The following is a 196,775-nucleotide window of genomic DNA, read 5'->3' as shown; positions in this document are numbered from 1 at the left end:
GTACGTAATGACATGGTATCTCTCGCATCCCAGGGCATAAGCGACTCCAAAAACGGGTTCGTATGCCTTAGTTGTAAGTGTCTACCATGTCCCCGAACAAGTGTTCATGATGTCCCCGGACCGCACAGTGGGAGAGGGCCGGGGTGAGGGCATCAGACCGCAAATACCCGACACAACCCCCCCGCACAATCTTCAACAAAATGTGAACTCTTTCGCCGCCCAAAATCAGGTAAGCTTTAACTATTGAATGTGAATAAAGGCTGACTGATGAAGCACATTTTGCTGGTGGAAGACGATAACGATATCGCCGCGCTGCTGCGTCTAAATTTAGAAGATGAGGGCTACACGATCACGCATGAGGTGGACGGTGCGAAAGCCCTGCAGTTGCTCGATCAAACGCACTGGGATGCGGTGATCCTCGATCTGATGCTGCCGAACGTCGACGGACTGGAGATTTGCCGTCGCATCCGCCAGCTCACCCGCTATCTGCCGATCATCATCATCAGCGCCCGCAGCAGTGAAACTGACCGCATCACCGGCCTCGAAACGGGTGCCGATGATTATCTGGCAAAACCTTTTTCTGTGCAGGAGCTGATTGCGCGTATCAAAGCCCTGTTTCGTCGTCAGCAGGCGATGGGACAGGCGCAGACCAGCGGGGCTATTTCTGCTCATGGTCTGACGCTCGATCCGCTCTCGCGCAATGTCCGTTTGCACGGCAAAGAGGTGGATCTCACCCCGCGTGAATTCGAGTTACTCTGGTTTTTTGCCCGCCATCCGGGCGAAGTATTCTCCCGTCTGGCGCTGCTGGAACAGGTCTGGGGCTATCAGCACGAAGGCTACGAGCACACCGTTAATACGCACATCAACCGCCTGCGAATCAAAATCGAAAAAGATGCCGCCGAGCCGGAAATTATTCGCACCGTCTGGGGTAAAGGTTACAAATTTGCGGAGCTGAACCATGATGCGACGTCTTAGCCTGAGCCAGCGTCTGACGCTGCTGTTTATCCTGCTGCTGATCCTCTGTGCCAGCGTCGCCTGCGCGGTACAGCTTTATACCAGCATGCAGTACGGCAACGCGATGGTGCAGCGGCTTTCCAGCGGGCTGGCGCAGCAGATTGTCCAGCGCGAGCCGGTGCTCGACGCGCAGGGGCAGGTCGATCGCAGCCGTCTGAAACCGCTGTTTGACCGGTTGATGACCTTTAACCCCAGCGTTGAGCTGTACGTTGTTTCACCCGACGGCGATCTGCTGGCGGATGCCGCGCCGCCGGGGCATATCCAGCGGCAAAAAATCTCGATGGTGCCGCTGCAAACCTTTCTCAGCGGCACCAGTTGGCCAGTGTACGGCGATGATCCCAGGAGCCTCGATAAACAGAAAGTCTTCAGCGTGACGCCGCTACGCCAGGGCGGGGAGCTACGCGGTTATTTGTATATCATCCTGCAGGGCGAAGAGTTTAACTCGCTGGCAGAGATGGCGTGGCACAAGGCGCTTTGGAGCACGGCGATGTGGTCCTTACTGCTGGTGGCGAGCTTCGCCCTGCTGGCGGGACTGCTGGTCTGGTACTGGGTGACGCGACCGGTGAAACGGCTAACGGCGGAGGTTTCCGGGCTGGAACAGGACAGTATCAGCGCGATCAAGCAACTGGCGGCACAAACGCCCGAACCCGGATCACGGGACGAAGTCACTCAGTTGCGCAATACCTTTATTGAACTGGCGCGCCAGATTACGTCTCAGTGGGACAAACTGGCCGACAGCGACCGCCAGCGCCGGGAATTTATCGCCAATATCTCTCACGATTTGCGCACGCCGCTGACATCGTTACTGGGCTATCTCGAAACTCTGTCGCTGAAGTCATCTACTCTGACTACCGAAGAGCATCAGCAATATCTGGCGACCGCGCTGCGGCAGGGACAAAAAGTGCGTCATCTTTCGCAGCAACTCTTTGAGCTGGCCCGGCTGGAGCACGGTGGCATCAAACCGCAGCGCGAGCGTTTTGCGATGGCGGAGCTGATCTCTGACGTGGCGCAGAAATTTGAGCTGACCGCGCAGACGCGCCAGCTTCGGTTGCATATCGACGTGCCGGGACGGTTACCGTTGGTATTTGCTGATGTGTCGATGATCGAGCGAGTGGTGACGAATCTGCTGGATAACGCAGTGCGCCATACGCCATCGGGGGGGGATATTCGGCTGTCGGTGTGGCAGGAAAATGAGCAGTTACAGGTTGAAGTCACCGACAGCGGGCCGGGGATTGCGGCGTCATTGCGTGATGAACTGTTCCAGCGGCCTTCCGCGCTGAGCCAGCAGGCGTCTCGGGAAAATCGCGGTGGGCTGGGGCTGCTGATTGTGAAACGAATGCTGGAATTGCACGGAGGCGGGATATCTTTGCAGGATTTTAAACCGGGGGCGAAGTTCAGGTTCTACGTTCCGCTCTAAGAGATGTCGGGTGGCGGCTGCGCCTTACCCGACCTACAAAAACCTCAATTCCGGTTTATGTGCCGTTGTATGAAATGCCGGGTGGCGCTTACGCTTACCCGGCCTACAATAACCCCCGATCCCGTAGGCCGGGTAAGGCGTAGCCGCCACCCGGCAAAAACTCGCACAATTATTGAGGGAACCACTGGTCGCTAATTTTCTGATACGTCCCGTCGGTTTTAATCGCTTTCAGCGCGCCGTTCAGTTTTTCCAGCAGCGCTTTGTTATCCGGACGAACCGCAATACCCAGACCCGTTCCGAAGTACTGCGCGTCAGTCACTTTCTCAGTCGCAGTCCCCAGCTGTGGGTTGGTTTTCAGCCATTCGTTCACCACCGCAGTATCACCAAACACGCCATCGATACGGCCATTTTTCAGGTCGATGATTGCGTTCTGGTAGCTGTCATAGGCCACAGTTTTTACTTCAGGATGTTTATCCTGCAGGTATTTCTGGTGCGTGGTGCCGTTTTCCATGCCGATGCGTTTGTCTTTCAGCTGATCAAAGGAGGTGTACGCGCCTTTTTTGGCAATCACCACCGCAGAGTTGGCGTAGTACGGGTCGGTAAAGGAGACCTGCTTGCTACGCTCTGGCGTGATGTCCATACCGGAAATCACCGCGTCGTATTTTTTGAATTTCAGAGACGGGATCAGGCTGTCAAACGCGTGGTTGGTGAAGGTGCAGTCGGCCTGCATCTGCTTACACAGCGCTTTGGCGAGGTCGATATCGAAACCGACGATCTGGTTGCTGGCATCCAGCGACTCAAACGGCGGATATGTTGCAGATACGCCGAAGTTGATTTTGTCTGCTGCCGATGCGCCAGCGGCGAAGGTTGCCAGTAATGCAGCCAGAACTAACTTTTTCATTTTAATGCTCCCGTCTGTCAATCTTGTCATTATGCGCCGTGTCTCCGGCATGGACGTACAATGCCAGTTAATGAATTTGTATGCAATAAATATGATTAAGTATTTTTGTTTGAATAAAAAAAACGGGCAGTCGTTAGACTTACCCGTTTTAATGATGCAGTGATTATGCAGTTAGTTTCTACGCTCAAAGGCCAGCGCTTTGCTTTCGATAACACGCATCAGCAGCGTCAGCAGGCCGTTCACGACCAGATAAACCAGGCCGGCAGCGCCAAAGACCATCACATCATAGGTGCGTCCGTACAGCAGTTGGCCGTGACCCATGACTTCCATCAGTGTGATGGTGTAGGCCAGTGAGGTACTTTTAAACACCAGCACCACTTCGTTGGAATACGACGAAAGCGCGCGTTTAAAGGCATACGGCAGCAGGATTGCCAGCGTGTCTTTCTTGCTCATGCCCAGCGCACCGCAGGACTGCCATTGCCCTTCCGGAATGGCGCGGATCGCACCATAAAACAGCTGAGTGGTATAGGCGGCGCTGTTCAGCGACAGCGCAATCAGTGCGCACAGCCAGGGTTCAGACAGCAGATGCCAGATGACCGGATAGTTCTGCAGCGACGGGAACTGGCCCGGACCGTAGTAAATCAGGAAGATCTGCACCAGCAGCGGCGTGCCGGTAAACAGGGTGATATAGGCGCGAACAATCCACACCAGTACCGGCGTTTTCAGCGTCAGAACAATGGTGAAAAAAAGCGCCAGAATGAGAGCCACCACGATGGACGCCACGGTCAGCGTCAGGCTGGTATGTAGCCCTTTCATCAGCTCCGGTAAGTATTCAAGCATCAGCCTGGTCTCCGTTCAAAACGCGTTGCGCGCAAATCAATACGTTTAAGAACGTACTGGCTCAGCAACGTGATCACCAGGTAGATAGCCGCCGCAACGATATACCAGGTAAAAGGCTCCTGGGTGCGGGTGGCGATGCTTTTGGTTTGCAGCATTAAATCGTTGACGCTAATCAGGCTGACCAGCGCAGTATCTTTCAGCAGCACCAGCCACTGATTACCCAGCCCCGGCAGGGCATGACGCCACATCTGCGGCATCACCAGACGGAAGAAGATCGCTGCTTTAGATAACCCCAGCGCCTGGCCGGATTCCCACTGACCGACGGGCACCGCTTTCAGCGCGCCGCGCAGCGTCTGGGACGCATAGGCGGAATAGAGCAGGGAGAGGGCGATTACACCGCACAGGAACGGGCTGACGTCGAAGTTCTCAATCTGCATTTGCACCGGAATCTGCGCAAAGCCGAGATTAATCGTGAAGCCGTCCGATAGCATCAGCAGCAGCTGTGAGGAACCGAAATAGATAAACAGGACCACCAGGATTTCCGGCAGCCCACGCAGAACGGTCACCAGCGCCGAGCCTGTCCATGCGATGGGACGCCATTTGGCTGACTCCCACACCGCAAAGATCATCGCCAGCACCAGGCCGATTATGAGTGCACAAACGGCAAGGCCGACGGTCATCCCGGCGGCGCTTGCTAATGGAAAAAGTTCGTTCATCAGCTCTTACTTCTGGAACCATTTGGAATAGATGGTCTGGTAAGTACCGTCTTTTTTCACTTTATCCAGCGCAGTATTGAGTTTCTGCTGCAGGTCGGTGTTGCCCTGACGAACCGCGATACCCAGACCGGTGCCGAAGTAATCTTTGTCTGTCACTTTATCGCCGATAGCGGCCAGTTTCGGTTCCGCTTTCAGCCACTCGGTCACCACGGCAGTGTCACCGAACACCGCATCAATACGACCATTCTGCATATCCAGCTTGGCGTTCATGTAGCTGTCGTAAGGCACAACAGTGATTTCCGGGTGCTTATCGGTAATGAATTTCTGGTGCGTGGAGCCGTTCTGCATCCCAACTTTTTTGCCTTTCAGCGCGGCGATATCGGCAATTTTGCCTTTCTGGCCGACGAACAGGGCCGAGTTTTCATAGTACGGCTGGGTGAACAGCACCTGCTTTTCACGCTCAGGAGTGATGTCCATTCCGGAAATCACCGCGTCAAAACGACGGAACTTCAGGCTTGGGATCAGGCTGTCGAACGCCTGGTTGGTGAAAGTGCAGGTGGCGTCGATCTCTTTGCAGAGTGCGTTCGCCAAATCCACGTCGAAGCCCACAATCTTATTGCTGGCGTCCATGGATTCAAACGGAGGGTAAGACGCTTCCATGGCAAAACGAATCGTCTGTGCTGCGGTAGCGGAAAGGCTGACGCTGGCAAGCAGCGCGGCTATCAGTACTTTTTTCATTGTCATTTTCCCTAACACATCAGTGAGATAAATAGTTTTTAAAGGCGTCGGTTTGCGGGGCGGCAAAGCAGCTCGCATCACCTTGTTCAACAATATGACCGTTTTCCATGTACACCACGCGGCTGGCGGTTTTACGCGCCACTTCCACTTCATGGGTGACGATCACCTGTGTGATATTGGTTTCGGCCAGTTCGCGGATAATGCTGACGATCTGGGCGGTAATCTCAGGGTCCAGCGCGGCGGTTGGCTCATCGAACAGCAGAACCTGCGGTTCCATCATCAGCGCGCGGGCAATGGCGACACGCTGCTGCTGGCCACCTGAAAGGTGCAGCGGATAGCGATCGCTGTACGGTTTTAAGCGCAGACGTTCAAGCAGTTTTTCGGCACGCGCCAGCGCCTGATCTTTGCTTAAACCCAGCACGCGGCAGGGCGCTTCAATCAGGTTTTGCTGCACGGTCAGATGCGGCCAGAGATTATATTGCTGAAACACCATGCCGACGTTCTGACGCAAATCGCGAATCGCTTTATCAGAAGGGGCTTTGGCGAAATCGAAATGATTCCCGGCGATTTCAAGCTGGCCGGAACGTGGCATTTCAAGCAGATTGAGGACGCGCAGCAGTGAGCTTTTGCCTGCACCGCTTGGGCCAAGCAAAACCAGCGTTTCGCCCTCAGGGCAGTTCAGCGTGATGTCGAACAGCGCCTGGTGTGCGCCGTAAAAGCAGTTAATGCCGTTTAGTTGAATACTCATCGGGGCAGTCTTTACTCATCCAGGCAATCTATAGCAATTGAAGCCGCAGATAGTACCGTTGACAGAATAGTTATGCAATATTTATGCGTTAAAAGTTAAATATAAACCGTATCCATGTATAAACATAGCACAAAATCTCGTGCGGTCTTGGGGCCGAGAATAAATGTCGGCATTCCTCACGAAATGCCGCACATTTTACGGGGGAAACTTTTCTGAACTAACGATTCTCAATCGACTGACGCAGCGTACCGGCAGGGGCATGGACGCTGCCGCCAAGATAGCGAACGTCGTCGATAGCCCAGCACTGGCCCTCACGGATCATCAGCACTTCATCCTGCCAGCTCTGGCTGCCCTGGGTCAGTTTGACCCGCAGCGGAATATTGCGTGCGTCGGTGTTCGGGATGGTGGAGGCGCTGGAGACCTCGGCGCTGTCTGGCGGCGTGGTACGGCTGGAGAACGGATCGGATTTAAGCAGCGTATTGTGCTGCGGATCGCGTGAAGCGTCGTTCAGCAGCTTCGCCAGATTGTCACTCAGGTACGGGCGCAGGGCCGTGAGATCGCTGCTCTTGTGTGAAATACGGTAATCATAGAACTGTTGCGCGACGGCATCAGGGCCGCCGTCAATGCACGGACCGCTGCGTGTCCCGATGTCCTTAAAAGCAGGCGTCACCGTGGTGGTGCAGGCGCTGAGCAGCAGCGCGCACGGCACTAAAAGCGTCAAAGCAGAATAGCGCATGTTGATTTCCTTAATGATTAACTATCCTTTCAATAATAGCGTAACGAACCGATAATGCTGTTCAACCGTTACGCTAAGGCATTGAACGCTAAAGAGGGAGATAAATTATGCAATTTTCCACAACCCCGACGCTGGAAGGACAACCGATTGTTGAGTATTGCGGCGTCGTGACCGGTGAAGCGATTCTTGGTGCGAATATTTTCCGCGACTTTTTCGCCGGTATTCGCGACATCGTCGGTGGGCGTTCGGGTGCCTATGAGAAAGAGCTGCGCAAAGCGCGCGAAATCGCCTTTAAAGAGCTGGGCGAGCAGGCTAAAGCGCTGGGCGCAGATGCGGTCGTTGGCATTGATATCGACTACGAAACGGTCGGGAAAGACGCCAGTATGCTGATGGTGAGCGTCAGCGGCACCGCGGTGAAAACGCGCCGATGAAACGCGTATTATCGACACTCCTGCTGGCGCTATTGCTGGCAGGCTGCGCAGAAAAAGGGATTGTCGATAAAGGTGCCTATGAGCTGGATACTCGCCATCAGGCGCAGGCGGCGTATCCGCGCATCAAAGTGCTGGTGATCCACTACACTGCCGATGATTTTGACAGCTCGCTGGCGACGCTCACGGATAAAAATGTCAGCTCGCACTATCTCATTCCGGCCAAACCCCCTGAGCCTTCCGGCAAACCGCGCATCTGGCAGCTGGTGCCGGAGAAAGATTTAGCCTGGCATGCGGGGATCAGTTTCTGGCGCGGAACCAATCGTATCAACGATACCTCGATCGGCATTGAGCTGGAAAACCGTGGCTGGCAAAAATCGAACGGTGAGAAAACCTTTACGCCATTTGAACCGGCGCAAATTGCGGCGCTGATCCCACTTGCCAAAGACATTATCGCCCGCTACGACATCAAACCGGAAAACGTGGTCGCCCACTCGGATATCGCCCCGCAGCGCAAAGACGATCCCGGCCCGCTGTTCCCGTGGAAAATGCTGGCCCAGCAGGGCGTCGGTGCGTGGCCCGACCCCGCTCGCGTGACCTTTTATCTCAACGGAAAGTCGAAGTATGAGCCGGTAGATACGACAACACTGCTCGATCTACTGACGCGTTACGGCTATGAAGTGCCGGAATACAGCACTGCCGCGCAGCAAAAACGGGTGATTATGGTCTTCCAGATGCACTACCGTCCCGAGCTCTGGAACGGTATTGCCGATGCTGAAACGCTGGCGATTGCCGAAGCGTTACTGGAGAAGTACGGGCAGGGGTGATCAGCGGTGCAGTTTGCCGTGATCGCGCAGCCACGCCGCCGTGCGCACGATCCCTTCGTCGAGGGTGACGATCGGCTGATAGCCTAACTCGGTCTCGGCACGCGTGGTGTCCAGCGTAAAATCAAAGTTCAGCTTTGAGACGCCGTAGTGCGTCAGGGCCGGTTCTTTCGCCGATTTGTTGCCAAAGCGTTCCATGCTGCGGGCGATCATGTCTAGCATAGGGTACGGCACAGAACGGATGCGGCAGTGAATATTCAGCTCATCGATCAGGCGCTGGACGATACTGCGCAACGTTTGCGGTTCGCCGTTGGTGATGTTGTAGGCGCGACCGGAGACCAGGTGATCGCACTCGGTCTGGCTGGCGAGCCACATCGCGTGAACCGCATTTTCGTAATAGGTCATATCCACCAGCGCATCGCCGCCGCGCGGCAACAGCACGCTGCCGTAGTGGTGCATCATCTGCGCCAGACGCGGGATAAACACCTTGTCGTGCGGACCAAACAGACTCTGCGGACGCAGAACGGTGAAACGGGTGTGCGGGTTAGACTGCGCGAGCAGATCGATCACCTCTTCGCTGGCGGCTTTGCTGCGTGCAAACTCGCAGGCGAAACGCGCCGGGCGGAAATCTTCCTGGATATCGCGATGGTGGTGATAGTCAAAATAGAGCGACGGGGAGGAGATATGCACGAAGTTGCGCACGCCCCAGGCCACGGCCCATTCGCCGAGACGGCGGGTGGCGCGCACATTGGCGAGATCAAACGCTTGCTGAGTGCCCCACGGAGAAGTAAAGCTGGAGCAGTGCCACAGTGTATCGATACCGGCGAGCATGGCTTTGGCTTGCGAAGAAACCAGCTCCGTCAGATCGGCGTGGATAAATTCCGCGCCCATTTTTTGCAGGAGTTTACCCATCGCTTCGTTACGACCGGTGGCTCTGACGCTGATGCCTTTCTGACGCAAAAACTCGACCGCATTTCGACCTAAGCCGCTGGTGGCGCCGGTAACCAGTACCTTCATATCAATCCACTGTGTTGAAAAGAATTTCGTGCGCATTCTTCCGTGAATTACGTCATGTTGCAATGGGAAAGGTGAAAGAATCAGAGGATTAATCAGACTTTTTCCGTCATTCCTTCTGCAAGATGCGCAATACGCTTTGCCATACCCCGGAAGATGAACAGATGCGCCGGGATCATAAATAGCCAGTAGAACAGCCCTGGCATTCCGTGTGGGTGCCACCAGGCGCGAACATCCAGCTCGCGATGATCGCCTTTGTCCTTCAACGTAAAGCATAGCCGACCGAGGCCTGGCGCTTTCATTCCGAACAGCAACGCCAGCTGTTTTTCCGGCTCGACGATAATCACCTTCCAGCTGTCGACGTTATCACCCGTCTGCAAATAGGGATGGGCAGGGCGGCCTTTGGCCAGCTTATGCCCGACCAGCAGATCCATCATCCCACGCGTCGTCCAGAGAATATTGCCGAAGAAATAGCGCTCTTTGCCGCCGATCTGGTTGATGACTTCCCACAGCGCGGCGAGGCTGGCGGTGGTTTTTACCGTACAACCAGCCTGTTTTGGATAGTAGCCATACTCTGGTCGCCAGCGGGCAAAGGCCTGAGCGTCATACCCCCAGTCGCTGGAGTTGGCCAGTTTTTCTTCTTCCTTAAGCGTATCGCGTACAGCGTCGTCGAAGCGGATCAGAACCTGCGGAATCAGTGCCCGCAGCTCGCGGTCGTCGGCCAGCAGATCGTGTTTCAGCCCCTGGATCAGCGCCTTGGCGGTGGTCGGTGGAACCGAAGTGATCACATTCAAAAACCACACCGAAATCCAGCTGGTGGGGAAGGGAATGGGTACCAGCCAGCGACGGCGGCCGCTGACGGTCATAAAGTGCTCGAATTGTTCCTGATAGCTCAGGACTTCCGGCCCGGCGGCTTCCAGCACCCGGTGGTTTTCTGTCGGATGATTCAGCAGCTCGACCAGATAGTGCAGCAGGTTTTCCAGCGCAATCGGCGTGGTGCGCGAGCGTACCCAGCGCGGTGGCGTGAGCACCGGCAGGTTATAAACCATATCGCGCATCACTTCGAAGGCCGCAGAACCGGCACCGACGATAATGCCTGCCCGCAGTTCCGTCACCGGAATCCCCGCGCTGCGCAGCATTTCGCCCGTCAACTGACGGGCGCGCAGATGGTCGGACTGTTCGTTTTCCGGAGCCTGAAGCGAACTCAGGAAAATGACCTGCTTCAGCGGCGTCTGGAGCAGCGCATCGCGCACGTTCAGCGCCACCTGGCGTTCATGAGCGATAAAGTCGCCGCCTTCGCCCATGCTGTGTACCAGATAATAAAGCGTATCGACGCCCTCCAGCAGGGCGGGCAGCGCCTTTGGCCAGTTAAGATCGACCGTATGGCAGGTGACGTTAGGCAGGTTAAGTTTTTCCAGGCGTTCCACATTACGTGCCGCTGCCAGCACCTGATGTCCGTGCTGGCTGAGCGCCGTCGTCAGATGTTGACCGATATACCCACTGGCGCCGAGCACCAGAATTCGTTGCGACACGTCGTGCTCCTTAACGCTGTAAAAAGGCCTGCCAGTGTTTCACCACTTCCGCCAGCTGTTCGCGGCTCACGTCGAGATGCATCACCAGACGCACAATCGGTGAGGCATTCATCAGCACGCCGCGTGCTTTCATAAATTCGCCCAGCGCTGCCGCATTTTCTTCGCCGACGCGCACAAACAGCATATTGGTGTCGTGGCGCATCACGTCCACGCCAATCTCGCGCAGCTGCGTCGCCATCCAGGCGGCGTTGTCGTGATCGTCTTTTAGGCGGGCGACATTATTTTTCAGAGCGTACAGTCCGGCTGCCGCCAGAATCCCGGCCTGACGCATTCCGCCGCCGGTCATTTTACGCCAGCGGTTGGCGCGCTTGATGTACTCCGCATTCCCGACCAGCAGCGAGCCAACCGGCGTTCCCAGCCCTTTCGACAGGCAGATGGTGAACGAGTCGCAATATTGGGTGATCTCTCTCAGCTCGCAGCCATATTCCACCACGGCGTTAAAGATGCGCGCGCCGTCGACGTGCAGCCCGAGTTTGCGCTCGCGGGTGAACTCCCACGCGTCTTTCAGATACTCACGCGGCAGCACTTTGCCATTGTGGGTATTTTCCAGACTCAGCAGTTTGGTGCGAGCAAAGTGAATATCGTCGGCTTTGATTTTGGCCGCCACTTTATCCAGCGGAAGGGAGCCGTCAGCGGCGGCGTCGATAGGCTGCGGCTGAATACTGCCGAGCACTGCCGCACCACCGGCTTCGTACAGATAATTATGTGCGCCCTGGCCGACGATGTACTCTTCGCCGCGCTCGCAGTGGCTGAGCAATGCCACTAGATTGGCCTGCGTGCCAGTCGGCAGGAACAGCGCCGCCTCTTTGCCGCTTAATTCGGCGGCGTAGCGCTGAAGTTCATTGACGGTAGGATCGTCTCCGTAAACGTCATCCCCGACCGGGGCGGCCATCATCTCTTCGAGCATGGCGCGACTCGGACGGGTAACGGTATCACTGCGTAAATCAATCATGGCATTTCCCTATTATTTAAAGGCAATGCCGACTGTTTTACCTGAGCCAGTTGGTTTTTGCCAGTTCGATAACCTCGTCGCCGCGCCCGCTGATAATGGCGCGCAACATATACAGGCTAAAGCCTTTGGCCTGCTCCAGTTTGATCTGCGGCGGGATAGCCAGTTCTTCTTTGGCGACCACCACGTCCACCAACACCGGGCCGTCGATAGAGAAAGCGCGTTGCAGCGCTTCGTCGACGTCCGCCGCTTTTTCCACGCGGATACCAGTAATGCCGCAGGCTTCGGCGATCTTCGCAAAATTGGTGTCGTGCAGTTCGGTGCCGTCCGTAAGGTATCCCCCGGCTTTCATCTCCATCGCCACAAAACCTAACACGCTGTTATTAAACACCACGATTTTCAGCGGAAGCTTCATCTGCACCACCGAGAGGAAATCGCCCATCAGCATACTGAACCCGCCGTCACCGCACATCGCGACGACCTGTCTTCCAGGTGCAGTGGCTTGCGCACCCAGCGCCTGCGGCATGGCGTTGGCCATCGAGCCGTGGTTGAACGAGCCAATCAGGCGGCGTTTGCCGTTCATTTTCAGATAGCGTGCCGCCCAGACGGTGGGCGTCCCGACATCGCAGGTGAAAATGGCGTCGTCAGAGGCGAAATGACTAATCTGTTGGGCGAGGTACTGCGGGTGAATGGCTTTCTCGCTCGGTTTCGCGAGATCGTCCAGCCCTTTGCGTGCGTCACGATAGTCGCTGAGCGCCTTGTCGAGGAACTTGCGATCGGTTTTCTCCTCCAGATGCGGGAGTAGCGCGGCAAGCGTCGATTTGATATCCCCGATCAGCGCCATGTCGACTTTACTGTGCGCGCCGATGCTGCCGGGATTAATGTCGATCTGAATGATTTTGGCATCACTTGGGTAGAATGCACGATAGGGGAACTGGGTGCCGAGTAGCACCAGGGTGTCGGCGTTCATCATGGTGTGGAACCCGGATGAGAAACCAATCAGGCCGGTCATCCCGACATCGTAAGGGTTATCGTATTCCACATGCTCTTTACCGCGCAGGGCGTGAACAATCGGCGCTTTAATTTTTCCGGCAAATTCCACTAACTCTTTATGCGCCCCCGCACAGCCGCTGCCGCACAGCAGGGCAATATTGCTGGAGTAGCGCAGGAGTTGCGCCAGTTTTTTCAGCTCCTCTTCCGCCGGTGTGACGACCGGCTGCGGCGCGTGATACCAGTGGGTACTTGCGCCCTCCGGTGCGGCTTTGAGCGCCACGTCACCCGGCAGCACCACCACCGACACGCCGCGATTAAGGATCGCTTTACGCATGGCGATGGCCATCACCTGCGGGATCTGCTCCGGCGTGGAGACCAGTTCGCAATAGTGGCTACATTCACGGAACAGCTCCTGCGGATGCGTCTCCTGAAAATAGCCGCTGCCGATTTCGCTCGACGGAATATGCGCCGCAATCGCCAGCACCGGAACGTGGTTGCGATGGCAGTCGAACAGACCGTTAATCAGATGCAGGTTTCCCGGCCCGCACGAGCCAGCGCACACCGCCAGTTCGCCCGTCAGCTGCGCTTCAGCACCTGCGGCAAAGGCCGCCACCTCTTCGTGACGGGTCGGCATCCAGTCAATGGTGCCCATTCGGTTGAGGCTGTCGCTTAAACCGTTCAGAGAATCGCCGGTGACGCCCCAGATGCGTTTAACGCCAGCCTGTTCCAGGGTTTTTGCCACGTAAGCCGCTACGGTCTGTTTCATGGTTGTCCATCTCCGTTTTTGTGATAACGCTTACAAGCTTAGAAGAAACTGGCGGTTATGCCTGAATAATCCCCCTGATAAATAGTGACTTTCTTTGTGCAACAATTCGACATATTCTGATTGAACCTCGGGTGAAAACAGGAATCATTTCAAATGGTTAAATCATTGTTAATTGCTGTTAATAAAACGCTAACTCACGACGATTTCGGCAAGCTGTTATTACGTCTGGCGGTCGGCGGACTGATGCTGTTTCACGGTTTGCACAAGCTGTTTGGCGGTGTGGGATTTATCAGCGGGATGCTGGTGGAGAAAGGGTTACCGGGGTTTATCGCCTATGGCGTGCTGATTGGTGAGGTGGTGGCGCCGATTCTGATCGTGCTGGGGATCCTCACGCGTCCGGCGGCGCTGGTGCTGGCGTTTACCATGATTGTGGCGTGGCTGATGGTGGGAACCGGCAAAACCTTCGCGCTGGATGCGGTTGGGGCCTGGGCGATTGAAAGCCTGGTCTATTTCTTCATCGGTGCTCTGGCCGTGGCATTTATGGGGGCAGGGCGGTATGCGCTGGCGCGGGACCCGGCCTGGCGTTAAGAATAAAAAAATGCCCGGTGGCGCTGACGCTTACCGGGCCTACAGGTTTGTGCGATACCGTAGGCCGGGCAAACGTAGTGCCGCCCGGCGCAGTTCGCAAAGAGTTATGCCAGAACCAAATCACCCTGCGGATGGCATGAACATGCCAGCACGTAACCCTCGGCAATTTCCGCGTCCGTCAGCGTCATGGTGCTGCTGACAGAATACTCGCCGGAAACCACTTTCGTTTTACAGCAACCGCACACGCCCGCGCGACAGGCCGCCACTACCGGAACCTTATTGCTTTCCAGGGCTTCCAGCAGCGTGGTGCCGACACGTCCGAAGAAGGTCTGCGCAGGCTGCAGTTTGGTGAATTTCACCCCGCTGGTTGCCGCTTCTGCCACTGGCGTAAAGAACTGCTCTTTAAAGAAGCGGGTCACGCCGAGCCCTTTCACCTCTTTCTCCACGATTTCCATATACGGCGCGGGGCCGCAGGTCATCACGGTGCGCGACGCAATATCCGGCACGCTTTGCAGCAGTTCGCGGCTTAGGCGTCCCGCCACAAAACCGTGGGTGGCGTTGTTTTCTGCCACCAGAGTGACCGGATAATGGCGCCACTCGTCGGCAAAAATGACATCTTCCGGCGAACGAACGCTGAAGATTACCTGTACGTCAGCCTGCGGGCGGTTCTTCGCCAGCCAGCGACGCATCGTCATCACCGGCGTCACGCCGCAACCTGCCGCCAGCATCAGGAATTTATCGTCGGCTTTGTCGTCGCAAACAAAATCCCCCTGCGCGTCGGAGAGCCACAGATAATCCCCGCGCTTCACCTCGTTGGTCAGCCACTGAGAGCCCGCACCGTCATCGATCCGCCGCACGGTGAGCGTGATGTATTCACTCACGCCCGGCGTTGAGGAGAGGGTGTAGGCGCGCAAGGTGTCCGCTGAATTGCGGACACTGACCAGCGCATACTGACCGGCGCGATACGGGTAAAAATCATGGCACAGCAGCGACAGCGTCCACACATCCGGCGTCTCCTGATGGATGTGATGAACCTGCATCCGCCATGGGCATTGTGAGGTTGGCATCGTCATGAAAAACTCCTTACGCGCTCAGCAGTTGCTGCATGTCTTCTTCTACGGTGGTCACGGAACGCAGACCAAATTTCTCGTTCAACACTGCCAGCAGATCCGGGGTCAGGAAGCCTGGCGCCGTCGGGCCGGTGACAATGTTGGTCACGCCGAGTGACAGCAGCGTCAGCAGGATCACGATTGCTTTCTGCTCGAACCATGAAAGCACCAGCGACAGCGGCAGATCGTTCACGCCGCAGCCCAGTTTCTCGGCAAGCGTCACAGCCAGAATGATCGCCGAGTAGGCATCGTTACATTGACCAGCATCGATCAGGCGCGGCAGGCCTTCGATATCGCCGAAGTCCAGTTTATTGAAGCGGTATTTGCCGCACGCCAGAGTCAGGATCAGGCAGTCCTGTGGAACGCTGGTCGCAAAGTCAGTGAAGTAGTTACGTTCTCCGCGCGCGCCGTCGCAGCCGCCGACCAGGAAGATGTGGCGCAGCTTTTCACGGCTCACCAGGTCGATCAGGGAATCCGCTGCACCGAGCAGGGTTTCGCGGCCAAAGCCGACGGTAATCAGGTGTTCGATTTCGCTGAACGGGAAGCCTGCCATCTGCTGTGCCTGGGCAATAATCGGCGCAAAATCATCGCCTTCAAGGTGGCTCACGCCCGGCCAACCGACGATGCTGCGGGTCCAGATACGATCGTCATACGCGCCCACGGTCGGATCGATGATGCAGTTTGAGGTCATCACAATAGGGCCAGGGAAGCGGGCGAACTCGACCTGCTGGTTCTGCCAACCGCTGCCGTAGTTCCCGACCAGATGTTTGAATTTACGCAACTCCGGATAGCCGTGGGCAGGCAGCATTTCGCCGTGAGTGTAGACGTTTACGCCCGTGCCTTCGGTCTGTTGCAACAGATTATAGAGATCTTTCAGATCGTGACCGGAAATCAGAATGCATTTCCCGGCAGTGGCTTTAACGTTGACCTGCGTAGGCGTCGGATGGCCGTAGGTGCTGGTTTCGCCCGCATCCAGAATGCTCATCACTTTGAAGTTCATCTGGCCGATTTCCATGGAACACTCCAGCAGAGCGTTCATATCGGAAGGCCAGGTGCCGAGCCACGCCATGATTTTGTGGTACTGGGCGTAGATATCGTTGTCGTACTGACCGAGAACGTGGGCGTGTTCCATATAGGCCGCCGCACCTTTAAGGCCGTACAGGCACAGCAGGCGCAGGCCGAGAATGTTTTCGCCGATTGCTGCTTTATCTTTGTTCGGGGTGAATTCCGCGGCCTGACGCTGCAGTTCGCCCAGATCGTCGCTCACCAGTTGCAGACTGGCCATTGGGTTATCCACGGTCGCGTTCGCGTCGGCTTTCAGGCTTTGTGCTTTCAGCGCTTCGCGCAGGGCGATAGCTTCGCGGGCGTAACCGACGATGCGCGGTGAATCGAAGTTGACGTTAGTCAGCGTCGAGAAAAATGCGCGCGGGGCGAAGTTGTCAATGTAGTGATCGACAATGCCGTATTCGCGCGCTTTTGCCGCCCAGGCGGACAGGCCTTGCAGGGCGGCAATCAGCAGATCTTGCAGGTCAGACGTTTCGGCGGTTTTCCCGCACATGCCCTGCGCGTAGGAGCAGCCGTTGCCGGCTGGGGTACGGATGGTTTGTTCACATTGCACACAAAACATAATGACACCTGTTAAAGTTATATTTGATATACATGTTTAAGGTTATGCTTGTGGATGCGCAGAGAAAAGGCCTTTCTGCTACAAAGTAAAGGGAGATTGATTTAACGCAATTTTGGCGGCAGAGACCTACCGCCAGAGAGGTATTACGCGGAGAACAGCGCCATCAGGATTGGCACCAGCAGGCTCAGGATAAAACCGTGTACGATGGCGGCAGGGACCAGTTCCAGACCGCCTGAGCGTTGCAAAACGGGCAGGGTAAAGTCCATCGACGTTGCGCCGCACAGGCCGAGCGCCGTGGAGCGACTTTTGCGCACCAGGCCAGGAATTAACATGATGGCGATAAGCTCGCGACCCAGATCGTTAAAGAACGCTGCGCTGCCGATCACCGGGCCGAACGATTCGGTCATTAAAATACCAGACAGAGAATACCAGCCAAAACCGGAGGCCATTGCCAACCCGGTTTTGAGCGGCAGATCGAGAATAAAGGCGTTAATGACGCCGCCAATGAGCGAACTGCCGACGACAACTACCGCGACGATCATACCGCGGCGATTTAAAACAATTTGCTTAAGCGTCATCCCATTGTTACGTAATTGGATACCAATCAGGAATAACAGGAAGATCAGGGTATATTCACTGGCTTCAGTGGCGTGCTGTAAAAAGGCTAAACCGGTCAGGCCCAGCAAAAAGCCGAGTACCACCACGCCGCATAATTTTAATGACTCCAGCGCCATTGCAATTCGTGAAGGTAATTTTTCCTGCTGGTGGTGATTTTTCCACGGCAGTGAGCGCTCAAGCCAAAATAGCGCAGCAATATTGCACAGCAGAATAACCACAATAGTCACAACAGAATAATGAAGGATAGAGAGTAAATTGGCGGCCAGGTTATCCAGGAAGGCGAGGCTTATTCCCATGAAAAACAGGATCACGTAAACAATCCAGCTCAGAAAGCGATTAATGAGTTTTAATGCCGACGCATGACGAAGGGGAATAAGGTAGCCCACTACCAGCGGCAGTAGAATGATTAAGAGTCCTGAAAACATGAACAGCCGGGTCCTTTTTTGAATGTCCGAATCGCGCGTGTGACACTACCCAATTCCGGCTGCGCAGTCAAAGAGACAATCGGTGCGGCCTGATGCCCTCACCCCGGCCCTCTCCCATAGGCAGAGGGAGAAAACATAAAAAACGGCGACCGAAGTCGCCGTTTTGCATTTACCTTGCGCACAATCTATCAGTCGCGTTTTTCCAGCAGCGTACGGTACAGCAGGCCGCCGAGGATACCGCCAACAATCGGCATCACCCAGAACAACCACAGCTGTTGCAGTGCCCAGCCACCCTGGAAGATCGCCACTGCGGTGCTACGTGCAGGGTTTACAGAAGTATTGGTCACCGGAATGCTGATCAGGTGAATCAGGGTCAGTGCCAGGCCGATAGCAATCGGTGCAAAACCGGCTGGAGCGTGTTTATCTGTTGCACCGTGAATCACCAGCAGGAAGCCAGCGGTCAGGACAATTTCAATCACAATCGCCGACAGCATAGAGAAACCGCCCGGCGAATGTTCGCCATAGCCGTTAGAAGCAAAGCCGCTTACTGCTGCGTCGAAGCCTGCTTTACCGCTGGCCACCACGTACAGAACCGCTGCTGCAATAATGCCGCCAACAACCTGCGCAATAATATAGCCAATCACATCTTTCGCCGGGAAACGACCGCCTGCCCACAGACCTAATGTGACCGCCGGGTTAAAGTGGCCGCCGGAAATATGGCCCACGGCAAAGGCCATAGTTAATACGGTTAAGCCAAAAGCTAAGGCCACGCCCGCGAAACCAATACCTAATTCCGGGAATGCTGCTGCCAGAACGGCGCTACCACAACCACCAAACACCAGCCAGAATGTGCCGAAGCACTCCGCTGCTAATTTTCTAAACATAACCACCTCGTTAATTTCCGCGCGCGGTCCTGCGCACGGGCTACTAAATCGCCTAAAGGGGACGACTCAAAGAGCCATTATTTTAAAAACCAACAACACCCCTTCGCCAGTTAAATAAATCTAATTAATTTGATTTATGGCAATGTGATGTTAATCCTTGTTCGGACTGGGCAGAAATAAAGCATAGCCCAATTCAGGATGAGTAGTATCTTATGCTGATTAATATGTTTCAAACGAAAGCCGTGGAGCAAATTCTGATTTTTACCCTCTGCCACATAATAATGGGGAAATGTTAAGGTGTCGTGTCACACCACTGCCCGCTATACTGCTGATAACTTGAAGGAAAAAGTGAGCATTTCACGGGGGATTTATGTTTCTCGAACGTGTGGAGATCGTCGGGTTTCGCGGTATTAACCGTTTATCGTTAATGCTGGAGCAGAACAACGTGCTGATCGGGGAAAACGCCTGGGGTAAATCCAGCCTTCTGGATGCGTTAACCCTGTTGCTTTCACCGGAAGCAGACCTTTACAGCTTCGTTCGGGAGGACTTTTGGTTTCCGCCGGGCGATATTCAAGGGCGCGAGCACCATCTGCATATCGTTCTGACCTTTCGTGAGCTGGAGCCAGGTCGTCATCGCGTGCGGCGCTATCGACCGCTCTCACCCTGCTGGACGGCCTCCGATGATGGTTATCAGCGTATTTTTTACCGTCTTGAAGGCGAGCTGGCAGAAGACGACAGCGTTCTGACCCTGCGCGGATTTATGGATGCCCGTGGGCAATTGATTCCCCTTGAGGATATTGATGCGCTGGCCGGGCATCTGGTGCGCCTGATGCCGGTTTTACGCCTGCGTGATGCGCGCTTTATGCGTCGAATCCGCAACGGTTCGGTTCCCAATCTTCCGGCGGTAGAAGTCACCGCCCGCGAGCTGGATTTTTTAGCCCGCGAACTGGTGGCACGCCCGCAGAATCTGACGGATGGACAGATTCGCCAGGGGCTTTCAGCGATGGTGCAATTGCTGGAGCACTACTTTTCCGAACAGGGTATTTCGCAAACGCACAACCGCCTGATGCGACGTCGCTCGCACGATGAACAACGCAGCTGGCGCTATCTCGATATCATCAACCGCATGATCGACAAACCCGGCGGACGGGCGCATCGGGTGATCCTGCTGGGTTTGTTCTCCACGCTATTGCAGGCGAAAGGCGCAGTGCGTCTGGATCGCGATGCGCGCCCGCTGCTGCTGGTGGAAGACCCGGAAACGCGGCTGCACCCGATCATGCTCTCAGTGGCGTGGCACCTTCTAAATCTGCTGCCGCTTCAGCGCATTACTACCACCAATTCGGGCGAGCTGCTTTCACTGACGCCGGTTGAACATGTCTGTCGCCTGGTGCGTGAATCGTCGCGCGTTACCGCATTTCGTCTGGGGCCGGGGGGATTAAGCCCCGAAGATGGTCGCCGGATTGCGTTTCACATTCGCTTTAACCGCGCGTCGTCGCTGTTTGCCCGCTGCTGGTTACTGGTCGAGGGCGAAACAGAAACCTGGGTAATCAACGAACTGGCACGTCAGTGTGGCCACCATTTCGACGCGGAAGGGATCAAAGTTATTGAGTTTGCTCAGTCGGGATTAAAACCGCTGATCAAGTTTGCCCGCCGAATGGGCATCGAATGGCATGTACTGGTTGACGGTGACGAGGCCGGGAAAAAATACGCCAGTACCGTGCGCGGCTTGCTGAACAACAATCGGGAAGAGGAGCGCGAGCATCTCACGGAATTACCGGCGATGGACATGGAACACTTTATGTATCGCCAGGGGTTCGGGGATGTGTTTCATCGCGTGGCGATGATTTCGCCGGATGTGCCGATGAATATGCGCCGCGTGATTGCCAAAGCTATTCACCGTTCATCGAAACCGGACCTGGCGATTGAAGTGGCGGCGGAAGCGGGAAGAAGGGGCGTTGAATCGGTACCTACGTTACTGCGCAAAATGTTCTCCCGCGTGCTGTGGCTGGCACGCGGGAAAGCCGATTAATTGCGGGCAGCCTGTTTGACCTGATCGATCAGGTTGTCCAGCAGTTCGTAACGACGGCGATATTCGGAGCGCTTTTTGCTCGCGATCTCTTCCATCGGTTTGCGCGCCATTTCAAGCGGCAGCTGGAAGTGGCCGTTTGCTTTCTGTTCGCCGCCGAGTGAAAGCCAGAAACTGTCGTAATCCGCCAGCAGTTTGCCCTCTTTTTTCTTGCGATAACGCCAGCTGCGATAGATGTGGGTGGCGTTGCTGACGGCCATAATCTGCTCAACCGGGAACACGGACCCCAGGGTCATTGCGGCTTCCAGCAGCAGACGTTTAGGGAACAGGCCGTGGCAGGCTTTCGTTGCGCCCTGGATCAATTCATGCGGCACAAAGGCTTTCGCCCCTTGCAGGCCGCCAATAAATAGCGTCGTTTTCCCTTCGAACGAGCAAAGGGTGAACGTCATTTCGGCCAGCACGGTGTTCTGGTGATCGCAAAAGGCCAGCGTCGCTTCCCCCTCTTTGTCGAGGAACGCATCCGCACACAGACGAACAGTAAACTGCTGCTCGTCTTTGCCGGTTAGTGTCAACAACGTGACACCTTGTTTTGATAAGTAACCGTTCATCAGCGTGGCCGGGAGAGCTTTATTCATGGTCTGGTAATGCCAGCCCAACGCTTCCAGAGTTTTTTGACGGTTCATCGAGACGGACAGCCACGGGCGGTGCAAACGGCACGGAAGCCCCGGCTGAACTTGCAACATTTGCAGTAAACGAGGCTGTTTTGCCAGGCTCGCCAGCAGACGCGCGGTGCTGAACGGGGTCGCCAGTGATCGCACCATAAATTTACGTCGATAGGAGGGGTTTTGCCACGCAAGTCCTGGCGTAAATTCGCCGGATGCAAGGTTTAGAAAAAGCCGCCAGCCGGATTTCGGCAGAGACTGCTGTGAAGACGTTATATCGACGATTGAAGACATGATCATTCCTGGCTTCCTGGACAAGATCTCTATTTCAGCAGGGGTTTAATCAACATCTCGTCAACAAACGATCGGTGAGACAAAAAACGGGGGTTTCGTTGAGGAACAGTTTAGATAGAATCAACGTTTATGATTGCCAGAACATTTATTTGGAATATTTATGAATCTCAAGGGAAAACGCAGGAAGCTGTTTTTGCTGTTGGCCGTTGTCGTGCTGGTGGGCGGTTTCTGGCTCTGGCAGGTATTGAACGCGCCTGTTCCACACTATCAGACGCTGATTGTGCGCCCTGGTGAACTGCAACAAAGCGTGCTGGCGACCGGCAAGCTCGATGCCCTGCGCAAAGTTGACGTGGGTGCGCAGGTCAGCGGTCAGTTAAAAACGCTGTCAGTTGAGATTGGCGACAAAGTGAAAAAAGGCCAGCTTCTGGGGGTGATCGATCCTGAGCAGGCGGAAAACCAGATCCGCGAAGTAGAAGCGACGCTAATGGAATTACGCGCTCAGCGCAGCCAGGCCGAAGCGGAACGCAATCTGGCAAGGGTGACGCTGGGACGTCAGCAGGCGCTGGCAAAAACGCAGGCGATTTCCCGTCAGGATTTGGATACTGCCAGTACAGAGCTTGCCGTCAAACAGGCACAGATTGGCACCATTGACGCACAAATCAAACGTAACCAGGCATCACTCGACACGGCAAAAACCAATCTCGATTACACCCGCATTGTGGCTCCGATGGCTGGAGAAGTGACGCAAATTACCACCTTGCAGGGTCAGACAGTGATCGCCGCGCAGCAGGCGCCGAACATTCTGACGCTGGCGGATATGGGCACCATGCTGGTGAAAGCCCAGGTTTCCGAGGCCGACGTTATCCACCTGAAACCGGGACAGAAAGCCTGGTTTACCGTGCTAGGCGATCCGAATACCCGCTATGAAGGCGTCCTGAAAGATATCCTGCCGACGCCGGAGAAGGTCAACGATGCGATTTTCTATTACGCCCGTTTTGAAGTGCCCAATCCTAAAGGTGTGCTGCGTCTGGATATGACCGCGCAGGTTCACATCCAGCTAACGGGTGTGAAAGATGTGCTCACCGTACCGCTGGCCGCACTGGGCGAACCGGTGGGTAACAATCGCTACAAGGTGAAAGTGCTGCGCAATGGCGAAACCCGCGAACGTGAGGTCGAAATTGGCGAGCGAAACGATACGGACGTGGTGATCCTTAAAGGCCTGGAAGAGGGTGATGAAGTCGTGACCAGCGAAAGCCTGCCGGGAGCGGCTCAATAATGGCGTTGCTGGAGCTGAACGATATTCGTCGTAGCTATCCTTCCGGGGACGGCGCGGTCGAGGTGCTGAAAGGCATTTCGCTGCGCGTAGAGGCCGGAGAGATGGTTGCTATCGTCGGGGCATCGGGGTCCGGGAAATCGACGCTGATGAACATTCTCGGCTGTCTGGATAAACCGACCAGCGGAACCTATCGCGTGGCGGGAACGGATATTTCGACCCTCGACAGCGATGCGCTGGCAAAACTGCGCCGTGAACATTTTGGATTTATCTTCCAGCGCTACCATCTGCTTTCACACCTGACGGCGGTGCAGAACGTGGAAGTTCCGGCAGTGTATGCCGGTGTGGAGCGTAAAAAGCGTCTTGAGCGCGCTCAGGCTCTGCTGACGCGTCTTGGCCTGGCCGATCGTGTTGATTATCAACCGTCGCAGCTTTCCGGCGGACAGCAGCAGCGCGTGAGTATTGCGCGAGCGCTGATGAACGGCGGGCAGGTGATTCTGGCCGATGAACCGACCGGAGCGCTGGACAGCCATTCTGGCGAAGAGGTGATGGCGATCCTGCATCAGCTGCGCGATCAGGGGCATACGGTGATTATCGTCACCCACGATCCGCAGGTGGCGGCGCAGGCAGAAAGGATCATCGAAATCCACGATGGCGAACTCATCAGTAATCCGCCTGCGAAGAAAAGCCATGCCGGTATACAGAAAGACATTCTGCCACCCCCGACGGGCTGGGGGCAGTTCGTCAGCGGATTCCGCGAGGCGCTGACGATGGCCTGGCTGGCGATGGTGGCAAACAAAATGCGCACGCTGCTGACCATGCTCGGCATTATTATCGGCATAGCCTCGGTGGTGTCGATTGTGGTGGTGGGCGACGCGGCTAAACAACTGGTGCTGGCGGATATCCGCGCGATTGGCACCAATACCATTGACGTCTATCCGGGCAAAGATTTTGGTGACGACGAGCCACAAAATCAGCAGGCGCTGAAATACGATGACCTGGTGGCACTGCAAAAACAGCCGTGGGTCAATTCTGCTACGCCTGCGGTGTCGCAAAACCTGCGTCTGCGCTACGGCAATATCGACGTTGCGGCCAGCGCTAACGGCGTAAGCGGCGATTATTTCAACGTCTACGGCATGACCTTCAGTGAAGGCGCAACCTTCAACGCCGAGCAGCTTGCAGGCCGGGCGCAGGTGGTGGTGCTCGACAGTAATTCGCGCAAACAGCTATTCCCCAACAAAACCAGCGTGGTCGGAGAGGTGATTCTGGTGGGCAACATGCCTGCAACGGTGATTGGCGTGGCGGAAGAGAAACAGTCGATGTTTGGCAGCAGTAAAATCCTGCGCGTCTGGCTGCCGTACACCACTATTTCCGGGCGAATCATGGGGCAGTCGTGGCTCAACTCGATCACCGTACGGGTGAAGGAAGGCTACGACAGCACCCAGGCCGAGCAGCAGATCGAACGTTTGCTCACTCTGCGTCACGGGAAGAAAGATTTCTTCACCTGGAATATGGACGGCGTCTTGAAAACGGCGGAAAAGACCACACGTACTCTTCAGATGTTCCTGACGCTGGTGGCGGTGATTTCGCTGGTGGTGGGGGGAATCGGGGTGATGAATATCATGCTGGTGTCGGTGACGGAGCGAACGCGCGAAATCGGTATCCGTATGGCGGTCGGTGCGCGGGCCAGCGATGTGCTGCAACAGTTTCTGATTGAAGCGGTACTGGTGTGTCTGGTGGGCGGTGCGTTTGGTATCACGCTGTCGATGCTGATCGCCTTTACGCTGCAGCTGTTTTTACCGGGCTGGGAAATTGGTTTCTCACCTTTCGCGCTGCTGACGGCGTTTTTATGTTCGACGGCGACGGGCGTGTTGTTTGGCTGGCTACCGGCTCGCAATGCGGCACGGCTTGACCCGGTAGACGCATTAGCCCGCGAGTAAGTGATTGGTTTTGTAAGCCCGTGCAAGCGTAGCGCCGCCGGGCAACACGCGCTGGAAATAAAAATGCCAGCCGATCGGGCTGGCATTTTGACGACAGGATGTACACAATGAATCAGAGGGCTATGCGACAGCTTCTGCTTCAATGGGCACAATGACGCTGGCATGATTGCCTTTTGGCCCCTGGTGAACATCAAACTGGACCGATTGTCCGGCTTTTAGTGTTCTGTAACCATCCATCTGAATGGTGGAATAGTGCGCGAAGATATCTTCGCCGCCGCCTTCAGGGCAGATGAACCCGAACCCTTTGGCGTTGTTGAACCACTTAACAGTACCCATTTCCATGCTTCGACATCCTTCGTATATCTTATTAAGTAAGATGGAATGAACCGGTGGTGGAGTGGGGGCTGTTCAAAACCTCGCCAACTCACGCTTGTACAATTTAGATAAACCAACCTTCTCGTCAAGTGTCAGGCGCTGGAGTTGGGACAATAATCAACCAAAATTTGAAGCAGTTAACGCTATTGACGGGAATGTGACAGACATCGCGGATGGCAGTAATAGATGTTTGTTATCTGATATCTGAGGTAGATTCAGAATAGGTATCAATGCCTGTCAGCGAAAAATGTTCTGCCGGAAACCGTAACCGATGATGACGACTGACAATGGGTAAGACCAACGACTGGCTGGATTTTGACCAGCTGGCGGAAGATAAAGTGCGCGACGCGCTAAAACCGCCATCTATGTATAAAGTGATGTTAATGAACGATGATTACACGCCGATGGAATTTGTTATTGACGTGCTACAAAAGTTCTTTTCTTATGATGTAGAACGTGCAACGCAATTGATGCTCACCGTTCACTATCGAGGCAAAGCCATCTGCGGCGTTTTTACTGCTGAAGTGGCCGAAACCAAAGTGGCGATGGTGAACGAATACGCAAGGGAGAACGAGCATCCGTTGCTGTGTACGCTGGAAAAAGCCTGAAAAGGCATAAAAATTGGGGGAGGTGCCTATGCTCAATCAAGAACTGGAACTCAGTTTAAACATGGCTTTCGCCAGAGCGCGTGAGCACCGTCATGAGTTTATGACCGTTGAGCACCTGCTGCTTGCACTGCTCAGCAACCCATCTGCCCGCGAAGCGCTGGAAGCCTGCTCCGTGGATCTGGTGGCGTTGCGTCAGGAACTCGAAGCCTTCATCGAACAAACGACACCGGTGCTGCCCGTCAGCGAAGAGGAGCGCGATACTCAACCGACGCTCAGCTTCCAGCGCGTTTTACAGCGTGCGGTGTTCCACGTCCAGTCCTCTGGCCGTAGCGAAGTGACTGGCGCGAATGTGCTGGTTGCCATCTTCAGCGAGCAGGAGTCGCAAGCTGCGTACCTGCTGCGCAAACACGAAGTCAGCCGACTCGACGTGGTGAACTTTATCTCTCACGGAACGCGAAAAGACGAACCGAATCAGGCGTCGGACTCCAGCAATCAGGTCAATAACAATGAAGAGCAAGCAGGCGGGGAGGATCGTATGGAAAACTTCACCACCAATCTTAACCAGCTTGCTCGCGTCGGCGGAATCGACCCGCTGATTGGCCGCGACAAAGAGCTGGAACGCGCGATTCAGGTACTGTGCCGTCGCCGCAAGAACAACCCGCTGCTGGTGGGTGAATCAGGCGTAGGTAAAACTGCGATTGCCGAAGGGCTGGCCTGGCGTATTGTTCAGGGCGATGTCCCGGAAATCATGGCCGATTGCACCATCTATTCGCTGGATATCGGCTCTCTGCTGGCAGGCACCAAATACCGCGGTGATTTTGAAAAACGCTTTAAAGCGTTGCTGAAACAGCTGGAGCAAGACACCAGCAGCATCCTGTTTATCGATGAAATCCACACCATCATCGGCGCAGGCGCGGCGTCTGGCGGCCAAGTGGATGCCGCTAACCTGATCAAACCGCTGCTCTCCAGCGGCAAGATTCGGGTCATGGGCTCGACCACCTATCAGGAATTCAGCAATATTTTTGAGAAAGACCGTGCGCTGGCGCGCCGCTTCCAGAAAATCGATATTACTGAGCCGTCTGTTGAAGAAACGGTGCAGATTATTAACGGCCTGAAACCGAAGTACGAAGCGCACCACGACGTGCGTTACACCGCTAAAGCGGTACGTGCGGCGGTGGAACTGGCGGTGAAATACATCAACGATCGTCATCTGCCGGATAAAGCGATTGATGTGATCGACGAAGCGGGCGCGCGGGCGCGTCTGATGCCGATCAGCAAACGCAAAAAAACCGTCAACGTGGCGGATATCGAATCCGTGGTGGCGCGTATCGCGCGTATCCCTGAGAAGAGTGTTTCTCAGAGCGACCGCGATACCCTGAGAAACCTTGGCGACCGTCTGAAAATGCTGGTGTTTGGTCAGGATAAAGCCATTGAGGCGTTAACCGAAGCCATTAAAATGGCCCGTGCGGGTCTGGGTCACGAGCATAAACCGGTCGGTTCTTTCCTGTTTGCCGGTCCAACCGGTGTCGGGAAAACCGAGGTGACGGTACAGCTGTCTAAAGCGTTGGGCATTGAGCTGCTGCGCTTTGATATGTCCGAGTACATGGAACGCCACACCGTCAGCCGTTTGATTGGTGCGCCTCCGGGATACGTCGGCTTTGACCAGGGCGGCCTGCTCACTGACGCGGTGATCAAGCATCCGCACGCGGTACTGCTGCTCGATGAAATCGAGAAAGCGCACCCGGACGTGTTCAACATCCTCTTGCAGGTGATGGACAACGGGACGCTGACCGACAACAACGGGCGCAAAGCGGACTTCCGCAACGTGGTGCTGGTAATGACCACCAACGCCGGTGTGCGTGAAACGGAACGTAAATCGATCGGCCTGATCCACCAGGATAACAGCACCGATGCGATGGAAGAGATCAAGAAGATCTTTACGCCAGAGTTCCGTAACCGTCTGGACAACATTATCTGGTTCGATCACTTATCTACCGAGGTGATCCATCAGGTGGTGGACAAGTTCATCGTCGAGCTGCAGGTTCAACTGGATCAGAAAGGCGTGTCGCTGGAAGTAAGCCAGGAGGCCCGCAACTGGCTGGCTGAGAAAGGCTACGACCGTGCGATGGGCGCGCGTCCGATGGCGCGAGCTATCCAGGACAACCTGAAAAAACCGCTGGCTAACGAACTGCTGTTCGGTTCGCTGGTGGACGGGGGTCAAGTGACGGTAGCGCTGGATCAGGCGAAAGGGGAGTTGACGTACGACTTCCAGAGTGCGCAGAAGCATAAGCCTGAAGCGGCTCACTGAGTTTGATCGTTTTGACAAAAACCGGGTGAAAGCCCGGTTTTTTTATGCCTGTTTTTCGGCCCGATCAGTCCCCTCGCCCTTGAGGGATAGGGTTAGGGTGAGGGGGAACTTGCGGCTCTGTGGTGACGCTGCGCATCTCACGTTCCTCACTGCGATACCTTCACAAGATGAATATCTTGAGCCGCTGAAATTTTGCGAGGCGTTTTCCAGAATCTACATCTGATTATTGCTGGATAAAATCACAGTAATAAAATGGCGGCGCACCTGCAAAATCAGGTGCCGGGATTGGCGTCCTGAAAAACGTGTGCGGATAATTTCGCGTGCATTAAGGGTGAATGATGACTATTGAACGCAATAATTCCAGCCTCTACAGCGAACTGGCTCGCAAACCAGATCTTCCTGCGCTTGCCGAGCGCTGCAATCTCATGACCGAAATCCTTATAAGCTGTAACTCTCTTCCGCAACTACAGCCCATTTGCCGCTGTCTTGACGCTTATCTTGGTATCGTAAAACAAGAACTGGCTGAATCGATGAGCGATTTTTACGTCGTTGATTTGGAGGAAGAAGCGGAAAAGTCGAAAAAAAGAGAATGGTTGCTGGAGGAGACGGAAGTGAAATGCAATTACTGCCGTGCCTTAAATCACGTTTTGCTGGTTTCTCATTTTGATCGCGATATGCTCCCGCATCTTACTGGCCTGCTTCACGATATTACGCATGACATGGGGAATGATTTAGTTGTGTCGCATCAACCGCAGTTAGTAATACATTTACCCGCTCAACCTGGTTTATAGCGGAAATAAAAAAGGCCGGGGATTCCCCGACCTTTTTAAATATCTCTACGCCTTTACCGGCGAAAACAATTAGCGACTACGGAAGACAATGCGGCCTTTGCTCAGGTCGTACGGGGTCAGCTCAACAGTCACTTTGTCGCCCGTCAGGATACGGATGTAGTTTTTGCGCATTTTACCGGAGATGTGCGCGGTTACCACGTGACCGTTTTCCAGTTCTACGCGGAACATGGTGTTAGGTAACGTATCAAGTACGGTACCCTGCATTTCAATATTGTCTTCTTTGGCCATCTAATCCTCTGGGGTATCACTACCAAGTTTTGAACCGGCAAGATAATGCCGAAATTCATCAATTAAGTAAAGAATTGTGCGTTTAAAACGCAACAAAACAGTTTCGGCGTATTGCCCAGTCGTCACGGTATAACCGTACGAGAAGCGCATTCGTAAAGGGGAGGCGACGGATAAACGCAAGGACGTTATCTGGTGCGAAGGATTCCCAAACGGCGGCGGGGCAACAGGCTGAACCTACTCTGCGGCACCAATTATAACACTCCTCATCAGAAATGGGCGGAAAACATTTACACCGGAGGCATAAAGAGCGTTCTCGGCACCCAAAAATTCTGCGGCAGCTTCTGCAAACGCATGGCGTCGAGCTTTTCCAGATAATGACGACGTGAAATTTCTTCGGCGCCCAGCGACGCGGTGTGTTCGTTCAGCACCTGGCAATCTACCAGTTGCCCGCCGTTCTGAGCAAATTGATCGCAAAATACCAGCAGGGCAGTTTTGGATGCATTGACCGCGCGACTGAACATTGACTCGCCGCAAAAGAGGGTGCCTTGCGCTACACCGTACATTCCCCCGACCAGTTCGCCGTTATCCCATACTTCGATGGAATGCGCGTGGCCCAGTTCATGTAAACGATGATACGCATCGACAATATCATGGGTTATCCAGGTGCCTTCGAGACGATCGCTGGCGCAGCCTTCGATAACCAACCCGAAGGCATGGTTGAGCGTGACGCGATAGGGGGATTTAGCATGAAAGCGTTTCATGCTGCGGCTCAGGTGAAACTGTGAAGGCAACAGTACAGCACGAGGATCGGGAGACCACCACAGAATGGGGTCTCCTAGGGAGAACCACGGAAAAATACCACGCTGATAGGCCATCAGCAGGCGCGCCGGGCTTAAATCACCGCCAAGCGCCAGCAGCCCATTGGGTTCACGTAACGCTCCCTCTGGCGAAGGGAACGCAATATTATGACGAGAAAGCTGGACCAGGCGCATGACAACGAAACTCCACTACGCGAGTTAGGATCGGTTCAAATATAGTCTACAGACGTTGTTTAAACTGGTAGTAGCGCCCCTGTTTTGCTAACAGCTCTGCGTGACTACCTTGCTCAATAATGTGTCCGTTGTCCATTACAATTATTTGGTCAAAATTCGCCAGTCCGCGCAGACGATGCGTCACCATCAGCACGGTTTTGTTTTTCATGACTTGCGCCAATAAATCAAGGATTTGGCTTTCGGTTGTGGCATCCAGTCCTTCCGTCGGTTCATCAAGCAACATCAGCGGTGCATCGTGCAGCAGCGCACGCGCAACCGCCAGACGACGTAACTCACCACCCGAAAGTTGACGACCGCCTTCACCAAGCCACTCGTTTAAGCCATCGCCTTCGAGCAGTTTTTGCAGCCCGACCTGCTCCAGCATGGCGCCTAATTCACTGTCAGAGGCATTCGGTGATGCCAGCAGCAGGTTGTCGCGAAGCGTCGCGCTGAACAGATGTACGCGCTGCGGGACGACGCTGATAGCCTTACGCAGGGCCGGTTCGCTAAAGTCGGTCAGCGCTGTGTCGTTAAACAGAATTTCACCCAGGCGTGGGTCCCAGGCACGGGTAAGCAGTTGCAGCAGAGTGGATTTACCGCAGCCGGTTCGCCCCAGAATAGCAACATGCTGGCCCGCCGGAACTGTCAGACTAATGCCATCCAGTGCGTTTTGTGCTTGTCCGTCGTAGGCAAACGTCACCTCTTTAATCTGCACTGCCACAGATTCAGGGGCAGCATCTTGACGTGAAGTGAACTGTACTTCCGGTTCTTGCTCGGTGATCTGCGTAATGCGTACCGCTGAGGCAATCACCTGGCCGAGATGCTGGAAAGCACCGGTGACCGGGGCGAGGGCTTCAAATGCCGCCAGCGCGCAGAAGACAAACAGCGCAATCAGCGCACCCGGCTGAGTGTTTCCGCCAACACCACCCGACGCCATCCACAGCATCGCGATTACCGCAATCCCGCCAATCAGCATCATCAGTGCCTGGGAAAGGGCCGTCAGTTCAGACTGTCGGCGCTGCGCTTCATGCCAGCTGAGTTCTGTGCTTTCCATCCGAGCACGATAGCGGCGGCTGGCACCAAAAATGGTCAGCTCTGCCTGGCCTTGCAGCCATGAGGTCAGTTGCTGGCGATAGTCACCGCGCAGACGGGTCAGATTTTCCCCGGTCGACTTTCCCGCGCGATAAAACAGCGGCGGCAGCAGGAGAAGCGTAAGCAACATAATGCCGCCAAGCGTAAGCGCAATAGGCACGTCGAGCACGCAGAGGCCCAGCGTGACGGTGACGATCACCACAAAGGCGCCAACCAATGGAGAGATGACGCGCAAATAAAGGTGATCCAGTGTATCGACATCGGCGACAACGCGGTTGAGCAATTCGCCCTGACGAAAACGCGCCAGTCCGGCAGGGGAGAGTGGCAGCAGTTTACTGAAGGTGAAAATGCGCAGGTGTTGAAGGACGCGGAAGGTCGCATCGTGGCTGACCAGTCGTTCAAAATAGCGTCCGGCGGTACGGGCAATCGCGGTGCCACGCACGCCTGCAGCGGGCAGCATGTAGTTAAAACTGTAAAGGCCAGCAACACCCGCGACCGCAGAGGCCGACAGGAACCAGCCGGAAAGCGTCAGCAATCCGATGCTTGCCAGAAGGGTAACGATAGCCAGCACAATGCCCAGCGTCAGCATCCATTTATGGCGTTTGTACAGGGCGAGATACGGCAGTAAGGCGCGCATTAAATATCCTCCTGACGATTAGCCAGCAGGGCGGCGAATGGCCCCTCTGCGGCAGCGAGCGTAGCGTAATCACCACTCTCGACGATAAGACCGTTTTCCATTACCCAGATCTGATCCCATTCGGAAATGCCTTCGAGCTGGTGGGTCACCATCAGCGTAGTCTGCAAGCGTGACGCTTCATTGAGTGCCTGCATGACGCGCTGTTCGCTGTGGGCATCCAGACTGGCGGCGGGTTCGTCCAGCAGCATTAGTTGGCTTGGATTCAACAATGCGCGCGCCACGGCGATTCGCTGCGCCTGGCCGACGGATAATCCTGCTGCCTGATCGCCCACGACGGTATCGACGCCGTTTGGCAGCATTGGCAGAAACTCGCTGACCCATGCGCGGTCTAGTACCGACTGTAGCTCATCTTCGCGGGCGTCAGGACGCGCCAGCAGCACGTTTTCGCGCAACGTTGAGGCCGGTAGCTGTGGGTTTTGTCCCACCCAACTGAGCTGTTTGCGCCAGGCGTCAGGTTCCAGTAACCGCAGTTCCGTTCCGTTGATCTGTAACGAGCCGGTGTAAGCCATAAATCCGGATAAGGCATTCAGCAACGAGCTTTTCCCTGAACCACTGATCCCCACCAGAACAACTCTTTGACCCGCAGAGAGCGTGAAGCTAAGCGGTCCGGCCAGCACTTTACCTTCCGGCGATAACACTGAGAAATCTTGTGCATGAACGGTGATCGGTTGTTTGCTGTTGAGCGTGATATCACCACGCTCAGGGTGCGCCAGCGGCGTTTCCAGGAACGTTTTCAGGCTATCAGCGGCACCCACGGCCTGCGCCTTAGCATGATAGAAGGTGCCCAGGTCGCGTAGCGGCTGGAAGAATTCAGGAGCCAGAATCAGCGCCAGGAAACCGGCTGAGAGCGTCACGGCCGTACCGTAGTGGCCAAAATCCAGCGCGCCAAGATAGGAGAAGCCAAAGTAAACCGCGACCAGCGCAATCGACAGAGAGGTGAAGAACTCCAGCACGCCGGAGGAGAGGAACGCCAGGCGCAGCACTTCCATCGTGCGCTGGCGGAAGTCCTGTGACGCGTGACGAATGTTTTCGATTTCCGCTTCACCGCGACCAAACACGCGCAACGTTTCCATTCCGCGCAGACGGTCGAGGAAATGTCCGCTCAGGCGGCCGAGCGCAAGGAAGTTGCGTCGATTTGCATCTGCAGCCCCCATGCCGACCATCGCCATGAACATCGGGATCAGCGGCGCGGTGCCGAGCAGAATCAATGCTGCTACCCAGTTCGACGGGAAAATCGCCAGCACGATCAGCAAAGGAACGCAGACTGCCAGCGCCATCTGCGGCAGATAGCGGGCGTAGTAGTCGTGCATATCGTCGATCTGCTCAAGGATCAGCGTCGCCCAGCTTCCGGCAGGTTTACCCTGAATCCAGGCGGGACCCGCGTCCTGGAGCCTGTCCATGACCTGACGGCGGATTTCATAGCGAATCTGCTGTCCCGCGTAAAAGCCCACGCGTTCGCGCAGCCAGACCACCCAGGCGCGAAGAACAAAGATCAACACCAGTACGATAAAGGGCAATAATATTGCCTCGCGCGGAATGTTCTCCATAATCATATGGTTAAGAATGCGGGCCAGCAGCCATGCCTGGGCAACAATCAACAAACCGCTGATAAGACCCAAAACACGGGAAATAGTCAGCCAGCGGCGGGAAATAACGCTTTGCTGTTTTAGCCAGCGAGTTAACTCTTGTTGACGGGTTTTTTCCATTACGCGCTTTGCAGGTGAGTTATAAGAAATTAGACAACCGCATGTTACACGTGGGAAAAAATAAAGGCGACCTGTGGCCGCCTTTATTTACGTTTGTTACTGAGTTGTAAAGATTATTTACTTAATTCAGCCAGTCCGTCGAGGTAGCGTTCTGCATCCAGCGCAGCCATACAGCCGGTGCCCGCAGAGGTGATCGCCTGACGGTAGATATGGTCCATCACATCGCCCGCAGCAAAGACGCCAGGAATGCTGGTCTGGGTCGCGTTGCCGTGAATACCGGACTGGACTTTGATGTAGCCGTTTTCCAGCTCCAGTTGACCGTCAAAAATGCCAGTATTCGGGCTGTGACCGATAGCCACAAACAGTCCTGCGACTTCCAGGGACTCGATATTGTCGCTGTTCTGCGTATCACGCAGACGCAGACCGGAGACTCCCATCTGATCGCCCGTGACTTCTTCCAGCGTACGGTGGGTGTGCAGCACGATATTGCCGCTTTCCACTTTATCCATCAGGCGTTTGATGAGGATTTTTTCCGCGCGGAAGGTGTCGCGACGGTGAATCAGGTGCACTTCAGAGGCAATGTTGGCCAGATAAAGTGCTTCTTCAACGGCCGTATTGCCGCCGCCGATGACCGCGACTTTCTGGTTACGGTAGAAGAAACCATCGCAGGTCGCACAGGCAGATACACCGCGGCCTTTGAACGCTTCTTCAGACGGCAGACCGAGGTAACGCGCGGAGGCACCGGTGGCGATAATCAGCGCGTCACAGGTGTATTCGCCGCTGTCACCGGTCAGGCGGAACGGACGGTTCTGCAGATCAACCTTGTTGATGTGGTCGAACAAAATTTCGGTGTCGAATTTGATCGCATGCTCGTGCATACGTTCCATCAGCAGCGGCCCGGTCAGGTCGTTCGGATCGCCTGGCCAGTTTTCTACTTCAGTCGTGGTGGTCAACTGACCGCCTTTTTCCATGCCGGTGATTAATACCGGGTGCAGGTTAGCGCGTGCAGCATAGACCGCTGCGGTGTATCCCGCAGGTCCAGAACCAAGGATTAGCAGCTTACTGTGTTTAGCCGTGCCCATGAGATCCCCATTGTTGTTGGCAGACATTTGCTCGGATTGTAGGGAATTTGTTGCCGTAAAAAAAGAGCGCAGCAATTTTGTAAACGATTTGTGCAATAGGCGAGGGTGATGAACCGCCTTTATTGAGCGTAATAACATCACGTTTTTCATGAAAACGGTTGTTTATACGGCGACAAAATGAGGATTAATCCCCGGTCGCAATGAATAACTGGCACGTTGTACTAAAAAACGATGTTTTGCTTTGACAATCCCCTGCGCTTTTGCGAAAACATTGAAGGAAGAAAAAAAATCCGCGTTAACTGTGTGTCGCATAGACATGCACGCAGGCGCCATTTTTACCGGGTCAGCGAAATCTACGCATGGTGTGGACAGATGCCATGCGTGATGTTGGTGACAGCCTTTTGGCAACGGTCTTCTCACCGTAGAACCCGAATCTGCATCGCATACACACTATAAAACGCGATGTGATAAGCAACGGGTACAGGCTCTGAACAGTGATGTGCACAGGGTCCAGGCAGGAGTAGGGAAGGAATACAGAGAGACAATAATAATGGTAGATAGCAAGAAGCGCCCTGGCAAAGATCTCGACCGTATCGATCGTAACATTCTGAATGAATTGCAAAAGGATGGGCGTATTTCCAACGTCGAGCTTTCAAAACGTGTGGGACTTTCACCGACGCCATGCCTTGAGCGTGTGCGCCGTCTGGAACGACAAGGCTTCATTCAGGGCTATACGGCTCTGTTGAACCCGCATTATCTGGATGCCTCACTTCTGGTTTTTGTTGAGATTACTCTGAATCGTGGCGCACCGGATGTGTTTGAGCAATTTAACACCGCAGTGCAAAAACTTGAAGAAATTCAAGAGTGTCATCTGGTTTCTGGCGATTTCGACTACCTGTTGAAGACCCGCGTACCAGACATGTCAGCCTATCGTAAACTGCTGGGTGAAACCCTGCTGCGACTGCCTGGCGTGAACGACACCCGCACTTACGTGGTGATGGAAGAAGTCAAACAGAGCAATCGTCTGGTTATTAAGACGCGCTAATACGGAACAGGTGCAAAATCAGCGTAATTTGATTACACTCCTGTTAATCCATACAGCAACAGTGCCGGGTATCCCGGCGCTGTTGTCCGTTTTAGCAAACAGGCAGGAAATGCCTGGTACCTGGAGAGCCTTTTTTGAGCCAGGAATATACTGAAGACAAAGAAGTCACTTTAACGAAGTTAAGCAGCGGGCGCCGACTCCTTGAGGCGTTACTGATTCTTGTTGCCCTTTTTGCCGTCTGGTTGATGGCCGCCTTACTCAGCTTTAACCCTTCCGATCCCAGCTGGTCACAAACGGCGTGGCATGAACCTATCCATAATTTGGGTGGTGTGCCCGGCGCATGGCTGGCGGATACGCTATTTTTCGTCTTTGGCGTCATGGCCTACACCATTCCAATCATTATTGTTGGTGGGTGCTGGTTTGCCTGGCGTCATCGTCAAAACGAAGAGTACATCGACTATTTTGCGGTTTCACTTCGTTTGATTGGCGCACTGGCGCTGATCCTGACCTCGTGCGGTCTGGCAGCGATCAACGCCGATGATATCTGGTATTTCGCCTCCGGTGGCGTGATTGGCAGCCTGTTGAGCACGGCGCTCAAACCCATGCTCCACAGCAGTGGTGGTACCATCACGCTGCTCTGTATCTGGGCGGCAGGGCTGACGCTCTTTACCGGTTGGTCGTGGGTGAGCATCGCTGAAAAACTCGGCGGCTTTATCCTGAATATTCTGACGTTCGCCAGCAATCGCACCCGTCGTGATGATACCTGGGTGGATGAAGACGAATACGAAGATGATGATTATGAAGAAGAGTCGTCATCCGCCAACCGAACCGAATCTCGACGCACGCGCATCATGCGCGGGGCGCTGGCGCGTCGTAAGCGCGTCGCTGAAAAATTCACTAATCCTTTGGCTCGTAAAACGGATGCGGCTCTCTTCTCCGGCAAACGGATGGATGACGAAGAGCAAGTCACTTACAGCACAGGCGGCGTCGCCACCGATCCGGATGACGTGCTGTTCTCTGGCAATCGAGCGATGCCGGGTGATTTCGATGAATACGATCCGCTGTTAAACGGTCATTCTGTGACGGCTCCGGTTGCCGCAGCAGCAATTGCGACGACGGCGACGCAAGCTTACGCTGCGCCCGTTGAGGCCGTGATGTCAGTTGCGCCGGTTCAGACGCCAGAGCCTGCCCTGCAGCAGCCGATGGTTGACTGGCAAACGGCACCTGGCGTTCACACGCCTGAGCCGACTATTGCCCCAGAGCCAGAAAGCTATGTGCCAGTGCCGCCGCAGGATCAACAGTGGCAGCAGCCGTATCAGCCTGAGCCAGTTTACGAAGAACAATATGCCGAACCTGAGCAGCCTTATCAGGAATACACCCCTGAACCTGTTTCAGAGCCGCAGATTGAAGTGGAAGAGGTTAAACCTGCTCGTCCGCCGATGTACTATTTTGAAGAAGTGGAAGAGAAACGCGCCCGCGAACGTGAGCAGCTTGCGGCCTGGTATCAGCCAGTGCCTGAGCCTGCGGGGGTTAATCCTGTCACGTCGCCTGCGTTTAGTGCGCCAGATATCGATCCAACAGCGGCCATTGCTCCTGTTGCTGCAAGCGTTAAGCAAGCGACAGTTGCTGCGACAGCAACCGCTGCGGCAGCCGCACCGGTGTTTAGTCTGGCCGCCGGTGGAGCACCTCGTCCGCAGGTGAAAGAGGGTATCGGCCCACAATTACCGCGACCAAACCGCGTGCGCGTTCCAACGCGTCGTGAGCTGGCGTCATACGGTATCAAATTGCCTTCTCAGCGTATGGCTGAGGAAAAAGCGCAAGATCCGAATGATATCGATGATGCGGATGAAATGCAGCAGGACGAGCTGGCTCGCCAGTTTGCTGCGCAGCAGCATCAGCGCTACGGCGAAGAATATCAGGACCACTCGCAGCCTGATGTTAGTCAGGACGATGAAAACGACGCCGCAGAAGCAGAGCTGGCACGTCAGTTCGCCGCTTCACAGGAACAGCGTTATTCTGGCGAACAGCCAAAAAATGCGAATCCTTTCTCTCTGTCAGATTTTGAATTCTCACCGATGAAAGATTTGGTGGATGACACGCCGAGCGAGCCGCTGTTTACCCCGAGCGTGATGCCGGAAGCAGAGCCACCGCGCCCGCAATATGCTCCAGCGCAGCCTCAGCATGTTCCGCAGCCAGTGGCTCCGCAACAGTATGCGCAGCCGGTCGCTGCACCGCAGCAATATGCACAACCGCAGCAGCCGGTCGCTCAGCCGCAGGAAAGCCTGATTCACCCGCTGCTGATGCGCAATGGCGATAGCCGTCCCGTACAACGACCGACTACGCCGCTGCCGTCGCTGGATCTCTTAACCTCTCCGCCGACGGAAGTTGAGCCGGTGGATACCTTTGCACTTGAGCAAATGGCGCGTCTGGTTGAAACACGTCTGGCTGATTTCCGTATTAAAGCGGACGTTGTTAACTACTCTCCTGGTCCGGTGATTACTCGCTTCGAGCTCAATCTGGCGCCGGGTGTTAAAGCCGCGCGTATTTCGAATCTCTCACGTGACCTGGCGCGTTCGCTTTCGACCGTTGCAGTGCGCGTGGTTGAAGTTATTCCGGGCAAGCCGTACGTGGGCCTGGAGTTGCCGAACAAGAAACGTCACACCGTTTATCTGCGTGAAGTGCTGGATAACGCGAAATTCCGCGATAACCCGTCACCTTTAACCGTGGTGCTGGGCAAAGATATCGCGGGTGAGCCTGTCGTCGCAGATCTCGCGAAAATGCCACACCTGCTGGTGGCCGGTACTACCGGTTCTGGTAAATCCGTCGGTGTGAACGCGATGATCCTGAGCATGCTCTACAAAGCGCAGCCGGAAGATGTGCGTTTCATCATGATCGACCCGAAAATGCTGGAACTCTCCGTCTACGAAGGCATTCCGCATCTGCTCACCGAAGTTGTGACCGACATGAAAGATGCCGCCAACGCCCTGCGCTGGAGCGTCAACGAAATGGAACGCCGCTACAAGCTGATGTCTGCTCTGGGTGTGCGTAACCTCGCCGGTTATAACGACAAGATTGCTGAAGCGGCGCGCATGGGCCGTCCGATTCCGGACCCATACTGGAAGCCGGGCGACAGCATGGATGCTCAGCATCCGGTGCTGGAAAAACTGCCGTACATCGTGGTGCTGGTGGATGAATTCGCCGACCTGATGATGACAGTAGGCAAGAAAGTTGAAGAGCTGATCGCCCGACTGGCACAGAAAGCGCGTGCAGCCGGTATTCACCTGGTGTTGGCGACGCAGCGTCCGTCTGTTGACGTCATCACTGGTCTGATTAAAGCGAACATTCCGACGCGTATCGCGTTCACCGTATCGAGTAAAATCGACTCCCGTACCATCCTCGATCAGGCGGGTGCAGAATCGCTGCTCGGCATGGGTGATATGCTCTATTCTGGCCCGAACTCGACGACGCCGGTGCGCGTTCACGGTGCGTTTGTTCGTGACCAGGAAGTCCACGCCGTCGTGCAGGACTGGAAAGCGCGCGGTCGTCCGCAATACGTAGACGGCATCACTTCCGAGAGCGAAAGCGAAGGCAGTGGTGGCGGTTATGATGGCGCGGAAGAGTTGGACCCGTTATTTGATCAGGCCGTTAATTTTGTGACAGAAAAACGCAAAGCGTCCATTTCCGGCGTACAGCGTCAGTTCCGCATCGGCTACAACCGCGCTGCACGTATTATTGAACAGATGGAAGCGCAGGGCATTGTGAGCGAGCAAGGTCACAACGGTAACCGCGAAGTGCTGGCACCGCCACCGTTTGAGTAATCCTTCGTCGATTGCAAAGATGGGTAAGTCAGCAAAAATTAAGCATTTTCTTCTGTCGCCTGCCTGCGGGCAGGTTCAGAATAGACGGCAGAACCCCATTTGGGGATGACGAATTTTAAGGACTCATAATGAAAAAAATCGCAATTGTCGGAGCACTACTGACCAGCTTTGTCGCCAGCAGCGTCTGGGCCGATGCCGCAAGCGACCTTAAAAGCCGCCTGGATAAAGTCAGCAGCTTCCACGCCAGCTTCACGCAGAAAGTGACGGATGGCAGCGGCAACGCGGTGCAGGAAGGTCAGGGCGATCTCTGGGTGAAACGTCCTAATCTGTTTAACTGGCACATGACTCAGCCGGATGAAAGCATTCTGGTTTCCGACGGTAAAACCCTGTGGTTCTATAACCCGTTTGTTGAACAGGCGACCGCAACGTTGCTGAAAGACGCAACCAGCAATACGCCGTTCATGCTGATCGCCCGCAACCAGACCAGCGACTGGCAGCAGTACAACATTAAACAGAATGGCGATGATTTTGTGCTGACGCCGAAGGGCAATACCGGGAACCTGAAACAGTTCACCATTAACGTGAGCAACAACGGGACTATCAATCAGTTCAGCGCCGTTGAGCAGGACGAGCAGCGCAGCAGCTACCAGCTCAAATCTCAGCAAAATGGCGCGATTGACGCATCGAAATTCACCTTTACCCCGCCGCAGGGCGTAACGGTGGACGACCAACGCAATAAGTAAGAGGCGTGAGTGGGCAACCTGTCGCTCGATTTTTCTGATAATGCGTTTCAACCTCTGGCCGCCCGTATGCGGCCAGAAAATTTAGCGCAGTACATTGGCCAGCAGCATCTGCTGGCTGCCGGGAAACCGTTGCCGCGCGCTATCGAAGCCGGGCATCTGCATTCTATGATCCTGTGGGGACCACCGGGAACCGGTAAAACCACGCTGGCCGAAGTGATTGCTCGCTATGCCAATGCCGACGTCGAGCGTCTTTCAGCCGTCACGTCCGGCGTGAAAGAGATCCGTGAAGCTATCGAGCGCGCCCGCCAGAACCGTAATGCTGGTCGTCGAACCATCCTTTTTGTCGACGAAGTTCATCGTTTCAATAAGAGCCAGCAGGATGCGTTCCTACCGCACATTGAAGACGGGACCATCTTCTTTATCGGTGCCACCACCGAAAATCCTTCGTTTGAACTCAATTCTGCGCTGCTTTCCCGCGCCCGCGTTTATCTGCTGAAATCACTGACTACGGACGATATTGAGCAGGTCCTCACTCAGGCGATGGAAGACAAGGCGCGCGGCTACGGCGGACAGGACATCGTTCTGCCGGATGATACGCGTCGCGCAATTGCCGAGCTGGTTAACGGTGATGCGCGTCGCGCGTTAAATACGCTGGAAATGATGGCCGATATGGCCGAGCTGGATGAATCCGGTAAGCGCGTATTGAAAGCGGAGTTGCTCACTGAGATTGCCGGGGAACGCAGTGCGCGATTCGATAACAAAGGCGACCGCTTTTACGATCTCATTTCAGCGTTTCACAAATCCGTGCGCGGCAGTGCGCCCGATGCTGCGCTCTACTGGTATGCGCGCATTATTACCGCCGGTGGCGACCCGCTATACGTTGCGCGCCGCTGCCTGGCAATCGCGTCGGAAGATGTCGGCAATGCCGATCCGCGCGCGATGCAAGTGGCAATCTCTGCGTGGGATTGTTTTACCCGAGTAGGGCCGTCAGAAGGTGAGCGCGCTATTGCCCAGGCGATTGTCTATCTGGCCTGCGCGCCGAAAAGTAATGCCGTCTACACAGCGTTTAAAGCCGCGATGGCCGATGCGCGCGATCGTCCGGACTATGACGTGCCGGTTCACCTGCGTAATGCCCCGACCAAACTGATGAAAGAAATGGGCTATGGCCAGGAGTATCGCTACGCCCACGATGAGCCGAACGCCTATGCCGCCGGGGAGGAATATTTCCCGCAGGAAATGGCACAAACGCGCTATTATCGCCCGACTAACAGAGGTCTTGAAGGCAAGATTGGCGAAAAGCTCGCCTGGCTTACCGGACAGGATCAAAATAGCCCTATAAAACGCTACCGTTAGCGCGATCGTTGCGGTAATGTTGGCAATGTATCCCTGTGACCGCAGGCTGTGGTCACATTTCCTCTTTTAATTCGATAAGCACAGGATAAGCATGCTCGATCCCAATCTGTTGCGTAACGAGCCAGACGCAGTCGCAGAAAAACTGGCACGCCGGGGCTTTAAGCTGGATGTAGATAAGCTGCGCGCTCTTGAAGAGCGTCGTAAAGTTCTGCAGGTACAAACTGAAAATCTGCAAGCTGAGCGTAACTCTCGATCGAAATCCATCGGCCAGGCGAAAGCACGCGGGGAAGACATTGAGCCATTGCGTCTTGAAGTGAACAAGCTGGGTGAAGAGCTGGATCAGGCGAAAGTTGAACTTGATGCTCTTCAGACCGAAATTCGTGATATCGCGCTGGCGATCCCGAACATTCCTGACGACAGCGTTCCTGTCGGTAAAGACGAAAATGACAACGTTGAAGTGAAGCGCTGGGGCACCCCGCGTGAATTCGATTTCGACGTTCGCGATCATGTTACGCTGGGCGAAATGCATGCGGGTCTGGACTTTGCCGCCGCGGTTAAACTGACCGGTTCTCGCTTTGTGGTAATGAAAGGCCAGATCGCGCATCTGCACCGTGCCCTGGCTCAGTTCATGCTGGATCTGCACACCGAACAGCACGGCTACAGCGAAACTTACGTTCCGTATCTGGTTAACCACGATACGCTGTACGGTACGGGCCAGTTGCCTAAATTTGCTGGCGATCTGTTCCACACTCGTCCGCTGGACGAAGAAGCAGACAGCAGCAACTACGCGTTGATCCCAACTGCAGAAGTGCCGCTGACCAACCTCGTTCGTGATGAAATCATCGACGAAGACGATCTGCCAATCAAACTGACTGCACACTCTCCGTGCTTCCGCTCTGAAGCGGGGTCTTACGGCCGCGATACCCGTGGTCTGATCCGTATGCACCAGTTCGACAAAGTCGAGATGGTTCAGATCGTGCGCCCGGAAGAATCAATGGATGCGCTGGAAGAGATGACCGGTCATGCAGAGAAAGTGCTTGAGCTGCTGGGTCTGCCGTACCGTCGTATGGCGCTGTGCTCTGGTGATATGGGCTTCGGCGCATGCAAAACCTACGATCTGGAAGTGTGGGTCCCGGCGCAGAATACCTACCGTGAGATCTCTTCCTGCTCTAACGTCTGGGATTTCCAGGCGCGCCGTATGCAGGCACGTTGCCGCAGTAAATCTGACAAGAAAACCCGTCTGGTTCATACCCTGAACGGTTCTGGTCTGGCTGTAGGTCGTACGCTGGTTGCGGTGCTGGAAAACTACCAGCAGGCAGACGGTCGTATCGAGATCCCTGAAGTGCTGCGCCCGTACATGAAAGGCCAGCAGTACATCGGTTGATTTGCCTTAAAACAAAAAAGCGCCTGAGGGCGCTTTTTTTATGCCTTCGTTTTGACGCCAGACAATAACTCATCCCTCTAAAGTAGTAATACTCACCTCACTTATTATTAGCATAAAAATCTAGTAACGAAGAAATTCGTTATATAAAAATCTATATAGCGGTGTTATCCGCATCTTAATTTTTTGTGAGCAACCAAAGTGAGTTTCTATGAAAATCAAAGCGCCTGATGCTCTACTGGCTGCCGAGGTGAGTCGTCGCGGGTTAGTGAAAACCACGGCGATTGGCGGTCTCGCTGTTGCCAGCAGCGCGTTCTCCCTGCCTTTTTCACGTATGGCATCGGCGGCTGAAGCTATCGCGCCGCTGGCTGCACCTGAAAAAGTGGTCTGGAGCGCCTGTACCGTTAACTGTGGCAGCCGTTGCCCGCTGCGTATGCACGTTGTCGATGGCGAAATTAAATATGTCGAAACTGACAACACCGGCGATGATAACTACGAAGGGTTACATCAGGTTCGCGCCTGCCTGCGTGGTCGGTCGATGCGCCGTCGCGTTTACAACCCGGATCGCCTCAAATATCCAATGAAACGCGTGGGCAAACGCGGTGAGGGTAAGTTCGAGAAAATCAGCTGGGAAGAGGCCTTTGATACCATCGCCGGGAACATGCAGCGACTGATCAAAGAGCACGGTAACGAATCCATTTATCTGAACTACGGTACCGGCACGCTCGGTGGCACCATGACGCGCTCCTGGCCACCAGGAAAAACGCTGATCGCCCGTCTGATGAACTGCTGCGGCGGCTACCTCAATCATTACGGTGACTACTCTTCCGCACAGATTGCCGAGGGACTGAACTACACCTACGGCGGCTGGGCAGACGGTAACAGCCCGTCTGACATTGAAAACAGCAAACTGGTGGTTCTGTTCGGTAATAACCCGGGTGAAACGCGCATGAGCGGCGGCGGGGTGACGTACTACCTTGAACAGGCGCGCGCAAAATCGAACGCCCGAATGATCATCGTCGATCCGCGCTACACGGATACCGGTGCCGGACGCGAAGATGAATGGATCCCGATTCGTCCTGGCACCGATGCCGCGTTGGTGAATGCCCTGGCGTGGGTGATGATCACCGAAAACCTCGTCGATCAGCCGTTCCTCGATAAGTACTGCGTCGGTTACGACGAGAAAACCTTGCCAGCCAGCGCACCAGCCAATGGTCACTACAAAGCATACATCCTTGGACAAGGCAGTGATGGCGTAGCCAAAACGCCGCAATGGGCGTCAATGATCACCGGTATTCCTGTTGAACGCATCGTACAACTGGCGCGTGAAATTGGCTCGGCGAAACCGGCCTATATCAGCCAGGGGTGGGGCCCGCAGCGCCACGCGAACGGTGAAATCGCCACCCGCGCAATTTCGATGCTCTCCATTTTAACCGGCAACGTCGGTATCCACGGCGGCAACTCCGGCGCGCGCGAAGGCTCTTATGAAGTGCCGTTCGAACGTATGCCGACGCTGGAAAATCCAGTCCAGACCAGTATCTCCATGTTTATGTGGACCGATGCGATTGAACGCGGCCCAGAAATGACCGCCCTGCGCGACGGTGTGCGCGGGAAAGATAAACTGGACGTGCCGATTAAGATGATCTGGAACTATGCGGGCAACTGCATTATCAACCAGCACTCGGATATCAACCGCACCCACGACATCCTTCAGGATGACAAAAAATGCGAGATGATAGTGGTGATCGACTGCCACATGACCTCGTCGGCGAAATATGCCGATATTCTGCTGCCGGACTGCACGGCCTCCGAACAGATGGACTTCGCGCTGGATGCCTCTTGCGGCAACATGTCGTATGTCATCTTTACCGATCAGGTCATCAAACCGCGCTTCGAATGTAAAACCATTTACGAGATGACGACAGAATTGGCCAAACGCCTCGGCGTTGAGCAGCAATTCACCGAAGGCCGCACTCAGGAAGGCTGGATGCGTCATCTGCACGAGTTGTCCCGTCAGGCGGTCCCAGATTTGCCTGATTTTGACACCTTCCGCAAGCAGGGGATGTTCAAGCAGCGCGATCCGGAAGGGCATCATGTGGCCTACAAAGCCTTCCGCGAAGATCCGCAGGCGAACCCGCTGACCACGCCGTCAGGGAAAATCGAAATCTACTCCGAAGCGTTGGCAAAAATCGCCGCCAGCTGGGAATTGCCGGAAGGTGATGTTATCGATCCACTGCCGATCTACACCCCAGGGTTTGAAAATTATAACGATCCGCTGACGGCGAAATACCCGCTGCAGCTGACCGGTTTCCACTACAAAGCCCGCGTTCACTCCACCTACGGCAACGTCGACGTGCTGAAAGCGTCCTGTCGCCAGGAGATGTGGATGAACCCGATGGATGCGAAAAAACGCGGCATCGCCAACGGTGACCGCATTCGCATCTTCAACGATCGTGGTGAAGTACACATCGAAGCGAAAGTGACACCGCGCATGATGCCTGGTGTGGTCGCGCTGGGGGAAGGGGCCTGGTATAACCCGGATGCGAATCGCATCGACCAGGCAGGCAGCATTAACGTGCTGACCACGCAGCGCCCGTCGCCACTGGCGAAAGGCAACCCGTCCCACACGAACCTTGTTCAGGTTGAAAAGGTATAAGGAGTAACCGATGACTACCCAGTATGGATTTTTCATTGATTCCAGTCGTTGCACCGGTTGCAAAACCTGCGAGCTGGCCTGTAAAGATTACAAAGACTTAACCCCGGACGTCAGTTTCCGTCGTATTTACGAATACGCGGGTGGCGACTGGCAGGAAGACAACGGCGTCTGGAATCAGAACGTGTTTGCTTACTACCTGTCGATTGCCTGTAACCACTGCGAAGATCCGGCCTGCACCAAAGTCTGCCCGAGCGGCGCGATGCATAAGCGTGAAGATGGATTTGTGGTGGTGGACGAGGATGTCTGCATCGGTTGTCGATACTGCCATATGGCCTGTCCGTACGGTGCGCCGCAGTACAACGCCGCAAAAGGTCACATGACCAAATGCGACGGCTGCCACTCGCGCGTGGCGGATGGCAAAAAACCGATCTGTGTAGAGTCCTGCCCATTACGTGCACTCGATTTTGGTCCGATTGAAGAACTGCGTCAGAAACACGGTCAGCTTGCGGCTGTCGCACCGCTACCGTCTGCGCACTTCACTAAGCCAAGTATCGTCATTAAACCGAATGCCAATAGCCGTCCGACGGGTGATACCACCGGCTATCTGGCTAATCCGAAGGAGGTGTGAGATGGGAAGTGGATGGCATGAATGGCCGTTAATGATTTTCACCGTCTTCGGACAGTGCGTAGCGGGCGGGTTTATCGTTCTGGCGCTGGCTTTGCTCAAGGGGGATTTACGCGCTGAGCAGCAACAGCGTCTGATCCTGAGCATGTTTGGATTGTGGGTGCTGATGGGGATTGGCTTTATTGCCTCGACCCTGCACCTGGGATCGCCACTGCGCGCGTTCAACTCCCTGAACCGTATCGGTGCATCATCGCTCAGTAACGAAATTGCGAGTGGAGCGATCTTCTTTGCTATCGGCGGCCTGGGCTGGCTGCTGGCAGCGTTCAAGAAACTACCGTCCGGGCTGCGCGGGGTGTGGCTGATTGTGACTATGGTGCTCGGAGTCGTGTTTGTCTGGATGATGGTGCGCGTTTACAACACCATCGATACCGTTCCAACCTGGTACAGTGTCTGGACGCCGATGAGCTTCTTCCTGACTATGTTTATTGGTGGGCCGCTTTTAGGCTTCCTGTTGCTGCGCGTGTCAGGCGTCGATGGTTGGGCGATGCGCCTGCTGCCCGCAGTTTCGATGTTGGCGCTAGTCATCAGTGCGATGGTGGCGTTGATGCAGGGCGCTGAGCTGGCGGCTATCCATAGCTCTATTCAGCAAGCCTCTGCGCTGGTACCGGATTACGGTTCGCTGATGGCCTGGCGTATCGGGCTGCTGGTTGCGGCGCTGGCCTGCTGGGTGATCCCGCAGGTGAAAGGTTATCAGCCTGCGGTTCCACTCCTTTCACTGGCCTTTGTGCTGGTGCTGGCAGGGGAGCTGATTGGTCGCGGCGTCTTCTACGGTCTGCATATGACAGTAGGGATGGCAATCGCCAGTTAATTGATCCTTTAGTTATATTAAGCCGGGGCAAATGCTCCGGCTTTTTTATTTTCTATCATGAAATTTTTCTACTGAACGCGAGTATTTATTTGCCTCAGAGATGAATAAAAACAATCAGATAATTATTACGTATTGTATTGGATGCGTACGGAGGATGAATTTTTTAAATCGACAGAGAACAAATCGTGCGAGGCCGCTAACTGCATGGATTGACTTTGTTTTTGCCGGTGGCATGATGCGCTCGAAATCTTTACTTCCTCACGGTTTTTACCCATGACCACCTATACCCGCCCAGTGCTGCTTTTGCTCTGTGGCTTGCTTTTGTTGACCCTGGCGATAGCGGTATTAAATACCCTCGTCCCGCTTTGGCTCGCCCATGAAAACCTCCCGACGTGGCAGGTGGGGATGGTCAGTTCCTCCTATTTTACCGGTAATCTGCTGGGTACTTTGCTGACCGGTAAATTAATCAAACGTTTTGGTTTCAACCGCAGCTATTACCTGGCCTCACTGATTTTTGCGGCCGGTTGTGTTGGGCTGGGCGTGATGATGGGGTTCTGGAGCTGGATGACCTGGCGTTTTATCGCTGGCGTTGGCTGCGCGATGATCTGGGTGGTAGTGGAAAGTGCGCTGATGTGCAGTGGCACGTCCCGCAATCGTGGTCGCCTGCTGGCGGCGTACATGATGGTCTATTACGTGGGGACGGTGCTGGGTCAGTTGATGATCAGCAAACTGCCGACCGATTTAATGAGCGTCCTGCCGTGGGTGACGGGCATGGTGCTGGCAGCGATTCTGCCGCTGCTGTTTACCCGTATTGTGAACCAGAGCAGTGAGCATCAGGAAGCGACGCATGTCTGGCCGATGCTCAGACTGCGCCATGCGCGCCTTGGCATCAACGGCTGTATTATCTCCGGGATCGTGTTGGGTTCCCTGTACGGTTTAATGCCGCTTTATCTGAACCATAAAGGCGTCAGTGATTCCAGTATCGGCTTCTGGATGGCGGTGATGGTCAGTGCGGGCATTGTAGGCCAGTGGCCTATTGGTAAGCTGGCTGACAAATTTGGTCGCCTGCTGGTGCTGCGCGTGCAGGTTTTTGTGGTAATCATGGGTTGTCTGGCGATGCTCGGCAGCGCGGCGATGGCACCAGCGCTGTTTATTCTTGGTGCGGCGGGCTTTACGCTTTATCCAGTAGCGATGGCCTGGGCGTGTGAAAAAGTCGAACACCACCAACTGGTGGCGATGAATCAGGCTCTGCTACTGAGCTACACCATCGGCAGCCTGCTGGGCCCGACGTTTACTGCCATGCTGATGCAGAGCTATTCCGACAATCTGCTGTTTATCATGATCGCCAGCGTGTCGTTTATCTATCTCCTGATGCTGCTGCGCAAAGCAGGCGAGCATCCAACGCCAGTGGCGCACGCCTGATACAAAAAAGCCCGGTGCAGATGCCCGGGCTTTTGCTTAGTACATCACCTTGTGACCGTACTGTTCGAGAATACCTTTCACGCGTTCCATCGTCTCTTTCTTCGGCGGCTTCACGCCGTCAAGCTTGTACTCTTCGCCCATTGCCACCCATTTGTGTTTGCCCAGCTCGTGGTATGGCAGGAGCTCGATTTTCTCGACGTTGCCCATGTCGCGGGTAAATTCACCGAGGCGATGCGCAGAGTCGTCATCGTCTGACCAGCCCGGGACAACCACATAGCGGATCCAGACGTTGATATTTTTATTGGCCAGGTAACGGCAAAACTCAAGCGTACGATGGTTCGACACGCCGACCAGGTTCTGGTGGATTTCATCGTTCATCTGTTTCAGATCGAGCATTACCAGATCCGTCACTTCGAGCAGTTCATCAATCACCGGATCGTAGCGACGCACAAAGCCGTTGGTATCGAGACAGGTGTGGATGCCTTCTTTGCGACAGGCGCGGAACCAGTCGCGGACAAATTCGGCCTGCAGGATGGCTTCGCCGCCTGACGCTGTAACGCCACCGCCGGACGCATTCATAAAGTGGCGATAGGTCACCACTTCTTTCATGAGTTCTTCAACGGTGACCTCTTTGCCGCCGTGCGTATCCCAGGTGTCGCGGTTGTGACAGTACAGGCAGCGCATCAGGCAGCCCTGGAAGAAGGTGATAAAGCGGATGCCTGGGCCATCGACAGTGCCACAGGATTCAAAGGAGTGAATGCGACCAATAGTTGACATTGCGGTGATATCTCCAGATTCGGCCCGTCCGGGGCCTGTTTATGTGCATAGCTCATCGGCTATGTCGAGTCTGTTTTGGCTGTTATCCATTAAGTATATAGACAGCGGCCAAAAGAGACTGGTTTGGAGAAGGTGTTAAAAAGGCCCCACTGATGTGGAGCCTTTATTGTACGCTTTTTACTGCGTGATTTCAGTCAATTCCAGTTAGATGGATTGAGTGAAAGTACGGGTGATAACGTCCTGCTGCTGTTCTTTAGTCAGGGAGTTAAAACGTACTGCGTAGCCAGATACGCGGATGGTCAGCTGCGGATATTTTTCCGGGTTTTCCATCGCGTCGAGCAGCATTTCACGGTTCATCACGTTCACGTTCAAGTGCTGACCACCTTCAATGGTAGATTCGTGATGGAAGTAACCGTCCATCAGACCTGCCAGGTTGGTTTTACGCACTTCGTCGTCTTTACCCAGCGCATTTGGAACGATAGAGAAGGTATAAGAGATACCATCTTTCGCGTAAGCAAACGGCAGTTTAGCAACGGAAGTCAGAGAGGCAACAGCACCTTTCTGGTCACGACCGTGCATTGGGTTAGCACCTGGACCGAATGGTGCGCCAGCGCGACGACCGTCTGGGGTGTTACCGGTTTTCTTACCGTACACAACGTTAGAAGTGATGGTCAGAACAGACTGAGTCGGGATAGCGTTGCGGTAGGTAGTCAGTTTCTGAATTTTCTTCATGAAACGTTCAACCAGGTCAACGGCCATGTCATCTACACGAGAGTCGTTGTTACCAAACTGCGGGTATTCGCCTTCGATTTCGAAGTCAGTCGCCAGACCATCTTCGTCACGAATTGGTTTAACTTTCGCATATTTGATTGCAGACAGGGAGTCAGCTGCAACGGACAGACCTGCGATACCACATGCCATAGTACGAACCACGTCACGGTCGTGCAGAGCCATCAGAGAGGCTTCGTAGCTGTACTTGTCGTGCATGTAGTGGATGATGTTCAGGGCGGTGACATACTGCTTAGCCAGCCAGTCCATGAAGTGATCCATACGATCCATGACTTCGTCGAATTTCAGAACGTCGCCTTTGATTGGTTCAGATTTAGGACCAACCTGGATTTTCAGTTTTTCATCAACGCCGCCGTTGATTGCATACAGCATGGTTTTCGCGAGGTTAGCGCGAGCACCGAAGAACTGCATTTGCTTACCAACAACCATTGGGCTTACGCAGCAAGCGATAGCGTAGTCGTCGTTGTTGAAGTCAGGACGCATCAGATCATCGTTCTCGTACTGCAGAGAAGAGGTATCGATGGAGACTTTAGCCGCGAATTTCTTGAAGTTCAGTGGCAGTTTTTCTGACCACAGAACAGTGATGTTCGGTTCCGGAGACGGGCCCATGGTGTACAGGGTGTTCAGGAAACGGAAGCTGTTTTTGGTTACCAGAGTACGGCCGTCAACGCCCATACCGCCGATAGATTCAGTTGCCCAGATTGGGTCACCGGAGAACAGCTCATCGTATTCTGGAGTACGCAGGAAGCGAACCATACGCAGTTTCATGACCAGGTGGTCAATCATTTCCTGTGCGTCTTGCTCGGTAATTTTGCCTGCTTTGATGTCACGTTCGATGTAAGCATCCAGGAAGGTGGATACGCGACCGAAGGACATTGCTGCGCCGTTCTGAGATTTAACCGCAGCCAGGTAGCCGAAGTAAGTCCACTGGATAGCTTCCTGAGCGTTGGTAGCCGGACCAGAGATATCGCAGCCATATTTAGCAGCCATCTCTTTGATCTGACCCAGTGCACGGTGCTGTTCAGAGATCTCTTCACGCAGACGGATAGTCGCTTCCAGGTTTACGCCGTTTTCCAGGTCAGATTGCAGTGACAGGAACTGTGCGTATTTGTCTTTCAGCAGGAAGTCGATACCGTACAGTGCAACGCGACGGTAGTCACCGATGATACGGCCACGGCCATACGCATCTGGCAGACCGGTCAGAACACCGGATTTACGGCAGTTCAGGATGTCTTTGGTGTAAACATCAAAAACGCCCTGGTTGTGAGTTTTGCGGTATTCGCTGAAGATTTTTTTCAGCATTGGGTCCAGTTCGCGATCGTACGCTTTGCAGGAACCTTCAACCATTTTGATGCCACCGAACGGGATAATCGCACGTTTCAGTGGTTTTTCAGTCTGCAGACCAACGATTTTCTCAAGCGCTTTGTTGATGTAGCCAGCGTCGTGAGAAGTGATGGTAGAGGCAACGGAAGTATCGAAATCAACTGGCGCGTGAGTGCGGTTTTCCAGTTTAACGCCTTCCATGACATTGTCCCACAGCTTGGTTGTTGCATCAGTAGCACCAGCCAGGAAGGATTCGTCACCTTCATATGGGGTATAGTTTTTCTGAATGAAGTCACGTACGTTGACTTCTTTCTGCCAGTCACCCTTCGCAAAACCTTCCCAGGCTGTGGCTAACTTTTCATTAAGCTCGGACATGTGATACCTACCTTCTTAAGTGGATTTTTCTTTACTGCCTGAGAAACCATCAATGATGATTGTCGCCACGCAGGTAAATGACCCAGTATGTCAACCCAACCAGCAGACCCCCACCGATAATGTTCCCAATAGTGACAGGGATCAGGTTATCTGTGATGAAGTTCATAATAGTCAGGTGAGAGAAACTTTCCGGGGTTGAACCGACTGCAGTCCAAAACTCCGGGCTCGCAAAGTTGCGGATTACGATACCCATCGGGATCATAAACATGTTTGCGATACTGTGCTCAAAGCCGCTGGCAACGAACATGGCAACCGGCAGAACCATAATCATGGCTTTGTCCATCAGGCTGCGTCCGGAGTAGCTCATCCAGACCGCCAGGCAGACCATCAGGTTTGCGAGGATGCCGAGAGCGACGGCTTCGATAAAGGTGTGGTGCATTTTGTGGTCAGCGGTTTGCAGGACATTCAATCCCCAGCCACCGTTGGCAGTCATATACTCGCCAGATAACCACATAAGCAGAACAAAGAGCAAACAGCCAATCAGGTTGCCAACGTAGACATTAATCCAGTTGCGCGCCAGCTGACCCCAGGTGATTCTTCCGCTCGCTTTAGCCACTACGATAAGCACCGTTGAAGTAAAGAGGTCGGCGCCGCAAATGACGCACAGAATCAAGCCCAGTGAGAAACAGATACCGCCAATCAGTTTCGCAATACCGAAAGGCATTGCAGCAGTACCGGTGGTAGCAGTGATGTAGAAGACGAAGGCGATGGAGATGAACACACCAGCGGTGATCGCCAGATAGAACGTCGTCATCGGGTGTTTCGTTGCTTTATAGACACCCGCTTCTTCGGCAACTTTGGCCATCGCAGCGGGGAGTATTAGATCAAAAGGGTTGTCAGCTTTCACACTAACTCTCTCTTTATTAAGTCGGCGACGAGATACTAACAAAGCATTATAGAAGAGAAATTGATATAGATCATATCTCGCCTGGCTTATAGGCCCGCAAAGCGCATGGTTTTGCAACAAATGCGGAGTAAGTTATTGATTATCCGTATATAAATAAATTTTAAAAGTTATGAAAAGAGTTGAATTATTTCCTTGAAGCTCTCCCAAAGCAGTTAATTAAAATGGAGTAATTGCCCTAAAAAGTAACAGTAAAGCCCAAGTAAACATAATTATATTTACTTGCATTTAACTTTATTATTACAAGCAATATTCATTGCAAAAGAAATAAAAAAACGGGGCAATGAAATTGCCCCGTAATATAGCCCAGACAGATCGGTACGCCTACTGTCTGTAGTGTTATGTGCGCTTATTTTGACCAGTATGCCGACTTAGCGCGCTGCAGCTTCTCGTAAGCCTTCAGCAGTGACTGATGCGCCGGGAAAGCTTTCAAATCACTATCCACAGCCTGCAGGCCGTAGAATGGTGCTTCACCGCTCAGGGCTGCACTTGCGGCTTCGACGGCATCTGCACCGTACATGCGCACGAAGGCATTGAGGTATTGCAACGGCTGGCGATCTTCTTCCTGAGACAACAGCAGCAGCGTTTGCAGGCAGCGGTAATAATTAGCACGCTCTGGGCTGAATACTGACTGATTGTACTCGATGGTCCATTCAGTCCAGGCCAGGGCCTGATCCAGATCGCCACCGGCCAGCGCCAGCATGGATTTCAGCTCGCCCACACGCAGGGTGTACCATCCGTTATCTTTACCGGTTGCCAGGCCCAGCAGTTCGCGTACACGGGTCAGATCGTCGTGGCCTTCGTCGTCCAGTTGGGCGATCAGGTTCAGATAATCTTCTTTTTCCCACTCGCTTCCAGGCAGCGCCAGCAGCGTTTCACGCAGGTGGCTACCCATGCTGTTGTTCGCCAGCCACAGATCTTCTGCCGGATAAATGTCGGACATGCCAGGCACGATAATGCGGCACGCGTAGACGCTCAGATGCTCGTAATCCGCGATGTACACTTCTTTATCTTCCGCTTTGAAGATAGCCATAAGCGTCGCGAACTCTTCTTCCGTGGTGCCAGAGAAACTCCAGTCAACGAACGGATAATCAGCGTCCTGCTTGAACATATCCCAGGAGATCAAACCGCTGGAATCGATGAAGTGGGTTTCGAGGTTGGTATGCTCGCCCACTTCTTCGTCGTCGAAGGTCGGTGGAGTAAAGACGTCGAGATCTTTCAGGCTACGGCCCTGAAGTAACTCGGTCACAGTTCGTTCCAGCGCCACGCCGAAGTCCGGGTGCGCACCAAACGAGGCGAAGCAGGTCCCGTTCGCTGGGTTGAACAGCACCACGCAGATAACCGGGTATTTGCCGCCCAGAGAACCGTCGTAAGCAAAGATTGGGAAACCTTCTGCTTCGAGTTTAGCGATGGATTCCACTACACCCGGGTAGCGGGCCAGCACGTCGCTCGGGATTTCCGGCAGGCTGATGGACTCCGCAATAATACGGTTTTTAATATGACGCTCAAACACCTCGGACAGGCCCTGAACACGGGCTTCGTTGCGGGTGTTTCCGGCGGACATGCCGTTAGACACGTACAGGTTACCGACGATATTCATCGGAATATAGACGGTCTGATCGTCAGACTGGCGGGTGAACGGCAGGGCGCAAATACCACGTTCGTCGTTGCCGGACTGCAGATCCACCAGCATCCCGGCGGTCAGTTCATTGTCAGGGTCGTAGAACTTACGCAGGCGTGCATCGAGAATGCCTTCTGGCAGTTCGTCATCTTCCGTCAGCGGGAACCACTTTTCGTTCGGGTAGTGTACGAACGGGCCGTTGGCGATGGTATCGCCAAGCCAGAAATCGGCGAAGAAATAGTTGGTGGACAGGCGCTCAAAATACTCACCCAGGGCAGAAGCGAGAGCCGCTTTTTTGGTGGCGCCTTTACCGTTGGTAAAGCACAGCGCACAGTCGGTGTCGCGAATATGCACGGACCAGACGTGGGGAACCGGGTTAAGCCAGGAGGCTTCTTCGATGTTAAAACCCAGGTCGGTCAGTTTTTGCTGGAAGCGAGCGATGGAATCTTCCAGTGCGGCGTCTTTGCCGGGGATAAATGTTTGAGTCATGGCGATCACTTTTATCGTACGTAAAGCGCGCAATGATACGGGTTTTGCGTGACAGGCGCTATCTTCGCGAGGACAACGGCGAAAATAAAAGACTCAGCTATGCTTAACAGCAGTAACTTACTGTTAAGGCGAATAAAAATGAAAGCGTTCGATCTTCACCGGATGGCATTAGATAAAGTACCGATGGAGTTTTTAGGCGAAGTGGCGATGCGCAGTCTCTACACCTTTATTCTGGTCTTTCTGTTTCTCAAAATCACCGGACGGCGCGGCGTGCGCCAGATGTCGCTGTTTGAGGTGCTGATCATCCTCACCCTCGGTTCTGCGGCGGGTGACGTGGCCTTTTATGATGACGTGCCGATGATTCCGGTGCTGATCGTGTTTGTCACCCTGGGATTGCTGTATCGCCTGGTGATGTGGCTGATGTCGAAAAGTGAAAAAATCGAGGATCTGCTGGAAGGGAAACCGGTGGTGATCGTCGAACAAGGTCAGTTGGCCTGGGAGAAAGTCCGCAGTGCCAACATGACCGAATTTGAGTTTTTTATGGAGCTGCGCTTAAACAGCGTGGAGCAGCTGGGGCAGGTGCGACTGGCAATCATGGAAACCAACGGCCAGATCAGCGTGTATTACTACGATGATGCCGACGTAAAGCCGGGTCTGTGTATTTTGCCTGATGAATACGTTGAGCGATTTACCACCGTTCCCGAAGCGGGGCAGTACGCCTGTCGACGCTGTAGCCATGTGATCGCGATGCAGCCAGGCGATCATCAACTCTGTCCTCGCTGCGCGAATCCAGTATGGACTAAGGTGAGCCGTGCAAAACGCATCACCTGACAGCCAATTTGTCGGTTTTGTGACAATGCGCTGGCAGAATGTTTTGTGTGAGCGGGGACACATTTTCTTAGGTCTCAGTTTTAGACATTGCGGCGCGTGTCACTGAATGATAAAACCGATATCCACAGTTATAACTTATGAATTTAAGCGTGGTGAGGGTAAATGGCTCAGGTCTTTAATTTCAGTTCAGGTCCGGCAATGCTACCGGCGGATGTGCTTAAACAAGCTCAACAAGAGCTTTGCGACTGGCAGGGTCTTGGGACGTCGGTGATGGAAATCAGCCACCGTGGAAAAGAGTTTATCCAGGTCGCCGAAGAGGCAGAAACGGATTTTCGCGATCTGCTGAATATCCCCTCGAACTACAAAGTATTGTTCTGTCACGGCGGTGGGCGCGGTCAGTTTGCGGGTATCCCGCTGAACTTGCTGGGCGATAAAAAGACTGCAGATTACGTGGATGCCGGTTACTGGGCGGCCAGTGCGGTAAAAGAAGCCAAAAAATACTGCACCCCGAATGTCATTGACGCGAAAATTACCGTCGATGGCCTGCGTGGCGTCACACCGATGAATGAATGGCAGCTGTCAGACACTGCGGCGTACCTTCATTACTGCCCGAACGAAACCATCGACGGGATCGCCATTCACGAAGAGCCGAACTTTGGCGACAACGTGGTGGTGACCGCCGATCTCTCTTCGACTATTCTCTCTGGCCCGCTGGATGTCAGCCGCTACGGCGTGATTTATGCTGGTGCGCAGAAAAACATCGGCCCGGCCGGGCTGACGCTGGTAATTGTCCGCGACGATCTGCTGGGCAAAGCGCACCAGGCCTGTCCGTCGATTCTGGACTACACCGTCCTGAACGATAACGACTCCATGTTCAACACCCCGCCGACTTTCGCCTGGTATCTTTCTGGTCTGGTCTTTAAATGGCTGAAGAAAAATGGCGGTGTAGCGCAGATGGACAAGATCAACCAGCAGAAATCAACCCTGCTGTATAGCGTGATTGACGGCAGCGATTTCTATCGCAACGACGTAGCCAAAGCGAACCGTTCACGCATGAACGTGCCGTTCCAGCTGGCAGACAGCAATCTCGACAAACTGTTCCTCGAAGAGTCCTTCGCTGCGGGCCTGCACGCGCTGAAAGGCCACCGCGTTGTCGGCGGTATGCGTGCTTCTATCTATAATGCAATGCCGCTGGAAGGCGTCAAAGCGCTGACTGATTTTATGGTCGACTTCGAACGTCGCCACGGTTAATAGTGCGATTTTTCACCCCCGCAGCCCGGCTTCGGGGTTTTTATTATGTTGATTTGAGAGTTAAGTTTTCATGGAATCCCTGACGTTACAACCGATCGCGCGTGTCGATGGCACCATCAATTTGCCTGGTTCAAAAAGTGTCTCCAACCGCGCACTGCTGCTGGCTGCGCTGGCAAACGGCACCACTGTCCTTACTAATCTGTTGGATAGCGATGACGTTCGCCACATGCTGAATGCGCTGAAAGCGTTAGGCGTTCAGTACACTCTCTCAGCCGATCGTACGCGTTGTGAAGTGTCGGGAAATGGCGGAGCGCTACAATCCGCTGAAGAGCTTGAACTGTTTCTCGGCAACGCGGGGACGGCAATGCGCCCACTGGCGGCTGCACTGTGTCTTGGCAGCAGCAATATTGTGCTAACCGGCGAGCCACGCATGAAAGAGCGCCCGATCGGTCATCTGGTGGATGCCCTGCGTCAGGGCGGTGCGCAGATTGATTATCTGGAGCAGGAAAACTATCCGCCACTGCGTCTTCGCGGTGGATTTACCGGCGGTGAAGTGGCTGTCGATGGCAGCGTTTCCAGCCAGTTCCTGACGGCGCTGCTGATGACGGCACCGCTGGCTCCGCAGGATACGGTTATCACCATCAAAGGCGAGCTGGTTTCTAAACCTTATATTGATATCACGCTGCACCTGATGAAGACGTTTGGCGTTGAGGTTGAAAACCAGGCGTACCAGCGCTTTGTGGTACGCGGTGGTCAGCAATATCAGTCGCCGGGCAACTATCTTGTCGAAGGCGATGCGTCATCTGCATCTTACTTCCTTGCCGCGGGTGCAATTAAAGGCGGTACCGTTAAAGTCACCGGTATCGGCCGTAACAGTGTTCAGGGCGATATTCGTTTTGCTGACGTACTGGAAAAAATGGGCGCAGTTATCACCTGGGGAGACGATTTCATCTCCTGCACACACGGTGAACTGAATGCCATTGATATGGACATGAACCATATCCCTGATGCGGCGATGACCATTGCCACGGCAGCGCTGTTTGCCAAAGGCACCACTACGCTGCGCAATATCTACAACTGGCGCGTGAAAGAGACCGATCGCCTGTTTGCGATGGCAACGGAACTGCGCAAAGTGGGCGCCGAAGTAGAAGAGGGCGAAGACTACATTCGCGTGACACCGCCGGCCACATTGCAGGTTGCTGAAATTGGCACGTACAACGATCACCGCATGGCGATGTGTTTCTCGCTGGTGGCGCTGTCTGATACGCCTGTGACCATTCTTGACCCGAAATGCACCGCGAAAACCTTCCCGGATTATTTCGAACAGCTGGCGCGCATCAGTACGCTCGCATGATAAAACCCTGCCGCATCAACGGGTGCGGCATTTACTTACGCTTCCTGACGTTGTTCCCGCCCATTTCTTCTACACTCTGCTTCATTAATTCCGTAATTTGCACGCAAAGATAACAGTTGCGCACTTTGGCGCGTATAATGCGCGGCGTTCATGTTGACGGTATGCCTTAATGAAGGAGAAAAAGATGACGGCAGTTGCCCCGGTAATCACGATTGATGGGCCAAGTGGCGCAGGGAAAGGGACTCTGTGTAAAGCGATGGCGGAAGCCTTGCAATGGCATCTTTTAGACTCGGGAGCAATCTATCGCGTACTGGCGTTAGCGGCGCTTCATCATCATGTGGATGTGGCTTCCGAAGAGGCGCTGGTTCCATTGGCTGCGCATCTTGATGTCCGCTTCGTCTCGACTAATGGCAACCTGGAAGTCATTCTTGAAGGGGAAGACGTGAGCGGTGAAATCCGCACCCAGGAAGTCGCGAATGCTGCCTCTCAGGTGGCTGCGTTCCCGCGCGTTCGTGAAGCATTATTACGTCGTCAGCGCGCGTTCCGTGACGCACCAGGTCTGATTGCGGACGGTCGTGATATGGGAACCGTGGTGTTTCCTGACGCGCCAGTGAAAATTTTCCTTGACGCCTCCTCCGAAGAACGCGCACAACGTCGTATGCTTCAGTTGCAGGAAAAAGGCTTTAGTGTTAACTTTGATCGCCTTTTATCCGAGATAAAAGAGCGCGATGACCGCGATCGTAATCGTGCTGTAGCCCCACTTGTTCCGGCAGACGATGCTTTAGTGCTCGATTCTACCCGATTAACTATTGAGCAAGTGATTGAAAAAGCGTTACAATACGCGCGCCAGAAATTGGCACTCGCTTAACCGCGACAGATTTGAAGTACCCCGCTGCAATGGATTGACGGTGGGTATGTGAAACAACCCCATCCGGCACGGAGCCAGGTGGACGTTATATTAACCTGAAGATTAAACATGACTGAATCTTTTGCTCAACTATTTGAAGAATCCTTAAAAACAATCGAAACCCGTCCGGGTTCCATCGTTCGTGGTGTTGTTGTTGCTATCGACAAAGATATCGTACTGGTTGACGCCGGTCTGAAATCTGAGTCTGCCATTCCGGCAGAGCAGTTCAAAAACGCCCAGGGCGAACTGGAAATCCAGGTTGGTGACGAAGTTGACGTTGCACTGGATGCAGTAGAAGACGGCTTCGGTGAAACTCTGCTGTCCCGTGAGAAAGCTAAACGTCACGAAGCTTGGATCACGCTGGAAAAAGCTTACGAAGAAGCTGAAACTGTAGTCGGTGTTATCAACGGCAAAGTTAAAGGTGGCTTCACTGTTGAGCTGAACGGTATTCGCGCGTTCCTGCCAGGTTCTCTGGTAGACGTTCGTCCGGTTCGCGACACTCTGCACCTCGAAGGCAAAGAGCTTGAGTTCAAAGTTATCAAGCTTGACCAGAAGCGTAACAACGTTGTTGTTTCTCGTCGTGCCGTTATCGAATCTGAGAACAGCGCAGAACGCGATCAGCTGCTGGAAAACCTCCAGGAAGGCATGGAAGTTAAAGGTATCGTTAAGAACCTCACTGACTACGGTGCATTCGTTGATCTGGGTGGCGTTGATGGCCTGCTGCACATCACCGACATGGCGTGGAAACGCGTTAAACACCCAAGCGAAATCGTGAACGTTGGCGACGAAATCACTGTTAAAGTGCTGAAGTTCGACCGCGAGCGTACTCGTGTATCCCTGGGCCTGAAACAGCTGGGCGAAGATCCATGGGTCGCTATCGCTAAGCGTTACCCAGAAGGTACTCGTCTGACTGGTCGCGTGACCAACCTGACCGACTACGGCTGCTTCGTTGAAATCGAAGAAGGCGTTGAAGGCCTGGTGCACGTTTCCGAAATGGACTGGACCAACAAAAACATCCACCCATCCAAAGTTGTTAACGTTGGTGATGTAGTGGAAGTGATGGTTCTGGATATCGACGAAGAACGTCGTCGTATCTCCCTGGGCCTGAAGCAGTGCAAAAACAACCCATGGCAGCAGTTCGCGGAAACCCATAACAAGGGCGACCGTGTTGAAGGTAAAATCAAGTCTATCACTGACTTCGGTATCTTCATCGGCCTGGACGGCGGCATCGATGGCCTGGTTCACCTGTCTGACATCTCCTGGAACGTTACAGGCGAAGAAGCAGTACGTGAATACAAAAAAGGCGACGAAATCGCTGCAGTTGTTCTGCAGGTTGACGCAGAACGTGAACGTATCTCCCTGGGCGTTAAACAGCTCGCAGAAGATCCGTTCAACAACTGGGTTGCACTGAACAAGAAAGGCGCAATCGTAAACGGTAAAGTGACTGCAGTTGACGCTAAAGGCGCAACCGTAGAACTGGCTGACGGCGTTGAAGGTTACCTGCGCGCTTCTGAAGCTTCACGTGACCGCGTTGAAGATGCAACTCTGGTTCTGAGCGTTGGCGACGACGTTGAAGCTAAATTCACCGGTGTTGACCGTAAGAACCGTGCAATCAGCCTGTCTGTTCGTGCTAAAGACGAAGCTGATGAGAAAGATGCAATCGCAACTGTTAACAAACAGGAAGATGCAGGTTTCTCTAACAACGCAATGGCTGAAGCTTTCAAAGCAGCTAAAGGCGAGTAATTTCAAGTGCTCTACATCATTTGAACGGTAACAAAGCAACGAGCCTGTGAATCCCCAGGAGCCGACTTAAGTCAGTGACTGGGGTGAAGAGGCGAAGTTAACGTAGTGACCGCTCGAAGGATGACGAGCAGACTTGACAGATTGCAGGATTCGTTCTGTAATCAATAACAAAGGGCGGCTACGGCCGCCCTTGTTTAATAAGCTGTTCAGCTAATTGGTTTGAAGGAACCGGAGGAATCATGACCAAGTCAGAATTGATTGAAAGACTTGCCAGCCAACAATCGCACATCCCAGCAAAAGCAGTGGAAGATGCAGTGAAAGAGATGCTAGAGCATATGGCCTCGACTCTTGCACAGGGCGAGCGCATTGAAATCCGCGGTTTCGGTAGTTTCTCTCTGCATTATCGTGCACCACGAACCGGGCGTAACCCGAAGACTGGCGATAAAGTTGACCTGGAAGGCAAATACGTTCCGCACTTTAAGCCGGGTAAAGAACTGCGCGATCGCGCCAACATTTACGGAAACTGAGTTCAGCCTACGGGCGAAACTGGGTTATCTAAAAAAAGCACCTTCGGGTGCTTTTTTTATACATTGAATTCAGAAAGCTGAAGCGGCGCTGCATTTCATCATTTTAGTTGCAGCAAGCTGGCATATTCTCTCCAGCAGTGGCCGTAAACTCACTTTTTCCTGGCTGACTCCCTAATATTCCCGCTGCACACTCTCTTAGAACAGGGAGGTGTATATGGGATTACCTGCAATCAGTGCATGTCTTATCACGGCCATTTTACCGTTGGTATGGCTGCCTTCGTTACCAAATCTGTCAACGGTCTGGGTGTGCATCGCGGTTGGCGTTCTACTTGGATTACAAAGACTTCTTTGCTTACGTTATGCGGGCCTATGGCTGGTGTTCTTTGCTTGGGGTGTATTAGCCGCCCTGGAATCCACCTGGCCCATGCAAAATCTGACGAACGCGCCGCAGCAAGCAGAAATACTTATCACAGCCACCGATGGGGCAACTACCCATCAGGGTAAAATTGTAAGGCTAAATGGGAAACCCTGGTATTCGACCACCGGCGTAACGCTTTACGGTCAATATCTGCCGCAGGCAGTGTGTCCTGGACAGCGCTGGACAATGTTACTGCGTCTTAGGGCGATTCATGGTGAGCTCAACGATGGCGGTTTTGATTCTCAGCGCTATGCGCTGGCCTCACATCAGCCGTTGACCGGACGGTTTACCCATGCGGAAGTGTTAGACGCAAGCTGTGGTTTGCGGGCGCAATATCTTTCTTCACTGACCACGACGCTCACCCAATACACGTGGGGAACCGTTATTCTCGGACTGGGGATGGGGGAACGGTTGGCGGTCACGCAAGAGGTCAAAAAGCTGATGCGTGAAACCGGCACATTGCACCTGATGGCGATTTCAGGTTTGCATATTGCTCTCGCGGCGTCGATCGTTTGGCTCATCGTTAGGGGGATTCAATTTTTACTTCCGACTGACTGCATTGGTTGGCGTGTACCGCTATTGGCAGGAGTCTGTTTTGCGGCGTTTTACGCCTGGCTTACAGGGATGCAACCTCCCGCATTACGAACCGTGGTCTCTCTTGCGGCACTCGCGTCGCTGCGCCTGAGTGGGCGGCAGTGGTCGCCCTGGCAAGTGTGGTTGTGTTGCGTCGCGTCTATTCTGGTTGTTGATCCTCTGGCGGTACTGTCGCAAAGCCTGGCCTTGTCGGCATTCGCCGTTGCCACGCTGATTTTCTGGTATCAGTGGCTGCCATTGCCTCAGTGGCCTGTTTCCCGTTGGATCAAACCGCTGGTGGCGCTGCTGCATTTGCAGGTAGGGATGCTGTTTTTGCTCTTGCCGCTACAGGTCAACATTTTTCACGGCATGAGCATCTCGTCTCTGGTCGCCAATCTCTTTGCGGTACCGCTTGTCACGTTTATCTCCGTACCGCTGATCCTGGCTGGCATGCTGTTGCATCTGTGTGAACTGACATTACTGGAAGCGAAGGTCTGGTTTCTGGCTGATAAATCACTGGATGTGCTCTTTTGGCTTTTAAAAGAACTACCGGATGGGTGGATGGATATTGATGAGCGCTGGCAGCTCGTGACCTGTCTTCCCTGGTTTGCGATTATTGCCTGGCGTTTACGCGCCTGGAAGTCGATTCCGGCTGTGTGTATCGCGGGTAGCGTATTGCTGACATTTCCCTTATGGCGTCCTCTCAAAACCGAAGGCTGGACGCTGCACATGCTGGACATTGGCCAGGGGCTGGCAATGGCTATTGAGCGCCACGGAAAAGTCATTATGTACGATACCGGGCTTGCCTGGCCTGGCGGTGACAGCGCAAAGCAGCACATTATTCCCTGGCTGCGCTGGCATCATCTGACACCGGAAGGGGTCATTATCAGCCATGAACATATGGACCATATTGGCGGGCTTACCTCGTTACAGGATACGTGGCCAAAAATGTGGATAAAAAGCCCGTTAGGATGGGCAGGGCATCAGCCCTGTTTTCGCGGTCAGCGTTGGCAGTGGCAGGGATTGACCTTCACGGTCCACTGGCCGCCAAAAGAGTATCAGGCTCAGGGGAATAACCATTCCTGCGTGGTGAAAATCGACGATGGCGAGTTCAGCGCGCTACTCACCGGTGATATTGAAGCGAAGGCAGAGCAGTTGATGTTAAGTCATCACTGGCAGGCGCTAACGTCTACACTTATCCAGGTGCCGCATCATGGGAGTAACACCTCATCATCGCAGGCGTTGGTACAGCGTGTTGAAGGGAAGATCGCTTTGGCCTCAGCGGCGCGTTACAACGCATGGCATTTCCCGTCCATAAAAGTGAGCAGACGCTATAAAAAGGAGGGCTATTCTTGGTTCGATACACCGCAAGCGGGACAAATCTCGGTACGTTTTTCGCCACATGGCTGGCAAATCCTGCGCTTACGAGATCAAATTTTACCTCGTTGGTATCATCAGTGGTTTGGCGCGCCCGTAGATAACGGGTAGAATATGCGGCTATTTCAACAAATGCTGGTTTTTTGAATGCATAACGACAAAGATCTCTCCACGTGGCAGACCTTCCGCCGACTCTGGCCGATGATTGCACCCTTTAAAACAGGTCTGATCGTGGCGGGTGTCGCGTTAATCCTCAACGCAGCAAGCGATACCTTCATGCTATCGCTCCTCAAACCGTTACTGGATGACGGTTTTGGTAAAACGGATCGCTCAGTGTTGCTATGGATGCCTCTGGTGGTTATCGGACTGATGATCTTACGCGGCGTCACCAGCTATATCTCCAGCTACTGCATTTCGTGGGTGTCGGGCAAAGTGGTAATGACCATGCGCCGCCGACTGTTCAGCCATATGATGGGCATGCCGGTCTCCTTTTTTGACAAGCAGTCCACCGGGACCTTGCTGTCGCGCATCACCTACGATTCTGAGCAAGTCGCGTCGTCTTCTTCCAGCGCCCTGATTACCGTGGTGCGTGAAGGTGCGTCGATTATCGGCCTGTTCATCATGATGTTCTATTACAGCTGGCAGCTGTCGATCATTCTGATTGTGCTGGCACCGATTGTGTCGATCGCTATCCGGGTGGTCTCTAAGCGTTTCCGTAACATCAGCAAAAACATGCAGAACACGATGGGGCAGGTGACCACCAGTGCCGAGCAGATGCTGAAAGGCCATAAAGAAGTATTGATTTTTGGCGGCCAGGACGTCGAAACAAAACGCTTTGATAAAGTCAGCAACAAAATGCGTCTGCAGGGGATGAAAATGGTTTCGGCCTCTTCCATCTCCGATCCGATCATTCAGCTGATTGCCTCTCTGGCGCTGGCATTTGTGCTCTATGCTGCAAGCTTCCCAAGCGTCATGGAGACATTAACTGCAGGTACCATTACCGTAGTCTTCTCTTCAATGATTGCGCTGATGCGTCCGCTGAAATCACTGACCAACGTCAACGCCCAGTTCCAGCGTGGTATGGCGGCCTGTCAGACGCTGTTCAGTATTCTGGATACCGAGCAGGAAAAAGACGAAGGTAAACGCGTAATTGAGCGCGCTAATGGCGATGTAGAATTCCGCAATGTCACCTTCACCTATCCTGGTCGTGAAACGCCTGCCCTGCGCAATATCAGCCTGAACATCCCGGCGGGTAAAACGGTGGCACTGGTAGGGCGTTCCGGTTCCGGTAAATCAACCATCGCCAGCCTGATGACGCGTTTCTACGATATCGACGAAGGCGAAATCCTGTTGGATGGTCACGACTTACGTGAATACACCCTACAGTCCTTACGTAACCAGGTGGCGCTGGTTTCTCAAAACGTGCATCTGTTTAACGATACTGTTGCCAACAATATCGCCTATGCGCGTACGGAAGAGTACAGCCGCGAGGCGATCGAGAACGCAGCACGTATGGCTTACGCGATGGATTTCATCAACAAAATGGACAACGGTCTTGATACGGTCATTGGCGAAAACGGCGTGCTGCTTTCCGGCGGTCAGCGTCAGCGTATTGCGATTGCCCGTGCGCTGCTGCGTGACAGCCCGATTCTAATCCTTGATGAAGCAACCTCAGCGCTGGATACCGAATCTGAACGTGCTATTCAGTCGGCGCTGGACGAATTGCAGAAAAACCGTACCTCACTGGTGATTGCACACCGTCTGTCGACTATCGAGCAGGCGGATGAAATCGTGGTGGTGGAAGACGGCTTGATCGTCGAGCGCGGAAGCCATGCGGATCTTATCGAGCACCGTGGCGTTTACGCTCAGCTCCATAAAATGCAGTTTGGCGCATGATTGCACGCATCTGGTCCGGGGAATCTCCGCTCTGGCTGCTGCTGTTGCCGCTCTCCTGGCTATACGGTCTGGTGAGCGGCATCATTCGTTTGAGCTATCGTCTGGGGCTTAAAAAAACCTGGCGAGCACCGGTGCCGGTTGTGGTTGTGGGAAATCTCACCGCCGGAGGCAACGGTAAAACCCCTGTTGTCATTTGGCTGGTGGAACAACTGACCAAACGCGGCATTCGCGTGGGTGTTGTTTCACGGGGTTATGGTGGAAAAGCCGAAAAGTATCCCCTGCTCCTGACGGCGGCCACCACCACGGAGCAAGCCGGAGATGAACCGGTGCTGATTTTCCAGCGCACCGGGGTGCCCGTCGCGGTTTCTCCTGTTCGCAGCGAAGCCGTTCAGGCTCTACTGGCAGCACATCCGCTGCAAATCATTATCACCGATGATGGCTTACAGCATTACGCCCTGGCGCGTGATAAAGAGATCGTGGTGATTGATGGTGAGCGGCGCTTCGGCAATGGCTGGTGGCTTCCCGCTGGGCCAATGCGCGAGCGGGCATCCCGCTTGCGTTCTGTTGATGCGGTGATTGTTAACGGCGGAGAAGCACAGCGCGGCGAAATTCCGATGACATTAACGCCTGGCCAGGCAGTGAATCTCCTGACGGGTGAGCATCGGGACATCACAGCGCTGCCAGCGCTGGTCGCTATGGCCGGTATCGGTCATCCTCCGCGCTTTTTTGCCACGTTAGAACAGGGCGGAGCCCGGCTTGAAAACCGAATTCCTCTCGCCGACCATCAAGCGCTGAGTCTGGAAAGCGTTGAGCCTTTGGCTGCACCTCACCAGAATCTGATCATGACTGAAAAAGACGCTGTTAAATGCCGCGCGTTTGCCAAATCCAACTGGTGGTATTTGCCCGTTGATGCACAGCTCAGCGGCGAACAGCCCGAACACTTGCTCCAGGAACTGATGGCGCTGGTGCGCTAAGTCGAATGCGGTTCTGGTAGCGTGATGACTGACAGGAAAACGCATGTCTCTACCGCAACTCTCACTTAGCGCCGCTCGTCATCTGCATCTCTATGCGCAGGGGCTGCTGAAAAAGCCCCGCCGTCGCGCACAGCCTGCCGATATTCTCTCCGCCATTCAGCGCATGTCGCTGCTGCAAATAGACACCATTAATATCGTTGCCCGCAGTCCCTACCTGGTGCTTTTTAGCCGCCTGGGGAATTATCCTGCGCAGTGGCTGGATGACGCTCTGAGCCAGGGGCAGCTCATGGAATACTGGGCGCATGAAGCCTGTTTCTTGCCACGCACTGATTTCGGACTGGTACGCCATCGGATGCTCGCGCCTGAAAAAATGGGCTGGAAGTACAAGCAGGAGTGGATGCACCAAAATGCTGAGGAAATCGAACAGCTGATTGCCCATATTCACGATAACGGCCCGGTTCGCTCAGCGGATTTTGAACATCCGCGTAAAGGCACCAGCGGCTGGTGGGAGTGGAAACCGCACAAGCGCCATCTGGAAGGGCTGTTCACCTCCGGGAAAGTGATGGTGGTGGAGCGGCGTAATTTCCAGCGCGTTTACGATCTCACCCATAGGGTGATGCCGCACTGGGACGACGAGCGCGATCTACTGAATCAAGCTGCAGCTGAAGAGGTCATGCTGGAAAACAGCGCCCGTAGCCTGGGGATTTTCCGCGCGCAATGGCTGGCCGATTACTATCGCCTGCGCCAGCCTGCGCTGAAACCCTTACTCGAAAGGTGGCAAGAAAATCATCGCGTAATGCGCGTTGAGGTCGAGCGGCTGGGTGAAATGTGGCTCCATGCGGATCTCTTCCCGCTGGTGCCACAGGCACAGGAAGATAAGCTGACCGCGTCGCACAGCGCGGTGTTATCACCCTTTGATCCCGTGGTCTGGGACCGCAAACGCGCCGAGCAGCTGTTTGATTTCACCTATCGTCTTGAATGTTACACGCCTGCGGCAAAGCGTCAGTTTGGCTATTTTGTTCTGCCGCTGCTGTATAAAGGCCGGTTGGTTGGGCGGATGGACGCGAAAATGCACCGTAAAACCGGCGTACTGGAAGTGATAGCGCTGTTTCTGGAAGAGGGCGTTAAGGTCAGCGCAACGCTGGAAAAAGGGCTGACCGCAGCACTCAATGAATTTGCTGTCTGGCAGGGTGCCCGGCAGATAACGCTGGCACGATTGCCGGATGGGTTGTTTAACGGCTGTCGGAGTGGCTGGGAAATAGACATAGCCTGAAAAAGGAATGTGGTAAGCTTTAGCGATTACCTATACGGAGGAACTATGGATCACCGTTTACTTGAAATCATTGCCTGCCCGGTGTGCAACGGCAAACTGTATTACAGCCAGGATAAGCAAGAGCTGATTTGCAAACTGGATAATCTGGCTTTCCCGTTTCGTGACGGCATTCCCGTCTTGCTGGAAACCGAAGCCCGTACGCTGGCGGCAGAAGAGAGCAGACCATGAGTTTTGTTGTCATCATTCCGGCACGTTTCGCATCGACCCGTTTGCCCGGCAAACCGTTGGTCGATATCAATGGCAAGCCGATGATTGTCCATGTGCTCGACAGGGCGCGTGAATCCGGTGCCGATCGCGTTATCGTTGCCACAGATCATGAAGACGTCGCGCGCGCGGTCGAAGCCGCGGGCGGCGAAGTGTGCATGACGCGCGCCGATCACCAGTCGGGCACTGAACGCCTGGCCGAAGTCGTTGAGAAATGCGATTTCAGCGATGACACGGTGATCGTCAACGTGCAGGGCGACGAGCCGATGATCCCGGCGGTGATTATCCGTCAGGTCGCGGAAAACCTCGCCCAGCGCAAAGTGGGAATGGCGACGCTGGCCGTGCCGATCCACCACGCGGAAGAGGCGTTTAATCCCAATGCCGTGAAAGTGGTGATGGACGCGGAAGGTTATGCGCTCTATTTCTCCCGAGCGACTATCCCGTGGGATCGTGACCGTTTTGCGCAGTCTAAAGAGACCATTGGCGATACGTTCCTGCGTCATCTGGGTATTTACGGCTACCGTGCAGGCTTTATCCGCCGCTACGTGACCTGGGCGCCAAGCCCGCTGGAGCACATTGAGATGCTCGAGCAGTTGCGCGTGCTGTGGTATGGCGAAAAGATCCATGTGGCAGTGGCCCATGAAGTGCCTGGAACCGGCGTGGATACTCAGGAAGATCTCGAACGCGTCCGCGCAGAACTGAAATAACGTCATCTCCCGCATCCCCTCGTTCGGGGGGATGTTTTTTGGCCTCGCTTTATCTCATTTTTCTTCTCTCTAATTGATCTCATAAGGTGACATCCAACCGTCATACGCTCATTATGAAAGCAGTAGTTTTGATGGGGGTAATCTCATATGGAACAATTGCGTGCTGAGCTGAGCCACCTGCTGGGAGAAGCACTCAGTCGGGTCGAGTGCGTGAGCGAGAAGGCGGATACGTCGCTGTGGTCGCTGTATGACAGCAACGGAAACCCGATGCCGTTAATGGCCAGAAGCTTTTCATCACCGGGCGTCGCCCGACAGCTGGCGTGGAAAATGTCCATGCTGGCGAGAAGCGGCACGGTACGAATGCCTACCGTTTATGGCGTTATGACCCACGAAGAACATCCTGGCCCCGATGTCCTGCTGATTGAGCGCCTGCGCGGTGTGCCGGTCGAAGCCCCGGCACGAACGCCGGACCGCTGGGAACAGCTTAAAGACCAGATCGTAGAAGGATTGCTCTCGTGGCACCGTCAGGACAGCAAGGGACTGGTGGGACCGGTCGACAGCACCCAGGAAAACCTCTGGCCGCTCTGGTATCGTCAACGGGTGGAAGTACTCTGGGGAACGCTGAACCAGTTCAGTAATACCGGGCTGACGATGCAGGATAAGCGTATTCTGTTCCGCACACGTGAATGCCTGCCCGCGATGTTTGAGGGCTTTAATGATAACTGCGTGCTCATTCACGGTAATTTCACGTTGCGCAGCATGCTGAAGGATGCCCGTAGCGACCAGCTTCTGGCGATGGTAGGGCCGGGCATTATGCTGTGGGCACCCCGCGAATATGAACTGTTCCGCTTAGGTGAAAGCGCGCTGGCAGAAAGCTTAATGTGGCATTATCTACAGCGAGCGCCAGTCTCAGAATCCTTCCTCTGGCGTCGCTGGCTGTATCTCTTGTGGGATGAAGTCGCGCAGCTGGTGAATACCGGACGGTTTAACCGCACGAACTTCGACATGGCCGCGAAATCACTCCTGCCCTGGCTCGCCTGACGAGCCTTTAAGCCATTGCCAGAGCCGTCCAAGCGTTTCGTAACCGACCCGATCGCTGTGCATTAACCATGCAGGCGACGGGATCGCGCGCTCCCACGGATTGAGCGGCGCATTGATGGCCAGCTGATTCGCTGGCGCGGGTAACGGATGTAATCCTGCATGTTCAAAGAAAATCATCGCGCGCGGAAGATGCGAGGCGGAAGTCACCAGCAGGAACGGGGCATCGCCGATCGCCTGTTTAACCGCAGCAGCTTCTTCTTCCGTGTCTTTTGGATTGTCGAGAGTGATAATCGCAGAGCGCGGCACGCCAAGGGACTTCGCCACTCTTGCTCCTGCTTCAGCCGTGCTGACAGGGTTCGTTTTGGCTGCGGCTCCCGTGAATATCATTTTCGAACCCGGATTAGCCAGCCACAGCCGAATGCCTTCGTTGAGGCGCGGTAAACTGTTGTTGATCAGGTTTGAACTCGGGGCCCATTTATCGTCCCAGGTGTAACCGCCACCCAGCACCACGATAAACGCCACTTTCTGATTTCCTTGCCACGTCGGGTACTTATCTTCAATAGGGCGCAATAACCCATCCGCCACCGGTTGCAGGCTTAACAGCAGCAGCACCAGCCAACCCGTCGTAATGACGATTTTACCGCTGCGTTGAAAACGGGTGAACCAGACCAGCAGTAGCCCGAGTGCAATAAACATCAGCAGGAGAGGGAGGGGAAGTATCATCCCTCCAATGATTTTCTTTAGGGTAAAAAGCATCCTTTTTGGTTCCTTTTTTAACCATACAGCAGGTGATTACACGCGATATTACACCAGAGAGGTTCATTCTCCGCGCGGGTGTGACAAAATAGCGGTTTTGCTGCTAGCGGATGGAACTCTCCCAATGCGGGATCGCAATTTTGATGACATCGCGGAAAAGTTTTCGCGGAACATTTACGGCACCACCAAAGGGCAGTTGCGTCAGACGATCCTGTGGCAGGATCTCGACACCGTGCTCGCCACCTTTGGTGACCGAAAGTTGCGGGTTCTGGATGCGGGCGGCGGTGAAGGCCAGACCGCCATTTTGATGGCGCAGCGTGGTCATCACGTCACGCTTTGCGATCTCTCTTCAGAAATGGTCGAACGTGCGAAGCGCGCGGCAGAAGAGAAAGGTGTGAGCGACAACATGCATTTTATACATTGCGCCGCTCAGGACATTGCGCAGCATTTGGAATCTCAGGTTGATCTGATATTGTCTCATGCTGTGCTGGAGTGGGTTGCCGAGCCGCACGAGATGCTAAAAACCCTGTGGTCTGTGCTCACACCCGGCGGCGCATTGTCGCTGATGTTCTACAATGCTAACGGCCTGCTGATGCGTAACGTACTGGTGGGCAATTTCGGCTATGTACAACAGGGCATGTATAAAAAGAAACGGCGCACGCTTTCGCCGGATTTCCCCCGCGATCCGCAGCAGGTTTATGGCTGGCTGGAAGAGATGGGCTGGGAAATTACCGGGAAAACGGGCGTCAGGGTGTTTCATGATTATCTGCGCGATAAACAAAAACAGCACGACTGTCTTGACGCGTTAACAGAAATAGAAACGCGGTATTGCCGTCAGGAACCCTTTATCAGCCTTGGGCGATACATTCACGTCATCGCGCGCAAGCCGCAGAAGCAAGGATAATTTATGAGTGAATTTTCCCAGACAGTCCCCGAACTGGTTGCCTGGGCCAGGAAAAACGATTTCTCCATCTCGCTGCCGGTAGACAGACTCTCATTCCTGCTGGCGGTTGCCACGCTGAACGGCGAACGTCTGGATGGAGAAATGAGCGAGGGTGAACTGGTGGACGCGTTCCGCCATGTCAGTGATGCGTTTGAGCAAACCAGCGAAACCATTAGCGTGCGTGCCAACAACGCAATCAACGAGATGGTACGTCAACGTCTGCTGAACCGCTTTACCAGCGAGCAGGCGGAAGGAAACGCCATCTATCGTCTGACGCCTTTGGGCATCGGCATTACCGACTATTACATCCGCCAGCGAGAATTTTCTACGCTGCGCCTCTCTATGCAGCTGTCGATTGTGGCGGGCGAACTGAAACGAGCGGCCGATGCGGCGGATGAAAATGGCGATGAATTCCACTGGCATCGCAATGTCTACGCCCCGCTGAAGTACTCGGTGGCTGAAATTTTCGACAGTATCGATCTGACCCAGCGTCTGATGGATGAACAGCAGCAGCAGGTGAAAGATGATATCGCGCAGCTGCTGAATAAAGACTGGCGGGCAGCGATCTCCAGCTGTGAGCTGTTGCTGTCAGAAACCTCCGGGACGCTGCGAGAACTGCAGGACACGCTGGAAGCCGCGGGGGATAAACTTCAGGCAAACCTGTTGCGCATTCAGGACGCTACGCTGGCCCATGACGATCTGCATTTTGTTGATCGTCTGGTCTTTGACTTGCAAAGCAAACTCGACCGTATTATCAGCTGGGGACAGCAATCAATCGACCTGTGGATCGGCTATGACCGCCACGTGCATAAATTCATCCGTACGGCGATCGACATGGATAAAAACCGCGTGTTTGCCCAACGTCTGCGCCAGTCAGTACAAAATTATTTCGATGCGCCGTGGGCGTTGACCTATGCCAACGCCGATCGTCTGCTGGATATGCGCGACGAAGAGATGGCGCTGCGCGACGAAGAGGTCACCGGTGAACTGCCGCCGGATCTGGAGTTTGAAGAATTCAACGAAATTCGTGAGCAACTTGCAGCGATGATCGAAGAACAGCTCGCCGTCTATAAAACCAGACAAGTGCCGCTGGATCTTGGTCTCGTGGTGCGCGACTATCTGGTGCAATACCCGCGTGCGCGCCATTTCGATATTGCCCGCATCGTCGTCGACCAGGCCGTGCGCCTGGGCGTCGCGCAAGCAGATTTCACCGGGCTGCCGCCGAAGTGGCAGCCGATTAACGATTACGGAGCCAAGGTACAGGCGCATGTCATTGACAAATATTGAACAAGTGATGCCAGTTAAGCTGGCCCAGGCGCTGGCAAATCCGTTATTTCCGGCGCTGGACAGCCAGCTGCGTGCCGGTCGTCACATTGGTCTTGACGAGCTGGATAATCACGCTTTTCTGATGGACTTCCAGGAATATCTGGAAGAGTTCTACGCCCGCTATAACGTTGAGCTGATCCGCGCACCTGAAGGTTTCTTCTACCTGCGCCCGCGCTCCACGACGCTGATCCCGCGCTCGGTGCTGTCCGAGCTGGATATGATGGTGGGCAAAATTCTCTGCTATCTCTATCTCAGTCCAGAACGTCTGGCCAATGAAGGCATCTTCACCCAGCAAGAGTTGTATGACGAATTGTTGAGCCTGGCCGATGAGGGCAAATTGCTCAAACTGGTGAACAACCGTTCCACCGGTTCTGACCTTGACCGTCAGAAGCTCCAGGAAAAAGTACGCACTTCCCTGAACCGTCTGCGCCGTCTGGGAATGGTCTGGTTTATGGGCCATGACAGCAGCAAATTCCGCATTACCGAATCCGTGTTCCGCTTTGGCGCTGATGTGCGTACTGGCGACGACGCGCGTGAAGCGCAGCTGCGCATGATCCGCGACGGCGAAGCCATGCCGATAGAAAACAATTTGTTGCTCAATGACGAGCATGAAGAAAGCCAGCCGGATAGCGGGGAGGAAGAATAATGATTGAACGCGGTAAATTTCGCTCACTAACGCTGGTTAACTGGAACGGTTTCTTCGCCCGAACCTTCGATCTGGATGAGCTGGTTACGACGCTCTCCGGCGGTAATGGGGCGGGTAAATCCACTACGATGGCGGCGTTTGTCACGGCGCTGATCCCCGATCTGACGCTGCTGCATTTCCGTAACACCACCGAAGCGGGCGCGACAAGCGGTTCCCGCGATAAAGGTCTGCACGGTAAACTGAAAGCGGGCGTCTGTTACTCGGTTCTGGATGTGATCAACTCCCGCCATCAACGCGTGGTGGTCGGCGTACGTTTGCAACAAATTGCGGGCCGTGACCGTAAAGTCGACATCAAACCGTTTGCTATTCAGGGGCTGCCAACCTCGATTCAGCCGACATCTCTGCTGACGGAAACCCTGAACGATCGCCAGGCGCGTGTGCTACCTCTCAATGAGCTGAAAGATAAACTCGAAGCGATTGAAGGCGTTCAGTTCAAGCAGTTCAACTCAATTACCGATTACCACTCGCTGATGTTCGATCTGGGCGTTGTTGCGCGTCGTCTGCGCTCTGCGTCGGACCGTAGCAAATACTATCGCCTGATCGAAGCCTCGCTTTACGGCGGGATCTCCAGCGCCATTACCCGCTCTCTGCGCGACTACCTGTTGCCTGAAAACAGCGGCGTGCGAAAAGCCTTCCAGGACATGGAAGCCGCGCTGCGCGAAAACCGCATGACGCTGGAAGCGATTCGGGTTACCCAGTCTGACCGCGATCTGTTCAAACATTTGATCAGCGAAGCGACCAACTACGTGGCGGCGGACTATATGCGCCACGCCAACGAGCGCCGCATCCATCTGGATAAAGCACTCGAGTATCGCCGCGAGCTGTTCACCTCCCGCAAACAGCTGGTGGCTGAGCAGTACAAGCACGTTGAGATGGCCCGCGAACTGGGCGAGCACAACGGTGCGGAAGGCGATCTGGAAGCCGATTATCAGGCCGCCAGCGATCACCTGAATCTGGTGCAAACCGCGCTGCGTCAGCAGGAAAAAATCGAGCGCTACGAAGCCGATCTCGATGAGCTGCAGATCCGCCTCGAAGAACAAAATGAAGTGGTGGCAGAAGCCGCCGACATGCAGGAAGAGAAAGAGGCCCGCGCCGAAGCCGCTGAGCTGGAAGTCGATGAGCTGAAAAACCAGCTGGCCGACTACCAGCAAGCGCTGGATGTTCAGCAAACCCGCGCCATCCAGTACACCCAGGCATTACAAGCACTGCAACGCGCGAAAGAGCTGTGCCATCTTCCGGATCTGACGCCGGACAGTGCCGACGAGTGGCTGGAAACCTTCCGCGCCAAAGAACAGGAAGCGACGGAGAAACTACTTTCCCTCGATCAAAAAATGAGTGTCGCGCAAGCCGCGCACAGTCAGTTTGAACAGGCCTATCAGCTGGTTGTGGCGATAAATGGCGCGCTGGCGCGCGGTGATGCCTGGGAAGTGGCGCGCGAATTGCTGCGTGACGGCGTTAATCAGCGCCATCTGGCGGAGCAGGTTCAGCCGCTGCGCATGCGTCTGAACGAGCTGGAACAGCGTCTACGTGAACAGCAGGAGGCCGAGCGTCTTCTGGCGGAGTTCTGCAAACGTCAGGGTAAGCATGTCGATATCGACTCCCTTGAAACCCTGCATCAGGAACTGGAAGCCCGTATTGCCTCGCTGTCCGACAGCGTCTCCAGCGCCAGCGAGCAGCGCATGGTTCTACGCCAGGAGCTGGAACAGCTTCAGTCACGCACTCAGACCTTGCTGAAACGAGCTCCGGTCTGGCTGGCGGCGCAGAGCAGTCTGAACCAGCTGAGCGAGCAGTGTGGTGAAGAGTTCGAATCCAGCTCGGAAGTTACCGAATATCTGCAACAGTTGCTTGAGCGCGAGCGCGAAGCCATTGTTGAGCGCGATGAAGTCGGTGCGCGTAAAAATGCTGTCGATGAAGAAATTGAACGTTTAAGTCAGCCTGGCGGTGCGGAAGATGCGCGTCTGAATGCGCTGGCGGAACGTTTTGGCGGCGTACTGTTGTCCGAAATCTACGACGACGTCAGCCTTGAAGATGCGCCGTATTACTCTGCGCTGTATGGCCCATCCCGCCATGCGATCGTCGTTCCAGATTTGTCGCTAATCGCTGAACAGCTGGAAGGGCTTGAAGAATGTCCGGAAGATCTCTATCTGATCGAAGGGGACCCGCAGTCCTTTGATGACAGCGTATTCAGCGTAGACGAACTGGAAAAAGCGGTGGTGGTGAAAGTCGCCGATCGCCAGTGGCGTTATTCTCGCTTCCCGACGCTGCCGATCTTTGGCCGCGCCGCGCGTGAAAACCGCATCGAAAGCCTGCATGCGGAACGTGAAACGCTGTCTGAGCGCTTTGCGACCCTGTCGTTTGACGTGCAGAAAACCCAACGTTTACATCAGGCGTTCAGCCGCTTTATCGGCAGCCATGTCGCAGTGGCCTTTGAGGCCGATCCTGAAGCCGAAATTCGCAAACTGAACACCCGCCGTGGCGAACTGGAACGCGCGCTGAGCAATCATGAAAATGATAACCAGCAGAGCCGCGTGCAGTTTGAGCAGGCGAAAGAGGGCGTCGCCGCTCTGAACCGTATCCTGCCGCGTCTGAATCTGCTGGGCGACGAAACCCTGGCCGATCGCGTGGATGAAATTCAGGAACGTCTGGATGAAGCGCAAGAAGCCGCGCGCTTTGTGCAGCAGCACGGCAACCAGCTGGCGAAACTGGAGCCAGTGCTGTCGGTCCTGCAAAGCGATCCAGAACAGTACGAACAGCTGAAAGAAGATTACGCCTATTCCCAGCAGGTGCAGCGTGATGCGCGCCAGCAGGCGTTTGCGCTGACCGAAGTGGTGCAGCGTCGCGCGCACTTTGGCTACAGCGACTCGGCAGAAATGTTGAGCGGCAACAGCGATTTGAACGAAAAACTGCGCCAGCGTCTTGAGCAGGCGGAAGCGGAACGTAGCCGCAGCCGCGATGCCCTGCGCAGCCACGCGGCACAGCTCGGTCAGTACAATCAGGTGCTGGCGTCACTGAAAAGCTCCTTTGATACCAAAAAAGAGCTGCTCACCGATCTGCATAAAGAGCTGCAGGATATCGGCGTTCGTGCGGACAGCGGAGCGGAAGAGCGCGCCCGTATTCGTCGCGACGAACTGCACAGCCAGCTGAGCAATAACCGTACCCGTCGTCATCAGCTGGAAAAAGCCCTGACCCTGTGCGAAGCGGAGATGGATAACCTGACCCGCCGTCTGCGCAAGCTGGAACGCGATTATCACGAAATGCGCGAGCAGGTTGTGACCGCCAAAGCGGGCTGGTGTGCGGTCATGCGTCTGGTGAAAGACAGCGGCGTTGAACGTCGTCTGCACCGTCGTGAGCTGGCGTACCTGTCTGGTGACGAACTGCGTTCGATGTCGGATAAAGCACTGGGTGCACTGCGCCCGGCAGTGGCAGATAACGAGCATCTGCGCGATGTGCTGCGCATGTCTGAAGATCCGAAACGTCCTGAGCGTAAAATTCAGTTCTTCGTGGCGGTTTATCAGCACCTGCGCGAGCGTATTCGTCAGGACATCATCCGCACGGACGATCCGGTCGAAGCGATCGAACAGATGGAAATCGAGCTGGGTCGCCTGACGGAAGAGCTGACCTCCCGCGAGCAAAAGCTGGCGATCAGCTCCCGCAGCGTGGCGAATATCATTCGTAAAACCATCCAGCGCGAGCAAAACCGTATTCGCATGCTCAACCAGGGCCTGCAGAGCGTCTCGTTCGGTCAGGTCAACAGCGTGCGTCTGAACGTCAATGTTCGCGAAGCACACGCCACTCTGCTGGATGTGCTTTCTGAACAGCACGAGCAGCATCAGGACCTGTTTAACAGCAACCGTCTGACCTTCTCGGAAGCGCTGGCGAAACTCTATCAGCGCCTTAATCCGCAGATCGATATGGGGCAACGTACGCCGCAAACCATCGGTGAAGAGCTGCTGGACTACCGTAATTATCTGGAAATGGAAGTTGAGGTTAACCGTGGTTCTGACGGCTGGCTGCGTGCGGAATCCGGCGCGCTGTCTACCGGGGAAGCGATCGGCACCGGGATGTCGATTCTGGTGATGGTTGTCCAGAGCTGGGAAGATGAAGCGCGTCGTCTGCGCGGGAAAGATATTTCTCCGTGCCGTCTGCTGTTCCTCGATGAAGCCGCGCGTCTGGATGCCCGTTCCATCGCTACGCTGTTTGAGTTGTGCGACCGTCTGGATATGCAGCTGATCATCGCTGCACCTGAGAACATCAGCCCGGAGAAAGGCACGACCTACAAGCTGGTGCGTAAGGTGTTCAACAATACGGAACATGTTCACGTCGTCGGGCTGCGCGGTTTTGCCCCGCAGCCGCCAGAGTCGTTACCCGGAACGGCTGACGCTTCCTAAAGCGTTTTGATGAAAAGGGCGGCACACAGGTGCTGCCCTTTTTATTTGCTTAACTTGCGTTCAGGGCTGCGTTATCTTTAAACTTCTTTACATAAGGCAAGGCAGTTGCGTGTATGCCTTTCTATAATGAAGAAAAGCCCCGGTGTTGTGGGCAGGTCGTAAAGCAAACAGGGGGCAAGGGATGTTGCTAAAGAAAATTCAAAGTCGTCAGCTGTCCGCACTGAGTGTGTGCCTGACGTTACTATTCGCTCCACTGTTTAACGCGCAGGCCGATGAGCCTGAAGTGGTTCCGGTCGACAGTTCCGCTACGATGGGGGCTCAGCCAACTGCGCTGCTGCAACCGCTGGAGCAATCTCCCGCGACCGCAATCATGGCCGGGATCAAACCGCTGCCAGCCAATGTTGATACGCAGGCGCTGCGCCAGCAGCTGCAATCCGGGCTGCCTTCGGGTTACACACCCGCCTATCTCAATCAGCTGACTTTACTGTATGCCGCGCGCGATATGAAACCGATGTGGGACGATCGTGAGGCGGTGCGTGCCTTCCAGCAGCAGCTGGCGGAAGTCGCTATCGCGGGTTTCCAACCGCAATTTACCGCTTGGGTGGAGCTTCTGACCGATCCGACCGTCACCGGGAATGCGCGCGACGTTGTTCTTGCTGACGCTATGATGGGTTATCTGCATTTTGTGGCGGGGATTCCGGTCAATGGCAACCGCTGGCTGTACAGTGAGAAGCCCTACAAGCTGGCTACACCTGCGCTGTCAGTGATCAACCAGTGGCAAGTGGCGCTGGATAAAGGGACGCTCCCACGCTTTATCGCAAGCCTTGCTCCGGCGCATCCGCAGTATGCCACGATGCACCAGTCGTTACTCCGACTGGTAGCCGATTCGCGTCCCTGGCCTCAGCTGAAAAGCACCGCCAGTCTGCGTCCTGGTCAGTGGAGTAGCGATGTCCCGGCGCTGCGTGAAATTCTCCGGCGTTCGGGGGAGTCTGACGCAGGGGCGAAAATCGCGCTGCCGGGTGATGATCCCCAAAGCGTAGTGGTCAGTCCATCAGCACCTATCGTGAAGAAGAAATCAGCTGTAACACCCGACAAACCCGCAGCTTACGATCGTGAACTGGTCGCCGAAGTGAAAGCGTTTCAGGCGGCTCAGGGCCTGGGTGCAGACGGTGTTATTGGGCAGTCAACGCGCGATTGGCTGAATGTTTCTCCTGCGCAGCGTGCTGGTGTGCTGGCGCTGAACATTCAGCGTTTACGTCTGCTGCCAGGGACATTATCGACCGGGATTATGGTTAATATTCCGGCCTATTCGCTGGTCTATTACCAGAATGGTAGCGAAGTGCTGGCCTCGAGAGTTATTGTCGGGCGCCCGGATCGCAAAACGCCAATGATGAGCAGTGCGCTGAATAATGTGGTGGTGAACCCGCCGTGGAACGTACCGCCGACCCTCGCGCGTAAAGATATTCTGCCGAAAGTATGGAATGACCCCGGCTATCTTGAACGTCACGGCTACACAATGATGCGTGGCTGGAACAGCAACCAGCCGATTGACCCGTACCAGGTCGACTGGTCAACGATCACGGCGTCGAATTTGCCTTTCCGCTTCCAGCAAGCGCCGGGTGAGCGTAACTCCTTGGGTCGATACAAGTTCAACATGCCGAGCTCAGATGCCATCTATCTGCACGATACGCCAAACCATAACCTGTTCCAGAAAGACACACGTGCCCTGAGTTCGGGTTGTGTTCGCGTCAATAAAGCCTCTGAACTGGCCAATATGCTGCTGGGTGATGCGGGCTGGAACGACACCCGGATATCCGATGCGCTTAAAGAAGGGAATACTCGCTACGTTAATATTCGACAAAACATTCCCGTCAATCTTTACTATCTGACGGCGTTTGTTGGCGAAGATGGACGGACCCAATATCGTACAGATATTTACAATTACGATCTCACAGCGCGATCCGGCGCACAAATTTTGTCAAAAGCTGAACAATTAATCAGGTAAATGAAGTAGTTCGAGGAAATTGATTGTCGTAAGTTATGGTAGAGAAGGGGGCATATCGCTACAAGCCCCGTCTTTACTGGGGTTGGGTGCCTTGACGCGGGCTGTTCAGGCGGTTAAGGTGCCCTTCGTGCGCTAAGCATATTTACGATAACATTGACCTGTAGACCTGATTATCATGGACAAATTTGACGCTAATCGCCGCAAGCTGCTGGCGCTAGGTGGTGTTGCGCTGGGCGCAGCGGCCATCTTACCGACGCCAGCATTTGCCACCCTCTCGACACCACGTCCGCGTATTTTAACGCTCAACAATCTTCACACCGGTGAGACGTTGAAAGCGGAGTTTTTCGATGGCAGAGGCTATATTCAGGATGAATTAGCAAGACTCAACCATTTTTTCCGCGACTACCGCGCGAATAAAATAAAGACCATCGATCCAGGATTATTTGATCAGCTATTCCGCCTCCAGGGCCTGCTCGGAACCCGCAAGCCGGTGCAACTCGTTTCCGGTTATCGTTCTATTGATACCAATAACGAACTGCGCGCCCATAGCCGTGGGGTAGCTAAAAAAAGCTATCACACTAAAGGACAGGCGATGGATTTCCATATTGAAGGCGTTTCATTAGCCAATATTCGCAAAGCCGCGTTATCTATGCGCGCAGGTGGTGTAGGATATTACCCACGTAGCAACTTTGTGCATATTGATACCGGGCCGACACGGCACTGGTAATAATGAAGGAGCAGTATGAACTATCGTATTATTCCGGTGACTGCGTTCTCCCAGAACTGTTCATTAATCTGGTGCGAACAAACTAAACTGGCCGCGCTTGTCGATCCCGGCGGAGATGCCGAGAAAATCAAGCAGGAAGTCGAGGCGTCCGGCGTGACGCTGATGCAGATTTTGCTGACCCATGGCCATCTTGACCATGTGGGGGCTGCGGCAGAGCTGGCGCAACATTACGGTGTGCCAGTGATTGGACCGGAAAAAGAAGATGAGTTCTGGCTGCAAGGGTTGCCTGCCCAAAGCCGTATGTTTGGCCTTGATGAGTGTCAGCCACTGACGCCCGATCGCTGGTTAAACGAAGGCGAGAGCGTTAATGTCGGAAACGTGACGCTACAGGTATTGCACTGTCCTGGCCATACGCCGGGGCATATCGTCTTCTTTGATGCTCAATCACGCTTGCTCATTTCTGGCGACGTGATTTTCAAAGGCGGCGTAGGACGCAGCGATTTCCCGCGCGGTGACCACGGTCAGCTGATCCAGTCAATTAAGCAGAAGCTATTGCCGTTGGGCGATGACGTGACGTTTATTGCAGGGCATGGCCCGATGTCGACGTTAGGATATGAGCGGGCACATAACCCGTTCCTGCAGGATGAAATGCCTGTCTGGTAAATCCCATTAAAAAAGCCTGCACATTGCAGGCTTTTTTGTAGGTCGGGCAAGCGCAAGCGCCACCCGAAAGACTTTTACAGCACAGCGACAATGGCTTCGCACAGCGGGGCCATGTTGTCTGGCGTCATACCTGCCACGTTCACACGTCCTGAAGCCACAGCGTACACACCAAACTCTTCGCGCAGACGCAGAACTTGTTCTTTAGTCAGGCCGCTGAACGAGAACATCCCATTTTGTTTGATGATAAAGCTAAAGTCGCGGTCCGCGCCTTTCTCAGCCAGCGTGTTCACGAACAGCAGACGCATGCGCTGAATGCGCTGACGCATGTCGTTCAGTTCCTGTTCCCAGATGGCGCGCAGCGCGTCATTGCTCAGGATTGTCGCCACGACAGAAGCGCCGTGCGCCGGTGGGTTAGAGTAGTTGGCGCGAATGACAGATTTCATCTGGCTGAAGGCACGATCAACGGTTTGCTCATCGGCAGCCACCAGCGTACAGGCACCCACGCGCTCATTATACAGACCAAAGTTCTTGGAATAAGAACTCGCCACGATCAGTTCCTGATGAACAGCGGCAAAAGCACGCAGACCTTCAGCATCTTCTTCCAGACCACGTGCGAAGCCCTGATAGGCGAAGTCGAACAGCGGCAGCCAGCCTTTCTCTACGGAGAGTTTCGCCAGTTGTTCCCACTGTTCCAGCGTCGGATCGATACCGGTTGGGTTGTGGCAGCAGCCGTGGAACAGCACTACGTCACCGGCCTGTGCTTCGCTCAGGCTAGCCAGTAGGCCGTCGAAGTCAAGAGTATGGTTCGCCGCGTCATAATAAGCATATTCACGCACTTCCAGACCCGCAGAGTTAAACACGCTCTTGTGGTTCGGCCAGCTCGGATTGCTTACCCAAACGCGTTTCACAGAGGTATTCTTCGCGAGGAAATCCGCTGCGACGCGAAGTGCGCCAGTACCGCCAGGCGTTTGGGCTGTGCGAGCACGTTTATCGCTAATAAGCGTGCTGCCTTTTCCAAACAGCAGTTCCTGAGTGCAACGACCAAATTCCGGAATACCGTCGATACCGAGGTAGTTTTTGGTGTTTTCATTTTCCAGCAGATACTGCTCGGCTTTTTTGACGCTAGTCAGAACCGGAGTTTTACCGGTTTCATCTTTATAGACACCAATACCCAGGTTTATTTTTCCAGGGCGGTCATCGGCACGAAACAGATCGGCCAGGCCCAGAATAGGGTCGGCAGGGGCGGCGGTAATGTTCTCAAACATGACGAGGTTCCATTGTGATTACAGAAGTGAAATCCGCTATCAGGTTAACGGTAGATTTACAAAATGCCAACCGTTTGCGACAAAAAGCGTGCGCCTTTTCAAAAGTCGCCATTTTTTACTTCAGCCATAAAAAAAACAGGACCGAAGTCCTGTTTTCTAGGCATTTAGCAGAGAGGGCTGCTTATTAGAACTGGTAAACGATACCCACTGCTGCCTGGTCGTCAGTCGCCAGACCAGCAGATTCAGAGTAAGAGTTGTCGTCCAGCAGGTTGAATTTGTACGCAGCGTACACGTTCATGTTTTTGTTGAAGTAGTACCAGGTACCCACTTCGATGTATTTAACCAGGTCAGCATCGCCACCGTTGAAGGTGCCACGTGCTTTCAGGTCTTTACCTTTGGACTGAACGTAGCCCAGGGATGGACGCAGACCGAAGTCGAACTGGTACTGAACAACCGCTTCGATGTTCTGAGTTTTGTTCGCGAAGTTGTTGTCAGCTTCACGAGTCATGTTTGTGGTTTCAGCGTACTGAACAGCTGCATACACGTTGTTTGCATCGTATTTAGCAGCAGTTGACCATGCTTCAGCACGATCGCCGCCTGCGCTTGCCCAATCAGCAGAGGTGCCAGCTGCAACCTGCTCGTTGGTACGGTCAGCAGTTTCATAACCCGCTGCCAGACCGAAGCCTTCGCCGAAATCATATTGTACAGAAGAGCTGAAGCCGTCGCCGTTACCTTTAGCGCCGTTACCGCCACGACCGATGTTGATCAGCTGGCCGTTGTCATTGTAGGTCGCTGCGATCGCATTGCTGCGGTCGTTTTTACCCTGGTACTGCAAGGCGATAGCCAGGCCATCAACCAGACCGAAGAAGTTGCTGTTACGGTAGGTCAGCAAGCCAGATGCACGGCCGTTCATGAAGTTGTCGGTAGCAACCCAAGAGTCACCGCCCCACTCAACCAGCATATCGGTATAAGCCGCAGCATCGTAGATTGCGCCGTAGTTACGACCGTAATCCAGGGAACCTGCGTCACCGAAGTTCAGGCCAGCGAATGCCAGACGGGTTTTAGTACCCTGTGAACCTTCAGCGTTGGAAGCATCCATATTGTATTCCCAGTGACCATAACCAGTGATCTGGTCGTTGATCTGGGTTTCACCTTTGAAGCCGATACGGGCATAGGTGGTGTCTTCGTTGCTGGTGTCACCGTTGGTGGTCCAAATGTGTTCGCCTACAGCTTTACCGTAGAAGTCCAGTTTGTTGCCGTTTTTGTTATAGATTTCTGCAGCGTTTGCTGCACCGGCTACCAGCAGAGCAGGGATAACCACTGCCAGAATATTGCGCTTCATCATTATTTATTACCCTCATTGGTTTTTTTATGACACTCGCCACTGCCGTCAATAAATTCTGTCAATAAATATTTCCGGAACTATTGATGAGAGTTTGGTGTCTTTATGTATCTGACAGGCATCTTTCCATTCATATAACCGTTTCGCTAGCCTGAAAGTGCTACAAAGATAAAGATTGAGTAACAAAAAGAAATAATGTGTAACTAAATGTGAAATATTGGGAACTTTGTGAAGCACCTCAAATTTCAGAACTGATTGCTGAATTAAACGGCTAACCCATTCCTATATATATGAATTGCTTATGTTTAATTTTGATAAAGGCATTTCATATCAACAGATGTTAAACAACGCGTTTTTTCTTATTGTATACATTAGCCATCCGGAAGGCCGAGATTGTGTCTGTTTTTTGTGCTAAAGCATTTCAGTAGCATTAGGCGCAATAAGAATGCGGTTTATTTTTTGTTCGTAGATGTTTCGTGGAAATAAAACGTAACAGGTGGAATATTTGGCGGGGTTGCAATTGGAATTTACTGACTTTCGGCTGACATAAATTGACAGTGCAGAATAAAATAACGGCCAGCAGTTGCTGGCCGTTATTAATAGTTGCGTTTAGAAACTGGCGTTGCGTGGCGTACGTGGGAACGGAATAACATCACGCACGTTCTGCACGCCGGTGACGTAGGCAATCAGACGCTCGAAGCCCAGACCAAAACCGGAGTGTGGCACGGTGCCATAACGGCGCAGGTCGCGGTACCAGCTGTAATCGGCTGGATTCAGGCCCATCTCTTCCATACGGGCGTCGAGCACGTCCAGGCGCTCTTCACGCTGGGAACCACCGATAATTTCACCGATGCCAGGGGCGAGAACATCCATTGCAGCAACGGTTTTACCGTCTTCGTTAAGGCGCATGTAGAAGGCCTTAATGTCTTTCGGATAGTTTTTCACGACCACCGGTGCTTTGAAGTGTTTCTCAGCCAGGTAGCGCTCATGCTCGGAAGACAAATCCACACCCCAGTAAACCGGGTTCTCGAATTTCTCTCCGCATTTTTCGAGGATTGCCACCGCATCGGTGTAATCCACCTGTGCGAAGTCCGTAGAGACGAAGCGCTCCAGACGGGCGACCGCATCGCTGTCAACGCGCTCAGCGAAGAATTTCATGTCGTCAGGACGTTCTTCCAGAACCGCTTTGAACACATACTTCAGCATGGCTTCAGCCAGACCCGCTACATCATTCAGATCGGCAAACGCCACTTCAGGCTCCAGCATCCAGAATTCCGCCAGGTGGCGGCTGGTGTTGGAGTTTTCAGCACGGAAGGTTGGGCCGAAGGTGTAGATTTTGGACAGGGCACAAGCGTACGTCTCACCATTCAGCTGGCCAGATACGGTCAGGAATGCTTCTTTACCGAAGAAGTCCTGGTCGAAATCAACTTTGCCTTCTGGCGTGCGCGGTAAGTTTTCCAGATCCAGCGTCGAAACGCGGAACATCTCTCCAGCACCTTCGGTATCGGATGCGGTAATCAGCGGGGTAGATACCCAGAAGTAGCCCTGCTCGTGGAAGAAACGGTGCAGCGCCTGAGCCAGCGTATGACGTACGCGAGCAACTGCGCCGATCATGTTGGTACGCGGGCGCAGGTGAGCCACTTCACGCAGATACTCGATGCTGTGACGTTTTGCCGCCATCGGATAGGTATCCGGATCTTCAACCCAGCCGGTAACTTCTACCGATGTTGCCTGCAGCTCAAAGCTCTGGCCCTGTCCTGGAGACGCAACGACAGTACCGGTCACGATAACGGAACAACCGGTGGTCAGGCGCAGAACTTCGTCATTGTAATTGGGCAGAGAATTATTAATTACGGCCTGTACAGGATCAAAGCAGGAACCGTCATAGACGGCGAGGAAGGAGATGCCAGCTTTAGAATCTCGGCGAGTACGCACCCATCCGCGCACGGTGACTTCTTGGTCAACGGCGACGCGGCCCTGGAGTACGTCGGCTACAGGCACAACGCTCATAATATTCTCTCTGTTAATAGTCGGAAAAAATAGATATTTGTCCGCCCTTATAGGGGGGATATCTATGTTACCTGGCATCCGCCATCAGACAAGCAGATTTCGCAGAGAAAAGAGAAGAAATTAGAAAAAAATGAGACAGGGGGCCGGAAAGCCCCCGTGGAGAGGATTAACTGGCTTTCTTAATCTGTGGCAGATCGAAGGCTTTACGCAGTGCACGCACGAAGGCTTTGTCATGACAGATGGTTTTGCCGGGACTGTCAGAAAGCTTCGCCACCGGCTTGCCGTTACATTCCACCAGTTTAATCACGATATTCAGCGGTTTTACCTGGGGGATATCGCAGGTCAGGCGTGTGCCAATACCAAAGCTCAGGTTAACGCGGGAAGAGAACTGGCGATAAAGATCGACCGCTTTTGAGAGATCTAAATTATCGGAGAAAACCAGCACTTTAGTGAGCGGATCAATGCCCAGCTTTTGATAGTGAGCGATGGCTTTTTCACCCCATTCAACCGGGTCCCCGGAATCATGGCGCAGGCCTTGATAGCGGTCGGCAAATTCCGGGCCGAAGTCACGCAGGAAAGCGTCCATCGTAATACAGTCCGTAAGGGCAATACCCAGCTGATCCGGATATTCTTCAAGCCAGGCGGCGAGCGCGGCACGCTGGCTGGTGGCGAGATCGGGGCTGATTTGCTGGTGCGCCTGGAACCATTCGTGGGCCTGGGTGCCCATCGGCGTCAGGTTGCGACGACGCGCTAAATCGTAGTTACTGGTGCCGACAAACCACGGCTCCTGCTGCAAACGTTCAACGATGGCCTGCTGCACTTCGCGAGAGAAACGACGGCGGGTACCGAAATCCATAAGACGAAAACGGGACATATCCACCGATTCCGTCATCCGATTGAAATCAACCAGCTTGCTTTCGAGCGATTCCAGCGCCTGCTCAACGCCCACTTCTGGTGAACGGTAGCGGTGCACAATCTCGCTGATCACCGCCAGCAGTGGCACTTCCCACATGATCACTTCCCGCCACGGCCCGGAAAGGCGAATGTGCAGTCGACCATTATTATTGGTGACGGTGACCTGTTCGGGGTTGTAGCGGAAATCGCGCAGCCAGTCTAAATAGTCGGCTTTAAAGAAGGGGAGGCCAGAGAGCCACTGGTATTCGTCGTCCTGCAGAGTCAGATGCTGCATGGCATCGACCTGTTCACGGATCGTATCAGCGTAAATACCGAGCAAGTCATCACCACGGCAGCGGAATTCAGCCGCTACTTGTACATCATAGTAATGGTGAAAAACGGCTTGCTGCATATGCAGTTTATACGCATCGGTATCCAGCAGTGTATGCAGAACAGGGGAAGCGAATTGAGTCATAGGTGCGCAGTAGCATCCTCTCACGGGAGCGTTTAGTACAATAAACAACTATTGAAACCGCTGGAGTATACCTTGTTTAGCGATTTATTGAACCCCGATCACAACATAAGCTGCCGTTATGGTCGAGTGCATTTTGTGCCTCGTGTTATACAAATGTAGCAAAAATGGGTTTTCTCCCTGAAAAGATGAACATTCTGCGTAGCGCGTTTTGTGCAACAGGAATAGACTGGATTCGTTATTCGACAAACGATGCATAAGGTTTTCTATGACACAACAGCCACAAGCCAAATACCGCCACGACTACCGTGCGCCGGAATACCTGATTAGCGATATCGATCTGACTTTTGACCTGGATGCCACCAAAACCGTTGTTACGGCCATAAGCCAGGTCACACGCCAAAGTGCGACGGCTGTACCGCTGCGCCTCGACGGTGAAGACCTGACGCTGGTCTCCGTGCACGTGAACGACGAAGCGTGGACCGACTATAAAGAAGAAGAGGGTCAGCTGGTCATTAACAATCTGCCAGAGCGTTTCTCCCTGCGCATCGTGACCGAAATCAGCCCTGCGTCCAATACGGCGCTGGAAGGTCTGTATCAATCAGGCGTGGCGCTTTGCACTCAGTGCGAAGCCGAAGGTTTCCGCCATATTACCTGGTATCTGGACCGCCCTGACGTTCTGGCGCGTTTCACCACCAAAATCATTGCCGATAAAAAACTTTATCCGTACCTGCTCTCCAACGGTAACCGCGTCGGGCAGGGCGAGCTGGAAAACGGTCGTCACTGGACCCAATGGCAAGATCCATTCCCAAAACCGTGCTATCTGTTTGCGCTGGTGGCGGGTGATTTCGACGTTCTGCGCGATACCTTCAAAACCCGTTCCGGTCGCGACGTAGCGCTGGAGCTGTTTGTCGATCGCGGCAACCTTGACCGCGCACCGTGGGCAATGACCTCATTAATCAACTCCATGAAGTGGGACGAAGAGCGTTTCGGCCTGGAATACGATCTCGACATCTATATGATCGTTGCCGTCGACTTCTTTAATATGGGCGCGATGGAGAACAAAGGCCTGAACGTCTTTAACTCCAAATACGTGCTGGCGCGTACCGACACTGCGACCGATAAAGACTACCTCGATATCGAACGCGTCATCGGCCACGAGTATTTCCACAACTGGACCGGCAACCGCGTGACCTGCCGCGACTGGTTCCAGTTGAGCCTGAAAGAAGGCCTGACCGTGTTCCGTGACCAGGAGTTCAGCTCCGATTTGGGTTCACGCGCTGTCAATCGCATCAGCAACGTGCGCACCATGCGTGGCCTGCAGTTCGCTGAAGACGCCAGCCCGATGGCGCACCCGATTCGCCCGGACAAAGTGATTGAGATGAACAACTTCTACACCCTGACGGTGTACGAGAAAGGTTCTGAAATCATTCGCATGATCCACACTTTGCTCGGTGAAGAGAACTTCCAGAAAGGAATGCAGCTCTATTTCGAACGTCACGACGGCAGCGCAGCCACCTGCGACGATTTCGTTCAGGCGATGGAAGACGCGTCCAACGTCGATCTGTCCCATTTCCGCCGCTGGTACAGCCAGGCCGGGACGCCGATTGTCACCGTCAAAGACGACTACAATCCTGAAACCGAGCAGTACACCCTGACCATCAGCCAGCGCACGCCGCCAACCGCCGAGCAGGAAGAGAAACACCCGCTGCACATTCCGTTCAGCATCGAGCTGTATGACAACGAAGGTAAAGTGATTCCGCTGCAGAAGGGCGGTCATCCTGTGCATCACGTGCTGAATGTGACCCAGGCGGAGCAGACCTTTATCTTTGATAATGTCTACTTCCAGCCGGTTCCGGCGCTGCTGTGCGAATTCTCTGCCCCTGTGAAACTGGAATATAAGTGGAGCGATCAGCAGCTTACTTTCCTGATGCGTCATGCGCGCAATGATTTCTCCCGCTGGGATGCTGCGCAGAGTCTGCTGGCGACCTACATCAAACTGAACGTCAACCGTCACCAGCAAGGACAGCCGCTGTCGCTGCCTGTGCATGTTGCCGATGCGTTCCGCGCGATCCTTTTGGATGAGAAAATCGATCCGGCGCTGGCCGCAGAGATTCTGACCCTGCCATCCGCAAACGAAATCGCCGAGCTGTTCGAGGTTATCGATCCGATCGCGATTACCGCTGTGCGTGAAGCTCTGACCCGTACGCTGGCGACTGAGCTGGCCGACGAGTTCCTGGCAATTTACAACGCCAACAAGCTCGACCAATACCGTGTGGAACACGCCGATATCGGCAAGCGTTCTCTGCGTAATACCTGCCTGCGCTATCTGGCCTTCGGTGACGCGGAACTGGCAAATACGCTGGTCAGCAAGCAGTATCACGACGCCGATAACATGACCGACGCATTGGCAGCTCTGGCGGCAAGCGTGGCGGCTGAGTTGCCGTGCCGCGATACGCTGATGCAAGAGTACGATGACAAGTGGCATCAGGATGGTCTGGTTATGGATAAGTGGTTTATTCTGCAATCCACCAGCCCGTCAGCGGATGTTCTTAGCACGGTGCGCAGCCTGCTGAAGCACCGCTCTTTCACCATGAGCAATCCGAACCGCGTGCGTTCTCTGATTGGCGCGTTTGCCAGCAGCAATCCGGCAGCGTTCCATGCAGAAGATGGCAGTGGTTATCAGTTTATGGTGGAAATGCTGACCGAGCTGAACAGTCGCAACCCGCAGGTGGCGTCGCGTCTGATTGAGCCGCTGATCCGTCTGAAACGTTACGATGCGTCGCGCCAGGCGAAAATGCGCGCCGCGCTGGAGCAGTTGAAAGGGCTGGAAAATCTGTCGGGCGATCTGTTCGAGAAGATTACGAAGGCGCTGGCGTAGGTAAATGCAAAACGGCAACGCAAGTTGCCGTTTTTAGTGTTTTCTCCCTCGCCCTGTGGGAGAGGGCCGGGGTGAGGGCATCAGGCATTAGCGAATGCGGCCGCCGCCCGGCTTTTTTCTATCCGTGACGCCGGACCTGCACTTCGGTCGCCCCACGTTTCATCACTCTTTCCAGCACTTCCGCTTCCAGCTCCGCCAGCCGTGCCGATCCTTTACGCCGTGGGCGCGGAATATCCACCGCCACATCCAGCCCGATTTTGCCTTCCTCAATTAACAAAACCCTATCGGCCATCGCCACCGCTTCGCTCACATCGTGTGTCACCAGCAGCACCGTAAAGCCATGCTCCTGCCAAAGCGACTCGATCAGATCCTGCATTTCAATGCGCATCAGCGCATCCAGCGCCCCGAGCGGTTCATCCAGCAGTAATAGGCCGGGGCGATGGATCAACGCCCGCGCCAGCGCCACACGCTGTTTTTGCCCACCGGAGAGAGCGGCTGGCCATTCGCCCGCGCGGTTTTCCAGCCCGACGGCGCTCAACGCCTGACGCGCGTTGTCCCGCCAGTTGTCTTTGAGCCCCAGCCCGACGTTATCGATTACCGTTTTCCACGGCAGCAGGCGTGCATCCTGGAACATCATCCGGGTGTCATCCTGAATATCCGCCAGCGGCGTATTGCCCGCCAGCAGCTCGCCGCCGTTAGGCGCCTCCAGTCCGGCAAGCAGTCGTAATAAGGTGCTTTTTCCGCCACCGCTGCGCCCGACTACGGCAACGAATTGTCCGGCGGGAATATGCAAATCTAAGGCATTCAGGATTGTGTTATCGCCATAGCGTTTATTGACGCCGTTAAGCAGGAGCGGCGTGCCTTGGTTTAAACGAGCCGTAGTCATGCGTTCGCCTCCTTCGTGGAATAGGCCGGATTCCAGCGCAGCCAGCTACGCTCCAGCCACTGGGCGCTGATGTCGGCGAGTTTGCCGAGCAGGGCGTAAAGGATGATGGCAACCACCACCACGTCGGTTTGCAGAAATTCACGGGCGTTCATCGCCAGATAGCCGATGCCGGAGTTCGCCGAAATGGTTTCTGCGACGATCAGCGTTAGCCACATCAGGCCGAGCGCAAACCGCACCCCGACCATGATCGACGGCAGCGCGCCCGGCAGGATCACATGAATAAACAGCGAAAAGCCGGATAAACCGTAGCTGCGCGCCATCTCGACCAGCCCGCGATCGATGTTGCGAATGCCGTGCCAGGTGTTGATGTAAATCGGGAATAGGGTGCCGAGTGCGACGAGGAAAATTTTGGCGCTCTCATCGATGCCAAACCACAAAATCACTAGCGGGATCAGCGCCAGATGCGGCACATTACGCAGCATCTGGATTGACGTATCCAGCAAACGCTCGCCCCAGCGGGACAGGCCACTGATAAGGCCCAGCGTCAGGCCAATCGAGCCGCCGATGGAAAAACCAATCAGCGCGCGCCAGGAGCTGATCGCCAGATGTTGCCACAGCTCACCGCTGGAACTGAGTGACCAGAACGCTTCCACCACGCCCTCCGGAGAGGGCAGAATACGGCTCGACAACCATCCCACGGAGGAGGCGAGTTGCCAGACAATCACGATGCCGACGGGCAGAAACCAGGGGGCCAGCCTCAGCAGCCATTTTGGGGATGGGTTCGCCATACGGACCTCGTTAGCTCTGCGCGACTTTTCGCGGGATAAACTCATTCGCCACGGCTTCGCCCTGAAGCTGGAGCGGGCGCGGCTGTGGAATTTCGGGGATCGAGACATCCAGATGCGGGAACAGCAGTTCGCCGACTTTGTACGCCTCTTCCAGGTGTGGATAGCCGGACAAAATAAAACTGTCGATACCGAGATCCGCATATTCGTTAATTCGTGCCGCGACCGTTGGGCCATCGCCTACCAACGCTGTACCCGCTCCGCCACGAACCAGCCCTACACCCGCCCACAGGTTCGGGCTGATTTCGAGATTCTCCCGCTTGCCGTTATGAAGAGAAGCCATCCGGTGCTGCCCTACGGAATCGGTTTTCGCCAGTGCGGCCTGCGCTTTGGCGATGGTCTCATCGTCAAGGTGCGAAATCAGACGATCGGCGGCCTGCCAGGCTTCCGCATTGGTTTCCCGCACGATGACGTGCAGACGAATGCCGAAACGCACTTTGCGCCCGTGCGCGGCGGCTTTGGCGCGAACTTGCTCAATTTTCTCTTTCACCTGCTCCGGCGGTTCGCCCCAGGTCAGATACAGATCAACCTGTTCGGCGGCCAGATCCTGCGCCACATCCGATGAGCCACCAAAGTAGAGCGGGGGACGTGGCTGCTGGACCGGCGCAAACAGCAGCTTCGCATCGCGCACGTGAATATGTTTGCCCTCGTAAGTGACGGTTTCAGCCTCCAGCAAACGTCTCCAGACGCGGGTAAATTCTGCTGATGCTTCGTAGCGTTCCGTATGATCGAGAAACACCCCGTCACCCGCAAGTTCCTGCGGGTCGCTGCCGGTGACAAGGTTAAACAGAGCGCGGCCATTGGAAAGCCGGTCAAGCGTTGCGGCCTGACGGGCAGCGACGGTAGGTGAAACGACGCTCGGGCGCAGGGCGACCAAAAACTTCAGCCGCTGTGTGACTGGAATCATCGATGCCGCGACCAGCCATGCATCTTCGCAGGAACGTCCTGTCGGGATTAGCACACCGGTAAAGCCGATTCTGTCCGCTGCCTGCGCAATTTGCTGCAAGTAGCCGTAGTCCACTGGGCGGGCACCCTCTTCGGTTCCAAGATAGTGCCCGTCACCGTGGGTCGGTAAAAACCAGAATAGATTCAGACTCATGATTTCGATCCTTCTTTGTCAGAGGGTTGCCAGATGCGGTCGCGAATATCGATTTTTTTCGGCACGAGATGGTTCTCGTAGAAAAGATCCGCGGTCTGCTGTTGCAGGACGGCGGTTTTGGCGTCGACGGGTTTGATCACTGTCGTCGGGCGATGATCCAGATAGCTTGCGATCACCGGCTCTGGCAGACCCATCGTTTTGGCGAGCAGGGCGATGCTTTCCTGACGCTGGCTCTGAGTGAGCGCATCTGCCTCGCTAAAGGTATTCAGCACGCCCTGAACAAATTCACCGTTCTTTTCGGCATAAGGGCGAGCGGCAAGGTAGAAAGAACCGGTCTGTTTCAGCGTTTCGCCATCTTTCAGCACCCGAACGCCACCCTGCAGTAACGCGGCGGAGTAATACGGGTCCCAGATTGCCCAGGCATCCACATTATTTTGCTGGAACGCTGCGCGGGCATCCGCCGGGGTTAAATAGATGGGTTGAATGTCGTTGAACGACAGGCCCGCCTGTTGAAGTGCGCGCAGCAGTAAATTGTGCGAACTGGAACCTTTCTGGAACGCGACTTTATGGCCGTTTAGATCCGCGACGGTTTTTATCGGGCTGTTCTCAGGCACCAGAATCACTTCCGCTTTCGGCTTCGGTGGCTCTACGCCAACGTAGACCAAATCAGCGCCAGCGGCCTGGGCAAAAATCGGCGGAATATCGCCGGTACTGCCTAAATCAATGCTGCCGACGTTCAACGCCTCCAGCATCTGCGGTCCGGCAGGGAACTCGACCCAAGAGAATTTAGTGTCCGGGTAGCGCTTTTCCAGCAGCTGATGACTTTTCGCCAGCACCATACTGACGCTGCCTTTTTGGTAGCCAATACGCAGGCTTTCCGGCGCAGGTTCCGCCGCCTGTGCCAGAGCAGAAACGGCGAGCAGAGCGGTGATAAGAGCTTTAAACATGAGCGACTCCTTTCAGACGGCCAAAGGCGGGGACGGGAGCATCACGACGATGCAATGCCTGCCAGAAGGTTTCTAGCGCGCTATCAAGGCGCAGGTGTAAATTCGGCGTGAACTGCGGTTTATGCTGGTAATCGACAACCTGAGAATCATCGGCAAATACGCCGTGAAGGATCTCTTGCGCCTTCAGCGCGTTCAGCACTGGCTTGAGTGCGTAATCTACCGCCAGCATGTGTGCGACGGTGCCGCCGGTCGCCAGAGGGAGAACCACTTTCCCTTCGAGCGCACGTTCAGGCAGTAAATCGAGAAGCGTTTTCAGCGCACCGGAAAAAGAGGCCTTATAGACAGGTGTCGCCACAATCAAGCCATCAGCCCCTTTAAGCTGTTCGATTAACGCCTGAAGCGCCGGGCTATCAAAGCGCGCATAAAGCAGATCTTCCGGCTCGAAGTTGTGCAAATTCCAGTGACATACCTCAACGCCCAGTGAATTGAGCTGTTCGCGGGCATATTCCAGTAAAGCGCTAGAGCGTGAAGGGAAACGCGGACTTCCGGCCAACGTGATGACGCGCATGCTTTCTCCTTATAACTATTTGTTTGCTTTTATCTAACATTCATAACAATTTTCACGAGTGTGACATTGCAGGGTTATTCCACTAAATGATTTATCTGAAATTAAAATGCCGAAAATTGCATAAGAAAGAAGCAGAAAGGGAAACGATTGCGCTTTACGATGATTTTTTGCCGCAGGTCAATTCCCTTTCACGGCGCGATCGCAGATAATCCGTGTCCGGTTTGCACACCGGAATCCAGGAGAGTTCATGTACTACCCCTTCGTTCGTAAAGCCCTTTTTCAGCTCGATCCCGAGCGCGCTCATGAATTGACATTCCAGCAGTTACGCCGCATTACAGGAACGCCTCTTGAAGCGCTGGTGCGCCAGAAAGTGCAGGAAAAACCTGTCTCGTGCATGGGCCTGACGTTTAAAAATCCTCTGGGGCTGGCAGCAGGCCTCGATAAGAACGGCGAATGCATTGACGCCCTGGGCGCGATGGGGTTCGGCTCCATTGAAGTCGGCACCGTGACGCCGCGCGCGCAGGACGGGAATGACAAGCCGCGCCTGTTCCGCCTGGTTGAAGCCGAAGGGTTGATCAACCGGATGGGCTTTAATAACCACGGTGTTGATCACCTGGTAGAGAACGTGAAAAAAGCCCATTTTGACGGCGTGCTCGGAATTAATATCGGCAAAAATAAAGATACGCCGGTGGAGCAGGGGAAAGATGACTATTTGATTTGTATGGAAAAAGTCTATGCCTACGCCGGTTATATTGCGATTAATATCTCTTCGCCAAATACCCCAGGCCTGCGTACGCTGCAATATGGCGAAGCGCTGGACGATCTCTTAAGTGCGATCAAAAATAAGCAGAATGAGCTGCAGAATACCCATCATAAATATGTTCCGATCGCGGTGAAGATCGCCCCGGATCTTTCTGTCGAAGAATTGATCCAGGTGGCCGACAGTTTGGTTCGCCATAATATTGATGGTGTTATTGCCACCAATACGACACTCGATCGCTCCCTGGTTCAGGGAATGAAAAACTGTGACCAAATGGGTGGCTTAAGCGGTCGTCCGGTACAATTAAAAAGCACCGAAATTATTCGCGCGCTGTCGGCGGAATTAAAGGGTCGCTTACCGATCATCGGCGTGGGTGGCATCGACTCTGTCATCGCGGCCCGCGAGAAGATGGCGGCGGGTGCGTCGCTGGTGCAAATCTATTCCGGCTTTATTTTTAAAGGCCCACAATTGATTAAAGAAATCGTTAATCATATCTAATCTTTTCTCCATATCAGACAACCAGGGCTTTATTTCCAGCCCTGGTTGTTTTATATTCCGTCTTTGTTGCTTATTTAGACATTATGGTCTTTTATTATTGATGTTATAAAACGAAGCGACAATTCGGACATTTTAAGAACAGGACGTTGTGGGGAAGGAGAGGAAAATGCGAATAAAACCTGACGATAACTGGCGCTGGTATTTTTGCGATGAGCACGATCGAATGATGCTCGATTTAGCCAATGGTATGTTATTTCGCTCTCGTTTCGCTCGCCGAATGCTGACCCCGGATGCGTTTGCGCCGTCAGGCTTTTGTGTTGACGATGCGGCGCTGTTTTTCTCGTTTGAAGAGAAATGTCGCGATCTGATCCTCTCTAAAGAGCAGCGCGCCGAGCTGGTGCTGAATGCGCTGGTGGCGATCCGCTTCCTGAAACCGCAGATGCCAAAAAGCTGGCACTTCCTCGCTCACGGTCAGTCCTTGTCGCCGATCACCGGTGATGCGGCCTGCGTCAATCTGAGTGATACCTCGGAAGAGGTGAGTTTGCTGGTGGTCGAGCCGGGCGAAAATGCCGCCCTGTGCCTGCTGGCGCAACCCGGCGTGGTGATTGCCGGGCGCACAATGCAGCTGGGTGATGCGATTAAAGTGATGAATGACCGACTGAAACCGCAACTGCGTATGGATTCGTTCAGTCTCGAACAGGCCGTTTAAAGCTCTAGCTGCACAGACGTTTTCGGAATGCAGCTACAGCACAGAATGGTTCCATCCTCGCTTACCGCTGATTTCTTCAGCGCCGTCACTTGGCCATCGACCAGGGTGATGCGACAACTTCCACAGATCCCCGCACGACACGAATAAGGCACGCGGATCCCCGCTTGTTCCAGCTGTTCCAGCAGTACCTGCTGATTATTTCCCGGCAGCGTTTTGCCTTGCCACTGAATGGTCACCGCCGAAACCGGCTGGGTGATCGCTTCTGGCTCTTCTTCTTCCTCCGGCCCGTGACCGTAAACTCTTGCCGGTCCCGTTGACAGAATTTCGATTTCATCACCCACGCGGATCACGCCGCTGCTGCGTGGGATCAGGTTCTGACCGAAATCGACGTCGCCGTTATCCTGCGCGGTGCGGAAAGATTGCAACGTTTTCAGCGGCTCGCCGGAAGGGTGCTTTTGACCTTTCTCCGGGCTGATAGTCGTGAAGATGCAGCGGCTGCAGGGTTTCACCACATCAAAAATCACGCTGCCAATGCGGATAACCTTCCAGGTGTCCTCTTCCCAGGCCTGTGCGCCGGTCACCACCAGGTTGGGGCGGAATTGCTCCATTTGCACGCTGGCGGAACAGCGGTTTTGCAGATCGCGCAGGGAGGCGTCGTTGGTCAGCAGGTAAGGAAAACCGTCGGCAAAAGAGAGGGGAACCGCTTCGAAGCGCTTCACGCGACGCGTCAGTTCCGGTCCGACCCAGCGCAGCTGTACGGCGCGAGAAAAGAATCCGCTGAGCCAGGTGTTGATCTCTTCGGGGGCGACGCGGGCAGTGAAATGGTTGCCCCAGACTTCGGTGGGCGCATCGACGGCGGCGAAGTCGCTAAAGCGCGCGATCGCGCTGGAACCGTCCGGCGCGGTCAGATGTAAGCCATCGTGTAGCGGAGCAGGAATGAAGCGCACCATCTGCGGGAACTGGCGGGCGGTGATAAAGGTGCCGTCCGGTTCGGTGATCATAAAAATGCGATCAAAGGCAAAGCCGCTGACGTCAGCAAGCGCGTGGGTCAGGCCAATACCGCGCATGGATTTGACCGGATGAATAAAAAGCCTGGATAACGTCGCCACTTCGCACTCCCACAAATGAAAATAAGCCCTCAACTTTAGGACATAGCGCACATATTAGCTATAATGCGCAGCAATTTTCTACGAGTAATAAGTGACGATATGAATCCTCTGTTTGCCAGTACGGCCCGTGGGCTGGAAGAGCTGTTAAAAACTGAACTGGAAAGCCTTGGCGCACGTGAGTGTCAGGTGGTTCAGGGTGGTGTCCATTTTGAGGGCGACACGCGGCTTATTTACCAGAGCCTGATGTGGAGCCGCCTGGCGTCGCGCATCATGTTGCCGCTGGGTGCCTGTAAGGTCTATAGCGACCTTGACCTGTACCTCGGCGTACAGGCGACCGACTGGACAGAGATTTTCGCCCCAGGCGCGACCTTTGCCGTGCATTTCAGCGGTCTGAACGACGAAATTCGTAATAGCCAGTACGGTGCGCTGAAAGTGAAAGACGCCATTGTCGACAGCTTCACGCGTAAAAATCTCGAGCGTCCGAACGTTGATCGTGAAAATCCCGATCTGCGCATTAACGTGTGGCTGAATAAAGAGACAGCACATATCTCGCTGGATCTGTGCGGCGAAGGCCTGCATCAGCGCGGCTATCGCGATCGCGCCGGTATTGCGCCGATCAAAGAGAACCTGGCTGCGGCCATCGTGATGCGTTCCGGCTGGCAGCCGGGCACGCCGATGCTCGACCCGATGTGCGGTTCCGGTACTTTGCTGATCGAAGCAGCCATGATGGCGACGGATCGTGCGCCGGGCTTGCACCGTGGGCAATGGGGTTTTAGCGGCTGGGCGCAGCACGACGATGCCCTCTGGAAAGAGGTCAAAGCCGAAGCGCAGGTTCGCGCGCGTAAAGGCCTGGCGGACTATGGTTCTCGTTTCTACGGCTCGGACAGCGACGCCCGTGTTATTGAACGTGCGCGCAGCAACGCCCGCCGTGCCGGTATCGGTGAGCTGATCGACTTCGAGGTGAAAGACGTCGCCCAGTTAACCAATCCGCTGCCTAAAGGCCCGTACGGCACGGTGATCAGTAACCCACCGTACGGCGAACGTCTGGATAGCGAACCGGCGCTGATCGCGCTGCATAGCCTGTTTGGTCGTACCATGAAAGACGCTTTCGGCGGCTGGAATCTGTCGTTGTTTAGCGGCTCTCCGGAACTGCTGAGCTGCCTGCAACTGCGCGCCGAGCGCCAGTTCAAAGCCAAAAACGGCCCGCTGGACTGTGTGCAGAAAAACTACCATCTGACCGAAAAAGACGGTGACAGCAAGCCGTCCACCGTGGCGGAAGATTATGCCAACCGTCTGCGTAAGAACCTGAAAAAATTCGAAAAGTGGGCGAAACAGGAAGGTGTTGAATGCTACCGCATTTACGATGCCGATCTGCCGGAATATAACGTAGCGGTAGACCGTTACGCGGACTGGGTGGTGGTTCAGGAATATGCACCGCCGAAAACGGTGGATGCGCAAAAAGCGCGTCAGCGTCTGCTGGACATTATCGCCGCAACCATTGGCGTGCTGGGTATCGCACCTAATAAACTGATCCTGAAAACCCGTGAGCGTCAGAAAGGGGCCAATCAGTATCAGAAGATGGGTGATAAGGGCGACTTTATCGAAGTGGGCGAGTACAACGCGCGCCTGTGGGTCAACCTGACGGACTACCTCGACACCGGTCTGTTCCTCGATCACCGTATCGCGCGTCGTATGCTGGGCCAGATGAGCAAAGGAAAAGACTTCCTGAACTTGTTCGCTTACACCGGCAGCGCCAGCGTTCATGCGGGCCTGGGCGGTGCGCGTAGCACCACCACGGTCGATATGTCGCGCACCTATCTGGAGTGGGCTGAGCGTAACCTGCGTCTCAACGGCCTGACCGGACGTCAGCATCGCCTGCTGCAAGCCGACGTACTGGGCTGGCTGCGTGACACAGATGAGCAGTTTGACCTGATCTTCATCGATCCACCGACTTTCTCTAACTCGAAACGTATGGAAGACTCGTTTGACGTTCAGCGCGATCACCTGCGTCTGATGACCGACCTGAAACGTCTGCTGCGTAAAGGCGGCACCATTATGTTCTCGAACAACAAACGCGGCTTCCGCATGGACAATGACGGGCTGGAAAAATTGGGACTGAAAGCACAAGAAATCAGCCAAAAAACGCTGTCTCAGGACTTCGCCCGTAACCGTCAAATTCACAACTGCTGGTTAATTACCGCAGTCTGATAGGAAATTTTAAATGTCATTAATAAGCATGCACGGCGCATGGCTGTCTTTCAGCGATGCGCCACTTCTCGACGACACTGAACTGCACATCGAAGATAACGAACGCGTTTGTCTGGTGGGCCGTAACGGCGCGGGTAAATCCACACTGATGAAGATCCTTAACCGTGAGCAGGGGCTGGATGATGGCCGCATTGTTTACGAACAAGATCTGATTGTTTCCCGTCTGCAGCAGGACCCACCGCGCAACGTTGCGGGCAGCGTGTACGATTTTGTCGCTGAAGGGATTTCAGAGCAGGCCGAATACCTGAAGGGCTATCACGATATCTCGCACCTGGTCATGACCGATCCGAGCGAAAAAAATCTCAACGAGATGGCGCGTCTTCAGGATCTGCTGGATCACCACGGCCTGTGGCAGCTGGAAGATCGCATTAATGAAGTGCTGGAACAGCTCGGTCTTGAAGCCGATATGGCGCTGGCGTCCCTTTCGGGTGGCTGGCTGCGTAAAGCGGCTCTGGGCCGTGCGCTGGTCAGTGGACCAAAAGTGCTGCTGCTCGATGAGCCAACAAACCACCTCGATATTGAAACCATCGACTGGCTGGAAGGGTTCCTGAAAACCTTCAACGGCACCATCATCTTTATCTCGCACGACCGTTCATTCATCCGCAATATGGCAACGCGTATTGTCGATCTCGATCGCGGCAAGCTGGTCACCTATCCAGGCGATTACGACACTTATCTGCTGGAGAAAGAAGAAAACCTGCGCGTGGAAGAGCTGCAAAACGCCGAGTTCGATCGCAAGCTGGCGCAGGAAGAAGTCTGGATCCGTCAGGGCATCAAAGCCCGTCGTACCCGTAACGAAGGCCGTGTGCGTGCCTTGAAAGCGATGCGTAACGAACGCAGCGAACGCCGGGAAGTGATGGGCAGCGCGAAGATGCAGGTCGAAGAGGCCTCTCGCTCCGGCAAGATTGTCTTCGAGATGGAAAACGTCAATTACCAGATCGACGGCAAAGTACTGGTGAGCGATTTCTCCGCTCAGGTTCAGCGTGGCGACAAAATCGCCCTGATTGGCCCGAACGGCTGTGGTAAATCCACGCTGCTGAAACTGATGCTCGGCCAGTTACAGGCTGACAGCGGACGCGTTCACTGCGGGACTAAACTGGAAGTGGCCTATTTCGATCAGCACCGTACAGAGCTTGATCCGGACAGAACGGTGATGGATAACCTGGCCGAAGGCAAACAAGAGGTGATGGTCAACGGTAAACCGCGCCACGTGCTGGGCTACCTGCAGGACTTCCTGTTCCATCCAAAACGCGCCATGACGCCGGTTCGCGCGTTGTCCGGCGGGGAACGTAACCGCCTGCTGCTGGCGCGTCTGTTCCTGAAGCCAAGTAACTTATTGATTCTCGATGAACCGACCAACGATCTGGATGTCGAAACTCTGGAACTGCTGGAAGAGCTGATCGACGGCTATCAGGGCACCGTGATGCTGGTCAGCCACGATCGTCAGTTTGTCGATAACACCGTAACTGAGTGCTGGATTTTCGAAGGCGAAGGCCGGATTGGTCAATATGTCGGCGGCTATCAGGATGCGCGCGGGCAGCAGGCGCAATCTTTGGCGACTAAACAGTCAAAATCCAAAACTGGATCGCAAACTCCTGTCGCAAAAGCAGAAACTGTCAAAAAATCGACGGTCAAAATGAGCTATAACCTGCAGCGCGAACTGGAAGGGTTGCCGCAACGTCTGGAAGAGCTGGAAGCGAATCTGAGTACTTTGCAGGCTCAGGTTGCTGATGCCTCCTTCTTTAGCCAGCCACACGACTATACTCAGAAAATATTGGCGGAGCTTTCCCAGGCCGAAAAGGCGCTGGAAGAAGCATTTGAGCGCTGGGAGTACCTTGAGGCTCTCAAAAACGGCGCATAAACAGGGATACCCGATGTGTGATCAGCACCATGCCGACCGGCATATTCTATGCTCGCAATGCGATATGCTCGTGGCGCTTCCTGAGCTGGATCACGGACATAAAGCAACTTGCCCCCGCTGCGGGGCAACGCTGACAACTGAGTGGGACGCGCCTCGTGCGCGTCCTACTGCATATGCGCTCGCGGCGCTGTTCATGCTGCTGCTTTCAAATCTTTTTCCGTTCATCTATATGAAAGTCGGCGGGATGACCAGCGAAGTGGATTTGCTGGAAATTCCCGGCGTCATGTTCTCGGAAGATTACGCCAGTCTCGGCACCTTCTTCCTTCTCTTTGTGCAAATCGTTCCGGCGTTTTGCCTGGTGGTGATTCTGCTGCTGGTTAACCGCGTTCGGATGCCTGTCAAAGTCAAAATCATGCTTGCCCGAATCCTTTTCCAGCTGAAAAGCTGGGGAATGGCAGAGATTTTCCTGGCGGGAATCCTGGTCAGTTTCGTCAAGCTGATGGCTTACGGTGACGTGGGCGTTGGCAGCAGTTTTATTCCCTGGTGCCTGTACTGTGTTTTGCAATTGCGCGCTTTCCAGTGTGTGGATCGTCGTTGGGCCTGGGATGATATTGCCCCGGCACCCACGCTCGCACAGACGGTTAAAGTGGGTGTTCCAGGGATTCGACAGGGGTTGCGTTCTTGCTCCTGCTGCACCGCTATTTTGCCTGCAGAGCACGAAGTGTGTCCGCGCTGCGGGACGAAAGGGCACGTGCGGCGTAGAAACAGTCTGCAATGGACGATGGCGTTATTGGTCACGTCGATCATGCTGTATTTACCTGCCAATATTTTACCGATCATGATTACGGATCTGCTGGGGGACAAAATGCCCTCGACGATCCTCGCGGGTGTGGTTCTGCTCTGGGGTGAAGGTTCGTATCCGGTCGCTATGGTTATCTTTATCGCCAGTATCATGGTTCCGACGTTAAAAATGATCGCGATTGCCTGGCTGTGCTGGGATGCTAAGGGGCACGGTAAACGCGACAGTGAACGCATGCATCTGATTTATGAAGTCGTAGAATTTGTTGGCCGCTGGTCAATGATTGACGTGTTTGTGATTGCCGTTCTCTCCGCGCTGGTGCGCATGGGAGGACTGATGAGTATTTATCCCGCTATGGGCGCGCTGATGTTTGCGCTGGTCGTTGTGATGACGATGTTTGCGGCCCTGACCTTCGACCCGCGTTTATCGTGGGATCGTGAGCCAGAGTCAAGCCATGAGGAAGAGTGAGAGCATGGAAAATAAGAGTGGAGAGGCGAAAGTGCAGAAGGTCAAAAACTGGTCGCCGGTGTGGATCTTCCCCATCGTAACTGCACTGATCGGTGCCTGGATCCTGTTTTATCATTACAGCCATCAGGGGCCGGAAGTGACGCTTATCACCACTAACGCCGAGGGTATTGAAGGGGGTAAAACCACCATCAAGAGCCGCAGCGTGGACGTGGGTGTCGTCGAGAGCGCAACCCTGACGGACGATTTAACGCACGTTGAGATCAAAGCGCGTTTGCACTCAGGAATGGAAAAACTGCTGCACGGCGATTCCGTCTTCTGGGTTGTTAAACCCCAGGTCGGGCGTGAAGGGATCAGTGGTCTCGGTACGTTGCTTTCAGGGGCGTATATCGAACTGCAGCCAGGTACGAAAGGCAGTCAGCCGGGAAATTATCAGCTGCTTGATTCTCCGCCTTTGGCTCCGCCGGACGCGAAAGGTATTCGTGTCACCCTCGACAGTAAGAAAGCGGGGCAGCTCAGCCCGGGCGATCCGGTGCTGTTCCGTGGTTACCGCGTAGGCTCTGTGGAAACCAGTACCTTTGATGCGCAAAAACGTGCCATCAGCTATCAGCTGTTTATCAATGCGCCAAACGATCGTCTGGTGACCAGCAATGTGCGCTTCTGGAAAGACAGCGGCATCGCGGTGGATCTGACCTCCGCGGGTATGCGTGTTGAGATGGGCTCACTGACCACGCTGTTTGGCGGCGGGGTGAGCTTTGATGTACCGGAAGGGATGGAACTGGGTCAGCCGGTTGCGCCGAAAACCGCGTTCAGATTGTTTGACGATCAGAAAAGTATTCAGGATGCGCTTTATACCGACCACGTCGATTATCTGATGTTCTTTAAAGATTCGGTTCGCGGCCTGCAGCCAGGTGCACCGGTGGAATTCCGCGGTATCCGTCTGGGCACCGTCGGCCAGGTGCCGTACTTCGTACCGGGCCTGCATCAGGTACTGGATGACGACTATCGTATTCCGGTATTGATCCGCATTGAACCAGAACGCTTACTGGCCCAGATTGGTAAGGATCAGGATATCGGAGAGCATATTAATCAGCTGATGAATCGCGGATTACGCGGCTCGCTGAAAACCGGCAACCTGGTAACGGGAGCGCTGTATGTGGACATGGACTTCTATCCGAAAGCCCCGGCGATTACCGGTGCGCGCCAGTTCGGTGGATACACCATTATCCCAACTGTCAGCAGCGGCCTGGCGCAGATCCAGCAGCGTCTGATGGAAACATTGGATAAGATTAACAATCTGCCATTGAATCCGATGCTTGAGCAAGCCACAAACAGCCTGACTGAAAGCCAGGCAACCATGCGTCGTCTACAAACTACGCTGGATAACATCAACAAAATTACGGCTAACCAGTCGATGCAGCAGCTTCCGCAGGATATGCAGAAAACGTTGCGTGAGCTGAACCGCAGTATGCAGGGCTTCCAGCCTGGCTCGGCGGCGTATAACAAGATGGTGGCGGATATGCAGCGCCTGGATCAGGTTCTGCGCGAGCTGCAACCGGTTCTGAAAACGCTGAATGAGAAGAGCAACGCGCTGGTATTTGAAGCCAAGGACAAAAAAGATCCTGAGCCTAAGAGGGCAAAAGAATGAAAAAGTGGCTATTAATCGTCGGAGCACTGGTTTTAACAGCCTGTAGTTCAGGAAGTGATACTAAAAGTTACTACCAGCTGCCGCTGGGGGCACAGACGGGCGGGCAGAGTACCGCCAGTCAGGGGCATCGTTTGCTGTGGGTTGAGCAGGTGACTATTCCGGATTCCCTCGCCGGAAACGGCGTGGTGTATCAGACCAGTGAAGTGCAGTACGTCATTGCGAATAACAATCTGTGGGCGAGTCCGCTGGATCAGCAGTTGCGCAATACGCTGGTGGCGAACCTGAGCAGCCAACTGCCGGGCTGGGTAGTTGCCTCTCAGCCTCTGGGTAGCGATCAGGATACGCTCAATGTGAATGTGACCGGCTTCCACGGACGTTACGATGGCAAGGTGGTGATCAGCGGTGAATGGCTGCTTAACCATCAGGGACAGCTAATTAAGCGTCCGTTCCATTTGGAGCTGAAACAGCAGCAAGATGGCTATGACGAGATGGTGAAAGTGCTGGCTCAGGGTTGGGCTCAGGAATCAGCCAGCATCGCTCAGGAAATTTCGCGGCTGCCATAAGTAAAATTCATAACGCTAAACCGCAATCAGCTTCTTGCTGATTGCGGTTTTTTTTTCGCCTTTGGTTCAGGCTGTTACTTGCCTGGTGCCACAATATTTGTACAAATAATCGTCTTTATAGCTCACAAATATGACACTGGCGTGAATTTTGCGCATTGACGCATGGCACGATTCGGGTTATTCGTTATCTGTGCTTGCATGTTTTGCAACCACTGTTTTCTTTCCACCAGACCAAAGAATGAGGGAAACGAGGCATGAAGAGACAGAAACGAGATCGCATGGAAAGGGCTCATCAACGTGGTTATCAGGCCGGCATCGCTGGACGCTCTAAAGAAATGTGTCCTTATCAGACGATAAATCAAAGGTCACAATGGCTGGGAGGCTGGCGAGAAGCCATCGGAGACAGGGTACTTCTTGCTTGATAACGTCTCTTTAAAAACAGAAACCTCCGCAATGCGGAGGTTTCGCCTTTTTTGCTCAGGGATAAGCAAAAATTAGAACGCGGAGGTATCCTGGAACAGACCGACTTTCAGGTCGTTGGCGGTGTAGATAACACGGCCGTCAACAAGCACTTCGCCATCCGCCAGACCCATCACCAGACGACGGTTCACAATGCGTTTGAAGTGAATACGGTAGGTGACTTTCTTCGCAGAAGGCAGAACCTGACCGGTGAATTTAACTTCACCCACGCCCAGAGCACGGCCTTTGCCTTCGCCGCCCAGCCAGCCCAGATAGAAGCCAACGAGCTGCCACATAGCATCCAGACCTAAACAGCCCGGCATCACTGGATCGCCAATGAAGTGGCAACCGAAGAACCACAGGTCCGGATTGATATCGAGTTCCGCTTCCACGTAACCCTTGTCAAAGTTGCCGCCGGTTTCGGTCATTTTCACGACACGGTCCATCATCAGCATGCTAGGTGCAGGTAACTGCGGGCCTTTAGCGCCAAACAGTTCACCACGACCAGAGGCAAGAAGATCTTCTTTTGTATAGGATTCGCGTTTATCTACCATGTTCTCAGTAAGCCTTATTTTAGTGAAGCACGCAGGATAGCTAACACGTGTACGCTGAACAAGTCCGATCAGTTCGGGCTAAACCAGCTCAGCCAGCGTAACGGCCACGGGTAACGGTGACGAGCGTCCTGCTGCATTGCCTGAGCGATGCGTTCCTGGATAGCCTGCATCAACGTATTTTGTACTTCGCCATCCCAGACCTGGTTCGTCAGTAAGGGTAGCGCATCCGTAATATCTTCGATGGCCCAGATACTGAATTGCTCTGCTTCCACGGCATCAAGCACCGCTTGACTCAGACTCAGATGACGTGCATTTGGCGCAGGAATAATCACCCCTTGTTTCCCGCTAAACCCACGCTGCTGACAGATGGAGAAGAAACCTTCGATCTTCTCATTCAGACCGCCAACAGGCTGCGCGCGACCAAACTGATCGACTGAACCGGTGATTGCAATGCTCTGGTTAATTGGCACATCCGCAAGAGCACTGATCACTGCGCACAGCTCGGCCATAGACGCACTGTCGCCATCCACTTCACTGTAAGACTGCTCAAACGTCAGCGAGGCGGAGAAGGGGAGCTGTTGCTCCAGTTGAAGCTGTGACATCAGGAAGGCCTGCATGATCATCATGCCTTTAGCATGAATGTTCCCGCCCAGCTCGGCTTTGCGTTCAACGTCGGTAAACTCGCCGTCGCCAATATGAATAACGCAGCTGATACGCGAAGGCTCGCCAAAGGCGCGCGGGTGACCAGGGAATTCGATGACAGACAGGGCGTTGATTTGGCCTACACGCTCGCCTTCAGTTTCCACCAGAATCTGTTCAAGCAGGATCTCATCCTGCATTCGGTCAGCGAGATAACCTTCACGCCACTCGCGCTGTGCCAGCATTTGAGCAAATTGCTCGCCGGTAAATTCGCCAGAACCGCTAATGACACCGACTTCGCGCAACTGCTTGCTGATCCACAGTGGGCAAAGTGGCAAGGTTTCCTGATCGCCGGTATCACGCGTCGCTTCACGAACCAGGCCTGTCCAGGCGTCTGCCGCAGGCGTTGGCAAAGTGTTGCGCTCAGCGACGGCCAGCACCCACTGGCACCACTGCGTTACGTCATCCGCGTCGGCAATCTGGATGTTGTCTTCAAATTCGCTATAGACCGCCTGTTCGGCGAGTTCCGGTTCCATCTCCTGGAAATCCGCCAGCGACTCACGATCGCCCGTCAGAATGACTTTCAGTGTGATGGGCATCGACGGTATCGCGACGGGCAGCGGGCGGGATTCGTCGTAAGCAATCCAGTCGAAGCGCTGATGCGTCACAATATTCTTCAGGCGCATCCACAGCAGGGGTTGTGCAAGCAATGTTCGCAGGGAGATAACCAGCACACCGCCGTTGGCTTTATGTACCAGCCCTGGCTGCAAGCTCAGTTCACCGTTGAAGTGACGAAGGCAGCCAAATAACTGTTCAGCCTCGGCCCACTCCGCGGTAATGACTTCACCCGTTGCGGCAAAATTATCATCTGCTGACGTTGCAGGTTTGAAAGTGACATCACTTCCCACGATACGATATTGTCCGCCAAAAACGGTATCTGTTTCTGGCTGCAATTGACGCACGGCATCTGCCAGCAGTGCCAAATATTCGGCTTCTTCTGGCGCCTTCAGTAACATGAAGGGGGAGGTTGTCCACGGGCTTAGCGTTTGCTCTAGCGCGTAATGTAAACGCGGTTGCGTGTCGCTAAGGATGTAGTCGTGTTCTTTTGCGAGGTCTGGCTGTGCGAAGAGTTCCTGATAGCTATCGGTATCTGGAACCAGGTCACGCCATGCTAGTTTCGTAATGGTCAAAGTGGATGTTTTTTTAGTTAGATGTAAAACGATGGATTATACCGTAAGCGCTGACCCATTCCCATGCAGGATTAGGGATTTCAGGGGGGAATGCGGCGTAAGAGCTCACAGGATATGATTTCTTTTCAGCAGATTGCCAAAAAACTGATATTCTGAACAGAGTTACGAGGTAACACTGAGATCGCGATGAAATATCAACAACTGGAAAATCTCGAAAGCGGCTGGAAATGGAAATACCTGGTCAAAAAGCATCGAGAAGGCGAGCTGATCACCTGCTATATCGAAGCCAGTGCTGCAAAAGAAGCGGTGGATTTGTTGCTGATGCTCGAAAATGAACCGGTCCAGGTCAACGGGTGGATAGAGAAGCACATCAACCCGGCGCTAATGAACCGCATGAAGCAGACCATTCGCGCGCGGCGCAAACGGCATTTTAACGCTGAACATCAGCACACGCGTAAAAAGTCTATCGACCTTGAGTTTATGGTCTGGCAGCGATTAGCAGGGCTTGCGCAACGACGAGGAAAAACATTGTCCGAGACGGTGGTGCAACTCATTGAAGACGCGGAACATAAAGAGAAATACGCCAATCAGATGTCGACGTTGAAAAACGACCTGCAGGCAATGCTGGGAAAAAAATAGTTTCTCACGTTTCTTCAGACAATAAAAAACCCCGCATGGCGGGGTTTTTTTATAAGACGATAACTTATGCCGCAGGCTGAGTTACAACGTCTTTGATACCTTTAACTTCGATCTCAACGCGACGATCTGGTGCCAGGCAGTCGATCAGTGCAGCGCGAGCTTTCACGTTGTCACAGGTAGAACCAGTAACTGGGTTAGATTCGCCCATACCACGTGGGGAGATCTTGTTAGCTGGGATACCTTTAGATACCAGGTAATCAACTACAGACTGAGCACGTTTCTCGGACAGATTCTGGTTGTATGCGTCAGAACCGATACGGTCGGTGAAGCCCAGAACTACTACTGAACCGTCTTTCGGGTCAAGGTTGCTCAGCTGGGTGTACAGCTGATCCAGTGCCTGCTGACCTTCTGGTTTCAGAGTTGCTTTGTTGAAGTTGAACAGAACGTCAGACTTCAGAGTGAAGTGCTTGGTCTGTACTTCAGGAGCTGGTGCCGGAGCTGGAGCAACGATTGGCGCTGCTTCTTCCTGCTGGCCGAAACGGTAGGAAACACCTACGCTCAGCATGCCGTTGTCCGGACGAACGCCAACGGTGTTACCGTCGCCGATGTTGTTAACCCACTGGTATTCCAGACGGGTAGCGATGTCGCGGGTCATTGCCCACTCAACACCACCTGCGAATACTGGAGAAACGCCAGTGTCGTGGTCGTCGCCAGCAACGCTGTTGCTGGAGTCAGCGCGCCATACCATGCCGCCCAGACGAGTATAAACGTCCAGATCGTCAGTTACTGGGTAACCCAGTTTAGCGGTCAGCTGTACGCCCTGAGCTTTGAATGCGCCGTTAACGTTGTCGCCTTTGTATGGCATACGACCTAACCAGTCGTAACCCATTTCAAAACCAACATACGGGTTAACCTGATAGCCACCAAACGCACCTGCACCGAGCTGGCTTTCGTGAGTTGGGCCATCGTTGTTCAGGGAGCTGTTGTACCAGCCAGTGTCGTGGAACTGAGACCAGCCCAGTTTGCCACCTGCATACCAGGTATTATCTTTCGGAGCGGCCTGCGCTACGGTAGCGAAGCCAGCCAGTGCCACTGCAATCGCGATAGCTGTCTTTTTCATTTTTTGCGCCTCGTTATCATCCAAAAATCGCCATGAAGATCTCGTCGAGAAATCACGGTTAAATCCTTCACCGGGGGGCGAGCTCAAACTAGTAACTCTACCGATATCTTCGGCTTAGACCGAGCACCCCTGGCGATGTAAAGTCTACAACGTACTTGAAAACTTACAAGTGTGAACTCTGTCAGGCATATGAAAAAAAAAGTTCCGTATACGCAATATTTAACATTTTTGGCGAGAATTTTATGCTGTAAAATTAACGGAAACCGCGCCAGACAAGCTTTCTCGACGTTTTGAGTTATGGAACTAATTGCACTTACTGATGTCAAAAAAAGTTCCAGGAAAACTCTTAAATTTACTTAATGATACAAATTTGAGTGAATTTTTAGGCCAGACAGGTGTCCTCTGGCGAGAGGATCCAGACGAATCGGACGCATAATGAAGCCGATAGCCTCACCTTCTTCCGCTGCTTCTGCCAGACGATGATGCTCTTCTTCCGTCAATTCTTCAGACAACCAACCGATAACCACGCTGTAATTCCCTGTGCGCAATGCGCGAATCATCGAATCGACGGTATGACACGGAGCGATCTGGCTGGTTTGCATCATTTTTGTTAAGGGTAATCCTGCTGACTGTACCCATTCACGACTGAGTTTTTGCTGTGGGGTCAACCAGAGCTGCCAGCGTGATTGCTGACCAAGCTGTTGTAAAAGCGGCAACAGTAACATTTGCGTCATCATGGGCTGGTCTTCGCGATAAACCACTTCACTTATCAGCCCGGTAGAAACACGCCCGGAAGTTTTTTGCGTGCCATTGCCTGCGGAAGAAGAAAAAGATGTTAAGCGATTTGCATAGCCTGAAGTGTGCATAATCATTCCAGCCCTGTAGTTACTGTATGGATATACAGTAACCCCTGTACAACCAAAGATCAACCCCATTTTCGGAAAGCGTCTCGCAAATTTCGTTCGATTATGGCGTGTCTCGCAAAATGATCTTGCCGAGTGACAATAAGTTGCCTATTTTCCTGCTAACGGATCCGGTAGTAAGAAAAATGTGTTGTTACTCTATGATTTATATGGTGAATATCATGAAAAAGATATCTTATGAACGGATCTATAATTCTCAGGAATACCTTTCACCCTTGGGTGAAATCCATCATCGTGCTTTGTTCGGGGGTTATACCCTGGCGGTTGATGAAGCCGTGTTTGCGATGGTATCAGACGGAGAGCTCTATTTGAGGGCCTGCGAACAGAGCGCCCAGTACTGCGTAAAACAATCCTCTTCCTTTTTAACGTTGCTTAAACGTGGCAGGCCCGTGCTGTTGAACTACTACCGTGTCGATGATGGGCTGTGGCAGGACCGGGAAAGGCTCTTGCAACTCTCAAGCTTTGCGCTTGAGGCAGCCCGACAGGAGCGCGTTAAGCGCCATCAACGGCGGCGCCTCAAAGATCTACCCAATCTGACGTTCCAGATTGAAATTCTCCTTTGCGAAGCGGGGGTCACTAGTGAAGCCATGCTTCGGACACTTGGCGCTGAGGCGTGTTGGCTTAAAATGCGAGCGAAAAATAAGCATCTTAGTTTCAAGGTCTTGTTTGCGCTGGCCGGGGCAATCGATGGGATGCATGAGGCAGCGCTCCCGACGCTCAGGCGTCAGGAGCTTATGGAGTGGTTTAACGCGCTTCCTGTGCTGCTGGATAGTCATTCCGATAGGTAGCAATTTGCTGCTGCAGCCGGCAAATCTCGGGCAAGAGTGCAATGAGCAGGCCAATTTGCTGGAGCACGAGTGGAGCCTTGTTATCTGCGCTGGAATCGAAATGCGCAATACGCTGGCTAAGTTCATCTATTGCAGTTCGCACACGTGGCTCATCTGCCGGGCGATGATGAAGCGCATCGTCAACGTAGCAAACGGCGTCATCTAACAGAGCGAGGATGTTCGGATGGGTTAATTTTTCGCGATGAGCACCCAAAGTTGAAATGTAACTGGTGAAGGTATGGTTAAGACAAAGTAGTCGGAAGGCGACTTCGCGAATTTCTGCCGTTGCGCGTGGTTCCGTCGACATGTTTGAAACCACCGACGCCAGTTCCGCATCGCGGTTATGGGCATCACGTCTGGCAATTCGATAGGCCAGGCGGTTATCGCGACCCTGATGATATTGCTCGAGAATGGCATCCAGATAGCGGCAGTTGGCGTTAATGGCAAGATCCAGCGCGCGTGGCAAATTGCGAAAACGCCAGTCTGGCCAGATAAAACTCACGGCAGCCCAGGCTATCGCACAGCCAATCAGCGTGTCGATCACGCGCGGCAGAGCGACTTCAAATCCTTCACCCAACAGATTGAAGCACAGCAGCACCAGTAGGGTGATAAACATGGTGGCATGCGCATACTGAACATTACGAAAGGCAAAGAATAATACCCCGGTGATAACGATCAGAATTAATTGCCCTTCTACAGAAGGGACGAAATACAGCACCGGCAAACCAATAGCAACACCCACTAGCGTACCGATGACGCGTAACGCCAGACGGTGGCGGGTGGCGTTGTAGTTCGGCTGACAAACAAACAGGCTGGTGAGCAAAATCCAGTAGCCGTGATGCAGACCAGTAATCTGTATAAACGCATAACCGACGCACAGCACAGCAGACATTCTCACCGCATGGCGGAAGAGGGCGGACTCGGGCGTGAAGTTGCGGCTCAAACGTAGCCACATATCCGCGAAACCATGCGGACTGTCGTCAGCAAGCTGATTCTCTATCTCATTGCCCGGCATCGATAGCGCCTGCTCAGACTGAATTGTCGCCAGTTGAGCATCAATGGCGCGTAAGTTATTGAGCAAGAATCCCAGCGCTTTCATCTGTTCCTGGGATGTGCCGCTGGCCTGAACGCGATCCAGTGCGGCATCCAAATGACTAAATGCGCGCTCGAAGCGGGGATCGTGTTGGTATGGCGTTCGCAGCAGAATTGAACGCGCCAGCTGCTGACATGCCTGAGATTGCATTGAAAGCAGCCGTTGAAAACGGAACATGACGTCGCTGTAGCGAAATTTTTCGCGCAACGCAGCATATTGAATGTGTGATGAGCTGGCGCGCTCATGGATATCCTGAGCGACAAAGTAGTAATGGAGCGTTTGCCGGGTGCCGCGCTGACCACGGTCGCCTCGAAGGCGCGTCAGCAGTGAGGCCTTGGTTTGATTAAGCGTGGTGACCAGTTGCCCATTAGCCAGCGCCAGATCGTAAAGCGGAGCCTGGCTCTCTTCTTCGATGTCCGGATCAAACAGTCGGGATTTGAGTTCCAGATAATGCGCCAGCTGTTCATAACTGCGTGCAAGATTGTCTTGCAACGGGCGAATCGGGAAGATCAGATGCCCGGTCAGAGTGAGCAGGTTATACCAGACTGCGCCCACCAGCAGCAGTAGCGGCTGTTGGTACCACTGGTCGTAAAGGGATACGCCCAGCATGGTATAAATGGCAATCAGCAGTGCGCCAAAGGCGATGGTCGCGTAGCGTTGCCCCAGCCCGCCCAGCAGAATGAATCCGGTGGTGGAAATCATTAGGCCGAGGGCAAACAACCACGGCCAGGGAAAGAGTAGTTCGACAGATGCGGACGCGATGAAAAAGCAGATCAGCGTAATCACCAGGTTGCGCAACCGCCCGGCCAGGCGATCGTCCAAATCTGCCAGCGCGCCCGCCACCACACCAAGCGTTAGCGGGATGGTCAGCTTAACGTCGCCGAGCCACCACGGCACGGCTGCTGCGCCGCAAAGCGCGATAAAAATCCTGACGTTATAGAGCCAGGCACTGTTCCATGTGTATCTGCGAAGCAACGGGCTTAGCATAAAAGCGGCGTATCCTTATTTACTGAAAACGACGACGGGCATTGGCTTCGCGCGCAGCCTGAGCCACTTCGACCGGCACGACGCGGCGCCCAACGGGCCACAGGGCAATAGCGGCAATTTTGAAGTTGGCGATACCGACCGGAATGCCAATAATGGTAATGCACTGCGTAATCCCTACCGCAATGTGCATCAGGCACAGCCACCAGCCAAAGAAAATAAGCCACAAAATGTTGAGCAGCGTTCCACCCGTATTCATCAAGACGCTTTTGCTGTCCGGGTTGAGTTCATCAACGTGAATGGCTTCGTTACCGTAAGGTACCAGGGAAAGTTTGGTGATTTCCCAGCACGAGCGCGTCAGGGGAAGCGTGAAGATCAGCACAATACTGACCAGAGTGGCAAACAGCCAGGAAAGGGTGGTGGCAAAACCGCCAAGGACAAAATTCAAAATATTCAGAACGGTACGCATAAACCCTCACTTCCTTTCGATATGATTAAAGCCTGTTGATTGTAACGTTTTTTTGGGCTGGAGCACCTGAAAACTGGCGGTTAAACTAATGGGCAAACTATCACTTCGTGGATCAGGCTGGACATGGAACTAAAAGCAACATCATTAGGCAAGCGCCTGGCGCAACATCCGTACGACAAGGTTGTCCTTCTCAACGCCGGGGTAAAAGTCTCTGGTGAACGCCACGAATACCTTATTCCATTCAATCAGTTGCTGGCAATTCACTGCAAACGCGGTCTGGTATGGGGCGAGCTGGAATTTGTCCTGCCGGCAGATAAAGTGGTGCGTCTGCACGGTACCGAATGGGCCGAAACCCAGCGCTTCCATCACCACCTGAACACGCTCTGGCAGCAGTGGAGCGCCGAGATGAGCCAGGTGGCCGAACAGGTATTACAGCAGGTTTTGGCTGACATCGCGCAGAGTCATGAACAAAAGAAATGGCTCACGCGCGCCCAAACGACGGGGATGCAGCAGCGCATTCAGCAAGCCCTGACCGCGCTCCCCATGCCAGCTTCTCGTCTTGATGAGTTTGAAAATTGCCGCGAACCGTGGCGCCAGTGCAAGGCATGGCTAAACGATATTGACCAAAGCCGACTCAAGCATAATCAGGCCTGGACTGACGCCATGCTCGAACAGCACGCGGATTTTTTCAGCACGATCGAATCCTCACCTTTGAATCCGGCACAGGCGCGCGCCGTGGTCAATGGAGAGCAATCCCTGCTGGTTCTTGCGGGAGCAGGCAGCGGTAAGACGTCGGTGCTGGTTGCCCGTGCAGGATGGCTGCTCGCCAGAGGTGAAGCCACCGCTGACCAAATATTGCTGCTCGCGTTTGGCCGTAAGGCTGCGCAAGAAATGGACGAGCGGATTCAAGAGCGGCTGCATACGCGCGATATCAGCGCCCGGACGTTTCACGCATTAGCGTTACATATCATCCAGCACGGGAGCAAAAAAGCGCCGGTTATCAGCAAGCTGGAAAACGACACTCAGGCCAGGCTCTCGCTGTTTATCACCACCTGGCGCCAGCAGTGCAGTGAGAAAAAGGCCCAGGCGAAAGGATGGCGGCAGTGGCTGGAAGAAGAGCTGAACTGGACGGTGCCGGAAGGCAGTTTCTGGCAGGACGAGAAATTGTCGCGGCGATTGGGTTCGCGCCTTGATCGCTGGGTGAGCCTGATGCGTATGCACGGCGGCTCGCAGGCAGAAATGATTGAGAATGCGCCCGAAGAGGTGCGTGCGTTGTTTTCGAAACGTGTGAAACTGATGGCTCCGCTGCTGAAAGCCTGGAAATTGGCGTTAAAAGAAGAGAACGCCGTGGATTTCTCTGGGCTGATTCATCAGGCCATTATCATTCTCGAAAAAGGCCGTTTCGTCAGTCCGTGGAAGCATATTCTGGTGGACGAATTTCAGGATATCTCTCCTCAGCGAGCGGCACTGCTGGCGGCACTTCGCGCTCAAAATAAACATACTTCGCTCTTTGCGGTAGGCGACGACTGGCAGGCGATTTACCGCTTCAGCGGCGCGAAACTGTCGCTAACAACCGCGTTCCATCATTATTTTGGTGAGGGAGATCGTAGCGATCTCGACACGACCTATCGTTTCAACTCTCGTATCGGTGAGATCGCCAATCGCTTTATTCAGCAGAATCCGCATCAGCTGGTGAAGCCGCTGAACAGCCTCACTGCCGGGGATAAAAAAGCAGTCACGCTATTGCCACAGGATCAACTTGAGGCGCTGCTGGATAAGCTGAGTGGCTTCGTCAAAACCGAAGAACGTATTTTGATTCTGGCGCGCTATCACTATCTAAAACCGGCAATCCTTGAGAAAGCAGCGACGCGTTGGCCTAAGCTCAATCTCGACTTTATGACCATCCATGCCAGCAAAGGGCAACAGGCGGATTACGTGATTGTGCTCGGGTTGCAGGGCGGTAGCGACGGCTTCCCGGCCCCGGCGCGTGAATCGGTGATGGAGCAAGCGTTGCTGCCTGAAGTGGAAGATTTCCCGGACGCCGAAGAGCGCCGCCTGCTGTATGTAGCAATCACCCGCGCACGGCATCGCGTCTGGCTGTTATTCAACAAAGATGAACCGTCGCATTTCGTGGATATTTTGAAGAATATTGACGTGCCCGTCGCGAAGAAACCGTAGTCGTTTATGCCGGGGCAGGCCCCGGCATAAACACTTATTTCAACCGTTCAGCCAGATAGCGCGGATAATCCGGAATAAGGATCTCAATCGGCGTGTTGAACTGCGGCGACTCGATGATAAAGTCTGCGGTTGAGAGGTTGGTGGCAACCGGAATATTCCATACCGTTGCCAGCCGTAAAAGAGCCTTCACGTCAGGATCGTGCGGCACCGCGTTCAGCGGGTCCCAGAAGAAAATCAGGACATCAATTTTCCCTTCCGAAATCTGCGCGCCGACCTGCTGATCGCCACCCATCGGGCCACTCAGCATGGCGTTAACTTCCAGCCCGGTTTCACGCTGAATCAGATTACCGGTGGTACCCGTGGCCGAAAGTGTGTGTTTTTCCAGCAGGGACTGGTGGCGCTGAACCCAATTCAGCAGCATTTTTTTACAGTGATCGTGCGCGACCAGAGCGATGTGCTTGCGCTCAGGCAGGGTGCGTGTCGTCAGTTCCATCATCTTTTTCCGTCAGGTTAACTTAACTGGCTACACGATGACGGGAACCGCCTGATGCTGCAAGAGAAAGGGCAAAAAAATGCGGCTTATGACGAAGGTTGTTGCTTCGCCCATTGCAAAAAACGTGTGCGGGTATCGGGATCCGCCTGCTGAAACCAGAATTTGAGGCGCTGCTCGGTGAGCGTCTGGGACTGAGGCGGGATCACGTCAAGTTCTGAAACGCCGGACAACAGCGTGCTGTCATCCGCCATCATGGTGGCGAATTTAGGCAGAGACGCGGTTTTTCCCGCTTTGTTGTAACGTTCAGTATCCGCTTCATAATCCAGCCCTTTCGGGGTTTTGGTCAGCGCCAGAATATCCAGCTTCACGGGGATCGGCATGGCATCGCCATCCAGTAATTCCAGTTTAGGCGCAGATTCGAAGGCGATGGACTCTTTTTCCGTTTCCAGTCTGGGTAGATTAAAATTAACCTGACTGATTTTCTGCGTGTTAAAACTCACTACTAACGGCGGGGAGATGTACAGACGCTCCTCGTGATTAGAAGACAGGCGAATATTTTTCTCGATCCGAAAGACAATCTGATGAGGTCCGTTGTCCAGCTCAATGCTGTCGGCTCCGCGAAGCAATGAACTGGACACTTTTTTACCGTCCAGTACCAGAAGATCAATGTCGGTTGAGAGCCTCAGCGTCGTGGCAAACACGCAGACCGGCATAATTAATGCAATCACAGCAGAGGCAATGCCGGTCTTCATAGGGCGCTCCTGTTGAAAGTACTTTCGTCGTAATAATGTATCTAAATTTTTCGATAAACACGTTTACTAACATATAGACATATTCTGCGGTTTTGCCCTCATACAGACGTATGGGATGAATGGTTGCCTGATGTTCTTTGGCGTACACTTTAAAAAAAGCCAGGAGAAACACCATGAAAGAGAACGAAATTATCAACATTCTGACGTCGACCAGGACGATCGCGCTGGTGGGGGCGAGTGATAAACCTGACCGTCCAAGCTATCGCGTGATGAAATATCTTCTCGACCAGGGCTATCACGTTATTCCCGTCTCGCCGAAAGTGGCTGGTAAAACGCTGCTGGGGCAACAGGGTTATGCAACGCTTGCCGATGTGCCTGAAAAAGTGGATATGGTGGATGTGTTTCGTAACTCGGAGGCGGCCTGGGGCGTAGCGCAAGAGGCCATTGCCATCGGGGCGAAAACCTTGTGGATGCAACTCGGTGTGATTAACGAACAGGCGGCAGTGCTGGCGCGAGAAGCAGGGCTAAACGTGGTAATGGATCGCTGTCCGGCAATTGATATCCCGCGTCTGGGCCTGGCAAAGTCATAAAAAATGCCCGAGCTTTCGGGCATTTTAGGGGTTAGTTCCGCAGGCGAGGGGCCTGGAGATGTTTGCGAATGGTCTGAGCCAGTTCGTCCATCGTCGGCTGCTCGGGATGTTCAGCCTGTAACTCACTGCTTAACTGCGCTTCGGCGAGATAAGTGTGAACAGGCTGACCATCGTCGTCCTCCATCACCACATGGTACCAGGGGGCGGCGCGAAGTTCTGGGTTGACCGCCAGCTCATCTGCTGACGGTTCCTCAAGGGAGTATTCCGGGTCAATATCCACCACTACACCCAGATACCCTAACAGGGTGTGGCGCACCTGTTGGCCGATACCGTATTTGCTGGCAATCATAGTCACCTCCCGAAAAATGTTACTTACACCAGAAGTGTGGGCAACATTCCGCTTTTCAAGCTACATGACGCGACAGGCAAACCCTTTCAGATACAGCCCTTCCGGGTAGGTAGCGATCACCGGGTGATCCGCCGCCTGACGGAACTGCTCTATAAATTGTACATCACGACCCGCATCTACAGCGGCATCTGCCACCAGTTTCTGGAATAAATCGGTGGTCATCAGGCCAGAACACGAGAACGTCAGTAAGATGCCGCCAGGATTAAGCAGCTGGATCGCGAGCATATTGATGTCTTTATATCCCCGGCAAGCGCCCATCAGTTGGCTTTTGTTTTCAACAAACTTCGGCGGGTCCATGACGATAACATCGAACTTTTCGCCCTGGTCACGGTATTTGCGCAGCAGTTTGAAAACGTCATCGCGGACAAATTCGGCTTTGCTCAGATCCAGTTTGTTCAGCTCGACGTTCTGTTTCGCCACATCCAGCGCTTCCTGCGAGGTGTCGACGCTGACCACCTGGCTGCAACCGCCCATTAGCGCGGAAACGGCAAAGCCGCCGGTGTAGGAAAAGCAGTTCAGCACGCGTTTGTTTTTAACGTACTGACGCGTCGCCAGGCGGCTGTCGCGCTGATCGAGGTAATAGCCGGTTTTGTGGCCGCCCTGAATATCGACGTACAGCTTCATGCCGTGCTCTTCAATCGGCAGCAGGGCAGGCGGCAGTTCGCCGGTAACCGTGCCTTGCGTCAGTTCCATGCCCTCTTTTTTACGCACTGCTACGTCGCTGCGATCGTAAATGGCGCATTCCGGATAGAGCGTTTGTAACGCACTGATTAACGCCGCGCGCTGATATTCTGCGCCTGCACTCAGGAGTTGAAGTACCAGGAAGTTGCCGAAGCGGTCGATGGTCACACCCGGCAGGCCGTCGGATTCCCCGGCGATCAGACGATAGCTGTCCAGCCCGTCTCGTTGTGCCAGCCAGTTGCGCCACTCTTGCGCCTGCTGTAAACGGCGCGTGAAGAAGGCGATGTCGATGGTTTCGTCTTTATCGAAGCTCCAGACGCGCGCGCGGATCTGCGAGGCTGGCGAGTATGCGCCGCGAGCTAACCATTTCCCCTGATGGTCAACGATATCGATGGTTTCACCGAGGCTGGCTTTCCCTTCCATGCGGGCGACCGCTCCGGAAAAGACCCAGGGATGGCGGCGGAGTAATGACTTCTCACGCCCTTTGGCTAACACTAAACGTACGCTCATAATTTGCTATTCTGTTGATTCAATGAATTGGCGGCCATTTTCCCGAGTTCAGTGGGGAAATGCAACGCGCCAGACAGGTTTAAGGGGAACGATGATGTCAAAAGTCTGCACAATCGCCTGGGTTTACGGCACCGTTCAGGGCGTCGGGTTTCGCTACAGCACTCAGCGCGAAGCATTACAGCTCGGGCTGACGGGCTATGCGCGTAATATGGATGATGGCAGCGTAGAAGTGGTGGCCTGTGGTGACGCTGAGCAAGTCGAAAAACTGGTCGCCTGGCTGAAAGCCGGTGGGCCACGCAGCGCACGAGTTGAAAAGGTCTTAACCGAACCGCATCAACCCGGCCGCGAATATATGAACTTCGGTATTCGCTATTAAATGCACTTCACGGGCTTGGGCAGACCGGCGATTTTGGTCGCCTGTTTCGCCGGGCCTTTCGGGAACAGGCGATACAGATAGCGGCTGTTGCCTTTCTCTTCGCCGAATTTATTGGCCATCGCCTTCACCAGCATACGAATAGCCGGGGAAGTATTAAATTCCAGATAAAAGTCGCGCACAAAACGCACCACTTCCCAGTGCTCTGGCGTCAGGGTGATCGCTTCTTTTTCGGCAATCACCTCGGCAAGCCCTTCGCTCCACTGGTTGCTCTCTTTCAGATAACCGTCGTTATCGGTTTCTATCTCTTTACCTTCAAAGCTCAACATAGTCATTCACACGTCAATCCAAAACCCGCGCAGTGTACCAAAAAACAAAGCCCCGCATAAGCGAGGCTTGGTTCAAAGCACTGTCTATTAATCGCGGCTGGCGAAGCCCAGGATGCTCAACAGGCTGACGAAGATGTTGTACAGCGACACATACAGGCTCACGGTAGCGCGGATGTAGTTCGTTTCGCCGCCGTTAATGATGTTGCTGGTTTCATACAGGATCGCGCCGGTGGAGATCAGGATGAACACCGCGCTAATCGCCAGGTGCAGGGCAGGCAGCTGCAGGAAAATGTTTGCCACCATTCCGATCAGCACAACTACGATACCTGCCATCAGCATACCGCCGAGGAAAGACATGTCTTTGCGCGTCGTCAGCACGTAAGCAGAACAGCAGAAGAACACTAATGCCGTACCGCCCAGCGCCAGGCCGATGAGATCGCCCATGCCTGCAGACAGATAAGCGTTCAGCATTGGCCCCAGGATATAGCCCAGGAAACCGGTAAAGGCGAACGCAGACAAAATACCAATCGGTTTGTCAGCCGTTTTGTAGGTCAGGAACATCAGACCATACATACCGACCAGCGTCAGGATCAGACCCGGAGACGGCAGCATCAGCACGGTGCTGGCCGTTGCGGTGATCGCCGAAAACGCCAGCGTCAGGCTGAGCATGAAATAGGTGTTGCGCAGCACTTTGTGGGTGCTGAGTAGCGATGTGCGGTCGCGTGAAGAACTAATAATACGATCCATGAGTCACTCTCTTATGACAGATGTAATTAACGGCAAGAATAGGAAAGGTCTCGCCAGTTACAAAGTGGTTTTACCCATCTTTACTCAGCACCTTAGGGCCTGAACTGGTGCTTTCTTTCAAAGAAATCCATTTCAACAGAATGAACATCGGTTTGGTGAATTTAATCAGATCAACATCTTATAGGTTACTGAAAAATATTGCCTTATTTATATTTGAGCGCTAAGAGTGAATACGCATCGTCAAAAACCCACAATAAGGCGAAATAATGAAATTAGCATCACGCAATCACTTTACACTCTCTTTACTGACGGCAGGGATCTTGTGCGCCAGCACAACGGCCTGGGCCGCCAGTGTGCCAGCAGGAACACAACTGGCAGAGAAGCAGGAACTGGTCAGAAATAACGGCAGTGAGCCGGCATCGCTCGATCCGCACAAAGTCGAAAGCGACGTCGAATTCAATATTATCAGTGATTTGTTCGAAGGACTGGTTCGCGTATCACCCGCAGGCGAGATAGAACCACGCCTCGCCGAGAAATGGGAGAATAAAGACAACACCGTCTGGACGTTCCATTTGCGACCCAACATCACCTGGAGTGACGGCTCCGCGATTACGGCTCAGGATATCGTCTGGAGCTGGCAGCGCCTGGTCGATCCCAACACTGCGTCACCGTACGCCAGCTATCCTGGCAATATGCACATTGTGAATGCTGCCGATATCGCGCAAGGCAAACAAAAGCCGGATACGCTGGGCGTGAAGGCGCTTAACGACACCACCCTCGAAGTGACGCTCACGCAGCCGAATGCGGCATTCCTCGCGATGCTGGCGCACCCGTCGCTGGTGCCGGTCGATAAAGTGCTGATTGGTCGCTTCGGCGATAAATGGACCAAGCCCGAGCATTTCGTCAGTAGCGGGGCGTATAAGCTCTCGCAGTGGGTCGTAAACGAACGCATTGTGGCCGAGCGTAATCCGCGCTACTGGGATAATGAGCATACGGTAATCAACAAAGTGACGTATCTGCCGATCACCTCAGAGGCCTCCGACGTTAATCGCTACAAAGCGGGTGAGATCGATATCGTCTATACGGTGCCGATTAACCAGTTTGCGCAGCTGAAGAAAACCCTCGGCGCAGAGTTGGATGTTTCTCCCCAACTCGCCACCTATTACTACGAGTTCAACACCACCCGTCCGCCGTTTAACGATGTACGGGTACGTAAGGCGCTGAACATGGCGCTGGATAAGGACATCATTGCTGAGAAAGTGTTAGGGCAGGGGCAGCGTCCGGCGTGGGTCATCAGCCAGCCGGATATTGGTGGCGTAAAACTCAAGGCACCGGACTACGCCAGCTGGCCGATGGATAAGCGTATCGCGGAAGCGAAAAAGCTGCTGAGTGAAGCAGGTTTCAACGACACGCATCCGCTCAGTTTCAATCTGCTCTATAACACCTCGGAATCGCATCAGCGCATCGCCATCGCGGCTAGCTCGATGTGGAAGAAAAATCTCGGCGTGGAAGCGAAGCTGCAAAATCAGGAGTGGAAGACCATGCTCGATACTATGCACACGCATAACTTCGATGCCGTGCGCTACGCCTGGATTGCCGATTACGACGATGCCGCGACTTTCCTGAACAACTTCCGCACAGGTGACAGCGAAAACACCAGCCAGTACAGCAACCCGGCGTATGACAAAGCGCTGGTTGATGCGGCAAAAGCCAAAACCACCGAGGAGCGCGGCAAGTATTATCAGCAAGCGGAAGACTTGTTGGGGCAGGATGTGCCGGCCATTCCGGTGTATCACTACGTCCGTACGCACTTGATCAAACCGTGGGTGGGTGGATTTACGCCAGATAAACTGGGTTATTACTTCACGAAGGACATGTACATCAAAAAGCATTAATCCTTAAATGGGCGATTTTATGCTGACAAAATAGCCAATGCGTTGTTGTTTCAACCGATTAACATCAATTTGGCTATTTTTAAAGCAAACGAACACATTGATGCTTTACACGAAGTTCGGAGGTGTTTATAGTGCGCCCCATACCGGAAGCGTGGCCGAGCGGTTGAAGGCACCGGTCTTGAAAACCGGCGACCCGAAAGGGTTCTAGAGTTCGAATCTCTACGCTTCCGCCAAATATGAAACCCAGGTCGTTATGCGACCTGGGTTTTTTCTTTTGTGCTGCTTAGCAGTATTCCATTGCCCTTTAGCTGGTATGGTTCTCCAAAAGAAAAAGTTCCGGGCGAACCGTCTGGCAACCTGCTCATCACACCGTACTCACTCGAGTCTTTACTCATTAACTCCTCGGGCTGGCTTACACAGGCCTTTTCATCAGTGGCTTACGTTGTCATTACACTGAGAGATCTGGGTAAAGTGCCAGTTCTATTGCTCCCGTATAAGCGACTGCCACTCATAGCGTGTGTACTGACTACCTTGATCAGAATGAACCAATACGTGTTTCTGGGATTACGTCGCCACACAGCCATCAGACGCGCATTCAGGGCAATAGCTTTTGTCATTCGGGATTGCATTGACCAGCCGATGATTTCGCGCAAGAACAGGTCAACAACCACGGCAAGCTACAGCCAGTCTTCATAAATTCGTATATAAGTTATGTCTGTTACTAAGCGCTCAACCGGTGCTTCCGGTTTGTGCGGTGGATGAGTTTTACGCCGAGGTCGTCCTCAACCTGCTGTATCGTTGACACTTATCACACAAACCAGAAGCAAGTATCCAGGGGCTCTGTTCCCTATACCTCTTTTTTTTCCGGATGCGCAAGCACGCAAGATGGCGTTGAAGAAAATGGGTGCAATTGAAGGCAGGAACATAACCCTGGCGCGGCTCGCAGGCCAATGTAGTCAAAACGTAATCAAAGAGAAAATCATGAGAAAAATCGTTTCGTTTGTTCATGTGTCGCTGGATGGTTTTGTCGCTTCTACCGCGGAGGGCCCTGCGGGTCTGGACTGGATAAGCATTAGCCCCGACTTGTTTGAGTACGTGGAGCAGCGAATCCAGCAGACCGACACCGCCTTATATGGGCGCACCACCTACCAGATGATGGAGTCGTACTGGCCAACTGCTGCCGATAAGCCTGACGCCAGCCCGCATGACCATGCACATTCGCGTTGGTATAAATCTGCCCACAAAGTGGTGTTGTCGAAAACGCTGTTGCCAAAAAATCACCCTGATACGCAAATTATCAGTAGCAATTTAAACGACGAAATCAACAAGCTCAGACATAGCGCGGGCAGCGAAATCTTACTGTTTGGCAGTCCCTCAGCGACTCACACGCTAATGGCGGAAAACCTTATCGATGAGTATTGGCTCTTCGTCAATCCGATTCTGCTGGGGCAAGGCATTCCCTTGTTCAAAAACATAAAAGACAGAACATCACTTATGCTGGTGAAGAGTAACGTTTTCCCGTCGGGCGTCGTGTGCCTGCAATACGAGGTGAAAAGAAATCAATGATGCAGGGTTCTGCATGGGTGCCTGTTCTGAGGGAGGAGCAGATGTCTAAAACTGCCGTCCTGAAACGTTGCGGCTCCCTTCAGACAGCAAAAAAGCCGTAAGCAGTTATCTGCTTACGGCGACAGGCTCGGTGATGATGTTTTCTGGCAATCAGGCCGCTTTCACTGCTCTGATTTTTTTAGCATCAACGGCATCGGATTCTGTTTTATCTGCAACAACGGCGGCATTGGGTTCGGGAAGTTTGCTGGTCCGCAGAATATGCTGCACGGTGTCTTTCTGCTCGGCGAGATAAAGACCAAGATTTTCAGCCTGCGTTTCATCCATTCCCATCTCGCTTTGCAACAGCCAGTCGGTGAACGCATCTGCCATATCAAGCAGCTTGTCGTGAGCGTCAGCTTCTTTCTTACTGGCAAAAGTCATTTTCTCTACACCTTTTCTTACGACAACAAATTTTGTTTCAACAGCCATTATGCGCACCTCATACTGTGTTTATATACAGCATATCAGTTCCGGATTTATGTTGCAGCTAAAAAGTGCTGACATTCTAGCGAGAAGGGGTCACCTTCGAAAATCGTGCACTGATCGCATCACGTTCATAGCCCTGCGGCTGTGTCAGTATCTGATATAAATCAGGACGGCGACCGTGGATCCAGCGGCGTCCGGTGCTCATTGCAAGCAGGCTTAAATCCAGTTCAGCGCTCACCAGCACATTTTCAGCCGCCCAGGTTTCATTCACAATCCTTCCATAAGGATCGAGGATCATGGCATTACCTGTTCGCACTTCGTCATCATCTGCACCGACACCGTTGCTGAAGAGAAGAAAGACTCCATTGTCATGTGCACGGGCAGGTAGCCAGCGCATGAGCCATTCCCGCCCGCTTGGTCCTTTGAAGGCGGCTGTAATTTCTTCCTTGCGCGTTTCCCGCTCCTCCCAGAGCGACAGCGGAATAGGCTTCATCGCGTGAGGACTGCGGGAATCGGTACCCCCCGTTTGATGCGGCGCGAGAAGAATATCGGCACCCAGCAACGCCGTAGCACGCACATTTTCGACCAGATTATTGTCCCAGCAAATCAGGATGCCGACTTTCACTCCCCAGGGCGTATCAAAAACCGTAAAGCTGTTCCCGCTGCTGATGGCCGGATGTTCAAAAGCATGGAGCTTACGATGCGTATGCATTGAACCGTCCGGCATACAGGCAACATACGCATTGTAAAGGCGGCCATTGTCGGCTTTTTCAATAAGACCGGCGCCAATAAGCATGTGATGTTTAATCGCCAGAGAGCGAATTAACGCCAGGGAAGGGCTTCCGGCAATCGGCTCTGCCAGAGCGGACACCTCCGCTGCGGTGAGTTTGGGTACATGCCAGTAGCCGGTGATACACATTTCAGGGAAGGTGAGAATTTTCACCTGCTCAAGCGCCGCCTGTTCAATAAATTTCTCCATTATCAGCAGATTGTAATTTTTGTTATTCGCCTGATGCTGAAACTGTACGGTTGCCGCCTTTAGGGATTGATGTTCGTTCATGATGCGTCTCCAGTTGTCATCGAAACTGAATTACATAACGCTTTCCGATAACTGTATAATCAAATTATTTCTGCTTTTAATAACTATCTGGAATGTAAAATTGAACATCCGGTTGCTTAAGGCCTTTGTGATACTGGCTGAAAAAGGAAATTATGCCGATGCGGCGCGGGCGCTGTTTATCTCGCAACCGGCCTTGACCAAACAGATTAATCTCCTCGAATCCCTGGTGAATATCGCTCTTTTTTCTCGAGGGCGTCACGGCGCAGTCCTGACGGCTGGCGGTAGACGTTTGCTGCCAGAAGCTGAGAAAGTGGTCAGGCAGACCCAGTTATTGATGCAACATGCTGAGCGGGTATCAAAAGGGGTCGAGGGGCATATAAGTGTAGGGTTCGGTCTCTCAAGCTTTTATCTGGCACCACGTTGTATCGCTGACTTTCGTCGAGACTATCCGGGAGTAGAGATGTCATTGACGGATCTTCCCTCCTTTCAGCAGTACGAGCTTTTACAAAATGATGAGCTTCAGGTCGGTTTTGTCAGGGTTCCGCCCCCCGTGGCGCTTGAATACCTGCCGTTATTTACCGAGCGGCTGGTTCTGGTTGCGCCGGCAACATCGCCGACAATGCCTGCGGTTGAGTGGCTAACGAAACGTCCCCTGTTGCGCCTTCATGATGAGCGGGGGCAGGGTTTAAATACGCAGATCGACCGTTTTCTGCACGATAACGGTCTTTTCATCTCATCGACTCAACTGACTGATGATATACAAACCATCGTTGCGATGGTGATTGCGGGGATCGGTGTTGCCATTCTGCCGACCAGCGTTACGCATATCGCGCCCCCGGAACTGGTGATTATTCCGTTAACGGGAGAGTCAGTCAGCTGGAAGGTCGGCATCGCCTGGGACGCAAGCAAGGAGGACGTCATTCGCGACAACTTTATTGCCAGTATACGAAAGGGTATTTCCGTCGATGGCGGCGAATGATTCCTTCGGGAGCCATCCCGCACGACGCTCGACCTGGATTACTGACGTAGCGGCTGCGTTTCCGGCCCACCTAAATTCCGCCGCCATGCCCCGGGCGCCTGACCATACTGGCGCTTAAAGCTGCGGTTGAAGGACTGCTGAGAGTCAAAACCCAGGGCGATCGCCACGTTTAAAATTGGTTCATCGCTGCGGGTTAAGCGCTCAACCGATTTTTGCAGCTTTTGCGCGCGAATATACCCGGCGAGGGGATAACCCGTATGTTCTTTGAACAGGCGCTGGAGGTGCCATTTTGAGTAGCCGGATCGCCTGGCGACGGACTCAATGTCCAGACGGCTATCCAGGTTGTTGTCAATCCAGTCGAGTAAATCATGCATAAATGCGCCAGTGTTCATCTGGTTACCCTCACACAGTCCGTCTAAAAGTATCTTTATCTGTTGCATTTAAAGGTGGCCCGTTTTTATATGAATTGCAAGTTTTATTGTTGCATTTAAATCCTTGTGCGAAACGGGTCTTTTCTCTCTGACTCAAATAGCACATAAAGTGCAACAATTATTCTTGCACTTAGTTAAGCGCCTTCCTACAATCGCCGCAAATAATGTATTCATTATTGTTACAGTTTTGTGGCGATGAACGGCACAAATGGCCCTTAAGCCAGCCCGGACAAAGGAAGTGGCGCGGCATCTCCCGCGGCGTCTTGTCCGGCGGCAACAATTACCGGAATAAAAATAATGAGCCTGCAAAAAACCAGGGGTAACTTGCATCTGAGCGCGCTGGGGGTCATGTTGCTCGCCGTGCTGCTCGTCGGATGTGATAACAGTGTCGCGCAAAATGCTGCGCCACCTGCGCCTGCCGTCAGCGCGGCTGACGTGGTTGTGAAATCCATTAGCCAGTGGGATAGCTTTAACGGCCGGATTGAAGCGGTGGAAAGTGTTCAGTTACGTCCGCGCGTCTCCGGCTACATTGATAAAGTGAATTACACCGACGGCCAGGAAGTGAAGAAGGGCGAGGTGCTGTTCACCATTGACGACAGAACCTATCGAGCAGCGCTGGAACAGGCGCAGGCGGCGCTGGCGAGAGCCAAAACGCAGGCCAGCCTGGCGCAAAGCGAGGCTAACCGTACCAATAAACTGGTCAATACCAACGTGGTCTCCCGTGAAGAATGGGAGCAACGTCGTTCGGCTGCCACCCAGGCACAGGCCGACATTCGCGCTGCCCAGGCGACGGTAGACGCCGCACAACTCAACCTGGATTTCACCAAAGTCACCGCGCCTATTGAGGGTCGCGCCAGCCGGGCGTTGATCACCAGCGGTAATCTGGTCACTGCGGGTGACAGCGCCAGTGTGCTCACCACGCTGGTCTCGCAGAAAACGGTTTACGTCTACTTTGACGTGGATGAGTCAACCTACCTTCACTATCAAAACCTCGCCCGCAGCGGGCAGGGCGCGTCCAGTCATCACACGGCGCTTCCGGTGGAAATAGGCCTGACGGGCGAGGACGGTTATCCCCATCAGGGCAAAGTGGATTTTCTTGATAATCAGTTAACGCCGAGTACCGGCACCATCCGGATGCGTGCGCTGCTGGATAACGCGCAGCGTCAGTTCACGCCTGGACTCTTTGCCCGTGTGCGCCTGCCGGGCAGCGCTGAATTTAACGCCACATTGATTGACGATAAAGCGGTGCTGACCGATCAGGATCGCAAATACGTGTATATCGTGGATAAAGAAGGAAAAGCCCAGCGTCGCGACATTACGCAGGGGCGTCTGGCAGACGGTTTACGCATCGTGCAGCAGGGGCTGAACCCTGGCGATAAAGTCATCATCGAGGGTTTACAAAAAGTGTTCATGCCGGGGATGCCGGTTAACGCGAAAACCGTTGCCATGACCGGCAGTACCGCCCTTAACTGATCCCTTACCTGAGAATCCGACCCATGGACTTTTCCCGTTTTTTCATCGACAGGCCAATTTTTGCTGCCGTACTGTCGATTCTGATTTTTATCACAGGACTGATCGCCATCCCGCTGTTGCCGGTGAGCGAATATCCTGACGTGGTGCCGCCAAGCGTTCAGGTACGCGCGGAGTACCCGGGCGCCAACCCGAAAGTGATTGCCGAGACCGTGGCGACGCCGCTGGAAGAGGCTATCAACGGCGTTGAAAACATGATGTACATGAAATCCGTCGCGGGCTCGGACGGCGTACTGGTGACCACCGTCACTTTCCGTCCGGGGACTGACCCTGATCAGGCGCAGGTTCAGGTGCAAAACCGGGTCGCACAGGCCGAGGCGCGTCTGCCGGAGGACGTGCGACGTTTAGGCATCACAACTCAGAAACAGTCGCCAACGCTCACGCTGGTGGTGCATCTGTTTTCGCCCAACGGTAAATACGACTCCCTGTATATGCGTAACTACGCCACGCTGAAAGTAAAGGACGAGCTGGCGCGTCTGCCCGGCGTCGGCCAGATTCAGATATTCGGCTCGGGCGAGTACGCCATGCGCATCTGGCTGGACCCCAACAAAGTGGCGGCACGCGGGTTGACCGCTTCGGATGTGGTCACGGCGATGCAGGAGCAGAACGTACAGGTATCCGCCGGGCAGTTGGGTGCCGAACCGCTGCCGAAAGAGAGCGATTTCCTGATCTCCATTAACGCCCAGGGTCGTCTGCATACTGAAGAAGAGTTTGGCAACATTGTCCTGAAAACGACGCAGGACGGTACGGTTGCCCGCCTGCGCGACGTGGCGCGTATCGAAATGGGCTCCGGCAGCTATGCCCTGCGTTCTCAGCTGAACAACAAAGACGCGGTCGGGATTGGTATCTTCCAGTCTCCGGGGGCAAACGCCATTGATTTGTCTAACGCCGTACGCGCAAAAATGGACGAACTGTCCACGCGTTTCCCGGCAGATATGAAGTGGGCGGCACCTTACGATCCGACCGTTTTTGTACGCGATTCCATTCGTGCGGTGGTACAAACGCTGCTGGAAGCGGTGGTGCTGGTGGTTCTGGTCGTGATTCTGTTCCTGCAAACCTGGCGCGCGTCGATCATTCCGTTGATCGCGGTGCCGGTCTCTGTCGTGGGGACGTTCAGCATTCTCTACCTGCTGGGCTTTTCACTTAACACCCTGAGTCTGTTCGGGCTGGTACTGGCTATCGGTATCGTGGTGGACGACGCCATCGTGGTGGTGGAAAACGTCGAGCGAAATATCGAAGAGGGCCTGACTCCACTTGCGGCGGCGCATCAGGCGATGCGTGAGGTTTCGGGGCCGATTATTGCGATTGCGCTGGTGCTGTGTGCGGTGTTTGTGCCGATGGCATTTCTTTCGGGCGTTACCGGGCAGTTCTACAAACAGTTTGCGGTGACGATCGCGATTTCAACGGTGATTTCCGCCATCAACTCGCTGACGCTTTCTCCGGCACTGGCGGCTCTGCTGTTAAAGCCACACGGCGCAGCGAAAGATTTTCCAACCCGGCTGATTGACCGTCTGTTCGGCTGGATTTTCCGTCCGTTTAACCGCTTTTTCCAGCGCAGCTCGCACGGCTATCAGGGGCTGGTGGGCAAAACGCTCGGACGGCGCGGCGCGGTATTTGCGGTTTATCTGCTGCTGCTCTGTGCGGCGGGTGTGATCTTTAAAGCGGTACCCGGCGGCTTTGTTCCGACGCAGGACAAGCTGTACCTGATTGGCGGCGTAAAAATGCCGGAAGGCTCGTCACTGGCGCGCACCGATGCGGTGATCCGCAAAATGAGCGAAATCGGAATGAACACCGAAGGCGTGGACTATGCGGTGGCGTTTCCAGGGCTGAACGCGTTGCAGTTCACCAATACGCCGAATACCGGAACGGTCTTCTTTGGCCTGAAACCTTTCGATCAGCGTAAACACTCTGCGGCGGAAATTAACGCTGAGATCAACGCAAAAATCGCGCAAATTCAGGAGGGCTTCGGTTTCTCCATCCTGCCGCCACCCATTTTAGGGCTGGGTCAGGGGTCGGGCTATTCGCTGTATATCCAGGATCGTGCGGGACTTGGGTATGGCGCGCTGCAAAACGCGGTGAACTCGATGTCGGGTGCGATTATGCAAACGCCGGGGATGCATTTCCCGATCTCGACCTATCAGGCTAACGTACCGCAGCTGGATGTGCAGGTCGATCGTGATAAGGCGAAAGCGCAGGGCGTGTTGCTGACCGATCTTTTCGGGACGCTGCAAACCTATCTGGGCTCGTCGTACGTGAATGACTTCAACCAGTTTGGGCGAACCTGGCGCGTGATGGCGCAGGCCGATGGGCAGTTCCGTGACAGCGTGGAAGATATCGCTAATTTACGCACCCGTAATAACCAGGGCGAAATGGTGCCGATCGGCAGTATGGTGAACATCAGGACCACCTACGGGCCGGACCCGGTGATTCGCTACAATGGTTATCCTGCGGCGGATCTCATTGGCGATGCCGACCCTCGCGTACTCTCGTCCACACAGGCCATGACGCAGCTCGAAGGCATGTCGAAGCAGATCCTGCCAAACGGGATGAACATAGAATGGACAGACCTGAGCTTCCAGCAGGCCACGCAAGGTAACACCGCGCTGATCGTCTTCCCGGTCGCCGTTCTGCTGGCGTTCCTGGTGCTGGCGGCGCTGTATGAAAGCTGGACGCTGCCGTTGGCGGTGATCCTTATCGTTCCGATGACGATGCTGTCCGCGCTGTTTGGCGTCTGGCTGACCGGGGGCGATAACAACGTGTTCGTGCAGGTGGGTCTGGTGGTACTGATGGGGCTTGCCTGTAAAAACGCGATTCTTATCGTGGAGTTTGCCCGCGAGCTGGAAATGCAGGGCAAGGGCATTATGGACGCCGCGCTGGAGGCCTGCCGCCTGCGTTTACGCCCGATTGTGATGACCTCCATCGCCTTTATTGCCGGGACGATACCGCTGATCCTGGGCCACGGTGCAGGTGCGGAAGTGCGCGGCGTTACCGGGATTACCGTCTTCTCCGGGATGCTGGGCGTGACGCTGTTTGGTTTGTTCCTGACACCAGTGTTCTACGTGACGCTGCGTAAATTCGTGACGCGCGGCAAAGTGGAAAGGGAAGTGCTGCCTGCGTAAGGACCTTGCAGATAATAAAAAACCGCCTTCAGAGTGAAGGCGGTTTTTTTTCGCAACAGGGAAAGCGTTAAGACGTTTTTTGATACTGGGCTAAAAGCTCGGGGAGCGGATCACATCCGCTAGTATCGGCGTTTTTCACCGCATCGAGGGCGCTTGCCACGGTATGGCGGGCTAAAACCGCTAACGACGCCTGCTCAGCTTCTTCAGAAACCGATTTAAAGTACCAGCAGGCGTTAGCGCTGACCACGCAGCGGGCCGGAACCTCAGGGCGCGACGCCCACAGCTTTTTATCTTCGATAACGGACAGGTAGATGTCACGCAGGGTGATCTCTTCCGGCGGGCGACCAAGATGAATTGAGCCGTTACGGCCAAGCGTTGAGACGATAATGCCGTCACGCGTCAGCGGAACCATCAATTTGCGGATGAAGCTCGGATTGGCTTCCAGGCCGTAGGCCAGAATGGCACTCGTCGAACGTTCACCCAATTGCTCCGCCATCGCTACGCTGAGAACCATCTGCAAAGCTGTCGGGAAGCGGTAATCTAGCATTTTTCTATCCTGGGTTGCGGTGAATCTTGTTCTTTTTGGCACCGCAGAGGTGAATAAGTAATAAACAACAATATAACAAATACGGTAATTATTTTGAAGCAATCTGCGGCATTCGTGATCGAACATCAGATTCTTTTCACGCGATGCGAGTGGTAGGCCGGCGGTCTGTTGAGACCACAGTATCCTTACCGCCTGCACCCTTTATCTGACAACACACATCGGCCTGCCTGATATCGGCTCGGGGTGTATCTCCGTTTCCACGCTGAATACGGTCCTCAGCAATCCCGTGTTCATCACCTCTTCTGGGGTGCCTTGCGCCATAACCTGTCCGTTCGCCATGACCACCAGATGATCGCAGTACCGGCTGGCCTGATTAAGGTCGTGCAGCACGGCGACCACCGTTTTCCCCTGAGTCCGGAGTTCTCCCATCAACCGCATCAGTTCCACCTGGTGATTGATATCGAGATAGGTGGTTGGCTCATCGAGCAGTACCACGGGCGTATTCTGGGCCAGGACCATCGCCAGAAATGCGCGCTGGCGCTGGCCGCCGGAAAGATCGGTTAACCGACGATCGGCAAGATGATGGATCCGGGTCTGGCTCATGGCGGCATTGACCCGCGCATTATCTTCAACGGAAAGACGCCCCCAGAGTGACAACCACGGGTTGCGACCGTACGAAACCAACTCCCGAACGGTGATCCCCTCTGGCGTTAAATGGTGCTGCGGCAGCAGTGCCAGCTTACGTGCCAGCTGGCGCGATGAGAGCGTGTCGGTGGGATGATCACCCAGAAATACGCTGCCGGACTGCGGCCTTAACAGCCGCGAAAAACAGTTTAACAGCGTCGATTTCCCACAACCGTTAGGGCCGAGCAGGGCGGTAATCTTCCCCGCTGGCAGTACGAGTGAAACGCCGTCAAGCACCTTGTTTGTCCCGTAACTGACCGTTAGATTTTCAGTTCGTAATGTCATTTATCGCATTCTCACAAGCAGCCAGACAAACCACGGCGCGCCGATAATGGCAGTCAGCACGCCAGCCGGAAGTTCCAGCGGGGGATGAATAATTCGGGCCAGCAGATCGGCAACCACCAGCAGCAACGCACCTGTCAGGGCCGAAATGGGCAACAGCCAGCGGTGGCGTCCACCGGTGATGCTGCGCACCATATGCGGCACCACGAGACCAATAAAGCTAATCGGTCCGCAGACGGCCACGCCGGTCGATGTCATGGCGACAGCCAGTAGCAAAGCCCGTAATCGGGTACGTGGCACCGACACACCGAGGGTGGTGGCGCGCGCATCGCCCAGTGCCAGGAGGTCGAGATCGCGGCAAAAACCCAGGCTCAGCGGCAGAAACAAAATCAGCAGCGGGACGGCAATCTTCACAAAGCTCCAGTCACGGCCCCATAAGCTGCCGGTCAGCCACAGCAGGGCGCTGTTCACATCCTGTGGGCGCGAGAGCATCAGATAATCCGTCAGGCTGGCCCAGCAGGCAGAAAGCGCGATCCCCGTGAGCGCCAGCTTCATCGGCTGGCTGGTATCCGCCAGCATTCTCAGCAGGATCAGGCCCGCCATACCACCGGCAAAGGCCAGCAGCGGCAGGGTAATCACGGGGAGTGAAGGTAAGAGAAGCAGGGCGCCCACAGAGGCAAGGCTGGCAGCATGGCTGACGCCGAGAATATCCGGCGATGCCAGAGGGTTACGCACGATCCCCTGCACCAGAACGCCGGCCACCGCGAGGGCGGCACCGACAAACAGCGCCAGCAGCAATCGCGGCAGGCGGTACGCCGTTAACACGTAATGATACTCGCGCCCGGTTTGCCAGTCGGTCAGCAGGGCGCGCCAGGGAACGGTGATCACCCCCATTTGCAGCGACAGCGCCGAAGTTCCTGCCAGCGCGAGGGCGATGAAAATGACGATCGCAATTTTCATCCGCGCCTCCTGACCAGCCAGACAAAGCAGGGGGCACCAATCAGAGCCACCACTGCCCCGGCGGGCAATTCGCCGGGGAAGGCCAGCGCCCGGGCCAGAACATCCGCCAGTAGCATCAACGTGGCGCCCATCAGCATACTCATCGGCAGGACCTTGCGCTGATCGAATCCCACCCAGAAGCGAGCCAGATGCGGCATCAGCAGGCCGATAAACGCCACCGGGCCTGCCACGCTGACACATGCCCCTACCAGAAGCAGCACCAGCATGTTGATGATCAAACGTAGCTTCGGCAGATTTACCCCGAGCGTACTGGCGGTGCTGTCGCTGACGTTAAGCAGGTTCAGTTGATTAGCCAGCAACAACACCACCGGTACAGCAATCGCCACCATCGGGAAGAGCTGCCAGAATTCCAGCCAGCGTACGTGGGATACGCCCCCTGCCAGCCAGTAAAAAATGCCGTAGGCGTGATCTTCCGTCAGCAGCAGGGTGATGCGGGTCAGGGCCATACAAAAAGCCGAAAACGCGATACCCGCGAGGATCAGTTTGTTTCTGTCCTGGGTATGGCGAAATCCATCGCCCGTGGTCATCACCAGCAGCCAACTTACGCCGCCACCGCAGGCGGCGATAAAGGCGATAGAGTATCCCGTCACGGGCGCAGGGCTGATGGCACTGGTGAGCGCCATCGCCAGCGCCGCGCCGCTGTTAATGCCGAGTAGCGAAGGGGAGGCCATTGAATTATGCGTCAGGGTCTGCAGCAGGGTTCCTGCGAGAGCCAGACTTGCGCCGATCAGAATGGCGACCAGGCTTCGCGGCAGCCGAAGGTTTTGCACCAGCGCTTGTGCAAGCGTCGGCGCATGGCCCGGCAGCAGGGCGCGGATGGCATCACCGCCAGAAACAGGAATGGCCGAGTAGCAAAACAGACTCAGCCAGAAAATGGCGATAAGCGCAGCAAGGGGAAGCCCCCAGTGCAGCGCCGGATGTTTGAGAGCGGTCATTTCACATCGGACAAAGGCTGGTGATGAAAGATTTTTACTGTGTCGCTGGCAATACGTTCGGCGGCGAAAATGCCGCGCATTCGCGCCCAGGCGTTACTGTCGACCGACGCCGTCTGCTGTTTTTGCGCAGCGGTTAACATCTGCCACAGCGGGTCTTGCTGCCAGCGTTTCACGATGCTCTCCTCGCGATAGTGCGCGACCAGCAGCCATGCAGGATTGAGCGCCAGCAGCTGTTCCAGGCCGATGAATGGCATAGACGAACCTGCCATTGCCGCAGGCACCGTCAGCCCCAGCGAGGTCAGGACGCTGCCGGTATACGTCTCCTGCGTATGCAGGTTGAACTGCTGCTCCCGGGACGTACCGAACAGTACCAGCGTGCCTTTTGGCAATTGGCTGGCCCATTTTGACATCTGTTGTTTGTGTTGCTCCAGACGTGACTGCATCTGTGCCTTTTTGCCAACAACCTCGCCGATGATGGCCGCAGACTGAAGATTTTCAGCGTAGGTTTCATTGCGAGACTTAAGCAGCAGCACCGGCGCGATTTGTCCTAAGGCGCTGAAAATGCCCGCATGGCGGCTGCTGTCAGCAATGATCAGATCCGGTTTCAGCACGCTGATGGCTTCTAAACTCGGCTGCGCACGCGTGCCGACAGACTGCCAGGGTTTCAGATGTGCGCGAACCTCTGGAAGAATGCGCGTGGCATCGTTATCGTCGGCAATGCCGACAGGACTGACATCGACGGCGGCCAGCGCGTCCGCGAACGACAGTTCCAGCACCACGATCCGCTGTGGCGTTTTATCAAGCGTAAAGGTGCCATTTTCGTCCTGAACCGTGGCGGCAAAGACGTGGCTGGTGACCAGCAGCAGAGCGGCGAAGAGTGTACGTAATGATATGAACATATGAATTGCCTGTGTCGGATGGTGCTTCGCTTACCCGACCTGCAAAAACAGAATGCAGGCCGGGTAACCAGGGTTTAGAACTTCAACGAGCCCTGCATATACAGCGTGCGCGGCTGGCCTGCGTAGATGCCTTTGTTGTTGTCGTCGTAAGAGCGGGTGAAATAATCCTGGTCAAAGATATTTTTCACACCGAACGCCAGGTTCAGGTCTGCCATCTGCGGACCAAAGTCATACGCCACGCGCGCGCCCCAGAGCATGAAGCCGGGGATGCGGCCGGTGCTACCATCGGCGCTCTCTTTAACGGTGTTGGCATTATCTGCAAACTGGCTGGACTGGAAATCGCTGTTCAGGTTGAATGTCCAGCTGCCTGGCTTGTAATCCACGCCCAGCGTGCCTTTGTGTTTGGGTGAGAACGGCACCTGGTTGCCGTAGGTGTCGCCTTTCTCGCGGATCTCGGCGTTGACGTATGCATAGCTTGCATAGACAGAGACGTTATCGAGCGTGGGGGTCAGCGTGCCGAGGTCATAACGCGCCTGACTTTCCAGCCCGGTATGGCGCGTTTTACCACGCGCGGTAACGGTGTCGTTGGTCTGGTTGGAGTCGTACTGATTATTAAAGTTAATCAGGAACAGCCCCATTTCCGCCGTCAGCGCGCCATCGTCGTAACGTGTTCCGAGCTCCCAGGTTCGCGCTTTTTCCGGTTCCACATTGCCGCTTTGCACAGCCTTGCCAATTTGGCTGTACTGTACGGTGCCGAACGAGCCTTCGGTGTTTGCATAAAGATTCCAGCTGTCAGTGAGGTGATAGAGCACGTTTAACGCCGGAAGTGGGGCGTTATAGCTCACTTCCTCATGCGTGCCTTTGATGGCGTTGTTCTGGTATGACTCGATATGTTCAAAGCGCATACCCGGTGTGATAGTCCAATTGCCCACGTCAATTTTGTCATCCAGATACCAGGCGTGCGCCTCAGTACCGGAACGGGTGTCGCGATCGTACGGGCTTGAGCCGGACGGTAGCTGCCCGCTGCTGGTGGCGGTGTAGTAACGCATTTCATGCGTGGATTCATTCACATATCGGTAACCGACGCCCACCTCATGTGCGCTCGGGCCAACCATAAAGCTCTGGCTGTAGCGCGGTTCAATGCCGCGTACCCAGTAGTTACGCGGTGAAAGTGTGATGCGTTTGCCCTGTTCCAGGTAGCCGCTGCGTAGGGTTTCGGTGTAGAAGCCCTGAATATTGAATTTATGCTGGCTGTCCGGCTGGAACTGATAGCCGAGGCTTGCCAGCTTGCGACGCCCCCAGAAGCGATCGTAAGGGCGCGTGGATTGCCAACGATCGGCATCGTAATCCGCGCGAGACAGGCCGCCTGGCATGTCGGCTTCCCCGTCGTAATATTGCAGCAGGCTGTTGAAGGTATGGACCTCGTTCGGCGCATATTTGCTTTTCAGCATCAGGTCGTCGATGCGCGTTGCGCTGTGCTCACGCCAGTCGCTGCCGCGAGTGCCGGAGTAAAGCAGGGCGGTCCCAAAACCGTTATCCGCCGTGCCGCCCACCATCAGATTGTGCGTCTCTTTTGGGTTATTTTGTGAGGACGTTGGGCTGAGCTGGCCTTCCACGCCAGCTTCGATACCGAAGTCTTGCGGAATGGCGCGGGTGACAAAGTTCACCACGCCGCCCACGCTTTGCGGCCCGTAACGCACTGCGCCACCGCCGCGTACCACGTCGATGGCATCCATGTTGCCGAGCGAGACAGGCGCCAGTGAAAGCTGCGGCTGGCCGTAAGGGGCAAAGGGTACGGGAATACCGTCCATCAGTACGGTTGATCGGCTGGCAAGGCGCGGGTTCAGGCCGCGAATACCAAAGTTCATCGCCAGATCGTGGCTGCCGGTGCCGTTGTTCTCCGGCGCAGTGACGCCAGGGATACGGTTCAGCAAATCGCGCATGGTCGTCGCGCCGGTTTTGGCGAAATCCTCACGGCGGATAACGTCACGCGCGCCAGCATGTTCAAAGACGTCGTTTTCGCGCGCGTCCCCTAGCCAGTCGCCCACCACGGTAAGGTTATCTTCTTTCGGTGTGGGTGCGTGCTCAAGCGTCCAGCTGTTATTCCCCAGCGCTTTCACCTGCAGACCGCTACCGTTCAGCAGCTGTTGCAGACCGGTTTCGATGTCGTAGTCACCGTGAAGACCGTGACTCTGTTTGCCGCGCGTCAGGCTGGCGTCCACCGACAGGGTCATTCCGCTTTGCGCGGCATACTGGTTAAGGACTTTGTCGAGCGAACCCGGTGCGATATCAACCTGCGCTGCGAAGGCGGATAACGATAGCCCGGCCAGCGGCAGCAGGCTCAGGCGAATTGCGTAAACCAAAGGTGTTGTTTTGCGAAAAACGCGTAAAGGCGTCATACCTTCTCCATCATCATTTTTGTTGTGTTCATCTATGAGTCGAACGAGAAGGGGAAAAGGGACAATGGAAATGAGAATTATTTTTCTTACACGGCTGAAATATTGACCCAGTACCGCGTAACTGACTGAATTTTAACTGGAAGAGTCTTCGCGATAACATTCAGAATGGCATCGGTATCTTTCAGCGGGAAAGTCCCGCTCAGGCGCAGCCCGGCCACTGCCGGATCACAGCGCAGCACGCCGTTGCGATAACGGCTCAGCGTGGCAATCACCTCACCCAGCGGTTTATCGCTGAAGCTCAGAACGCCCTGAGTCCACGCGGCGCTTTCATCATCCGTTGAGGTTATTACACCCAATTCCGACGCGCTAAACTGCAGGCTCTCGCCGGCACTGACAATGCGTTTTTCCTGCGGACGGTTTGCCAGTAAGACTTCAACAGCGTGTTGTTGAACGGCGACGCGCGTGACGTTGTCCTGCTGGTAGACGGTAAATTCTGTGCCTAACGCGGTGAGCTGGCCCTGGCGGGTCATCACGCGGAAAGGTCGCTGCAGAGCATCTTTTGCGGTGCTGATGGCAATTTCGCCATACCAGAGGTGGACAGCGCGCTGATGCGCATCAAAACGAACGTCAGCGGCGCTTTGTGTGTTGAGCGTCAGCAGCGAGCCATCTTCCAGCCGCTGATGGCTGACCGCGCCTTTAGCGGTGCGGTAGTCCGCGCGAAGACCTTCACCGGTTTCGGATTGCCAGAGCTGCCAGCCGCCGCCCACGCCGAGCAGCAACAGCAGTCCTTTCATGACGTGACGACGAGTAAGGCGCGTATCGTGCAGCGCCCGGCTGGCGACATTGGCCGGAACCTGGCTGAGCTGGCTGCGCAGGTTTTCAACCTGTTGCCAGGCCCACTGATGATCCTTGTCCTCTTCATACCACTGTTGCCAGCGCGCTTCCTGCTGCGGACTGACGCGCTCGCCGCTCAATACGGCATACCAGTGTGATGCCGAGCGCAATGCCTGGCGGCGAGAATCGGTGACAGAAGCGTTCACAGGCCGTGCTCCAGACGAAACAGCAGACAATGTTCGATAGCCTTTGCCACATACTTTTTCACCGAGCTGACGGAGACACCCAGGTTCAGCGCGATCTCGCTGTATGTCAGACCATCCAGTTGTGAAAGCAAAAACGCTTCGCGTGTTTTTCCGTTTAACCCGTCCAGCATCCTGTCGATCAGTTGCAGGGTTTCGAGCTGACTTTCGCGTTCCTCGGGCGAAGGCGCCAGCCCCTCCGGCATCAGCGCCAGCATCTCCAGATAGGCTTTTTCCAGCGCGTTTCGGCGGAACAGATCGACCATCACGCGTTTGGCGATAGTGCACAGGAATGAGCGAGGATCGCGGATCGTCGAGAGCGTGTCGCTGCCCATTACCCGCACAAAAGTGTCCTGGGCAATATCATCTGCATCAAACGCCGACTGGAGTTTGTGCGTCAGCCAGCTTTTTAGCCAGCCGTGATGTGAGCCATAAAGCGACTCGAGCGTTAAGGAAGCAGTGGTAGTGGCGCTGTCAGACATGCGGAGTGCATCAAAAGTTAATTATCACGCGCTTATATTAATATGAGAATGGTTATCATTACAATTGGAAATAAAAATGTGTGTCGTTGTGTTTTTTAACGTGTTGTTTTTTCGATAAATGTTATGAGGTGGGGAGTGGCACGCGTTTGATGTGTTTGTGGCTGAAAGTGCCCAGTGGCATCGCGCTTTGCGGTATCTGTGCGGGCGTCTATTTTTCGGTAGGGTGGGCGGCATACTCTATTGTAGAAGTGTGCCAACATTACATGGAGAAAAGCATTACCGGAGAATAACGTGTTCGGAAAATTATTATTAAACTACATGCCCGGTTTACAAAATTTATTAGCCTACGATAAAAGTTGGCTAAAACATGATGTTAAAGCGGGGTTATCTGTTGCGGCTGTAGCGCTACCCGTTGCTATTGCTTATGCCGAGTTGGCGGGTGTTGGGGCAATCGTAGGGCTGTATTCATGTGTTCTACCGATGATAGCTTATGCATTGTTTGGTTCTTCACGTCAGCTTATTGTTGGCCCCGATGCAACAACCTGCGCGGTAATTGCGGCCGTCGTGTTTCCTCTTTCTGCCGGAAATCCTGAACTGCACTGGCAACTGACGATCATTATGACCTTGATGATGGGCGGATGGTGTTTGCTTGCCAGTAAATTTCGCCTGGGCGCACTGGCCGATCTGCTTTCTCATCCCATTCTTACCGGTTTGCTTAATGGCGTAGCCGTGACGATTATTGTCGGGCAATTAGGCAAGGTTTTGGGAATCAAGCTTGATGAGGCACAGGTTATTGAGAAAATAATTGCCTTGCCAGGCCGAATTTCAGACAGCCATTTATTAACCTTCGGGCTATCACTTTTAACGTTAGCTATTTTAATGGTTATCAAAACGTATCGCAGCCACTGGCCAGCACCGTTGATTGCCATTCTGATAACAACGGCACTGGTATGGGGAACATCTGCACAACATTATGGTATTGCCACTATTGGAGGGGAAGGGTTCCAGCCTGGTTTACCTGTCGTTAACTGGGCAGCGTTCCAGCCGGGTCCGATGCGTGATTTAGTTATCCCGGCGCTGAACCTGGCTTTGGTCAGTTTTGTCAGTCTGATGCTGACCGCTCGCAGTTTCGCCGCGAAAAATGGCTATGAAATTAATGCTGATGCGGAGTTCAGAGCTCTGGGTATTGCGAATATCATGTCGGGATTATCTCAGGGGTTTGCGATCAGCGGAGCCGACTCACGGACTGCAGTTAATGATTCCACTGGGGGAAAAAGTCAGCTGGTTTCCATTATCGCAGCCTTACTTATTGGAGTCGTAGTGGTATTTTTCACTCAGCCGTTACAGTTTATCCCGGTATCCGCATTAGGTATTGTTCTAATGTATGCATCGTGGTCATTGATTGATTTACGTGGATTATGGAACCTGAGACGAAGAAATAAACAGGCATTTCGCCTGGCCTTCTTCACGTTTGGCTGTGTTTTAATTATCGGCGTTATCCAGGGGATAGGTCTTGCGGTGTTGCTTGGCTTGTTACAGTTCCTGCGAACAGTCTTTCGTCCCTCTGAGCATTTACTGGGAACGGATGAAAATGGAATGATTCACTCATTAGGGAATACAACCGATATTAAAATGGTCCCAGGCGTGCTGATGTATCGATTTAACTCCCCGTTGACCTATTTTAATGTGGCTTATTTTAAACGTCGGGTACTGAACTTAGTTGATGGCGCAGCATTACACCCTAAATGGGTGGTCATTGATGCCGTTGCCTGCTTCACTTATTCAGATATCAGTGTCCTGGCAACGATTAATGAGTTAAAGCGTGACCTGAAATGTCGACAGATTACGTTAATCCTGGCGGGCAGGAAAACGGAATTAACACGCTGGTTTAAAGAAAGTCGGCCAACAATGAATGATGATGACATGCTTCTTGCGCCAGACCTCTATTTGGCACTCCGGTTCATTCAAAGCAAAGAGAGTGTAAGTGAGAGTGAGTCAGGCGGTGATGGATAGGGTTAAAAGTTGAATATACCTTCCAGGTTACACGATTTTTGAAAGGAGTCCGATAGTGCTGATCTACAACGTTTTTGGACGACATTTCTGCTTCACGAGCATTTTTCGTTCCTGTACCAGCCAGTTTTGACTCACTGGTCCGCCAACCCACAGCGGACCCGCAATCCTTATTTAATCCTCTTCCCATCCTTATCAACCACCTTCTCCCCGTCCTCCTTGGTAAAAGCTTGCTGCTGTTGAGAGGGCAGAATATCGAGCACCACTTCAGACGGACGGCACAGTCGCGTTCCGATCTCAGTGACCACAATAGGGCGGTTAATCAGAATCGGATTTTCCAGCATCAGCTCAATCAGCTGAGCATCGGTGAACTTATCCTGTGCCAGGTGAAGTTGCTCGTAAGGTTCGACATTTTTTCGCAGTAGCTCACGCACCGAAATTGCCATATCCGCAATCAGTTTTATCAGCTCATCACGCGAGGGTGGCGTTTCAAGGTAATAGATAATAGTGGGTTCAGTGCCGCTGTTGCGGATCATCTCCAGCGTATTACGCGATGTTCCGCATGCAGGATTGTGGTAAATGGTGATGTTGCTCATTTCAGATTCTCGTGGTTAAGCGAAAGAGAGACGCAGCGCCAGTGCGGCGAGCGTCACTAACAGGACGGGCAGCGTCATGATGATCCCTGTACGGAAATAATACCCCCAGGTGATGGTCATATTTTTCTGAGCAAGGACGTGGAGCCAGAGCAGCGTAGCAAGGCTACCGATTGGCGTGATTTTTGGCCCGAGATCGCTGCCAATCACATTGGCATACACCATCGCCTCTTTGATGACGCCCGTCGCGTGGCTGCCGTCAATCGACAGTGCGCCAATTAATACGCCCGGCATATTATTCATCACCGATGACAGGAACGCTGTAATGAAACCGGTGCCCAGCGTCGTTACCCACAGCCCATGCTCTGACAGAGTATTCAGCACGTCAGACAGAGAGCGAGTGAGACCAGCATTCCTCAGGCCGTAGACCACCAGATACATGCCCAGTGAGAAAATCACAATCTGCCAGGGCGCGTTGCGCAGGACCTTTCCCGTATTAATCGCATGTCCTCGCTTCGCGACGGCGAATAAAATCAGAGCACCCGTGGCGGCGATTGCGCTAACAGGTAATCCCAGCGGTTCAAGGACGAAGAATCCGGCCAATAAAAGCAGCAGAACTACCCAGCCCGCTCTGAAGGTGGCCAGATCTTTAATGGCGGTCGCTGGGACTTTTACCTTCGCTAATTCATAGGTCGAAGGAATATCTCTGCGGAAAAACAGGTGCAGCATCGCTAATGTCGCGGCGATGGCGGCAATATCGACCGGCACCATAACCGATGCGTATTCGGTGAATCCGATATTGAAGAAATCGGCTGAGACAATATTCACCAGGTTCGACACAATCAGTGGCAGGCTGGCGGTGTCGGCAATAAACCCGGCGGCCATTACGAAGGCCAGCGTCGCCTGGGGGCTGAAACCCAGCGCCAGCAGCATGGCAATAACAATGGGTGTCAGAATTAAGGCTGCGCCATCGTTGGCAAACAGCGCCGCTACGGTAGCGCCCAGCAGAATAATCCAGGTGAATAACAGTCGTCCTCGACCCTTGCCCCAGCGAGCAACGTGCAGCGCCGCCCACTCAAAGAAACCGGACTCATCCAACAACAGGCTGATGATTATGACGGCAATAAAAGTGGCGGTGGCATTCCAGACGATATTCCAGACCACGGGAATATCACCGATATGAATAACTCCGCACGCCAGAGCCAGAACCGCGCCCAGGGAGGCGCTCCAGCCAATACTCAGCCCTTTTGGTTGCCAGATAACCAGAACCAGGGTGAACAAAAAAATAACTCCAGCCAAAAGCATGGCGTACTCCATTACATCTGAATAAGTGAATGTATCAGGGGTGGCTTAACACTTTCCTGGCGACAATGATTTTATCTTTTCACGCGTTTCTTCGCGCAGACAGTTCCAGCTGGTATCGATAGTAGTAGCAGCCCACGCTGGCATGTTGGGGGACAGGCGGTAGTAAACCCATTTTCCTTCGCGACGATCGCTGACGAGCGAATACTCACGTAATATCGCCATGTGGCGCGAGATCTTGGGTTGAGATTCTCCGATGGCCGCGCAGAGATCGCAGACGCAGAGTTCGCCAGACTCACGTAGCAACAGCACGATAGACAATCTTGTTTCATCGGAGAGCGTTTTGAACAGCTGAAGAGGATGTAGCATTTTCAGTCTCAACGTTAGTGTGATTACACATATGCTAAACCATATGTGTAATCTTTTAAAGCGTTGGGATCAGATTGAGGTTAACGCCTAATGCCGCTCCTCATATTTGCTGCGTTTATGCTGATATAACAGTTCGTCCGCCTTGTGCATTGCTGTTTCCAGGGTATCTCCGCGCTGCAACTGATAGCCTCCCCAGGAGAAGGAGACCAGTTTTTCTGGATCAATGGAGAGCAACTGTTCTTGAACGCGCGCAATCACATCGCGCGTTTTAGCGAGGTTAGAATCAATGAGGATCAGGGCAAATTCATCACCACCCAGACGTATTCCATAATCACTTTTACGGATTGACTGCGCCAGGGCAAGGCCCAGGAACTGAATCGCTCTATCGCCCATGTGATGGCCTAATGTGTCGTTGATTCTTTTCAGTCCGTCGCTGTCGATAGCCACCGCCGTCACGGGAATATTTCGCTCTACGATTGAACGAATAATCTGCTCCAGCTCAGGGGTAATCACTTTGCGGTTATAAAGCCCGGTCATGGCGTCGGTAATATTATCCCGCGACAGCGATCTCTGGCGGTTAAATTGCTGACGCGCATATCGCAGCATCAGCCAGGTGGCTAAGACATAGAGCACCACCAGCCAGATATTTGCCATCACCACATAAATCGCGTCCAGCTTCGCATGCAAGGTGTAGTACTGCGTCATATCATCTTTATAATTAATGATATCCCGCGACTTCAGTATTGGCTTATGGAAGATGATATTCCCGCCGGTGGTATTGTCGGTGACATACAGGGAGAGAAATTTCCACAATAAAGGGCGATCTGGAGTAATAAATGAGGTGGCCAGATCGTGAACAGTAATGTCGGTGATCAGCAGCCCTTTGATTTTTCCGTCCAGGAATACTGGCGTGATCATACTGATAATATTTTGCTTCGTATAACCATCGTTATAAATATGCGTCACAATATTCTCGCCCTGGATCAGATCTTCCAGCGCGTTATCATCAATGGTAATGGTGTGCGCACTGTGCACAATATTTATCCTGTTGTCATCGGCAACTAGCCAGTTGTTAAAGGCGTAGTCAAAGGTGTTCACCAGATGGTTGATATAAATATAGTTGTGCGCGAGGTCAATATAATAGCGGGTGTTATTAAACTCGTAGCCCGTATAGTTGGAAAAGCTGTATTTGGACGAAGCAGCGGTCTCCATCTCATTGATGACGGGCAGGGCGGGCACATCCCGGCTCCACGCTTCGCAGGCTTTATTTCGTGTCTGAAGGGTGCCCTCCAGGTTAACGATGGTTCTTGCCACCAGATTAAAACCGAAAATGGCGCCGACCGTTTCAATGTGCTGGCAGAGTAATTTGGCTTTTTCCTCGCCATACGAGCCTGAATCTGCCTGTTTAGAAAAGGCGCGGGATAAGCGAAAGGCGATATCCTGATTGATGAACTCTTCATGGAACAGTGCAGACTTGCCGTTTTCGGCAATATATCCCATATAGTTTTGAAGGTTTCTTACTTCATGTAAAACAAGGGCGGCGAAAATTGAGGTTGTGCAGGCAATAATAATAATCGCCGCACTGATATATTTACGTTGTGACAAGATGGATAACTCCCTTGTAATACCACCTAAGAAATTTCGTAAAGTATAGCATCTCAGCGATCGTAAGAATTTGACCCTCAACATTCTTCAGTGGCGCTGATATCGGTGATATCAGCGCGTTGTGTGTTACAAACTGCCGGTTCCGCCATCAACCAACAGTTCTGTTCCCACCGTATAGCTTGATTCATCGGACGCCAGATACAGCGCGGCCTTCGCCAGTTCCGTTGGCGTGCCCATCCGCCCAAGCGGAACCAGGCTTGCAATATCACCCTGTAGCGCTTTCTGCGCCTCTTCGCTCAGCCCCAGTTTGTTCAGCGCTGGAGTAGCAACCGGCCCAGGACTTAAGCCGTTAACGCGAACCCCGCGCGGCAGTAATTCCGCTGACAACGTTCTCGCCAGGGATAACAGCCCGGCTTTGCTGGCGGCATAAACGCTGCTGGTGGGCAGGCCGATGCGGGCGCTAACCGAGCCACACAAAATCACCGAAGAGGGATTGTTCAGCAGCGGCAGCAGCGCCTGAACCAGAAAGAAGGGACCCTTGAGATTGATGCTCATCAGCCGATCCCACGCCTCTTCGCGCCACTCCTCAATAAGACCGTGCGTCACATCTCCGGCGTTGATAAACACCGCATCCAGCCGTGACCAGCGAGTGGCGAGGGTGTCTGCCAGCTGCTGTTGCGCGGAAATATCACCAGCGTCGGTGGCGATCACCCAGGCGTTATCCCCTAAAATTCGTTGCGCCTCGGCCAGTGTTTCCGGGTTACGTCCGGTCACCGCGACGTGTGCCCCTTCGGCGATAAACTCCTGCGCCGTCGCCAGACCGATGCCGCTGGTGCCACCCGTAATAAGCGTATATTTACCTGCTAAACGACCCATGTTTATCTCCTGAAATGTCACTGGAGAAAGCACTATAGAAACGTTAGTATCCAAAAGAAACCAGGTACCATTTGGATACTAATGAGGCGAACGGTGTGCTATGGCGGAAATACTCGACCCGACGTGTGAAAAAAATTCTGCGACTGAATCCTGCCCGATGACCCAGTTTGTCAGCCTGATTTCGGGCAAATGGGCGATCCCCATTCTGTATCGGCTGATCGTCCTCAATGCCCCGGTGCGCTTTGGCGATCTGCTTCGCGCGGCTGCACCGATCACCCAAAAAGAGCTGACCAAACAGCTGCGTTTATTTGAACAGCGTGGGCTGGTGTCGCGGACGATCTTTCCGGAGATTCCGCCGCGCGTGGAATATCAGATAACGGATTTAGGACTTACGCTACAGAGCGCGCTCTCCCCGCTGGCCGCCTGGATGCGGGAATATGGCGACCAGCTGGAACGTTAATTAGCGCGTCAGATAGCGCGGCGCCGGAACGCCGGTCCGCGCACTATTGAACAGGGCCAGACGCGCCTCTTCATACCGCTCCCAGAGTTGCACATCATGCATCGGCGGGATCGTGATCAATTCACCTTTATCCAGCCCGGCCAGCGCCGCGTCCACCATATCGTCCGTGGTCATCACCGAACCTTCCGGCAGATCGTTCATGGAAACGCCTGAAATTTCCCAAATCTCCGTCGCAGTTGCGGCAGGTAACACCGCCTGAATACGCACGCCAGTGTCGGCAAACTCTTCCTGTAATCCACGCGTAAAGTTCAGCACCCAGGCTTTGGTAGCGCTATACAGGGCACTGCCCGCCCGCGCGTGAATCGACAGCACCGAGGCGATATTAATCAGCGTGCCGCGATTGTTCTGTGCCAGGCGCGGCAGGATCGCCAGCGTCAGACGCATCAGGGCCGTGGTATTTAAGGTATTGATGGCCTGGTGCGAGGCCGCGTCGCTGGCGAGGAACGGGGCCATTTGCGCCGTGCCAGCGTTATTGACCAGCGAATCGATCGCCGTATTGCTGTGCAGCACTTCCTCAACGGCGCGGATCCCCGTCTCCTGCGTCAGATCGGCGACCAGAATCTCGACATTAACGCCATACTGCTCGCGAAGCTGTGATGCCAGGGTGTTCAGGCGATCTTCCCGACGAGCAACCAGTACCAGATTAACGCCTCGGGCGGCGAAACGATCGGCATACACTGCGCCAATGCCGGATGATGCCCCAGTGATCAACGCGGTAGAGTGTTGGGTAGTCATTGCGTGTTACCTCAAAGCAAAGTGGGTTAATTGGTTTCAATATGAAACCTAATTTACTGTGAGATATTTGGTTTTATAATGCAACCAATTGACGGAAATTATTTTTGATCTGCGCTCAGGGCGGAGAGGGAACTGTGTCTAAGAGACTGAAAGAGAAGGGTTAGGGAAGTTTCGGGATCACATCTTCCGGCGCCAGTTCCCGGCCATCCTGAGCGATAAGCGTCAGTTTACGCAGCGGTTGACGATGTTCTGCGTCCACCAGTACGCTGCCCAGCTCGTTTTCGGCAAACAAATGTTCATTGCCCCACTGGGATAACGCCACCAGTACCGTCTGCAAAGCGCGGCCTTTTTCGGTCAGCACATACTCCTGCCAGGCGCTGCCATCGGAGGCGGGCTGTAAAATCAGGATGCCTTCTTCTACCAGCAATTTGAGGCGGGTGGCGAGCATATTTTTGGCGATCCCGAGGCTTTTCTGAAATTCCCCAAAACGCTTCAGCCCACGCAGGGCGTCGCGTACGATCAGCAACGACCACCAGTCGCCGATAATATCGAGCGAACGGGCGACAGGACAGGTACTCTCTTCAAGACGGGTTCGTTTCACGCTGGCTCCTCGGTTGATAGTTTTATTATAAAACCTTTTTTCGCTGCCGTAAAAAGCGTTATCTATCACTTTGAGAAATGGTTCCCGGAAATTTGTCATCAATCTGTCACAATCAGTTTGACGAAAATAAACTCTGAGGATAAAGGGATGAGAAAAGCACTACTTGCTATCGCAGTGGCTGGCACTTTAACAATGACCTCTGGCGCGCAGGCGCAAACGGCCCCGGAAGGCTATCAGCTACAGCAGGTTTTAATCATGAGCCGCCACAACTTGCGCGCCCCTCTGGCGAACAACGGCAGCGTGCTGGAACAGTCAACGCCGGGAAAATGGCCTGAGTGGGATGTCCCAGGCGGGCAGCTCACCACTAAAGGTGGCGTGCTCGAAGTGTACATGGGCCATTACATGCGTGAATGGCTGGCCGAGCAGGGGATGGTGACCACCGGAGAATGTCCACCGGCAGACGCGGTGTACACCTATGCCAACAGCTTGCAGCGTACCGTCGCAACCGCCCAATTCTTTATCACTGGCGCCTTCCCAGGGTGTGATGTTCCGGTTCACCATCAGGAAAAAATGGGCACGATGGACCCAACCTTCAACCCGGTGATCACCGACAATTCACCGGAGTTCCGCGAAAAAGCAGTCAAAGCGATGGAAACCGAGCGCCAAGGCATGAAGCTGGATGAGAGCTACAAGCTACTGGAGCAGATCACCAAATACACCGACTCCCCGTCCTGCAAAGAGAAAAAAGTGTGTTCTCTGACGGAGGCCAAAGACACCTTTACCGCCGACTATGAAAAAGAGCCGAGCGTCTCTGGCCCGCTGAAAGTGGGTAACTCGCTGGTGGATGCGTTCACGTTGCAATATTACGAAGGCTTCCCGCTGGATCAGGTGGCATGGGGCGAAATCAAAACCGACCAGCAGTGGCGCGTGCTGTCGCAGCTGAAAAATGGCTATCAGGATTCTCTGTTCACCTCCACCGAAGTGGCGCGTAACGTCGCCAAACCGCTGGTGAAATACATCGATAACGCACTGGTGACCGATCAGGCGAAAGCGCCAAAAATCACCGTGCTGGTGGGGCATGATTCAAACATCGCGTCGCTGCTGACGGCGCTGGACTTCAAACCGTATCAGCTGCATGACCAGCACGAGCGTACGCCGATTGGCGGGAAGATTGTCTTCCAGCGCTGGCATGATAAAAACGCGAATCGTGAGCTGATGAAAATTGAGTATGTCTATCAAAGCTCAGAGCAGTTGCGGAACGCCGATGTGCTGTCGTTGAAATCTCCGGCGCAGCGTGTGACGCTCGAACTGAAAGGCTGTCCGGTGGATACCAACGGATTCTGCCCGATTGATAAGTTTAATACGCTGATGAATGACGCGGCGAAGTAAGGTAAAACCCCCCGCTACTGCGGGGGGAACGATTAGACGTTTTTACGTTCGATGGTTTGCTCGCCCCAGAAGAGCGAGTCTTTGTCTGTTTTATCGAAGGCACGGACCAGCACTTCATCGCTCCCGTCCTCCCAAATTTTCTCCGCCAGCTTTTCATCATATTTCGCGACTTCAAAGATGGCCTCGGCAATTTCTGGAGAGGTATTGCGTAAACTTGCCCACTCACCGACGTGATGAGCTTTAGATTCTTGAGTTGGCATGCTTGTCCTCCTGTTGAGGTTAGCCGTTCAGTTTTTTAGCGAGGCTCGCGACGTGCTCGCCCTGATAACGAGCGATGGCCAGCTCTTCCTGGCTTGGCTGACGCGAACCGTCGCCGCCAGCAATGGTGGTGGCACCGTACGGGGTACCGCCACGAACCTGTGAAACATCAAATAATTCCTGCGCGCCGTATCCGATGGGCACAATCACCATCCCGTGGTGCGCAAGGGTCGTCCAGGTTGAGGTAATCGTCTGTTCCTGGCCGCCACCGGTCCCGGTTGAGCTAAAGACGCTGGCGAGTTTCCCGTACAGTGCGCCGGAAGCCCACAGCCCGCCGGTCTGATCCAGGAAGGTGCGCATTTGCCCGGACATATTGCCGAATCGCGTTGGGGTGCCGAAGATGATGGCGTCATAGTCGGCCAGTTCTTGTGGCGTCGCCTGCTGGGCATTTTGCGTTTTGCCACCGGCTTTCAGGAACGCTTCGGCATTCATGGTTTCTGGTACGCGTTTCACCACGACCTCAACCCCATCCACTTTGTTAGCGCCTTCCGCCACCGCATGAGCCATGGTTTCAATGTGTCCATACATGGAATAATAGAGCACCAGAACTTTTGCCATCTTGCATCACTCCTCGATTGTGGTTTCTGGCAGCGAATCGCTGCGTTCATTTAAAGATAAGACGCCTCGGCCAGACTGCAAATCTTAAAGCCATTTCTTTGATTTATAACAAGATATTTAGGAGCTTTCTTTGTAGCAATATGAAACATTTTTAGCGAATCGGCTTTTCTGAATGATAAGAGGAGCTTATTGGTGACGGCGGCAAGATCTCACACGAACGGCTGATTTCATGTTGCAGAATATTACCGTTTACTGGCTGGATCGGCTCATTCCACTAAGCTTAGTTTCACGCGGCGCAGACAAAGGCTCTGGCCTTGTGCCGTCAGGTGAAAGAATCCTCTTTTACTGAATGCAGTATGATGTCTAATGTTTCACACTCTGGAGGTTAGAGATGGCAAACCATCGTGGTGGGTCAGGTAATTTCGCTGAAGACCGTGACAGAGCATCAGAAGCAGGTCGTAAAGGTGGCCAGCAGAGCGGGGGCAACTTCAAGAATGACCCGCAGCGTGCATCTGAAGCTGGCAAAAAAGGGGGCAAAAATAGCCACGGGAGCAACAATAAAAGTTAGTTGTTCTCCATTTCAGTGTCACCCAACCTGAAATATCCCCCTGCCGCCGGGACTCCCGGCGGTTTTTTTATTTGTGCAACATTGAACTGTAACCAAAGGCATCGCACACTAGCGGATTAACTCTTGCTGTCGGTGTCCCATGTCCTCCTCTCGTTATGCCTTCTCCATCAAACCTCAGGAAGCGATCCTGATTCTGATCACCATGTTCTGGGGCGGAACCTTCCTCGCCGTACAGTATGCCGTGACGCTCAGCGATCCGTTTTTCTTCGTCGGGCTACGTTTTGCCACGGCGGCGATTGTGGTGGCGCTTTTCTCACTGAAAACCCTGCGTGGGCTAACGATGAAAGAACTGCAGGCTGGCGTGGCGATTGGGGTGTCGATAGCGATGGGTTACAGCCTGCAGACCTGGGGTTTACAGACCATTCCCAGCAGTAAATCCGCATTTATTACCGCGATGTACGTTCCGCTGGTGCCGCTATTGCAATGGCTGTGTCTCGGCAGAATGCCGGGGCTGATGTCTTGCGTAGGTATCGTACTGGCATTTATCGGCCTCATTTTTCTCGCCGGACCGGGGGACAATCTGCTGGCGATGGGGCCGGGTGAAATCATCACGCTGATCGGCGCGGTGGCGATTGCGGCAGAAATTATTTTGATCAGCGCCTGGGCCGGAAAAGTGGACGTCAAACGCGTGACCGTTGTACAGCTTGCAACTGCGTCAATCGTCGCATTTGTGGCGATGGTACCCGCAGGCGAATCCGTCCCGCCGATGTCCACTGGGCTGGTGGTCGTGGCTTTAGGTCTGGGTATTTTCAGCGCCATTATCCAGGTGACGATGAACTGGGCGCAGCGCAGCGTTTCCCCGACGCGCGCGACGGTCATCTACACCGGCGAACCGGTCTGGGCCGGGATTTTCGGTCGTCTTGCGGGCGAGCGTTTGCCGATGCTGGCCCTGCTTGGTGCGGCGTTTATTGTGGTGGGCGTTTTGGTGAGTGAGTTAAAGTTAAAAAAGAAAAAGACACAGTCGCAAACTGACAACGCGACAGTAAACCAGGAATCCTGAGATTTTTGCCCGGTGGCGCTGCGCTTACCGGGCCTACAAAAGAAACGTAGGCCGGGTAAGGCGAAGCCGCCACCCGGCACAAACAACCGGCTCCATCAGGAGTCCTGGTGCACCACCTCAGCCTGAGAGATCTCCGCCGTCCGGCGACTCAACAACGCATTCAGCAAAATCGCGCCAAAGGTGGCCGTGCCAATTCCGCCCAGCGTAAAGCCGCCGATGGTCAGCGCGAAATCACCCGCACCCAGCACCAGCGTGACAGCGACCATGATCAGGTTGCCGTTCTGGTTGAGATCAACACGGTTCTGCACCCAGATTCGCGCACCCGCCACGGCGATAAGGCCAAACACCACAATCGATGCACCGCCGATAACCGGGGCTGGAATGGTGTGGATCAACGCGCCAAATTTCGGCGAGAAGCCCAGCAGCAGCGCAATCACCGCTGCAGCGACAAACACCAGCGTGGAGTACACCTTGGTCACGGCCATCACGCCGATATTTTCGGCGTAAGTTGTCACGCCGCTGCCACCGACCGAACCCGACAGCATCGTGGCCAGCCCGTCACCGACAAACGCGCGGCCCATGTACGGGTCCATATTGCGCCCGGTCATTCCGGCGACTGCTTTCAGATGGCCTAAGTTTTCCGCCACCAGAATCACTGCTACGGGTGCAATCAGCATCATCGCCTGTCCGCTAAAAGTGGGGGATGTGAAGTGCGGCAGACCAAACCACGCGGCATTTTGCACCAGCGAAAAATCAACCGGTTTGCCGAGGCCGAAAACGCTGGTCATCAGAGCATAGACCAGACACGCCGCAATCAGCCCGACCAGAATCAACAGCCGCTGAATCATCCCGCGCGTGAATACAGCCACCAGACCAATACACAGCACCGTCATTACGGCCATCCAACTGTCAAAAGACGATGCAGACACCCCTCGAACCGCAATCGGCGCGAGATTCAGGCCAATCGCCATCACCACCGCGCCAGTAACGACCGGCGGCATCAGGCGTTCAATCCATCGGGTGCCCATCTTCATCACGGCAACGCCTATCAGGGTGTAGACCAACCCGCAGGCGATAATCCCTCCGAGTGCGACGCTCAGATTCGGGTTGATCCCCTGACCGTTAAAACCCGTGGCGGCGATCACCACGCCGACAAAGGCAGCGCTCGATCCCAGATAGCTCGGCACGCGCCCACCGGTGATGAAGAAAAACAGCAGCGTGCCGATGCCCGACATTAAAATCGATAAATTAGGATCAAGCCCCATCAGAATAGGCATCAGCACCGTTGCGCCAAACATCGCGACCGCGTGCTGGACGCCCATCACCACGGTGGGTACCAGGGGAAGTCTTTCATCCGGCGCGACCACGCCGCGTTCAGTGGAGGTCGATTTCAACTGCCAGTGGGGAAAACCGAACAAAGCCATGAGCTATCTCCTTAAGGAGGGTTAACAGGCGGGTCGCAAAAGTGCGTGATAGCCGCGATCAAACCACACCAGTCCCTGCGGCGCGGGGTGGCGTGTAATCGATACAATGTCGCAAAAAAGAATGTCGTGCGTGCCGACGCTGACTATCTGGTTGATGCGACAATCAAATGACGCCAGCGCGTCTTCGAGCCGTGGACAGCCGGTTTCTCCTGTCTGCCAGTTTGCCGCCGCGAAGCGTTGGTCCATCGGCGTTTTGCCGCCAAACAGGTTCGATAGCGGCTCTTGCCCGGCGCTCAGCGTATTGACGCACAGGGTGCGGTTTTCGTTAAACGCTGGCCAGACGGACGCGCCGCGATTCAGGCACACCAGCAGGGTGGGCGGAGAGTCGGTCACGCTGCACACGGCGCTGGCGGTAAATCCGGCCTGACCGGCAGGACCGTCAGTGGTGATAATGTTCACCGCCGCGCCGACGCAGGCCATTGCGTCGCGAAAAGTTTGTTGATCCGGTACGTTCATGTTTGCTCCTTACGCCAGCCCGCAGGCATCTTCAAACGTCAGACGCGGCAGACGCTCATAAACTTTGCTGGCGTCGCCGTAGCCGATGTTGATCAGCAGATTGCTTTTCAGGCTTGTGCCGGTGAAAAAGGCCGCATCCACTTTTTGCGGATCAAAGCCTGACATCGGCCCGGTATCCAGCCCCAGCGCGCGACAGGCGAAGATCAGATACGCGGCCTGCAGCGAGCTGTTGCGAAACGCCGTCTCCTGCGCCAGCTCCGGGCTGGAGGTAAACCAGCTGCGGGCATCGCCGTGGGGAAACAGTTCCGGCAAGCGCTCATAAAACTCGCTGTCCCAGGCGACAATCGCCGTGACGGGCGCGGCCAGGGTTTTCGCCAGATTGCCGCTGGAGAGCGCCGGGGCCAGTTTCTCTTTGCCCTCCGGCGAGCGGACAAACACGATCCGCGCGGGGGAACAGTTGGCAGAAGTCGGCCCCCATTTCATCAGGTCGTAGATCTCGCGCAGGGTCTCATCGCTGACCGGAATATCCTGCCAGCCGTTATGTGTGCGCGCCTCGGTAAACAGCGTTTTTAACGCGATTGGATTGATGGCTTCGCTCATCTATAAAACCCTTTCTTGTGCATGCAGCAGACTGGCCAGCCCGTTCAGCAGCAGCGTATTGAAGGTATCGGGATCGGTGACGTTGCAGGCGTGCCCGCCCTCGCGCATCACCACCTTTTCACTGTGGGGCAGCGCGGCGTGCAATTCGGTGGAACAAACGGCGGGCACCAGCAGATCGTCAGTAGAGCAGATAACCATTACCGGGCAGCGAATACGCGCCACATCCCGGCTGAAATCCGCCTGCTTAAGCGCCTGGAGACGCTTAAGCAGATTGGGTTTTCCCTGAAAGTGGGCGAGGGCCAGCGCCTCTTCCGCTTCCATTCGCGGCGCACGGGCCGCCATCCAGTCGGCGGGATAGAGGAACAGCGGCTGCGCTTCCACCCAGGCCTGTGCACCGCCCGCGTGCAGCAGGCGTTCGCGGATCTGGAAACAGCGGCGAGTATGGGCGTTCAGCTTCAGCCAGCCGTTGATTGATACCAGTGCGCTGACAGACTCAGGGCGATCGAGCGCCAGTTGCAGCCCGACCAGCGCACCGAGCGCATGGCCGACCACGCAAAAGCGCTGAGTGCCTGCTTGTGCCAGCGCCTGATACAGCTCGTCTGCCATCTGTGCCACAGAGTAGTTCTCGGGCAACGCTTCGGGGTTATTTCCGGTCCCGCGCTGGTCGTAACACACCACCTGATACTCCTGCTCCAGCACCGCTAACTGCGGCAGCCAGTAACTGCCACCGCCGCCTAACCCGGCGATCAGCACCACGACTGGCGCATCGACAAAGGGGGGCGGTGAAAGCGATATTTTCATGGCAACCTCACTTCCCAATGTGCGCAATAGTGGCGATCTCGACCAGCGCCTCGGGCTTCACCAGCCCGCACTGAATGCAGAATCGCGCCGGTTTGTCGCCGGGGAAAAACTCGGCGTAGATTTCGTTAATCGCGGCGTAATTTTTCCAGTCGGTGATAAAGATGCTGTTGAAGGTCACATCCTCCATCGTGCCACCCGCCGTTTCGATAACGCTTCTGATAGTTTCCAGAACGTGGCGGGTTTGTGCCTTTGGGTCGTCGGGCCAGACCACGTTATTCTCTTTATCAAAGGGCAGCGTACCGGAGACATACACCACGCCATCGGCGAGCGTGCCAGGCACAAAGGGCGCAATCGGCGTGCTGGTGCCAGCGGGAATGATCACGGATTTCGGCATAGTATTGCTCCTCAGGCGATACGGGCTAACGACGGCGGGGAGACGGCATCGCAGAACTCGGCGACGGTGCTGACCCAGCCAAAAAAGGTTTCGATATTGAACAGGGCGGCTTTCTGCGCGAACTCCGGCCCGGCCTGGTGCGTGGCGTCTGCCAGCACCACGCCGAAATACTCGAGGAAAAAGCCGTCGCGCAGGGTCGATTCCACACAGACGTTGGTCGCAATGCCGGTAAACACCAGATGGCGAATGCCACGGCTGCGCAACAGGCTGTCGAGCGGGGTGTTGAAAAAGCCGCTGTAGCGCGGTTTCGGCAGCACGATATCGCCAGGCTGCGGCACCAGTTCGTCGACCAGCTGATAATCCCAGCCGCCTTTTGCCAGCAGTTTTCCCTGTAATTCTGGCTGCTTGCGCATGGTTTTCAGGGCGTTGGATTTATGGAAATTGGGCGAGCCAGGGCCACCGGCTTCAACGTAGCGATCGTCCCAGCCGTTCTGGAACCAGACGATCAGCATTCCCGCTGCGCGTGCGGCGGCCACGGCGATATTGATATTGTCGATAACCGGTCGGGTAGCGGAGACGTCAAATCCGGCCAGATCCAGATAGCCGCCCTGGCTTGCGTAAGCGTTTTGCATATCCACCACGATCAGCGCGCTCTGTTCCGGCGTAAAAGTGATGGCTTCCGGGCGTGCATCTAATGAAATCATTACGCCACCTCCTGCGTCAGCGCCGGGATATGTGCGCGGCACTGCATCAGCGGCTGGATGCGCTCGCCAAAGGTCTCAACGCCCATAAGAAAATCATCAAAGGTTAACAGCACGCCTTCGGCACCCGGCACGCTGGCGACGTCATCGAGCATCCGCGCGACGCTGGCGTAAGACCCGACGAGGGTGCCCATATTGATGTTGACCGCCGAGGTCGGGTCCGCCATCTGGCGCACGTTGGTGTCTGACCCGGAGCGGGTATCTTTTTGGCTCTGCTCCGTTAACCAGCTCAAGGCTTCCTCGTCGGCTCCCGCCTTGTAGTGCTCCCATTTGGCGCGTGCGGCCTCGTCGGTTTCGTCGGCGATGACCATAAACAGCACGTAAGATCCGACATCGCGCCCGGTCACTTCCGCCGCCTCTTTCATGCGTGCGGCGGTGGGGGCGAAGGCGGTGGGGGTGTTGACGCCTTTCCCAAAGCAGAAGTTGAAATCTGCATGCTGCGCGGAAAATGCCATCCCCGCGTCGCTCTGTCCGGCGCAGATTACCTTCATCGGCGTGGAGGGCTGCGGGCTGACGCGACAGTCATTCATGGTGAAGTAGTCGCCTTTGAAATCGCTCTTGCCGGTGCCCCACAGATCGCGCAGGACCTGTACGTATTCGGTGAGATAGTCATACCGACGCGAGAAATACTCATCGCCCGGCCACAGGCCCATCTGCTCGTACTCTGGTTTTTGCCAGCCGGTCACCAGATTCACGCCGAAGCGCCCGCCGGAGATGGAGTCAATGGTCGATGCCATACGCGCCACAATCGCCGGGGGCAAGGTGAGGGTGGCGGCGGTGGCGTAGATCTGAATGCGCGACGTCACCGCCGCCAGACCCGCCATCAGAGTGAAAGACTCCAGATTGTGATCCCAGAATTCGGTTTTGCCGCCGAAGCCGCGCAGTTTGATCATCGAGAGCGCAAAGTCGAAATGGTAATGCTCCGCCTTTTGCACAATGGCTTTGTTCAGCTCAAAGGTCGGCATGTACTGCGGCGCGTGGGAGGAGATTAGCCAGCCGTTGTTGCCGATAGGGACGAATACGCCAATTTTCATCACGAACCTCTCTTCATCTCAGTGTGGGGTGAAAGTCAGACGTGGCGCTGCATCCTGCATTTCCTGTTCAGCCTCGTGATAAGGGTTTTGCAAAGGGGATGCCAGTTTTGAAAAGCGCAATGTTATTAACGTGTTAACTGATAGTTGTTGAAAAGATATCGAACAAAGTGGACTAAATGGTCAAAAGCAATGCACACAAAACAGGCAGTTATGCGCGATCGAGGTGCAGAATGTCGTGAGAAGCGAGGGGTTTTGCTATGCTAAACGCACATTTTCAAGGAGAGCAGGCATGACACAAGGCGCAGTGCAGACACCAGGTAAACGTTCGCGGGCGGTGAGCGCCAAGAAGCAGGCCATTCTGAAAGCCGCGCTGGAGACTTTCTCGCAGTTTGGCATCCACGGCACGCGCCTGGAGCAAGTCGCAGAATTGTCGGGCGTGTCGAAAACCAATCTGCTGTATTACTACCCGTCGAAAGAGGCACTGTATATCGCCGTTCTGCAACAGATTCTTGATATCTGGCTGGCACCGCTGAAAGCGTTTCGCGAAGAGCTCGCGCCGCTGGTGGCGATCAAAGAGTACATACGCCTCAAGCTGGAAGTGTCCCGCGACTATCCGCAAGCCTCAAAACTGTTCTGCATGGAGATGCTACAGGGCGCGCCGCTGTTGCAGGCTGAATTGACGGGAGATTTGAAACAGTTGATCGACGATAAGTCGGCGATTATTGCGGGCTGGGTCGCAAGCGGAAAACTGGCCCCGGTCGACCCGCAGCATCTGATCTTTATGATTTGGGCCTCGACCCAGCACTATGCTGACTTTGCGAGCCAGGTCGAAGCCGTGACCGGAAAAACGCTCCAGGACGAGGCATTTTTCCAGAGTGCGGTGGATAACGTGCAGCGCCTGATTATTGAAGGTATTCGTCTGCGTTAGTTGCCAGGCGGCAGCGGGCAGCTTAAATCGCCTTCTTCGCACTGCATTAATGACGCCAGATACGCCTCGCGCTCGGCGGTTTTCTCGGTCATGCACTGGTTGATAATCATCGGCTGAACGCTCCCGCCTTCGCTGCCGGAACCGGCAAACGCGCAGTCGGCGTCACGCAGGGCAATCCACGCCTGCTGCGCTTTTTTCAGCAACTCTTTCTGTGGCGCAGCGGCCCGTTTCATCGCGGCCTGATAGGTCTGATTCAGTTTTTTATCAGCACTCTGATACTGCTGCGCGGTACAGGTGTTCAAATCGGTCTGTGTGCTGGCACTGGCGCATTCATCCGCCAGCGCGCTGGCGCTGAGCAGCAGTGCTGCTCCGGCAATCAATACTCGTTTCATTCTCTCACCCAATAAAAAAGGCCCCGTTTCCGGAGCCTTATTATCATAGCTTTAACCGATTGTCATCAGGCTGGCGTTACCCCCGGCAGCGGCGGTGTTGACGCTGAGCGAGTGCTCCACGTACAGACGCTCCAGCAGCAGATTGGTTTCGCCACGGGCAAAGCCCTGCACCGAGACAATCGCGCCGTCGCGCGCCGCGACCAGTTCGCACAGTTCGCGCAGCTGATCGGAATCGCCGTGGTAGATCACCGCGTCGAAAGCCTGGGTGGTAATCACATCCGGTTTGGCAAACGTGATACGCGCGGAGACCTCTTTCGGCAGCTGTTTAGCCAGGTCACGATGCAAACCATCTTCCGGCCACAGCACTTCACAGCCTGTTGCCGCAGCGGCAGCCAGCTGAACCAGCGTATCCTGTTCGTTATCGGCGATACACAGCACGCGCTCGCGCGGCATCAGTGTCCAGGTGTTGCGCTCTCCGGTCGGGCCTGGCAGCAGACGCTGCGTACCCGCCTGCGCCTGCTCGCCATACTGCTGGCAAATGGCGCGCAGTTCCGGGCGATTTTCTGCCCATTTGACGAGGGCTTCCAGCGGTTGGGTGATCAGCGTTTTGAGCTGTGCATCCACCGGACGTTCTGCATCCTGACGCGCCAGGGTCACGCCGAGCGCATTCTCAGGGCGGTTCGCCAGCAGACGGTACAGATAGAGCGGACCACCCGCTTTCGGACCGGTGCCGGACAAGCCTTCGCCGCCGAACGGCTGCACGCCGACGACTGCGCCAACCATGTTGCGGTTCACGTACAGGTTGCCGACTTTCGCGCTGCCCGTCACCTGAGCGATGGTTTCGTCGATGCGGGTATGCACGCCGAGTGTCAGGCCGTAGCCGGAAGCATTAATCTGATCGACCAGCGCCTCCAGATTGTTACGGCTGTAGCGCACGACGTGCAGCACCGGGCCGAAGACCTCTTTTTTCAGCTCGTCGAAGCTGGAGAGCTCAATCAGCGTCGGCGCAATAAAGGTGCCGGTGTTCCATTCGCGGGCGTCTTCGCTGTTTTCGCGAACCGCCTGGAAGACCGGACGGCCTTTGGCTCGCATCGCCTGAATATGTTGTTCGATGTTGGCTTTCGCTTCGGCATCAATCACCGGGCCGATGTCCGTGGTCAGACGGCCTGGGTTACCCATCCGACATTCGGCCATCGCACCGCGCAGCATTTTCAGGGTGTGGTCGGCGATATCATCCTGCAGACACAGGACGCGCAGGGCAGAGCAGCGCTGTCCGGCGCTGTCAAAGGCCGAGGCCAGCACATCCACCACCACCTGTTCGGTGAGTGCGGAGGAGTCAACGATCATCGCGTTCATGCCACCGGTTTCGGCGATCAGCGGCGTCGGACGACCCTGTGGATCGAGACGCGTCGCAATGTTGCGTTGCAGCAGCGTCGCTACTTCGGTGGAGCCGGTAAACATCACGCCGCGCACGCGGGTGTCGGACGTTAGCTGAGCGCCGACGGTTTCCCCACGGCCCGGCAGAAGCTGCACCACGCCAGCCGGTACGCCGGCTTCGAGCAGAATGTTAATACCCTGGGCGGCAATCAGCGGCGTCTGTTCAGCCGGTTTCGCCAGCACGCTGTTACCTGCGGCAAGCGCCGCCGCGATTTGGCCGGTGAAGATCGCCAGCGGGAAGTTCCACGGGCTGATGCACACCACCGGGCCGAGCGGGCGATGAGTTTCGTTATCAAAATCGTTACGTACCTGACCGGCGTAGTAGTGCAGGAAGTCGACCGCCTCGCGCACTTCGGCGATGGCGTTGCTGAAAGTTTTCCCGGCTTCGCGCACCAGGATACCAATCAGCTGCTGCATCTGGCCTTCCATCAGGATTGCGGCGCGCTCAAGGATTGCGGCACGTTCCTGCGGCGGCGTCGCGAACCAGATCGGCGCGTTGTTCACCGCATTTTCCAGCGCCATTTCAACTTCTTTAGCGGTGGCTTCGCGGGCAAACCCGACGATATCTTTCGGCTCCGCCGGGTTGATCACCGGCTGCATGTCGCCTGTATCAACGGGCTGCTCAAGGATCGGTTTCGCCTGCCATTTTTGCAGGGCGCTATTCAGCAGAGCAGAAGAGAGGGACGCCAGACGGTGTTCGTTCGCCAGATCCAGACCCGCCGAGTTGGTGCGGTCACTGCCGTAAAGGTCGCGCGGCAGGGCGATTTTCGGATGCGGCAGACCGAGCTGGCCTTCCTGCGCCGCCATTTTTTCCACGGCCTGCACCGGATCAGCGACCAGCTCGTCGAGCGGCAGGGTAGTGTCGGCAATACGGTTGACGAAGGAGGTATTGGCGCCGTTTTCCAGCAGACGACGCACCAGATAGGCCAGCAGCGTTTCATGGGTGCCGACCGGGGCATAAATACGGCACGGTCGGTTCAGTTTGCCATCGGCCACTTTCCCGGTGACCTGCTCGTACAGCGGTTCACCCATGCCGTGCAGGCACTGGAATTCGTACTGGCCCGGATAGTAGTTCTGTCCGGCCAGGCTGTAGATCGCCGCCAGCGTGTGGGCGTTGTGGGTGGCGAACTGCGGGTAAATCAGGTTCGGCACGCCGAGCAGTTTTTTCGCGCAGGCGAGGTAAGAGACGTCGGTGTAGACCTTGCGGGTGTAGACCGGATACCCCTCCAGGCCGTCCATCTGCGCGCGTTTGATTTCGCTGTCCCAGTACGCGCCTTTTACCAGACGGATCATCAGGCGGCGACGGCTGCGCGAGGCGAGGTCAATCAGATAATCAATCACAAACGGGCAGCGCTTCTGGTAGGCCTGAATAACGAAGCCGATGCCGTTCCAGCCCGCCAGTTCCGGCTCGAAGCACAGTTTTTCCAGCAGATCGAGGGAGATCTCCAGGCGGTCGGCCTCTTCGGCGTCGATGTTAATCCCGATATCGTACTGGCGCGCCAGCAGGGTGAGGGATTTCAGGCGCGGGTAGAGTTCGTCCATCACGCGGTCGTACTGGGCGCGGCTGTAGCGCGGGTGCAGGGCGGAGAGTTTGATGGAAATCCCCGGACCTTCGTAAATGCCGCGACCGTTGGAGGCTTTGCCAATCGCGTGGATCGCCTGCTGGTAAGAGACCATGTACGCCTGTGCGTCGGCGGCGGTCAGGGCCGCTTCACCGAGCATGTCGTAGGAGTAGCGGAAGCCTTTGTCTTCGAGCTTGCGGGCGTTGGCCAGCGCTTCGGAGATGGTTTCGCCGGTGACGAACTGTTCGCCCATCAGGCGCATCGCCATGTCCACGCCTTTGCGGATCAGCGGTTCGCCGCTCTTACCGATAATGCGGTTCAAAGAGCGGGAGAGGTTGGCTTCGTTGTGGGTAGAGACCAGTTTGCCGGTAAACAGCAGGCCCCAGGTGGCGGCATTGACGAACAGCGACGGGCTACGGCCAATGTGCGAGTGCCAGTTGCCGTTGCTGATTTTGTCGCGAATTAAGGCATCGCGCGTGGCTTTGTCTGGAATACGCAGCAGCGCTTCTGCGAGGCACATCAGCGCCACGCCTTCCAGCGAGGAGAGGGAGAACTCCTGCAGAAGCCCTTGCACCATTCCGGCGCGGCCGCTGGCGGATTTCTGATTACGCAGTTTGTCGGCGAGCTGATACGCCAGGCTGTGCGCCTGAGAAGCAATCGGCTCTGGCAGACGGGCCTGCTCCAGCAGCATCGGCACGGCGTCGGTTTCGGCACGACGGTACGCGGCGGTGATCGCCGCGCGGCTGACGGATTGCGGCAGGATCTGTTCGGCAAAATCGAGGAACGGCTGGTGGTTCTCTTCGGCGGCGGCGACGGCGTCTTCGCTTTCATTCGCGGCACCGGCCAGCAGAGCAGGCAGTTCTGGTAAATCGTCTTCGGTTTCCAGACGTTCCAGATAATTAAAAATAGCCTGCTTAATTAACCAGTGCGGCGTGCGGTCAATGCGGGTTGCAGCGCTCTTAATCCGTTCGCGGGTCGCGTCATCCAGCTTAACCCCCATGGTGGTCATGCCCATGCCAAAACTCCTGTTGATCTGTAGTGATGTTCGGTCGTTAGCGTGAAATATCCACCATGTTGCAACTTTGTGCAACCGTGTTAAATGTGACCTGGTCTGCAAGCTGAAAAATGAATGGATTGTTAAGCATAAGTTAGCTGGAAAATAAGGCGGAATTCTGCGTGTGAGGCCTGTTTTTATGCGGCAGTTAACACTTTTAAAAGGTGCAACCCGTAAAAGCGTGAGCGAGTGCAACCTATATAAAAGACGTATGAAACCAGGGATGAATTTGATGTAAATGCAGTGTTAAATCATTTGTGCATGAGGAGCGCTTACGGCAGGATACGCGCGCCCAACCGAAATACACTCATCATCACCCCGTTCCGGTGATGGAATAATTAAGGCAACCGGGAAGGTTGTCGCTCGACATTTTTGGAGATTTTAAATGGCAATTAGCACACCGATGCTGGTGACATTTCTCGTTTATATTTTTGGCATGATCCTGATAGGGTTTTTGGCATGGCGATCAACCAACAGTTTTGACGACTATATTCTGGGCGGGCGCAGTTTAGGGCCGATGGTCACCGCGCTCTCTGCCGGTGCTTCCGACATGAGCGGCTGGCTGCTGATGGGCCTGCCGGGCGCGATTTTCATCTCTGGTATTTCAGAAAGCTGGATTGCGATTGGCCTGACGGTCGGCGCGTGGGTGAACTGGAAGCTGGTGGCGGGGCGTTTGCGCGTTCACACCGAAGTGAACAACAACGCCCTGACGCTGCCGGACTACTTCACCGGTCGCTTTGAGGATAAGAGCCGTGTTCTGCGCATCATTTCCGCGCTGGTGATCCTGGTGTTCTTCACCATCTATTGTGCCTCTGGCATCGTGGCCGGTGCGCGTCTGTTCGAAAGCACCTTCGGCATGAGCTACGAAACGGCGCTGTGGGCCGGTGCGGCCGCCACCATCATCTACACCTTCGTCGGTGGTTTCCTGGCAGTTAGCTGGACCGATACCGTGCAGGCGAGTTTGATGATCTTCGCCCTGATCCTGACGCCGGTGATTGTGATTTTCACCGTCGGCGGATTTGGCGATTCGCTGGAAGTGATCAAACAAAAGAGCATCGAAAACGTCGATATGCTGAAAGGCCTGAACTTCGTGGCGATTGTTTCGCTGATGGGCTGGGGTCTGGGCTACTTCGGTCAACCGCACATTCTGGCGCGCTTCATGGCGGCGGATTCCCACCACACTATCGTTCACGCGCGTCGTATCAGTATGACGTGGATGATCCTGTGTCTGGCGGGCGCGGTGGCGGTCGGCTTCTTCGGCATTGCCTACTTCAACAATAACCCGGCGCAGGCGGGCGCGGTGAACCAGAACGCCGAGCGCGTGTTCATTGAGCTGGCGCAGATCCTGTTTAACCCGTGGATTGCCGGGATTTTACTGTCGGCGATTCTGGCGGCGGTGATGTCGACCCTGAGCTGTCAGCTGCTGGTCTGCTCAAGTGCGATTACCGAAGACCTGTACAAGGCCTTCCTGCGTAAGGGCGCGAGCCAGAAAGAGCTGGTGTGGGTCGGTCGCTTTATGGTGCTGGTGGTGGCGCTGGTTTCCATTGCGCTGGCGGCAAACCCGGAAAACCGCGTGCTGGGCCTGGTGAGCTACGCGTGGGCGGGCTTTGGTGCGGCCTTTGGTCCGGTGGTGCTGTTCTCCGTACTCTGGTCACGCATGACCCGTAACGGTGCGCTGGCGGGGATGATCATTGGTGCGGTGACGGTTATCGTCTGGAAACAGTTCGCGTGGCTGGGTCTGTACGAAATCATCCCTGGCTTTATCTTCGGCAGCATCGGGATTGTAGTGTTCAGCCTGCTGGGCAAAGCGCCGTCGGCGTCGATGCAGGAACGTTTTGCAGAAGCGGATGCGCATTACCACACGGCACCGCCGTCGAAATTACAGCCGGAATAAGTTTTGCGGTCTTAAGCCCGGTGGCGCTGCGCTTGCCGGGCCTACAAAACCCGCAAATCCGTAAAATATGTAGGCCGGGTAAGCGTTAGCGCCACCCGGTTTTTTTTTGTATCAGAACTGCACGCACACTGGCTGATCAACCCGCATCACCGATTCCTGTGCAAACCGCGATTTATAAATCCCACGTAACGCTTCGATATTGCTCTCACTCTGGGCGTCTTTCCCGTGGATTAGCATCAAGGCTTTGCTTGGCTCACGCGCCACTTTCCCGTCGTTGCCCAGCCATTGACCGCGCGCATCAAACACCGTTAAGCCATCGCGAAAACGCGGCGTCACGTCCTGATCGACAAACTGCTGCCACTCCTGGCCGGTGATCGCCGCACCTGCCGGACGATTCAGGCCGAAATAGAGGGTAGTTTGCTGCATCTGGTTATCTGCTTTACAGGTGGCGTCAGCGGCAGAGTGAGATGGAGCGTTGCAGCCTGCCAGCAGGAAAAGCGCGGCAGCCATAAGCCCGGTTTTGATGGTCATTGTTCGGTATCCTCGTTGTTCGAAAAAAGCCGGGTGGCGCTAACGCTTACCCGGCCTACGGTTTTGTAGGCCCGTGCAAGCGCAGCGCCGCCGGGCAAAAAATTACAGCACCAGTCCCGCAAAGCTCGCCGACAGCAGGCTCACCAGCGTCGCGCCGTACACCAGGCGCAGACCAAAGCGAGACACCACGTTGCCTTGCTTTTCGTTTAGCCCTTTGATCGCACCGGCAATAATCCCGATAGAGGCAAAGTTAGCGAACGACACCAGGAAGATGGAGAGAATACCCAGCCCGCGTGGTGTCATCTGACCGGCAATTTTTTGCAGCTCGATCATTGCCACAAATTCATTCGCCACCAATTTGGTCGCCATAATGCTGCCCGCATTCAGCGCATCACTCAGCGGAATACCCACCAGCCACGCCAGGGGATAAAACACATAGCCGAGGATCTGCTGGAAGCTCATGCCAAATACGCTGGAGAACAGGGCGTTGACCGCACTAATAAGAGCAATAAAGCCAATCAGCATCGCCAGAATAATCATCGCGACTTTAAAACCTGCCAGAATATACTCGCCCAGCATTTCAAAGAAACTCTGCGATTCGTGCAGCTTTTCCAGTTTGATTTCAGGTTCGGCTTCCGGGCGTGTCGGGTTGATGACCGACAAAATAATAAAGGTGCTGAACATATTGAGGATCAGCGCCGCAACCACATATTTCGCATCCAGCATGCTCATATACGCGCCGACAATGGACAGCGAAACGGTCGACATTGCTGTGGCCGCCATAGTGAACAGGCGTCGAGAGGAGAGATCGCCCAGCACGCCTTTGTAAGCAATAAAGTTTTCCGACTGGCCCAGAATCAGCGAACTGACGGCGTTAAAGGATTCCAGCTTCCCCATACCATTCACTTTGGACAGCAGCGTGCCGATGACGCGAATAAAAATCGGCAAAATTCGCCAGTGCTGGAGAATACCAATCAGGGCAGAGATGAAAATAATCGGGCAGAGTACGCCAAGGAATATGAATGCCAGCCCTTTTTCGCCCATCCCGCCAAAGACAAAATTGGTGCCTTCAGCGGCAAATTTCAGCAATGATTCGAAGAAGCCCGAGACATATTTAATCGCGAAAAGACCGCTCTCGGCATGCAGGAAAAAGAATGCCAGCGCAATTTCAATCACAATAAGCTGCAAAATATAGCGAATACGAATTTTTCGGCGGTCGAAACTCACCAGCCAGGCGAGCGCAAGAATAATCACCAGCGCCAGCAGGAAATGAACAAAGTTATACATTTTTAGATTTTCAGCAGGTAAACGAAGCGCTTATTTAGCCATAGGGCACTGGAGCCGTAAATGGGCATTTACGTTATAACTTATATACATAACGGTAACGAGCGTAACTATTAACTGGCGATGGGTTTACAACTCGTCATCAAAACCCAACACATTTCGCTTGTTTTTCTTTCTGTCGTAATGATAATCACTATCACAGTTATTTACCTTTCTTTGCACCAGTTGACCGCGATAAACATTTAAGGTGTCGGCATGTTTGTTCCATTTCTCATTATGTTACGTGAAGGTCTTGAAGCGGCCTTAATTGTCAGCTTGATCGCCAGCTATCTGAAGCGCACCCAGCGCGGCCGCTGGATCGGGGTGATGTGGATTGGCGTGTTTCTCGCCGCTGCACTCTGCCTGGGGCTAGGGATTCTGATCAACGAAACCACCGGTGAATTCCCGCAGAAAGAGCAGGAGCTGTTCGAAGGAATCGTCGCGGTGATCGCCGTGGTGATCCTCACCTGGATGGTGTTCTGGATGCGCAAAGTGTCGCGCAATGTCAAAGTCCAGCTCGAGCAGGCGGTCGATAACGCCCTGCAAAAGGGCAATAACCACGGCTGGGCGCTGATCGGCATGGTCTTTTTCGCCGTCGCGCGTGAAGGTCTGGAATCCGTGTTCTTCCTGCTGGCGGCATTCCAGCAGGACGTGGGGATCTGGCCGCCGCTTGGCGCGATGCTCGGCCTGGCGACCGCGGTGGTGCTCGGCTTTATGCTCTACTGGGGCGGTATTCGCCTGAACCTCGGCGCGTTTTTCAAATGGACCAGTCTGTTTATTCTGCTGGTAGCAGCAGGGCTGGCCGCAGGGGCGATTCGCGCCTTCCACGAGGCGGGCCTGTGGAACCACTTCCAGGACGTCGCTTTCGATTTCAGTAACACGCTCTCCACCCATTCTCTGACCGGCACCCTGCTTGAAGGTATCTTCGGCTATCAGGAAACGCCGAGCGTCAGCGAAGTGGCGATGTATTTCATCTATCTCATTCCGGCGCTGGTGCTGTTCTTTATGCCATCACGCCCCAGTACTCAGCCGTCGCGTACTGCGCCCTGAAGTGCTTCGTGTTGTTTATACATACTTTTAGAAAGGGAAGGGTCATGGCAATTCAATTTCGACGTACTGCGTTACAGGCAGGTGTGGCAGCGCTGTTTGCTTATGCGTTCTCTGCGGGCGCGGCGGATGTGCCTCAGGTGAAAGTTACCGTGAACGACAAACAGTGTGAGCCGATGACCATCACGGTCAACAGCGGTAAAACTCAGTTTATCATTCAGAACCACAGCCAGAAGGCGCTGGAGTGGGAAATCCTCAAAGGCGTAATGGTGGTGGAAGAGCGTGAAAACATCGCCCCTGGCTTTAGCCAGAAGATGACCGCCAACCTGCAGCCGGGCGAATACGACATGACCTGCGGCCTGCTGACCAATCCGAAAGGCAAGCTGATCGTGAAAGGCGAAGCCACGGCGGATGCGGCGAAAGGCGAAGCGCTGCTGAGCCTGGGCGAGGCGATCACCGCCTATAAAGCCTACGTGACCAAAGAAACCGCTGACCTGGTCGCCGGGACCAAAGCCTTCACCGACGCGGTGAAAGCGGGCGATATCGAGAAAGCGAAATCCCTGTACGCACCGACGCGCCAGCACTACGAGCGTATCGAACCGATTGCTGAGCTGTTCTCTGACCTCGACGGCAGTATCGACGCCCGTGAAGATGATTACGAGCAGAAAGCCGCCGATCCGAAATTCACCGGCTTCCACCGTCTGGAAAAAGCGCTGTTTGGCGACAACTCCACCAAAGGGATGGAGAAATACGCGGAGCAGCTGAACACCGACGTGCTTGATCTGCAAAAACGCATCAGCGAGCTGGCCTTCCCACCGTCAAAAGTGGTGGGTGGCGCGGCGGGCCTGATTGAAGAAGTTGCCGCCAGCAAAATCAGCGGGGAAGAAGACCGCTACAGCCACACCGATCTGTGGGACTTCCAGGCCAACGTTGACGGCGCGCAGAAAATTGTAGACCTGCTGCGTCCGCAGCTGCAGAAAGACAACAGCGAACTGCTGGCGAAAGTGGATGCCAACTTCAAGAAAGTGAACACTATTCTGGCGAAGTACCGTACCAAAGACGGGTACGAGACTTACGACAAGCTGACCGATGCCGACCGTAATGCGCTGAAAGGCCCAATCACCACGCTGGCGGAAGATCTGGCTCAGCTGCGCGGCGTACTGGGTCTGGACTAAGCATCATGAGTAAACATCAAGAAGTCGACGTGGCGGAACCTTCGCGCCGTCGACTGTTAAAAGGGGTGGGGGCGCTTGGCGGCGCGCTCGCTCTGGCGGGCGGTTGCCCGGTGGCGCATGCGGCCAAACCGCAAAGCGCGCCGGGGACGCTCTCCCCGAATGCCCGCATGGAGACGCAGCCTTTTTACGGTGAGCATCAGGCCGGAATTCTGACGCCGCAGCAGGCGGCGATGATGGTGGTGGCGTTTGACTCGCTGGCGAGCGATAAAGCGGATCTGGAACGGCTATTCCGTTTGCTGACCAGGCGCATTGCGTTTCTGACGGCGGGCGGCCCAGCGCCGGAAACACCAAACCCGCGCATGCCACCGATGGATTCAGGCATTCTTGGGCCGTTTATCGCCCCGGATAACCTGACCGTGACGGTCTCCGTCGGGGAAACGCTGTTTGACGCCCGCTACGGACTTACGAAACACAAGCCGAAAACGCTGCAAAAGATGACGCGTTTTCCGAATGATTCGCTCGACGCGGCGCTGTGTCATGGCGATCTGCTGCTCCAGATCTGTGCGAACACCCAGGACACGGTGATCCACGCCCTGCGCGATATCATCAAGCACACGCCGGATCTGCTCAGCGTGCGCTGGAAGCGGGAAGGGTTTATCTCCGACCACGCGGCGCGCAGCCAGGGGAAAGAGACGCCGGTTAACCTGCTTGGATTCAAAGACGGTACGGCGAACCCGGACAGCCAGGATACGACGCTGATGAAAAACGTGGTCTGGACCACGGCGGATCAAGGCGAACCGGCATGGGCGCTGGGCGGAACCTATCAGGCGGTGCGCATCATCCAGTTCCACGTCGAGTTCTGGGATCGTACACCGCTGAAAGAGCAGCAAACTATCTTCGGTCGTGACAAGCAAAGCGGTGCTCCGCTGGGCATGAAGAATGAGCACGATGTGCCGGATTACGCCCGCGATCCTGATGGCGATACTATTGCGCTCGACAGCCATATTCGTCTGGCAAATCCGCGTACGCCAGAAACGCAGGCGAACCTGATGATGCGTCGTGGCTACAGCTATTCGCTGGGCGTGACCAACTCCGGGCAGCTCGATATGGGCCTGCTGTTCGTTTGCTATCAGCACGATCTGGAGAAGGGCTTTTTAACCGTGCAGAAGCGGTTGAACGGCGAGGCGCTCGAAGAGTACATAAAACCTATCGGTGGCGGCTATTTCTTTGCCCTGCCGGGTGTGCGCGACAGTAACGCATATCTCGCTCAAGGGCTGATCGAAGCCTGATAATCCTCCCCGCCAGCCGCGCGGGGAGATTATTTTTTCCTATGACCGCCCCTGTTATATTTCTGTCATATTTCTGTATGAGACTGAACTCAGCTGCAGGGCGAGTCTGAAAAAGTTGCGTTCAGGTAAAATAGTTGTTGCAATTGTGATAAATCCTGATGTACTTAATATAAGACAGCGGTAGTTCCCGGCAGTGATAACGATTCACTATGGAGATCGCGAATGGTTGGGTCCTGTTCTGGACATGGTAAACACAACAACCGCAGTACCCAGCGCGGAGGCTCTGACTCCGGCAGCGATTTCTTCACCACAAAATTCTCCTCCTCACTACCTCAACAAAACTTACCCGACGTGCAGAGCGGTGCGCATAGCCGTTCGGCATCGTCATTCCAAAAGGCAAGCAATGGCTTACAAGGAAGCCAAACTTCAGATGTTAGTTCAGATAATCGCGCTGCCAACGGCGCGTGTGATGAATACCAACAACTCAAGGTGCTATCCATGGGAAGACAAAAAGCAGTGATCAAAGCTCGTCGCGAAGCAAAACGTGTGCTGAGACGGGATTCACGTAGCCATAAACAGCGTGAAGAAGAATCGGTCACCTCGCTTGTGCAGATGAGTGGCGGCGTAGAAGCAATTGGCATGGCGCGGGACAGCCGTGATAATTCCCCAATTGCTGCCCGCAATGAGGCTCAGGCGCACTACCTGAATGCTATCGAGAGTAAACAGCTTATCTTCGCAACCGGTGAAGCGGGCTGCGGGAAGACGTGGATAAGTGCGGCCAAGGCGGCGGAGGCTCTGATCCATAAGGATGTGGACAGAATTATCGTTACCCGTCCGGTATTGCAGGCCGATGAAGATCTCGGCTTCTTGCCCGGCGATATGTCAGAGAAGTTTGCCCCGTATTTCCGGCCAGTCTATGACGTGCTGGTTAAACGCCTGGGTGCTTCCTTTATGCAGTACTGCCTGCGACCAGAGATTGGCAAGGTAGAAATCGCGCCGTTCGCCTATATGCGCGGACGTACATTTGAAAATGCGGTCGTCATTCTCGACGAGGCTCAGAACGTGACCGCTGCGCAAATGAAGATGTTTTTAACGCGCCTCGGGGAAAACGTGACCGTTATCGTCAACGGCGATATCACCCAGTGCGACCTGCCATCTGGCGTCAAATCGGGGCTGAGCGATGCGCTGGCACGTTTTGTGGAAGATGACATGGTTGGGGTGGTGCGTTTCAACAAAGATGACTGCGTACGTTCGGTCCTGTGCCAGCGTGCGCTGCTTGCCTACGACTGAATTGATTATTGATGACAAAGCCCGGGAAACCGGGCTTTGCTTTCTAAAGCGATAAACGACAGGCGAAAAAAAAGCCCGCATTTTCATGCGAGCTCTTCTCTAAATATGGCGGTGAGAGAGGGGTTCGAACCCTCGATACGTTGCCGTATACACACTTTCCAGGCGTGCTCCTTCAGCCACTCGGACACCTCACCGTATTGTTTCGCTGCCTGACCTCTCGGGGGCAACGGGGCGCTACTATAGGGAGTTGCGCTAAAACGGTCAAGCAAATTTTATGCCTGAGTGGCTGTTCGGTTAAGCAATAATCACCTCTGCCGGTTTACGTTCAAATCTGGCCAAAACGACCGGAATTGAAATCGCGAATGGCGTCATTGATTTCCGTTTTGGTGTTCATCACGAACGGGCCGTAACCCACAATCGGCTCGTTTAACGGCTTGCCCGCCATCAGCAACACTTTCGCATCGCTGCTGGCCTCAAGATGCAGTTTTTCCCCGTTCTGGCTGAGAACCACCAGCTGAGCTTCACCGGCCTGGGTAGAACCGTTCACCGTGATGTTGCCTTCGACCACCACCAGCGCGGTGCTCCATCCGTCCGGCTGATTCAGGGACAAATGGCTCCCTTGCTGCAGGGCAATGTCCCACACATTCAGCGGTGAGAAAGTATGCGCCGGGCCTTGATTATCGCCATAACGACCGGCAATGACGCGCAGCTCGCCGCTGTTATCCGGCAACGCAATGACCGGAATATCCTCTTTGGTGATGCTCTGATACCCCGGAGTGGCCATTTTGTCCTTCGCCGGAAGGTTGACCCACAGCTGCATCATTTTCAGCTCACCGCCCTGGCGGGTGAAGGATTCAGCGTGAAACTCTTCATGCAAAATACCCGCGCCTGCGGTCATCCACTGCACGTCGCCGGGACCAATTACCCCGCCTTTGCCGGTTGAATCGCGATGCTCCACTTCGCCGGAGTAAACGATAGTGACGGTTTCAAAGCCACGATGTGGATGCTCACCCACGCCACGCTTCACGCCGTCACCGGGGAAAACGTGTGGGCCTGCATAGTCCAGCAGCAGGAAAGGGCTCAGTGCTTCGCCGTGAGTTTGATAAGAAAACATCGAACGTACCGGAAAGCCATCGCCAACCCAGTGGGAACGCGGTGCGGTGTAGACGCCAGTAACCTGTTTCATCTTTTTCTCCTGCTGTTCGGTTGATGTGTATTAGCTTATATTCGACGCTAATAACCCGGTAGACTGTTAAAACAATACTCAGTGTTCCATAAACAGAACGATGGAGGCGGGATGCAGGATCTTAATGATTTTGCGTGGTTTGTAAAAGTCGTGGATCACGGTGGCTTTGCGGCGGCCGGGCGGGCGCTGGATCAGCCGAAATCAAAACTAAGCCGACGAATTGCTCAACTAGAAGACAGTCTGGGCGTGCGATTAATACATCGCACCACGCGACAGTTTACGGTGACAGAGGTTGGACAAACATTTTATCAGCACTGCAAAGCGATGCTGGTGGAGGCGGAGGCGGCTCAGGAAGCGGTCGCGGCGCTACAGGCGGAACCGCGCGGCGTGGTACGGATAACGTGTCCGGTCACGCTCTTGCATGTCCATATCGGGCCGATGCTGGCCCAATTTATGGTGCGTTACCCAGGCGTGACGTTGCAGCTGGAAGCCACCAACCGCCGCGTCGATGTGGTGGCAGAGGGTATTGATGTCGCGATCCGCGTTCGCCCTCGTCCGTTTGAAGACAGCGATCTGGTGCTGCGGGTTCTCGCCGATCGTGGACACTGCCTTGTGGCGAGCCCGCAGCTCATCGCGCGGCTGGGCAAACCGACTATGCCTGCCGAACTCAGCCAATGGCCTGGGTTGAGCATGGGGGAGGGCAAACAGCTTCACAAATGGGCATTGGCCGGGCCTGACGGGGCGAAAGCGGAGGTTCACTTTACGCCGCGTTTTATCACCACCGATATGCTGGCACTGCGTGAAGCCGCAACGGCAGGCGTGGGCGTAGTTCAGTTGCCTGTTTTAATGGTCAAGGAGCAGCTTGCGCGCCGGGAACTGGTCAGAGTCCTGAACGAGTGGGAGCCGCAAAGGGAAGTGATCCACGCGGTATATCCGTCGCGTCGCGGACTGCTACCTGCGGTACGTGCGCTGGTGGATTTTTTGGCCTCGGAATATGCGCGGATAATCGAAGAGTAATGACATTCATACAGACGAAAAAAAAGCCCGCATTTTCATGCGAGCTCTTCTTCAAATATGGCGGTGAGAGAGGGGTTCGAACCCTCGATACGTTGCCGTATACACACTTTCCAGGCGTGCTCCTTCAGCCACTCGGACACCTCACCGTATTGTCATCCCGTTGTTGCTGGGACGGGCGCTAATGTAAGTAAAAGGGGCACTGGCGTCAATCAACTTTTTCAGATATTTGGCGTGTTTAGACAAAGTTTCAGCAATGTGATTCCTGAATGTGCTGAAAGCGCTTTTTTTATCAACAACACAGTCGGCGGTTTATTTGTTATCCTGATAATCCTCTTGAAAACACCTAAAAATCATCGCAATAAAAAGGCAGGAGTCATTATGGATATCATCTTTTATCACCCTACGTTTGATACTTCTTACTGGATCAAAGCGCTGTCGGAAGCCATTCCCGGCGCGCGCGTTCGTGAGTGGAAGCGGGGCGATAACGAACACGCTGATTACGCTCTCGTCTGGCATCCGCCGGTGGAGATGTTGCAAGGGCGCAATCTGAAAGCGGTGTTTGCCCTCGGCGCGGGCGTGGATTCCATCCTGAGTAAGTTAAAAGCTCATCCAGAAATGTTGCCAGAACATATTCCCCTGTTCCGGCTCGAAGACACCGGTATGGGCCAGCAAATGCAGGAATACGCGGTGAGTCAGGTGTTGCACTGGTTCCGCCGATTTGACGATTATCAGGCGCTCAAGCAGCAGTCGCGCTGGGAGCCATTAGCCGATTATCAGCGCGAAGATTTTACCATCGGGCTGCTGGGCGCGGGCGTGCTGGGATCGAAAGTGGCGGAAGCGCTGGCCCCGTGGGGATTCCCGCTGCGCTGCTGGAGTCGTACGCGTAAAGCGTATCCTGGCGTAGAAAGCTTTGCCGGTCATGACGAACTGCCAGACTTCCTGAAGGGCACGCGCGTACTCATCAACCTGCTGCCGAACACGGCAGAGACGGTAGGGATTATCAATAAAGATGTGCTCAATCAGCTGGCGGATGGGAGCTATTTGATGAACCTGGCGCGCGGCATTCATCTGGTCGAAGCGGATCTGCTGTCGGTTCTGGATAGCGGCAAGCTGAAAGGCGCGATGCTGGATGTCTACAGCCGTGAACCGCTGCCGGTGGAAAGCCCGCTGTGGGCGCATCCGCGTGTTGCTATGACCCCGCACGTGGCCGCTGTCACGCGTCCGATGGAAGCGGTGGACTATATTGCCCGCACCATCGGCCTGCTTGAGCAGGGGAAACCCGCGACCGGGCAGGTCGATAGACAGCGCGGCTACTAGCTACGGTAACCCGGCATTCGCCGGGTTTTTGCTAATAAACGCCGGGCAGACCTGCTATCCTTTGGGTAAAACACCAGAGGAGAGAGAGATGTATCCCGTAGACCTGCATATGCACACCGTCGCCAGCACCCACGCGTACAGCACCCTTCATGACTACATCGCGCAAGCCAAACTGAAAGGGATTAAGCTCTTTGCGATTACCGATCACGGTCCTGATATGGCAGATGCACCGCATTACTGGCACTTTGTGAATATGCGCATCTGGCCTCGTCTGGTGGAGGGGGTTGGGATTCTTCGTGGTATCGAAGCCAATATTAAAAATACGGACGGCGAGATCGACTGTACTGGCCCGATGCTCACCTCTCTGGATCTGATTATCGCCGGTTTTCATGAACCGGTATTTGCACCACAAGATAAAGAGACGAATACTCAGGCGATGATCGCGACGATTGCCAGCGGCAATGTCCACATCATTAGCCACCCTGGCAACCCGAAATTCCCGATCGACATTCAGGCGGTTGCGCAAGCGGCGGCGAAACATCGTGTGGCGCTTGAAATTAATAACTCCTCCTTTACTCACTCGCGTATTGGCAGCGAAGCCAACTGTCGTGCCGTCGCGGCAGCCGTACGTGACGCGGGCGGAATGGTCGCGCTGGGTTCTGATTCTCACACCGCGTTTACGCTGGGTGAATTTGGCGAGTGCCGGAAAGTGTTAGATGAGGTAGGGTTCCCGGAAGAGAGAATATTGAACGTCACACCGCGTCGGATGCTCGATTTCCTCGAATCGCGCGGCATGCCTGTTATCCCTGAATTTGCTGAACTTTAATATTGTAATGGAATAAAGAAATGAACGAGTTTTCAATCCTTTGCCGCGTACTGGGCACCCTGTATTATCGCCAGCCGCAAGATCCGCTGCTGGTGCCGCTCTTTACGCTGATTCGCGAAGGAAAGCTCGCGGACAACTGGCCGCTGGAGCAGGATGAGTTGTTGCAACGACTGCAAAATAGCTGCGATATGCAGCAGATTGCAGCGGATTACAACGCGCTGTTTGTGGGAGAAGAGGGCCGTGTTTCACCCTTCCGCTCATCATGGGAAGAGGGCGCGACAGAATCTGAAGTTCGCGCATTCCTGTCCGAGCGTGGAATGCCGTTGAGCGATGCGCCTGCCGATCATATTGGTACGCTGCTGCTGGCGGCGTCATGGATTGAAGACCATTCCGGCGAGGATGAAAGTGAAGCCCTGGAAACGCTGTTTGGCGATTACCTTCTGCCGTGGTGCGGCGCTTTCCTCGGCAAGATTGAAGCACATGCTACGTCTCCTTTCTGGCGCACGATGGCGCCATTGACCCGCGAAGCCATTTCCGCAATGTGGGACGAATTGCAGGAAGAGAACGAAGAGTGATTTACGTCACATTGTCAATGTAACGGTACATTTCAACTTGCATAAAATGTGCTTGTGATCTCATTTCAATGGCGCGTTTCTGATAAGATGCGCGCCATGAACATACTTCTTTCTATTGCCATTACGACAGGTATTCTCTCCGGGATTTGGGGATGGGTTGCCGTGTCTTTGGGACTGCTCAGTTGGGCGGGGTTCCTTGGCTGTACCGCCTATTTCGCCTGCCCACAGGGTGGCGTGAAAGGGCTGTTTATCTCCGGTTGCACCATGATGAGCGGCGTTGTCTGGGCATTGATCATCATGCACGGCAGCGCGCTGGCGCCACACCTGGAAATCGTCGGCTACATGATGACGGGCGTTGTGGCTTTTCTGATGTGCATTCAGGCAAAACACCTGCTGTTGTCGTTTGTTCCTGGAACCTTCATTGGCGCCTGTGCGACCTTTGCCGGGCAGGGCGACTGGAAAATGATTATTCCGTCGCTGCTGCTGGGGCTGGTGTTTGGCTACGCGATGAAGAACAGCGGGCTTTGGCTCGCGGCACGACGAGAGCGTTCGCAGAATCTCCCGGAATTAAGCAAATAAAAAAGCGAGGCCACAGAGCCTCGCTTTTTATTGGTGCGTTCAGAATCAGGATTCCGGAGGCACCGACATTTCACGGTATTTCACCAGGACTTCATTTTTCACGTCATTTTTATTTTGCAGATCCCACAGACCGCGATCGATACCGTCGTTAATCAGGAAAATAACCCCTGTTTCAATGGCCGACATCAGGCACATCATAACCGGCTCATTCGAGGTATATCCGATTTCGCCTTCCAGAAGACGCTGGTAGTCAATAAAGCGGAATACACCGGCCTGGACTTCATACGAGAGAATCGTTTTGCTGGTAGTGACCGAGGATAATACTTCACCGGTGCTTACGTTAACCACGCGCAGATTGACAGCAATTTGGTCGAGCTGGTATTGCGTATCAGCCCCGATACCGAAATAACGCGCCCCGACACCGCCCGATTTCACATTACTTTCATAGCCGATAATCGACCCTTCAACCATTACGTTAGCAGCAACCAGCGATTGCAACGGTACGCGGTTGTTAACCTCAACCGTGCCATTCTCCTGCGCGGCACGAATGATTTTGCGCTCGTTCAGCAGGTTTTGCAGGCCCTGACGTTCAAGAGGAATAAACCAGCGAGAGTCCTTAAGCGCAGTCACCAGCATCGCGGTGGCACTCTGTGGAACCGCCGTCGAGAAGTTACTCGCCGGATACGGTTTAAACTGGCCGGTTTCATCCTGAATGTTGTAGACCGAAACAAAAATCTTACCAGTAGGAGAGGGCAGATGAGTCAGATCGCGATAGCTTTGCGCCCGAGGCATGAGTGTGGGCTTCGCGGCTTCTTTAGGTGGAGCAGTTAAACAACCGCTCAATAAGCACACTGCAACAAGTATCAGAAAGCGCTGCATGATTGTTGTCCTTATCTCGTTGTTGTTTAGAAATCAGTTGAATTGGTGGCGAGACCCGAAACCTGAATGGTGGAAGTTTTCCCCGTTTTCCGGTCGGTCACATTCAACTGCAGTTGCCCGTCTTTATTCGCAATATCGACAATAAAATCATTGGTCACCATGCGACCCGGTTTGCCGGTATTAATATTCGTTAATAAGCCACCTAATATTTGCGACTGAATAGCCTGAGTGAAGTTATCCAGTGCCGACGGTGTTTCTATACCGAGATCATCGTTATAACTGGGATCTTTGTAGGAGTTCTGGGCCTGGGCTTCATTGAGTAAAAAAGCCCCGTTGTTCGGATTGCCGCCAAAATTTGGGTTACGGAACTGGAAGGTCATATTCCCGGCCCAGCTTAACGGTGCAATCAACATTAGCGAAATAACTGTGTGTGCGAAACGCATTACAGCCTCCGGATCATATATAGCTAAAATTCATCTTTTGCTAAATCGCCAGTGCCTAACAGAGCCTTATCTATTTGCAGACGATTTACCGCTTCTTCAGTTTGTGCCAGTGCAAAACTGATGTTTTTGTCAAAGTCTCTTTTCGTGGGGAATAAAAAGGTCTGGTAAATAACGTCCTGATTAACCGTTATTGTTATCCAGCTTCCCCATCGAGCACTGGGTCGCTCATTGATCGTTAAGTTGCCAGGATAATCACTTTCCCATTTGTCGCTAAAAGCCCGATAAAAATCGTGGCCGATTGATGAGACGGTGTGGTCAGTTAATAGTCCGGGAACTTCCACTTCAACAGCGTGAAGATTTCCGGCAGCAAGCAGAAAGCCGACTGCCGCTATCCAGCTCGACGTGCGTTTCATGTTGTTAACGCCTGAGGTTATCGTTTGCCCATGAAACAGCCTGAGTTCTGTTTTTAACAGCTATCTTCTTGAAAAGATTATAGAGATGAGTCTTCACTGTATTTTCGCTGATAAATAACGAACGGGCGATTTCAATATTTGAAGAACCAATGCGTAATTTATTCAGAATCTCTTTTTCGCGATGCGTCAGCAAAGCGGATTCTGAGCTGTTATAGCGATAATTTCCGGAGTGAGTGATGAGATAGCTGGCCAGCTTTTGTGAAAAGTAACACTCTCCACGTAAAATCCCTTGCAGCCCATCTACCACTCTCGTCTCGTCTTCAGTGACATAAAAGACGCCATTGATATGCGGCCAGCTTTCAATATCCCGGAAGGGATACTCATCAGGTGTATTCAATAATAGCGCGCGGATATTATTGTTTTTCCTGCTTAAGTTATCTTGCCAGTAATGGATAAGCTTTTTATCAGCTTCCATCATATCGAAGAGAATAATGCTGCCAGGAGCAATATCATCATAAGAACGTTGAATATTATGCAATTTCCCGTTCAGTGACAGAGATTGCTTCAAATGCTGTAATAATGCTGTCGCTTGTAAGGAAGGCTTTGTGATCAACAATAATGTATGACCATGTAAACTATGGACTTCATTAAACATGATGAAACCCCACTTTTTTATAACACCCGGCAGTTGTCCCCCGATATATTCAAGGGGACCCCAGAAGTACTGACAGATGTTGCACTGCTGTGTGTAGAATCAGACCATAACCTCCAGCAGGAGGTAAATATGAAAAATAATTCGTACTGCTGATTTCAATCTAGCTATTACGATTTTTAAATCAAGTGTTAATGGTGTAACAAGATGTAAAAATCAATATTAATTTGTGAATTTAAGGGGCTGTGAATGTTTACGAATGATAAAAAAGTTGTACATGAGAATAATGCTGCACACATTTTAAAAATCATACAAATTATTTTAATTATTTGATTTGAATGGATATATGTTATTTGTAATTTGTTTATAACAGGTATGAGAACGATGAAATCTCTAAGACTTTGCCTGCTAAGTGAAAGCACTTAAGAAATCGAGTGAGTTGTGACGAGTGTGTCTGGTGTTGAACCTCGTTACTGTCAAAGTGCCGTCATTCAGGGGATGCACGCTCCCTGTTAAGCTGCGCAAGTGTAACCGTGAAATATTTTATAAAAAACTAACTTACGCTTCTGTCTGAGAATTTTGGCATTAATTAATACTTTGAGGTGATCGAGGGAATGAAAATAACACTCGCGGGTGAGATATTTAAATTGTTTCGATAGACATACTCTTCATCGTAACGCAGCGTTAACAAAAAACGAATCGCGTTAACACCGAGAAGTTTATTATTTCCAGGTCCAGGTGACAACATGAAAAACAAAACGTTATTTATGATGTTTACATTACTGGGTGCGCCTGGGTTATCAATCGCGGCAGGCCCGGATTTGGCAAATTCGGAATTTAACTTCGCGGTTAATGAATTAAGCAAGTCTTCATATAATCAGGCAGCCATTATTGGTCAGCAGGGTTCAGGTAATAATGCTGAAGTTCGTCAGGGCGGGTCTAAATTACTGTCCGTTGTTTCTCAGGAAGGTGTAAACAACCGAGCGAAAGTTGATCAATCAGGGACTTATAACCTTGCTTATATCGATCAGGACGGCAACGGCAACGATGCGAGTATTAAGCAAGGGGCTTTTGGTAATACCGCGATGATTATCCAGAAAGGTTCGGGTAACAAAGCGAATATTACGCAGTATGGTACGCAAAAAACAGCAGTTGTAGTACAGAGACAGTCGCAAATGGCCATTCGCGTTATCCAACGCTGACTATTTCGACGACTTAAATCAATCCGATGGGGGTTTACGATGAAACTTTTCAAAGTGGCAGCAATTGCAGCAATCGTAGTTTCCGGTAGTGCTCTGGCTGGTGTGGTTCCACAATATGGTGGCGGCGGTGGTGGCGGTTGGGGTGGTGGCGGTAATAATAGCGGCCCGAACTCAACTCTCAGCATTTACCAGTACGGCGGCGGTAACTCAGCTGTTGCTCTGCAATCTGACGCGAAAAATTCTGACCTGACTATTACTCAGCATGGTGGCGGTAACGGTGCTGACGTAGGACAAGGTTCTGATGACAGCTCTATCGATCTGCTGCAGAAAGGCTTTGGTAACAGTGCTACCCTCGATCAGTGGAATGGTAAAAACTCCACTATGGAAGTCAAACAGTTCGGCGGCGGCAACGGCGCGGCAGTCGATCAGACAGCTTCCGGCTCAACTGTAACTGTGCACCAGGTTGGTTTTGGCAACAACGCGACTGCGCATCAGTACTAATATCGAATCTGTACTATAAAAAAACAGGGCACTTGCCCTGTTTTTTTTCGGGAGTTTATCATGCACACCTTATTACTCCTTGCCGCACTCTCCAGTCAGATTACGTTCAAAACAACGCATGAGGGGGAGATGACGACCATTATTCCTCAGGTCATATTGACTGAGCCCTGCGTGTGTCAGGTGCAAATTATCTCTTCACGTCAGGGACAGGGCGGACAAAGTACCTCCAGCCAACGCAACACGCTGTCTATTCCCGCTAATCAGCCCATTGATTTAACCCGGCTTAGTTTAAATATCGGCCCTCAAGATTCTGTAAAAATTGTCGTTAATGTATCTGACGGGCAATCGCTACATTTATCGCAACAATGGCCGGGTTCCGAATGAAATATTCACGAAATCAATATATTGGATAATTTGGCGGTTCCCAATGAATGTTTCTATGATGTTAATAAGGAATGCATGACCCCTCAGGGATGATCTCTCATTGAGGAGCCAACCATGGCAGCGTCCACAGTAAAATGTATCTTTGCGGCAGCTATTATCGCTTCAACGGCCCTGACACCGGCGTTTTCAGCAACGTTAGTTAACGGCGGCGTGATTCATTTTCGCGGGGCGATAGTTGAAGATCCGTGTGAAATATCCCCTGCACAGCATCAGTTTGTGCTGTCTTGCCCACATCAGGGGCGCATGCAAACGACTCAGGTAAGTTATCGGGACGCGCTCAGGGGGAATAATCCCTACCCGAACATTGCCACTGTCAGCATGAAATACATTAACCCTGAAAAAACACTAGGCGTTGTACAAATCGATTATCGTTAAACATCAGCTCTCCCGCCTTCGGGCCGGAGGGCTTTTCCAATCAATCTCTTCTTCCCAACCGACCGCTGCTATACACTTAATTAATAGATGGGCAGTAGTAGAGGGTTGGATATGAAACCGCAAATTGAAGTTGTTCTCGGGGATATCACCACGCAGCACGTGGATGTCATTGTCAATGCAGCCAATCCATCACTGATGGGGGGAGGAGGCGTTGACGGAGCCATTCATCGCGCGGCCGGGCCGCAACTGCTGGAAGCCTGTAAAGTTGTCCGTCAGCATCAGAGCGAGCTGGCGCCGGGCCATGCGGTGATTACCGTTGCGGGAGATCTCCCGGCTAAAGCGGTGATTCATGCCGTCGGCCCGGTATGGCAGGGCGGGGAAAATCACGAAGCGAGAAGCCTTGAAGATGCGTATCTGAATTCTCTGCGTCTGGCTGCCGCCAATGGCTATAAAACGCTGGCCTTTCCGGCGATTAGCACCGGCGTTTACGGTTTTCCAAAGGCCGCAGCGGCGGCGATAGCGGTGGCGACAGTTTCAGACTATCTCACCCGTAAGCCACTGCCGGAGCGGGTATACTTTGTTTGCTATGATGAAGAAAATGCCCAGCTATACCAGCGACTCCTTACCCAACGGGAACAAGAACTCGGCGCATAACACGCGGCTCGGGCGAGCGATCTCGCCCGTCAACGCCGAACATCCGGGGCTGTGCGGTTTGCTGCCTCTGGATGACAGCCTCGACGCTTTCGCCTGCCGCTATCGGCTGGCGGAAATGGCGGAGAAAACTCTGGATGTGCAGTACTACATCTGGGAGGACGACATGTCGGGGCGGCTGCTGTTTTCGGTGCTGCTGGCCGCCGCATCGCGCGGAGTCCACGTCCGATTGCTGCTGGACGACAATAATACGCAGGGGCTGGACACATTCCTGCGTTTACTTGATTCACACCCCAATATTGATGTTCGCCTGTTTAATCCTTTCTCTTTCAGAACGCTGCGTGCGCTGGGTTATCTCACCGATTTCGCCCGATTAAATCGCCGTATGCACAATAAAAGTTTCACCGTAGATGGCGAAGTGACCATCATCGGTGGGCGAAATGTCGGGGATGCCTATTTTGGAGCCGGAGAGGCGCCGCTTTTTACCGATCTGGATGTGATGGCCATTGGGCCGGTGGTGGCAGATGTGGCTGACGATTTTGAACGCTACTGGACCAGTGCCTGTGTCGCTACTCTGAAACAGGTGCTTGACCTGTCGGAAGAAGAGATTGAATCGCGCCTCCAGCCTCCTGATGACTGGTATCAAAATGACATTGCCCAACGGTATCTGAATAAACTGGAATCCAGCCAGTTCATCACCCATCTTGAAGCACGCGATTTACCGCTCATCTGGGCTAAAACGCGGCTGCTCAGCGACGATCCACGTAAAGGATTAGGGCGAGCGAAACGCCATTCCCTGCTGCCTGCGCGCCTGATTGATGTGATGGGGTCTCCGGTCGAACAAATCGATATTATTTCCTCCTATTTTGTCCCCACTCGCGCGGGCGTGGCGCTGCTTCTGCAAATGGTGCGCAAAGGTGTCAAAATCGCCATTCTCACCAATTCACTGGCGGCTAATGACGTGGCGGTAGTACATGCAGGATATGCACGCTGGCGTAAAAAACTGTTGCGCCACGGGATTGAGCTGTATGAGCTGAAACCGACACAAGATTTCGTGCCGGGGCTGAGGGATCGAGGATTGACGGGGAATTCTGGCTCCAGTCTGCATGCCAAAACATTCAGCATTGATAACGAGAAAGTGTTTATCGGTTCGCTGAATTTTGATCCGCGCTCAACGATGCTCAACACCGAAATGGGCTTTGTGATTGAAAGCGAAGTCCTGGCGCGGCTCATCCACCGTCGTTTTCTGAAAAGCCGTCAGCAGGAGGCGTGGCAAATCCAACTGGATAAATTCGGACGCTTGAACTGGGTTGAGCAAAAAGAGGGGCAAGAAATTGTTCTGAAGAAAGAGCCGAAAACGCGCTTCTGGCAGCGGGTGCTGGTGCGTCTGGCCTGGTGGCTGCCGGTGGAGTGGCTGCTCTAGACGCGCCGGAAGCCCGGCGCGTCAGGGGAATTACGCCGCTTTGGTTTGCGGCTTACCGGAAAACAGGAAACGCAGAAGCGGAATTCGCAGATGAACTTCATACAGCAGAATGGCGATGCCCACGACAAACACCAGGCCAGTGAAAAAGCCTAATGCATTAGAACTAATGTGCGGAGTGATGTATGCACCAAAAAAGAGCGTCAGCGGGTGGTGAACCAGGTAGATAAACAGCGAAGCATTCACAAAATAGGTCACACGCGTTGATTTGAAATTCAACAGACGATGCCCCAGCGCAAACACCACATTCACCATCCACAGCCCCAGCAGCATGGTAATCACGCTTTCCGTTTCATACATCCACGCATCGCCGCTGCCGTAACGCTGATTCAGCAGATAGGCGGCAAACGCCAGCGCAGAGCCGACAGCGCACCAAGGCGACGGAGTGGTGAACATCTCTTTGAGCTTCGGTGCGATAAAGGCCAGTGCGCCGAGCATAAAGAAAGGGATGTAGAACAAGGTTTGCATCACCACGAAGTTAAACAGCCCATCGCTGAGCACCGGCGGATAAACCACAAACAGAATACGGCGGATCGCGCCGTAGGTGATTCCCAGTGCTAAGAAGAGCAGGGAAAGTTTCGCCCAGGTTATATTGGGAAAGTGCGATTCGTGATGTCGACTCAGTTTGCGGCGTAACTTGCTGAAAATCCACAAACTGACGGTGGTCATCACCACCAGCACTAGCAGGAACCACAGATGTGATACCAGTTCCCAGACCAGGGTGTTGTATTTTTCGTAGAACGTTAGATTCTGCCAGTTATCCGCTTTGCCTTTGACGTACTGCAACATGATGAACTGGGGCAGCGTGAGCAGCGGGATGGCGGTCAACATCGGGATGCCGACGCGCTCTACGCGCACTTTCCACCAACGTTTGATGGGATAGCGCAGAAACAGCATATAAGAGAAATAGCCTGAGATGACGAAAAAGACCTGCATCCGGAAGGAGTGAATAAAGTCGTTGAACAGTGTCAGCCACCATGAGGGCTCTATACTGTTTACATGCCAGGTGTGGCTGGAGTAAATCAAAGAGATGTGAAAAGGGATCCCCAATAGCATCAGCCATGCCCGGATCGAGTCGAGGAAATATTCACGTTGTACAGGTACATTGGTCATATAACTTTGTGCATTCTCAGACTTTTCGCCTTATCCATAAGACTAATAGTGGTTACATTCGAAGCCAACCCTACACCAAGACCGACACCCTGTCTCCAGGATAAGCACGCAAAGTGAAGAGAGGGTCTTCTGATTGCTTAATCCATGAGCCAGCGCGCTGAACAAAGCAGTGATAATGTTGTCGGATTGCCTGAATTTCCAGTAAAATGGATCGGATCGAATTAAGCACACAAAGGGGGAAGTGCTTACTTATTATGAAACATAAATCACAAATGATAAAAATGCGTTGGTTAGGTGCTGCAGTATTGTTGTCACTGTATACCTCTTCTGCATGGTCTTTTTCCATCGATGATGTCGCAAAACAGGCAAAATCGTTGGCTGATAAAGGCTATGAGGCGCCAAAAAGTAACCTGCCCTCCGTCTTCCGCGATATGAAGTATGCGGACTATCAGCAGATCCAGTTCAATCACGACAAAGCGTACTGGAATAACGTTAAAACCCCGTTCAAGCTTGAGTTTTATCATCAGGGTATGTACTTCGACACCCCGGTTGCCATTAATGAAGTGACGGCAACTGCGGTACGTAAGATCAAGTACAGCCCGGATTATTTTAATTTTGGCGATGTGAAGCACGACAAAGACACGGTTAAAGATTTGGGATTTGCGGGCTTCAAAGTCCTTTACCCCATCAACAGCAAAGATAAAAACGACGAAATTGTCAGCATGCTGGGGGCCAGCTATTTCCGCGTGATCGGTTCTGGTCAGGTTTATGGCCTGTCTGCGCGCGGTTTGGCTATCGACACGGCGTTACCGTCGGGTGAAGAATTCCCGCGTTTTCGTGAGTTCTGGATTGAGCGTCCAAAACCAACCGATAAACGCCTGACTATCTACGCACTGCTGGACTCTCCGCGTGCCACGGGTGCCTACCGCTTTGTGATCATGCCTGGCCGAGATTCGGTCATTGACGTGCAGTCCAAAGTTTATCTGCGCGACAAAGTGGGCAAACTGGGCGTTGCACCGCTGACCAGTATGTTCCTGTTTGGGCCGAACCAGCCGTCTCCGGCAACCAACTTCCGCCCGGAACTCCATGATTCCAACGGTCTGTCCATTCTTGCCGGCAACGGTGAGTGGATCTGGCGTCCGCTGAACAACCCGAAACACCTGGCGGTCAGCAGCTTCGCAATGGAAAACCCGCAGGGCTTTGGTCTGTTGCAGCGTGGTCGCCAGTTCTCCCGTTTTGAAGATCTCGACGATCGTTACGATCTGCGTCCAAGCGCCTGGGTCACACCGAAAGGGGACTGGGGCAAAGGGAAAGTGGAGCTGGTTGAGATCCCAACCAACGATGAAACTAACGACAACATCGTCGCTTACTGGACTCCGGATCAGCTTCCGGAAGCTGGCAAAGAGATGAACTTCAAATACACCATTACCTTCAGCCGTGATGAAGACAAACTGCATGCGCCGGACAACGCGTATGTGATGCAGACTCGCCGTTCTACGGGTGATGTGAAACAGTCCAATCTCATTCGCCAGCCTGATGGTACCGTGGCGTTTGTAGTCGATTTCGCCGGTCAGGATATGAAAAAACTGACGCCGGATACGCCTGTGACGGCGCAAACCAGCATTGGTGACAATGGTGAAATCGTTGAAAGCTCCGTGCGTTACAACCCGGTGACCAAAGGGTGGCGCTTAACCCTGCGTGTGAAAGTGAAAGATCCAAAACAGACCACTGAAATGCGTGCTGCGCTGGTCAATGCCGATCAGCCGCTGAGTGAAACCTGGAGCTATCAGCTACCTGCTAATGAATAATACATCTGAATACATCGATGCCATGCCGCTGACAGATATTGAAAAAGCGGCGCTGCCAAAGAGCGACATCCGCGCGGTTCATACCGCGCTGGATGGCGATCATCACGAGTTTACCCGTGATGACGATACGCCACTGGGATCAGTCAAGGCGCGTCTGGAGCAGGCCTGGCCGGATTCGCTGGCAGAAGGGCAACTGATTAAAGACGACGAAGGGCGCACACAGCTGAAGGCTATGCCGAAAGCAACGCGCTCTTCCATGTTCCCGGACCCGTGGCGCACCAACCCGGTTGGGCGCTTCTGGGATCGTTTGCGCGGTCGCGATGTGACACCGCGCTATCTGTCTCGCCTGACGAAAGAACAGCAGGCGTCCGAGCAGAAATGGCGTACCGTGGGCACTATTCGTCGTTATACCCTGCTGGTATTGACGCTGGCGCAAACCGTTGTTGCAACCTGGTATATGAAAACCATCCTGCCATATCAGGGCTGGGCGATGATTAATCCTGCCGATATGGTGGGACAAAATCTGTGGGTTTCATTCATGCAGTTGCTGCCGTACATTCTGCAAAGTGGGATCCTCCTCCTCTTCGCGGTGTTGTTCTGCTGGGTCTCGGCCGGTTTCTGGACCGCGCTGATGGGCTTCCTGCAACTGCTGATGGGGCGTGACAAATACAGCATTTCAGCGTCAACGGTCGGGGATGAAGCTTTAAATCCTGAGCACCGCACGGCGCTGATCATGCCTATCTGTAACGAAGACGTCGACCGTGTATTTGCGGGCCTGCGCGCCACCTGGGAGTCTGTGAAGGCGACCGGAAATGCGGCGCATTTCGACGTCTACATCCTGAGCGACAGCTACAACCCGGATATCTGCGTTGCCGAGCAGAAAGCGTGGATGGAACTGATCGCAGAAGTACAGGGCGAAGGGCAGATCTTCTACCGACGTCGTCGCCGTCGTGTGAAACGTAAAAGCGGTAACATCGATGACTTCTGCCGTCGCTGGGGAAATCAGTACAGCTACATGGTGGTACTGGACGCCGACTCCGTGATGACCGGTGAGTGTCTGACCGGGCTGGTGCGTCTGATGGAAGCGAACCCGAACGCCGGGATCATCCAGTCATCGCCAAAAGCGTCTGGTATGGACACCTTGTACGCGCGCTGTCAGCAGTTTGCGACCCGCGTTTACGGGCCGCTGTTTACTGCCGGTCTGCACTTCTGGCAGCTGGGTGAATCTCACTACTGGGGTCACAACGCCATTATTCGTGTACAGCCGTTCATCGAACACTGTGCGCTGGCACCGCTGCCGGGCGAAGGTTCATTTGCCGGTTCCATTCTGTCCCACGACTTCGTGGAAGCCGCGCTGATGCGCCGTGCAGGCTGGGGGGTGTGGATTGCTTACGATCTGCCGGGTTCTTATGAAGAGCTGCCGCCGAACCTGCTGGATGAACTGAAACGCGATCGCCGCTGGTGTCACGGCAACCTGATGAACTTCCGTCTGTTCCTGGTAAAAGGGATGCACCCGGTTCACCGCGCCGTGTTCCTGACCGGGGTGATGTCGTATCTCTCTGCGCCGCTCTGGTTTATGTTCCTGGCGCTGTCGACGGCATTGCAGGTCGTGCACGCTCTGACTGAACCACAGTACTTCCTGCAACCGCGCCAGCTGTTCCCGGTGTGGCCGCAATGGCGTCCTGAGCTGGCGATTGCGCTGTTTGCCTCGACCATGGTTCTGCTGTTCCTGCCTAAGCTGCTCAGCATCATTTTGATCTGGTGCAAAGGCTCGAAAGAGTTCGGTGGTTTCTGCCGCGTGACGCTTTCCCTGCTGCTCGAAGTGCTGTTCTCGGTACTTTTGGCTCCGGTGCGCATGTTGTTCCACACCGTGTTTGTGGTTAGCGCGTTCCTTGGATGGGAAGTGGTCTGGAACTCACCGCAGCGTGATGATGACTCAACGCCGTGGGGCGAAGCCTTTATGCGTCATGGTTCGCAAATGCTGCTGGGTCTGGTGTGGGCTGCAGGTATGGCGTGGCTGGATTTACGTTTCCTGTTCTGGCTGGCACCGATTGTGTTCTCGCTGATCCTGTCGCCGTTTGTCTCCGTTATCTCCAGTCGTTCTACGATGGGATTACGCACTAAACGCTGGAAACTGTTCCTGATCCCGGAAGAGTATTCCCCGCCGCAGGTGCTGGTGGATACCGATAAGTATCTGGAGATGAACCGCAATCGCTCGCTGGGTGATGGTTTTATTCACGCGGTCTTTAATCCGTCGTTTAACGCCTTAGCCACCGCAATGGCAACGGGCCGTCACCGCGCCAGCCAGGTGCTGGAGATCGCTCGCGATCGCCACATCGAACAAGCGCTGAATGAAACGCCGGAAAAACTGAACCGCGATCGCCGTCTGGTGCTGTTAAGCGATCCGGTGACCATGTCGCGTTTACATTACCGCGTCTGGTCCGCGCCGGAGAAATATTCGTCGTGGGTAAATTATTACTCGACGATAACGCTTAATCCGCAGGCCCTGAAGGCGAAGTAAGCAGAACGAAAATGAAAATACCGGCCAAGGCCGGTATTTTTTTACATGAGGTTTTAATGAGAATACTCATCGTGGTGATAATGGCGCTTATGCTGACCGGATGTGGCAGCATTATCAGCCGCACTATTCCTGGTCAGGGTCATGGCAACCAGTATTATCCCGGCGTGCAATGGGATGTCCGCGACTCCGCATGGCGCTACGTGACAATCCTCGATCTGCCATTTTCGCTGGTCTTCGATACGCTGTTGTTGCCCATCGATGCCCAGCACGGCCCATATGAATAGCGTGAATTAACGCTCATCCCACTCGTCCGCTGCGGTTTGCCCCTCTTCGGTATCCAGCGGCGGTTCAAGCTGAAACTCACCCTCGTCCCATTCGTGAAGGGTGTTTTCTTCAAGCCACTCCTGGCGCAGTTCGATCTCTTCATACTCACCATCGAAAACCGCCTGAGCGGCTTCACCGCTCAGCACCGGCAGACATTCTCCTTCTTCACCCTCGTCGGCGAAGAATTCGGCCTGCCACATAATATCGCCATCCTGCAGGACATATTTTTGGATATTGAGTTGCTGAATATCCGCATCTTCGGCTTCGACGCCAGAATTGTCAGCGAGAAATTCTTCACGAGCGGCGTCAATAGCTTCTTCCAGCGTGGCATACATGGTCATCGGTTTCTCCCTGTGATTCGCAGTGGTGTTCAGGGAAATAATAGCTGATTCTCTGATTTTGCAAGTATGAATGCGCCAATAAGTTATCAGGAGGATGCATTAAGCGCGGGCTGCGAGGCGCGGGCAAGGCTCCACCAAGAATAAATAGCGTTAAACAGCACAACGAGGGCCGTGACGATAAACACGGCGCGGAAACCATAACTGGCAGAGATCCCTGCCCCAACCAGCGGCCCTGTGACGTTGCCGATATCACGGAAAGACTGGTTATAGCTGAAGATCCGTCCGGCAATTTGGTTTGTGGAGTTGTAGACCAGCAGCGTTTGCACCGCAGGGAGTAGCGCCCCGTCTGCAGCACCGAGCAGGAAGCGCAATACGCCCAGTTGCCACGGCGTCTGTACGAACGACATGGGGATCAGAAGCAAGACGGAGATAATCAGTGCGGCAATCAGAATTTTTTCCGGGCCGATGCGATCGCCCAGTTTCCCGAGACGCGGGGCACTGAGCAGCGCGGCGACACCAGGCACCGAGGCAATCATCCCACTGATAAAAGCGATATTGCTGACGTTACCCGCTAACTCGCGAACGTACAGTGTCAGTATTGGGGCGATAGAACCGGTCGCCACCTGAATAATCATCGTCGTGACAAACAGGCTTAATACCAGTTTTGGATTTTTCAGCGAGCCGATAACATCGCGGGCATGCAGCATCTCTTTCTTTGGCACCGGAGTGAAGTTTTCCCGGATAAAGAACGCCGTCAGCAGGAAGCAGGCAAAAAGGACGCTGGCGGTAATGAAGAATACCGGACGCAGGCCGTAGCTATCGGCCATCAGGCCGCCAGCAAGCGGGCCCAACAGTGCGCCGCTGACTGCGCCAGTCGATAACGTTCCTAGTGCCCAGCCGCTTTTATGACGTGGGATTTGTGTGGCGATCAGCGCGTTAGCGTTAGGCACAAAGCCACCCAGTAATCCCAAAAGGGCACGCAGGATCAGAAACTGCCAGATGTTTTGCGCCAGCCCCATCAGCACCATGATGATGGCCATGCCGAGGGCCGAACGCAGGAGCATAATCTTGCGCCCCTTACGATCGGCAAGCCCGCCCCAGAAGGGGGACGCGACGGCTGAAAACAAGAAGGTGATACTGAACACCAGGCCAGACCACATGTTCAGCGCGCTATGGCCAGTCACGCCGAGGTGTTCGACGTACAGGGGCAGAAAGGGCATGACCAGGCTAAAACCGGCACCGGTCAGAAAACAGCCAAGCCAGACAACAATGAGGTTACGCTTCCAGTTTATGGGGGCATCTGAGGGCGACATAGCAATCCGTAACGCAAAAAAAGAAGGTAATAAGCCTGCTAATTATGCGCCTGAGTGATGATTGCTGCAATGCGAAGGGCTTTTAAAGCTAAAAGTGGATGCGGCCTGAAAGACCGCATTGCGATTAATAGCGCGAGGGTTCGCCTTCTGGGCGTGTTTTGAAACGACGATGCAGCCACATATATTGCTCAGGGGCGAGCATGATGCATTTTTCCACGATGCCATTCATCCATCTGGCCGTGGTTTCTGCATCTTCGAGCGGCGGTGTGCATTCCGGCTCAAGCATCATTAACTCGTAGCCTTTTCCGTCGGGTTTACGACGCGGAACGAAGGGCACGATAGCCGCTTTTGACATCTTCGCCAGCATCCAGGTTCCGGTGGTGGTCGCCGTTTTTTCGACGCCAAAGAAGGGGACGAACACGCTGGATTGCTTACCATAGTCGTGGTCCGGCGCGTACCAGATCACTTCACCGTTTTTTAGCGCGCGGATCATTCCTTTAAGGTCTTTACGATCAATCATGCTCTTATTGGAACGCATGCGGCCCCAGGTTTGTAGCAGGTCGATGACCGGATTATCGTTCGGGCGATACACGCCGATTCCCGGTGCTTGCATGCCGAACATCCGTGCCCCGATTTCGAGGGTGAGAAAATGAATCCCAATCAGCAGCACGCCGGTTTTTTGCGCTTGCAGTGTATGCACCGGTTCCATGCCCGTACCGGTCACCTCGAACCAGCGCGCCATACGTTTGTCTGACCAGAACCAGGCCATTCCCGTTTCCATCAAACCCATACCGACGGATTCGAAATTTTTCCTGATCATGCGGTGGCGCTCTTGCGCACTCATTTCTGGAAAGGAAAGTTCCAGATTTCGATTCGCAATTTTGACGCGCCGTTTCATGTAGCGCTGAGCGATATGACCGAGGCCGCATCCAACACGATAAATCACCGGGTAGGGCAGTTGAACCAGCAACCATAAAAGGCCGACGCCAGACCAGATTGGCCAGTAACGCGGGTGGAGCAGCTCCATAGAAAATTTGGGTAATTGGGTCATGTCTTTCCTGTCTTTTTCGTCCTTATGCAATCATTCTCGCATTTTTTAAAACCATAACCAAAACGAATGAGTTCCAGATGAGCGCTTTTACAGCAATTGTTGCGACATTATTTTTTGGATGAGGAAAATGTAGCGCAAAATATGGGGATGTAAATTCTCATTGTATGCTATATGATGCCGCCGATTTTCTTTCTCTTAACGATTGCAGGAACCGTACACCATGCCAGTGTTACACAACCGCATTTCGAATGAGACGTTGAAAGCACGCATGCTGGCTGAAACCGAAGCGCGTGTAACGATTTCATTCTACAAATATTTTTCTATCCCTGAGCCGCAGGAAACCCGCGACGCACTGTATAAATCCTTCGAAGCGCTGAGCGTGTTTGGCCGCGTTTACCTGGCTCATGAAGGCATCAATGCCCAGATCAGCGTGCCAGAAAGTAAAGTCAGTGCTTTCCGCGATTTTCTTTATGGTTTTCACCCGGCATTCGACAATCTGCGCCTGAATATCGCGCTGGACGATGACGGGAAATCCTTCTGGGTGCTGCGCATGAAAGTGCGGGAACGTATCGTAGCGGATGGAATTGACGATCCCTCGTTCAACGCCGCAGATGTTGGCGAGTATCTGAAAGCGGCTGAAGTTAACGCCATGCTGGACGATCCGGATGCGGTGTTCATCGATATGCGTAACCACTACGAGTACGAAGTGGGGCATTTCGAGAACGCGCTGGAAATCCCGGCTGATACCTTCCGCGAGCAGCTGCCGAAAGCCGTCGAAATGATGCAGGAACACAAAGATAAAAAAATTGTGATGTACTGCACCGGCGGCATTCGCTGTGAAAAAGCCAGTGCCTTTATGAAACACAGCGGTTTCAACAAAGTCTGGCATATTGAAGGCGGGATTATCGAGTATGCCCGTCGTGCGCGTGAGCAGGGTTTACCGGTGCGCTTTATCGGTAAGAACTTTGTCTTTGACGAGCGTATGGGCGAGCGTATTTCTGAAGACATCATCGCGCATTGCCATCAGTGCGGAACGCCTTGTGACACCCATACGAACTGCAAAAATGACGGCTGCCATCTGCTGTTTATTCAGTGTCCGAGGTGTGCGGAGAAATTCAGAGGATGCTGTAGCGAACTGTGTAGCGAAGAGAGCGTGTTGCCTGAAGAGGAACAGCGCCGCCGTCGCGCAGGACGTGAAAACGGCAATAAGATCTTCAATAAATCACGCGGTCGTCTGAACACTAAACTCGGTATTCCTGATCCGGAATAACCCGTAATATCCCGGCTGCATCGCGCAGCCGGGATAGTGTTGCACTACTTCTGCTGTACGCCTTCCACGGAAATAATCAACTCAACGTCCTGCGATGCCGGACCTAAATCGGTGGTAATGTTAAAATCTTTCAGATGGATTTTACCCGCGGCCTCGAAGCCAGCGCGCTTGCCGCCCCACGGATCATCACCCTGACCAATGAGTTTTGCGTCGAGTGTAACCGGTTTGGTCACGCCATTCAGCGTCAGGTTGCCGGTAATATCCAGCCCTTCACCATCCTTTTTCACTGCCGTTGAGGTGAATGTCGCCTGCGGGAATTTCGCCACATTGAGGAAATCTGCGCTGCGCAGGTGTTTATCGCGCTCGGCATGGTTAGTATCCAGGCTGGTCGTGTTAATGGTCACATTCACTTTGTCCGCTGCGGGATTCTTCTCGTCGAAGCTAAAGGTGCCATCGAAATCTTTAAATGTGCCATACAGCCAGCTATAGCCCAGATGCTGAATACGGAAATTAACGAAGGCGTGTTGGCCCTCTTTATCAATTTTATAATCAGCCGCCACGGCAGAGCCGGTGGCAAATACCAGAGAACCTAACGCGATACCCAGCAGGTGTTTTTTCATTTTATACTCCAGAGTCAACCGACGATCGGCCCAGCATGCGCTTGAGCGTGGCGTCTTTATCGATGAAATGATGTTTAAGGGCCGCAAGGCCGTGAAGGACAGATAAAATCACGACGCCCCAGGCAAGCCATAGATGCACCTGGCCCGCCAGATCGGCCTGAGAGCCGGCGTCCGTGAGAGTTGCCGGAACGTCAAAAAGACCAAATACGCTAATCGGTTTGCCGTCTGCGGTGGAAATCAAATAGCCGCTGATAAAAATGGCAAACAGGACCCCATAGAGCGCGATGTGCGCACCCGCCGCGCTAATCCGCGTCATTTTGCTGTAGCTTTTCAAGGGCGGAGGTGGCGGAGAAAAGTGGCGCCAGACGAGTCGAACGACCAGAGTCATCATCAGCAGGATGCCAATGCTTTTGTGCAGTTCAGGAGCCTGATGGTACCAGCCGTCGTAATAGCTCAGCGTCACCATCCACAAACCTAAGCCGAACATGCCATAAACCGCGAGGGCAATTAACCAGTGCATTAGCATGGATATTAATCCATAGCGTGCAGAAGAATTACGCAGTTGCATAAAGATGACCGTCTCTAATTAATTTGAAGGGTAAACATGGCCTGTGAAGAATATTATTGCAAATGATATTTAAGTATTAGGATTATTCATTTTTCTATTTCAGTTATTTTGATTGTATCTTTGCATTTTGATTC

General features: G+C 54.1%; 175 protein-coding genes, 3 tRNA genes and 2 pseudogenes. 87 read left to right on the top strand and 93 right to left on the bottom strand.

Annotation, left to right across the window (positions count from 1 at the left end; genetic code table 11):
• Positions 1-267 precede the first annotated feature (267 nt).
• Entirely contained in the window at positions 268-975 is a 708-nt protein-coding gene (locus JBO43_RS10795; RefSeq protein ID WP_095281397.1) for a response regulator transcription factor, read from the top strand.
• Positions 959-2,431: a sensor histidine kinase gene (locus tag JBO43_RS10790; RefSeq protein WP_202674283.1), complete on the top strand. Its 1,473-nt coding sequence runs from the start codon at positions 959-961 to the stop codon at positions 2,429-2,431. The genes JBO43_RS10795 and JBO43_RS10790 overlap by 17 nt, the downstream gene beginning before the upstream one ends.
• A gap of 169 nt (positions 2,432-2,600) precedes the next feature.
• On the opposite strand, the gene artJ is transcribed toward JBO43_RS10790, so the two are convergent.
• The 6 genes from artJ to JBO43_RS10760 all read right to left on the bottom strand — a co-directional run bounded on the left by artJ (position 2,601) and on the right by JBO43_RS10760 (position 7,110).
• Positions 2,601-3,332, bottom strand: a complete 732-nt coding sequence (gene artJ / locus JBO43_RS10785) for an arginine ABC transporter substrate-binding protein ArtJ (RefSeq protein WP_202674282.1) — start codon at positions 3,330-3,332, stop codon at positions 2,601-2,603.
• A 171-nt stretch (positions 3,333-3,503) separates the two neighbouring features.
• Positions 3,504-4,172 (bottom strand): arginine ABC transporter permease ArtM, encoded by a 669-nt coding sequence (gene artM, locus JBO43_RS10780; protein WP_095281400.1) that lies wholly within the window; start codon positions 4,170-4,172, stop codon positions 3,504-3,506.
• Positions 4,172-4,888 (bottom strand): arginine ABC transporter permease ArtQ, encoded by a 717-nt coding sequence (gene artQ / locus JBO43_RS10775; RefSeq protein WP_103948728.1) that lies wholly within the window; start codon positions 4,886-4,888, stop codon positions 4,172-4,174. The genes artM and artQ overlap by 1 nt, the downstream gene beginning before the upstream one ends.
• A 6-nt stretch (positions 4,889-4,894) precedes the next feature.
• On the bottom strand, positions 4,895-5,626 hold the full coding sequence (artI, locus tag JBO43_RS10770; protein WP_095281402.1) for an arginine ABC transporter substrate-binding protein ArtI: 732 nt from the start codon (positions 5,624-5,626) through the stop codon (positions 4,895-4,897).
• Between the two features lie 19 nt (positions 5,627-5,645).
• Positions 5,646-6,374: an arginine ABC transporter ATP-binding protein ArtP gene (gene artP / locus JBO43_RS10765; RefSeq protein WP_095281403.1), complete on the bottom strand. Its 729-nt coding sequence runs from the start codon at positions 6,372-6,374 to the stop codon at positions 5,646-5,648.
• A 217-nt stretch (positions 6,375-6,591) separates the two neighbouring features.
• On the bottom strand, positions 6,592-7,110 hold the full coding sequence (locus tag JBO43_RS10760; protein WP_095281404.1) for a lipoprotein: 519 nt from the start codon (positions 7,108-7,110) through the stop codon (positions 6,592-6,594).
• Positions 7,111-7,217: 107 nt separating this feature from the next.
• Between JBO43_RS10760 and JBO43_RS10755 the strand changes: the two genes are divergently transcribed.
• A complete protein-coding gene (locus JBO43_RS10755) occupies positions 7,218-7,541 on the top strand; it encodes a heavy metal-binding domain-containing protein (RefSeq protein ID WP_012016782.1) in 324 nt (107 codons plus the stop codon).
• Positions 7,538-8,365 carry an N-acetylmuramoyl-L-alanine amidase gene (locus JBO43_RS10750; protein WP_202674281.1) on the top strand — a complete coding sequence of 276 codons (828 nt, stop codon included), beginning with the start codon at positions 7,538-7,540 and terminating at the stop codon, positions 8,363-8,365. The genes JBO43_RS10755 and JBO43_RS10750 overlap by 4 nt, the downstream gene beginning before the upstream one ends.
• Here the strand turns inward: JBO43_RS10750 and JBO43_RS10745 are convergent, their stop codons facing one another.
• The 4 genes from JBO43_RS10745 to poxB all read right to left on the bottom strand — a co-directional run bounded on the left by JBO43_RS10745 (position 8,366) and on the right by poxB (position 13,676).
• A complete protein-coding gene (locus JBO43_RS10745; protein WP_095284225.1) occupies positions 8,366-9,379 on the bottom strand; it encodes a 3-beta-hydroxysteroid dehydrogenase in 1,014 nt (337 codons plus the stop codon). It lies immediately after the preceding gene.
• A 92-nt stretch (positions 9,380-9,471) separates the two neighbouring features.
• Positions 9,472-10,908, bottom strand: coding sequence for an SDR family oxidoreductase (locus JBO43_RS10740; protein WP_202674280.1), 1,437 nt, complete (start codon positions 10,906-10,908; stop codon positions 9,472-9,474).
• Between the two features lie 10 nt (positions 10,909-10,918).
• Positions 10,919-11,920: a low-specificity L-threonine aldolase gene (gene ltaE / locus JBO43_RS10735; RefSeq protein WP_202674279.1), complete on the bottom strand. Its 1,002-nt coding sequence runs from the start codon at positions 11,918-11,920 to the stop codon at positions 10,919-10,921.
• 37 nt (positions 11,921-11,957) lie between these two features.
• Entirely contained in the window at positions 11,958-13,676 is a 1,719-nt protein-coding gene (poxB, locus tag JBO43_RS10730; RefSeq protein WP_103946898.1) for a ubiquinone-dependent pyruvate dehydrogenase, read from the bottom strand.
• A 153-nt stretch (positions 13,677-13,829) separates the two neighbouring features.
• On the opposite strand from poxB, the gene JBO43_RS10725 reads away from it, so the two are divergent.
• A complete protein-coding gene (locus JBO43_RS10725; RefSeq protein ID WP_095281409.1) occupies positions 13,830-14,264 on the top strand; it encodes a DoxX family protein in 435 nt (144 codons plus the stop codon).
• A gap of 104 nt (positions 14,265-14,368) precedes the next feature.
• On the opposite strand, the gene hcr is transcribed toward JBO43_RS10725, so the two are convergent.
• From hcr to aqpZ, 4 genes are all read right to left on the bottom strand, one after another.
• On the bottom strand, positions 14,369-15,337 hold the full coding sequence (gene hcr / locus JBO43_RS10720; protein ID WP_202674278.1) for an NADH oxidoreductase: 969 nt from the start codon (positions 15,335-15,337) through the stop codon (positions 14,369-14,371).
• A 10-nt stretch (positions 15,338-15,347) separates the two neighbouring features.
• Positions 15,348-17,000, bottom strand: coding sequence for a hydroxylamine reductase (hcp, locus tag JBO43_RS10715; RefSeq protein WP_202674277.1), 1,653 nt, complete (start codon positions 16,998-17,000; stop codon positions 15,348-15,350).
• A gap of 143 nt (positions 17,001-17,143) precedes the next feature.
• A complete protein-coding gene (locus tag JBO43_RS10710; RefSeq protein ID WP_095281412.1) occupies positions 17,144-18,043 on the bottom strand; it encodes a LysO family transporter in 900 nt (299 codons plus the stop codon).
• Positions 18,044-18,231: 188 nt separating this feature from the next.
• On the bottom strand, positions 18,232-18,933 hold the full coding sequence (gene aqpZ, locus JBO43_RS10705; protein ID WP_331251890.1) for an aquaporin Z: 702 nt from the start codon (positions 18,931-18,933) through the stop codon (positions 18,232-18,234).
• 364 nt (positions 18,934-19,297) lie between these two features.
• Here aqpZ and JBO43_RS10700 point away from each other — a divergent pair, with 364 nt between their 5' ends.
• The gene (locus JBO43_RS10700) at positions 19,298-20,956 is read left to right on the top strand and encodes an ATP-dependent endonuclease (protein WP_095281414.1); all 1,659 of its coding nucleotides are present in this window, start codon (positions 19,298-19,300) and stop codon (positions 20,954-20,956) included.
• Here the strand turns inward: JBO43_RS10700 and JBO43_RS10695 are convergent.
• Positions 20,953-21,909: a VirK/YbjX family protein gene (locus JBO43_RS10695; protein ID WP_202674275.1), complete on the bottom strand. Its 957-nt coding sequence runs from the start codon at positions 21,907-21,909 to the stop codon at positions 20,953-20,955. The genes JBO43_RS10700 and JBO43_RS10695 overlap by 4 nt on opposite strands.
• Before the next feature lie 160 nt (positions 21,910-22,069).
• Here JBO43_RS10695 and macA point away from each other — a divergent pair, with 160 nt between their 5' ends.
• Positions 22,070-23,185, top strand: coding sequence for a macrolide transporter subunit MacA (macA, locus tag JBO43_RS10690; RefSeq protein WP_202674274.1), 1,116 nt, complete (start codon positions 22,070-22,072; stop codon positions 23,183-23,185).
• Complete coding sequence (gene macB, locus JBO43_RS10685) at positions 23,182-25,122, top strand: macrolide ABC transporter ATP-binding protein/permease MacB (protein ID WP_095281416.1); 1,941 nt, start codon at positions 23,182-23,184, stop codon at positions 25,120-25,122. Before macA ends, macB begins: the two co-directional genes overlap by 4 nt.
• Before the next feature lie 120 nt (positions 25,123-25,242).
• Here macB and cspD read toward each other — a convergent pair whose 3' ends face one another.
• Positions 25,243-25,464, bottom strand: coding sequence for a cold shock-like protein CspD (gene cspD, locus JBO43_RS10680; protein WP_095281417.1), 222 nt, complete (start codon positions 25,462-25,464; stop codon positions 25,243-25,245).
• 320 nt (positions 25,465-25,784) lie between these two features.
• On the opposite strand from cspD, the gene clpS reads away from it, so the two are divergent.
• From clpS to JBO43_RS10665, 3 genes are all read left to right on the top strand, one after another.
• Positions 25,785-26,105, top strand: coding sequence for an ATP-dependent Clp protease adapter ClpS (gene clpS / locus JBO43_RS10675; RefSeq protein ID WP_095281418.1), 321 nt, complete (start codon positions 25,785-25,787; stop codon positions 26,103-26,105).
• A gap of 28 nt (positions 26,106-26,133) precedes the next feature.
• Positions 26,134-28,413 carry an ATP-dependent Clp protease ATP-binding subunit ClpA gene (gene clpA / locus JBO43_RS10670; protein ID WP_095281419.1) on the top strand — a complete coding sequence of 760 codons (2,280 nt, stop codon included), beginning with the start codon at positions 26,134-26,136 and terminating at the stop codon, positions 28,411-28,413.
• A 338-nt stretch (positions 28,414-28,751) separates the two neighbouring features.
• Positions 28,752-29,204, top strand: coding sequence for a hypothetical protein (locus JBO43_RS10665; protein WP_202674292.1), 453 nt, complete (start codon positions 28,752-28,754; stop codon positions 29,202-29,204).
• Between the two features lie 69 nt (positions 29,205-29,273).
• On the opposite strand, the gene infA is transcribed toward JBO43_RS10665, so the two are convergent.
• The 5 genes from infA to trxB all read right to left on the bottom strand — a co-directional run bounded on the left by infA (position 29,274) and on the right by trxB (position 35,100).
• Complete coding sequence (gene infA / locus JBO43_RS10660; RefSeq protein ID WP_002211347.1) at positions 29,274-29,492, bottom strand: translation initiation factor IF-1; 219 nt, start codon at positions 29,490-29,492, stop codon at positions 29,274-29,276.
• 287 nt (positions 29,493-29,779) lie between these two features.
• On the bottom strand, positions 29,780-30,484 hold the full coding sequence (gene aat, locus JBO43_RS10655; RefSeq protein WP_202674273.1) for a leucyl/phenylalanyl-tRNA--protein transferase: 705 nt from the start codon (positions 30,482-30,484) through the stop codon (positions 29,780-29,782).
• A 46-nt stretch (positions 30,485-30,530) separates the two neighbouring features.
• A complete protein-coding gene (gene cydC / locus JBO43_RS10650) occupies positions 30,531-32,252 on the bottom strand; it encodes a heme ABC transporter ATP-binding protein/permease CydC (protein WP_103946891.1) in 1,722 nt (573 codons plus the stop codon).
• A complete protein-coding gene (gene cydD / locus JBO43_RS10645) occupies positions 32,252-34,018 on the bottom strand; it encodes a heme ABC transporter permease/ATP-binding protein CydD (protein WP_202674272.1) in 1,767 nt (588 codons plus the stop codon). The genes cydC and cydD overlap by 1 nt, the downstream gene beginning before the upstream one ends.
• 113 nt (positions 34,019-34,131) lie before the next feature.
• Entirely contained in the window at positions 34,132-35,100 is a 969-nt protein-coding gene (gene trxB, locus JBO43_RS10640; RefSeq protein ID WP_165790619.1) for a thioredoxin-disulfide reductase, read from the bottom strand.
• Between the two features lie 550 nt (positions 35,101-35,650).
• Here trxB and lrp point away from each other — a divergent pair.
• The 9 genes from lrp to JBO43_RS10595 all read left to right on the top strand — a co-directional run bounded on the left by lrp (position 35,651) and on the right by JBO43_RS10595 (position 49,011).
• Positions 35,651-36,145 carry a leucine-responsive transcriptional regulator Lrp gene (gene lrp / locus JBO43_RS10635; protein ID WP_000228473.1) on the top strand — a complete coding sequence of 165 codons (495 nt, stop codon included), beginning with the start codon at positions 35,651-35,653 and terminating at the stop codon, positions 36,143-36,145.
• Positions 36,146-36,279: 134 nt separating this feature from the next.
• Entirely contained in the window at positions 36,280-39,963 is a 3,684-nt protein-coding gene (locus JBO43_RS10630) for a DNA translocase FtsK 4TM domain-containing protein (protein WP_202674271.1), read from the top strand.
• A 128-nt stretch (positions 39,964-40,091) separates the two neighbouring features.
• Positions 40,092-40,706, top strand: a complete 615-nt coding sequence (gene lolA, locus JBO43_RS10625) for an outer membrane lipoprotein periplasmic chaperone LolA (RefSeq protein WP_095281426.1) — start codon at positions 40,092-40,094, stop codon at positions 40,704-40,706.
• A 9-nt stretch (positions 40,707-40,715) separates the two neighbouring features.
• Complete coding sequence (gene rarA, locus JBO43_RS10620; RefSeq protein WP_103948719.1) at positions 40,716-42,059, top strand: replication-associated recombination protein RarA; 1,344 nt, start codon at positions 40,716-40,718, stop codon at positions 42,057-42,059.
• 91 nt (positions 42,060-42,150) lie between these two features.
• Positions 42,151-43,443 carry a serine--tRNA ligase gene (gene serS / locus JBO43_RS10615; protein WP_095281428.1) on the top strand — a complete coding sequence of 431 codons (1,293 nt, stop codon included), beginning with the start codon at positions 42,151-42,153 and terminating at the stop codon, positions 43,441-43,443.
• Positions 43,444-43,651: 208 nt separating this feature from the next.
• Complete coding sequence (gene dmsA / locus JBO43_RS10610) at positions 43,652-46,096, top strand: dimethylsulfoxide reductase subunit A (RefSeq protein ID WP_202674270.1); 2,445 nt, start codon at positions 43,652-43,654, stop codon at positions 46,094-46,096.
• Positions 46,097-46,106: 10 nt separating this feature from the next.
• The gene (locus tag JBO43_RS10605) at positions 46,107-46,724 is read left to right on the top strand and encodes a DMSO/selenate family reductase complex B subunit (protein WP_095281430.1); all 618 of its coding nucleotides are present in this window, start codon (positions 46,107-46,109) and stop codon (positions 46,722-46,724) included.
• A 1-nt stretch (position 46,725) separates the two neighbouring features.
• Positions 46,726-47,589 (top strand): dimethyl sulfoxide reductase anchor subunit family protein, encoded by an 864-nt coding sequence (locus JBO43_RS10600; protein ID WP_202674269.1) that lies wholly within the window; start codon positions 46,726-46,728, stop codon positions 47,587-47,589.
• A 273-nt stretch (positions 47,590-47,862) separates the two neighbouring features.
• The gene (locus tag JBO43_RS10595) at positions 47,863-49,011 is read left to right on the top strand and encodes an MFS transporter (protein WP_095281432.1); all 1,149 of its coding nucleotides are present in this window, start codon (positions 47,863-47,865) and stop codon (positions 49,009-49,011) included.
• Positions 49,012-49,047: 36 nt separating this feature from the next.
• Here the strand turns inward: JBO43_RS10595 and pflA are convergent, their stop codons facing one another.
• The 4 genes from pflA to ycaO form a co-directional block, all read right to left on the bottom strand.
• The gene (gene pflA, locus JBO43_RS10590; RefSeq protein WP_095281433.1) at positions 49,048-49,788 is read right to left on the bottom strand and encodes a pyruvate formate lyase 1-activating protein; all 741 of its coding nucleotides are present in this window, start codon (positions 49,786-49,788) and stop codon (positions 49,048-49,050) included.
• 204 nt (positions 49,789-49,992) lie between these two features.
• The gene (gene pflB, locus JBO43_RS10585; protein ID WP_095281434.1) at positions 49,993-52,275 is read right to left on the bottom strand and encodes a formate C-acetyltransferase; all 2,283 of its coding nucleotides are present in this window, start codon (positions 52,273-52,275) and stop codon (positions 49,993-49,995) included.
• Positions 52,276-52,324: 49 nt separating this feature from the next.
• A complete protein-coding gene (gene focA / locus JBO43_RS10580; protein ID WP_133159644.1) occupies positions 52,325-53,182 on the bottom strand; it encodes a formate transporter FocA in 858 nt (285 codons plus the stop codon).
• A 406-nt stretch (positions 53,183-53,588) separates the two neighbouring features.
• Positions 53,589-55,349: a 30S ribosomal protein S12 methylthiotransferase accessory factor YcaO gene (ycaO, locus tag JBO43_RS10575; RefSeq protein WP_103948716.1), complete on the bottom strand. Its 1,761-nt coding sequence runs from the start codon at positions 55,347-55,349 to the stop codon at positions 53,589-53,591.
• Positions 55,350-55,487: 138 nt separating this feature from the next.
• Between ycaO and JBO43_RS10570 the strand changes: the two genes are divergently transcribed.
• The 13 genes from JBO43_RS10570 (at position 55,488) to JBO43_RS10510 (ending at position 70,485) form a co-directional block, all read left to right on the top strand.
• The gene (locus JBO43_RS10570; protein WP_202674268.1) at positions 55,488-56,180 is read left to right on the top strand and encodes a DUF421 domain-containing protein; all 693 of its coding nucleotides are present in this window, start codon (positions 55,488-55,490) and stop codon (positions 56,178-56,180) included.
• A 162-nt stretch (positions 56,181-56,342) separates the two neighbouring features.
• Positions 56,343-57,431: a 3-phosphoserine/phosphohydroxythreonine transaminase gene (gene serC, locus JBO43_RS10565; protein WP_202674267.1), complete on the top strand. Its 1,089-nt coding sequence runs from the start codon at positions 56,343-56,345 to the stop codon at positions 57,429-57,431.
• 70 nt (positions 57,432-57,501) lie between these two features.
• Positions 57,502-58,785: a 3-phosphoshikimate 1-carboxyvinyltransferase gene (aroA, locus tag JBO43_RS10560; RefSeq protein WP_202674266.1), complete on the top strand. Its 1,284-nt coding sequence runs from the start codon at positions 57,502-57,504 to the stop codon at positions 58,783-58,785.
• Between the two features lie 184 nt (positions 58,786-58,969).
• On the top strand, positions 58,970-59,653 hold the full coding sequence (gene cmk / locus JBO43_RS10555) for a (d)CMP kinase (RefSeq protein WP_103946881.1): 684 nt from the start codon (positions 58,970-58,972) through the stop codon (positions 59,651-59,653).
• 108 nt (positions 59,654-59,761) lie between these two features.
• On the top strand, positions 59,762-61,435 hold the full coding sequence (gene rpsA / locus JBO43_RS10550) for a 30S ribosomal protein S1 (RefSeq protein WP_095281441.1): 1,674 nt from the start codon (positions 59,762-59,764) through the stop codon (positions 61,433-61,435).
• A gap of 239 nt (positions 61,436-61,674) precedes the next feature.
• On the top strand, positions 61,675-61,962 hold the full coding sequence (gene ihfB / locus JBO43_RS10545; protein WP_012016828.1) for an integration host factor subunit beta: 288 nt from the start codon (positions 61,675-61,677) through the stop codon (positions 61,960-61,962).
• 214 nt (positions 61,963-62,176) lie between these two features.
• The gene (locus tag JBO43_RS10540) at positions 62,177-64,441 is read left to right on the top strand and encodes a ComEC family protein (RefSeq protein WP_202674265.1); all 2,265 of its coding nucleotides are present in this window, start codon (positions 62,177-62,179) and stop codon (positions 64,439-64,441) included.
• 36 nt (positions 64,442-64,477) lie between these two features.
• The gene (gene msbA / locus JBO43_RS10535; RefSeq protein ID WP_095281443.1) at positions 64,478-66,226 is read left to right on the top strand and encodes a lipid A ABC transporter ATP-binding protein/permease MsbA; all 1,749 of its coding nucleotides are present in this window, start codon (positions 64,478-64,480) and stop codon (positions 66,224-66,226) included.
• Positions 66,223-67,200, top strand: a complete 978-nt coding sequence (gene lpxK / locus JBO43_RS10530; RefSeq protein WP_202674264.1) for a tetraacyldisaccharide 4'-kinase — start codon at positions 66,223-66,225, stop codon at positions 67,198-67,200. Before msbA ends, lpxK begins: the two co-directional genes overlap by 4 nt.
• 43 nt (positions 67,201-67,243) lie before the next feature.
• Positions 67,244-68,473, top strand: coding sequence for a winged helix-turn-helix domain-containing protein (locus JBO43_RS10525; RefSeq protein ID WP_202674263.1), 1,230 nt, complete (start codon positions 67,244-67,246; stop codon positions 68,471-68,473).
• Between the two features lie 45 nt (positions 68,474-68,518).
• Positions 68,519-68,701 carry a protein YcaR gene (gene ycaR, locus JBO43_RS10520; RefSeq protein ID WP_095281446.1) on the top strand — a complete coding sequence of 61 codons (183 nt, stop codon included), beginning with the start codon at positions 68,519-68,521 and terminating at the stop codon, positions 68,699-68,701.
• Positions 68,698-69,444: a 3-deoxy-manno-octulosonate cytidylyltransferase gene (kdsB, locus tag JBO43_RS10515; RefSeq protein ID WP_202674262.1), complete on the top strand. Its 747-nt coding sequence runs from the start codon at positions 68,698-68,700 to the stop codon at positions 69,442-69,444. Before ycaR ends, kdsB begins: the two co-directional genes overlap by 4 nt.
• A gap of 147 nt (positions 69,445-69,591) precedes the next feature.
• Positions 69,592-70,485: a YcbJ family phosphotransferase gene (locus JBO43_RS10510; protein WP_095281448.1), complete on the top strand. Its 894-nt coding sequence runs from the start codon at positions 69,592-69,594 to the stop codon at positions 70,483-70,485.
• Here JBO43_RS10510 and elyC read toward each other — a convergent pair.
• Complete coding sequence (elyC, locus tag JBO43_RS10505; RefSeq protein ID WP_202674261.1) at positions 70,462-71,241, bottom strand: envelope biogenesis factor ElyC; 780 nt, start codon at positions 71,239-71,241, stop codon at positions 70,462-70,464. The two genes, JBO43_RS10510 and elyC, sit on opposite strands and share 24 nt — an antisense overlap.
• Before the next feature lie 124 nt (positions 71,242-71,365).
• Between elyC and cmoM the strand changes: the two genes are divergently transcribed.
• The 7 genes from cmoM to JBO43_RS10470 all read left to right on the top strand — a co-directional run bounded on the left by cmoM (position 71,366) and on the right by JBO43_RS10470 (position 81,999).
• Positions 71,366-72,145: a tRNA uridine 5-oxyacetic acid(34) methyltransferase CmoM gene (gene cmoM, locus JBO43_RS10500; protein WP_103946823.1), complete on the top strand. Its 780-nt coding sequence runs from the start codon at positions 71,366-71,368 to the stop codon at positions 72,143-72,145.
• Positions 72,146-72,148: 3 nt separating this feature from the next.
• Positions 72,149-73,471: a chromosome partition protein MukF gene (mukF, locus tag JBO43_RS10495; RefSeq protein WP_095281450.1), complete on the top strand. Its 1,323-nt coding sequence runs from the start codon at positions 72,149-72,151 to the stop codon at positions 73,469-73,471.
• Positions 73,452-74,156, top strand: a complete 705-nt coding sequence (gene mukE, locus JBO43_RS10490) for a chromosome partition protein MukE (protein ID WP_202674260.1) — start codon at positions 73,452-73,454, stop codon at positions 74,154-74,156. The genes mukF and mukE overlap by 20 nt, the downstream gene beginning before the upstream one ends.
• Complete coding sequence (gene mukB / locus JBO43_RS10485) at positions 74,156-78,604, top strand: chromosome partition protein MukB (protein ID WP_202674259.1); 4,449 nt, start codon at positions 74,156-74,158, stop codon at positions 78,602-78,604. The genes mukE and mukB overlap by 1 nt, the downstream gene beginning before the upstream one ends.
• Positions 78,605-78,785: 181 nt before the next feature.
• A complete protein-coding gene (ldtD, locus tag JBO43_RS10480; RefSeq protein WP_202674258.1) occupies positions 78,786-80,609 on the top strand; it encodes a L,D-transpeptidase LdtD in 1,824 nt (607 codons plus the stop codon).
• A 175-nt stretch (positions 80,610-80,784) separates the two neighbouring features.
• Positions 80,785-81,336, top strand: coding sequence for a peptidoglycan L,D-endopeptidase MepK (locus JBO43_RS10475; RefSeq protein ID WP_167381229.1), 552 nt, complete (start codon positions 80,785-80,787; stop codon positions 81,334-81,336).
• Positions 81,337-81,351: 15 nt separating this feature from the next.
• Positions 81,352-81,999: an MBL fold metallo-hydrolase gene (locus JBO43_RS10470; RefSeq protein WP_095281455.1), complete on the top strand. Its 648-nt coding sequence runs from the start codon at positions 81,352-81,354 to the stop codon at positions 81,997-81,999.
• Positions 82,000-82,073: 74 nt separating this feature from the next.
• Here the strand turns inward: JBO43_RS10470 and aspC are convergent, their stop codons facing one another.
• The 4 genes from aspC to pncB form a co-directional block, all read right to left on the bottom strand.
• Entirely contained in the window at positions 82,074-83,264 is a 1,191-nt protein-coding gene (aspC, locus tag JBO43_RS10465; RefSeq protein WP_095281456.1) for an aspartate transaminase, read from the bottom strand.
• A 184-nt stretch (positions 83,265-83,448) separates the two neighbouring features.
• Entirely contained in the window at positions 83,449-84,606 is a 1,158-nt protein-coding gene (locus tag JBO43_RS10460) for a porin (protein WP_165790622.1), read from the bottom strand.
• A 609-nt stretch (positions 84,607-85,215) separates the two neighbouring features.
• Positions 85,216-86,616 carry an asparagine--tRNA ligase gene (asnS, locus tag JBO43_RS10455; RefSeq protein ID WP_095281459.1) on the bottom strand — a complete coding sequence of 467 codons (1,401 nt, stop codon included), beginning with the start codon at positions 86,614-86,616 and terminating at the stop codon, positions 85,216-85,218.
• 166 nt (positions 86,617-86,782) lie between these two features.
• Entirely contained in the window at positions 86,783-87,985 is a 1,203-nt protein-coding gene (pncB, locus tag JBO43_RS10450) for a nicotinate phosphoribosyltransferase (RefSeq protein WP_095281460.1), read from the bottom strand.
• Between the two features lie 265 nt (positions 87,986-88,250).
• On the opposite strand from pncB, the gene pepN reads away from it, so the two are divergent.
• Entirely contained in the window at positions 88,251-90,863 is a 2,613-nt protein-coding gene (pepN, locus tag JBO43_RS10445; protein WP_202674257.1) for an aminopeptidase N, read from the top strand.
• A gap of 118 nt (positions 90,864-90,981) precedes the next feature.
• On the opposite strand, the gene ssuB is transcribed toward pepN, so the two are convergent.
• The 5 genes from ssuB to ssuE are packed head-to-tail and all read right to left on the bottom strand — an operon-like array spanning position 90,982 to position 95,208.
• The gene (gene ssuB / locus JBO43_RS10440; protein ID WP_202674256.1) at positions 90,982-91,749 is read right to left on the bottom strand and encodes an aliphatic sulfonates ABC transporter ATP-binding protein; all 768 of its coding nucleotides are present in this window, start codon (positions 91,747-91,749) and stop codon (positions 90,982-90,984) included.
• Entirely contained in the window at positions 91,746-92,537 is a 792-nt protein-coding gene (ssuC, locus tag JBO43_RS10435; RefSeq protein ID WP_095281463.1) for an aliphatic sulfonate ABC transporter permease SsuC, read from the bottom strand. The genes ssuB and ssuC overlap by 4 nt, the downstream gene beginning before the upstream one ends.
• Before the next feature lie 10 nt (positions 92,538-92,547).
• Positions 92,548-93,693, bottom strand: a complete 1,146-nt coding sequence (gene ssuD / locus JBO43_RS10430) for an FMNH2-dependent alkanesulfonate monooxygenase (RefSeq protein ID WP_202674255.1) — start codon at positions 93,691-93,693, stop codon at positions 92,548-92,550.
• Positions 93,690-94,640 (bottom strand): sulfonate ABC transporter substrate-binding protein, encoded by a 951-nt coding sequence (locus tag JBO43_RS10425; RefSeq protein WP_202674254.1) that lies wholly within the window; start codon positions 94,638-94,640, stop codon positions 93,690-93,692. Before JBO43_RS10425 ends, ssuD begins: the two co-directional genes overlap by 4 nt.
• Positions 94,633-95,208: an NADPH-dependent FMN reductase gene (gene ssuE / locus JBO43_RS10420; RefSeq protein WP_095281466.1), complete on the bottom strand. Its 576-nt coding sequence runs from the start codon at positions 95,206-95,208 to the stop codon at positions 94,633-94,635. The genes JBO43_RS10425 and ssuE overlap by 8 nt, the downstream gene beginning before the upstream one ends.
• Before the next feature lie 247 nt (positions 95,209-95,455).
• On the opposite strand from ssuE, the gene pyrD reads away from it, so the two are divergent.
• Positions 95,456-96,466, top strand: coding sequence for a quinone-dependent dihydroorotate dehydrogenase (gene pyrD, locus JBO43_RS10415; RefSeq protein WP_202674253.1), 1,011 nt, complete (start codon positions 95,456-95,458; stop codon positions 96,464-96,466).
• Between the two features lie 166 nt (positions 96,467-96,632).
• The gene (zapC, locus tag JBO43_RS10410; RefSeq protein WP_202674252.1) at positions 96,633-97,175 is read left to right on the top strand and encodes a cell division protein ZapC; all 543 of its coding nucleotides are present in this window, start codon (positions 96,633-96,635) and stop codon (positions 97,173-97,175) included.
• On the opposite strand, the gene JBO43_RS10405 is transcribed toward zapC, so the two are convergent.
• On the bottom strand, positions 97,172-98,284 hold the full coding sequence (locus JBO43_RS10405) for a YcbX family protein (RefSeq protein ID WP_202674251.1): 1,113 nt from the start codon (positions 98,282-98,284) through the stop codon (positions 97,172-97,174). The two genes, zapC and JBO43_RS10405, sit on opposite strands and share 4 nt — an antisense overlap.
• Positions 98,285-98,383: 99 nt before the next feature.
• Between JBO43_RS10405 and rlmKL the strand changes: the two genes are divergently transcribed.
• The 6 genes from rlmKL to rmf all read left to right on the top strand — a co-directional run bounded on the left by rlmKL (position 98,384) and on the right by rmf (position 106,310).
• Complete coding sequence (rlmKL, locus tag JBO43_RS10400; RefSeq protein ID WP_202674250.1) at positions 98,384-100,492, top strand: bifunctional 23S rRNA (guanine(2069)-N(7))-methyltransferase RlmK/23S rRNA (guanine(2445)-N(2))-methyltransferase RlmL; 2,109 nt, start codon at positions 98,384-98,386, stop codon at positions 100,490-100,492.
• Positions 100,493-100,505: 13 nt separating this feature from the next.
• The gene (locus JBO43_RS10395) at positions 100,506-102,413 is read left to right on the top strand and encodes an ABC transporter ATP-binding protein (RefSeq protein WP_095281471.1); all 1,908 of its coding nucleotides are present in this window, start codon (positions 100,506-100,508) and stop codon (positions 102,411-102,413) included.
• A 13-nt stretch (positions 102,414-102,426) separates the two neighbouring features.
• Entirely contained in the window at positions 102,427-103,680 is a 1,254-nt protein-coding gene (gene pqiA / locus JBO43_RS10390) for a membrane integrity-associated transporter subunit PqiA (protein WP_202674249.1), read from the top strand.
• A gap of 4 nt (positions 103,681-103,684) precedes the next feature.
• Positions 103,685-105,325, top strand: coding sequence for an intermembrane transport protein PqiB (gene pqiB / locus JBO43_RS10385; RefSeq protein WP_095281473.1), 1,641 nt, complete (start codon positions 103,685-103,687; stop codon positions 105,323-105,325).
• Positions 105,322-105,888, top strand: a complete 567-nt coding sequence (pqiC, locus tag JBO43_RS10380) for a membrane integrity-associated transporter subunit PqiC (RefSeq protein WP_095281474.1) — start codon at positions 105,322-105,324, stop codon at positions 105,886-105,888. The genes pqiB and pqiC overlap by 4 nt, the downstream gene beginning before the upstream one ends.
• Before the next feature lie 254 nt (positions 105,889-106,142).
• A complete protein-coding gene (rmf, locus tag JBO43_RS10375) occupies positions 106,143-106,310 on the top strand; it encodes a ribosome modulation factor (RefSeq protein ID WP_095281475.1) in 168 nt (55 codons plus the stop codon).
• 72 nt (positions 106,311-106,382) lie between these two features.
• On the opposite strand, the gene fabA is transcribed toward rmf, so the two are convergent.
• A complete protein-coding gene (gene fabA, locus JBO43_RS10370) occupies positions 106,383-106,901 on the bottom strand; it encodes a bifunctional 3-hydroxydecanoyl-ACP dehydratase/trans-2-decenoyl-ACP isomerase (protein WP_095281476.1) in 519 nt (172 codons plus the stop codon).
• 68 nt (positions 106,902-106,969) lie between these two features.
• Positions 106,970-108,730, bottom strand: coding sequence for an AAA family ATPase (locus JBO43_RS10365; protein WP_095281477.1), 1,761 nt, complete (start codon positions 108,728-108,730; stop codon positions 106,970-106,972).
• 186 nt (positions 108,731-108,916) lie between these two features.
• On the opposite strand from JBO43_RS10365, the gene matP reads away from it, so the two are divergent.
• A complete protein-coding gene (gene matP, locus JBO43_RS10360) occupies positions 108,917-109,369 on the top strand; it encodes a macrodomain Ter protein MatP (protein WP_095281478.1) in 453 nt (150 codons plus the stop codon).
• A 64-nt stretch (positions 109,370-109,433) separates the two neighbouring features.
• Here the strand turns inward: matP and ompA are convergent, their stop codons facing one another.
• Both ompA and sulA read right to left on the bottom strand, forming a co-directional pair.
• Positions 109,434-110,489: a porin OmpA gene (gene ompA / locus JBO43_RS10355; RefSeq protein ID WP_103947941.1), complete on the bottom strand. Its 1,056-nt coding sequence runs from the start codon at positions 110,487-110,489 to the stop codon at positions 109,434-109,436.
• A 356-nt stretch (positions 110,490-110,845) separates the two neighbouring features.
• The gene (gene sulA / locus JBO43_RS10350) at positions 110,846-111,355 is read right to left on the bottom strand and encodes an SOS-induced cell division inhibitor SulA (RefSeq protein WP_095281480.1); all 510 of its coding nucleotides are present in this window, start codon (positions 111,353-111,355) and stop codon (positions 110,846-110,848) included.
• Positions 111,356-111,573: 218 nt separating this feature from the next.
• On the opposite strand from sulA, the gene JBO43_RS10345 reads away from it, so the two are divergent.
• Complete coding sequence (locus JBO43_RS10345) at positions 111,574-112,200, top strand: TfoX/Sxy family DNA transformation protein (protein WP_095284231.1); 627 nt, start codon at positions 111,574-111,576, stop codon at positions 112,198-112,200.
• Here the strand turns inward: JBO43_RS10345 and yccS are convergent.
• Positions 112,157-114,319, bottom strand: coding sequence for a YccS family putative transporter (yccS, locus tag JBO43_RS10340; RefSeq protein WP_103947939.1), 2,163 nt, complete (start codon positions 114,317-114,319; stop codon positions 112,157-112,159). The two genes, JBO43_RS10345 and yccS, sit on opposite strands and share 44 nt — an antisense overlap.
• A 19-nt stretch (positions 114,320-114,338) precedes the next feature.
• Positions 114,339-114,785, bottom strand: coding sequence for a YccF domain-containing protein (locus JBO43_RS10335; RefSeq protein ID WP_095281482.1), 447 nt, complete (start codon positions 114,783-114,785; stop codon positions 114,339-114,341).
• A 123-nt stretch (positions 114,786-114,908) separates the two neighbouring features.
• Here JBO43_RS10335 and helD point away from each other — a divergent pair, with 123 nt between their 5' ends.
• Complete coding sequence (helD, locus tag JBO43_RS10330) at positions 114,909-116,963, top strand: DNA helicase IV (RefSeq protein ID WP_202674248.1); 2,055 nt, start codon at positions 114,909-114,911, stop codon at positions 116,961-116,963.
• A gap of 34 nt (positions 116,964-116,997) precedes the next feature.
• On the opposite strand, the gene mgsA is transcribed toward helD, so the two are convergent.
• Both mgsA and csgI read right to left on the bottom strand, forming a co-directional pair.
• Complete coding sequence (gene mgsA, locus JBO43_RS10325) at positions 116,998-117,456, bottom strand: methylglyoxal synthase (RefSeq protein ID WP_095281484.1); 459 nt, start codon at positions 117,454-117,456, stop codon at positions 116,998-117,000.
• 86 nt (positions 117,457-117,542) lie between these two features.
• Positions 117,543-118,208 carry a curli synthesis inhibitor gene (gene csgI, locus JBO43_RS10320; RefSeq protein WP_095281485.1) on the bottom strand — a complete coding sequence of 222 codons (666 nt, stop codon included), beginning with the start codon at positions 118,206-118,208 and terminating at the stop codon, positions 117,543-117,545.
• 173 nt (positions 118,209-118,381) lie between these two features.
• On the opposite strand from csgI, the gene JBO43_RS10315 reads away from it, so the two are divergent.
• Positions 118,382-118,798 carry a CoA-binding protein gene (locus JBO43_RS10315; RefSeq protein ID WP_095281487.1) on the top strand — a complete coding sequence of 139 codons (417 nt, stop codon included), beginning with the start codon at positions 118,382-118,384 and terminating at the stop codon, positions 118,796-118,798.
• Positions 118,799-118,829: 31 nt separating this feature from the next.
• On the opposite strand, the gene hspQ is transcribed toward JBO43_RS10315, so the two are convergent.
• Together hspQ and rlmI are read right to left on the bottom strand one after the other, a co-directional pair.
• The gene (gene hspQ / locus JBO43_RS10310) at positions 118,830-119,147 is read right to left on the bottom strand and encodes a heat shock protein HspQ (RefSeq protein WP_095281488.1); all 318 of its coding nucleotides are present in this window, start codon (positions 119,145-119,147) and stop codon (positions 118,830-118,832) included.
• A gap of 60 nt (positions 119,148-119,207) precedes the next feature.
• A complete protein-coding gene (rlmI, locus tag JBO43_RS10305; RefSeq protein WP_095281489.1) occupies positions 119,208-120,398 on the bottom strand; it encodes a 23S rRNA (cytosine(1962)-C(5))-methyltransferase RlmI in 1,191 nt (396 codons plus the stop codon).
• A 94-nt stretch (positions 120,399-120,492) separates the two neighbouring features.
• On the opposite strand from rlmI, the gene yccX reads away from it, so the two are divergent.
• The gene (gene yccX, locus JBO43_RS10300) at positions 120,493-120,774 is read left to right on the top strand and encodes an acylphosphatase (RefSeq protein ID WP_202674291.1); all 282 of its coding nucleotides are present in this window, start codon (positions 120,493-120,495) and stop codon (positions 120,772-120,774) included.
• On the opposite strand, the gene tusE is transcribed toward yccX, so the two are convergent.
• On the bottom strand, positions 120,771-121,100 hold the full coding sequence (tusE, locus tag JBO43_RS10295) for a sulfurtransferase TusE (RefSeq protein ID WP_095281491.1): 330 nt from the start codon (positions 121,098-121,100) through the stop codon (positions 120,771-120,773). The two genes, yccX and tusE, sit on opposite strands and share 4 nt — an antisense overlap.
• Before the next feature lie 87 nt (positions 121,101-121,187).
• Positions 121,188-121,847 carry an FtsH protease modulator YccA gene (gene yccA, locus JBO43_RS10290; protein WP_095281492.1) on the bottom strand — a complete coding sequence of 220 codons (660 nt, stop codon included), beginning with the start codon at positions 121,845-121,847 and terminating at the stop codon, positions 121,188-121,190.
• Between the two features lie 266 nt (positions 121,848-122,113).
• Between yccA and JBO43_RS10285 the strand changes: the two genes are divergently transcribed.
• The 3 genes and pseudogenes from JBO43_RS10285 to JBO43_RS22950 all read left to right on the top strand — a co-directional run.
• Positions 122,114-123,742, top strand: a complete 1,629-nt coding sequence (locus JBO43_RS10285; RefSeq protein WP_202674247.1) for an ABC transporter substrate-binding protein — start codon at positions 122,114-122,116, stop codon at positions 123,740-123,742.
• A 145-nt stretch (positions 123,743-123,887) separates the two neighbouring features.
• Positions 123,888-123,975, top strand: a tRNA-Ser gene (locus JBO43_RS10280).
• A 76-nt stretch (positions 123,976-124,051) separates the two neighbouring features.
• Positions 124,052-124,273 (top strand): annotated as a pseudogene (locus JBO43_RS22950) (DEAD/DEAH box helicase); the annotation flags it as partial.
• On the opposite strand, the pseudogene JBO43_RS10275 reads toward JBO43_RS22950, so the two are convergent.
• Positions 124,232-124,479 (bottom strand): annotated as a pseudogene (locus JBO43_RS10275) (DDE-type integrase/transposase/recombinase); the annotation flags it as partial. The pseudogenes JBO43_RS22950 and JBO43_RS10275 sit on opposite strands and share 42 nt — an antisense overlap.
• Before the next feature lie 148 nt (positions 124,480-124,627).
• Between JBO43_RS10275 and JBO43_RS10270 the strand changes: the two are divergent.
• Positions 124,628-125,308 (top strand): dihydrofolate reductase family protein, encoded by a 681-nt coding sequence (locus JBO43_RS10270; RefSeq protein ID WP_237730008.1) that lies wholly within the window; start codon positions 124,628-124,630, stop codon positions 125,306-125,308.
• A 150-nt stretch (positions 125,309-125,458) separates the two neighbouring features.
• Here the strand turns inward: JBO43_RS10270 and JBO43_RS10265 are convergent, their stop codons facing one another.
• Together JBO43_RS10265 and JBO43_RS10260 are read right to left on the bottom strand one after the other, a co-directional pair.
• The gene (locus tag JBO43_RS10265) at positions 125,459-125,776 is read right to left on the bottom strand and encodes a YebG family protein (RefSeq protein ID WP_202674246.1); all 318 of its coding nucleotides are present in this window, start codon (positions 125,774-125,776) and stop codon (positions 125,459-125,461) included.
• Between the two features lie 76 nt (positions 125,777-125,852).
• On the bottom strand, positions 125,853-126,833 hold the full coding sequence (locus tag JBO43_RS10260) for a nitrilase family protein (RefSeq protein ID WP_202674245.1): 981 nt from the start codon (positions 126,831-126,833) through the stop codon (positions 125,853-125,855).
• A 100-nt stretch (positions 126,834-126,933) separates the two neighbouring features.
• Here JBO43_RS10260 and JBO43_RS10255 point away from each other — a divergent pair, with 100 nt between their 5' ends.
• Entirely contained in the window at positions 126,934-127,812 is an 879-nt protein-coding gene (locus tag JBO43_RS10255; protein WP_202674290.1) for a LysR family transcriptional regulator, read from the top strand.
• Positions 127,813-127,850: 38 nt separating this feature from the next.
• Here the strand turns inward: JBO43_RS10255 and JBO43_RS10250 are convergent, their stop codons facing one another.
• A complete protein-coding gene (locus JBO43_RS10250; RefSeq protein WP_202674244.1) occupies positions 127,851-128,204 on the bottom strand; it encodes a helix-turn-helix domain-containing protein in 354 nt (117 codons plus the stop codon).
• A gap of 336 nt (positions 128,205-128,540) precedes the next feature.
• On the opposite strand from JBO43_RS10250, the gene JBO43_RS10245 reads away from it, so the two are divergent.
• Positions 128,541-129,716, top strand: coding sequence for a multidrug efflux RND transporter periplasmic adaptor subunit OqxA (locus tag JBO43_RS10245; protein ID WP_202674243.1), 1,176 nt, complete (start codon positions 128,541-128,543; stop codon positions 129,714-129,716).
• Between the two features lie 23 nt (positions 129,717-129,739).
• Positions 129,740-132,892, top strand: coding sequence for a multidrug efflux RND transporter permease subunit OqxB (oqxB, locus tag JBO43_RS10240; protein ID WP_202674242.1), 3,153 nt, complete (start codon positions 129,740-129,742; stop codon positions 132,890-132,892).
• A gap of 67 nt (positions 132,893-132,959) precedes the next feature.
• Here oqxB and JBO43_RS10235 read toward each other — a convergent pair whose 3' ends face one another.
• The 8 genes from JBO43_RS10235 to fecI form a co-directional block, all read right to left on the bottom strand.
• Positions 132,960-133,439, bottom strand: a complete 480-nt coding sequence (locus tag JBO43_RS10235; protein ID WP_103948687.1) for an efflux pump transcriptional repressor OqxR — start codon at positions 133,437-133,439, stop codon at positions 132,960-132,962.
• A gap of 201 nt (positions 133,440-133,640) precedes the next feature.
• Complete coding sequence (gene fecE, locus JBO43_RS10230) at positions 133,641-134,408, bottom strand: Fe(3+) dicitrate ABC transporter ATP-binding protein FecE (RefSeq protein WP_202674241.1); 768 nt, start codon at positions 134,406-134,408, stop codon at positions 133,641-133,643.
• On the bottom strand, positions 134,409-135,365 hold the full coding sequence (gene fecD, locus JBO43_RS10225; RefSeq protein WP_202674240.1) for a Fe(3+) dicitrate ABC transporter permease subunit FecD: 957 nt from the start codon (positions 135,363-135,365) through the stop codon (positions 134,409-134,411).
• Complete coding sequence (fecC, locus tag JBO43_RS10220) at positions 135,362-136,360, bottom strand: iron-dicitrate ABC transporter permease FecC (RefSeq protein ID WP_202674239.1); 999 nt, start codon at positions 136,358-136,360, stop codon at positions 135,362-135,364. Before fecC ends, fecD begins: the two co-directional genes overlap by 4 nt.
• On the bottom strand, positions 136,357-137,259 hold the full coding sequence (locus JBO43_RS10215) for a Fe(3+) dicitrate ABC transporter substrate-binding protein FecB (RefSeq protein WP_202674238.1): 903 nt from the start codon (positions 137,257-137,259) through the stop codon (positions 136,357-136,359). The genes fecC and JBO43_RS10215 overlap by 4 nt, the downstream gene beginning before the upstream one ends.
• 74 nt (positions 137,260-137,333) lie before the next feature.
• Positions 137,334-139,658, bottom strand: a complete 2,325-nt coding sequence (gene fecA, locus JBO43_RS10210) for a TonB-dependent Fe(3+) dicitrate receptor FecA (RefSeq protein ID WP_202674237.1) — start codon at positions 139,656-139,658, stop codon at positions 137,334-137,336.
• Positions 139,659-139,744: 86 nt separating this feature from the next.
• Positions 139,745-140,698: a ferric citrate uptake sigma factor regulator FecR gene (gene fecR / locus JBO43_RS10205; RefSeq protein ID WP_202674236.1), complete on the bottom strand. Its 954-nt coding sequence runs from the start codon at positions 140,696-140,698 to the stop codon at positions 139,745-139,747.
• A complete protein-coding gene (gene fecI, locus JBO43_RS10200; RefSeq protein ID WP_095281508.1) occupies positions 140,695-141,216 on the bottom strand; it encodes a ferric citrate uptake sigma factor FecI in 522 nt (173 codons plus the stop codon). Before fecI ends, fecR begins: the two co-directional genes overlap by 4 nt.
• Positions 141,217-141,507: 291 nt before the next feature.
• On the opposite strand from fecI, the gene JBO43_RS10195 reads away from it, so the two are divergent.
• A complete protein-coding gene (locus JBO43_RS10195) occupies positions 141,508-143,229 on the top strand; it encodes a SulP family inorganic anion transporter (RefSeq protein WP_202674235.1) in 1,722 nt (573 codons plus the stop codon).
• A 167-nt stretch (positions 143,230-143,396) separates the two neighbouring features.
• Here the strand turns inward: JBO43_RS10195 and arsC are convergent, their stop codons facing one another.
• From arsC to JBO43_RS10170, 5 genes are all read right to left on the bottom strand, one after another.
• The gene (gene arsC / locus JBO43_RS10190) at positions 143,397-143,822 is read right to left on the bottom strand and encodes a glutaredoxin-dependent arsenate reductase (protein WP_202674234.1); all 426 of its coding nucleotides are present in this window, start codon (positions 143,820-143,822) and stop codon (positions 143,397-143,399) included.
• A gap of 15 nt (positions 143,823-143,837) precedes the next feature.
• Positions 143,838-145,124, bottom strand: a complete 1,287-nt coding sequence (locus JBO43_RS10185; RefSeq protein WP_095281510.1) for an arsenic transporter — start codon at positions 145,122-145,124, stop codon at positions 143,838-143,840.
• 45 nt (positions 145,125-145,169) lie between these two features.
• On the bottom strand, positions 145,170-145,490 hold the full coding sequence (locus tag JBO43_RS10180; protein WP_103947924.1) for a metalloregulator ArsR/SmtB family transcription factor: 321 nt from the start codon (positions 145,488-145,490) through the stop codon (positions 145,170-145,172).
• A gap of 87 nt (positions 145,491-145,577) precedes the next feature.
• Positions 145,578-147,179: a diguanylate cyclase DgcJ gene (gene dgcJ / locus JBO43_RS10175; protein WP_095281512.1), complete on the bottom strand. Its 1,602-nt coding sequence runs from the start codon at positions 147,177-147,179 to the stop codon at positions 145,578-145,580.
• 42 nt (positions 147,180-147,221) lie between these two features.
• Positions 147,222-147,971, bottom strand: a complete 750-nt coding sequence (locus tag JBO43_RS10170) for an SDR family oxidoreductase (RefSeq protein WP_095281513.1) — start codon at positions 147,969-147,971, stop codon at positions 147,222-147,224.
• A gap of 100 nt (positions 147,972-148,071) precedes the next feature.
• On the opposite strand from JBO43_RS10170, the gene JBO43_RS10165 reads away from it, so the two are divergent.
• Entirely contained in the window at positions 148,072-148,431 is a 360-nt protein-coding gene (locus JBO43_RS10165) for a winged helix-turn-helix transcriptional regulator (RefSeq protein WP_103947922.1), read from the top strand.
• Here JBO43_RS10165 and JBO43_RS10160 read toward each other — a convergent pair whose 3' ends face one another.
• Together JBO43_RS10160 and JBO43_RS10155 are read right to left on the bottom strand one after the other, a co-directional pair.
• Entirely contained in the window at positions 148,432-149,226 is a 795-nt protein-coding gene (locus tag JBO43_RS10160; RefSeq protein WP_202674233.1) for an SDR family NAD(P)-dependent oxidoreductase, read from the bottom strand.
• A gap of 160 nt (positions 149,227-149,386) precedes the next feature.
• Positions 149,387-149,827, bottom strand: coding sequence for a winged helix-turn-helix transcriptional regulator (locus JBO43_RS10155; RefSeq protein WP_095281516.1), 441 nt, complete (start codon positions 149,825-149,827; stop codon positions 149,387-149,389).
• 147 nt (positions 149,828-149,974) lie between these two features.
• On the opposite strand from JBO43_RS10155, the gene agp reads away from it, so the two are divergent.
• The gene (gene agp, locus JBO43_RS10150; protein WP_095281517.1) at positions 149,975-151,216 is read left to right on the top strand and encodes a bifunctional glucose-1-phosphatase/inositol phosphatase; all 1,242 of its coding nucleotides are present in this window, start codon (positions 149,975-149,977) and stop codon (positions 151,214-151,216) included.
• A gap of 32 nt (positions 151,217-151,248) precedes the next feature.
• Here the strand turns inward: agp and JBO43_RS10145 are convergent, their stop codons facing one another.
• Together JBO43_RS10145 and wrbA are read right to left on the bottom strand one after the other, a co-directional pair.
• Positions 151,249-151,476, bottom strand: coding sequence for a YccJ family protein (locus tag JBO43_RS10145; RefSeq protein WP_095281518.1), 228 nt, complete (start codon positions 151,474-151,476; stop codon positions 151,249-151,251).
• 19 nt (positions 151,477-151,495) lie between these two features.
• Complete coding sequence (wrbA, locus tag JBO43_RS10140) at positions 151,496-152,092, bottom strand: NAD(P)H:quinone oxidoreductase (protein WP_095281519.1); 597 nt, start codon at positions 152,090-152,092, stop codon at positions 151,496-151,498.
• A gap of 391 nt (positions 152,093-152,483) precedes the next feature.
• Between wrbA and JBO43_RS10135 the strand changes: the two genes are divergently transcribed.
• The gene (locus tag JBO43_RS10135; RefSeq protein WP_095281520.1) at positions 152,484-152,660 is read left to right on the top strand and encodes a con-10 family general stress protein; all 177 of its coding nucleotides are present in this window, start codon (positions 152,484-152,486) and stop codon (positions 152,658-152,660) included.
• Between the two features lie 139 nt (positions 152,661-152,799).
• A complete protein-coding gene (locus JBO43_RS10130; protein ID WP_202674232.1) occupies positions 152,800-153,720 on the top strand; it encodes a DMT family transporter in 921 nt (306 codons plus the stop codon).
• 95 nt (positions 153,721-153,815) lie between these two features.
• On the opposite strand, the gene rutG is transcribed toward JBO43_RS10130, so the two are convergent.
• The 7 genes from rutG to rutA are packed head-to-tail and all read right to left on the bottom strand — an operon-like array spanning position 153,816 to position 159,250.
• Positions 153,816-155,144, bottom strand: a complete 1,329-nt coding sequence (gene rutG, locus JBO43_RS10125; RefSeq protein ID WP_103947920.1) for a pyrimidine utilization transport protein G — start codon at positions 155,142-155,144, stop codon at positions 153,816-153,818.
• A gap of 21 nt (positions 155,145-155,165) precedes the next feature.
• Positions 155,166-155,660, bottom strand: a complete 495-nt coding sequence (rutF, locus tag JBO43_RS10120) for an NADH-dependent FMN reductase RutF (protein ID WP_095281523.1) — start codon at positions 155,658-155,660, stop codon at positions 155,166-155,168.
• Between the two features lie 9 nt (positions 155,661-155,669).
• Entirely contained in the window at positions 155,670-156,260 is a 591-nt protein-coding gene (locus JBO43_RS10115) for a malonic semialdehyde reductase (protein WP_095281524.1), read from the bottom strand.
• Positions 156,261-157,061, bottom strand: coding sequence for a pyrimidine utilization protein D (gene rutD / locus JBO43_RS10110; RefSeq protein WP_202674231.1), 801 nt, complete (start codon positions 157,059-157,061; stop codon positions 156,261-156,263).
• Between the two features lie 7 nt (positions 157,062-157,068).
• Positions 157,069-157,455 carry a pyrimidine utilization protein C gene (rutC, locus tag JBO43_RS10105; protein ID WP_095281526.1) on the bottom strand — a complete coding sequence of 129 codons (387 nt, stop codon included), beginning with the start codon at positions 157,453-157,455 and terminating at the stop codon, positions 157,069-157,071.
• Between the two features lie 11 nt (positions 157,456-157,466).
• Positions 157,467-158,159 (bottom strand): pyrimidine utilization protein B, encoded by a 693-nt coding sequence (gene rutB, locus JBO43_RS10100; RefSeq protein WP_202674230.1) that lies wholly within the window; start codon positions 158,157-158,159, stop codon positions 157,467-157,469.
• The gene (rutA, locus tag JBO43_RS10095; protein WP_103947915.1) at positions 158,159-159,250 is read right to left on the bottom strand and encodes a pyrimidine utilization protein A; all 1,092 of its coding nucleotides are present in this window, start codon (positions 159,248-159,250) and stop codon (positions 158,159-158,161) included. Before rutA ends, rutB begins: the two co-directional genes overlap by 1 nt.
• Positions 159,251-159,539: 289 nt before the next feature.
• On the opposite strand from rutA, the gene rutR reads away from it, so the two are divergent.
• Positions 159,540-160,178, top strand: coding sequence for an HTH-type transcriptional regulator RutR (rutR, locus tag JBO43_RS10090; protein WP_095281529.1), 639 nt, complete (start codon positions 159,540-159,542; stop codon positions 160,176-160,178).
• On the opposite strand, the gene JBO43_RS10085 is transcribed toward rutR, so the two are convergent.
• Together JBO43_RS10085 and putA are read right to left on the bottom strand one after the other, a co-directional pair.
• A complete protein-coding gene (locus JBO43_RS10085) occupies positions 160,175-160,570 on the bottom strand; it encodes a lysozyme inhibitor LprI family protein (protein WP_202674229.1) in 396 nt (131 codons plus the stop codon). The two genes, rutR and JBO43_RS10085, sit on opposite strands and share 4 nt — an antisense overlap.
• Before the next feature lie 51 nt (positions 160,571-160,621).
• A complete protein-coding gene (putA, locus tag JBO43_RS10080; protein WP_202674228.1) occupies positions 160,622-164,584 on the bottom strand; it encodes a trifunctional transcriptional regulator/proline dehydrogenase/L-glutamate gamma-semialdehyde dehydrogenase in 3,963 nt (1,320 codons plus the stop codon).
• Positions 164,585-165,008: 424 nt separating this feature from the next.
• On the opposite strand from putA, the gene putP reads away from it, so the two are divergent.
• Entirely contained in the window at positions 165,009-166,517 is a 1,509-nt protein-coding gene (gene putP / locus JBO43_RS10075) for a sodium/proline symporter PutP (protein WP_095281532.1), read from the top strand.
• 111 nt (positions 166,518-166,628) lie between these two features.
• On the opposite strand, the gene JBO43_RS10070 is transcribed toward putP, so the two are convergent.
• Positions 166,629-167,048: a DUF3574 domain-containing protein gene (locus tag JBO43_RS10070; RefSeq protein WP_202674227.1), complete on the bottom strand. Its 420-nt coding sequence runs from the start codon at positions 167,046-167,048 to the stop codon at positions 166,629-166,631.
• A gap of 102 nt (positions 167,049-167,150) precedes the next feature.
• Entirely contained in the window at positions 167,151-168,335 is a 1,185-nt protein-coding gene (locus JBO43_RS10065; protein ID WP_095281534.1) for a NupC/NupG family nucleoside CNT transporter, read from the bottom strand.
• 252 nt (positions 168,336-168,587) lie between these two features.
• Here JBO43_RS10065 and efeU point away from each other — a divergent pair, with 252 nt between their 5' ends.
• The 4 genes from efeU (at position 168,588) to phoH (ending at position 173,172) form a co-directional block, all read left to right on the top strand.
• Complete coding sequence (gene efeU, locus JBO43_RS10060; RefSeq protein ID WP_103947910.1) at positions 168,588-169,421, top strand: iron uptake transporter permease EfeU; 834 nt, start codon at positions 168,588-168,590, stop codon at positions 169,419-169,421.
• A 44-nt stretch (positions 169,422-169,465) separates the two neighbouring features.
• Positions 169,466-170,593: an iron uptake system protein EfeO gene (gene efeO / locus JBO43_RS10055; protein WP_103947909.1), complete on the top strand. Its 1,128-nt coding sequence runs from the start codon at positions 169,466-169,468 to the stop codon at positions 170,591-170,593.
• Positions 170,594-170,598: 5 nt separating this feature from the next.
• Complete coding sequence (gene efeB / locus JBO43_RS10050; protein WP_202674226.1) at positions 170,599-171,882, top strand: iron uptake transporter deferrochelatase/peroxidase subunit; 1,284 nt, start codon at positions 170,599-170,601, stop codon at positions 171,880-171,882.
• A 498-nt stretch (positions 171,883-172,380) separates the two neighbouring features.
• Entirely contained in the window at positions 172,381-173,172 is a 792-nt protein-coding gene (gene phoH, locus JBO43_RS10045) for a phosphate starvation-inducible protein PhoH (protein ID WP_174348619.1), read from the top strand.
• 106 nt (positions 173,173-173,278) lie between these two features.
• On the opposite strand, the gene JBO43_RS10040 is transcribed toward phoH, so the two are convergent.
• Together JBO43_RS10040 and JBO43_RS10035 are read right to left on the bottom strand one after the other, a co-directional pair.
• Positions 173,279-173,366: transfer RNA gene (locus tag JBO43_RS10040), tRNA-Ser, on the bottom strand.
• Positions 173,367-173,497: 131 nt separating this feature from the next.
• Positions 173,498-174,358, bottom strand: coding sequence for a pirin family protein (locus JBO43_RS10035; protein WP_202674225.1), 861 nt, complete (start codon positions 174,356-174,358; stop codon positions 173,498-173,500).
• Between the two features lie 111 nt (positions 174,359-174,469).
• On the opposite strand from JBO43_RS10035, the gene JBO43_RS10030 reads away from it, so the two are divergent.
• Complete coding sequence (locus tag JBO43_RS10030) at positions 174,470-175,375, top strand: LysR family transcriptional regulator (RefSeq protein ID WP_202674224.1); 906 nt, start codon at positions 174,470-174,472, stop codon at positions 175,373-175,375.
• A 58-nt stretch (positions 175,376-175,433) separates the two neighbouring features.
• Here JBO43_RS10030 and JBO43_RS10025 read toward each other — a convergent pair.
• A tRNA-Ser gene (locus tag JBO43_RS10025) sits at positions 175,434-175,521 on the bottom strand.
• A 232-nt stretch (positions 175,522-175,753) separates the two neighbouring features.
• Between JBO43_RS10025 and ghrA the strand changes: the two genes are divergently transcribed.
• From ghrA to JBO43_RS10005, 4 genes are all read left to right on the top strand, one after another.
• Positions 175,754-176,692: a glyoxylate/hydroxypyruvate reductase GhrA gene (ghrA, locus tag JBO43_RS10020; RefSeq protein WP_202674223.1), complete on the top strand. Its 939-nt coding sequence runs from the start codon at positions 175,754-175,756 to the stop codon at positions 176,690-176,692.
• 88 nt (positions 176,693-176,780) lie between these two features.
• Complete coding sequence (locus tag JBO43_RS10015; protein WP_095281542.1) at positions 176,781-177,518, top strand: phosphatase; 738 nt, start codon at positions 176,781-176,783, stop codon at positions 177,516-177,518.
• Positions 177,519-177,538: 20 nt separating this feature from the next.
• Positions 177,539-178,093, top strand: coding sequence for a TorD/DmsD family molecular chaperone (locus JBO43_RS10010; RefSeq protein WP_095281543.1), 555 nt, complete (start codon positions 177,539-177,541; stop codon positions 178,091-178,093).
• Positions 178,094-178,189: 96 nt separating this feature from the next.
• Complete coding sequence (locus tag JBO43_RS10005; protein WP_202674222.1) at positions 178,190-178,672, top strand: DUF1097 domain-containing protein; 483 nt, start codon at positions 178,190-178,192, stop codon at positions 178,670-178,672.
• A gap of 45 nt (positions 178,673-178,717) precedes the next feature.
• Here the strand turns inward: JBO43_RS10005 and csgG are convergent, their stop codons facing one another.
• The 4 genes from csgG to csgD are packed head-to-tail and all read right to left on the bottom strand — an operon-like array spanning position 178,718 to position 181,062.
• Entirely contained in the window at positions 178,718-179,551 is an 834-nt protein-coding gene (csgG, locus tag JBO43_RS10000) for a curli production assembly/transport protein CsgG (RefSeq protein ID WP_095281545.1), read from the bottom strand.
• A gap of 26 nt (positions 179,552-179,577) precedes the next feature.
• Positions 179,578-179,994, bottom strand: coding sequence for a curli production assembly/transport protein CsgF (csgF, locus tag JBO43_RS09995; protein WP_202674221.1), 417 nt, complete (start codon positions 179,992-179,994; stop codon positions 179,578-179,580).
• A 23-nt stretch (positions 179,995-180,017) separates the two neighbouring features.
• Complete coding sequence (csgE, locus tag JBO43_RS09990; RefSeq protein ID WP_095281547.1) at positions 180,018-180,407, bottom strand: curli production assembly/transport protein CsgE; 390 nt, start codon at positions 180,405-180,407, stop codon at positions 180,018-180,020.
• Positions 180,408-180,411: 4 nt separating this feature from the next.
• The gene (gene csgD, locus JBO43_RS09985) at positions 180,412-181,062 is read right to left on the bottom strand and encodes a biofilm master transcriptional regulator CsgD (RefSeq protein ID WP_095281548.1); all 651 of its coding nucleotides are present in this window, start codon (positions 181,060-181,062) and stop codon (positions 180,412-180,414) included.
• Positions 181,063-181,805: 743 nt separating this feature from the next.
• Between csgD and csgB the strand changes: the two genes are divergently transcribed.
• The 6 genes from csgB to JBO43_RS09955 all read left to right on the top strand — a co-directional run bounded on the left by csgB (position 181,806) and on the right by JBO43_RS09955 (position 185,655).
• The gene (gene csgB / locus JBO43_RS09980) at positions 181,806-182,261 is read left to right on the top strand and encodes a curli minor subunit CsgB (RefSeq protein ID WP_103947904.1); all 456 of its coding nucleotides are present in this window, start codon (positions 181,806-181,808) and stop codon (positions 182,259-182,261) included.
• Between the two features lie 39 nt (positions 182,262-182,300).
• Positions 182,301-182,762, top strand: a complete 462-nt coding sequence (gene csgA / locus JBO43_RS09975) for a curli major subunit CsgA (RefSeq protein WP_095281550.1) — start codon at positions 182,301-182,303, stop codon at positions 182,760-182,762.
• A 60-nt stretch (positions 182,763-182,822) separates the two neighbouring features.
• Positions 182,823-183,146, top strand: coding sequence for a curli assembly chaperone CsgC (csgC, locus tag JBO43_RS09970; protein ID WP_103948666.1), 324 nt, complete (start codon positions 182,823-182,825; stop codon positions 183,144-183,146).
• A gap of 114 nt (positions 183,147-183,260) precedes the next feature.
• Positions 183,261-183,581, top strand: a complete 321-nt coding sequence (locus JBO43_RS09965; RefSeq protein WP_202674220.1) for a YmdA family protein — start codon at positions 183,261-183,263, stop codon at positions 183,579-183,581.
• A 111-nt stretch (positions 183,582-183,692) separates the two neighbouring features.
• Positions 183,693-184,235, top strand: a complete 543-nt coding sequence (ymdB, locus tag JBO43_RS09960) for an O-acetyl-ADP-ribose deacetylase (protein WP_202674219.1) — start codon at positions 183,693-183,695, stop codon at positions 184,233-184,235.
• Positions 184,168-185,655, top strand: a complete 1,488-nt coding sequence (locus tag JBO43_RS09955; RefSeq protein WP_202674218.1) for a phospholipase D family protein — start codon at positions 184,168-184,170, stop codon at positions 185,653-185,655. The genes ymdB and JBO43_RS09955 overlap by 68 nt, the downstream gene beginning before the upstream one ends.
• 30 nt (positions 185,656-185,685) lie before the next feature.
• Here JBO43_RS09955 and mdoC read toward each other — a convergent pair whose 3' ends face one another.
• Entirely contained in the window at positions 185,686-186,825 is a 1,140-nt protein-coding gene (gene mdoC, locus JBO43_RS09950) for a glucans biosynthesis protein MdoC (protein ID WP_202674217.1), read from the bottom strand.
• Between the two features lie 272 nt (positions 186,826-187,097).
• Here mdoC and mdoG point away from each other — a divergent pair, with 272 nt between their 5' ends.
• From mdoG to JBO43_RS09935, 3 genes are read left to right on the top strand one after another with little or no spacing between them, the layout of a single operon-like run.
• Positions 187,098-188,633 carry a glucans biosynthesis protein MdoG gene (mdoG, locus tag JBO43_RS09945; RefSeq protein WP_095284233.1) on the top strand — a complete coding sequence of 512 codons (1,536 nt, stop codon included), beginning with the start codon at positions 187,098-187,100 and terminating at the stop codon, positions 188,631-188,633.
• Positions 188,626-191,154 (top strand): glucans biosynthesis glucosyltransferase MdoH, encoded by a 2,529-nt coding sequence (mdoH, locus tag JBO43_RS09940; RefSeq protein WP_103948663.1) that lies wholly within the window; start codon positions 188,626-188,628, stop codon positions 191,152-191,154. The genes mdoG and mdoH overlap by 8 nt, the downstream gene beginning before the upstream one ends.
• A gap of 56 nt (positions 191,155-191,210) precedes the next feature.
• Positions 191,211-191,438, top strand: coding sequence for a YceK/YidQ family lipoprotein (locus JBO43_RS09935; RefSeq protein WP_095284236.1), 228 nt, complete (start codon positions 191,211-191,213; stop codon positions 191,436-191,438).
• Between the two features lie 6 nt (positions 191,439-191,444).
• Here JBO43_RS09935 and JBO43_RS09930 read toward each other — a convergent pair whose 3' ends face one another.
• The 3 genes from JBO43_RS09930 to JBO43_RS09920 all read right to left on the bottom strand — a co-directional run bounded on the left by JBO43_RS09930 (position 191,445) and on the right by JBO43_RS09920 (position 194,183).
• On the bottom strand, positions 191,445-191,819 hold the full coding sequence (locus JBO43_RS09930) for a MysB family protein (RefSeq protein WP_202674216.1): 375 nt from the start codon (positions 191,817-191,819) through the stop codon (positions 191,445-191,447).
• Positions 191,820-191,905: 86 nt separating this feature from the next.
• Positions 191,906-193,132 (bottom strand): multidrug efflux MFS transporter MdtG, encoded by a 1,227-nt coding sequence (gene mdtG, locus JBO43_RS09925; RefSeq protein ID WP_095281558.1) that lies wholly within the window; start codon positions 193,130-193,132, stop codon positions 191,906-191,908.
• Positions 193,133-193,256: 124 nt separating this feature from the next.
• The gene (locus JBO43_RS09920; RefSeq protein ID WP_095281559.1) at positions 193,257-194,183 is read right to left on the bottom strand and encodes a Kdo(2)-lipid IV(A) acyltransferase; all 927 of its coding nucleotides are present in this window, start codon (positions 194,181-194,183) and stop codon (positions 193,257-193,259) included.
• Positions 194,184-194,403: 220 nt separating this feature from the next.
• On the opposite strand from JBO43_RS09920, the gene trhO reads away from it, so the two are divergent.
• Positions 194,404-195,453, top strand: coding sequence for an oxygen-dependent tRNA uridine(34) hydroxylase TrhO (gene trhO / locus JBO43_RS09915; protein ID WP_103947989.1), 1,050 nt, complete (start codon positions 194,404-194,406; stop codon positions 195,451-195,453).
• Between the two features lie 44 nt (positions 195,454-195,497).
• Here trhO and JBO43_RS09910 read toward each other — a convergent pair whose 3' ends face one another.
• Both JBO43_RS09910 and JBO43_RS09905 read right to left on the bottom strand, forming a co-directional pair.
• Positions 195,498-196,073, bottom strand: a complete 576-nt coding sequence (locus JBO43_RS09910) for a YceI family protein (RefSeq protein WP_202674215.1) — start codon at positions 196,071-196,073, stop codon at positions 195,498-195,500.
• Position 196,074: 1 nt separating this feature from the next.
• Positions 196,075-196,641 (bottom strand): cytochrome b, encoded by a 567-nt coding sequence (locus JBO43_RS09905; protein WP_202674214.1) that lies wholly within the window; start codon positions 196,639-196,641, stop codon positions 196,075-196,077.
• Between the last annotated feature and the right edge of the window lie 134 nt (positions 196,642-196,775).

The sequence above is a fragment of the Lelliottia jeotgali genome (assembly GCF_016771845.1).
GTDB lineage: Bacteria > Pseudomonadota > Gammaproteobacteria > Enterobacterales > Enterobacteriaceae > Enterobacter > Enterobacter jeotgali.
This window is presented reverse-complemented; position numbering and strand designations above follow the sequence as displayed.

Excerpts from the sequence above, each read along its gene's own strand:
- JBO43_RS10795 (WP_095281397.1), top strand. The coding sequence starts at position 268 with ATGAAGCACATTTTGCTGGTGGAAGACGATAACGATATCGCCGCGCTG.
- JBO43_RS10790 (WP_202674283.1), top strand. The coding sequence starts at position 959 with ATGATGCGACGTCTTAGCCTGAGCCAGCGTCTGACGCTGCTGTTTATC.
- artJ (WP_202674282.1), bottom strand. The coding sequence starts at position 3,332 with ATGAAAAAGTTAGTTCTGGCTGCATTACTGGCAACCTTCGCCGCTGGC.
- artM (WP_095281400.1), bottom strand. The coding sequence starts at position 4,172 with ATGCTTGAATACTTACCGGAGCTGATGAAAGGGCTACATACCAGCCTG.
- artQ (WP_103948728.1), bottom strand. The coding sequence starts at position 4,888 with ATGAACGAACTTTTTCCATTAGCAAGCGCCGCCGGGATGACCGTCGGC.
- artI (WP_095281402.1), bottom strand. The coding sequence starts at position 5,626 with ATGAAAAAAGTACTGATAGCCGCGCTGCTTGCCAGCGTCAGCCTTTCC.
- artP (WP_095281403.1), bottom strand. The coding sequence starts at position 6,374 with ATGAGTATTCAACTAAACGGCATTAACTGCTTTTACGGCGCACACCAG.
- JBO43_RS10760 (WP_095281404.1), bottom strand. The coding sequence starts at position 7,110 with ATGCGCTATTCTGCTTTGACGCTTTTAGTGCCGTGCGCGCTGCTGCTC.
- JBO43_RS10755 (WP_012016782.1), top strand. The coding sequence starts at position 7,218 with ATGCAATTTTCCACAACCCCGACGCTGGAAGGACAACCGATTGTTGAG.
- JBO43_RS10750 (WP_202674281.1), top strand. The coding sequence starts at position 7,538 with ATGAAACGCGTATTATCGACACTCCTGCTGGCGCTATTGCTGGCAGGC.
- JBO43_RS10745 (WP_095284225.1), bottom strand. The coding sequence starts at position 9,379 with ATGAAGGTACTGGTTACCGGCGCCACCAGCGGCTTAGGTCGAAATGCG.
- ltaE (WP_202674279.1), bottom strand. The coding sequence starts at position 11,920 with ATGATTGATTTACGCAGTGATACCGTTACCCGTCCGAGTCGCGCCATG.
- poxB (WP_103946898.1), bottom strand. The coding sequence starts at position 13,676 with ATGAAACAGACCGTAGCGGCTTACGTGGCAAAAACCCTGGAACAGGCT.
- JBO43_RS10725 (WP_095281409.1), top strand. The coding sequence starts at position 13,830 with ATGGTTAAATCATTGTTAATTGCTGTTAATAAAACGCTAACTCACGAC.
- hcr (WP_202674278.1), bottom strand. The coding sequence starts at position 15,337 with ATGACGATGCCAACCTCACAATGCCCATGGCGGATGCAGGTTCATCAC.
- hcp (WP_202674277.1), bottom strand. The coding sequence starts at position 17,000 with ATGTTTTGTGTGCAATGTGAACAAACCATCCGTACCCCAGCCGGCAAC.
- JBO43_RS10710 (WP_095281412.1), bottom strand. The coding sequence starts at position 18,043 with ATGTTTTCAGGACTCTTAATCATTCTACTGCCGCTGGTAGTGGGCTAC.
- JBO43_RS10700 (WP_095281414.1), top strand. The coding sequence starts at position 19,298 with ATGTTTCTCGAACGTGTGGAGATCGTCGGGTTTCGCGGTATTAACCGT.
- JBO43_RS10695 (WP_202674275.1), bottom strand. The coding sequence starts at position 21,909 with ATGTCTTCAATCGTCGATATAACGTCTTCACAGCAGTCTCTGCCGAAA.
- macA (WP_202674274.1), top strand. The coding sequence starts at position 22,070 with ATGAATCTCAAGGGAAAACGCAGGAAGCTGTTTTTGCTGTTGGCCGTT.
- cspD (WP_095281417.1), bottom strand. The coding sequence starts at position 25,464 with ATGGAAATGGGTACTGTTAAGTGGTTCAACAACGCCAAAGGGTTCGGG.
- clpS (WP_095281418.1), top strand. The coding sequence starts at position 25,785 with ATGGGTAAGACCAACGACTGGCTGGATTTTGACCAGCTGGCGGAAGAT.
- clpA (WP_095281419.1), top strand. The coding sequence starts at position 26,134 with ATGCTCAATCAAGAACTGGAACTCAGTTTAAACATGGCTTTCGCCAGA.
- JBO43_RS10665 (WP_202674292.1), top strand. The coding sequence starts at position 28,752 with ATGACTATTGAACGCAATAATTCCAGCCTCTACAGCGAACTGGCTCGC.
- infA (WP_002211347.1), bottom strand. The coding sequence starts at position 29,492 with ATGGCCAAAGAAGACAATATTGAAATGCAGGGTACCGTACTTGATACG.
- aat (WP_202674273.1), bottom strand. The coding sequence starts at position 30,484 with ATGCGCCTGGTCCAGCTTTCTCGTCATAATATTGCGTTCCCTTCGCCA.
- cydC (WP_103946891.1), bottom strand. The coding sequence starts at position 32,252 with ATGCGCGCCTTACTGCCGTATCTCGCCCTGTACAAACGCCATAAATGG.
- cydD (WP_202674272.1), bottom strand. The coding sequence starts at position 34,018 with ATGGAAAAAACCCGTCAACAAGAGTTAACTCGCTGGCTAAAACAGCAA.
- trxB (WP_165790619.1), bottom strand. The coding sequence starts at position 35,100 with ATGGGCACGGCTAAACACAGTAAGCTGCTAATCCTTGGTTCTGGACCT.
- lrp (WP_000228473.1), top strand. The coding sequence starts at position 35,651 with ATGGTAGATAGCAAGAAGCGCCCTGGCAAAGATCTCGACCGTATCGAT.
- lolA (WP_095281426.1), top strand. The coding sequence starts at position 40,092 with ATGAAAAAAATCGCAATTGTCGGAGCACTACTGACCAGCTTTGTCGCC.
- serS (WP_095281428.1), top strand. The coding sequence starts at position 42,151 with ATGCTCGATCCCAATCTGTTGCGTAACGAGCCAGACGCAGTCGCAGAA.
- dmsA (WP_202674270.1), top strand. The coding sequence starts at position 43,652 with ATGAAAATCAAAGCGCCTGATGCTCTACTGGCTGCCGAGGTGAGTCGT.
- JBO43_RS10605 (WP_095281430.1), top strand. The coding sequence starts at position 46,107 with ATGACTACCCAGTATGGATTTTTCATTGATTCCAGTCGTTGCACCGGT.
- JBO43_RS10600 (WP_202674269.1), top strand. The coding sequence starts at position 46,726 with ATGGGAAGTGGATGGCATGAATGGCCGTTAATGATTTTCACCGTCTTC.
- JBO43_RS10595 (WP_095281432.1), top strand. The coding sequence starts at position 47,863 with ATGACCACCTATACCCGCCCAGTGCTGCTTTTGCTCTGTGGCTTGCTT.
- pflA (WP_095281433.1), bottom strand. The coding sequence starts at position 49,788 with ATGTCAACTATTGGTCGCATTCACTCCTTTGAATCCTGTGGCACTGTC.
- pflB (WP_095281434.1), bottom strand. The coding sequence starts at position 52,275 with ATGTCCGAGCTTAATGAAAAGTTAGCCACAGCCTGGGAAGGTTTTGCG.
- ycaO (WP_103948716.1), bottom strand. The coding sequence starts at position 55,349 with ATGACTCAAACATTTATCCCCGGCAAAGACGCCGCACTGGAAGATTCC.
- JBO43_RS10570 (WP_202674268.1), top strand. The coding sequence starts at position 55,488 with ATGAAAGCGTTCGATCTTCACCGGATGGCATTAGATAAAGTACCGATG.
- serC (WP_202674267.1), top strand. The coding sequence starts at position 56,343 with ATGGCTCAGGTCTTTAATTTCAGTTCAGGTCCGGCAATGCTACCGGCG.
- aroA (WP_202674266.1), top strand. The coding sequence starts at position 57,502 with ATGGAATCCCTGACGTTACAACCGATCGCGCGTGTCGATGGCACCATC.
- cmk (WP_103946881.1), top strand. The coding sequence starts at position 58,970 with ATGACGGCAGTTGCCCCGGTAATCACGATTGATGGGCCAAGTGGCGCA.
- rpsA (WP_095281441.1), top strand. The coding sequence starts at position 59,762 with ATGACTGAATCTTTTGCTCAACTATTTGAAGAATCCTTAAAAACAATC.
- ihfB (WP_012016828.1), top strand. The coding sequence starts at position 61,675 with ATGACCAAGTCAGAATTGATTGAAAGACTTGCCAGCCAACAATCGCAC.
- JBO43_RS10540 (WP_202674265.1), top strand. The coding sequence starts at position 62,177 with ATGGGATTACCTGCAATCAGTGCATGTCTTATCACGGCCATTTTACCG.
- msbA (WP_095281443.1), top strand. The coding sequence starts at position 64,478 with ATGCATAACGACAAAGATCTCTCCACGTGGCAGACCTTCCGCCGACTC.
- lpxK (WP_202674264.1), top strand. The coding sequence starts at position 66,223 with ATGATTGCACGCATCTGGTCCGGGGAATCTCCGCTCTGGCTGCTGCTG.
- JBO43_RS10525 (WP_202674263.1), top strand. The coding sequence starts at position 67,244 with ATGTCTCTACCGCAACTCTCACTTAGCGCCGCTCGTCATCTGCATCTC.
- ycaR (WP_095281446.1), top strand. The coding sequence starts at position 68,519 with ATGGATCACCGTTTACTTGAAATCATTGCCTGCCCGGTGTGCAACGGC.
- kdsB (WP_202674262.1), top strand. The coding sequence starts at position 68,698 with ATGAGTTTTGTTGTCATCATTCCGGCACGTTTCGCATCGACCCGTTTG.
- JBO43_RS10510 (WP_095281448.1), top strand. The coding sequence starts at position 69,592 with ATGGAACAATTGCGTGCTGAGCTGAGCCACCTGCTGGGAGAAGCACTC.
- elyC (WP_202674261.1), bottom strand. The coding sequence starts at position 71,241 with ATGCTTTTTACCCTAAAGAAAATCATTGGAGGGATGATACTTCCCCTC.
- cmoM (WP_103946823.1), top strand. The coding sequence starts at position 71,366 with ATGCGGGATCGCAATTTTGATGACATCGCGGAAAAGTTTTCGCGGAAC.
- mukF (WP_095281450.1), top strand. The coding sequence starts at position 72,149 with ATGAGTGAATTTTCCCAGACAGTCCCCGAACTGGTTGCCTGGGCCAGG.
- mukE (WP_202674260.1), top strand. The coding sequence starts at position 73,452 with ATGTCATTGACAAATATTGAACAAGTGATGCCAGTTAAGCTGGCCCAG.
- mukB (WP_202674259.1), top strand. The coding sequence starts at position 74,156 with ATGATTGAACGCGGTAAATTTCGCTCACTAACGCTGGTTAACTGGAAC.
- ldtD (WP_202674258.1), top strand. The coding sequence starts at position 78,786 with ATGTTGCTAAAGAAAATTCAAAGTCGTCAGCTGTCCGCACTGAGTGTG.
- JBO43_RS10475 (WP_167381229.1), top strand. The coding sequence starts at position 80,785 with ATGGACAAATTTGACGCTAATCGCCGCAAGCTGCTGGCGCTAGGTGGT.
- JBO43_RS10470 (WP_095281455.1), top strand. The coding sequence starts at position 81,352 with ATGAACTATCGTATTATTCCGGTGACTGCGTTCTCCCAGAACTGTTCA.
- aspC (WP_095281456.1), bottom strand. The coding sequence starts at position 83,264 with ATGTTTGAGAACATTACCGCCGCCCCTGCCGACCCTATTCTGGGCCTG.
- JBO43_RS10460 (WP_165790622.1), bottom strand. The coding sequence starts at position 84,606 with ATGAAGCGCAATATTCTGGCAGTGGTTATCCCTGCTCTGCTGGTAGCC.
- asnS (WP_095281459.1), bottom strand. The coding sequence starts at position 86,616 with ATGAGCGTTGTGCCTGTAGCCGACGTACTCCAGGGCCGCGTCGCCGTT.
- pncB (WP_095281460.1), bottom strand. The coding sequence starts at position 87,985 with ATGACTCAATTCGCTTCCCCTGTTCTGCATACACTGCTGGATACCGAT.
- pepN (WP_202674257.1), top strand. The coding sequence starts at position 88,251 with ATGACACAACAGCCACAAGCCAAATACCGCCACGACTACCGTGCGCCG.
- ssuB (WP_202674256.1), bottom strand. The coding sequence starts at position 91,749 with ATGACTACGGCTCGTTTAAACCAAGGCACGCCGCTCCTGCTTAACGGC.
- ssuC (WP_095281463.1), bottom strand. The coding sequence starts at position 92,537 with ATGGCGAACCCATCCCCAAAATGGCTGCTGAGGCTGGCCCCCTGGTTT.
- ssuD (WP_202674255.1), bottom strand. The coding sequence starts at position 93,693 with ATGAGTCTGAATCTATTCTGGTTTTTACCGACCCACGGTGACGGGCAC.
- JBO43_RS10425 (WP_202674254.1), bottom strand. The coding sequence starts at position 94,640 with ATGTTTAAAGCTCTTATCACCGCTCTGCTCGCCGTTTCTGCTCTGGCA.
- ssuE (WP_095281466.1), bottom strand. The coding sequence starts at position 95,208 with ATGCGCGTCATCACGTTGGCCGGAAGTCCGCGTTTCCCTTCACGCTCT.
- pyrD (WP_202674253.1), top strand. The coding sequence starts at position 95,456 with ATGTACTACCCCTTCGTTCGTAAAGCCCTTTTTCAGCTCGATCCCGAG.
- zapC (WP_202674252.1), top strand. The coding sequence starts at position 96,633 with ATGCGAATAAAACCTGACGATAACTGGCGCTGGTATTTTTGCGATGAG.
- rlmKL (WP_202674250.1), top strand. The coding sequence starts at position 98,384 with ATGAATCCTCTGTTTGCCAGTACGGCCCGTGGGCTGGAAGAGCTGTTA.
- JBO43_RS10395 (WP_095281471.1), top strand. The coding sequence starts at position 100,506 with ATGTCATTAATAAGCATGCACGGCGCATGGCTGTCTTTCAGCGATGCG.
- pqiA (WP_202674249.1), top strand. The coding sequence starts at position 102,427 with ATGTGTGATCAGCACCATGCCGACCGGCATATTCTATGCTCGCAATGC.
- pqiB (WP_095281473.1), top strand. The coding sequence starts at position 103,685 with ATGGAAAATAAGAGTGGAGAGGCGAAAGTGCAGAAGGTCAAAAACTGG.
- pqiC (WP_095281474.1), top strand. The coding sequence starts at position 105,322 with ATGAAAAAGTGGCTATTAATCGTCGGAGCACTGGTTTTAACAGCCTGT.
- rmf (WP_095281475.1), top strand. The coding sequence starts at position 106,143 with ATGAAGAGACAGAAACGAGATCGCATGGAAAGGGCTCATCAACGTGGT.
- fabA (WP_095281476.1), bottom strand. The coding sequence starts at position 106,901 with ATGGTAGATAAACGCGAATCCTATACAAAAGAAGATCTTCTTGCCTCT.
- matP (WP_095281478.1), top strand. The coding sequence starts at position 108,917 with ATGAAATATCAACAACTGGAAAATCTCGAAAGCGGCTGGAAATGGAAA.
- ompA (WP_103947941.1), bottom strand. The coding sequence starts at position 110,489 with ATGAAAAAGACAGCTATCGCGATTGCAGTGGCACTGGCTGGCTTCGCT.
- sulA (WP_095281480.1), bottom strand. The coding sequence starts at position 111,355 with ATGCACACTTCAGGCTATGCAAATCGCTTAACATCTTTTTCTTCTTCC.
- JBO43_RS10345 (WP_095284231.1), top strand. The coding sequence starts at position 111,574 with ATGAAAAAGATATCTTATGAACGGATCTATAATTCTCAGGAATACCTT.
- yccS (WP_103947939.1), bottom strand. The coding sequence starts at position 114,319 with ATGCTAAGCCCGTTGCTTCGCAGATACACATGGAACAGTGCCTGGCTC.
- JBO43_RS10335 (WP_095281482.1), bottom strand. The coding sequence starts at position 114,785 with ATGCGTACCGTTCTGAATATTTTGAATTTTGTCCTTGGCGGTTTTGCC.
- helD (WP_202674248.1), top strand. The coding sequence starts at position 114,909 with ATGGAACTAAAAGCAACATCATTAGGCAAGCGCCTGGCGCAACATCCG.
- mgsA (WP_095281484.1), bottom strand. The coding sequence starts at position 117,456 with ATGGAACTGACGACACGCACCCTGCCTGAGCGCAAGCACATCGCTCTG.
- csgI (WP_095281485.1), bottom strand. The coding sequence starts at position 118,208 with ATGAAGACCGGCATTGCCTCTGCTGTGATTGCATTAATTATGCCGGTC.
- JBO43_RS10315 (WP_095281487.1), top strand. The coding sequence starts at position 118,382 with ATGAAAGAGAACGAAATTATCAACATTCTGACGTCGACCAGGACGATC.
- hspQ (WP_095281488.1), bottom strand. The coding sequence starts at position 119,147 with ATGATTGCCAGCAAATACGGTATCGGCCAACAGGTGCGCCACACCCTG.
- rlmI (WP_095281489.1), bottom strand. The coding sequence starts at position 120,398 with ATGAGCGTACGTTTAGTGTTAGCCAAAGGGCGTGAGAAGTCATTACTC.
- yccX (WP_202674291.1), top strand. The coding sequence starts at position 120,493 with ATGTCAAAAGTCTGCACAATCGCCTGGGTTTACGGCACCGTTCAGGGC.
- tusE (WP_095281491.1), bottom strand. The coding sequence starts at position 121,100 with ATGTTGAGCTTTGAAGGTAAAGAGATAGAAACCGATAACGACGGTTAT.
- yccA (WP_095281492.1), bottom strand. The coding sequence starts at position 121,847 with ATGGATCGTATTATTAGTTCTTCACGCGACCGCACATCGCTACTCAGC.
- JBO43_RS10285 (WP_202674247.1), top strand. The coding sequence starts at position 122,114 with ATGAAATTAGCATCACGCAATCACTTTACACTCTCTTTACTGACGGCA.
- JBO43_RS10270 (WP_237730008.1), top strand. The coding sequence starts at position 124,628 with ATGGCGTTGAAGAAAATGGGTGCAATTGAAGGCAGGAACATAACCCTG.
- JBO43_RS10265 (WP_202674246.1), bottom strand. The coding sequence starts at position 125,776 with ATGGCTGTTGAAACAAAATTTGTTGTCGTAAGAAAAGGTGTAGAGAAA.
- JBO43_RS10260 (WP_202674245.1), bottom strand. The coding sequence starts at position 126,833 with ATGAACGAACATCAATCCCTAAAGGCGGCAACCGTACAGTTTCAGCAT.
- JBO43_RS10250 (WP_202674244.1), bottom strand. The coding sequence starts at position 128,204 with ATGAACACTGGCGCATTTATGCATGATTTACTCGACTGGATTGACAAC.
- JBO43_RS10245 (WP_202674243.1), top strand. The coding sequence starts at position 128,541 with ATGAGCCTGCAAAAAACCAGGGGTAACTTGCATCTGAGCGCGCTGGGG.
- oqxB (WP_202674242.1), top strand. The coding sequence starts at position 129,740 with ATGGACTTTTCCCGTTTTTTCATCGACAGGCCAATTTTTGCTGCCGTA.
- JBO43_RS10235 (WP_103948687.1), bottom strand. The coding sequence starts at position 133,439 with ATGCTAGATTACCGCTTCCCGACAGCTTTGCAGATGGTTCTCAGCGTA.
- fecE (WP_202674241.1), bottom strand. The coding sequence starts at position 134,408 with ATGACATTACGAACTGAAAATCTAACGGTCAGTTACGGGACAAACAAG.
- fecD (WP_202674240.1), bottom strand. The coding sequence starts at position 135,365 with ATGAAAATTGCGATCGTCATTTTCATCGCCCTCGCGCTGGCAGGAACT.
- fecC (WP_202674239.1), bottom strand. The coding sequence starts at position 136,360 with ATGACCGCTCTCAAACATCCGGCGCTGCACTGGGGGCTTCCCCTTGCT.
- JBO43_RS10215 (WP_202674238.1), bottom strand. The coding sequence starts at position 137,259 with ATGTTCATATCATTACGTACACTCTTCGCCGCTCTGCTGCTGGTCACC.
- fecA (WP_202674237.1), bottom strand. The coding sequence starts at position 139,658 with ATGACGCCTTTACGCGTTTTTCGCAAAACAACACCTTTGGTTTACGCA.
- fecI (WP_095281508.1), bottom strand. The coding sequence starts at position 141,216 with ATGTCTGACAGCGCCACTACCACTGCTTCCTTAACGCTCGAGTCGCTT.
- arsC (WP_202674234.1), bottom strand. The coding sequence starts at position 143,822 with ATGAGCAACATCACCATTTACCACAATCCTGCATGCGGAACATCGCGT.
- JBO43_RS10185 (WP_095281510.1), bottom strand. The coding sequence starts at position 145,124 with ATGCTTTTGGCTGGAGTTATTTTTTTGTTCACCCTGGTTCTGGTTATC.
- JBO43_RS10180 (WP_103947924.1), bottom strand. The coding sequence starts at position 145,490 with ATGCTACATCCTCTTCAGCTGTTCAAAACGCTCTCCGATGAAACAAGA.
- dgcJ (WP_095281512.1), bottom strand. The coding sequence starts at position 147,179 with ATGTTGAGGGTCAAATTCTTACGATCGCTGAGATGCTATACTTTACGA.
- JBO43_RS10170 (WP_095281513.1), bottom strand. The coding sequence starts at position 147,971 with ATGGGTCGTTTAGCAGGTAAATATACGCTTATTACGGGTGGCACCAGC.
- JBO43_RS10165 (WP_103947922.1), top strand. The coding sequence starts at position 148,072 with ATGGCGGAAATACTCGACCCGACGTGTGAAAAAAATTCTGCGACTGAA.
- JBO43_RS10160 (WP_202674233.1), bottom strand. The coding sequence starts at position 149,226 with ATGACTACCCAACACTCTACCGCGTTGATCACTGGGGCATCATCCGGC.
- agp (WP_095281517.1), top strand. The coding sequence starts at position 149,975 with ATGAGAAAAGCACTACTTGCTATCGCAGTGGCTGGCACTTTAACAATG.
- JBO43_RS10145 (WP_095281518.1), bottom strand. The coding sequence starts at position 151,476 with ATGCCAACTCAAGAATCTAAAGCTCATCACGTCGGTGAGTGGGCAAGT.
- wrbA (WP_095281519.1), bottom strand. The coding sequence starts at position 152,092 with ATGGCAAAAGTTCTGGTGCTCTATTATTCCATGTATGGACACATTGAA.
- JBO43_RS10135 (WP_095281520.1), top strand. The coding sequence starts at position 152,484 with ATGGCAAACCATCGTGGTGGGTCAGGTAATTTCGCTGAAGACCGTGAC.
- JBO43_RS10130 (WP_202674232.1), top strand. The coding sequence starts at position 152,800 with ATGTCCTCCTCTCGTTATGCCTTCTCCATCAAACCTCAGGAAGCGATC.
- rutG (WP_103947920.1), bottom strand. The coding sequence starts at position 155,144 with ATGGCTTTGTTCGGTTTTCCCCACTGGCAGTTGAAATCGACCTCCACT.
- rutF (WP_095281523.1), bottom strand. The coding sequence starts at position 155,660 with ATGAACGTACCGGATCAACAAACTTTTCGCGACGCAATGGCCTGCGTC.
- JBO43_RS10115 (WP_095281524.1), bottom strand. The coding sequence starts at position 156,260 with ATGAGCGAAGCCATCAATCCAATCGCGTTAAAAACGCTGTTTACCGAG.
- rutD (WP_202674231.1), bottom strand. The coding sequence starts at position 157,061 with ATGAAAATATCGCTTTCACCGCCCCCCTTTGTCGATGCGCCAGTCGTG.
- rutC (WP_095281526.1), bottom strand. The coding sequence starts at position 157,455 with ATGCCGAAATCCGTGATCATTCCCGCTGGCACCAGCACGCCGATTGCG.
- rutB (WP_202674230.1), bottom strand. The coding sequence starts at position 158,159 with ATGATTTCATTAGATGCACGCCCGGAAGCCATCACTTTTACGCCGGAA.
- rutA (WP_103947915.1), bottom strand. The coding sequence starts at position 159,250 with ATGAAAATTGGCGTATTCGTCCCTATCGGCAACAACGGCTGGCTAATC.
- rutR (WP_095281529.1), top strand. The coding sequence starts at position 159,540 with ATGACACAAGGCGCAGTGCAGACACCAGGTAAACGTTCGCGGGCGGTG.
- JBO43_RS10085 (WP_202674229.1), bottom strand. The coding sequence starts at position 160,570 with ATGAAACGAGTATTGATTGCCGGAGCAGCACTGCTGCTCAGCGCCAGC.
- putA (WP_202674228.1), bottom strand. The coding sequence starts at position 164,584 with ATGGGCATGACCACCATGGGGGTTAAGCTGGATGACGCGACCCGCGAA.
- putP (WP_095281532.1), top strand. The coding sequence starts at position 165,009 with ATGGCAATTAGCACACCGATGCTGGTGACATTTCTCGTTTATATTTTT.
- JBO43_RS10070 (WP_202674227.1), bottom strand. The coding sequence starts at position 167,048 with ATGACCATCAAAACCGGGCTTATGGCTGCCGCGCTTTTCCTGCTGGCA.
- JBO43_RS10065 (WP_095281534.1), bottom strand. The coding sequence starts at position 168,335 with ATGTATAACTTTGTTCATTTCCTGCTGGCGCTGGTGATTATTCTTGCG.
- efeU (WP_103947910.1), top strand. The coding sequence starts at position 168,588 with ATGTTTGTTCCATTTCTCATTATGTTACGTGAAGGTCTTGAAGCGGCC.
- efeO (WP_103947909.1), top strand. The coding sequence starts at position 169,466 with ATGGCAATTCAATTTCGACGTACTGCGTTACAGGCAGGTGTGGCAGCG.
- efeB (WP_202674226.1), top strand. The coding sequence starts at position 170,599 with ATGAGTAAACATCAAGAAGTCGACGTGGCGGAACCTTCGCGCCGTCGA.
- phoH (WP_174348619.1), top strand. The coding sequence starts at position 172,381 with ATGGGAAGACAAAAAGCAGTGATCAAAGCTCGTCGCGAAGCAAAACGT.
- JBO43_RS10035 (WP_202674225.1), bottom strand. The coding sequence starts at position 174,358 with ATGAAACAGGTTACTGGCGTCTACACCGCACCGCGTTCCCACTGGGTT.
- JBO43_RS10030 (WP_202674224.1), top strand. The coding sequence starts at position 174,470 with ATGCAGGATCTTAATGATTTTGCGTGGTTTGTAAAAGTCGTGGATCAC.
- ghrA (WP_202674223.1), top strand. The coding sequence starts at position 175,754 with ATGGATATCATCTTTTATCACCCTACGTTTGATACTTCTTACTGGATC.
- JBO43_RS10015 (WP_095281542.1), top strand. The coding sequence starts at position 176,781 with ATGTATCCCGTAGACCTGCATATGCACACCGTCGCCAGCACCCACGCG.
- JBO43_RS10010 (WP_095281543.1), top strand. The coding sequence starts at position 177,539 with ATGAACGAGTTTTCAATCCTTTGCCGCGTACTGGGCACCCTGTATTAT.
- JBO43_RS10005 (WP_202674222.1), top strand. The coding sequence starts at position 178,190 with ATGAACATACTTCTTTCTATTGCCATTACGACAGGTATTCTCTCCGGG.
- csgG (WP_095281545.1), bottom strand. The coding sequence starts at position 179,551 with ATGCAGCGCTTTCTGATACTTGTTGCAGTGTGCTTATTGAGCGGTTGT.
- csgF (WP_202674221.1), bottom strand. The coding sequence starts at position 179,994 with ATGCGTTTCGCACACACAGTTATTTCGCTAATGTTGATTGCACCGTTA.
- csgE (WP_095281547.1), bottom strand. The coding sequence starts at position 180,407 with ATGAAACGCACGTCGAGCTGGATAGCGGCAGTCGGCTTTCTGCTTGCT.
- csgD (WP_095281548.1), bottom strand. The coding sequence starts at position 181,062 with ATGTTTAATGAAGTCCATAGTTTACATGGTCATACATTATTGTTGATC.
- csgB (WP_103947904.1), top strand. The coding sequence starts at position 181,806 with ATGAAAAACAAAACGTTATTTATGATGTTTACATTACTGGGTGCGCCT.
- csgA (WP_095281550.1), top strand. The coding sequence starts at position 182,301 with ATGAAACTTTTCAAAGTGGCAGCAATTGCAGCAATCGTAGTTTCCGGT.
- csgC (WP_103948666.1), top strand. The coding sequence starts at position 182,823 with ATGCACACCTTATTACTCCTTGCCGCACTCTCCAGTCAGATTACGTTC.
- JBO43_RS09965 (WP_202674220.1), top strand. The coding sequence starts at position 183,261 with ATGGCAGCGTCCACAGTAAAATGTATCTTTGCGGCAGCTATTATCGCT.
- ymdB (WP_202674219.1), top strand. The coding sequence starts at position 183,693 with ATGAAACCGCAAATTGAAGTTGTTCTCGGGGATATCACCACGCAGCAC.
- JBO43_RS09955 (WP_202674218.1), top strand. The coding sequence starts at position 184,168 with ATGATGAAGAAAATGCCCAGCTATACCAGCGACTCCTTACCCAACGGG.
- mdoC (WP_202674217.1), bottom strand. The coding sequence starts at position 186,825 with ATGACCAATGTACCTGTACAACGTGAATATTTCCTCGACTCGATCCGG.
- mdoG (WP_095284233.1), top strand. The coding sequence starts at position 187,098 with ATGATAAAAATGCGTTGGTTAGGTGCTGCAGTATTGTTGTCACTGTAT.
- mdoH (WP_103948663.1), top strand. The coding sequence starts at position 188,626 with ATGAATAATACATCTGAATACATCGATGCCATGCCGCTGACAGATATT.
- JBO43_RS09935 (WP_095284236.1), top strand. The coding sequence starts at position 191,211 with ATGAGAATACTCATCGTGGTGATAATGGCGCTTATGCTGACCGGATGT.
- JBO43_RS09930 (WP_202674216.1), bottom strand. The coding sequence starts at position 191,819 with ATGACCATGTATGCCACGCTGGAAGAAGCTATTGACGCCGCTCGTGAA.
- mdtG (WP_095281558.1), bottom strand. The coding sequence starts at position 193,132 with ATGTCGCCCTCAGATGCCCCCATAAACTGGAAGCGTAACCTCATTGTT.
- JBO43_RS09920 (WP_095281559.1), bottom strand. The coding sequence starts at position 194,183 with ATGACCCAATTACCCAAATTTTCTATGGAGCTGCTCCACCCGCGTTAC.
- trhO (WP_103947989.1), top strand. The coding sequence starts at position 194,404 with ATGCCAGTGTTACACAACCGCATTTCGAATGAGACGTTGAAAGCACGC.
- JBO43_RS09910 (WP_202674215.1), bottom strand. The coding sequence starts at position 196,073 with ATGAAAAAACACCTGCTGGGTATCGCGTTAGGTTCTCTGGTATTTGCC.
- JBO43_RS09905 (WP_202674214.1), bottom strand. The coding sequence starts at position 196,641 with ATGCAACTGCGTAATTCTTCTGCACGCTATGGATTAATATCCATGCTA.